The sequence below is a fragment of the Paenibacillus sp. GD4 genome (genome assembly GCF_030846225.1).
GTDB classification, from domain to species: Bacteria; Bacillota; Bacilli; order Paenibacillales; family NBRC-103111; genus Paenibacillus_G; species Paenibacillus_G silviterrae.
Window position 1 is genome coordinate 1,384,115 of sequence record NZ_JAVCYK010000002.1, and the last position, 230,686, is coordinate 1,614,800.

Here is a 230,686-nt window from a genome sequence, read left to right on the forward strand (position 1 = left end):
AAATAAGAGGTTTTGTCGGAAATTGCTGGATAGCTCTCATTTTTTATAGGACTTATACGCACTTTACAATGTAAAAAAATAGCATTATAATTAGGTAATACCTAAATAAATGAGGAATAACCTAATATATGAAGGAGGCGCCTTATGTTAGTATGGCTATTGCGTAAGGTTATGGCCGACAGAGGCATTTGGACGGGAGCGGCTCTTGCCCGGCTGCTTAGGGAGAAGGCCGGTTACGAGCTCTCCGCTCCGTCGATCAGTGCGCTGCTTAATGAGCAGCCCAAGCAGATGAAAGCGGAAACGCTCGACGCATTATGCACGGCTTTGGAATGTACTCCTAGTGATCTTTGGGTGCATACGCCAACGTACCACAAGGGTGCGTAAGGAGGAAGAAGATGGGGGAACGGATGATACTGCCTTTTGGAGATCCTGTTTTGAGAAAGACGGCAAAGCCCGTGGAAGAGCTTAACGCTAGAGCTCTGAAAATTCTTGATGATATGGTAGATACGATCTATGCCAAGGAAGGAAGGGCAGGTCTGGCCGCGCCGCAAATCGGCATCCTGAGAAGATTGGTTGTGATGGATTGCGGAGACGGACTCGTTGAGCTGATCAATCCGATCATTCGGGAACAGAAGGGGGTGCAAACGGGTCAGGAAGCATGTCTCTCCTTTCCCGGCTATACGGGGATCGTGAAACGGGCCCAATACGTTAAGGTAGAAACCTTGAATAGACGGGGGGAATCCATCCTAATTGAGGCGGAGGGCTATCTCGCCCGATGCGTACAGCACGAAATCGATCATTTGAACGGAATCTTATTTGTAGACCGCATAGAAGGCAATGAGCTGTACCACGACGAAACGAAGAAAAAGGCGAACCTTCTCGAGATTCTCCGGCTCACCAGATCATGACTTAGGTCATTGTTATGCAGGGTGCGGTTCATGACTCAGCTCACCTGAAGAAGCGAGGCATTCCCGTTACAATAGGTTTAACGGAATGAAACGATGTATCTACAGGGAGTGATAGTTATGCTGGTAACAAGCTTGGAGGTTTTATTTCAATTTACACGGGTCCTTCATATTCTGGGCGGATTTCTTGCGCTTCTTGTCTTCTGGATTCCAATGATTACCCGTAAAGGCGGGAAGTTGCATGCAAGAGTCGGGTGGATTTATGTGTGGGCCATGGGCGTGGTTGCAATCACTGCTTGGTACATGGGGCTATGGAGGATTACGCTGGATCCCTGGAGGACCGCAGAATCGACGGCCTTTGCTTATTTTCTCATCTTTATCGCACTGCTGAGCTCCTCATCGGCATGGTACGGGATGAGGGTGCTTCGCTACAAGCAGCGGCCGGCAGCTCATAAGGGCTTGTTGGATTTGTTGATTCCAGGCGCGCTTGTGATGGGAGGAATCGCTATCAGTTGGTTCGGCTGGACGATCGGATTTCCGCTGCTTCAATGGTTTCCGCTCATTGGGATACTGCTGGGATCCCAGCAATTGTACTATTGGCTGACACCTCCAAAGAACCGGATGCATTGGTGGTTCGAGCATTTGGGCGGCATGCTTGGCTGCTGTATAGCAACCATTACGGCTTTCACGGTATTCGGGGCTCCGCGCTTGCTCGAGGTAGACTCCGTACATCCGCTGGTTTGGTTTATCCCTACGTTCGTCATGACTCCCTTAATTATCGGGTACAACGCGTATTACCGCCGAAAGTTTAAGGTGTAGTCAAAGAATTGTGTTCCCGATGGGTAATATTACGAAATCACGGTCATACTACCAGTTGAGTGCAGGGGGCAGGGCAGTGCCTGCATGCATCAACAAAATAAATATTGTTATTAACCTTAATAACAAAGGAGTATGCCGTTATGTCTGAAAACAGGAAGCATCAAGGAAATTACACGGGAACAGGCAACATGAATGCAGAGAATCAAGATATGGAGTTTGTTAACGATAACCTGGAAAATGCCAAAAGCGTTACTCCGGTTAACATTGCGCAGGACGATCTCAACGAAGGCAACGAGGATGAACCCCTGGCTTTTCGTGACAACGAATAAACGTATGAAGCGTTCCGTAAATGGAGCGCTTTTCTTTTTACTAGGGATCCCCTCCCTTACTACGCCCCAACCGATCTCAGGCATGAAGCTTGCTTCACCAGGATCATCCCGTGCTCACAGCTCAAAATTTCTCCCTGTCTCAGTACGCTGAGCAGACGAACCGCGCATTCTCCCATGTCTCCTGCCATGGCGGCCAGCTCTCTTCCGCTCAGCCGCTTCATCAGATACCGTTCTTGATCGCCGCGGCGCAGCAGCACCGAATGCAGCCCTTTTGCCGAACCTATCACGATAAAATCCATCCTTACCGTTCCTCCTGTCGGATAAGCAGCTCTCATAAGCACGATCACTCCTTTGATTTCTCTTCTAGCTACATCCTAACCGAAACATGTTTGGTTACATTTAGAATCATCTTATAAGGATATAAAATCTGCTGACATGGAAAGGCAAGCCGTGACATAAGCCTTCAAACTTCATCAACTTGTGACGGGTTCTTCCTTAACATCTTCTTAACAATGGCGAATTCTCTTGAATCTCCGTCGCACTCCTGCTATATTGAGTAGCGTCGTGTACTACGCGGACTTTTAACGTTAGAAAGGCGGAACATCGTACATGCTAGAAATGATTCATGCCGTTATTTTAGGAATTGTCGAAGGATTAACGGAGTTTTTGCCGGTCTCCTCTACGGGGCATATGATTCTCGTGGGCAACTTGCTGGGCTTCGAAGGCCAGGCTGCAGACACGTTCAAAATCGTCATTCAGCTCGGTGCCGTTCTTGCGGTGCTGGTGCTGTACTGGAAACGCTACTTAGGAATGCTGATGGATTTGGTCAAGCTCGATTTTAAAGCGAAAAAGCTGAATGCCATTCATATGATTCTTGCCATGATTCCTGCACTTATCGTCTATTTGGTTGCCAAAGACTTTATAAAAGGTGTGCTCTTTGGTCCGGGTCCTGTTCTCATTGGGCTTGTTATCGGGGGGATTCTGCTGATCGTCGCCGTCCGCTCGAAGCGTAAGGTGACCTCAGAAGAGACGGATGACATTACGTACAAGCAGGCGCTCGGTATCGGATTGTTCCAATGCTTGGCGCTGTGGCCGGGCTTCTCCCGCTCAGGCTCGACCATCTCGGGCGGGTTGCTTCTGGGGACGAGCCAGAAGGCTGCTGCAGATTTCACCTTTATGATCTCCGTGCCCGTCATGTTCGGGGCTACAATCCTAGATTTGTATGATAGCAGAGATTATTTAACCTCCGATGACCTCCTGCTGTTTCTGATCGGCTTCGTTAGCGCCTTTGTCGTCGCGATGATTGCTGTGGTGACGTTCTTAAACATTGTGAAACGTTTGAAACTGGAATGGTTTGCGATATATCGTTTTGCTATCGCCGCCGTATTCTACTGGTTCGTTATGAGGTAAGACAAAAAGCCAGATGTGCCTAAGAACAGGCATGTCTGGCTTTTTTAGTATGCAGGCGAGAGCAGATTACTTCTTGCGGATTTTGCCGAAGGGCTTGTAATAGGTGATGACTACCATTGCAGCTAGTGCGATAAGGTTTCCGATCGATGCGATGTTCAGCTTTTGCCACGTGCCTTGAAACAGTTCCTGATCCATGGACGCCATGCCAAGTCGAGAAGCGGTCTCAAGGAGATAGCCGAACCAATCGTTGATAAAGAAAATCCCTAGGAGAATGATCCCTATTGTCATCACGAGCTTCATTACGATCCAATAATACTTTACCAGTCCCCAATGGGTCCAGATGGAAAGCAAAATGCCCGTAATCAATGTTGCTAAAGCTGGATATTTTAACAAAGTATCGTCAATGACATGCATCCCGGACAGCGTATAATACAATTCTTCCCCGTTCGCGGCGCGCTGCGCGTAAAGCGATAACAGAAGCATGCACATGGTTGAACCAAACCAGGCTACGACGGCAATGACGTGAAGAGCTACCAGCGCATTCTTCATTTTTAGGCTTAATCGGATAGACATCTTAACAAGCTCCCCCTTTTCTAAAGTGATTGTACGCTGCGACGGCGGTTTGGAAGACAAGCCAGAACATGATTAGCGCCGTTACCGGATGAACAGCACCCGCCCAAGGTATATTCCCAGTAACATATTGAGCGTATAACAGCACGAATATGCAGGCGGATTGCCATCGCAGTCGTTTGGGCAAACGTCCGGTGAAGGAAAGGATGATCATGAGCAGAGGTACGAAACTGAATACCTTTACAAACTCCGAATGGTCGTTCCAGCGGACGGGATCGGCAAATACTGCAAGGCCCGCAAAGAACGTTTGAACCAGAATACATATCAGAAGGGCCCATGATAAGAGGAGATAAGCCGCTTCAGAAGCTAGTACGAAGCCTTTCTTTTTAGTGTTCACGGGGTACTTCAACTCCTTAGCTTGTTGATAATTGAACTATAACAGCAACTTGTTGCGAACTTATTGCGATTCGTTACACTTCCCGTGAATTTTGCCATAGTGCTGAACGGTCATTGTATAATGGGGTCAGATAGGGTAGAAAGGTTGTGTAAAAAGTGCCGCATGCTCTGCTATTGGTAGACGATGAGGAAAAAGTATTGGAATTTATGATCCCCTTCTTACGTAGAGAAGGCTATGAGATTGTGACGGCTCAAACCGGCAAGGAGGCTCTGCTCGCCGCGCGGTCCAAGCAGCCCTCTCTGGTCGTGCTCGATTGGATGCTGCCGGAGATGAGCGGTATAGATGTTTGCCGGGAACTGCGGAAAATGGGGCGCATGGGAATTATTATGGTCACGGCGAAGGCAGAGGAAATCGATAAAATTGTTGGCCTCGAAGCAGGGGCCGATGATTATATGACGAAGCCCTTTTCCCTAAGGGAGCTTCTGGCGCGTATTCGCTCGCTGCTGCGCCGTATGGAAGGCAGGGATGAGACGGAGCCTCAGCTTCAACGCGGCGAATTGACGATAGCGGAGGCGGAGTGCCGAGTGTGGAAGCGGGGAAATGAGGTTCCCTTAACCCCTACTGAGTTTAAGCTGCTGCTTACGATGGCGGCGAAGCCCGGTATCGTTTACAGCCGACTGCAGCTGCTGCAAGCGGCGATGGAGGATGATTTGCTTAATGACGAACGTACCGTCGATGCGCACATCAGCAGGCTTCGCCGGAAGCTGGAAGACGATCCGGCGAACCCCGTATATATTCAAACGGTATACGGCTTTGGCTATCGGTTCGGGCAACGGCCATGAGTGTAGGCCGTAAGCTTTTTTTGACCATGGCGGCCCTAGTTTTGAGTATGGGGCTTCTGTTCGTTTTCCTGACACAGGTGGTCGTCTCGGCCGTATTCCAATACGCTATGACCGTGGATCGAACGGATGAACTGAACCGTCTCTCGGCAAAATTTACCGAGTATTATGCGGACCATGAGAGCTGGACCGGAGTTGATCAAATTTCCATCCCAAGCGAGCAGTGGAATCGGTACCGCGACGCAAGCTTCCTGCTGGTGAACGAACGGCAAATATCTCTATACTCCGCTGGAAGTGCTGAGGAAGGATTGATGAGAGGACTCGGTCTGCACAGTCAGGTGAAGTACAAGGATGTAGTGATCGGCGGCTTATATTACTACGACAGGGAGGTTGGAACCGTAGCCAAGGCGCGTAAAGGAGTGAAAAGCTCAGTTACCGTCTTGCTATTGGTCGGGGCATTGCTGCTCGTACCGGTGGCTCTGCTGGCGGCCTATTGGCTTTCGCGCCGATTTACGGCTCCGCTGAAACGTCTGCTGCCGTTCATTGAGCGATTGGGTCGCGGGGAGCTTGGAGTGCAAACGGAGATCCTTACGAGGGATGAATACGGAACGGTGGCGCAGGCTTTTAACGAGTTATCCGAAAAGCTTCGGCGTGGTGAGGAGGTTCGACGGAAGCTTGTTGCCGATGTTTCCCATGAGCTTCGTACGCCCATCACGATCATTCGCGGGAAGCTCGATTTGCTGCAGCAGGAGGGTCAGGCGGTTGAACCGGAAACGCTGCTTCCGCTGCAGGATGAGTTCATTCGGCTTACCCGGCTCGTAGACGATCTGCATCAGCTCTCGCTTGCGGAGGCCGGACAGCTGCTTTTGGAGCAGAAAGTATTGAATCTAACGAGCCTGATGGAGAGAATCGTTGATCGTCTAACTCTCAATGGGGAAACCAAGTCGCTAAATATAACGTTTAACCATAACGCGGAAGCATGCTTCGTGATGGCAGACCCTCATCGGATCACCCAAATTTTCGTCAATCTGATTGGGAATGCGATTCGGTACACACCCGAAAAAGGCGCTGTATCCATTACCATTCGACAGGATCACGCGGCTCGGGAGGCTGAGGTTACTGTGACGGATACCGGTCCGGGCATCGCACCGGAGCATTTGCCATATTTATTTAACCGGTTTTATCGGACGGATGACGCGCGTACACGCCATAGCGGGGGTACAGGTTTAGGGCTGGCTATAGCAAAGGAGCTGGTCGAAGCCCATCAGGGAAGGATCCTGGTGAATAGTAACCTAGGGCAAGGTACTGCCTTTATTGTCAGATTGCCCTTGGCTGAAGCGGACTGACGTTCAGGGGGAACAGGCGGTTGCAGCGGAGAAGGGATTATTTTATAATGAGCGTGACAAGGGAGGTTGGTCGAGATGGCAAATCAGTTTGCCAGATTAAGTAGCGTCTCATGCAAAGCCTAGCATTAGGGCGATACTTTGCATGGGGCGGATCGTTGTGGTACATCACTGTCGCCCGATAAAGCTTCATCGTTTCTAATAATGGGCTTTGCACCTTACTGTGTTCCAATACAAGGAAGGGGCTGAGCGCCATGAATACACAATTTATTAGAAACCACCAATATCAACTGATTTCCAAGCAGGCTGATCGTCTGCTGAAAGCCTGCAGTTCCGTTTCGGATCGTAAGATTATCGAATCGGTAAGACATACGGCCGAGGCAAAAATTCTTGATGCATTCCCAGGGGCAACGGGCCATCAGATGGAGTTATTAAGTGCCGTTAAGGACATACAATCCTCCGGCGATTTGAAGGCATACCTGCAGTCCTTGGAGCCTTATATGGAGCCTTTCCCTCAGGTGACTGAAGCGCAGCTGAAGAAGCTCTTTCCCAAAGTGAAGAAGCTGAAGGGACCGGACCTTAGTGAGACGGACTTCCGATATATGAGCTACCTAGGCTGGACCGACATCGCCACGAATAAATTATTTATCGTGTATCCTTGGGAAGGTCGGCTTGTGGGTATTGAAGGACGAATCACTCCGGTGCATAAGAAGAGCACCTGCTGCTTGTGCAATCGGCTGGAAGAGGTTGCCTTGTTCACGGCCATTACCAAATCCAGACCGGCGAACGCTTCACCTGATTATTATAAAGCCATAGGCAATTATTTGTGTGTCCATAGCAGTGCCTGCAACAAGAATATGACGGATGTCATCCCGCTGGAGAAGCTGATTACCGGCATTCTAGGGGGACCGCCGCGAGCATAGCCCGTTATTCTTGAACAACCGCTTTACAGCCACTATGCTGTAAGGCGGTTTTTTTTATAACTCAACTTTCGCAGCTTGAAATTGGTTGAGGCTCAGCTGAGCGCCCCGCATGTGGTTCCTGACCTACTGAACCGCGCCATCGCTTCAGGGGTTTCCGCGGCTTACGTCCTGATGGATAGTCGGTTTACACATGCGCCCTTGATTGGATAGATTGTGAACCGGGGCCTTCAAGTTATTGGCATGGTGAAAAACGACAGAATGGCAAACCACTCGCTGACCTTGGATAATATGGGGAAATGCTGTTCGCCCTTAATGGTTAGTTGCACTACCCAGGATGCCAAACTTAAGGCTTTATCTGAACAAGATATGGCACGCTAAATGGACATCGCTTTATTTGAAACGCTGGGCTTGCATTGCAGGCATGATCGTCAGTTCCGGAATGTTTACATGCTCAGGCTGCTCCAGTGCATAGAGTGTCGCCTCTGCAACATCGTCTGGATGTAACGGCAGGATTTTCGAAGCAAACGCGCGAATTTCATCTTCGGAATATCCGGCCACCTGAGAAAATTCCGTTGCCACCGCCCCGGGCTGAATCGTCGTAACGCGAACCCCCTGATCGATTGTCTCCAAACGCAATGCAGACGCTATGGCGTTAACGCCATATTTGGTAGCGCTATATGGACCTCCTCCGGCAATCACTTCCTTGCCGGCAATGGAGGAGATGATGATGACATCTCCCTTGCCCTGAACCAGCATCGGTGGAAGCCCGTAGTGCAGCGTCAACATTAGACCGTGTACATTCGTCCTGTACAGCTCCTCCCATCTTTCCAGATTCACTTCGACCAAAGGACTTCGATACCCGAATCCGGCATTGGCGACTACAATATCAAGACGGCCCCAGCGGTTAATCGTTTCATTGACCACATGCTGTACTTCTTCAGCCTTTTGAATATCAGCAGGAACTGCCATAACCTCGTACAATCCCCCTTTATGCAATTCCTGAACCAGCTTATCCAATCGATCCAGTCGACGTGCCACTACAGTCACATGGGCGCCGCGCTTTGCCAGTTTCCTGGCGATCGATGCTCCGATACCGCTACTAGCGCCTGTCACCAAGGCCACTTTGCCGGTCAGACTCTCCTTCACATTCCAAGATAGCTCCAAATCATTCAGATTCATTTCGCACCCTCCCGGATTCCAACCTTATTTTGTTAAAAGCACGCGATGAACGCCCTTGCTGCCTCCAGGTGCCGTTCCTATATATAAATATCCGTTATAGCTTGCAGCCGTAGTTACGCCATATAGTTTGCCTTCAGGATCATGCCAGCTTCCGATAAGCTCTCCCTGCGGGCTGAGCTCCACAGCAAGCCCATGCTTCACCGGTGCGCTTGCACCGCTAAGCAGCGACTCCGGTAATTTGGCCATGGTACTGGCTAACCAAGGGTTGCTATGCATCTGATCTACAAAAGAAATGCGAGTCGTGAAGATACCGACCCAGAAATGACCTTGCTTATCACGCGTAATGTTGTCTGGAAATCCTGCGAGATTGTCAGCAAAAATATCAGATGTCCCTTTCTTTGGACCCTTGAGCCAGTATCTGGTCAATTGATAATGATACGATTCCGCCACAAGCACAAAATCTTCATCCGCAGACAAGGCAACCCCATTTGCAAAATAAAGGTCTTCTAATAGGACGGTCGTCTGTTTGGTCTTTGGTTCGTACTTCAGCAAACGTCCATGCGGCTTGTTCTCGGCAATTTCTTTGAAGGTCACGCTGCCATAATTCGAAGTATCGGAGAAATAAATTGAACCGTCCTTGGCAATATCAAGCTCGTTAGCCAGATAGATAGGCTTGCCATCCACTTGATCGGCCAAAACCTCTATGCTCCCGGATGGGTTTATAGATAGCAGTCCCTTCTTAACATCAGTAACGATCAAATTGCCATTGGCATCGAATATAAGCCCATTAGGCGTTCCTTTGGTGTCTGCAAACAATTGCGTCTTTTGCGGATTGCCCTCTGCATCGAAAGGAACCCTGTAGATTTTTCCATCGGAATCTCCTGTATAAAGCTGGCCTTCTTTATCAAAGGTAATGAATTCCGGGAATTGAGGGGCATCAGTAACAAGCTGAGCCGAGCTGAGTTTGTTGTTCTGTTGCCACGGGCCCGCTTCCTGAAAAGAGGGAGCCGCCGGTGCGGTCCATTTTGCCGGTTTGATCGGTGAAGGCAAAAGCAAGAAAACGAGTAATCCTAGAGCGAGCACCGCAAGCAGCGATAGCCCCAATCTGCGTAATTTACGTGGTGAGCCTTTAGGTTGATTCACTCCTTCAGTTGATTTAACGGAGCGAACTTGTGTATTTGGCATTAGAGTGCCTCCTATGTCTTTTAAGCGAGATTTAAATTTGGACTACGATTTTACCGAAATATTGCTTTCCTTCAGCCAAGAGCGCGAATGCTTCTCCAATTCGATCCAGAGGGAATACACGGTCGATGACGGGATGTAAACGATGATGGGCAATCGCTCGATTCATCTTTTCAAAATGATCCCGGTTGCCGACTTGACTGCCGCGAACCGTTGCCGCTTTCTGCAAGATACCCGTGACATCATATTCCGGAATGGTCAAGCCCGATAAGAACCCGACCATACTCAATGTCCCTCCAATGCGAAGTGCATTTATGGATTTTACCATCGTTGCCGCTCCTCCAACATCCAGAACATGATCGACGCCGCCAGTCAGCTCTAACGCTGCCTTATCCCAATCGGGAACTTCTGAATAGTTGATCGTTCGCCATGCTCCAAGAGCTTTTGCTCGTTCCAGCTTGTCGTTGCTGCTCGACGTGATGATGGCTCGTGCTCCGGCCATAAGCGAGAATTGAAGCCCGAATATCGAAACACCGCCTGTTCCTTGCATCAGCACGGTATCACCCGCTTGCAACCCACCGTATTCGATTAGCATGCTCCATGCGGTCAATGCTGCGATCGGCAAGGTGGAGGCCTCCTCCCAAGTGAGGTGATCAGGAATAGGGACTACTCCGTCTTCATGCAGAACGACGTACTCGGCCGCCACTCCGTTCAACGGACCTCCCAGACTGTCTCTTAACACCTCTGCTCTTGGGCTGCCAGCAATGAATCGCTGTTGCAAATTACACGCTACTCGGTGTCCGACCTGAAACCTTGTTACTCCTTGGCCAACGGCTACAATTTCTCCCGCTCCATCTGATAATGGAATGAAGGGAAATTTGATTTCGATCGGCATTAATCCACTCAATATCACTAGATCCCGGTAATTGAGAGAAGCTGCCCTCATGCGGATCAACACCTCATGTGGACCCGGCGTTGGTATGTCGAGTTCCACCAAGGTCAGTTCCTCAAAGCCGAAGCCATTTGTCAGTTGTATTGCTTTCATCGAATTGTCCTCCCTGCAAGATCAGATTGATTACCCGGATTCTTATTATTGCTGCTGTAACCTTCACGCGGACGAATCATACTTCCAACAAGCCGAAGACTTTGCTTTCGTGTAATGAATCGCGATAACTGCGCCCCGAGATAATTCTGCACACCCGGAACGACATACAGTTTCCCTTCCTTCAACGCGCGAAGTGCAACCTCTACGACTCTTTCCGGAGTGTCTTTCTTTCCGACGGAGGCTTCTTCCGCTCCTACGACATTAAAGAAACTGGTGTCCGTCGAACCAGGACAAAGTGCGAAGAATTTGATGCCGCGGTCGCGGTTTTCAAACCATAACGCTTGAGTAAACGACAGGACGAAAGCTTTCGTTGCCCCATATACGGCCATATAGGGAAGTGGTTGAAATCCGGCGGTTGAAGCAACATTGATAACTGCACCTGAGCTTCTGCGCAACATGTCCGGTAAGAACAAGTGGGTCATATCTACAACAGCGGTGACATTGAGCATAACTTCTTCATGTTGACGCTCACCCGACACTTGTTCAAACAAGCCATGTGTAGCAAAGCCCGCATTGTTAATCAGCAGTTCGATATCCACTTTTAAAAGCCGACATTTCTGATATAACTCGCTGGGCGTACCCTCTTTCGAAAGATCCATAGAGATAACCTCAGCTTCGATGCCATACATCTTTCTGAGCTCTGATGCCAGGCTTTCAAGCTTCCTCTCCGATCGGGCCACGAGTACCAAATTGCTGCCTTGTTTGGCCAGTTGTTTCGCGAATTGCTCTCCAATACCGGAAGAAGCTCCGGTGACGAGCGCCCATTTTCCTTGAATGGTCATAGTGCTGCTCTCCTTTCGGATACTACGTTTTATTTTGGGAACACTGTTACCGTATGCGTAAATGTAATTCTCCATTCCCAAGAAAGGTTAGGATTATCGCGCAATCCGGAAACACTGTTACCGTTTGGACTCATTGTAACCCGCCCTTTTCTTAAAAGTCAATATGATTTTTGAACATCCATCGTCACATTGACAACTGCCGAACAAATACTTTAAAATTCTTGCTAAGAAATACAGAAACTATGTTTCCCAATGAAAACACACTAGCCAAGGTGATGACTAATGAGCGACCAAGATATTACCTCCAATGCGAGCACCCGAAAGTCGAAAACCTACCAAGAAGCTCGATTGCAAAATATTGAAAATCTCCGCAAGCTCGTTGTTGACGCTGCGGCTGCACTCTTGCATGAAGAGGGCCCCGAAGCCGTTACCGTGCGTAAAGTAGCAAATAAAATGGACTGCTCGACAAAAATCATATATAGCTTGTTTGTCAATAAAGAGGGCCTGGCTCAACAGTTGTATCTGGATGGTTGCAAGCTTCTCGCTAACCAGTTCGAAGGGACGCCCCAAGCTGCCGATCCGGCACAGCAATTGTTGAACTTAGGCGAAGCCTTCTGGCAATTCGGGCAGGATTACTCCAGCTATTATAAGCTGATGTTCGGAGGAGCCTTTGCAGACTTCAAACCGGACGAAGAAAGCATGCAAGGCACCGTAACAGCCTTGAGGCAATTATTGACCGTGATCAGCAACGCCCAAGAACAAGGACTAATTCCCGCCAAGTATGATACGGAATCCGTTATACGGATATTTTGGGCTTCTCTCCACGGAGTAATTCATCTTTACCTGGGCGGACACTTGGGAGATGTACAATCCGCTCATGGCGTATACAAGCAAACGTTGTCTTTAATCGTGAGCTCGTTGATTCCAAATCCTAGCGCCCAAAAGAGATGAGCAAGTGTTGATCTACTTGTTCGCCGAGTACCTATAAGATTAGAATTAATGCAATAAACGTCAAAAAAACCTCCAACTTTTGAAAAGATGGAGGCTATTTGACGTTTCCCCAATGGCTATTCTGTATTAGACCTAATAATTATCCATCATGGCATGTCCGAACCTTGATCTAATGGCTGACGATTCGAACTCGACGAGGACTATTAGCGGTAGATTCAGACGCCGTACTTAGTGAGCAAACGGGGAAACCACCATGTTGCCCGAGGTGTGAAAGTTACTATGACTACAAGGGAGAAGTCTGCCTAGAGGAAGGTAACTTGAAGGTAAAGTATGCGAAGTGCGAAACGGCAAGAGCATGTCTGGAGAGGATGATACACGATGTCACCGGTATCAAAGAAGCGAAAGGCAGGGAAGAAAAAGGGGAAACAGACGCTAAGCATAAGCAAGCATATGTTAAGCAAAGAAGCGGTCAAGTACATTTGTTTGGACTGCGAAGAAACGGAAGAGATACCGCTTAGCGTGGTTCAAAACTTCGATATGATGGACGATGGGGACCCGGAAGTGCCTCCGCAGTTTAGGTGCGAAGGATGCGGTGGAGAGATGTATCCTGAATACTACAAAGGTGTACATGGATATGAATACCGGATCGAAGACCGGCTAGGGCTAAAGGAAGTGTAACAAAGCAGCACGTAGATCAGAGAGGGAATGGGTGTGGGGTGGAAGAGCGTAGCGACCGCCCTTAAAGTCGTGTGATTACCGCTTATTCAATTCAAACCCACACGACTTTAACAGCGGCTGGAACCCCATACCCATCCCTCCCCATGCGCCGAATGTATGGATCAGCACACAGAGATTTTAAAGGACGCCGCTAGGCGTTTTTCTTACATTGATGGGTAGTCAATTTGACCATAATATGGTAATAATGGAGGTGCATACAACAAAGGGTTCAATAAGGAGGCTATGATGCAGACACTGCAGGCAGTTTTTGTTGATCGTGACGGAACGATAGGCGGAACAGGACATTTTATTCATCCTAATGATTTCGAGCTCTATCCTTACTCTCAGGAAGCCATCCGACTCATGAAGGATCACGGCTGTAAGATCATTGCCTTTACAAATCAGCATAACATCTCCAAAGGACGAGCAACCGTAGAGGAATTCACCCGGCAATTCGAAGCCTACGGCTTTGACGCCGCATACATTTGTGTGCATGAGCCGGAGGATGGCTGTGATTGCCACAAGCCACGGCCCGGGATGCTGCATAGAGCTGCGGAGGAGCTGGGACTGGACTTAAAGCGCTGTGCGGTTGTCGGCGATGTGGGGTCGACGGATATGCTCGCGGCGGCAGCGGTTGGAGCTGTCAAGGTGCTGGTCAAGACGGGCTGGGGAGAGTCTTCTCTGGGGAATTACCGCCATAAGTGGTATGACCAGGCGACACCCGATTACATTGCAACGGACCTGCTGGATGCGGCCAAGTGGCTTGTGAACCGTACCGGGGAAGGAGCTTGAGCGCCATACCTCCGTATACGATAACCCTTGACGAGGTCGTATTTCAGCTGCAGGAGCATCATGACTTTAAATGGATCCGCGAGCTGGGACGAGTCATTCGCGTATTTGACCGGCAGGACTCCGGCAATATCAGCTTTGCCGTCAGGAAGGACGGGGAGACCCTCTTCGTCAAGTATGCCGGGGCGAGAGGGATAGCGTATACGGGTGAACCGCATACGGCTATCCGGAACCTGAAATCGGCGGTTCCTCTTTATGATGAACTAAGTCATCCCGCTCTTGTGCAAATGGTTGACCATTACGAAACCGGTGCAGGCTACGTCGCCGTATTCTCCTGGTTCGAGGGGGAATCGCTGCATCCCCATGATACGTTCCCGCCTCCGGCTAAGTATACTCACCCCGAGTCGCCATTTTTTCAATTCCGGCAGCTATCCGTACAGGACAGATTGGCCTCGCTGGACACCATTTTTTCTTTTCACGAGCATGTCGAGCAAAAGGGCTATGTTGCCGTTGATTTCTATGACGGAAGCTTGATGTACGATTTTGCCCGCAAGGAAATGAAAATTTGCGATATCGACCTGTATCGGAAGAAGCCCTTCATCAATACGATGGGAAGATTATGGGGCTCTTCGCGGTTCATGTCACCCGAGGAATTTACGTCAGGCGCGGAAATTGACGGACGTTCCAATGTGTTCGTGATGGGGGCGACCGCTTTCGCACTCCTTGGAGGAGAAAGAGACCGTTCCTTGTCCAAATGGGAGGCAGGCAGAGAGCTGTACGAGGTCGCGGCCCGGGCTGTCCGGCCTGAAAGAAGCGAACGATATGGCAGTATAAGTGAATTTAAAGCTGCGTGGGATGAGGCCCAAAAGCGCAGTTAGCAATACAATACCTTGAAGCAGCTGAAAGAGCCGGTGAGGAAGCATTTCCAAGCCGACACTTTCAGCTGTTTTTCAGGTTTCAGTGCATTGACGATCCGGTTCTTTCATTGTACATTTTAATTAGTCGACTAATTAAAAAAGGAGGAATCGATCCTTTTGAAGGAACAAATTCCATTACAAATGGCATTTATCAGAGCAGCGAAGCTTCATCGCCAGATGGTGCATTCCACGCTGTCCACCAAGGATGTGTTCCCGGGACAGCCTGCGCTCTTGCTGCACTTATCCAAGAAGGATGGTCAAAGCCAAAAGGAGCTCGCCGAGCTGATGCAGGTGACTCCCGCCACGGTCAACGTGATGATAGGGCGGATGGAGAAGACGGGGCTTCTCGTGAGGAGGCCGGATGAGGAGGATTTAAGGGTTTCTCGGGTTTACCTGACGGAGAAAGGACGAGAGGTGCATCAAATTATTACCGAGGAGATGAATCGTATGGAGGCGATAAGCTTCTCCGGCTTTACGGAGGCTGACCAGGATGCCTTTCGCCGGCTGCTGATGAAGATGCACGATAACCTGAAGAAAGCGAGCGATAGCTCATGCGCAAATTAATCAAATACGTCAGGCCGTATTGGCTCGCTGCACTTCTCGCTCCGCTGCTTATGATGCTGGAGGTCGCTATGGATCTGATGCAGCCCCGGTTTATGGCCAGCATTATCGATGAGGGCGTGAAGACCGGCAATTTGGGTCATATTCAACAGGTGGGTCTTTGGATGGTCGTTACCACCCTTGTCGGTCTGATCGGGGGCGTGGGCTGTACGGTGTTCTCCAGTATCGCCTCCCAGCGCTTCGGCGCGGATGTCCGGGGCGATTTGTTTGAGCGGATTCAATCCTTTTCCTTCCGCAAGCTGGAGCAGTTCTCAACCGGATCTCTCATCACGAGGCTCACGAACGATATTACTCAGGTGCAGAATTTTGTCCAAATGATGCTGCGCGTTCTTGTGCGCGCTCCGCTGCTTACCGTAGGAAGCTTCATTATGGCGTTCATGATTAACAGCAGGCTGGCGCTGATTCTGCTCATTGTTACTCCTCTTTTGTTTGCGGTGCTGTACATCGTGATTCGAAAGGGCTTTCCTTTGTTCTCCAAGGTTCAAGCCCGTCTTGACGCTTTGAATACGGTATTGCAGGAAAATTTGGCCGGCATCCGCGTAGTGAAGGCTTTCGTGCGGGCGGATTTCGAGAAAGAGCGGTTTGGTCGTGCGAATACGGATTTCATGGAGATGTCGCTTAAGGCGAATCTGGTCATGGCTACACTTAGCCCCGTCATGTTCCTGCTCTTGAATGCTACCATTGTGGCCGCGCTCTGGTTCGGGGGAAATCTGATTTGGTCGAACTCCCTCCAGGTAGGCGAGCTGGTTGCGTTTATTAACTATGTAACCCAGGTGTTATTCTCGTTATTAATGGTTGCCATGATGATGATGAACGTTTCCCGTGCGAAGGCTTCTGCGGACCGAATTCAGGAGGTGCTCGGGACGGACCCGGGGATCGGAAACCCTGAAAGCCCAGATACGACTGGGATCAGCACAGGACATATCTCCTTTGACAAGGTATCGTTTGCTTATGAAGGGAACGAAACCGTGCTGAAGGAGCTCAGCTTTGACGTCGAGCCGGGGCAAACCGTAGCCATACTCGGTGCGACCGGCGCAGGCAAGACCTCGCTGGTTCATCTAATCCCCCGGCTTTATGAAGCGACGAGCGGGACGGTCCGTATCGACGGCAAGGACGTGCGATCCTTGGACCTGACCGGTCTTCGTTCCCGTATCGGCATGGTATTACAGCAGGCGATTCTGTTCAGCGGCACGATTAAGGACAACATTGCCTTCGGGAAGCCTGATGCGTCGATGGAGGAGATCGTGGCTGCGGCAAAGGCCGCTCAGGCTCACGACTTCATCACAAAACTGCCGGACGGGTACGATACGCTGCTCGGGCAGCGGGGAGTCAACCTGTCGGGAGGTCAGAAGCAGCGGATTTCGATCGCGAGAGCGCTGCTGATTGAGCCGGCGATATTGATCCTGGATGACAGCACGAGCGCGGTGGACCTCGGTACGGAGTCCAAAATTCAGAAGGCTCTGAAGGAGCGGATGTCGCGGAGCACTTGCCTGATGATCGCCCAGCGCATCACCAGCGTGCAGGAAGCGGACCGCATCCTTGTGCTGGAGGAGGGGCGAATCGCCGCCTCCGGGACGCATAAAGAATTGATGCGTTCGAGCGCACTTTATCGCGAAATTTACGAATCCCAGCTTGGAGAGGAGGATGCGGCGCATGCGTGAAATACCAATGGGGCCCGGAGGTAGACCGGGCTTCGGGCACGGAAGCATGGGGATGCCGAAGGCAAGGCCTAAGAACACCAAGGAAACGCTGGCGAAGCTATGGTCTTATTTACGGTCGGAGAGCGTTTCCCTGTTCCTTGTCATTCTCCTGACGTCGGTGCATGCGGGCCTTTCCTTGATCGGACCGTTCCTTATCGGCGTGGCTATTGACGATTATATTCTTCCGCAGCGTTACGCAGGGCTGTTTCAGCTGTGTGCGATTCTGCTCGGCGTTTATATTTGCGGAGCCGCTTTGGCCTGGCTTCAGGCGTTTACTGCAGCGAAGCTGTCGCAGCGCACGGTTCGGGCGATGCGGGGGGATGTGTTCGGCAAGCTGCAGGGCTTGCCGCTTCGCTTCTTCGATACCCAGCCGCATGGGGATTTGATGAGCCGCGCGACGAATGACATCGAGAGTATCGCGACGACGCTGCACCAGAGCTTGATTCAGCTGATTTCCAGTGTAATCACCGTTGCCGGGTGTCTGGTGATCATGCTCAGCCTGGACGTGCGGCTGACGCTGCTCAGTCTGGTGACCATTCCGCTGGTCGCTATCCTGACAAGAGTCGTGTCCGGTCATACGCGCAAGCAATTCGCCGCCCAGCAGAAGCAGCTTGGCGAGCTGAACGGGTTCATTGAAGAAACCGTCTCCGGGCAGAAGGTCGTGGCTACCTTCTGTCGCGAGCCTCGCGCGCTGGCCGACTTCAACCGGCTCAACACGAAGCTGGCGGACGTGGGCATCCGGGCGCAAATTTTGACGGGGCTTATGGGCCCGTTTATGAACGTAATTAATAACTTGGGCTTCGCCGCTATCGCTCTCGGGGGAGGCTGGATGGCGTTGATGCAGTGGACTACGGTCGGTGTCGTCGTTTCCTTCCTGAACTATTCCCGCCAGCTGGGGCGGCCGGTGAACGAGCTTGCCAACCAGTTCAACATGATTCAAGCGGCGATTGCCGGTGCCGAGCGTGTCTTCGAATTGATGGAGCAGAAGTCGGAGCACGAAGAGGCTGCACGAATAACCGTATCCTCTTCATTTGCAGATATGAAGGGGGAGGTCATTTTCAAAGATGTTTCCTTCGGATATAAGGAAGGCGTACATGTGCTTCAGAACGTGTCGCTGCATGCAACTCCAGGCAGCATGATCGCACTGGTAGGGCCTACGGGAGCGGGGAAAACGACGATCGTGAATCTTCTCACCCGATTTTATGAAACGACCTCGGGAAGCATCACGATCGACGGGGCGGACATCAAGCACATGGATAAGGAAGCACTGCGGCGTCAATTGGGGATCGTGCTTCAGGATGCCTATGTGTTCTCCGATACGATCCGGGAGAATATTCGCTATGGTCGGCTTGATGCCACGGATGCGGAGGTGGAGGCCGCTGCCAAGCTGGCCAACGCGGACAGCTTCATCCGCAAGCTGCCTCAGGGCTATGATACGGTGCTTTCCAAGGAAGGGACCAATGTCAGCCATGGGCAGCGCCAGCTCTTAACTATCGCGCGGGCCATTCTGGCGAATCCGGCCGTATTGATCCTGGACGAAGCCACGAGCAGCATTGATACCCGCACGGAAATGCACATCCAGGAGGCGATGCGTGTGCTGATGCAGGGGCGGACCAGCTTCGTCATAGCTCACCGTCTCAGCACGATCCGGGAGGCCGACATGATTCTGGTGATCGACGGCGGGCGCATCATTGAGCGCGGGACTCATGAAGAGCTGCTGGACAGCAAGGGCTTCTACTATCGTCTGTACACTACGCAGTTTGAGAAAGCAGTGTAAGAAGGGGGCTGACGGCTGGGGCTGTCAGCCTTTTTTCGATTAGGGAAAGCCGGCGCCAGCAGCTCTATTCTGCTATCCGAAGGCCCATTTATCAAAAATTCATTAAACTGTTTAAAAACATATTTGCATGGATTTCATTTCATGCTATGATATTTTGCATTCGAATATTTCGCGTTCGTAATATTAGCATGTATAAAGAAAGGGGAAGTGCCGTTGGACCGCAGCCTTGATGTAACTTCGTTATTCAAAAGATTAAATAAGCTGCGAACGACCATGATGTATGCCGAAATGAAAACGCTTGGCCTTACGGGGCCGCAGATGTTTGTGCTGCGTGAGCTGTTTCTGGGGCAGCCCAAGACGATTGGAGATCTTTCCAAGGCGCTGGAGCTGAGCAACAGCACGTTAACGGGTATCATTGACCGCTTGGAGCGCGATCAGCTGGTGGAGCGGAAGCGGGATGAGAAGGACCGCCGTGTGATATGGATCTATATTACGTCGCTTTGCGAGCAATTAAAAAAGGATCGTCTCGACCGGGTGGATGCCGAATTTAACGAAATGCTGGCTCAGTCTTTTACGCCGGAGCAGTTCGCCTTAGTTCATGATGTGCTTTCGAAATTAATAGTCCATATCGAGGAGAGGCTGGAGAGTACCCAATGAAACGGAAAATCATCCTATACGTCATTTTGCTGGTTATGGTGGCGAGCGGCGCCGGCATCGGCGTCTACTATTGGTATGAGAACGAGCATTATGTTAAGACGGAGGACGCCCGCGTGGCCGGAGAGATTTATCGGGTAATGCCGAGGATTGCCGGCAAGATGAATTCACTCGGGGTCAAAATCGGGGATACGGTGGTAGCCGATCAGATCGTCGGTCAGCAGGATATCACGAACCTGCCGAATAGCTTGCTGGATCAAGCGACGCTGCGAGCGCCGATTAGCGGAACGGTCATTCAGACGTCGGCTAAGCCGGGCGAGGTAGTTTCACCGGGGCAAGCCGTCGCCATGATTATGGATAAGAGCAAGGTATACATATCGGCGGATATTGAAGAGACCAGCATTAACAAGGTGAAGCTCGGGCAAACGGTCGATATCGAGCTGGATACGTATCCGGGTCGACCTTTTACAGGGAAGGTAACGGAGATTGGGGAAGCCGCCGCCTCGACCTTCTCCCTGATGCCTACCATCAGCACCAGCGGAAGCTTCACGAAGGTGACACAGCGGATCAATGTTAAAGTAGCGATCGACGACCACGAGGGCTTGGATTTTGCACCGGGCATGAACGCAGTAATTAAGATTCATATCAAAGAATAAAAGGGGATCCTGACATGAAGAACTATTTGCATATTCTTACGGCAGCAGCGATCCTGTCTGCATCCACGGCAGCGCTGACAGGCTGCAATGCAGGGACTCCCGCACAAGCCTCTTCAGCCGGCTCCATTGGGGTCAAGGTGATTACGCTAAGCGCTGCCGCGGGTGTCCCCGGAGCAAGCGGCAAAATCGCTCCGCTCCAAACCGTTCATATTTATTCGAAGCTTCCGGGCCGTGTCGCTGAGGTGTTCGTTGACGAGGGCTCCAAGGTGAAGAAGGGCGATGTGCTCCTCCAATTGGATACGGCCGATTTGTTGCAGCAGCAGGCGCAAGCCCAAGCGAATGTAGACGCGGCGCAGGCTAAGCTGAACGATACCTTGAATGGAGCAAGGCCGCAGGATCTTCAAGCGGCGGAAGCTGCGGTAACGCAAGCCCGGGGAGGTCTGGATACGGCTAGGGCAGCGGTCGAGCAGGCCAAGGCTGTATTGGACTTAGCCACCAAAACGCATAATCAGCTTCAGAATCGATATGATGAGGGTTTGTTGTCCAAGGATGAGCTTGAAGCAGCCCATGTGAATTTCGAGAAGGCAAGCACAGGATATAATCAATCCCTTGCTGCGCAAAGCTCCGCACAAGCCGCGCTCTCGGCCGCTACTGCGAAGCTGGAGCTGTCTCGTGCCGGCGCAACCAGTGACACAATTGCGGCCTTGAGAGCGCAGGTCGATCTGGCTAAAGCGTCCCTGGAGCTTTCGAAGAATGCGATTGACAACGCCGCTATCAAGGCTCCATCGGACGGCATCGTAGTCAAGCGCTCCGTTCAGCCCGGAGAAATGGCTTTTACCTCGATGCCTTCCGGTACGGAGCTGTTGACCATGGTGAGCATGGATTCGGTTAAGGTGGAGGTTAGCGTTCCCGAAAGTCTCATAGGGCAGGTAAAAGAAGGGGCAGAGGTGAAGGTAACCGTACCGAGTGTTCCGAACAAAACGTTTGACGGGGTCGTTTCCTTCGTCTCTCCCGTGTCTGATGCCAATAATAATACGTTTCCCGTTAAGGTGCTTGTCAAAAATTCCGATGAATCACTTCGCGCCGGCGCAGTAGCTTCCGTAGCCTTCGGCGCTTCCGCTTCAAGCCGGGTTGAGCTGCCGAAGAGCGCTTTGCTGAAGAGCGGGGGAGGCACCTTCGTATACCGTGTCAGCAACGGGGTTGCTCAGAAAGTGCAGATTCAGGTCGAAGAGAAAAATGAAGAATGGGTCTATGTCAAGGGCGATTCACTGAAGAGTAACGATCAAATCGTCCTGAAGCCGGGAGAAGCAGTAACCGACGGCGCTAAGGTTCATGCGGAATAAGGGGGCTGAAGCGAATGACGCAAGCTTCCATTACTGCAGCGGAACCGCAGCTGCAGCCTAAGGAAGGCTATTGGCTGCCGGTCATCGTCCTGATTATCGGTACCTTCATGGCTATACTGGACAGCAGCCTGATGAACGTGGCCCTGCCGAAGCTGATGGCGGTCTTCGGGGTATCCCAGAACGACGTGGAGTGGGTGGTAACCGGGTACATGCTGGCTTCCGCCGTCGTCGTGCCGATGGGCGGTTATCTGGCCGATCGTTTCGGCTACAAAACGACGTTCTTAACGACATTAATCGCTTTTGTCATCGGTTCGGCCCTGTGCGGCATGGCCTGGAGCAATTCCAGCCTTATCGCGGCACGGATCATTCAGGGCTTGGGCGGCGGCTTTATCATGCCGATCGGTATGGCGATGCTGTACCAAATTGTGCCCCGGGACAAGGTTCAGGTAGCGATGGGCGTCTGGGGCATCTCCGCGATGGCCGCTCCGGCCATGGGCCCGACGCTAAGCGGTTATTTGGTGGACCACTTCAGCTGGCGCTACCTGTTCTATATTAATTTACCTATCGGAATTCTGGCCATCATCCTCGGCTATCTTCTCTTGAAGGAAACGCCGAAGCAAGAGGGCTTAAAGTTCGACTTTATGGGCTCTTTCCTGTCCATGGTGATGTTCGGTACGCTGCTGCTGGCACTTACCGACGGGCAGAAGGAAGGCTGGACCTCACTGTATATCGTCTCGCTTTTCTTTATCTCGTTCTTCAGCTTTGTGTTTCTGCTGTGGGTTGAGCTCGGTAAGGAGAATCCGATCATGGATTTTCATCTGTTCAAAAATTCGCTCTTCACCATCAGCCTTATCGCCTCCAGCTTCGTGATGATTGCGATGCAGGGCGGCGTCTATCTGATGCCGGTGTACATCCAGAACGTGCTGGGGATGACGCCTATGCAGACGGGAATGCTCATGATGCCGCAATCCATTGCGATGGCCTTCATGATGCCCGTAGCAGGGAAGCTGACGTCCAAGTACGGCCCTGTGCCGCTTAGCGTCATCGGTTTGGCGCTCGTCGGGTGCGTTACGGTCGAGCTGCACAATATTGCGCAAAATACGCCGCATCACTGGATCACCTGGATGCTGGTCATCCGCGGGATCGGAATCGGCCTCTGTATGATGCCGTTATCGTCTGCAGGGCTGAATACCCTTCCCAACAGTATGATCGGCAGAGCATCGTCATTATCCAATGTATTCCGGAACGTTATGGCGTCGCTCGGGATTGCCGCGCTTACAAGCATCATGACCCGAAGCACAACAAACTACGCTTCGCATATCGCCGAGAAAATCGATGTGACGACGCCTGCTTTCAATGAGTTTCAAACAAATGTGGCTCATCGTTACATGGAGCTGGGGACGGATTCGTTATCGGCCGCGGGGGGTGTCAGCGGTGTATTGGCAGCCGTCATACAGAAGGAAGCCTTAACCCGCGGCATCGCCGAAACACTGTTAATCTCCGCCATCCCTGCTTTTATCTCGATGGTCCTGGTCTTTTTTATGATTAGGAGAAGGAAAGCAGGGGCGGAAGCAGAGCATGGGGCTGACAAGCAGCATGTGATGATAGAGATGTAAGTCTCCGGGTATGCTTAAAGCTGCAAAACGGCACAAATCGCTCTGCATGGATCTCCCATACAGAGCGATTTGTGCTATAAGGCATCATTTTTTGGGGATTTCGACCTGTTAAGCGGCTAGGGGTGGAAGATTTATGTATTTTCTCACAAATATTCACGTAAACCATTCTATCTCATAATGATTTTTGTACTTTTGCAGAAATGGCAAACATCTCTCGGATTGAACCCATGAATCCTGGCTGATCATTCTCCCGATCGCGAGAAGGGGCTGCCCATAGTCATGCATCATGATCTGCATGAACCTTTGGGAGCCCCTTCATGTTATCAATACTAAACGTTATGAAATGTTTATCTCATCAATCTCCAGCACGATCGGGCAATGGTCGCTGCCCAGTACCTCGGCGTGTATCTGGGCGTCGGCCAAGGCAGGCTCCAGCCGTGACGAGCAGAGAAAATAGTCAATACGCCAGCCGACATTCCGCTCCCGCACCTTGGGCATGTTGGACCACCAGGTAAAGGCATCGGTCTTGTCCGGGTAGAAATGCCGGAACGTATCGGTGAACCCGGCCTCCAGCAGCAACGACAGCTTCTCCCGCTCTTCGTCCGTGAAGCCGGAATTGCCCCGGTTGGACTTGGCGTTCTTGATGTCAATCTCCTGATGAGCTACGTTCAGGTCACCGCAGACGATGACCGGCTTCCTGGCGTCCAGCTCCTTAAGGTATCCACGAAAGCGATCCTCCCATTCGAGCCGATATTCCAGACGGGACAAGTCCCGCTTCGCGTTGGGGGTGTAGACGGTGACGAGATAAAATGCTTCAAACTCCAATGTCAGGATGCGGCCCTCCGGCTCAGAGTCCTCTTCCATCCCATAGCGTACAGAGAGCGGCTTTAGCCTTGTAAAAACCGCAGTGCCGGAATATCCCTTCTTCTCCGCGTAATTCCAATACTGCTCATACTCCTCGCCGTAATCCAGCGCAATCTGGCCCTCCTGCAGCTTCGTCTCCTGCACGCAGACGATATCGGCGTTCATCCGGGCGAAATACTCGTTAAACCCTTTATTGACACAGGCCCGAAGGCCATTCACATTCCAGGATATCAGTTTCATTGCAGTTCCTCTCCCCGACTTTCATTCCCACATTACTTAACTTTGTTAATCTTAGCTGGATTATTAATTTTATAAGGAACCGGATGCTTCGTCAGCTTCTTGGCTACGATCTTGGCATCGAAGGTAATCGTATCGCCAACCTCCAGCTCCAGCTTTTTCATCGTATTGCTGTGGCTGGACCAGGCCGTTCCGACCTCCGTCTCGGGATCCGTAATCGATACCGCTTCGTAAATGATGACCTCGTCATCCGTATCGGCAAAATGATTCGGAACCGTCGCGAACTCCTTGACCGTTGCGATCATGCTGACCTTCCCCTCAGGAAGCTCAAGCTTAGGCGCTCTAGGCGTCTTAGGGGCCTTCGGCTGAGCCGGCTCCTTAACGGGCTTGCTCTTCGGCGCCGCTTCCGCTGAGGGCTTGTCCTTCGCGGACTGCGCTTTGGCAGTCGTCTCCCCATCGGCCGTATCCGAAGCACCTTCTTGCTCGACATCGGTGGAGGTGACCAGCTTCTGGCTGTAGCTCGCCGCCTGCATTTCTTTCAGGTAAGAGGGATGGATACAGTGCCTCTGCTGATTATCGAATTCAATAACGGCCGTCATGTCATCCACATAACCGACAATGCTGCACGCGAGGTGCTTTCCGTTTCCCTTATAATAAAAACTTTTGGTCTTGGCCGCCTTCTCCGACAGCAGTCCCCATTCCTTACACTTGTCCAGCAAATCGGACTCGGTATCGAAGGCATAATAGCTGGCCGGTTCGATCGTAAACGAATGCTCCATTGGATCTCCGCCTTTCTTCTCATTATTGTCTATTTTAACATGATTTTGTCACTTCAATCATCTTCTCCCGTGAAGATGTATAGGATAGTAAACGAAACTAATCAGAAGAGATAGCGTAATATTGATCATCCATTTATTTTTTAAAAGGAGGAATGCAGTTTGTGGACACGAGCGGAGCTCAAAGCCAGAGCTAAGGAGGCACTCAAAGGCTCCTACTGGAAGGCGTTTCTGGCCAGTCTGGTGATTGTTATTGCGACAGGAGGGTTAGGGGGCTCCTATAATTTTGGAGGGGGGGGCAGCAGCAGCAATACATCGGGGAATTCGCCTTCCTTCGGCTGGAATTCCTTTTCCCCTGACGGAGACGGTTCTCTGGTTTGGGTGATCCTGGCGATAGCCCTGCTGATCGGCCTTGTCGTTTTTGTCATCGTGATGGCATTTCGAATCCTGCTGGGCTATCCTCTTGAGGTGGGAGGAAGACTCTACTTCAAGCAGGCCGCGGAGCAGGACGTGAATCTCGCTCATATCGTCTATTCTTTTGACAAGGGCAGGTACTGGGACATTATTAAAGCTATGTTCTGGAGAGGACTGCTCACCTTCCTTTGGTACCTGCTGCTGATCATCCCGGGCATTGTCAAGACGTACGCCTATAGCCTGGTACCCTATATCCTGAGCGATAATCCGAATATCGGCTACAAGCGCGCCGTCGAGCTCAGCAAGCAAATGACCGCCGGACATAAATTCCGGATGTGGGTTCTTGATCTTTCTTTTATCGGATGGTATTTGTTGGGCCTCATTGTATTTTTCGTCGGCATTTTCTTCGTCATGCCTTATGTGGATTCGACGAAGGCGGAGCTTTACCGCACGCTTCGCCGCCTTGCGATTCAGCAGGGAATTACCAGCGAGGAAGAGCTGCGACTTTAGCCCGCCCGCGGTATAGGCTCCACCAATAATACAGCCACCCTTCGAGACACTTGGTCTCCTAGGGTGGCTTTTTCACGTCTCATGCTGCAGCTGTTTGGTATAACGGGCCTCAAGCTTACGAATCACTACCAGGGAGCCGATAATCATCGCAGCGATGTACAGAAGGCTCCAGGGATTCTCCGCATAGCGGGAGGGATCATGACCGAAATAAGAAACGGTAAAAATCATGATGCCTTTGCCGGCGGCAACCGCAAGGGCGAACGACCGTATTCTCATGCCTGCCAGTCCGGCCGCCATATTCACTACCACGAACGGGCCTACAGGGAACAAGCTTAAGAGAAATACGTAGCTGAAGGCATTGCGGCGGATCCAAAGCATGCCCCGCTGTACCTTGGGCTTGCGGTACCAGCGCTCAAGCAGGCGATGACCCGCAATCCGGCGGACAAGCAGGAAGGTTGCCATGCAGCCGCTGACCATACCGATCCAGGAATACAGGAAGCCGAGCCAAAGTCCATATACGACTGCATTCAGGCCAACGATGAGTAACGTAGGCAGCGGGGGAATGAACGATTTAAGAAAGGTCAGGAGGATGCCCGGCAGCGGTCCCCAGGATCGGAATTGCTCGAGCAGCGCCAGCAGGTTCTCTTCCGTTACATTCGTTATCCATTCTGGGCTCATCGCTTCGTTTCACCGACCCTGATCTTGTGTAATAGGAATCATTTCTACTCCATACTACTGGAAAGCACTTCTGGTTACAAGCAGTCTCACCGGAACGAAACAGGCTGTATCGCCCGGCGCAAGGAAACAAGAGACAGTTGCCTATTTTTGACGAAATATCCGCATTAGCCGCCGCGAGGCACAAATTTACATCATATGCTGATAAGTAAAGGAGGGATCACCAATGGCAAAAGGCATCGATTGCTCAACTCCCTTAACGGCTCAAACCGCAACGGCTTTTGCGAATGACGGCTACGAATTTGTTTGCCGCTATCTTGTTCCCACCGGTTGGAAGCGCTTGACAAGAGAGGAAGCCGAGATCATCAGCGAGGCCGGGATGCAGGTCGTATCGGTATTCGAAACGACGGCAGACAGGGCGCTAGGAGGCAGAAGCGCCGGGCTGGCGGATGGGGCGACAGCTTTACAAGTCGCTGCGGAGGTGGGACAGCCTGAAGGCAGCACCATTTACTTCGCAGTGGACTTCGACGCAACCAACGCTCAGCTTCCAACGGTAATCGAATATATTCGGGCCTGCAGTGAAGCCACCCCGAATTTTAATACAGGGGTCTACGGATCCTACAGAGTCGTAGAAGCGGTTAGTGCTGCGGGCGCTTGCTCCCGATTCTGGCAAACGTATGCTTGGAGCGGGGGGCGGCAATCCCCTGCAAGACACATTTATCAGTACCGCAATAATATATCGATGAACGGCATTCTGGTCGACCTGAATGAGTCTTACGGATCAGAGGGATGGTGGAGCACAAACGGAAACGTCGGAGGTGAGGACATCGTGCTGGATCCAGGCGTAGCCCAAACCATAATCAATACATGGATTTCTCCCGCATGGTACGAAACGGATGACCAGGAACAGAAGGATTATCTCCACTGGCTGGCCAACGAGCTTCGGAGAGCTTCCGGTCTTCCGGTGGAGTAAGGAGCGGGGAAGCTTTGAACGACCAAATAAAAAAACTTCTGCTGTCGCCTTAGGTAGGCATCCAGCAGAAGTTTTTTTCTTTATCTTTCTTTCACCGTAACGGTAAAGGTTTTCGTATCGCTGTACCCGTTACCGACAATAATCGCAGTTAGTGTTACGCTTGCGTCCCCTTGGCCATCCAGCGGACGAACAACCGTTTTCCCGTCATTCGAAATGATGGCTGGAGCGCTGGAAACCCACATGATTGTCGAACCGTTCACCCCAACGGCAGGAAGCGTTAACGCACCGGTCACACTGGAAGCCGTATCGGTGCCGCTGTACGTAATGGCAAGCGCCTCTTTATCGGACGCCACCTTCTGTGCGTCGCTGAGCTGCTGCTTCACGATCACTGTGAATACCTTCACATCCGCCAGGCCGCTGTTCGAGAGAGTGGCGGTCAGGACAACCGTTGCGTCGCCTGCACCGTATGCAGGGCGGTTCACCGTTTTACCGTCCGCTGACAGTACGGCAGGATAGCTGGAAGTCCATGTAATGGTAGAGCCATTCGCACCGGTGACCGGGAGCGTAACCGGACGCGTCACACTGCTGAGCGAATCCGAGTCTGCGAACGTAATGGCGAGCGCTTCTTTGTCCGCCGCCAGCTTCTGCTGTGCTGTGAGCTGCTGTTTCACCGTCAGTGTAAAGGTCTTTGTTTCACTCACGCCGTTATAAGTGATTACTGCCGTCAGGGCTACGGTTGCATCCCCTGATCCTGCTGCCGGCCGAACCACGGTACGTCCGTCATTCGATACGACGGAGGTGTTGCTGGAGAGCCAAGTGATGGAAGATCCGTGAAGTCCCGTTGCCGGCAGAGTTACAGGACCTGTGACACTGCTAAGGGAGTCGGAGCCGCTGAACGTGATGGCGAGAGCCTCTTTATCCGCGGCAACGCGCTGGGCATCCGTCCATTGGCTCTTAACGGTCAATTCAAACGTTTTCGTTGCCGTGGCCGACCCGTAGGTGAGCGTTGCCGTGAGTGTCACCTTTGCATCAGCGCTTCCATAGGCGGGTCGGTGGAGCGTCTTGCCGTCATTCGACAGGACCGCAGAGTTACTGGACACCCATGTAATGCTGGAGCCATGCTCCCCCTTCGCCGGCAAGCCGTCCAGCGGCAGCGTCACGCTGTCTGCGGTATCAGTCCCGCCGAAGTCGATAGAAAGTTCCTCTTTATCTTTAGCCACGATGTATGCATCGGATTTTTCTTCATCATTCTCGTCATGCTCACGCTGCAGCTTGCGTTCGAGGTTACGCTCAAGCACTTCCCGTGCCCGATCGCTTTTCTTTCCGCTCTGAAGTGCGCGCTCCAGTCCGGTTTTCTTCTCCCCATGATCGGGTTTGTCGGCAAGTGCGACGCTTGGTACGGCAATGGCTGCAAGCAAAATAGCGGTGGATACGGCATGCTTGGTGAAGTTTTTCATCGGTTCATCCCTCTTTCTTCTAATGAATATGTAAGCCGCCCATGCGGCTTCATTCCTGCCAAAGAATGGATACATCAGAAGCATTCGGAGGCATTGATTCGAATGAGGGGGCACGGCTGGAAAATTTTTCTGAACATGATTCCGGAATACTACCTCGCTCCGCTCCTGATCGGGGAAAAATGAAATGAACCTTAACGGCAATGAATTACGTATATGTATTGTCGGGCAAGGAAAATTATAAAAAATGACTTTATTGGCAGACTATACTTACCATAGCTGTAGAAGGGGGAAATTCAAGTTGGAGTCATTGTGGTTGGAATATGCGTGGGCTTTACTCATTCTTATCGGTTTGGAGGGATTACTGTCGGCCGACAACGCATTGGTGCTGGCGGTGATTGCCAAGCATTTACCGGATGAACAGAAGAACCGAGCTATTAACTATGGGATCATTATGGCCTTTGTTTTTCGCTTTGCCGCTCTTTTTGCGATTTCCTTTATTGCAAATGTCTGGCAGGTGCAGGCGATTGGCGCGGCCTATCTTCTATACCTAGGTCTAAAGCACATCATCCAAGCGCGGCTTGGTAAGAAACATGAAAATATTCACAAGGATGTAAAGCAAGAGGCTTCAGGGAAAGGCTTTTGGCCTACAGTAGGAAAAATTGCGCTGGCTGATCTCGCTTTTGCAATTGATTCCATTCTTGCTGCCGTAGCGCTTGCCCTTGGATTACCGGATTCGCCACTTGGCGATTTCGGCGGGATGGACGGCGGACAATTTATTGTAGTGGTTCTTGGCGGGATCGCCGGCTTAGTCTTAATAAAATATGCAGCCACCTGGTTTGTAAAGCTGCTTGGGCAACGTCCGGCGCTGGAGACAACGGCCTATGCGATCGTAGCCTGGGTTGGGGTAAAGCTGGCTGTAATAACGCTTGCCCACGAGGATATTAGGATTTTGGATCCTCATTTTCCTCATAGCACAGGCTGGACCTTGGTCTTCTATGCTGTCTTAATAGCAATAGCCCTTCTTGGTTGGTTTGCACCCAGCAACAAGCCTTCCAAAGCTGGCCATGCCTAAGTTCAAAAAAACAAGCACCGATTCTACCATCCGGTAGGCCGGTGCTTGTGTCATTAGGAAGCGGAGGCACTGCGGTCAAAGTTCGGTCTATATTCCTTCAGCATAAGAACCATTTCGCAATCCTTGCCCTGCCGGAAGCTTTCACAAACATACCGGGGCTCTTTCCAAAGCACATAATTCAATCGCATCGTTCGGCCGCAATTCGGGCACGGAATCGATTGCTGCACATCCATTATACCGTCATCCTGCATCATGCTGATAAATTCCTCCTTAGTAGTGTCGTTCGTTCCTTATGCGAAGTCTATGAAGAGGATTATCATAGGTTACTAGCAAGAATGATTGTATATCAGCTCTTCTGCACTTACTGTCGAAATATTAGAACAAAAATAAATTTTTTCCAAACCGCCATAAATAAGAAATAGCCCGCATGGCCGTTATTAGCGGCTATGGGGCTTCCTTCTTAAGGGACGAGCGGCAGAACCACTTGCACCAGCGTCCCCTGGTTCACTACGCTGCTAACGCGCAGCTGTCCTTGATGATCCTCGATAATGCGCTTGCTTACCATAAAGCCGAGCCCGGAGCCCTTTTCCTTCGTCGTATAAAAGGGTTCCCCCAGCCTTGCCAGCTGATCGCTTGGAATGCCGCAGCCCTGATCCTGGATGCTGATGACCGCCATCCGGCCGTTTGGATCCGTAAATGCCTCGATGGAGATGACTCCGCCGTTCGACATGGATTCTATCGCATTTTTAATAAAATTAATAAATACTTGCTTCAACTGGTTCTCGTCGCAGTGAACCGACAGCTCGGCCTCCTGCATGATCGCCGTCAATTGCACATTTTTCATGAGCGCTTGCGACTCAAGAAGCTGGATGACCTGCGTAATTACCTGCCTGACATCCTTACTTAGAAAGTCGGCCTCGCGCGGCTTTGCCAGAAGAAGCAATTCGTTCAGAATGAGCTCAATCCGATTCATCTCTTCGGAAATGATCTCAAAGTACTGCGGCTTTTGCGTGATCTGACGCTCCAGAAGCTGCAGGAAGCCTTTAATCGCGGTGAGCGGATTGCGGATTTCGTGGGCAATCCCTGCGGCCAGCTGACCGGCGAGAGACAGCTTCTCGGTATTGAGCATAATCTGCTGTGTCCGCTTTGCCTCTTCCTCCGCTGCCTTTCGATCCGAGATGTCGCGGCTGATGCCCAGCAGCTTTTCTATGTCACCCTGCCCGTTACGTATGGCCTTGAATGTCGTTTCGAACCAAAGCTCGTGACCGTTCCTGTGCCTCATGCGACTGGTGATCACATCTTCATCCGAATCCTGAAACAATCCGTAGCTTCTTAGCAGGGGAGCATCCTCCGGATGCCACAGATCGGCCAAGTGCCACCCTTTCAATTCCTCCGGGATGAAGCCAAGCTTCGCTTGAACCGCCGGTGAAATATACTCGATGTGCCCGTCCGGCTTAGCATACATAATGATTTCTTGGGCATGGCCCGAGATCAGCTCATACAGCTCTTGATGATGCCGCAGCTGCTCGGTAGTCCGTTTGAAATCGGTAACGTCCTTGGAGATGGCATAAATACCAACAATGCGATCCTCTATGATTATCGGTACGTAGGTCACGCGCAGCAGCACCTCACGTCCCGACTTGTGGGTGATGCGTCCTTCGAATTCTTGAGATGTTCCTAGGAGCACCTCTTCATAATGCTTCTGGAACAGCTCTTGATCTTTCATCAGCATGTCGGCAAAAGCTTCCGGCATCTCGTGCTTCGAGTAGCCGGTAACCCTCTCGCAGGCATCGTTTACTTGAAGGAGTGTCCCGTCCAACGCTATGGACATCACCAGGTCAGGATGCTGCTCAACGAGCGACTTGTATCGCTGCTTGCTAACCTGCAGCTGCTTTTCCGTGCACTTTCGTGTGGTAATGTCCTGAAGCTGAACGATGAAATAAAGCGCCGTTCCCTCCTCGTCACGAACCAGAGATGCACTTGTCAGCCCCCATAATAGACGGCCGGAAGGGTGGACATAACGTTTTTCTAACTGAAAATGATCCGCTTCACCTTCTAGCAATTTCCTGACTTGTTCCATGCTAGATTCGAGATCCTGCTTCTCCGTAATGTCTTGATAACGCATGGCGAGCAGCTCATCATTGGAATATCCGAACATATGACGCAGCGCTTCGTTCGCTTTTAGAAAATATCCGTTCAAAGATACGAAAGCCATGCCGATAGGAGCCTTCTCGAACGCATGAACAAAGAAAGCATCCTTGTCCATCCTTAGATTTGCCATGATCATAATTCCTTTCATAAGAAGCAGTGGAAGTTTGAAAGAAAAGGGTAATTTGATATCGGCATGTCTAGCTTCCTATCTAGCTCATTTCCAATACACGATTCGCAGCAGTTTGATCATATCATAGGTTTTCAATCATTTTACCATAAATTAATTTAAATTTAATAGTGGTAACAGAGTAGGTAAAGGATTGTTTGTTGTTTCACTTTCCAATATACTGGAATAAAATTTACCAAATGGTAGATTCTAGTAAAGTAGAAAGGGAGATCGACATGCCTAGCATTGAAGAGAACAACGCAACTTGGTCGCGCCAATATCATTGGCCGCAAGCAGGTGACGAATGGTCGGAATGGTGGGGAGGAACATCGGGTCTATGGATGGGAACGCTGTACCCACGTATTTCCAGATTTCTTCCTGCGGGCAATGTGCTGGAGATTGCGCCGGGCTACGGACGCTGCACACAATTCCTGAAGCAGCTGTGCCGGGAGCTGACGATTGTAGACTTATCTGCCGCCGGAATTGATTATTGCCGTAACCGTTTCGCCGAGGACCGTCACATCCGTTATTTTGTCAATGACGGCAAGTCGCTCGATATGATCCCCGATGAATCGATTGACTTCGTTTTTTCCTACGACTCGCTGGTTCACGTGGAAAGAGATGTGATGGAGGCTTATCTGATGCAGCTCGGCAGGAAGCTGAAGCCCCGAGGCTCCGGGTTCATTCATCACTCGAATTTGGGCATGTATCGCAATGAAGAGACCGGAGAGCTTACCACGGACTATAATCCCGGATGGCGGGGGAGCACTGTGTCTGCAGCCGTCTTCGAGGAACTGTCATGGCAAGCGGGGCTGCATTGTATATGTCAGGAGCAGATCGTATGGTGGGAAGGAACCGATCTTCTAAGTGATTGCTTCTCTTTCTTTACCCGTTCTCCAAGGACCCCCTCCTCCTCGAATCTGGTGATCCGTAATTATTTATTTCCCGAGGAGTATAAGCGTATCGCGGCGTTGTCCGTCTATGATCGTACTCCGCATCAGGCTTCATAATGGAAAGAGGCTGTCCCAACCTATGGAGGTTGGGGCAGCCTTCGGCATCTTAGGAGATCATCTCGATGGATTCGATTTTCCAGGGGTCGATCAGGGAGGCTCTTTGGAGACGGAAGGTATATCCCGTCTTGATCCTGCGTTGTCCCTCGGGGTAAATGTTAACCTCCATAGGAATCTCCATGAGCAACCGGTCCTTCAGGTCCTGCTGCTCTATCGGCGGCTTTCGCAGAATCCCCTGAATTTTACCGTTTCCTTTTACGAAGAAATCCATCTGCCGATCGGTAGGCCGGCGGAAGCTCATTCGGAAAATTTGGGCGTCCTTCAAGGCAAAGGCGGAGAAAAACGCGTTCACCACCTGATAGGGCGAGGCTTGATCGAAGTACTCGTCCAATCTGCCCGCCGCTTTGTAGATCATCAGCTGATGCTCCGGATCTACGTTACCGGAACCGTGCGTGGAGCTGCCGACGAAGTGGATGCAGAAATGGCCGGAAAAATCGTTATCCGGAATGCCGTCTCCTCCGTGGGGCATGCCGTGCATGGAGGCGGCATACTGTCCCTGTTCCGTAAGCACAAGAATCGCCTTGCGCTGCCAGCTCCACCGCCCATCGTAGATTTTCTTCATAATAGCGGTGTCTTCCTTCGTCAGTGGCTGTACATCGGCGTGATTGCTGCCGGCTCGCCGCTGTACATGAAAGGTCAGGCCGCTCTCCACGTCCTTCACCTGGAACTTTGCCTTCCTCGGGATTATGCGGGACGCTTCCTTCCAAGCAATGAACTGTCCGTAATGTTTAGCACGTAAATGATTTATGTGCCGAAGCAGCTCCGACTGCTCGGCAAGGGGCAGAACCAGCAGCTCACGGGATAAGTCATCGTACAGATTTCCTCGGCGGTCTACAGCATATGTTCTAGCTTGTGGGTTATCGGGAACGGTGACGTACGCATCGGTTACAGGAGCATCAGCGTTCGGCCGGCGCACCGCATGCTGGATACCGCGGGTGAGCAAGCCGGAATCGACTTCATATTGTGTAGCCATAGCGGAGTCTGGAGAGGCCTTAATCGTTAAGGTAGCTGTCGCCGCCGCCAGTGCTTTTGGCTGCAGGGCAGACGATATGGCAATTGTGAGAAATAACAGAACGGCTAAACAACGTTGGGTTCGTGATGATGGATGCATACTTTCCCCCTACTGTAAATCATTTACTTCTATATATCATTTCCCATGAGGCCCGGGACATTATTCATTTTTTTCTAACAACGTCCGGCCTTTTGAAGCAGCACGGATTGATTGACGATGTCCGGTCTGCCGTGGTAGCATGGATGAAATTTACAGAAGAAAGGATACTGCCTATGTCCAGATTAGTGCGTCCGTCCGAAGAATGGCGCGAGGAGTATATCGCTTTCTATGAGGATTGGAATTCCAGCGGGGAGAAGATGGTCCCTTGGGTGATTGCGAAGGAGCCCTATTCTTTTGAGGAAATGCTGCAATATTTATCCGACGGGGAGAAGGAGACGGAAGGGCTCGTTCCACACTCCACATATTGGCTTATCGACGATGACAATCAGGTAGTCGGTGTGGTTAACATTCGCCACAGACTGAATGAGAAACTGCTGCTTCGCGGCGGAAACATCGGGTATGGCATCCGTCCTTCGGCAAGGAGAAAGGGGCATGCGACCCGCATTCTGTCACTGGCACTAGGCATTACCAAAGCTATGGGGCTCGATCGTGCTCTTGTCACCTGCGACCGAAGCAATGAGGCTTCGGCGAGAACCATCGTCAAGAACGGCGGGAAGCTCGATTCCGAATACGTAGAGGATAACGGGAATGTGGTGCTCCGATTTTGGATTGACCTGCAAGAGGAAATAAGTTCTTAAGAATTTCTTATTGATTTGGTAAGAGTTATGTAAGATTTGCATGATACCCTTGAGCTATCTTATAAAAAAATGCTCCGTTCGGAGGGTATCATTCATGATCAGCTTAACAAGACTTACCCTTTTGTTCATTCTGTCCGCCTTCATTGGTTATTACAGCATGGTATTGATAGAGGAGAATAGCGTGCAGTCGCGGGATCAGATCCAAACCGCAAGGTCCGGTTTTATTAATTAACCGACGGAAGAAAACTTTAATTCCGGGACGGCAAAATGCTATAATGAACGAGATTGGCTGGAAAAAGCTCTCAATCGCTGAGGAGGTTGTTCGTTCATGGCATCAACACCGGTTCAATGGAATTTATATCATATTTACCCGGGCATCGACGCTTGGGAAGAGGATTTGCGGCGATTGACGGATACCATCGCAGCATTCTCCGGTTATGTCGGCTGGACGAAGCCGTCCGAGCTCTTAGCTATCCTCCGGCTGGAGGACCAGGCATCGGAAACCTTCGGCAAGCTGTTTGCCTATGCCAAAATGAACCGCGACATCGATAACAAAAGCAGCGAGTATCAGGCACTCACACAACGGGTTCAGGCGCTGGGGACGAAGCTTTCGGCAGCGACCTCCTTCGTGGTTCCAAGCATGCTGAAGGTGGAGGGCGGTCAATGGGAAACATTCTATGAAGAAGAGCCGGGTCTCGCTCATTACCGCAAGCTGATTGATCGCATTGTCCGTAAGAAGGCGCACGTGCTGGACGATGAGCAGGAAAGGCTGCTGGCCCGGATGGGAGATATATCGCAGACCGCCTCGAACGCGTTCTCTGCGCTGAACAATGCGGATATTACCTTCGAGCCGGTTGGAGACGAGAAGCTTACACAGAGCAATTATATCTCGTTCTTGGAGAATAAGGACCGCGAGACCCGCAAGCAGGCGTTTAAGAATTTATATAGCGGTTATGACAAGCTGAAGAACACGATCGCCAGTCTGTATGGCTCCCACGTGAAGAAGAACGTATTCATGGCGGAAACCCGCAGCTATTCTTCGGCGCTGGAAGCTTCCCTGTTCGTCGACAACGTGCCGATGGCGGTTTATGATAACCTGATCGATACCGTGAAGAAGCATTTGCCTTCGATGTATCGATATTTGGATTTGCGTAAAAAGGCACTCGGTCTGGATGAGCTCCATATGTACGATATGCATACCTCGCTTGTTCCCGAATCGAAGCTGGAGATCTCGTATGATGAGGCTTATGACACGATGCTGGAGGGCTTGGCTCCGCTGGGAGATGAATATATCCAGACACTCCAATACGCCCGCGAAGCCGAATGGATCGACGTCTACGAGAAGGAGGGCAAGTCGAGCGGGGCTTATAATTGGGGGGTGTACGGAGTTCATCCGTTCATTCTGTTAAATCATAAGAACAATTTGGGCAGTATGTTTACTTTGGCTCATGAGATGGGTCACGCCATGCATGCTTATCGTTCGCATAAGTCTCTTCCGTATACTTATGCATTTTATACGATTTTTACGGCGGAGGTAGCCTCCACCGTAAATGAGGCGCTGCTTATTCGCCATCTCCTCAAGAAGACCGAAGACAAAATGACCAAACGATATTTGATCAGTCACTTCCTTGATAAGTTCCGGGGAACGATGTACCGTCAGACGATGTTTGCGGAATTCGAGAAGCTCGTACATGAGCGAAGCGCGGCAGGAGAGCCATTGACGCAGGAAAGCATGTCGAAGCTATACTACGAGCTGAATCAGACATATTTTGGAGACGGCGTTGTGATCGACGAGGAAATCGCGCTGGAGTGGATGCGGATTCCTCATTTCTATCGCAGCTTCTATGTGTATAAATACGCGACCGGGTTCGCCGCGGCGATAGCGCTGTCTGAGCAAATTTTGGAGAACGGCAACGAGCGTTACCTTGACTTCTTGGCCAGCGGCGGGGACGATTATCCGCTTGAGCAGCTGAAACGAGCAGGCGTCGATATGTCCTCGCCGGAGCCGATTGAAGATGCGCTTCGATTGTTCGGTAGCATGGTGGACGAATTAGCGTCTTTGATGGATTAAGAGGGTTGTAGGCCTTGGCGGATTTACTGCTAAGGTCTTTTTTTTATGTTGACTCTCACGTTACGTTATACTCTATAGTAAACAGCGAAGGGGGCACGAGCCATGAGCATGAAGGTAAAAGAGGTTGCGGAGCTGGTTGGGATCAGTGTGCGCACACTGCATCATTATGATGACATCGGTCTGTTGACTCCGGAGCAAACGACCGAGTCCGGCTACCGGCTTTATTCCGATGAGAATCTCGAGACGCTGCAGCAGATCTTGTTTTTTCGTGAGCTTGGCTTTCCTTTGAATCAAATTAGAGAAATAATCCATAGCCCGGGCTTTAACCGGAACGAGGCTTTGGAGATGCACAGAAGCCTGCTTCTTGAGAAGCGGCGCCGGCTTGATCAAATGATCGCGACGATTGATAAGACCATGAAGCATGCGAAAGGAGAAATTCAAATGACAAACAAAGAGAAATTCGAAGGCTTTGATTTTAGCAGCAATCCGTATGAGCAGGAAGCACGGGAACGTTGGGGGAACGACGCCGTGGATCGATCCAAAGCGAAGCTTGGCAGCATGTCCAAGGAGGAGCAGGGGCAGCTCGGTACGGAAATGAACGAGATTTATCAGCGGCTGGCGGCGCTTCGGCACGTCTCCCCGGAATCGGAAGAGGCGCAAGCGGCGATTCATGAATGGTATGTGTTCCTGAACCGGATGGGCAGCTATTCGCTGGAAGCCTTTGCGGGGCTGGGCCGGATGTACGTAGACGACGAGCGCTTTACGAAGAACATCGATAAGTTCGGAGAAGGCTTGGCACAATTTATGTGCGACACGATGGCGGTTTATGCGGAGAAGAACAAATCATAAGCATTAGTAATCCCTGAGCGGAAGCTGCTCAGGGATCTTTATCTGGAGTGGCAGGATTGCGAGTACAGGTGTGGTGAGGGTGGCAGATGTGCGATTAGAGGCGTCGCGAGTGCTGGGATAGGCGAGTGTGTAGTGGCAGAAATGCGATTAGGCGTGCGTGCTGGCGGCATTTCGTGCGAATTGGAGCGTGTAGTGGCAGATGTGCGATAAAGCGTGCGTGATGGTGGCATTTCGTGCGAATTGGTTCGCGTAATGGCAGATGTGCGATTACAGGTGTGCCGAGGGCTGGGATAGGCGAATGTAATGGTAAATATGCGATTACAGGTGTCACTAGGGGCTGGGTCCGCGGACAGTGGCAATATCTACAGTTCTTCCCATTTATATTCCTTTTCCGATGTACTTGCTGAAATGAGCATAGATCGGATGGTTTAGCGATTGAACCGGACCCGGAAATGTCTTACTCTGAACGTGTAGATCAAGAAATCGGGAGGGTGCATTCGATTGTCTAACATTCGAGCCGTTAAGGCCATGGAAGCAAGGCAAGTAGACCGTTTACAAGTTCGGTTATACGAGAACAGGGCAGATCTGGGTGCAGCCGCGTGCGCGGCGGCGGCACAGAAGATGAAGGAGCTGCTGTCCGGACAGGAGCAGCTGAGGATGGTATTTGCGGCGGCACCGTCGCAGAATGAGTTTCTGGCCTCCCTCGTCAAGGAAGAGGGCATCGACTGGTCGAGAGTTGCCGTGTTTCATATGGATGAATACATCGGCTTGCCGGAAGATGCGCCTCAGCGCTTCGGGGCCTTCCTGAAGGAGCGGCTGTTCGATCTGGTGAAGCCGGGTCAGGTTCATCTGATCGACAGCACGAAACCGCAGGAGGAATGCGAGCGTTATACCGCTCTGCTGAAGGAGGCGCCGATCGACATCGTTTGTCTCGGCATCGGGGAGAATGGGCACCTTGCCTTTAACGACCCGCCGGTAGCGGACTTTGCCGATACGGAGCTCGTGAAGCCGGTGGAGCTGGAGGAGGCCTGCCGGAAGCAGCAGGTGAACGACGGCTGCTTCGCAGCGCTGGAGGACGTTCCTACCCATGCGCTGACGCTGACGATCCCTGCCCTGCTGTCCGGCTCTCACCTGTTCTGCATGGTACCGGGACCTACTAAGAGGCTTGCCGTGGAGAAGACGTTGAACGACGCAATCTCGACAGCATGCCCGGCGACCATTCTGCGGCAGCATCCCAGCTGCATCCTGTTTGTGGACCGTGACTCCTATGGAGCTTAGGGGACGACACTACCGGACAAAAGAGCCGATCCGCCTGCATATGGCAAACGGACTTATCTCCAGGCTCGAGCCGATCGCTCCAGAGCCCGATGAAGCATTGCCTTGGATCGCTCCGGGTATTGTGGATCTGCAGATTAACGGCTACGGTGGACTGGACTTCAATGCACCGCCTCTGCAAGAGGAAGCCATTCATCGGATGTCGCAGGCCCTAAGCAAAGAAGGAGTCACCTCCTACTATCCTACGATCATTACGAACGGCAGCAGTGTGATCGAGGCTTCCTTGAAAGTGTTGGCCAAAGCGATTCGAAGCGGCCATAAAGCAAGCGAAAGTATCGCCGGCATCCATCTCGAGGGACCGTTCATTTCCCCCGAGGACGGGCCGAGAGGCGCTCATCCCCGGGAGCACGTGATCGCGCCGGACTGGGACTTGTTCCAGCGCTGGCAGGAAGCGGCCGAAGGGCATATCCGCATCATTACGCTGTCACCGGAATGGCCCGGCTCCTCCGAATTCATAGCCAAGTGTGCGGCAAGCGGGGTCATAGTATCCATCGGCCATACGGCGGCTGCCGCCGGGCAGATCGAGGAAGCGGCTGCGGCGGGAGCAAGCATGTCCACGCATCTTGGGAATGGCGCCCATCTTACCCTGCCGCGGCATCCGAACTACATCTGGGATCAGCTGGCGGAGGAGCGCTTGTCCGCCTGCTTTATTGCCGACGGCTTCCATCTGCCGGATTCCGTTCTTAAGGTGATCCTTAAGGTGAAGAGCGATCGGGCGATGCTGGTCAGCGATGCGGTTTCCTTCAGCGGCATGCCCCCAGGGACGTACTCGCACCATATCGGAGGCAAGGTGGTGCTCACTCCGGAGGGGAAGCTGCATATGCAGGAGCAGCCCGGTCTGCTCGCCGGCTCCGTGAAGCTGCCCGCATACCAGATTGCCTATCTGGTTCGAAGGGGGCTTTGCACCTTGCCGCAAGCTTGGGATCTGGCCTCCGTCATTCCGTCTCGATTCATGGGATTGCCGACGCAAGAAGGCTTGCGCATCGGGGCGCAAGCCGATCTGGCGGTATTCGATTGGGACGGTCGAGAGCTGCAAATCCGGCAATCCTTCAAGAAGGGCCAACCCGCGTTCGGTTAAAGGCCCTTTCGTTCTCTGTTACCCAAGCACGAGATCGCCGAAATCGCAGCTGCGGTGAAAATCCGGCCTATCCGAGGTGACGGGGCTCCAGCTCCCGAAATGGGGAAGCGGCGTTTCATCCCCGCATTTGTAGAGATTTCCCCGCAGCCTGTGGCCGGGCTTCGGCTGAAACGAAGGGAACAGCGATTGAAGCCAAGCGAAAGGTATCGAGAGAGAGACAAGCCAATAATCGCGTCCATCAATCGGATCCTTGCATTCGGTCATGGTGCGAATTCGGAATGCATCCGGCTCAGGCTCCTCCAGAAATATACGATCGTGGCGGTTCTCCCCCAGCTTCAAGAGCAAGGTTCCGGCAGCGTTCAGCTCGAAGTTGACATACCGGGGATCGCTGTCCGGGAGCGGCTGAACGAAAAATTCCACACAGCTGTCCTTGCATACGGGCTCGTTCGGCGTATAGTAGCTTACCTTGGGCATAGACTCATAGATGCGAAATTGCAGATGCAATCGCCCGGAGGTATAGGCAAGAGCGGCCTTTACCTCGGGGGCATATCCGTTATCGAGCCATTGATAGTGACTGACGGACAGCTCACTCACATTGTCCCACAAGATACCCTCAGTGGAATCATCGAAACGTTGAATTGGATAATGACAGCTTTTCATGCCAAACAACCCTCTCTCCAGACCCTCGCCCCAGCGGCAAGGGTCATTTTTTCAATTCAAGAAGCCCCATACTTCTTCCTGTACTCGCCCGGCGTCATGCCGGAGTACCGCTTGAACATGCGGATGAACGAATTGACGTTCTGATACCCTACTCTGGCGGCCACCTCATGAATTTTCAAATCCAAATTGTGCAGCTGCTCCTTCGCCCGCTGCATCCGCAGACCGTTCAGATAGTCGCTGAAGTTGGTGCCTGTCTTTTCCTTGAAATAAGTGGATAAGTAGCCAGGCGTAATGTTCAGCTTATCGGCCATAATGTCCAGCGTGATGTCCTGATCGAGATGGTGATCCAGGTAGTCGAGAACGAAGCTGGTCATCGGGTCCTTCTCCGCTGTCTTCTCCAGCACCTTGCTCAGCATCGGAGACAGCTGCTGCCGAAACCACAGCTCATATTGCTCCAGATTATAGAAGCTGTTGAGCGGCTCCAATAACGGCAGGGCCGGTTCGCTTTGCTCCTGATGAAGATTCAGCTTCACGGCCGATTTGTTCAGCAGATGGGTGATCTCCTTGGCAAGCTGCTTGAACTCCACCACCGTGGCCTCCTTCTTATAAAGCGCCTGCAGCTGCTTATGAATCCATTCCATCACGGATTCCTCGCTGCCCGACATGAATCGGGTGTGGAATTCCTCCTCCTCCAGCACGGTGAAATGTACCGTGGAAGCGGGGGCTTTGGGCGTCCGAATGATCTGTGTCAAATCGTTCAAGGTACGCTGCTGCAGCATGGAAGAAGCGCTGTTATACGCGGACAGGAGCTCAGTCGATGTGGAATACACAGGACTGACGGCGACCGTCACGAACAACAGATCCCGATCCAAGGCGAACACCTGCCGAAGCTGCTCGAGCGTTTGGTCAATCTCCGCCTCATCCGGCTTGAAGATTAAGGACAGCACGGTGTCCTTCTCCATCTGGAAGGTGAGAGGATCCTCGAACACTTGAAGCAGGGAGCTGGCAATATACTCGCGGACAAAATAGAGCGCCTTCTCGAGCTCCGTATCCAGCTCGGCGAAGCTTTCCTTAAACGTGACCTGATACATCACCAGCACGAAGGGTGTATCGGCGGCCACCATATCCGTCAGCTCGGCCAAATTCATATGGATGCTTCTCAGCTTGTTGGTGTAGGCGTAATAACGAAGCAGCGCCTTCTTCTTATCCAGATCCTCCGTCATTTGGTCGTTCGTCTTCAGGATGCTGCTGACCTTCTCGCTGATGAGGTCAAACTCCCGTATCTGGCCTTGCAGCGGCAGGGAGGAGCCCCGCTTCTGCATGGCATCCATAATCATTTGGACCGGACTGTTCAGGCGGAACGTGAAGAACAAGGAGGTCACTATGCTGAGAGCGATGGTAATCACAAGCAGCGTAAGGAAGATCAGATTCAGCTTGATGAGCTGGTTCGAGATCGTTTGGATCGGAACGACGCTGACGTAGGTCAAGCCGGTGTCCTGTCCTTTTTTGTAAAAATAATAATGCTGATCCCGGCTGAAATGTCCCTCCGCACCCTGAAAGGCTTCCGTGGTAGTCAGGCTGCTTTCCGGCCTGGATGAATAGATCGCCGTGCCGTCCTCACCCAGAATCGTAAAGTCCGTGTCCGTAGCGTAGTGATACGACTGGAACATCTTGTCCGGCTGCAGCATGACGATGAAATACATGTCCTTCAAGGGCATGAACTTGATGATGGCCGGAAGCAGCCTGCCTTTGTTTTTCTCTACATGAGCCGACGTCTCCACGAATTCTGCAGCGGGGAGCAGCTTGAACATGGCCGGATCCTCGAACTGCCGTTTCCAGAAGTCCGCCGAATAAGCGGGGCTCGCATAATAACGGGTAAACAGCCGCTCCGCCTCGCTTGTACCTTCCTTCTCCAGCACATACCCATCATTGCGGAAGTGGAGCAAAATATTGTCCATGGACATGAACGGGTTGGAGATCAGCAGCTTGATGTCCGCGATCACGCTTTCCATCCGATCGTAGCCGTTAAACTGCTTCACATTCCTCAGCAAATTCAGATTGGCCATCCACTTGTCGTCGCGGCTGAGGCCGATAATCATTTCCCGCATTAGCCGAAAATGATTCTCATACCGCACCACCGTGCTGTTCAGGTTCAGCTCGTTATATTTGATGATCTCCGAATGAATCTTGGATTTTAAATAAAGAAAGGAAGTGAAATTAAAGGCGGCCAGCAGCACGATCACCACAAGAAAGCTGCTCATCAGCTTGGCAAATAACGAAGGTGTGTTCCCTTTGAAGCCTTTCCAACCCGGCATGTGTTAGCCCCCATTTCTTCATAGTATTTCGCCAAGGTGAACTACTTCTATCTTAAGAGAGCGGCGGAGACGGTCACAATATTCATTTCTTCGTAAACATACACAGTTTCAATGTTCATCCGATAAAATGCGGATGGCCCGGTAAACGTGGCGATTTATCGGGAGCCGGACACCTGCTTATAATGACGATATCAAGGCTCCGCGAACGAAAGGCATGCCTCGGTCAATGAGCACAATTAACTCGCGAACATGAGGAGAAATGTTATGGTCCAGCAAACTAACCGTTCCATGAATCCGATGCTGCAGTCGCTGTCATCGACGCCCCACAAGGTAAGGAAGGCTTCATCCTGGCGTAAGACGTGGAACCAAAGCAAGTATTTATGGCTGCTCGTGCTGCCCTGTCTGCTGTATTACTTGGTGTTCCGCTATGCTCCGATGTTCGGGCTGGTCATTACGTTTAAGAATTTCAATTTATTTAAGGGCATTTGGGCCAGCGAATGGGTAGGGTTCAAATATTACATCATGTTTTTTCAAAATCCCGACTTCTGGATCCTAATGCGCAACACGTTCCTGCTCGGTGCCTATAAGCTGCTCTTCGGTTTCCCGGCGCCGATCATCCTGGCTCTGCTGCTGAATGAGCTGAAGCATGTGCTGTTCAAGCGCTTCGTACAGACGGTCAGCTACCTGCCGCACTTTATTTCCAATGTTATCGTAGCCAGCATGGTGATCATGTTCCTGTCTCCGTCCGGAGGCCTGATCAATCAGATCCTGCAGAGCCTCGGGATTACGCCCATTAACTTTATGATGCAGCCCGGCTGGTTCCGTACCATCTATGTCATATCGGATATTTGGCAGCAGATCGGCTGGGAATCGATCATCTACTTGGCTGCGCTTACGGCGGTCGATCCACAGCTCTACGAGGCGGCCAGCATCGATGGCGCGAACCGGTGGAGGAAGCTGTGGCACGTGACGCTGCCCGGAATCGCCTCTACCATCGTAATCATTTTCATCATGAACGTCGGCAAGGTGCTGGAAATCGGCTTCGAGAAGGTATTCCTTATGTACAATCCGGCTGTATATGAAACGGCGGACATCATCAGCACCTATGTGTACCGGGTAGGGCTGGAGCAGGGTAATTTCAGCTACGGGGCTTCGATCGATCTGTTCATGGGCATCATCAGTCTGATCTTTATTTACACAGCGAATTACATCAGCCGCAAGGTCGGGGAAAACAGTTTATGGTAAAGGTGGAGCAACCGGTATGAAACCCAAATTCAGTCTTTTCGGCTTATGCAATGTGCTTATTATGCTCTTAGTCATTGTAGTTACGTTGTACCCGTTTGTCTACATGCTGGCTGTCTCCTTAAGTGAAGATATTTATGTTTTGAAGGGAGAAGTCACCCTCTGGCCAAAGGGTTTTAACCTGAAAATGTATGAGCTGGTGTTCCAGGATCCGAAGATTTGGCTTGCCTACAAAAATACCCTGATCTACGTGGTCCTGGGCACGGCTGTGGCCCTCATCATTACCGCTATGGGAGGCTACGCCTTATCTCGTAAGGATATGAAGTTCCATAAACCCATGACGTTGCTGATCGTGTTCACGATGTTCTTCAGCGGCGGTATGATCCCTACGTTTCTGGTCGTTCGGTCCCTGGGGCTGATCGATACGATATGGGGGATGGTGCTGCCGGGGGCGGTCAATACGTGGAACCTGATCATTATGCGTACCTTCTTCAGCGGCATGCCGAAGGAAGTGGAGGAGTCCGGGCGATTGGACGGCTTGAACGATATCGGGATTTTCTTCCGGCTCGTACTGCCCTTATCTAAGGCAGTCATTGCTACCATCGCCTTGTTCTACGCTGTAGGGCTTTGGAACAACTTTATGTTCCCGCTGTTATATTTACGCGATCCGAACCTGTTCCCGCTGCAAGTGCTCCTGCGTAATCTGGTGCTCGCCGGGAATGTGGCGTCAGGCGACGTTACCCGAATTGGAGGTGATAGCCTGATTGTGGAGGACTCGCTGAAGTTTGCGACCATCATGGTATCCACACTGCCGATTCTCTTAGTGTATCCTTTCATCCAGAAGTACTTCGTCAAGGGGGTCATGATCGGCGCGGTGAAAGGGTAATGGGCAAGGCGAAGGCTATGCGGTATAGTAAGGAAAACTACGTGGACAGAGGAGAATACTCAATGAAAAAGATGGGACTTATGATATGCGGGCTGCTCTTGTCCGCAAGCACGCTGACCGCCTGCTCCGGCGGAAGCAATCAGCCGAGCGGCACCGGTACGAATCCGGGAAATACGGGAAATCCGCCTTCTGCGGGCGTTCAGAAGAAAACGTTTAGGGCTTTGCTCGACAGCAACCCTACGTTCCCTTACAGCAAGGACTGGCCGGTCTGGAAATGGATCGAAGAGAAGACCGGCGTGACACTCGAGGTGCAGACGCCCTCCGGGAAGCTGAGCGACACCATCAATCTGGTAGTCGCCTCGAATAATATGCCGGATTTGATCTATATGCCGAACCGGGCATCCTCGAACAAGTTCGGACAACAGGGCGCTCTCGTCAACGTACTGGAGCATCTGGATGTCATGCCGAATCTTCAGGCGTGGATGAAGAAATACCCCGAGGAAGCGAAAGCGGCGATAGCAGCAGACGGTAAAATGTACATGCTGCCGAATCAAGGCTTCGGGGAAACGAACCGGATGATCTGGCTGTACCGCGAGGATGTTTTCCGCAAGCACGGGCTCACGGCGCCGAAAACGTACGACGAGCTGTATACTGTGGCCAAAAAGCTGAAGGAGCAGTATCCGGACAGCTATCCGATCTCGATGCGCTTCGGTCAAATTCCGGATGAAATGTATGCGAACCTGACCGCGAACTTCCACACAGGGGACAATGCTTACTACGATTTAGAGTCCAAGAGTTGGAAATTCGGTCCGACCGACGAAAATTACAAGGCCATGCTGGGCGTATGGAACAAGTTCTATAAAGACGGGCTGATCCCGCCGGACTTCCTGACGATACAGACAAAGCAATGGCAGGATATGATGTCCAACGGCAAATCCTTTATTACGATCGACTACATCAGCCGCGTGGATTTCTTCAACAATGCCATGAAGAAGGATAACCCGGAATACAATATTCAATTCATGGCGCCTCCAGCCGGGGTTGCGGGTATGAAGCAGCAAAACCCGTATTTCCACTACCTCGAGGGCGGCTTGACGGTTGCTTCTACCTCGAAGAATGTGAAGGACATTATGAGGTTCATGGATTTCTTCTACTCGGAGGAAGGCAAGACGCTGGCCAGCTGGGGAAAAGAAGGCGAAGCGCATGTCGTTCAGAACGGGCAGAAGCAGTTCAAGCCGGAATATACGGATGTAACCGAAATGCGGAAGCAAACAGGGCTGCAGACGAGCGGAACGTATACTTGGCTTGATTTTGGCGCCCACCTGTCGCTGTTCTCCAAGGATCTTCGCAGCGCCTACCAGGAGGCGACCAAATACGACCCGCCTGCCATGCAGCCGAAGCCGGCCTTTACGGAGGCGGAGAACGAGGTGCTTTCGGTGACCGGGCAGGCCATTAAGAAAAACCGCGACGAGAACTTCGCCAAGTTCGTGTTAGGCAACCGCAGCCTGAGCGAATGGGATAAATATGTGAAGGAAATCGAAGCCTTGGGCGTGCCCAAGCTGTTGGATACGTATCGGGCGGCCCATAAGCGTGTAGAAACGATTGAGCTAAAAGCGAAATAACCTCCCAAGCCGGATGCTGCTTAAGAAAGGCTAATGCCCATTAAGCAGCATCCGATGTTTCACGCTGTGATAATGCTTACATAAGGGGTGTGAACGGTTTGTATTGGCCCATTAGACGAAGTTATTCGGCTTGGCTGCTGGGTTTGCTGCTGCTGGTGATCCTTGGCTCGGGGATCGCCAGTCAGGCTCGCGCCGAGCTCAGCGCATCCGTTACGATCGATTCTCCAGCCGATGGCGCCGTGCTGAACGGCGGCATCAACCGCTTATCCGGTACGTACGAAAATTCGTACGAAATCAAGCTTTTTATTAATGGAGAGAAGCAAGTAGATGTTGTGATGAACGACCCGGACGGCAATGACTCCGGGACATGGCACTATGATTTGGACGGGAGCTCTTACAATGGCGCCTTGCAGATTACGGCGAGAGGCCTCGCCATAGACACGCGTTACGGGGTATGGAGCCCGACGCTGCAGCTGACGGTAAACAACCCGGCGGGCAGCCTACCCTCCGTCATCATTCAAAGCCCGGGTGACGGCACGTCCGTTAACGGTATTGTGCCCGTCCGGATCACCGCCGCCGGAAACCAAACGATCCAAGCGGTTCAGGTGCGCATCAACCATGGCGCTTGGCTGAATGCCTCATGGGACGGCACCGCCTATGTTTATGAGTGGGATACCGCAGGTCTTGGGGACCGGACGATGAGCATTGAGGCCAAGGCAACCGATACGGCGGGCAGAACAAGCTTCAGCAGCACGACGTATGCCAAGGCGGGTCTTGGCACGAATGAGCCGGTTACGCTGCCTATGCAGGATCGCGCGATGTGGATCTGGGAGTCGGAGACCTATAAGCTGCTGCTGAACCCGAACTCGCGGCTTGTGCTGGATGCGCTGGCTAAGGATACCGACACCTTCAACTCGGATCCGATTACCACGTTATACTTGGCGGTCGGTCCTTACGGCGGGATGGACATTCTGGAGGATGACCCCGGCAAGCTGAGGGACTTCGTCGCATGGGCCCATCAGCAGGGCTATCAGGTTCATGCCTGCATCGCCGGGGGCACCTCTCCTCCATATATGGGGGCCTACACCGCTTACCATGACAAAGCGATTCGCGAAATCGAGCGGATTATCAACTACAATTTGTCCGCCGCGGAGCAGGAACGGTTCGACGGTGTCAATGTCGATATCGAGCCTTATATCTCCCAGGACTTCAAGACGCAATATCCGTCCCTGCAAATTCAATATTTGGACGGCTTGAAGAAGATGATCGATCGGATTCGGGTGGCCGGCATTTCCCTGCCGTTCGGTCCGGCCATTCCGAAGTGGTATGATTCCTCCCCAACGGCCGAGAGCATCACATGGAATGGAAGCACGAAGTGGTTGTCCGAGCACATCCAGGACATTAGCGACTACATTTCCATCATGGACTACCGGGACAGCGCCGACGGAACGGCCGGCATCATCGCCGGTGCGCAGGGCGAAATCGACTATGCCCGTGCGATCGGCAAGCCCCGCTCCGTGGTGATCGGCGTAGAGACGAAGGATATTGCGAACAGCGGAGATCCGGAGACGATCACGTTCAACGAAGAAGGCCGTACCTTCATGGAGGCGGAGCTAGATAAGGTGTATGCCGCTTTCCGCGCTGACGCTTCCTTCGGCGGGATCGCCATGCACCATTACGACGATATCCGCAAATTCCCCTCCTACTGGGGAGAGGGAGGCGTCTTCTGGCAGCCACCGGCCGATACCGAGCCGCCGGGCCCGGTAAGCCAGCCTCCAACGGCTGCCGCGCTGGATTTCCAACAGGTCAGGATCAGCTTCGGCATGGCCATGGATAACTATGAGGTGGACCGGTACGTTGTGTATCGGGGGACTGTTAGCAGCTTTACGCCAGGTGCGGGGAACGTAGCGGGCCTTGCCCGATCGCTGTCGTTCGTCGATGCGGGACTCCTTCCGAATACGACGTACTACTACAAGGTTGCCGCCATGGATATGAAAGGAAACATCGGTCCCGTGTCCGCCGCCGCTTCCGCGACAACCGGCAGCACCGTGCTGAAGCCGATGATACTGACAGGCATGAAGGTGAGCCAAGGCTCCGGTAACGCATCCGTCAGGATGCAGGCGATCGATAAGCAAACGGGACAGCCGATAGCCGGAGCGCAGGTGGAGGGACGGTTCCATTATGCCGGCGGCACCTATCATGGCGCTGTTACCGATGCGAGCGGGTGGGTGACGTTCGGGTCGGAAGCGATTCCGGCCGGACATCAGGTGGGCTTCGAGCCGCGGAGAGTGAACGCGAACGGCTATTATTGGGCGCAGGCGTACGATCAGCCTCATATGACCGCTTTGTACCCAAGGGTAGGCCTGAATGGCTTGACCGTAAGTGCCGGAACACTGCAGCCCGCATTCTCAACTCGGCAAACGAGCTATACTTTGCAGGTTCCGTCACAGGCAACCTCCCTGCAGCTGACACCGACAGCCTCAACGGCCGAGAGTCTAATTACTGTGAATGGCGCTGTAGTACCAAGCGGCGGCAGTTCTCCGGCTATCGCGCTGCAGGAGGGGGAAACGACAGTCTCGATTCTCGTAGCCGGGCGCAAGGGGGAGACGGATGTGTATACGGTGAAGGTGGTACGCTCCGTACAGGTGGATAACGTTTTTGCCCCGGCCGCCGATACTTACGTGTACCAGAATGATCCGACGGCGAATTACGGCAGCGCCACAATGCTGGAGGTAATCGACATCCCATCCTCCCTCGGTGGAGGGGACCGGATGGCTTACATGAAATTCGACCTCACGGCTTATACCGAGCCGGTACAGTCAGCGAAGCTTAGCTTCTATGTCCATGAGGCGAGCACACTTCCGACGGACGTGTCCATTTACAGCATGGAGGGTGACAACTGGGAGGAAGGCACCATGAACTGGAACAACCGGATCAACTCTTCCCCCGTCAAGCTGGGGCAAGTAACGTTTGCCGCCCCCGGGTGGTACAGCTTTGACGTTACGGCCTTCGTCCAATCCCAAATGCTGACGGATAAGAAGATCACGCTTCGCTTTATGGATCCCAATACCCGTAATAAAAAGCTGGTTATTGGCAGTCGTGAGCATGCCGGTTATGAGCCTAAGCTCGTTGTGAACCCTTCGGCCAACGCGGATTTACGCTCGCTTTCCGTCAGTCATGGAGCACTCACTCCCTTTTTCGATAAAAGTGTGAGTGAGTATGAGGTGAAGGTGCCTATGGCGGTCCATGCCGTCTTGATCACGCCGGAGACGGATGAACCGCACGCGACCGTTACCGTCAACGGTACAGCGGTGGTCAGCGGAGCCGCTTCCGCACCTGTTGCGCTCCAGCCTGGGGCGAATACGATTCCGCTGACGGTTACGGCACAGAACGGCAGTACGAAAGCTTATACCTTGCATATCACCCGGCTGGCGGAGCAGAGATTTACTGTTACGGAGGATACGTATGTCTTCGAGAATGCTGCTGCGCAAACATACGGTAATCTTCCCGTGCTGGAAGTGGCGGACATTCCCAGGGCAAGCGGCGGTGGGGATAAGCTGGCTTACATGAAGTTCGATCTGACGCCTATGACAGAGGATGTCTACTCGGCGCGAGTGCATTTCTATGTGAAAGAGGCTCTCTCGAGCGGAGTTGGGTTGGCTTTTCATGGCTTTGCCGACGACAGCTGGCAGGAGTCGTCCTTAAGCTGGAGCAGCCGGCCGTCGGCAGCGGCAGAGCCGCTTGGCAGTGTAAGCGTGGCTGCTCCGGGCTGGTACAGCCTGGATATTACCGATTTCGTGCGGAGCCAGATGGCAGCGGATCGGACGGTCACGCTGCGGTTATCGGATCCGCTGACGCGCAACGCTCCTGTGCACATCAGCAGCCGTGAGGGCGGGGGAGATTATGCGCCTTATGTGCTGCTGAATTCGAACGCCATGGCGGAGCTTGCCGCCTTATCGATCAGCCACGGGACGCTGTCCCCGTCGTTCCGAAGGGACGTCGTGACCTACTCGGCGACCGTAGCCGAAAGTGTTTATGCCGTGTCGGTAACAGCGGTGCCGCTCGATCCGGGGGCTCTGGTCATGGTGAACGGAATGAACGTGGCCGGAGGGCAGTCATCGGCTCCGATTCCTTTGCAGGGAGGAGACAACAGCGTGAGCGTTCAAGTCACCGCGCGAAACGGCGACAGCAAAATCTACACCATCGGGGTCCATCGCTTGCTGTCAGGTAATACCGGTCTGCAATCCTTGTCCCTCTTGGAGGCGCCTTTATCTCCGGCATTTGAGACGAACCGGACCGGCTACACGGCCACGGTAACCAACCAGGTGTATGCCGTACATGTGCTGGCTGTACCGGAGGATCCTCTGGCGACCGTGACAGTGAACGGCTTAACTGCCGGAGGTTCGGCGGCACACGCGATTCCGCTGCAGGTAGGCTTGAACGAAATCACTCTGATCGTCACGTCTCAGAACGGCAGTACCAGAGCTTATACGATTGCCGTTACGCGTCTCGCATCTGCAGAAGCGGGCTTAAGCTCACTCGCACTCAGCCACGGTTCGTTGACACCTATCTTCCAGAGGGATGTCTTATCGTACGAAGCCAGCGTGATGAACAGCGTTTATGCCATTACCGTTCACCCGGTCGCAATAGATCCTTCGGCTAAGGTAGAAGTGAACGGCGCTGTCGTTGCCGCAGGTCAGATGTCAGGCGCGATCCCGCTCCATGTAGGACCGAACGGGATTCGCATTCAGGTCACAGCTCCTGATGGTGTCACGGTTCGGACTTATGAAGTGAAGATCGTTCGTCAAGCGCCTGCCGTTCATGAGAGTCCGGGCAATTCCGATTCCGAAGGAGGTCATGGTGCAGCTGGTCCCGTATCCGGCGGCGGAGCGGGTGTACAGCCCGGTTTGCCTGTCGTTCGTACCACATCCGCAGACGGCAGCACCGTGCATGCCTTCGTACTGGATCAAGCTGCCGCCTCGCAGGTACTTTCCGACGCGGGCTCCACGCCTTTGGCGAAGCTGCGGCTGGATTCCGATGCATCGGGGCATGCCGATGCCTACGAGCTGATGCTGAAGCCCGGCTTCGTTAGTGAGCTGCTAAAGAAAGAGGCGACACTTGAGATTGCCGTGAGCCGTGTATCGATGCAGCTCTCCACTGCTACCCTCCGCGGATTGGAGAAGCGGGAGGGGGATGTGTTCATCCGGATCAAGCCACTGAGCGGACTTACGGAAGGAAAGGAAGCCGCTCGGAGAGCTCTGGATGCGACCGCCCTGCCACAGGGAGCCTACGGACGTGCTGAGATCGTAGGGGAGCCGATGATTATTGAAAGCAATATCACCGGTGCCAAGACGAAGCTGAGCTTCCCCTTGTCGAAGAGCAGCCCGAAGCATACGTTTGCCGTTTATATTGAGCATAGTGACGGGGAGAAAGTGCTGAAGCATGGGAAGATTTTCCCGGGTGAAAGCGGAGCTCCCGATCGGCTTGAGATTGAAGTTGACAAATTCAGTACGTTTACCGTGCTGCGCTTACCGGCTGAAGGCGCTAAGGACCCAAGCTTAGCACCTTACGTGCAAGGCTATGAGGATGGCACCTTCCGGCCGGAGCAGCACCTGACCCGGGCTGAGCTAGCTTCCTTGCTGTACGGTTTACTGCAGGATAAAGCTGCAAGCGAATCTGGGAAAGCCGACAGCTCACGTGTGAGCCCGTATGCGGATGTGGATTCCGATGCTTGGGCACATACAGCGATTCTGCGACTTACAGAACGAAACATATTTGAGGGCTGCGCTCCGGATCGCTTTTGTCCTGAGACTAAGGTGACCCGCGCGGAGCTTGCCGTCATTGCCGCACGTTGGAGCGGGGTTGAACCGGAAGATCGCAAACCGGAGTTCGCCGATGCATCCGGGCACTGGGCCGCAAGGTGGATTGCTGCCGGTGTGGAACAAGCCTGGTTTGAGGGATATCCGACCAGCCTGTTCCTGCCTGACCGGGAAGTTACCCGCGCCGAGGCGGTGACCGCCTTGAATCGGATATTGAAACGTCAACCGGCTGAAGGGGTCTTGAAGCCGACATGGAAGGATGTGCCGCAAGGGCATTGGGCATTCGGTCACATTGAAGCGGCATCGAGAGGGACTCGCTAAAATCCAATAACCAAAAGGAGAGATCTACCGTGAATAGGTTTCTTGTATGGATGGGTGTGCTGCTTGTCATGATGTTTCCCGGTTCAGCGTATGCTCAAACGAGCTGGTGGGGGGATAGCCGGGATGCGGCTGCCGATGCCCGCTCCGTTTGGGTGTATTATTCCAATGAATATGATTGGAATTATAATTCCGATGCCAAGGTTATTAATGTTGTTAAGGATATGAACAGCAAAAATATCGATATTATCATTGCGTCTATGACGTATGCGGACATCGCCAACTTGTCGAACCCCGCGGCAGAACGGACAAAGCGGCTTCAGCTGATGATCAACGAGGCCGCGTCGCGCGGCATGAAGGTTTATGCGGGGCATTGGGAGGAGCAATTCACGGGCTCCTCCGATCAAATGAGCAAATACACGCGAGTCGATCACATCATCAGCTTCAATAGCGGCAATGCCGCTACCGATGCGGATATCGTCGGAGTGGTTACCGATTATGAAATGCACGGGTCCAATCGAAGTATGGCTAACTATGACAATTGGCGCTTGTTTCATCACAATCTGAAAAGCCGGATTGGCATGAACAGCCTGAAGGTATTGCCGGTCACCAACGACCCGGATGTTTGGATTTCCGGATGTATCGATTGCACGAGCAGCTGGAAGTCTGCTAACGGCATTACCGGTAACAATCCGTTCACCGGCGATGTAGCCTACTTCTCAACCTACAACGGTACTGTGTTTGCAGACAGCCTGATCGGGATGTACTACTATTCTGCGCCATCGACCATTCAAGCCAAGGCGCACGACGATATTGTCGAAGCGCAAAATCTGGCCACATCCATCGTAGTCGGCTTTAGCGTAGGGCCCAATGGAGTAGACCCCTCCTTAGTAACCGAGGGAGAAGTCATTCAGGCGGTTCGTCTGATTGAATCGGAACGAGCCCCCTATCCGCTCGGCGTTCTCGGCACGATGTGCTGGCGCTGGGACAAACCGGACGACACGGATCAGGAATACCGGGACATCATGGGGGCGCAGTTCCCGGCCATCGAGGATGCACATGTGCGGGGAGGAACCAGCTCCGGCGACAATTACGGCGCTTCCGCACTGCTGGAAGTGAAGGATGCCCCCGGCGGAACCGATTATGACCGGCTGAGCTATTGGAAGTTCGACTTGTTGGAGTATACGGGATCCTCCGTGCAATCGGCGGTGCTTTCCTTCTACTTGAACACCGGGGTGAATGACGCATCGGTGCCTTCCGTTCCCGTAACGTGGCAAGGGTTAGCGGTTGATTCTTGGCAGGAGAGTACCGTTACTTGGAATAACCGCCCCGGCACGTCAGGAGCCGCTGTCCTGGGAACGGTATCGCTGACGAATGCCGGCTGGTATAGCATCGACATCACGAGCTATGTCAACAGCCAAATGGCGGATAAAGTCCTTACCTTGAGATTATCCGACGATGCGAGCAAGGATCGATTGATCAAAATCAACAGTAAAGAAAACACGAACGGCGCTTATCTTACCATACATTAGCCTTAGACCGGCGCTATTAGGAGAGGAGCATCATCACGATGATACAAACCATACCGCAAATCAAGCAGATACGTTACGAGGAGGAGGGAAGCTTTAGGCTGCAGGAGGCCTTTCATATTGCTCTGCAAATGGAGACGGCCGATGATAGAGTTCCGGGCTTGCTCCGACGCTTGTTCCCTCAGCAGCAGCTTTCGTTCCTTGAGAGTGAAGACTCCGGGGTCTTTGTATGCCGAATCGGATGGGGAGGAGAGACTCTGGCATCTCCTTCCGAGCTTGCCGAAGTTCCCCACAGGCAAGGGTATGTGCTCCGACTGGAGTCCTCGGCGGCGACGATTGCCGCCCATGCCCCGGAGGGGTTGTTCTGGGGCTTGCAAACCTTGAGACAATTGCTGGAAAGCGGAGATTCCGTTCCCGCGGCGACGATCATCGATTACCCCGATGTGGACCTGCGCTGCATGAACTTTGATCTTCGGCAAACGTATTCCCGCCCGGAGAAGCTGGTGGAGTATATCGAGGAATTCGCCAAATACAAAATCAACGGCTTACTGATCGAGTATGAGGATAAATTCCCTTTCGAGCGCTACAAGCACCTTCGCCACTCCAGCCATTGCCTTAGCCAGGAGCAATTGGAGCGTATCCTGGAGGCGGCTGCGAGCCATTACATCGAGATCATTCCTCTGCAGCAATCGTTCGGTCACTTGGAGTATGTACTGCGTCAAGAGGCTTATCGGCCGCTGAGAGAAACGGAAACATCGACCGGAGAGCTTTGCCCTTCCCGTCCGGAAGCCTATCAGCTTGTGACGGGACTCCTGGATGAAATGATGACAATGCATCCCGATTCGAGGTTCGTTCATCTGGGCTGTGACGAGGTCTACAGTCTGTGTGAATGCGGAACCTGCCGTCAGTCATTTCAAGGCTCGAGAGACCGGGCGTTTATTTCCTTTGTCAATCAGCTGATCGACTTCGTGGCAAGCCGAGGTAAAACTCCTATCCTATGGCACGATATGCTCGACAAATGCTCCGAGGACGATTTGGCGCTGCTGGATCCGCGGGCTGCCGTGATGATATGGATCTACAACGGGCGTAATATCGATTCCGAAGTGTCCGGCTTGACCGAGAAATTCCGCAAATGTGGCATTCATGTCATGGGGGCGCCGGCTGTCCGATGCTTCGACAATCAGGAGCATCAAAATTATCCCGTCATCCACAACAGGATCGATAACCTTGTGCAATGGGCCGAAACCTCCGGGAAGCTCGGGCTCGACTGTATGGTGGCAACGAACTGGACCGCCGCCTTCAGCTTGGGAACTCCCTACGGCGTGTTTGAAACGACTTGGTTTCCCATGCTGTTTTTTGCCGATTTGCAGTGGAACCGGAAGGCGGATAGCGCAGGCTTCATCGATCGCTTCCTGAAGCTGTTCCATGGGGTAGATCCCGCTTATGCACGTAATAAGCTGGGCAACTACATCCATGAGGATTATTATATGGTGATCCGTTCTTTATTGGATACTGTGCGGAAGCAGCGCGAGGTGGCGGAGCTGATCAGCGTGATGATCGATTATGAATATGCAACAGATAAATCGCGGGCCATTCACAAGTATGTGTACCGGTGGGAGCTGTTCCCCGGGGATGCGGCCGAGTGGCAGTCGCTATTAAACAACTACCGGAGAAACCGGGCAGGCCGGGAGAAGGCGCGGCCGCGGATGAAGGAACTCCTCACCTTCTTCCAGCCTGAGGAGATGGCGGACCACTATGTGCTGTCCAGATTCTATCTGCATGACGAATGGGAGAAGGGGTTATACAGAGAGCTCGGCTTAAGTAAGGAGGATTCTCCTGTGCTCAAGCCATAAATTTCAGGTCTGTCTCTAATGGATTCATTCATTGGAGTCAGGCCTCTTCTTTACCCGCTTGACACAATACGATATATCGTATTGAGGGGTGATGTAGTTTATGAGACACGATCATCAACGTTTCCGGCATATTCGCTATACCGAGCGTCAGAGGTTTGACAAAGCGGACGGCTCCCCCGGGCCGCTGTTGAGGTACCGTCACGGGGGTTCTAGGGGAGGATTCGGCGGAAGGGGGGAAGGCAAACGCTTCTTCGAAAGAGGGAAGTTCAAAATCGCTCTTCTTGAGCTGCTGGCTTCAGAGCCCATGCACGGATATCAGTTGATAAAGGCAATGGAAGAAAAAACGGGAGGACTGTATTCTCCGAGCCCCGGTTCCATTTACCCTAATTTGCAGCTGCTTGAAGATATGCAGCTTATCGATTCCAGCGAGACGGATGGAAAGAAGCTGTACCATATAACGAGCGAGGGATTAACTTATTTACGCGAAAGCGGGGAAGCCGACACCGAGCGGCCGGAGAGCCGCTGGGAGCATCATACCCGGCATAAGCTTCGCGGAGACAGACACGGGAGGCACCAATTACGTGAGCTCATGAAGGATTGGTCGGACGTCATCCATATGATGGCGAAAGCGGCGGAAGCGGCAAAGGAGCATCCTTCTTCCAAGCAGGCGGAGCAGTTTCAAGAGCTTATGACCAAGTTTCAGAGCCGTTTGAACGAAATCATGGTCACGCCACCCCACGAAGATTCGGTTGAATCCGCTACTGGGAATGACCCGGTCGAGAAATAAGGGGCGGAGGCTTCTGGTATGAGCTTTGCCAGGTATGTCCTCTGTGCCTGTACGATGCATGTTCCCGTATTTGCTCTTACTCTATGACTCCGGTTCCTTCTATGGTCACGTGTACCTGAATGTTAAATTCAATATTCGGATATAACCTCTTCCAGTCTTCATACTCCCTCTCACCGTCATGGTGCGTAGCCATATAGCGAAGACCGAAGCCAACAGGGTCCAGGCCATGGCCTTTCAACTTCTCCAGGACCCTTAGGTAACGCTTCCGCACAGCTTTTGCGGCGGCCTCCTCGAGCTTTTTCCAATCTTGGTCATACAAATTCCCGACGGCTTCCTCGGCAAGACCTTTCATTCTCACATCCATGACGATGGAAGGCTTGCCTTCCTTAGGTGTATTCAGCTTATACTTGTAAGTAAACTCCTGTATGGAAAGCGTAAAGCGGGCTTCATCCACTCGGATCTCAAATCGGCTGTCCTTACGGACAAGCTGGTTGAAAATGCGGGTTTCGTCGGGACTGAGTACAAGCCTGAGCTTCTCTTTATCGAATAAGGCGACCCGGTTAATTTCGAACAAATTTCCTTTCTTGCGGATGATCGGAAGGTAAGGATCCTTCCCCAGCTCCATCAAACGGTTATAGAAATCGTAATTGAACTCCGGCACAAGGAAAGAGGATTCCGTTCCCTCCTTACCCAAGGCCAGGAACAGGGAGTTCGCAGGAAGTCGTTCGGACTTCGGACTGGTCTTGAGTATTTCCTCCGAGCTCGGCTCCGCGATGGCTAGATAGGCAATCCGCTGAATATCCCGTCTGCGGAACATCCAGTCGATGGTCTCCAGAATAGCGCTTTGGGCAATGTCTTTACTCATGAGAATCACCTTCGCATGCCCGAGATCAAATTCCTTATCAACATCCGATTTCATTATTCGAACCGCTTCCGAGATGGAGTTCGCTTCTCTGCTGACGAGCTGGAAATCCTCGCTTCCCGGTTCAATTTTCGGCGAAGGGATCGCCAGCTTCAAAGTTACCTTGTAGCGATAATCCTTTCCTTTATCCACGCCGATGGCTACGACGAAAAAGCGTTTATCGATATCCTTAAACCCACAGCCTGTAAGGGATAACAGAATCAACAGCAGAAGCGAGGCGATCCATCGTTTACGACGCATGCTTCTTCCTCCTGCTTATATAGATTATGAGTCCGACCAGTCCCAGCTCGGCAAAAAGACGGAGAATCAACCACTGCTCGGCAAGATGGGTAAGCTGTTTCTCGTTGAAGGTTGAACCGTAAATGTAGGTAATCATACCGATACACGCTACGATCAGCCATTTCACGAGCAAGGATTCCTTTGTCGACACACTCCGGATGAGCTCTGTAGCAATATGCCAGGTTAACGCAATAAAGAGCAGGCATAACATGATATACAGCATCAAAAAGACAAACAGCACCCGCTCGATAAACCCGTATTTCATATTAAGGGAATCCGCCGTACTTACCCAGACATAGACGTACTTCTCCACGGCCTGGGTCCCATGAAGCCCGATCGGGATAAAGAAGGTGGTAAAGCATACCAGGAAACCGATGATAGGTATCACCCAGAAATAGCGGATCGGCTTGGATTCTTGGAAAAACCGGTGAAATACGGCGAGACACACATATCCGGTAAACAAATACGTTGCCGCGGCCAATGTCATCAGGGAAGGCGTCTTGAATGCATAATCGGTAAACACCAGAATGGCGTCCCAATCAAAGCTTTCGCTTGTAAAAGCCTTATAGCTGATGAACATAACCAATGGAGAGCTAAGTACAATCAAAATTTCCATGACGTTTAATATAGACTCGGACGACCGTGTAGCAGACCAGCAGCCCACAAGAATAAAACATACGAGAAGCACCGACATTTGCAAGTCGGGGTTAATAAATCTCTTCGTAATTAAGGCATACGATACCAACACGATGGAGCCTGCAGAGAACCACATAAAGCCAAGAAACAGCAGAATAGGAATGCGAATCCAGGAAGGGGTATGAGCCTTCAGAATTTCCGGCAAACCTTTACCGGGAAACCGGTTCATGGCCTTTGCAAAAATAAAAGCAAGCAAGGTACCCAGCGGGATGGCGATGAGCATGGCGGTGATGGCTCCCGTAAACCGGGCTTCCATGAGCACCTTCGGCACATAGATGATGGTGTTGATCAGCATGCAAACGATAATCGGATAGTAAAAATAGCGGCTCATGCATCAGCTCCCCTTATAGCCTGAAGGTGAGGATTCGCGGGTAAATAAACGAAAATAGGTCTCCCCAAAGCTCTTGATGCCGGACAAATAAAGAAGAAAGCAGAACACCCCGGAGATGACTCCTACGATTCCGAAGAAAATAGCCAAAGCAATCAGGGGGTATTTCACAAATCGGATGGCGAAGCTCATCGAGTTGATCGGTATCACGAAGTTGGAAATGGCCACAGCTGATGCAATTATAATCATGATGCTGCTGACAAGCCCCGCTTGCTGTGCCGCTTGTCCAAGGATCAAGCCGCCGACTGTGGTGGCGGTTGAGCCGATATACCGGGGCAGCCGGATGCTTGCCTCTACCAGAGCTTCAATCAAAAAGAGCATGATCAGCACTTCAAAAAAAGACGGATACGGCACCGCGGCGCGGCTTCCGGCAATGGACAGCGCAAATTGCACACGGAAAATTTCCGGATTATAGGAAACAATCGCTACATAGCTGGCCGGCAGCAGGATGGTAATGGCTAAAGCCACATAGCGAAGCAGAATGAGAGGCCTGCTGATCCAGGACGATTGGTAGATGTCATCCATTGCGGACATGAAGTCATAGAACACAACGGGAGCAATGACACCAAAAGGACATCCCTGCATGAGAATGACGATTTTCCCTTGGGATAAATTCAAAGCGATCCGGTCCGGTCTTTCCGTAAGCAGCATCACCGGAAACAGGCGAAGCTTCTGTCGGGTCAGCAGTGCCTCCAGCTGGCCCACGGATTGTACCATGTCTGCTTGAATGTCGCCCAGCTTCTGAACAAGCTGCATCAGCACGTTTTGGTTCACCAGCTTCCGGTCATATAACAAAGCGAGCTTGGTCTGGGAAAGCCGGCCCACCTTCTGCTCCCGAACCTGCAGCTCCGGGGAGGGGAACCGCTCCCTAATAAAGCTGATGTTCGTCATAAGATCTTCGCTTAATCCCGATTGCGGGCCTTGTACGGTTGTTTCATTAACGGAATCGTTAGGCTTCGTAGCTCCTTCTTTCTTAACCGATAATCCATGGAGCTGTCCTTCGAAAAAGATAATGGCCTGACCCTCAAGCAAGGCGGGTAGAATCCTGTCAAGCTTCATAATCTGCGAGCACTGCAGCTGGGAATGCAATACCGCTGTGAAGCTTTGGGACGTATCGCATTCCAGGAAGGGTGCGGAGAGGTTCTTATGAATCAGATTCAAGTCGCATACGGACTGGAGGTAGTACAATGTCATCCCGATGCGGCCGTTATCAAGCTCTTCCACCTTTAAATCCTTGGAATAGCGCTGAGTTTGAATAGCTTGTGACAGCTCCTCCCTGCTGATCATCGTATCCCTTCCTCCCGTAACCTGAGTTTTATTAGTTTGTCCAGAGGCTGGAAATGTATGAAAGGTTTGGGGTATTATGCTTCCAACCCTGCTATAATGACTATGGAAAGGCTAAATAAGAAGAGGCAAGGAGGAAAATATGAAGGCGATTAAGCTAAGACCATTCATACCGTCAGGAGCGGATTATACGCTGGCTCAGCATTTTTTTGAAGCACTCGGATTCGAGAAGGTATATTCGGATCATGGACTCAGTCTGTTTCGAATGAATGAGCAGGAATTCTTTCTTCAAAATTTTCATAACCAGGATTTCCAGAATAATTATATGGTAGAATTGCTTGTCGAGGATCTGGATGGATGGTGGAAGCAAATTCAAGACGGCGACCTTGCCAGCACATTTCCGATAAAGGTGAAGCCGCCGACATTGTACCCTTGGGGGAGACGTGAAATTCATGTCATTGATCCGGCGGGCGTTTGCTGGCATTTCTCCGAGGTGGAAAAATAAGCGGGAAAGGAAGTGTTTAAGCATGGGTTACATTCGGTGCCATGTTCCGGTTTTACCCGTTTTGAACATGGATGACTCTCTAACGTTTTATCGTGACGTTCTTGGCTTTGAGGTGGCATGGGTTTGGGACGACAACGGATATGCTGCCATTCGATGCGGGGATGTAGAGCTTCATCTGGATGTACAAGCTTCCTTTCAGCCGTATAGGGTACATTCTTACTTTTTTGTTCAAAACATAGATGAAATATACGGCCATCATGCTGCCAGAGGCGTTGACATCGTAACACCACTGGAACGGAAGCCCTGGGGAGTACGCGAATATAGCTTTCGTGATATCAATGGCCACATTTTTAAAGTAGCACAGGATCATAATGAATAGTTCCCAAGCTTGCAGGTCAACACTCGTTCTCTTTTCGCTTTTTTATACTAAGAAAGACGATCAGAAGCAACGCTATCGTTCCGCCGGCTATGATCAATAGATCGTAGTCCGTAACAGTTTTAAACCACATTTTGTTTTCGATATGTATCTGTTTCACGGGTGCCTGTCCCTCGCCGAATGCTTTATCGAGCTGATCCAGGCTCTGGATTTCTTTCACAGGACTGCACGGGCTGCTTACAAGCTCCCCATCCGATGCCTGTACATAAATCAGATAAGCTTTGCCTTTCTCAAACGGGAATCCCCATGTAAAATCCGTTGACACCATAATTTGAGAGGGCAGCTCGATGCCCCAGCTTCGCTTGACCTCTACCAAGATATATCTAGCATACTCCTTGGGGCCGAGAATCCCTCTTTGCTTAACATCTTCTTTGCTTTGCAGAATTTCGCCGTATACGGCTCCCCCGAAGGTTTTCAGCCTCTCTTGATGGTCGTCTACCCTCGCGCAGGATAAGGCGTTCACTTGGTTGTTTGGGAGCATGAACAGGACTAGACCGGCGAAAAGCAAGGACATACAGAGCTTGATTCTCAATGAAGGGCACCCCTCTTTCAGCAATTTAGATGAATTTACCAAATACAATCAGAAATGTAAACAGATAAGGGGGAATGATCTTGTCCGTACCGGTGGGTCAAATTCGTGAAATATACCGATATCCTGTCAAATCCTTCGCAGGGGAAAGCCTGGAAGCTTGCCTTATAGAAAGGTATGGGCTGTATGGGGACCGTTTTTGCGCTTTCGTTGATGAGGCTAGGGAAGGCTGGGACAGCTATATCACGGCCAGAGATATCCCTAGGATGCTCGCTTATCGAGCCCAACTGACGGAGGAGGGCATTTGTGTAACGTCACCGAGCGGACATATCTTTCACTGGAATGAACAATTGCTAGAGGAGATGCAAAGTTTTTCCCGTAAAAAAATGTTCATGACGAGTTACAGAGCACCGAATCCGGAGAACCCTGACTTGATGTCTGTTGATGCAGCCAGTATCCATATCGTCACAGACTCCTCGCTGCGCAGGCTTGAAGCTTTATGGGGGAGACGTCTGGATCATCGGCGCTTTAGAGCCAACTTGGTTGTGTCTATAGACGATGGCACGATGGATGAAAGCGATTGGATCGGCAAGGAATTGCGTTTAGGCGGTGCCGTGCTGCAAATTCAATCGTTTTGTGAACGATGCTCGGTGATCACGATCCATCCGGATACCCTGGAACGGGATGCGTCTCTTTTGAAGAGAGTTTATGAGGAAATGGATGTGAGCTTCGGTCTCTACGCAGGTGTAAAGCAGCCAGGTCCGATTCGAGTGGGCCAGAAGGTGTATTTATCGTTGTAAGTCTCAGCCTGGGGACCGCTTCATTGACAAGATGTTAGGTAGTAACTATAATGGTTACAACGGTGGTGATATATATTGAAGCAGATCAGTACACGCTTTTCGATTGCAGTGCATACTCTTTCCCTGATCGCGGTCAGTCCGAAGGATTGTACCGGTGATTATATAGCGGGCAGCGTGAATACCAATCCCGTGGTCATACGGAGGATTATGGGCATGCTAAAGAAAGCGGGATTAGTAGACGTTCGTCCGGGGGTCGGAGGAGCCACTCTGCTCAAGGATCCCGACCGGATTACGCTCCTTGACGTTTATCGTGCCGTAAATGTAACGGAGGAGAATCAGCTGTTCCGCATTCACGAGAACCCCAACATTCATTGTCCGGTTGGGCGGAATATCGAGCATGTCCTTCAAGAGGAATTGAAAGATGCTCAGCTCGTAATGGAACAGAGGCTTGCGCAAACGACGTTAGAGCACCTTATTCATAAGTTCAAGTAAGTAAAAGCTCATTCGAGCTTTTATCTACATCCAAGTTGTAACAAATATTGTTATAACCATTGTGATTACATCTAAAATCAGGAGGAATGAATCATGAAGTACTTAGTAACAGGCGCAACAGGTAAATTGGGGAGCAAGGTTGTAGAGACGCTGTTGAAATCCGTGCCGGCAAACCAGCTCGCAGTAAGTGTTCGGAATCCGGAGAAAGCGGCTGGACTCCGCGATCGCGGGATTGACGTCCGAGAAGGGGACTTTGACCGACCGGAAACCCTGGATGCGGCCTTTGCAGGAATTGACAGGCTATTGATCATTTCTGCAGACGGTGATAACGAAGCGAGAATTCGCCAGCATACGAATGCCGTAGAGGCTGCCGCTCGTGCGAACGTCGGCTTCATAGCTTATACGAGTCTGGCGAATGCCCGTGATAGCAAGATGTTCCTAGCCCCGCCGCACCAAGCTGCGGAAGCGGCCATTATGAAAACGGGGATCCCCTACTCCTTCCTGCGGAATAACTGGTATCTCGAGAATGAAACAGCAGGGATTCAAGGAATACTGGCTGGAGCGCCTTGGGTGACCTCTGCAGGGGCCGGTAAGGTGGGCTGGGCACTGCAACAAGAGTATGCGGAAGCGGCAGCAGCCGTATTGGCCGGAGACGGACATGAGAATACGATATACGAATTGTCAGGTCCATTACTGACGCAGGAAGAGCTGGCATCGGCGATAGGAGCCGTTCTCGGCAGGGAAGTTCCTGTGCAGCAGGTCGACGACACCGCTTACGCCGACATCATGAAGAATGCAGGAGTGCCGGACTTTGTGATCCCGTTCCTCGTGGGAATTCAGCAAGGGATTAGGGAAGGGAATTTGGCGATCGAAAGCAACGATTTCGAAAAACTGCTTGGCCGTCCGGTAACTACGGTTCACGAAGCATTGCCTCAACTGATAAGAACCATATCCTAAATTTTGATCTGGAACGACCTTTCTTGCACCTAAGAGAGGTCGTTTTTTCACGAACATAATGAAATGATTATCAAGGAAATGCCGGCCCAAGTGCAGCTTGAAGAGTTACGTACTATCCTCGTCAGGAGAGCGTGATTTTGCCGCAGACCTCGGGTGTTGCTCTATTGCGAGGGTATGTTTAAGCAGCCGGCAGGAAACAATAGTGTGACAAATTTGTAACGGAAAAAACGCTCTATCCGGCTGGTTTCCCCTATTTAACCGAAAACTAATCTGCTGATTATGTACGTAATGCTTGAAGGTGAACTATGATGTGGCTGACGAAATAACAACAACAAGACGGAGGTCACTGACCATGGTAAACAAAAAAGCAACCGTGTTCCTCTCAGCTGTGACGGCGGTTTCCTTGCTGGCCGGCTGTAGCGGAAAGCCCGATTCCAATGCTGGAGCATCGAATGAAGCACAGAAGGGTCCTGTTAAGATCAGCATCATGGCGAACCTGCAGACTCCTGAGGTTCCTTCCGATAAATTGGAGAAGGTTCTGGAGGAAAAGACCAACTCTGACTTGACCATCCAATGGGTACCGGACGGCTCTTATGACGAGAAGTACCAAGCTGCCTTCGCTACAGGAACGCTGCCGCAAGTGGTTTACTTGAAGAACGCAGCATCCTTCATTCTGATGCGCGACGCTATTAAGGACGGACAATTCTGGGAAATCGGACCTTTGCTGAAGGATTATCCGAACCTGAGTAAATTAAACGAGACCGTTCTTAAAAATACTGCGGTAGAAGGCAAGATCTATACACTGTATCAAGAGCGCCAGCCTGCACGTGCCGGATTGATCTACCGTAAGGACTGGGCAGACAAGCTCGGCATTGCTCCTCCGAAGACGGTTGACGATATCTATGAGATGCTGAAGAAATTCAAGGATGCGGGACTCGGCGGAGCCAAGACGATTCCATTGGCAGACCGCAATGACTTAGTCTACGGCTCCTTTAAGACGCTCTCGATGTACTTCGGAACGCCTAACAACTGGGGGGTTCAGGACGGTAAGCTGGTTCCGGAATTCATGACCCAGGGCTATATGGATACAATGAAATACATGAAGAAGCTTTACAATGAAGGCTTGATCAACCAAGACTTCCCTGTAACGAGCAAAAACGATCAGCAAAATCTCGTCTATTCCGGCCGCTCCGGTATGTACATCGGTACGATGGGCGACGTGAAAAACATGCAGGACAAAACAAAAGTAAACGTTCCGGAAGCTACCTTCGAAGTAACGAATGATATCGTTGGCAAGGATGGCAAGAAAGTAACCTGGGGACTCTCCGGTTACGGTACGGTTATGCTGTTCCCGAAATCCTCGGTGAAAACAGAGCAAGAGCTGAAGTCCATTCTGGGCGTATTTGATAAGTTTTATTCTCCGGAAATCGCCGACCTGTTGAAATACGGCTTGAAGGAAGAGCACTATACCCTGAAGGACGGCAAGGTTGTTCCTTCGACAGATGCGAAGCTTATCGAAAGAGAAGTTCGTCCTTACCTGAACATGGCATTGGCGGATACGACCAACGTTACACCGGCTTACTATGCACTGCCTGTTCACGAGAAGTCCAACACCCTGTCTAACGAAGCGGAAAAGTTCATGATTACAGACCCTACAGCAGCGCTTGAATCCAAAACGTATTCCGAAGCTGGCGCTCGTCTGCAGGATCAAATCAAAGACGCTACGTACCAATTTATCTTGGGCAAAATCGATGAGGCCGGCTTCCAGGCTGCTGTGAAGAAATGGCAAAATGACGGCGGTCAGAAGATTATGGATGAGTTTAACGCGCAATACAAGAAGTAATAAAATGTAACAGACCGTTAAACCCGTTAAACCAAGCAGGGCTGCTGATCGCAAATCAGCAGCCTTGCTTCGGTTAAGCGGCTGTTTTCGCTTATTCGTTGATTCTAAGGCTCCAGTAATCCCTTCAGGGGCTTATATAGGAATTGAAGCAGGGTCCTGGGACCGGGTGTATTCGGTAAATCGAACATGGATAGAGCCCAAACCAGAAGGAGAAACGATACGAACACCCCCCGATCCCATGCCGGCTTTTTTTTCATTTTCGACCATTCCCATTTCCAAATGATCAATGTAGCGATGGTTGCGATGGTGAAAAAGGACCATCTCATTTGTTTTTCACATCCTCAATAGGCATACCGCCGGGTGCATTAACAAGTCCGGGACGAAGGATATGGGCCTCCACTTGGACATCGGTTGTAATCTCCGGGAACTTTTCATTCCACCTATCCTTAACCGCTTCCCACTGCTTAGGATATTTCATATGAAACGTTTTGGCGAAGTCTACTACGTCCGCCTTCCATTTGTGCTGGATTTCCTGCAGCGTTTTTTGAATTCGTTCCTTGATATCGTTCTCCAGGGATGTTTCCATTAAAGCCAATAAGCCGGGATCCAAAGGATTGAGATTCGTACCGTTTTGTACAATGCTTCCTTCCGTGGAAACCTTCACCATCATCTTCCATTGCTCTCCTTCGATTGTTGGCAGCAGCTTCACTTTTCCCTTCACCGGTCTTAAGGAGATGAATCCTTCCTCCTCCGGCGTCTTGTAGGTAACGGTATATTCCGTGATTTCATTCTTAAGCCATAGGATGCCTCGCGTAGATTTTTCCGTCATTTCCCCGATCATCTTCCCTTGTTTGAAAATGGCGCTGCCGTAAATATACGCGATCGTTTGAAACGGCTGCGACGACTTGGCTTCCGGGAGGATCGTAATCAGGGGGAGTACAAACGATTGAAATTCACTTTTCAGCTGGATGCTTAGCCGCTCCATCGTCACCTTCAAATTGTTCTGGAGATTGGACAGCTCCTGCAAAACCTCCGATGTTGATCTTTCGATAGGAGGATACAGCTCTAGAATATCCGCTGCCTTTCCTTTACTTATAAATAGGTAAGCCCTCTCTCGCGGCTGGGGATGCCGAACCAAAAAATCGAAATGCTCCTGTATTCCTTCCTTGGCCAAGCTCTCGCTGAAAATAAAAGCTTTGCATTGTCCCCAAAACAATTTGCGGGGAAGCTTGCGCTGCAGCTTGGACAAAGCGTCAGCGATATTGATTCCTTGCTCCGAGCGCATAATGGTCCGCTTACCGCTGCTTCCGCCGCCACCGCCTCCGGCCACGGCCGCCCCGCTTTGGTTCTGCGGGATAATGACTTGGGCCGATACAAGAACTTGGTTGTTCTCCCCTTTATCAAAGCCCATAACCGTAACCAGAGCCAAATCGTTAAGCTCTGTACGATCCCAGCAGCCGCTGAGGAGAGTGAGTAAAGGAATAAGCCAAATGGTGCTTACATATTTCCTCACGTGGATGGCCCCCCTTCGGCTGATGCCTGTTTTCGGCGAAGTGTGGACGCAGCCAATAGGATCAGCGGTAGAAGAAGCAATAGCAGGGGAATTTCAAACGGTACGACAGAAGCCAAGTAGGTTCCGACAAGTGAATAGTTCGGGAAGTCCCATAAGCCCAAAATCAAACAAAACATGGCGATAGGAAACACAAAGGGACGATGATCGGAAATTCCCAAGCATTGCGTGAACGAATGTACGGAAGCGTATAAAAAGATTCCGATTTTAATAAAATTGCCGGCGACCCACATCACCAAGAGCAAGGCCTCAAGATTTTCAAAAAAATCGGCTAGACCGATATAGCGAAAAGCAATAAGTATCGGATATATTTTGTCGCCTGAATCCAGGCCGAGAACGAATAGGGTGATAAGATTGACATAGGTCATGCTTAGAACGATGGCGCTAAGGGAAAGGAAGCCCCACTTTCTGCTTTTGCCCGGATCGGTCAGGAACGGCAGGAAAAATGTCATAAGAAACAGCTCGCATAACCAGGCCTGAGGAGCGGCTGTTCCTTTTAGCACCGGGACGATACCGTGACTTAAAACGGGCAGCAGATTCCCCGGATCCATATCCGGGAGGAGGAACAACAGGAAAAATAAAGGGATAACAAAGATGGGAGTAAATATGGTGGCGCTTCGGGCCAGGACTTCCACTCCATTGTATATAGCTATGCCGGAAAGTAAAAGAACAGAGATCATGATCAACAGGATTGGCGTGGTCAATAAGAAATTAGTAACGAACTCGGCATACTCCCGAACAACGACTCCCGTAATACGAGTGAAAAATAAAAAATAAGTCACGCCCAGCAGTTTCCCTATCCATTTCCCCATAATGCACTCGCTGTATTGTACGATAGACATCCCGGGGTATAGCTGGTGAAGCCGGGTAACCGTAAGCACCGTAATGATTCCAAACAGAGAAGCGAAAAGTCCTGTCATCCAAAAGTCGTTTCCGGCCAGCTGGGCTGAGATCATCGGCAAAGAAATGAACCCGGTGGCAAGCACGGTCGGGTACATCATCAGCGCCATCTGAATGGATGAAATCTTCCCTTTGTCATACATGCTGTTCTATCCCCCTTTGCATATGGCAACCGATACGTATTAAGCCGCAGTGCTTCGCTTGCGCAGCAATGCCGCCGCTAACAGGAACATAGGGATTAGGATATATACCGTCGGTAAATAAAAAGGAGAAACGGTGGTTAAAAAATTTCCAAGTTCGATAAAACCAGGGAGATCCCATAAACTAAAGGCTACAATGACTATGCCGATCGGAAAGACGAAGGGACGGGTGTCCTCCAATTTCAACCACTGTCCTAAGGAAACAACGGCAGTGTAATAAAAGAAGCTGATTTTTACGAAATTACCGACAATCCACATGGCCATCAACAAAGCTTCCAAGTTCTCGAAAAATTCAGCGATGCTGATTAAGCGAAACACATCAAGAACCGGATAGATCTTATCGGCTGTATCCGGCCCTAACACGAATAAAGCGGTGAGGTTGACGTATGTCATACTGATCACTACTGCTCCTAAGGTAAGCAGACTCCATTTCTTTGCCTTTTCCGGGTCGGTCAAGCACGGAAGGAAAAAGCTCATGAGAAAAAACTGGGATGCCCACGATTGCGGCAATAGCGCTCCCTTCAAGACAGGGACGATTCCATGACTCAATATTGGAAATATATTGGATATCTCCATATCGGGAATCGCAAGCAGAAGGAAAACGATCGGCAGCATAAAGATGGGAGTAAGAAGTAAAGCGCTTCTAGCTACCAGCTCTACACCGCCTCTGACGGCAAATGCCGCTAACAAAATCATGGTCCCGATAATTAACAGGGTAGGAGTTTTAAACATAAAATTGACTTTCACAAATTCCGCGTATTGGCGGACGATGGAGCCGCACGCATGAAAGGAAACAAATACGTAGACAAGACCAATGATGCTTCCCCCAGCTTTTCCAATAATGCGTTCACTGTATTGAATGATCGTCTGCTTAGGAAAAAGTCTATGAAGTCGATGGGCGGCTGCTATGGCAACGAATCCAAGAAAAAAGGACAGAAGGCTCGACATCCACAGATCGTTCTGGGCATGCTTTGCGGAAGCGGTCGGCACAACCAAAAAGCCGGTTGCCAGAATGGTCGGATAGAGTAGAAATGCCATTTGAAGAGCTGAAATTTTCCCTTTGTCCAACATCATGGCTCCCTACGCTCCTTGTTATGACTCATCCCCTTTGGCCGGTCCCGGCTTCAACCCCGGCCGTTGACGATACTTATCAAATGATCCGGTTAACCGCGGCCGCTTGTCCAGCATCCACCAGGGAGCTCGGAACAGGACATCCTTCAACTCGCCGAGCTTCGGAGTGCTTGAAGTGGACAAGTAAGGAAGCCCAAAGGAACGCAGACTGCATAGATGAAGGACAATGGCGATAATCCCCATCATGACGCCGAGCAAGCCGAGACTTCCTGCCAGCAGGATCATTGGAAAACGCAGCATCCGGATGGCAATCCCCGCGACATAACGCGGAATCATGAAGGAGGCAATGCCGGTAATCGCCACGATAATGACCATGGGTGCAGAGACAATGCCCGCTTGCACGGCCGCTTGACCTATGACAAGTGCTCCGACAATGCTGACGGCTGCCCCGATCTGCTTCGGTAAACGTACGCCTGCTTCCCGAAGAGCTTCAAAGGTGATTTCCATGATAAGTACCTCGACTATCGCAGGAAAAGGTACTGCTTCTCTTGAGCTGGCCATGCTAATGATCAAGGACCCCGGAACCATCTCTTGGTGAAATGTAAGTACGGCCACATAAAGAGCGGGAAGCAAGAGCGAAATCAGGCAAAATCCATAACGCAGCCATCGTATGATGGAACTGATCCAAAACCGCTGATAATAATCTTCGGCAGCCTGCAGCAGGGTGAAAAAGGACACCGGCGCAACCAAAGCAAACGGGGTGCCTGCGACCAAGATGGCGGCTCTGCCTTCCAGTAAATTGCCGCAGACCACATCGGGGCGCTCCGTGCTAAGCAGCTGCGGAAAAGGAGAGTACGGGTTATCTTCGATCATTTCTTCGATATAGCCGCTTTCCAGGATCCCGTCGATTCGTATTCTGCCAAGACGGTTTTTTATTTCCTCAATCAGTGTTTCGTCCGCGAGTCCTTCGATATAGGCAATCACAATATTCGTTTGCGTATATTCCCCCAGGGTCATTGATTCCAGCTTCAGCTGTGGACTTCTGATGATGCGGCGCAGCTGCGAGGTGTTGGTTCTCAGTGTTTCCGTAAAGCCCTCCCTCGGTCCGCGGACTCCAACCTCCGCTGAAGGCTCTTCAACCCCGCGCTTCTCCCACTTGTTGAGACCGAACGCCAGGCCGCGGGCTTCGTTGTCACGGAGCAGAATAGGATTGCCGTTCGAAAGCTGATCAATACAATCACTTATTGTAGCAACTTCCGTCGCGCTGGATGCTGTGATTTTTCTCTCCACCAACTGACGAAGGTCTTTATGGATTCCGATTTCCTCCCGCATGAGCGGAGCGATGATATATTCCTCGATCCTTTCGGCATCGGATAAGCCTTCGATATAAATTAACATCGATTTGACTTCTCCTATTGTAAAGGAACGAAATATCACGTCAGAGCAATGGGCGTAGACTGTACGTAATTGCGTTTCGTTTTGCTGCAGGCTCGAATCAAGGTTATGATCAGTTCCATTTCGCACCAAGAATAAAATCCCCTTGTCTAAGGATAGCTATGGTTAGAGTTAGCTGATTTCCCCTTTCCTATGCAATAAAAGGAAAAAGCAGAAGAGGCTTAGAACAATTTGTCTCTTTTTGCTTCTTCGTTTAGATTCTGTTAAGAATTATGGTGTATACTCCTATATTTGAAGGGAGGGTGAACCAAGGCATGTCCATTCGATTTCGGCTGCTCATTTCGTTTATGACCACACTGGCGGTAACGGTGCTCGTCTTTTTCCTGACGGCCTATTTAATTGCGTTTGCCGTCACAGGGGATGCCCGGAGCATCAGCCGCTTTTATAATATCCACTATACCCTGCACCCGTTGACGGAAGAGGAAGAACGGATTTTCATGGAAATGAAATACTTGGCTAAAGAAAACCCGGAGCAGTTAATGAACAAAGCGCTGCTCGGCGATTACGACTACCAGTTGAAAATGGTGCAGGCCGGGTTGATTGTGAGGCACAATCAAGACCTGTTGTTTGTATCCCCGTCGATCCGGGAGCCGGGCATTGGAGCGGCGCTGCCCGATTACGAAATGGGGAACTATTCCATTCGCAATTCCATTAACGTGGGAAGCCGCTTTTTCTCCTATGCGAAATTCGACTTTCCTTTTTCCGAGCAAGATCGGGGCAGTATATTCGTCATTAGGGAAAGAAGTCCTTTTGCCGAAATCGTTCGAACGCTGCTGCCTATCCTGATTGTGGTCTTATTAGCCATTCTGCTGCTGACCAGCGGCCTGCTGTACCGGTATGTCACAAGAACGATTGTGCGGCCGATCCATATGCTAAGGGAATCGGCAGAACGGATCAAGGAGGGGGACCTGCAATTCGAATTCAAACCCGAATCGGATGATGAGATCGGGCAGCTGGGACTGACCTTCGAGAAGATGAGACAGAAATTGAATGAATCGATTCAGCTTCAATTGCAATACGAGGAGAACCGCAAGCAATTGTTATCGAATATATCCCATGATTTAAGAACGCCGATTACAACCATTAGAGGATACGTGGAAGGGATTCGGGATGGGGTTGCGGATTCGAAGGAGAAGATGGACAAATACATCCATACGATCTATACGAAAACAGCGGACCTGGATCGCCTTGTGGATGAATTGTTCTTATACTCCAAGCTGGACCTGAATCGCGAGCCCTTTTCTTTCGAAACCGTCGATTTCCTAGCGTTCGTAAGGGATATGGTGGAGGAAACAGAACTGGAGCTGGAAGAGAAGGGGATCAAGATCGTTTGGGAAGGTGTTCGTGATGCGAAAGTGCTGGTGATGGCCGACCGGGAAAAGCTGAAGCGGGTCTTCTTGAATCTGCTCGGTAATTGCGTCAAGTATATGGATAAACCGGAGAAGCGTATCGTTATTATTACTAGCGTACAGGAAAATCAAGTCACGGTGGAGGTTCGCGACAATGGGCCGGGGATTCCCCCTGAAGCTCTGCCGCATATTTTTGAACGGTTCTACCGCGGAGAGCCGTCGCGTAATGCGAAGACGGGCGGCAGCGGCTTGGGGCTCGCCATTGCTAAGCAGATGGTTGCGGGTCACGGGGGGCGCATCTGGGCAGAGAGCGAATGGGGCGAGGGCACAAGGATGTTCTTCTCATTAAAGATCATGGGTAAGAGTGGTGATGAATGATGCAGCGAATATTGATTATAGAAGATGAAGTCGCTATCGCCGAGCTCCAGAAGGATTACCTTGAGCTGCATGGGTTCTCCGTGGATATGAGCCATTCCGGCGGCGAAGGGCTGGATCTCGCATTGGAACGAGCTTACGATTTAATCATACTCGATCTGCAGCTTCCGGAGATTGACGGCTTCGAGCTGTGCAGGCAAATTCGCCGGGCCAAGGATGTACCGATACTGATTGTTTCCGCCAAAAAAGAGGAGATCGATAAGATAAGGGGATTCGGCCTGGGTGCCGATGATTTCATTACCAAGCCCTTCAGTCCGAACGAGCTGGTCGCCAGATCAAAGGCGCATCTCGCCAGATATGAGCGCTTTTTGGGCAAGAACAAGGCTTTGGAAGAGATTCGGATACGTGAATTGACCATCGATAAAGCGTCGCGTCGGGTATACGTCCATGGCAAGGAAGTGATATTTACCGCCAAAGAATTCGATCTGCTGGTCTACCTCGCAGCCAATCCGAACCGTGTGTTCAGCAAAGACGATTTATTTGAACGAATATGGGGGCTGGAATCGGCCGGCGATATCGCAACGGTTACCGTCCATATCAGGCGCATTCGCGAAAAAATAGAAGCGGATCCGTCCAATCCTCAATTTATTGAAACGATCTGGGGAGCGGGATATCGTTTTACGGTATAAGCTTTCATGGCTGTTATTGAAAAGTTTCGAGTTTGTTTAGAAATATTTAATCTTCCTGTATGAGCGAGTTTAGAATGATCGTCTATCATGAATGCATGAAGGACATCATATCAAGCTCATAGAGAGGAAGAATTATATGAATAAAACTATGCAGAAGATTACCGCTTTAGCGATCGCAGCGACGATTGGAGGAAGCGCTTTGCTGCCATTCAACGTGATGGCTTCCGAGAACGCGACGGAGCAGGCGATCCGCGAGATGGTTCAATTAGGCGTGCTTCACGGTTATGAGGATCAAAGCATGAAGCCGGAGAAGCCGGTCACTCAAGCCGAGCTGGCCAAGATGATCGTGCTTTCCCTTCAGCTCCAAGCGGAGGGGAGTGTCCTAAAGAATCAGGAGCATCGGAACAAATGGTACACCTCCTACGTCAATACTGCGGTGGCCTCGGGCATCTTGGTAGAAGAAAAGCTTCAACCGAACCAGCCCGTCGCCTCGGATGAGTTCGCAGCAGCCTTAGCGAAGGCGCTTCAGAGAGATGTCTTGTCCATTAAGCATTGGATGAAAGGAATCGTCACCGGCCAGAATCATGTCACCCGCGGGGAAGCTTCTCAGATTCTGCTGTTAGCCCGAAAGGCGGTTCGTTCCCAGGAGGCGCAGGTGGTTTCTGTAAAAGCGCTGAACGCCATTACGCTGGAAGTGACGTTCTCCGCACCGCTGACGCTGAATGATGAGAGCATCGAGGAATCCGCCAAGAACTTTGTCTTTGACGGCGGTCTTACCATTGTCAACCAGCCGCGGCTGAAGACGGGCGCTCTTCAAACATACATCGTTCCTGTAACGACTATGTCGGCAAATACTTCCTATACTCTAAGCTACAAAGGCAAGCAGCAGCATACGTTTGTATCCAGCGATGAGAAGATCCGAATGAATACGGTTCGCCAAGTGACATCCGATACCTTTGAAGTAGAATCCTTGCGTGAAGAGGGTGTGGTGGATTACGGCTATATCATTTCCGCCTATGCGGGAGGCCGCGGGAAGGATGCTTTCATCTTGGATGAAAACAACAGCTACGACGGACAGCCGTTTCAGATCATCTCTAGCTTGAGAAATCGTACAGCGACGTTAACTCCTGAGGGAGGAACGCCTATCACTGTTAACTATGTCGGGTTCACTCAATCCACAGACGGTAAACAGGAGCCGAAATTCCGTCTGCCGGGAGGCGCCGCGCTAACGCCTGGCGTCAAATACACCGTAACCTCCGATTGGTTTGAATTGAAGAGCGGCTCCTTCATCGCAGAAGAGATCGCACCTTTATCGATTGCTTCGGCTTCGCAGGTAGATGGAAAGACCATTCATGTCCAGCTGTCCGAGGACCCGCAGGATGAACTCTTTGCCTTCCGCTCCGTTAAGCTCATCGGATCCGACCAATCGGAAGTAACTGCTCAATACAGACTGCAATCCCGTAAGGGTGCGGTTGGGGTGTTCGACATTCAGAACGGGGGACAGCTAGCCCCTGGAGTAAGCTATACCGTCGCACCTGTTGGAGCTTGGGCTGTGGCCAAGAATGTAGTATTGAAGGCTATCGGCCAATAAAATCGATTTAGACATGGGGCTGTCCCGAAAGTCATCTTAGATGACCCGGGGCGGCTTTCCTTTTTGTAATCCTTTTTCCATTATAAACTAGAGAAAAGTCCGTACTTATCGTGTGCAGTGAGAATTCTACCGAGCTATCGTAGGTATATAACTTCTCCTTTACTATGGGTGTTGACGAAGAAAACAAAATGAGCTATAGTATTTTCATACCCATACGGGTATATGTATTAAACGAAAATGATGAAAGGAATGCATTTCATATGGCCAAGACGTATTCATTTTTTTGCCATAAATAATACCCCATAGGGTATATGTGATGCCAAAGTGAACACACAACCTTTTCATCAATGAAAGGAGTCGCTATGGATTTCGGTTGGATCCTCACCCTATTCATTATCGGCTTTGCCGGTTCCTTCATTTCAGGGATGGTCGGTATCGGCGGGTCCATTATTAAGTATCCGATGCTGCTGTACATCCCCCCGGCCTTAGGATTTCTAGCCTTTTCGGCTCAAGAGGTTTCGGCGATCAGTGCGGTTCAAGTATTTTTCGCAACATTGGCAGGTATGTTCGCTTTCCGCAAAGGTGGCTACATGAACAAATCGTTAGTTTTATCCATGGGTATCGCGATTGTCGTCGGAAGCTTCTTAGGTGGCTACGGCTCTAAATTACTGCCTGATGATGTAATTAATCTTGTTTATGCCATCCTTGCTCTCGTAGCGGGTATTATGATGTTTCTACCCAAAAAAGCAAATGAGGATGCTGATTATACAAAGCTGCAGTTCAATAAGCCGCTCGCAGCCCTATTGGCCGCCGTTATCGGGATTCTTTCCGGAATCGTCGGGGCGGCAGGAGCGTTTATCACGGTTCCGGTCATGTTAGTTATTTTGAAAATTCCGACACGAGTTGCCTGATCCCGTCCATCGTCATGGTTGTGGCGAGTACGATTGCTTCGCCAATCGGAGCGAAAATTAGTAAAAAGCTAAATACGAAAGTTCTTCAATGGATATTGGCCGCTCTTATCGTGGCAACCGTCATCAAAATATGGATTGATATCATTTTAACCTAATGGAGGAGATACCATGCGTGAACACAGTAATCATACCGAGAAAGGATGCGTAACATGAGCAATCTACAAGCAAATCGAACGTTGGATTGTGCTGGCTTGGCATGTCCCATGCCTGTGGTTCGTACCAAAAAAGCCATGGAAGAAATAAAGACAGGCGAGATTCTGGAGGTAAGAGCCACGGATAAAGGCTCCGTTGCCGATCTTCAAAGCTGGGCCAAGCGAACGGGTCACCAGTATATCGGATTAAAGGAAGAAAGCGAAGTGTATCGTCATTTTATCCGAAAGGCAGATTCGTCCGAGGTGAAGGCGGAAGCCAAGTATCCTCATACGGCTCCCCTTGATGAGATCAAGTCGAAATTGGCGGGCGGGGAGAAACTAAACATTTTGGATGTTCGCGAACCGGCGGAGTATGCATTCGGTCGTCTGCCAGGAGCAATATCTATTCCTGCGGGAGAGCTGGAGCAGCGAATCCAAGAGCTGAATCCCGTTGAGGAGTATTACGTCATATGCCGTACCGGCAGCCGCAGTGATATGGCTTGTCAAGCCTTAGCTGAAAAAGGCTTTACGAAAGTCAAGAATGTGCTGCCCGGAATGACGGAATGGACAGGCGAAGTAGAGAGGGAGGTTGTTCGAAATGACGACAAACATAATACACAAAATCAACGCCAAACAAACGGCAAGAAAGATCTTTAACCATGAAGAGCTCTTTATCCTGGATGTTCGCAATGAAGCGGATTTTGCGGATTGGAGAATCGAGGGACAAAGCGTAGAGATTATCAACATCCCCTACTTCGATTTGATCGATGGAGTCGATCGGGCGCTCGATCAAATTCCGGATGGCAAGGACGTACTGGTAGTATGCGCCAAAGAGGGCTCTTCTGTATTTGTTGCCGAACAAATTGCAGAAGCAGGAAGAAACCATGTGTATTATCTGGAAGGCGGCATGAAATCCTGGAGTGAATATCTTGAGCCGGTGAAGGTAGCCGACCTGTCCGGCGGTGGAGAGCTGTATCAGTTTGTTCGCATCGGCAAAGGCTGTTTGTCCTATATGGTGCTCTCGAGCGGAGAAGCGGCGATTATCGACTCCACTCGGATGATTGACCAATATGATAGCTTTCTGAATGAAAATAATGCGAAGCTCATTCACGCCATCGATACGCATCTTCATGCCGACCATATCTCCGGGGGGCGCGCCCTGGCTGAGAAATATGGTGCAGCCTATCATTTGCCTCCTAAGGATGCGACAGAGGTTATGTTCAGCTACGAACCGCTGGAAGAAGGAAGCCCTATTTATGTCGGCAATGAAACGATTGTAGTCCAGCCTATCTACTCCCCTGGTCATACGATCGGTTCCACGTCTTTCATCCTAGATAACAAGTACCTGCTTTCCGGAGATATTTTATTTGTGGAATCGATCGGACGTCCGGACCTGGCAGGCCTTGCTCATGATTGGGTCGGAGATCTTCGTGAGACGCTTTACAGCCGTTATAAGAATTTATCTGACGATCTCGTCGTTCTCCCTGCCCATTTTGGTAATGTAACGGAGCTTGGAGCAGGCGGGCTTGTATCCGGTCGTCTAGGTGATCTTTACAGGAATAACCCAGGCTTAAACATTCAAGACGAGGGAGAGTTCCGTAAGACGGTCACGGAAAACCTGCCGCCTCAGCCTAAGGCGTATCAAGAAATCCGTCAAACCAATATGGGGAAAATCACCCCGAATGAAGAGGAACAGCGTGAGATGGAACTGGGTCCCAACCGCTGTGCCGTTCATGATAACTAAGGAGGAACTCGTAATGAACAGTCATAAAGTATTGGATGCAAAAGGGTTAGCTTGTCCTATGCCCATCGTAAGGACCAAAAAGACCATTGACGATTTGGAATCAGGGCAGGTTTTGGAAGTACATGCCACAGATAAAGGGGCTAAAAATGATTTGACCGCTTGGGCGAAAAGTACAGGACATGAACTAGTACAAAATACGGAAGAAGACGGTGTATATAAATTTTGGATTAAGAAGGCCTAATAGGCAAATGAAATGGAGAGATGGTACGTGACACAGAAACAAAAATCTACAATTGTACTGTTTAGCGGGGAATTGGATAAGGCGATCGCTGCCTTTATTATTGCGAACGGGGCGGCTGCCTACGATCATGAGGTTACGATCTTTTTTACCTTCTGGGGCTTGAACGCTCTTAGAAAAGACGAACCGATAGCTGTAAAAAAGGGCTTCCTGGAAAAAATGTTCGGCAAACTGATGCCGCGTGGCGCCAATAAGCTTGGTTTATCAAAAATGAACTATGCCGGAATGGGCCCTCAGATGATTAAGCACGTGATGAAGAAGCATAATGCACTGAGCTTGCCTCAGTTGATCGAGCTGGCACAGGAGCAAGGCGTTAAGCTTGTGGCTTGTACCATGACCATGGACCTGTTGGGTTTGCAACAAGAAGAACTGCTTGATGGAATCGAATATGCAGGAGTGGCTGCTTATCTTGGAGACGCTTCCGAAGGGAAAGTAAACTTGTTTATTTAAGCCAAACCATAATTCACTCCTTTCATATTGTTAGCTGCAATTATTCAAGGCTATAATATACCCATACATGTATATGCTAAGGAAGGGTGAATGGAATGATCTATGATGATGATGTGAAAAGAAGATTGAAGCGGATGGAAGGCCAAGCTAGAGGTGTTCTTAACATGATGGAGGAGGGCAAGAACTGCAAGGATGTTGTAAGTCAGCTCTCCGCTATTCGCAGCGCAGCCGATAAAGCCATCGCGTATATTGTTGCTGTCAACTTGGAGCAATGTATTCTGGAGCAAAAAGAAGCGGGAAAAGATACCAGCCAGGTAGTCAAAGAAGCCATGGAGCTCTTAGTGAAAAGCAGATAACAGCAAAACTTGTACTGTCGAAGCGGTATGAGGAGCAAGCAGGTTACTGAGACAAAAAAAGGTACAGCCCTCAAGGAAAAATATGGGGGGTCTGTACCTTATTTATTTCTGCTTATCTGAATTCCGTCGGTATTCTCCGGGAAACCCCCGTCAAAATGGCCGTCTCCACAACGGCATTCCTTACTTTGGCAACGACCTGTTCATTAAATATACTTGGAATAATATAGTGCTCGTTAAGCTCCTGCTCCGTTACGACGGAAGCTATGGCGCGGGCTGCAGCGATCTTCATCGGCTCGTTAATAAGTCTTGCACGGCAATCGAGCGCCCCTCGGAACAGACCTGGAAATACAAGCACATTATTGATTTGGTTGGGATAATCACTTCGGCCTGTAGCAAAAACCCGAACGTGAGGCATGGCTTCCTCCGGCGCGATTTCCGGAGTTGGATTCGCCATTGCAAATACGATACTGTTAGTTGCCATGCTTCTAATATGTTCACTCCGCAGGATTCCACCCCGTGATACGCCGATGAATACATCGGCACCCTGGATGACTTGATCTAAGGGTCCCGGCTCCGACTCCACCTGTGGCTGCTGGGCAAGCCAGTTCCACATAGGATTGTTATAGCTTTCACCGCGCACGATTGCACCTTCACGGTCTACTGGAACAAGCCGCTTTACTCCAGCAGCAAGCAGCATTTTGCAAATCGATACTCCGGCGGCACCGATCCCGTTCACCACTACGCGAATTTGCTCCATACGTTTTCCTACAACCTTGAGCGCATTCAGAAGCCCGGCTACGACAACGATTGCCGTTCCGTGCTGATCATCGTGAAAGACAGGGATGTCCAGTTCTTCCGCAAGCCGGGTCTCGATTTCGAAGCAGCGTGGCGCACTGATATCTTCCAGATTGATGCCGCCAAAAATCGGGCTGATGGCTTTCACCGTGCGAATGATCTCATCCGTATCCGTCGTATCCAAGCAGATAGGGAAGGCGTCTACACCGGCCAATTGTTTGAACAGCATAGCTTTCCCTTCCATAACGGGAGCTGCCGCGTGGGGACCGATGTCTCCTAGTCCAAGGACGGCCGTGCCGTCAGTCACCACTGCGACGGTATTTCTTTTGATCGTCAGCGAATAGGCCTTTTGCGGATTCTCAGAAATGGATGTGCATATCCGAGCGACACCCGGAGTGTAGACACGGGAGAGGTCATCTCGGTTTTTAATAGGCAAATTCGGCTGAATGGATATCTTTCCGCCTAAATGCGCAAGAAAAGTACGATCTGAAACGTTAATCAGCGTAATCCCTTCCGTTGCCCTGAGAGTGTCTACGATCTTGGACTGCTCGGTGTCTGAGACATGTACAGTAATATCGCGAACGGAACTATCCTGTCCGGGACGAATGACGTCGATGGAGGTAATGTCGCCGCCCGCACGGCTGATCGCTGAAGCGACGTCGCCAAAGTTCAGCTTAGCATGATTTAATTCCAATCGTAAAATTAAGCTGTTAAATGACATAATAATCACCTCTTGGACAAATTATTGGCTCAAGCTTCTCCAGGGCTGTAGTTGGCATTACAATTAAGATTCATTAATGTTCATAATACTGAACGGTATTCATATTAATGATCAAATTTATATTCCCATAGTTTTCATTTCGTGTCAATGGAATTCAGCAAAATAAAATAATCAAATTGGGACCCCCCATAGAGCACATAATCTATAAAGCGAAAGTTCGGAGGGTATTCTTTACATGACCGATTGACGCTTATTGTTACGGTAATATAGTATAATGATGTAAGCGAATACAGAAACAAACCATGATTTCTCTCAAGAGGTGTTTTATTTCGGCCCAGCAGGGCCTCATTTTTTATCTCTCATTATTAGGTAAGGACGATCACATACCATAGAGGATGGGTTACTATGGAATATACCAATTGGCTCCCCAAAATCGTTTTCATGATAAGAAGTATGAAGCTCCAAAACAAATTGATGGCGGGGTATGTGCTTGCCTGCGTTATTCCGCTGCTAGTGGTGAGCACCGTGATCTATCGCCAGTGGATTACGGGTTTAGAGGACTCCTCCCAAGAATTTGCGGCGTTATACACCTCTCAGATCGAGGCTTCATTAAATAATTTCGTTAAAGAATACGAAAAGATAACCAAATCGGTATTGGTCGACAATGATATTATCTACAAGCTCGGCGAAGAGCGGAAGATGACCATGGACGAGTTAAGTATTCAGAAGGTTACCGTGCAAAGATTATTGATGCGGGTCGCTGTGTTGAAGCCGGAAATAGTCCATTTGATGTTGATCAGTCGCGATAACAGCATTTACCAGTACGGCAATACCTCCAACTCGGTGAATTTAAGCGCATTAGTTTCCGAGGATTGGTATAAAAAACTTCAAAGCTCGGGCAATACATTTTTTATTACCGGATTGCACGACCGCGCTTATTACGAGGATAAAGGAGAAGGGGCTCTGGTCACGGTAGGAAGGGTGCTGCTGAACTTTGATGGTTCTTATGCCGGGCTGCTTCTGATTGATATGGACCCATATACACTGCTGCAGCTTAATCAAGATTTTCTCAAAGCCCAGGATAAATACGGTATTCGTGTTATCATAAGCGACAGCTCCGGAGATATTGTTTACCATTCCGATGCGGCCAGCGGCAGACAGTCATGGAAGCAAATATTGGAATCCGGAAAGGATTACACCAGGGATGGGAGTACGGATGATCGAATCATTCTCTCAGGCCAAACCGAGCTAGGGAATCTAATTATCAAGACGGAGCTTTCTCGTGAAAAGCTGCTGAAGAAAATCAACCATATGAAGGTATTAACCGTAATGGTTATTATTGCGGCGAGCCTCATCATGGCGATGATCGCCTTAGCCTTAAGCTATACGATCACCAAGCCTATCAAAGCACTACGTCGAAGCATGAAGCAGGCGGAAACCGGGGAATACAAACCAATCCACAGTGAGCAGTCCAATGACGAAATAGGCAGTCTGGTCAATAGCTATAACAAAATGATCACTACCATTCGAACCTTAATCGAAGAAGTCTATATTGCCGAAATCAAGCGACGTCATGCCAAGTTTATTGCACTTCAGAACCAGATCAATCCTCACATGCTGTACAATACGTTGGAATCGATCCGCATGAAGGCGCTTGTTCAAGAGGAAGAAGAGATCGCCGGCATGATCAAGATATTGGCGAGAATGTTCCGTTTAGCCTTGGGCAAGGAAGGCAGGCGGCATTCCATTAAGGATGAATTGGAGTACACGGTTAATTATCTGCAATTGCAGAATATCCGTTTTGACCACAAGTTCCGCTTGGATATCCGCATTCCTGAAGAGATGCAGCGGTGCAGCATCATTCCGATCGTTTTTCAACCTATTGTCGAGAATAGCATTAATCATGGTTTTCAGGATTACAACCGGATGATGAATATCGTCATTGATGGTCTTTGGACGGAGGAGGGATGGATATTGATTCGAATTACGGACGACGGAGCAGGCATATCCTCTGAAAGGTACGAAGAGCTTAGCCGTATTTTGGAGGAAGCGGAGTCGGATAAGTATAAACTGGGAGAGCCGGAGGATAAAGGGCTTGGCCTGAAAAATATTGCAGAACGCATAAAGATTCATTATGGTGAACGATATTATCTTAAGCTTTTACCCGGGAACGGGAATGGGACAACGGTGGAGATCCTGATCCCGAGGCTCTGATTGCATTTTGAATAGAAAGAAAGGGGGAGAAAGAAATGAAGGTGATCCTGGTAGACGACGAGAAGGGCATTTTGGACGGCCTTAGGGTGTTGATAAAGCGTTATATTCCGGAATGTAAGGTGGTAGGTGAAGCCTATAACGGTCTTGAAGGCGTTAAAATCGTTCAAGAACAGAAGCCGGATATCGTCATTACGGATATTCGAATGCCTCAGGCGGACGGGCTGGAGATGATCAGGATGCTTAAAGAGGCAGGATGTCAGGCCAAATTTATCCTCTTGAGCGGTTATGCCGACTTTGAATACGCCCGAAGAGGCATGCAGCTGGGAGTTCAATTCTATATTAACAAACCGGTGGAGGAAGAGGAGCTGCGTGACTGTATTCATCAGGTCATTGAGGCCATTAAGGGGGAACAAGCTAAGCTTCAGGAAGTGGAGGTTCTCAAGCAAGAGGTCCATAACCGGATGCAGGAAATTTCTTTAAGGGACATCATTGACGTTGGCAGTGAAAATACCGCTTACGTGGAAGAGCTGCTGCAGATGGCATCCATTCCAATCAAAGGGAATCTCTTTGTTTGTGCCTTGCTGGAATTTGGGAATACCGTTGAAAGCCTAAAGGAATTCGTGCTTGAACCGGTGTTTCGCCAAATTGATCAGGCGTTAGGACAGTACCGGAAAGTGTACCGATTCCGCTATTCCGGAGCCCAGATCGCTATCATCGTGGCACATAGTGGAGATATTGCTTATGAGAAGCTGATTGGTTCCATCCAGCGGTTAAAAGAATCGCTTTATCGCGAGTTAAAGCTGTCTATGACCGTCGGGATCGGAACCGTGCACGAGCGGGCAGCGGGAATTAGCCGATCCTTTGAGGAGGCTCGTTATGCTTTAAGCCATAAGGTTATCAAGGGGGTGGATGTTGTCATCCCTTACCCTGAGATCATGAGCCTGCCGGGAACAAGTCATTCTATTTCGGAAAACATGGTCACCCGACTGGAGGCCGGCTTGGATAACATGGACGAAGCGGAATGCGTCAGCATCATCCGGGAGATATTCCGGCAAATGGAAGCGGAACAAGGTATGAGTCCGGTCGATCACCAATTGCAATGCTTGAATATCCTATTATTAAGCGTACGTAAAATGTCTTTCCTGCAGCTGCAGCAGAATAACTTTCTGGGAAGAAATATATTGTCGCTGGAGGGTATTTCACGTATTCGAACGCTGGATGACTTGGAGCAATGGATGGTTGGAGTAATTAAGGGGATTATCTCCTTCAAGCTGGCAAATAATATTCCTAAGAAAAAGGATATCATAGCTGAAATCAAAGAATATGTGAAGGAGCATTACAACAAACAGATCAGCCTGGCGGATCTGTCCGACCGCTTCTTCATAAACCCCTATTATTTAAGCCAGCTGTTTAAACAGAAAACAGGCGATACCTATCTTAACTTTCTTGCCCAGATCCGGATTAACAAATCGAAGGAGCTGCTGGAGAAAACCGATTTGAAGGTGTACGAGATTTGCCAAATGGTAGGCTACTCGGATACTCAGCATTTTGCCCGGTTATTTGAGAAATTGGTAGGATATAAGCCCAGTGAGTATCGCAAGAGCTCTAGGAAAGAGTAATAGAACATAAAAAAATGCCGGATCTCACACAGGGTGTGTAGTGATCCGGCATTTTTTTTTTACCTGTTTCAGAGTGGAAACGAACCGCGATAAACCGCCACATCATCGATATATAAGGAGTTCCGGGTGGCTCCCCCCGTTTGGAAGCTAACGGTGTCCAAGCCCGGTACCTGAGCTGAATACGGAATCCCGGATGCCTTTAAGGTGTCGTCAACGAAGATTTCATACTTATTCGATACAGGGTTTGTCTTCAGCTTCACGGTATACCATGTACTCGGCTTTACGCTCTGTATAACTTTGTCATTGGCCACCAAATTGTTGTCTGCATTCACGTATATATCTATCGCCACGGTATCGCCGCTCATTAATTGGAACCGGTCATTTCTCAAATCCGCATCGTCTTTAAATCGCCACTGTGCCGTTATTGCCGCGGATTGACCTTCAAACGACTTGGTGATCCCTGCGGAATGGGTTGATGAGTTATCGCTTAAATAAACGCTTCTATCGGTTACGCTGGGTACATTTGCAATGGATACGGCCGTGTCTGCCGGCTCGGAAACCATCCAGCCCGGTTCTGCCCCTGTGACCTCGTCGTTAAACGAATTTTTTAAGAAAACATTTTTGCTTTCGGGCTCCAGTACCAGCAGTTGCAAGCTGTTTGATTCAAGCTGCACCGAGGTGGTGTAGTTCCCTTTGTGGGGCACGATCTTGTCGTCAACCATTTGGAGATTGCTATTGTCGAGACTTGCGAAATAGTTACTTGTTGTCGAATCGATTTTATAAGTTTTCACCCTGACATTTTTACCGTTGAATATGGACGGCAGATTGGTTACATTCACTGCTGCATTGTATTCTGTAGTACCGGTGCCCTGATAGTTCCAAACCATAAGGGAGATACCTGTATCATCCTTGGAGGCCAAGGCATATACACCTTTACCTTTGCTGTCGATGCTATCCGAGGTAGCGGATACCTTTGTCGTTTTCATTTTTGACTGCATTACCCTCATATTTCCAAAAGGTGTAAACTTGTCTGAATAAATGGGATTCAGCAGTTTATTATAGCTATCTCTGCTTACTAGGCTATCCTTTCTGCCATTACCGCCATTATGGCGTACATTCCAGCCAAAGGGATAGTTTTTACTGCTGCTGGTCGAATACCAATAAGCTTGTGAAGCCATTCCTGCCGCCTGCCTTAATTGGTCTGGTTGAACTCCCCCGATGCTGTCGGGAGTATCCGTCAAAGGTCCCGGGTACATACCTGTTTCCGTTATGAATGATGGTATATCCGTGCTTATCCCTCTGCTCCTGAGTTCAGCCTCAAGTTGGGCCCGTTCATCAATCGCAATAGTCGGGGTCTCCTTATAAAAAAGATATCTTCCAGTGCTGGGATCTATTCTTAAATAACCATGGTAGGATATGAAATCAAGCTTCTTTGTCGGCGAGGTATCGTCCTTATATCCATCCAAAAACCCTTTGAGCCAATGTAAATCGAAATTGTATAAAGCGGGTCCTCCAACCTGCAAAGGAACCGATGGCTTTAATTCCGCATTAACTTCATTTACAGCATCGGAGAAAGCTTTATAGTAGCTGTAATAATTACTTGGTGAAAGAATATTTGTGGTCGTTTGTTTTTTAGTAACCGGGTCAATTCTATAATAGTTAGCGTCGCTGTTTGGAGGAGCATCGGGCTCATTAGTAACCTCCAAATACTTTACCTTTGGAAAATTTTGTTTGATGTGTTTGATATATTCTTTCACGATGGGCTTGATCTGCGCAGGTGTATACTCAAATTCTTTGATCACCTTCTCCGCTCTTAAATTAATCAACAGTTCTTCACCCATATCGCTTACCTGCGTCAAATAAGCGTCAATTCGATCAAATTTGTTGAATAGCCCTGTAGCTTCATCGTAAATTTCCGATTCATTGAGCCATGCTCTTTGAATTTTCGTATGGAGGCCCTGATCATTAAGAAACTGTATATCTGCAGACCTTGAAGCCTGCGCTTCCGGATAAGTGGATTGTTTGGCTACATTGAAGTACTGCTCGCTTCTAAAAAGTGTACCTTGCGAGACATTAGCATCAACGGATATCGTTGCACTTGAGGTAGTTGAAGCCGCATTCGCTTTGCTTGTTTGGGGGAGGTTAATACTAGTCCCCAGTAACACAGCAGCGAGAGTGAAGCTTAGAGTTTTTAACCCATAACATTTTTTGGTATGTACCATGATTGAGTCCGCCTCCTAAGAATAGAGTGATCCAGGTTATTGACATTGTGCCGGTTGTATGCGTTTACACGGGCGTGTAAACGAAAACCAAACGGAACGACTTTGACAGCCAATATTCGCCTCTTTTATACAAGATATGGATTACCGCACTCTCCGTAACCTTTTACCGAGCATACACTGCCTCTGTAATACCATCCTCTAATGACAAGGAGTTGACCATTTCATGCCTTTGATCCGCAAAAGCAGAGCCATCCCCAAGAAGGTCATTCGTCTGCCGAAAAGTGCAGGAATCAGCCGGAAAAGGGTCATGGCGATCTACCGTCGTCATGTTTCAAAGCTTCGCGCTACCAAGGCACCGATCCGTATCACCCAAAGACGTCAAGTCATCGGTACCGACAATACCTGGTTCAACGCACAAACCATCGAACGTAATCCGGCTTGGATAGCAGTGAATAATGCCAGCTATGTATGGAGCTCACGCGATCTGACAAACCAAGCTGCCGTCATTTCCACCAGATTCCGGATAGAGAACGAGCGCACGATCCGGAGAGCGAGATTGTTTTTATCGGTAGATAATTATGCCGTCGTTCTCATCAACGGCAGAATCGTCCTGTATGATGCACCGCAGAATACCCCTGAATTCTTCACGCAAGGACGCACATTTGACATACGTCCCTTCCTGCGAAGAGTAGGTATTAACGACATCGTTATCGTTGCCTTCAACTTTGGCGGACCGCGGTCATCGCAGAACCCTGCCGGCGTAGCGGCAAGGCTTAACATCCGTTTAGCCCGCTGATCTAACCTAATAGGCTGTCCTGAGGGCAGCCTATTTCTGCGTTTGCTGACATTCGTTTTTCCTCATGCCATATTGGACTTACTACATATGCTTGCAGGATGATCTTCTCTAACCTTGATTGAGGCTTCCTCCCCCTCCCCCCAAAAAATAGAATGGTTCTGGTAAAGCGATGTGAACGGACCTAATACCTTCATTCAGGGATTGGTTCTTAATTTCTCACCGCCTTTCGGCACTGGTTTGTATCCGTTTACAAATAATAATATATTCTCTCTGTACAAATTCTCCAACAGGGCATTTTATAGTTTGAGCAATGGCATTTTTAAGGCTTTTGGGAAAAATAAGGAACGGCGGATCCGTACATTTTCTTATAACATCAGAATTTTTAAGTTTTGAGCGGAGCTCAAGAATTCTGATGTTTCAAAAAAAGCATCCCCTTTAGCACGAATGTACTTCTCTGATAGGGCTTCGTTAGGTGCTTTTCTTAAAAATCACCTTGTTAAGTCTAAAAAACACCGGATTGAATGCTGTTATTTCCTTGGGTAAAGTATTTGTATGCATGCATCAATCAGTCAATCAACGGATCCGGATCAGGAATCGATGGGACAACTCTATAAACCAATAGGGTGTGACTAATGGTGTAACAGGGGAAGGGAGGGTTGCCTGGGCTGGTGAGCTGGAAGGAGTGGGGAAAATGCTTTATATCTTAAAAATGACATGGCAAGAAACTTAAAAACGCCTGATTGAGCAATGCTAATCCCGATAGTATAGTATTTGTAAGCGAATACAACAATGAGTCGCATGGGGGGAGTCACTTGGAAAAAGTCGTAAATCATCAGATGAAAGTGGTTGCGAAAGGAAAGAAATTGGACAAGGCTGCTAAACATCGGATGAGCGTATTGTGGCCGCTATATATTATGGCCGTTCCGGGCATCCTGTTTCTTATCACGTTCAAGTACATTCCTCTTGTAGGAACTGTAATCGCATTCAAAGAGTATTCCGTATTCAAAGGGATGCTTGATAGCCCATGGGTGGGGCTTCGGCACTTTCAATCACTGATCCAACATCCGGATTTTATCCGAATCTTCGGTAACACGCTGATGTTGGGCTTTCTCAAAATCGCACTGGTATTTCCCGTTCCGGTCTTACTCGCGCTAATGATCAACGAGGTCCGGAAATCAGCGTTAAGGAAAGGAATCCAAACGGCGCTCTATATCCCGCACTTTTTGTCCTGGGTCATCATTGCCGGCATCGTCTTCGATTTCTTCTCTCTAAGCGGATTGTTCAATGTGGTGATTGGGTGGTTTGGTTATGATCCGGTGCTTGTCATGCAAGAAAGCGATTACTTTCGTATGGTCTATATCGTTACAGCCATATGGAGGGATGCAGGATGGGGAACTGTAGTCTATATGGCTGCCATCAGCTCAATCGATCCGCAGCTATATGAGTCGGCGATGATGGATGGCGCCTCCAAGTTTAAACAACTGCTTCACATTACTTTGCCGCTCCTCTTGCCTACAGTGTTGGTACTGTTCTTGCTTGAGATCGGAAATTTCATGGAGCTGGGCTTTGATCACGTGTATAATTTGTTGACACCGATGACATACAGTGTCGGGGATATTCTGGATACGTATGTATTCCGGACGGGAATCCAGCAAGCGCAATACAGCTTTGCTACTGCGGTCGGCTTGTTCCAATCCATCATCGGATTTGTTCTGGTATACATTTTCAACAGGCTGTCAAGAAAAGTGTCTGATGGGGGGCTTTGGTAACCATGTCTGAATCCAGAGGAGAAAAGGTATTTGTATCGGGGATTACAGTCGTTCTTGTTCTTCTGTCCCTTTTTGCCATCATTCCGCTTTTGTCTGTCCTCTCCACTTCGTTCAGTTCGAAGAAAGACGTAGATTTGAATCTGGTGACAATCTGGCCAAGAGGCTTCACGTTCGACTCCTGGGAGTATATCATTTATCGTCCCGACCTGTGGAAGGCGTTCTTCCTCACCTTGGGCTCGACACTGATCGGCACGGTATTGGCATTGCTGATTACCGCATTGCTCGCTTACCCGCTTTCCAAGTCGGAGTTCCGCTGGGGCCCGGTGGTTATGGTCGGAGTAGTCATCGCCATGGTTTTCAAAGCACCGCTCGTGCCCTATTTCCTGACGGTTCGAGGTATCGGACTTTATAACAATCCATTGGTCTTGATCCTGCCCCATATACTGAATCCGTTCAACCTGATCATCATGAGGACCTTCTTCAAGCAATTTTCCAAAGAGCTGGAGGAAGCGGCTTTCATCGAGGGCTGCGGGTACTTCCGAATGCTGTTCCAATTCGTGCTCCCGCTGTCCAAGGCGGTATTGGCCACCTTGGCCTTGTTCTACGGCGTTGTCATATGGAATCAATTCCAGACACCACTGCTTTTCTTGCAAAATCCGGAGCTGTTCCCGTTACAGATCAAAATCCGGCAGTTTATCACCGACGACAGTGTGATTATGGCACTTGTTCCTTCCAAGCTCGACGTCAATTATAACGAACGAACATTAAGAGCAGCCACCGTCATTTTCGCGATTGTTCCTGTCATTGCGGTATATCCGTTCTTGCAGAAGTATTTTGTCAAGGGAGCCATGGTTGGATCCGTTAAAGGTTAAAATGATAATGGTTTTATGGCGTATAGCCTGAAACATATGGATAATGAAATTAAAGGGGGAAATGGAATGAAAGTTAAAAAAATGGGTGCGCTCTCGGTAGCGGTATCGCTTGCATTATCGGTCGTTGCCGGCTGTTCCGGCAAAACGGAGTCGCCTGCACCTTCAGCATCTTCGTCTCAGGACCCGGGCATGACGAATGAAATCGTCGATATTGAAGTATGGAGAGAAAACAACGGCTATTTACCGACCACTAAGGGCAGCAAGCTATATGAATTCTATAAGGAGAAGCTGGGCGTCGGAGTCCTCCATCCCTATGTGGAATGGAACGGAGGTACCACCTACCTGAACCAGTTAAACCTGAAAATCGCAGCCAACGAAATGCCGGATCTATTCGCGCCTTGGAACGGTATCGAATCGAGCCTGGCCAAGAATGGCGCTATTGCCGATCTGACTGAGCTATTACCGAAGTATGCGCCGAATGTATGGGAATCCATTCCTAAGGACGTATGGGATATCGTCAAGGCTAACGACCCTACCGGTCAGGGCAAAATTTACTATATACCCGGTGTGCTGGATTATGGAAGATACTCGGGTATGATCCGAAAAGACTGGCTCGACAAGCTGGGTCTACAGATGCCCAAGACTCAGGACGAATTTGTCAAGGTATTGGAGGCGTTCCGGGACAAGGACCCGAATGGCAACGGCCAAAAGGATGAGGTGCCGACCGGAGGAAGAGAGCAGGCGCGCTGGATGGACCATCTATTCGCCATGTACGGCGTCGCCATGTTCGAAGGAATTCCGGAGTGGGATCTATACGACGGCAAGCTGACTTATTCCGCGGTGACACCGAATATGAAAGCTGCCCTGGAGTTTATCGCCAAGCTCTACAAAGACGGATTATTGGACAAAGAGACACTGCTGAACAACAAACAGAAGTGGGACGGAAAGGTTGAAGGGAATAAGGCAGGACTTTATTTTCACTGGGCGGAAACCACGAATGATCGTCTGGAGAACATGAATAAGAATACCGGAGTGAAGGCTGATTACTCGGCGCTCCCCTTGCCTGAAGTCCCTGGATTTAAAGGGTTCTATACCTGGAAGCGGTTAACTCCACCGGCTTGGGTTGTTAAGAACAACAAGGATCAGAAGAAGCTGATGGCTACCTTGAAGCTGCTGAACAACGCGTATGACAAGAAGAATTGGACTACGTTATTTCTGGGAGTAGAAGGAATGCACTACACCATGAAAGACGGCAAAGGCATTAGGCTTCCGGATGATAAGAGCACCCAGGAGAACATGATTTTCGAGCCGTATAAAAACCTGGCTACTCTTGATTTCATGACCTCACAGATTAAAAACACATCAACGGAAGACAGAAAATGGGCTACGGATCAAACCATCCGTAATATGACGGAGGCCCAGAAGTACGCCAAGATCATAGCCGGCGACGGTATGCCTGCAAGCGTCTACGAAGGCTTCACGGATATCAACAACCGTACGCTTTTTGTGGAATATGCCTCCAAGATTATCGTCGGTCAATATCCGATCAGCAAATTCGATGAATTTGTAGAGAAATGGAATAAGTCGGGCGGCGAAGAGGTTACAAAACGCGCGAGAGAATGGTATGCGAAAGTGAAAAAATAACGAATTCGCGGAGTCAAGCAATCATAGAGAAGGCATGTTGTCTCGGCAACGTGCCTACTTTTTTACCTTGGAAGGAGACAACATGACAATCTCAATCTCACTAATGTTCCCAGATCGTTCAGCGAAGATTACGTTCGCCATTGGCAGATTGCAAGCCGCTATAGAGAATTTGGGAAAGAGCCGGTCGGTTCTTGAAGAACAGCGCCCGAGTGTGAATCATATCATCATCCATATTGGCGACAAGGGGGCGGCGGAAGGCTCATTCGGCTTGACCGCCGATAGATCGGTCGGGGCGGAGGGCTTTGAAATACGCCGTTCGCCGTATGAAGGAAATCCGGCGCTTTACATTTTGGCCCGCGACGAGTCCGGCGCTATGTATGGCGTGCTGGAGGTCGCGGAGCAGCTTAGGATACACGGTGATCTGGAAAGTATCTCCGAGTGCATCGTTAATCCCGGATTTTCATTCCGCGCCGTGAAGTTCAATCTACCTTGGTCAACCTACCGGAGGAACGAATGCTTTGAACTACAAAAGGAAACGGTCCGTGATCTTGCCTTTTGGCAGGCCTTTATGGACATGATGGCGGAAAACCGCTACAATGTGCTGACTTTGTGGTGCCTTCATCCGTTCCCTTACATGATTAAGCCTACGAATTTTCCTAAAGCAACTCCTTTTACAGATGAGGAGCTAGCCGATTGGAAGCGGTTTTGGACGTCTCTGTTCCAAATGGCTCATGACCGCGGGATTGAAACGTACTTGGTGAACTGGAATATTTTCGTTTCGGAATCGTTTCGGGAGCATTATGACCCTAGTGCTGTCAGCGACGAAACGTTCTATCATCACGGAGATTATTATTCTACCGACCAAATCAAGCAGTATACCCGCGAGTGCGTGACGCAGCTGATTGACGAATACCCTGGTTTAACCGGCTTCGGTATCTCCGTAGGCGAAAGAATGAATGGAATGACGCCTCAACTGCGGCAGGATTGGATAGAAGATGTCTATTATGAAGGGATGAAAGCAGCCGGTCGGCCCATTAAGTTTATTCATCGGGCGCCCTTTTCAGTGGATCCTTCCATAACAAGAGCCTCAATTGAAAATAATCAAGGTTTGCCGGAGCCGGTATGGGTGGAAGTAAAATTCAATTGGTCCCACGCGTATTCTTCAACGAAGCTGCTCATGACGCACGGAGGCTCTGAAGGCATGGAAGGATATTGGGAACCGGAGCCACAAAATTACAAAATTACGTGGATGGTCCGTAACGAGGATTTTTTCACGCTGCGCTGGGCCCAGCCGGATTTTATCAGAAGACATCTGTCGGAAAACGGTCAAGATTATGTGGGCGGATATTACATCGGATCCGAATGTTTTATTCCTGCTGTCGATTATTCCCACGCGCCGGACAGTCCGCACATTCAATGGACATACGCTTTTGAAAAGCACTGGTTGTATTACATGCTGTGGGGAAGACTGCTGTATGATCCCATGACCTCCGATAAGGTGTTTGCGAACGCAATAGCAAATCGGTACGGCAAATCCATCGGTTATCCGCTACTTGAGGCATTTTCGTCGGTTTGCAAAATGCCGATGGCGCTCGCTTCGTTTATCTCCTTCTCATGGGATTTCACCTTGTATACGGAAGGTTTTTTGTCGACCGATAAATCGGAGTACAATTCCGGGCAAGCTTTTATTTCACTAGAGGATTTGCTAAGCAGCGAAACATTGGATCCCGACTATTTATCCATCCGCAGGTATGTCGACCATATTACCGATAATAAGTCGGTTGAAGGCTACGTGACACCGCTTCAGCTGGCGGATACTTTGGAGAATGATGCCCGGCTAGGGCTAGGTGTGCTTGCTTCGATTGCCGACGGTTCTCCAGCACTGTGCTGTGAGATGGGGGATATCGAGGCTTGGGCCCATTTGGGGCTTTATTTCGCCGCGAAGCTCCGTGCCGGTGTGTGCTTTGAATTTTACGTGAGGACCGGCGAGGAAGCGGAACGGCAAAAAGCCTTACAGTGGCTGGAGCAGCCAAACGCCGTAAAACACTGGGATGATCTGATTCGTGTTACCAATTCCCATTACGTGGAGCAGCCGCTTTTGCACCTGGGGAAAACACCGTTCTCGTGGGAGCTGTTCCGTCCGCAGGTGCTTGAGGATATCGAATTTGTCAATGCTTCGCTTCTATTGGATAAACCGTTATAAGGAGAGGGAGTTCGTATTGAAAATTAAGAGCATAGAAACATTTAGTACCCAAACGATTTGCATTACCCGTGTCCGCACGGACGACGGCTGCGAGGGTATCGGACAGATTGCCCCTTATCATGCCAATATTTCCGCACTGGTTCTGCATCAGCAGATCGCCCCTCTGGCGCTCGGGAAGGATGCTGACCCAATTGCCGAGCTTGTGGAGGCTATTGTTACCCACGAGCATAAATTCCCCGGATCTTATGTGTGCCGTGCTGTCGGCGGACTCGATACCGCGCTGTGGGACCTTAAAGGAAAGCGCCTCGGGAAAAGCGTATGCGAGCTGCTTGGCGGAACAATCGGGGATATCGAGGTATACGGCTCAAGCATGCGGCGCGATATCATGCCGGAAGAGGAGGGAGAGCGCCTGAAGCGGCTTCAGGATAAGCATGGCTTTCGTGCCTTTAAGTTCCGAATTGCCAATAAATTCGGAAACGACGTTGACGTTTATCCGGGCCGTACGGAGCAGATCGTGCCTGCGGTGCGCCGTGCGCTTGGTGACGATACGCTGCTGTATGTTGATGCTAACAGCGGCTTTACCCCCGCTCGTGCCATTGAGGTGGGCCGCATGCTTGAACAATACGGGGTGGTGCACTACGAGGAACCGTGTCCGTATCCGCAGCTTGAATGGACCAAGCAGGTTACCGATGCTCTCAAGCTGAATGTAACGGGCGGGGAGCAGGATACGGACCTGGCGCAGTTCCAGCGGATGATCAACATGCATGCTGTCGATATCGTTCAACCCGATATTTGTTACATCGGTGGACTCAGCAGGGCAATTGAGGTTGCGCGTATGGCTCAGGAGGCCGGAATGACGTGTACTCCGCATGCGGCTAATTTATCAATGGTAACGATTTTTACGATGCACATGTGCGGAGCGATCCCGAACCGAGGTTCATTTATGGAGTTCAGCATCGAATCTAATGATTGGACGAAGGACTTGTTTATGGAGGATTTCGCAGTGAGGGACGGCAAAATCTCCATTCCTGACGGCCCTGGCTGGGGGATTACCGTACGGCCGAAATGGCTTGAGAAAGCGGATTATCGAATTAGCGAACTTAGGAGGAATTAGCTTATGGCATGGTGGGAACAGAAGCCTCTTCGGCTGATACAGACAAATTTAAGAGAGATTGATGCGAGGCTCGATATCGATGAGTATATAGCCAGTCTTGAGGAGTTTTCGGCAAACGTTCTGCTGTTTAACGTAGGAGGAATCGTGGCCAACTACCCCTCCGCGCTTGAATTCCATTATGTCAATCCGAATTTGAAGGGCGATTTTGTCGGGCAGGTGATTGAACGCGTTCACGAACGGGGGATGAAGTTTATAGCCCGCTTTGATTTCAGCCGGTTGAATGAACAATGCGCTTTGCCGAATCCGGATTGGCTGTATCGGAGTATTGAGGGGAAAATCGTGAATTACAACGGTCAGGTGCACACTTGTATCAATGGCTTTTACCAACAAGAATATTCGCTTGACATCTTGCGGGAAGTGGCTGAAAGGTATCCCATTGACGGAATATTTTTCAATATGCACGGTTATGTTACGCATGACTACAGCTACAATTATTACGGAATTTGCCAATGCGGCAGCTGCCGGAAGCGGTTTTTGGAATACACAGGCCATGAACGGCTCCCTCTTCAAGAGGATCCGAACGATCCGGTGTTCCGGGATTATGAGAAGTTCCGTACCGAAACGGTAAGGGAGCTGTTTCTCAGACGGGTAGAGGTAGTTAAGAGCATCAATCCGCATATCGCAATATGCAACTATACGCATTCGGGTACCGACATCTTCCGCAAGGAATCCAACACGGGGATGAATCGCCCTTTACCGGAATGGAATTATTCGGCTACGGAAAATGTGCGCACGGTTCGGGGCACTTGGGACGGAATGGCCGTAAGTAATTCCGCGGTTCACTTTGTTGATTATGCTATGCGTCATACTGCGGTTTCTCCCCATTTAACCGGACTCCGGCTGGTACAAAATCTGGTAAACGGGGGAGGGCTTGACTACTATGTGATCGGCACGCTCATTAATCAGGATGACCGGCTTTGCTTCGATCTCGTGAAGGATATTTACCGCTTCCATCAAAAACACGAGGACTATTATTCGAATCTCACCTCCCTAGCGGAGATTTGTCTGGTTGTTCCAGAAAGCAGCAGTATGTATGGAAGCAAAAATGAATTAAAGGGCATCATGAGAATTTTCGCGGAAAACCACGTGCAATATGATCTATTGCATGATAGCATGCTGCAATCGCCGCAGATTGACGAGAAGCTCCGCCGATACAAGCTCTTGATCCTTGCCGACCAGCGAAGTATGAGCGATGAAGCCGTGCAAGCGGTTGATCGTTTCGTAGAAGGAGGAGGTAAACTCCTTGCAACCGGATTTACCTCCACCTGCGACCTCAAAGGTCATCCGATGGGACGCATCCGCCTGCAAAGCATCGGGGCCAGGGAGTTTGTCCTTAAACCCCAGACACAGGGGGCCTACTTCCGAATTCGTGAAACCGACAAGACGATTCTTAAACATTTCGAACAAATTGATCTTGTTTACTTATATGGAGAAGCTTTGGAATGCAAGCTTGGGGAAGGGGCAGCCGGATTCCTTGGACTGATTCCTTCCTGTATGTTCGGACCGCCGGAGAAATGTTACATCACCGAGGAGACAGACACAGCCGGTCTGATTCATAACCGCTATGGGAAAGGGGAATCCGCCTATATACCATGGGGAATAGGTGCGCACTATGAAAAGCTGAGCAATCACGGCCATGCCCGACTCTTGATGGCAGCGATACGGGATGTGCTCAGCCACCGGGAATCGCTTCAAGTTACCGCTTCACCGCTCGTGGAAATATGCCTCTATCAGGGTCCTTCGCGTCGCCTTGTAAGTGCCGTGAATGGTTCCGGCCAGCTGGGAACAGCCTTCCACGCACCGATTCCGATTCGCGACATCCGCTTCACCCTTCGGGCTGATTCCGAACCATCCCGTGTGTATAGGTTGCGCCGCTCCGGGGATATTCCTTTCGTGTACAGCAATGGACAACTATCGTTTCATCTGGATGAGCTGGACCTGTTTGAGACGGTTGTGGTCGAGGATTAAAACTTCAATATGCTTTAGGAGGATAAACCATGAGGGACATTCGGGTTGTGCTTACAACCGTTAACTATAAAGAGGAGCATTATCAGAGATTAGCCCAAGCCTTTGAACCGGCAACGCTCATCCGCCTGCGCAGCGATGATCACGAAGGCATAGCGCAAGCGCTTGAGGTCGCGGATGCGGCAGTGCTTGCAGGTGATATCCTTGACGAACGATTCCTACAGGCACCGCTGCTACGCTGGATTCACTGCGATCATGCCGGATTAAACAGGAGCGCCCGGCCTGAGCTGTTCGAGCGGGGACTGCTTGTCACGAGCTCAGCGGGGCGGTCGTCTCCGGCGTTGGCGGAGCATGCGCTATTTTTTATGCTGGCGCTGGCCTATCAATACCCGCGGTTCCTTGACGCTCAACGGGCACACCAATGGGGAGTACCCGGTCAGAACGAGCTGCGGGGATTGTACGGAAGAACGGTCGGCATCATCGGCATGGGCAATACCGGCACCGAGCTGGCTGTACGGGCCAAAGCCATGGGCATGCGAGTACTCGGTTATCGCCGGAGCAGCGCTCCTCCGCCTCCGGGAGTCGACAGGCTCTTGTGCGGCAGCAACGGTGATTCGCTTGACGAGCTGCTTGCCGAGAGCGATTTTATCGTGCTTGCCGTGCCTTTGAGCAATGCAACGCATCACTTGATCGGCCGCCGGGAGCTGGCGCTGATGAAGAGTTCCGCTTGCATTGTCAACATGGCTCGCGGGGCTGTCATGGATGAAGCAGCATTGGCAGAGGCTCTCTATGCGGGGCAGATCGGCGGAGCCGGGCTCGACACCTTTACACAGGAACCGCTGCCTTCGGACAGCCCGCTCTGGGATGCGCCCAATACGCTGATTACACCGCATACCACACCGCAGGTCCCCGACCGAACCGGCCGTTCCATCGACATTATTGCTGAGAATGTAAGACGCTATCGAGCCGGGGAGCCAATGCTCAACGAATTACGCCCTGACGATGTATACACACGGGAATCGCGTGGAAGCTGATCAAAGGCCTTGGAGGTGTGTAATGTACGATCAAATATATTGACACGGTTGGTAACCTGTGGGAAAATGACTATGAACGTTATATGGAACTATGTTCATTATAATGAACAACATGATTCGAAGCTATCAGCTGAAGTCTCTGCGAAAGCAAGTTTTACTTGGATGAGAAGGATGTTTACCGATTTTCAAGCGAGGTGAAAGAATGCCTGAAACGGTCAAGCTAACAACCGAGAAAATGAAGCATGATTTGGTCGGAATGGTTGGTTCGGATAACGTTGCGGTCGGCAGCGTAGAGAGGGAGCGTCAATATCAGCTTCAGGCTCCTTTGGTTGTGTTTCCTGACGAAGAGCGTAAGGTCGAACAAATTCTGGGCTGGGCCAGTGAAAACCATGTTCAGATCGCACCTCAGGGCGGGGGGACGAAGGATGCATATGGACATCCGGATGATGGAGCGGATGTGATCCTGTCGCTCAGAAACATGTCCGGCGTCACTCAACATTCCGTCGGGGATCTCACCGTTACCGTACTGCCGGGAACAACCTTGAGCGAGCTCCAGCAAGCGTTAGGCAAGGAAGGGCAGTTCCTGCCGCTTGATCCGGCATGGGGGGAGCAATCGACCCTTGGCGGGATCATCTCAGCCAACGCATCGGGGCCCAAAAGAGCGATGTATGGCTCAGCGAGAGATTATTTAATCGCTTCCCGTATTTGTTATCCGGACGGCACGCTGATTCGTACAGGTGCCAAGGTTGTCAAAAATGTGGCAGGTTACGATATGAACAAGCTTTTGATCGGTTCCATGGGTACACTGGGAGTATTTACCGAGCTTACTTTTAAAATCCGGCCCATCCCCGTTTACGCCGGGGCTTTGGCCATTCACAGCACAGACTTGCTTAAGCTTCGCAGGCTGCAGGAAATGCTGCTCGATTCGCAGCTTGAGCCTTCCGCAGTCGAATGGGTGAATAGTCGTCTTGGATCGCGTTTATTCGGGGTAGCCGTTAAAGGTCCTTTGCTGCTCATATCGTTCGAGGATGTGGAACGGTCGGTACAATTTCAGTTGAACTGGCTGTTGAACGCTTGTGACAGCTTAGGCGTTACGGTGCGGGAGCAGATCTCGGGATATGAAGAAACCCAGGTCGTGCTTTCCGGGCTGCGAGAGCATCTTCCGAATTCGAATGACATTCCGGACGACAAGCTTGTCGTTAGCGTCAAGCTGCTCTCCATGCTTGCAGAGGTACCGGCCGTCTACGAGGTAGCACAGAATGCAGCTGATGAAAGAGGGCTGCCGCTCGATTTCCATGGAGGCTTATATACGGGCATCAGCAGAGCTACGGTTCAAGCAGACTTTGGGCAGCAGCGGGAAGTGCTCGAATGGCTGCACACAGTCGAGTCGTTCCTTGGCGTGCTGAACGGACGTTCGGTGATCGAAGTCGCACCCCGCAATATCAAGATGAAGCTGAACGTATGGGGCGCAGAAGCGGAAGATTGGAAGTTGATGAGAGGCATCAAACATAAAATCGATCCCAAGCGCATCTTGAATCCGGGTCGGTTTGTAGGAGGGATTTGAGATGTCGCAACAAGGCGTTAAAAAAAAGCAAGCGGCTCCCCCGGCATGCGACGATGTTTCGTTAACCCGTTCCAATTATTTATGGGAGGATGCCCCCGATCCGGATAAATTCTCGCAATGCGTGCATTGCGGGATGTGTCTGGAGGCGTGCCCGACTTACCAGGAAACCGCGCTGGAACCGCATTCTCCACGGGGACGGGTGTATCTGATCAAATCCGTTGCAGAAGGAAAAATGCAGCTTAACGAGTTTTTCAAGCATCCGGTGTCCACTTGTCTGGATTGCCGGGCATGTGAAACCGCTTGTCCTTCTAATGTCCAAGTGGGTGCGCTGATCGAAGAAGCGAGAGGACAGCTGTACAAGGCAGATCCCCCAAAAGGCTTGTCGGGGCTGCTTCACAAGCTGTTTTTGCATGGGCTGTTCCCGTATCCGTCAAGAATGCAGATGCTGGGCACGCTGCTGAAGCTGTACCAAAAGTCCGGACTCGCTTATGCAGCGGATAAGCTTGGATTCATGCGGCTCCTTCCTCCCCATTTGCGCGAGATGGAAAAGGCGCTGCCGAAGCTTTCGAGCCCTCCGGTGCTGCGTTCCCACCCGGAAACGCTGCCTGCCATCGGTGTCAAGCGGGCGAAGGTGGCGGTGCTTACGGGCTGCGTCATGGATGTCGTGTTCAGCGACGTTAACGAGGCGACGATCCGGGTTCTCCGCCGCAACGGCTGCGAGGTATGGATCCCGAAAGCGCAGAAATGCTGCGGCGCTCTGCACGTTCATGCAGGAGATCGGGATCAAGCGAAGCAATTGGCTCGCCATAATATCGATGTATTTTTATCCGATGACATTGACGCCATTATTATTAATGCGGCGGGCTGCGGTTCAACGCTGAAGGAATACGATGAATTGTTCAAGCATGATGAACGCTACCGCGATAAGGCGCATTTGTTCAGCGAAAAAATCATGGATGTATCACAGTTTCTCGACCGGCTCGGTCTGATCGCCCCCAAAGGGAAGCTCGACATGACGGTCACCTATCATGACGCATGCCATCTTGCACACGCACAAGGTATACGGACGGAGCCGCGCCGGCTGCTTGCGGCCATCCCCGGTTTACGCATCGTCGATCTGCCCGACGCCGACCGCTGCTGCGGCAGTGCAGGCATCTATAACCTGACGCATCCCGAAATGGCGGGGCAGCTTCTGGACCGCAAGATGAACGACATCCCCGGCGGATGCGATGCGGTGGCTATGGGCAATCCCGGATGTATGATGCAGTTTCAGGTAGGCGTCGTGCGCCATGACCGGACGGAGCAAATCGTCCATACGATTCAGCTGCTCGATTGGGCATACCGAAACGAGGAGGCGCATCGCTCATGAATAACGCTAAGAATACGGCGAGAAACGGGTTCGTGAGTCTCGAGCAGCGTGAACAATTCATCCGGGCTATGGAGCAAATGATTGGGCCTGCTGCCGTCCTGCACAGGTATGAAGATTTGGTAGCGTACGAATGTGATGGATATACGATTGAAAAATCACTTCCCGCGGCCGTCGTTTTCCCGAAGTCGACGGAGGAGGTTTCCCGGGTAGTCAAATATTTGTATGAACGGCGAATTCCTTTTTTGCCTCGAGGGGCGGGAACAGGCCTTAGCGGCGGGGCTATCGCGCTAGGCGGGGAAGTGATCGTCAGCCTGGTGCGCATGAATAAATTGCTTAGCATCGACTACATGAACCGCAGGGCGGTCGTTCAGCCGGGTTATGTCAATCTGAAGCTGTCCAATTCGATTTCGTCGAAGGGTTACTATTACGCGCCAGATCCTTCCAGTCAGGCAACCTGTACGATCGGGGGAAACGTCGGGGAAAACGCCGGCGGAGCACACTGTCTCAAATACGGTGTAACTACCAACCATGTATTGGGACTCGAGCTCGTACTGCCGAACGGAGACATCGTGAAAACCGGAGGGATGCCGGACAGTCCGGGGTATGATTTGCTTGGCATTCTTACCGGTTCGGAAGGCACGATGGGCATCGTAACGGAAATTACGGTCAGAATTTTGAAAAGGCCACAGGGCGTCAAGACGGTGCTCGCCTTATACGACGACGTCAATGATGCAAGCAGGGCCGTCTCGGAAATCATTGCTGCAGGCATCGTTCCGGCTGCCCTGGAAATGATGGATAAGATCGCCATTGAAGGCGTTGAATCGGGCAATTATCCGGTGGGATACCCTAAGGATTTAAGTGCAGTGCTTATTGTTGAAGTTGACGGCATCGAGGAAGGGCTGCAGGATCAGATTGATCACATCATTGCTGTGTGCCAAAGAAACCGGGTGCGGGAGGTGCGCCAGGCCGCCGATGCACAGGAAAGAGCGCGGTGGTGGGCTAACCGGAAAACCGCATTTGGCGCGATGGGCACCATTTCTCCTGATTATCTGGTTCAGGATGGAGTGATTCCGCGCAGCAAGCTTCCCGAAGTTCTGGCGAAGGTTGGCGAGATCAGCGCGAAATACGGGCTGCGCATCGCTAACGTGTTTCATGCCGGCGACGGCAATCTTCATCCGCTCATTTTATTTGATTCCAGGGTGCCCGGAGAGACGGAGCGAGCGGTAGCCGCAGGCTCCGAGGTGCTGAAGGCTTGTGCGGACGTAGGCGGATCCATTACCGGCGAGCATGGGGTGGGAATTGAGAAGCTGGAGGATATGCGTTTTATTTTCAATGAGCAAGAAATTCAGGCTCAAACCGATATCCGCGACGTATTCAACCCTCTCGGCTTATGCAACCCGGACAAAGTATTTCCGAAACCTGCCCGTTGTGTTGAAGTTAAGAAATTTATCGCTTCCTCCAAGGAATAGCGTGTAATCCCTGTTCTTTGACAATGAAACCTCTCACACATTGACTGGCTTGAGAAATGCATGTTAGGATGGGGTGATACGGGGTTATAATAGATAAAAACAGGATGGCACGGATGAAAGAAGGAAACGCGATGGAACAAAAATATGCTGTACCTGCACTCGATCGGGCGCATGCCGTATTGAAGCTGCTTGCCGAGGAGCCCTTTAAATGGAAATTATCCGATATATCGAAGCATCTGCGCATCAGTAAAAGCACGCTGTACTCTCTGCTTTCCACGATGGAACGCCTGCAGTGGATACAGAAAGACCGGAACGAGACTTATGCGGTCGGGAGCTCGCTCGGGGATTTCGGCGGCGCTTACTTTAGGCAGTACGATCTGATTGAAGAATTTAAACGAGCCGCGGGTCCGGTCATGCAGACACTTCAGGAATCTGTTCAGCTGGCCCGTTTGGACGGAAATGCGGTTTTATATCTCGCCAAAATGGAAGCGCCCTCTCCGGTTCAGATGGTGTCAGGCCCCGGCGTTCGTTTCCCGGCTCATGCAACCGGTCTTGGAAAGTCGCTGATGATGGAGATAGATGCCGAACAGATTGTGCGAATATTCCCCGAAGAGACGCTGCCCCAAGTAACGGAACACACAATTGGCTCGCGTGAGGTGTTTATGCAGGAGCTGGAGAAGGCACGGCACCATGGTTATTCCATGGACTTGCAAGAGGGTGTCATGGGCTTTTGCTGCGTCGCAGCACCGATTCGCCACAGGGGAGAAGTGGTTGCAGCCGTCAGCTGCTCCATGCCGATCCATCATTGGGAAGCGAAGAAAGAAAATGCCGTAAAAGAGATTTGTGCTTTGGCCCAAAGATTATCAACGACTAAATGAGGCGCTTCAATTCCGATTTCCGTATCTGCCGACGGAGAGGGATTTTTTGCCCAACAAATTGCCTATTCCCATTGACGTTTAAAGAAACCTATGGGAATATTATTTTAAGCAATATTACGAACAGTGTTCAATATAATGAACGAAAGGTTGATGAAAGGTGAAGTTTACCCGATTCACGGTTGCCGGAGTAGCAGAAATTCTGAGCGGCATTATCGAAGGAAACACGGTAAAAGAGTTTACCGGAGATTTATTTGGTGCCTATACATTAACCGGAAGAACGTTTCCGCTAAGTGATGTCCGATTCCATGCACCTCTTGTTCCAAGACATATCATAGGCATCGGCAAAAACTTTGCAGCGGAGGGGGCCGAGAAACCGCCCGTTCCCGAGATGCCGATCTTATTCTTCAAGCCGCTCGGTACGGTCGTCGGTCCGGAGGAACCGGTATTACTGCCTCGCGGGACGGTAGAGATCCGATTCGAAGCGGAGCTTGCTGTCATTATCGGCAAACCCGCGAGAGATTTGGAGCCTGCGGAGGTCGACGGGGTCATTTTCGGATATACGGTAGCGAACGACTTGGGTGCCTTTCAATACTTCCACCCCGAAGGGCATTGGACGATCGGCAAAGCATTCGATACGTTCTGTCCTCTCGGTCCGGTGCTTGAGACGGAATTCGATTACCGGACCGCCCGCATTCAAGCGGCTGTCAATGGGATAGGGAAGCAGGATAGCCTGATGGAGCGCATCATTACACCGATCGACGTCATGATTTCATACATTAGTCGTTTTATGACCCTTATGCCTGGAGACGTCATTTTGACGGGAACCCCTGCGGGATCGGAAGCGGTTCGCGACGGTGACGTGGTCGATTGTTATATCGAAGGGATCGGACACCTTCGAAATCATGTGAAAGCTCAATAATTATATACCAGGAGGAGTGTACCGATGGAACCGTATATCAAAGTTGGCCATTTGCAGGTTGCATCCGAGCTTTACCGGTTTATCAGCTCGGAAGCACTGCCTGGGAGCCGGGTGGATGAAGGGCATTTCTGGTCTGAGCTTGAACGGCTGATTTCCGACTTGGTGCCTAAGAATAAGGCTTTGTTAGCCAAGCGGGATGAGCTTCAGCATCGGATCAACGAATGGCACCGGAACAACGGAGAGAACTATGATTTTAATGAATATAAATCGTTCTTGCTGGAAATTGGGTATTTGCTGCCGGAAGCGGAAGACGCTCTGATTACGACGCAAAATGTGGATGACGAAATAGCGCATCAAGCCGGCCCGCAGCTCGTCGTGCCGGTGAATAATGCCCGATACGCGCTTAACGCAGCGAATGCCCGCTGGGGAAGCCTATACGATGCTCTGTACGGAACCGATGCCACAGATGATGGGGGCGGGGCTCATATAACGGCTGCTTACAATCCGATTCGCGGCGAAAAGGTGATATCGTACGCCAGAAGCTTTTTGGACCGGGTGGTGCCGCTAACGCAAGGATCCCATGCAGACGCCGTAGCCTATTCGATCGAGGAGGGGAAAGTGTCCGTTTCGCTGAGCAGCGGGGAAAGAGCCGGACTGAAGGAGCCTTCCAAGCTTGCCGGTTATCAAGGAGCACCGGAGGCTCCAAACGCCGTATTGTTTATCAACAACGGGTTACATTTTGAAGTTCAAATCGATCGCAATCATCCTATTGGCAAAACGGATCAAGCCGGTGTGAAGGATGTACTGATGGAAGCGGCGCTTACCACGATCATGGACTGCGAAGATTCCGTAGCGGCGGTAGATGCCGAAGATAAAGTACAGGTTTACCGCAATTGGCTGGGACTCATGAAAGGAACCTTATCTGCGACCTTCACGAAAGGCAATCAACCGGTAACCCGAACACTGCATCCGGATCGCAGGTATACGTCACCTTCCGGGAAGGAGTTCACCCTGCACGGTCGTTCGCTGTTATTTGTACGCAATGTAGGACATCTAATGACTATCGATGCGGTTTTGGATCCAAGCGGGCAGGAGATTCCCGAAGGGATACTGGATGCGGTGATGACCAGTCTTATCGCCAAACACGATCTATTGAAAAACAGCGCCTTCACCAATTCATCCAAGGGTTCCATCTATATTGTGAAACCGAAAATGCATGGACCGGAGGAGGTTGCTTTTGCGAATGAACTGTTTGGCCGGGTGGAAGACATGCTAGGCTTGGAGCGTAATGCGATCAAAATCGGGGTCATGGACGAAGAACGCCGCACTTCTTTGAATTTGAAGGCTTGTATTCGGGAAGTAAAGGATCGCCTCGTATTTATCAATACCGGTTTCCTGGATCGAACCGGGGATGAGATTCACACTTCGATGGAAGCAGGTCCCATGGTTCGCAAGAACAGCATGAAATCGTCGAAGTGGCTGCAGGGCTACGAGCAATCCAACGTGAGCATCGGGCTGGCCTGCGGCTTGCAAGGACGCGCTCAGATCGGAAAGGGTATGTGGGCGATGCCCGATCTTATGAAGGAAATGCTGAAGGTGAAGATCGCTCAGCTTGAAGCAGGCTGCAATACGGCATGGGTGCCTTCGCCCACAGCAGCTACTTTGCACGCGCTTCATTATCATCAAATCGATGTGAAGTCGGTGCAAAATCATTTAAAGCTTAACGGCCGGGACTTTCGGGACGATATTTTGGACATCCCGGTAGACAAGGGTCGAAGCTGGAGTCCGGAAGAAATTGCCCAAGAGCTGGACAATAATGCCCAAGGCATTCTGGGTTATGTCGTCCGCTGGGTAGAGCAGGGAATTGGATGCTCGAAGGTGCCTGATATTAATAATGTAGGATTGATGGAGGATCGGGCCACCCTGCGCATCTCCAGTCAGCATATGGCGAACTGGCTGCATCATGGAGTTTGTACGAGAGAACAAGTTCTGGAAACGATGAGGCGCATGGCCAAAGTGGTCGATGAACAGAACTCCGGCGATCCTGCTTACCGGCCCATGGCGGAAGATTACGATCGTTCTATCGCGTTTCAGGCGGCGTGTGAGCTGGTATTCGAAGGATACAATCAACCGAACGGTTACACGGAGCCTATACTTCACCGTAGACGCAAGCAATTTAAAGCCATGGTAAAAGTGTAAACTGCATTAAAGGAGAAGGCATGTTGTCTCAGCAGCATGCTTTTTCCTTTATTTATCGTATGGCCTACATACAGCAACGTCTTGACATAATGGAGGACTCGTAATGCGTGGATTTGCCATTCTATTAATCTTTTATTTAGTTGGAATTGTGATTCAAGAAGGGTTGGATATTCCGCTCCCCTCGAGCGTGATCGGGCTGGTCTTATTTACTTTGTTTTTATTTATGGGTTTCATCAAGCTGAAGTGGGTGGAAAGAACCGCTTCGTTATTAAACCGGCATATGCTGTTGTTTTTTGCCCCCATCATCGCGGGGACGCTATCTATTCTGCCATTCATCCGCGAGCATGCAGCTGCGATTCTCGTCACTTTTGCCGTAAGTTGGCTCGCTGTATTGCTTTCGACGGGATGGACAGTGAAGGCGCTAACCGGCAGAGATAAAGAAAACGCGAATACGAACATTGCCGCACCTTGGCCCTTGGCAAGGAGGAAACGTTCGTGAGTCTGCATCCGTATGCGCAAAGCCCGATATTCGGCATTTCTCTGACCGTACTGGCATACGTCGTTTCATTGGGTGTACAACGATATATCAGATGGCTTCACCCGCTGTTTGTCTGCTCCGGTTTAATCATTTTGGTGCTTTATGCAGGCGGAGTTCCCTATTCGGATTATAAAATCGGAGGAAGCTTGATTGAGTTTTTTCTCGGACCGGCAACCATAGCCATGGGAGTTCCACTTTACAAAAATGCTCAAAAAATAAAAGAAAAAATAACTCCTGTTATTGCGGGGATTTTTGCCGGTTCCGTTATGGGGATAGTTAGCAGTATAGCTTTAGTGCACTTACTTGGCGGTACTCGAGAAATCATGTTAACCATGATGCCTAAATCTGTAACTACACCTATCTCCGTTGAAATTATTCGTGCCATGGGGGGGAACCCGGAATTAGGTTCCGTTCTCACCGTATTAACCGGATTGCTTGGCAGCATGATCGGCCCGGAGGTGCTTAGGAGGTTCGGTATGAGGGATGATTTTTTCATCGGTACTGCGGTGGGGACGTCATCTCATGGGATTGGGACGGGCCGATTAATTCGCGAATCCGATTTGCTTGGCAGCATAAGCGGATTTTCCATGTGTCTGGCGGGGATGATTACTTCGGTACTGGTAATACCGATCTATCGGTTATTTCCATAGGTAATGGAAAAAGGGGAGAGGCCGTTCTCTCCCCTAACGATATGTCTGTTCCTCTTAACAAGTCTCCATTAGTCAGCTAGCTGTTCCTCACGGCGGTCCGTAGCGAGTGGCGGCTCCACGGAAAGGGCAGAGATTTCCTTTCTCCACTCATCTGTCATGTCCAGTTCAAGCGCTGCAAGAGAAGGCTCCAATTGCTCTAAGCTTCTTGCCCCAATGATCGGAGCGGTTACACCCGGGTGGGACATCGTCCACGCAATAGCTAGTGTTGCGGGGTGAACTTCTTTCTCGGCGGCATAAGCGGTAAAACGGTCGGCAACCTCAAAGTTGAGAGTATCCCCATATCTTACCGAGTACATCTTTTGCTCGACTAAGCGTCCCTTTTCCGGTTTGCGTCCAACTCCGTACTTCCCGGAGAGCAGTCCGCCTCCCAGCGGGCTGTATGTAATAACGCCGATTTGCTCGGCCCTTGCCATGGGCAAAAGCTCAACCTCCGCCTGACGTTTGACCAGATTGTACATCGGCTGAATGCACTCGAAGCGAGCCAGCCCTTCCTTGTCGGAAATGCCGTTCGCCTTGGCGATTTGCCAAGCGGCCCAATTGCTGACGGCCGGGTATAAAATCTTGCCTTGTGCCTGCAAATCGTCAAGTGCGCGCAGCGTTTCTTCGATTGCAGTTTTGGAATCAAAATGATGAACGAAATAAAAGTCAATTCGATCCGTGTTGAGCCGCTTTAAGCTTCGCTCTACGGAGAGCATAATATGTCTGCGAGACAAGCCCCGGTCGTTGATCCCTGGTCCGTTAGGCATACAGACCTTGGAGGTGATGACCAGCTCATCGCGGCAGCCGGCCATGCAGCGACCTAGAATCTCTTCGGCCAACCCGCCGTTGTAAACATCGGCACAATCAAAAAAGTTGATGCCGGCCTCTCTACAACGGTCAAACATCGCCTTTGAAGTAGCCTCGTCTGCGTTTCCGCCAAAAGACATCGTTCCGAAGCATAGCGGCGAAACCTGAATCCCCGTTTTTCCAACAGTGCGATAATTCATGAATGTCCTCCGTCTATAGTAAGATGATTTGGGTCCTGCATACCTACGATCATCATACCACTTACAGGTATAGAAACATATACGTTCCAACAAGAATAAGAAAGAAACTGCCAAGAATTGACCCTATCAAACCTTCTGTTACTATGGTAAGCTAACTTACTGGTCTTGTTCCATAAGGAGGTTTGTATGAACAACATAAGCTATCTTTTCCGATCCATACGAGGAAAAATATTGCTCTCCTTTTTTATCTTCATCATTATTCCCATAACAACGATTCTATACAATTTCTATATGTCTTCCGGTGATGTAGTTTCGATTGAGCTGCAACGCACCACTCAGGACGCTCTTCATCAGGCAGCACAAAGCATGGACGATGTAACGGAACGCGTATTGAAGGCATCCAACCTTATTATCAATGACCCCGAATTTGTCGAATTTCTCGAATCGGATGAGGATTGGCAGACAAGCTATCAGGCATTGCGCCGATTCAACAGCATCCAGCAGAAGCTCACGAACGTCCGTGATATTCTGCTAGGCAGTGAAGCGGTCATTGTCGTCTTGGATGACCGTGGATTTGTCCACTCAACCGCATCCGGCCCCAATGAGCAAAGCAAGCAAGCGCAGCTGTTGAATTCGATCCGGGGCGAAGGCTGGTTCTCATCAACGAAGGAGCAGAAGGGCTGGCCGTTCTGGCAGTATCCTTACAATGGAACGATTCGGCAGCTCGCCGGTGGCAGCGAGCCTTACTTTGCGTTAAGCCGGTGGATTGGAAGCAGCCAAAGCGAGGGCTCGGATCTGTTGTTCATAGGGATTCCCGCCGCCAGCTTTCTGGGCGGCAAGGAAGGTCTTTCAACCAATGGGGTGAGCAGCTTCCTGCTGACGGACAACGAAGGACACCTGCTTGGAGGAAGCTCCCCTCTGCCCCCGGAGGAGACGGAGCTTTTGCTACATGAATACAAAGCGGAAGAGAAAGGGGCCCAGGTCAGGGATTACGTGGTGAACAGTGAGCCGATTCCCCGCCTGGGCTGGAACGTAATCCAGCTTGTTCCGCAAAAGCAGCTCTGGGTCGAATTGAGCGGACTTCGCAATAAGTCCATTCTGTGGTTGTTTGGGTGGTTCTTACTGTTTACGGTTGTTTTTATATATTTCATGATTCGGTTTACCCATCCGCTTCACCATTTGGCCCGGTCGATGAACCGCCTTGGCGAGGGTGATTTTCATTCCTATGTCAACGTACAGGGCGAGGACGAGATTGCTGTACTGGGCAAAAATTACAACCGAATGCTGGGGCGTTTGCAGCAGCTGATCTCCCATCTGTCGGAAGAGCAGCGGCGGCGGGAGGAGGCCCGATTTCAGGCGCTTCAAGCCCAAATCAATCCGCATTTTTTATTCAACACCTTAAACTCCATCAAATGGATGGCCATGCTATCCGGGGCGCAGCATGTCAGCCAAATGATCACGAAGCTCGGAAAGCTGCTGCAATATACGATGAAGGTGGAGCGTGAGGTCGTTTCCTTGGATAGTGAACTGACTCATTTGGAAGTATATCTGGATCTGCAAAAAATCCGCTTCCACGACAACGTTGATATTCGTTGGTCTGTTCCTCCGGAGCTGAGGTCCTGCGCGATCCTCAAATTCGCACTTCAGCCTATCGTTGAAAATTCCATCATTCATGGGCAGCGAACTCCACTGCTCATCGAGATTAGCGCGGCGGCAACGGAGGAAACGCTAACCGTCACCGTGTCCGATAATGGCGCAGGTATTTCTGAAGACAAGCTGCGTGAGCTGCGTGCCGACCTGAAGCAGGACCACGCCAGATACAGCGGAATCGGCATCCATAACGTAAATGAGCGAATCAAGATGCACTATGGGTCCGACTACGGGATTGAGATGAACAGCAATACCGAGGAAGGGACCGTCGTTACGCTGAAGCTCCCCCGGCTGGAATCGTGCGAACCGGAGCCGGCCTCATTCCCAGCTGTTGAAGAAGGAGGTCGCCCAAATGATCCGAGTCCTGATAGTTGATGACGAAATTTTAGTTAGAATCGGTTTAAAGACGATCATCCCATGGAAAGAGAACGGCTTCGTGCTGATCGGCGAGGCGGCCAGTGGGGTGGAAGCGTTGAGCATACTCCGGGAACAGCCGGTGGATATTGTGCTAACGGACATCCGAATGCCCGGATGCGACGGTTTGCAGTTGATCGAGGAGATCCGAACGATAACTCCGCATACCAAATGCCTTATTTTGTCCAACCATAATGATTTCGAATATGTCCAAAAGGCGCTTCGGCTAGGGGCGGTTGACTACATCTTAAAGCTGACGATGGAGCCTTCCGAGCTGATCGATAAGCTGAACTCCGTCAAGAAGACGATCGAGCTGGAGACGGAAAAGACGCTTGAGGAATCCCGCCTAAAAGTGAAGATGAACCAATACGGCAGGGAAGCTAAGGAGAAACGGCTGCGGGAGCTCCTGGTGAAGCAGAAGGGCTCCGGCCATGAGGTCAGAGAAGTAATGCAGGAGTTCGGCATGCGCGCTTACCATGCGCCGATTTATGTCGTCAACCTGAGGATTGACCGGTATCCTGTCGTCCTAGAGGACAACGATTTAAAGAGCGAGCACTTGCTTAGCTACGCCGTAGCCAATATCTTGACTGAAATTTTCAAAAAATATGCCGATGGGGAGCTGCTTGAGATCGGCAACGGGAAATTTTCCATGATTACCGACCGATTCCAGGAAGCCATGCTGGCGGAAATGCAGGATGCCGTCACCACGTTTCTCCAGCTCTCCGTTAGTATCGGAGTTTCCGCTCCGTTCGGCGATATTGCCGAGCTGCATCCGGCTTTCGAGCAGGCGGACGCGGCTTTGGGGCATCGCTTCTACGAAGGCGCCGGATCGCTCGTTTTCTTCAATGAACTCCGGTACGTTGAGCCGGGAAGCCTGCCGAAGCCGTGGACGGACGAGCAATGGGAGAAGCTTCTCGAAATTCGGGACGAGGAAGCCCTCCTGCCATTGCTCGAGAAGTGGTACCATTCGATTCTGGAGGGCCCAAGGCACCGGCCGGAATACGAACGGGAGCTGTGGGTCCATTGGGTACATATCATGGATGGCTTCGCCCGCAGGCTGGGCGGAGATCTGTACTCCGTCCCGCTGTATAACGAAATGTATCCTTATCATGCTGTTCGAAGCCTGGAGACGCTGGAGGACATGTATCTTTGGTGCAAGGGCTGGCTTTCCGTTTATTTGGAATATATCAGGCTGCTCTCCACTCAGCAGCATCGACCCGAAATTCAAGCGGTGCTGGATATCATTAAGAAGCAGTACAACCAGCATTTGAAGGTATCGGAATTGGCCAGAGCCGTCGGCTTTACGGAAAATTATTTGAGCGTCTTGTTCAAGAAGGAAACGGGTGAAACGATCGTCGACTTGATTACCCGAATCCGCATGGAGAAAGCAAGGGAGCTACTGAAGGACCAAACCTACAAAATCTATGAAATTTCAGAGATGGTCGGTTACGGCGATTCCAATTATTTCAGCAAGCAGTTCAAGAAAATGGAAGGGGTGTACCCCTTGGAGTTCCGCAAGCTTTACTTGGGGAAGTGATTCGGAGAATCCCCCTGTTTTCTGCAAGAATAGACCATGTTCCGCTTGGGCCTGCTTTGCTACGCTATGAATTGTAAAATTCATTATCCATTACTACTCGCAAAGGGGTAAGTGACATGAAAAAGTGGTATAAAGGAACGTTTGCCGTTACGCTGGCAGCGGCGCTTGCCGTTACCGGCTGCTCTGCCGGCTCCGGCAGCTCCGATAAGAACTCGGCTGCAGGACAAGCGGACAAGAAGGCTGTGAAATTAAAGCTGTGGGGTGCAGTTCCCGAGGAGAACGGTCCGAAGACCGTGGTGGACAAATGGAATAGCGCGAACCCGGACATCCAAGTGGAGTATGTTCGGTATGTGAATGACGATTCGGGCAACACCAAGCTGGACACGGCGCTCATGACGCAAAGCGACGCTCCCGACATGTTCTTCAGCTATGGGGAAAACAATCTGTACCGCCGCCAAAATGCCGGCATGACGGAGCCGCTCGACGAGCTGATCAAGAAGGAAAGCTTTGACGTAGACGCGATCATCGGTAATGACAATTTGATTAAATACAAGGATCAAATTCATTATCTTCCGGCTTACAAGAATATCGATTTCGTTGTGCTGAACAAGAAAGCTCTTGATGAAGCAGGCGAGAAGGTACCGACGGACTGGACTTGGGACGACTTCGCCGGCCTGGCGATGAAGCTGAACAAGGGCGACCGCAAGGGAGCGTTCGTAACCCCTGGCGCCGACCTGCTGATCGGCAAATTCACGCTGGTGTCCAGCCAGCCGAAGGATGCCTTCTATACGGCGGACGGCTTGTCCAACTTCAACAATCCGGCCATGAAGAAGGGGCTGGAGATTCAAAAATCTTTGTATGACCAGGGCGCAATGGTCAGCTGGGGCGAGGGGCTTGCCAACAAGCTGGATCCGGCCAACGAATTACTCACCGGCAAAGCTTCCATGGTATACGGAGGCGCTTGGATGATGAGAAGCCTGAAGGACACTGCGAAGTGGCCACGCGACTTCGCCGTTGCTTTCGCACCGGCTCCACAGTACCAGAAGGGCACGAATGTGAACAACGGCGGTATGAACGACTTCATGTCCATCAACAAGAACAGTGCTCATAAGGATGCAGCCTTCAAATTTATTTCCTGGTATTTGAAGGAAGGCAATATGGATATGATCGCAGGAGGCAGAATTCCGACGAATAAGAAAGCGGACTTCAATCAAGTAACCCAATTGATTGTAGGCGATTCGAAGAACGTGATCGATCAGGAGTCCTTAGCCAACGTTCTGAAGGGCAATTATACGTTTGCGGTTCGTGAGAAAGCCGTTGCCTTCCCGCAAATTACCAACATTACAAAGGAAGAAGCGGAAAAATATTTCATGGGCGTGCAGCCGATCGACAAAACGCTGGAATCCATGAAGAAGCGTGCCGATCAAGCGATCCAGGCGGAAAAGAAGTAATTGATACAGCGGCAAGAGCAAGAGCAAGGAGCCCAAGAGGTTCCTTGCTTTTTTTTGTCCCGATAGGAGTAAGAACATCTAAGAATAAAACGGAAAGCGGCAAGTTCCGTCCATTCCCGACCGCGCGTATTTTCCTTACTATAGGCTTATTGATAGAAGGGAGTGGGTTACACCGTGAATAACGGAAAGCGGAGGCATCTCAATAGAGATAATGTAGCGGGATATTTGTTTATTTTGCCCAATTTCTTAGGGGTCGTTGTTTTCATCCTGTTTCCGCTCTTGATCAGTCTTTTTATGGTGTTCATGGACTGGGATTACCTGAGGGGTATCGATGGGATCGAGTGGGTGTGGTTTGATAATTTCAAAACGCTGATTCATGACGAATATTTCTGGATCTCGCTGAAAAACAATGCGATTTTTACCGGCGTGACCGTTCCGGCGGCTATGCTGATCGGTCTGATCATCGCCGTTGTGCTCAATTCGTTCGTTTATTTTAAAAATGTGCTGCGCGTTTTATTTTTTCTTCCTTATGTCAGCAGTATTGTAGCCATTTCCATTGTGTGGAGCGTCCTGTATAACCCTACCCAAGGGCCGATCAACCAATTTCTTAAAGGTCTCGGTGTCGAGCAGCTGCCAGGTTGGCTGTCCAGCCAGCACTGGGCGTTGACGGCCATAATGATTATGGTGATCTGGACCTATACCGGCTACACGCTGGTTCTTTATATGGCGGGCATTCAAGGGATCTCCAAGGATTTATATGAAGCGGCCGATATCGACGGGGCCTCGAAGCTGAGACAGTTTTTCAGTATTACCGTTCCTATGTTAAAGCCTACCAGCTTCCTGATCGCCGTAACGCTGGTCATCTCCACCTTTCAGGTGTTTGCTGCCGTATCCGTCATGACGAAGGGCGGACCGCTCAATTCCACCATGGTGCTGTCCTATTACATTTACATTCAAGCGTTCCAATACTATAAGGTCGGTTACGCGGCAGCCGTTTCCTGGGTACTCTTCCTGATTATCTTCCTGGTGACGATCGTGCAGTGGAAGGGCCAGAAGAAATGGCAAGATCAGTTCTAAACAGGGGGGAAACCGTAATGACAACGATACAAAAAAAGGCGCTCAAATGGCTCCTTACGATCGTCTTCGCAGGCCTCGGGATCGTCATGATTCTGCCGTTTCTGTGGATGACCTCGTCTTCCTTCAAGCTTCAATCGGAAATGTTTAAGGCGCCGATCGAATGGATTCCGAGCACCTTCCATTTCGACAGCTACAAAGAGGTTTGGACAGGGAAATATCCGTTTATGCAATACTACTGGAATTCGATCAAAATTACGGCATTGACCGTTCTTGGGACGCTGGTGACCAGCTCGATGGCGGGCTTCGCTTTTGCGAAGCTGAATTTTCGAGGGAAAGAAGCGTTGTTTCTTCTCTACCTGTCGACCATGATCATTCCGTCGCAGATTTTGCTGGTCCCCCGGTTTATTTTGTTCGATAAGCTGCATTTGGTGAACAGTCACTGGGCTATTATCTTACCGGGCATGTTCTCCGTACTCGGGACCTTTATTATGCGCCAGTTTTTCAGCACCCTGCCGAATGAGCTGTTGGAAGCGGCTAAGGTGGACGGCGCCGGCGTATTTCGAACCTACATGCAAATTTGCCTGCCGCTGACCAAGCCGGCGCTCGTATCTCTGCTGATTCTCAGCTTCACCTGGCACTGGAATGAATATGAAAGCCCGCTTATTTTCCTGCGGACCAATTCGCTATATACCATCCCGTTGGCGTTAACCAACTATGTGGATGAGAATACAACCAATTACACTGCCATCATGGCGGCGTCCGTTTCGGCGCTTCTGCCGCTCATCCTTCTTGTTGCGTTCTTCCAGCGCTGGTTTGTGGAAGGGATCGCCAGCTCCGGCGTGAAGGGGTAAATCTTACAATCGAAGGGCAGGAATTAGCCATGTATAAAATAATGGAAGCAGATGTCGTCGTAGCGGGAGGCGGACCGGCGGGGATTAACGCTGCCTTGGCCGCAGGACGGCAAGGGGCAAAGACGGTGCTCGTCGAGCGTTACGGATTTCTCGGGGGCATGTCTACCATTGCACTCGTATATCCATGGATGACGTTCCATACGATGCAGGGCAAGCAGGTCATAGCCGGCTACGCACAAGAGATTGTGGAACGACTGATGGCCAAGAATGCGTCTCCGGGGCACGTGCGGGATACGTGCGGCTTTGTACAGACTATCACTCCTTATCATCCGGAGGCGTATAAGCTCGTTGCTCTTGAAATGCTACGGGAGGCGGGCGTGAAGGTCATCGCCCACAGCTTCCTCGATGAAGCGGTAGTGGAGGGGGACCGCATTCAGGCAGTACGACTGGCGACGAAGTCAGGACGTATCGAGCTGAGGGCCAAAACGTTCGTTGATACGACGGGGGATGCGGACCTGGCTTATTTTGCGGGAGCACCGATTCTAAAGGGCAGAGAGGAAGACGGCAAAACCCAGCCGATGACGATGAAATTCCGGATGAAAGGCGTAGACCTTCAAGCGGTGAAGCAGTACATGATTGAGCACCCGGAAGAGTTTTATCGTAAAACGCCGGTAGAGGAGCTGGCCGACCTTCGGCTTACGGCGGTTCAGGGCTTCTATAAGCATTGGAAGGAAGCCAATCTGCCGATTAATCGCGATCAAGTGTTGTTCTTTACCGGGCCGGATGAGGACGAGGTCGTTGTCAACATGGTACGTGTTCAGGGGCTCGACGGTACGGATGTGGAGGAGTTGACTGAGGCGGAGGAGCTGGGAAGAAAGCAAGTGGTCATGATTTCCGAATTTATGAAAAAAAGCTTGCCGGGCTTCGCCCATGCTTCCGTCACTCAAGTCGGCACGCAGATCGGCGTGCGGGAAACGAGAAGGATCGACGGCCAATACGCGTTATCCATGGATGACGTTGTGACCGGACGACGTTTCGAGGACGTCATTGCCAGAAGCGGATACCCGATCGATATCCATGACCCGTCCGGGAAAAACGTAACGGCAGCTTGGATCGACGGCGATGGAGCTTACGATATCCCGTACCGCTGCCTGCTGCCGAAGAAGATCGATAACCTGCTCGTCGGCGGTCGATGCATCTCTACCTCGCATGAGGCGCTGGCAACGACCCGCCTGACGCCGAGCTGTATGGCTACGGGGCAGGCGGCGGGAACCGCGGCGGCTATGGCGGCTGCCGCAGGGACGTCCCCACAGTCGATCGATGTGAAGCGGCTGCAGGAAGTGTTGAAGCAAAACGGAGCGATTCTGGCATAAATCAACCTGTAACTTGAGGAGAGGACGGACAACCATGCGAACAGGTCATATCATCTATCCGGTGGAGCCTTGGACGGTAACGGAGAACGAGTTCGATACGGAGACGAATCAGCGGGACGAAACGGTGTTTACGGTAGGCAACGGGTATATCGGGATGAGGGGGAATCTGGAGGAAGGCTACGAGGGACCGCAAGGGACCTCCCTTCACGGAACGTATTTGAACGGCTTTTACGATTCATCCCTAATCTCTTATCCGAAGGCCCGTCATCACGCCCACCCTATGTATCACCAAACGATGCTTAATGTGACGGACGGCAAAATCATTGAGCTTTCCGTGGACGGGGAAACGTTCAGCCTGTTCCGCGGGAAAACAACGGAGTATCAGCGGCGGCTGGATCTGCGCAAAGGTACGGTGACCCGTTCCCAGGTATGGGAGACGAAGTCGGGTAAGAAGGTCCGCATTCGGATCGAGCGCTTCGCCTCCTTCACGAACAAGCACTTGGCCTTGGTTCGTTATGAGGTGACGCCGCTGAACTTCTCCGGCGAGCTTCTGCTTGTCTCGGCGATCAATGGACTCGTCGCCAACCAAGCATCGGGAGGAGATCCGCGTGCCGGCTCGGCTTTCACGGGGCAGGTGCTGCATACCAAGGAAACGTACGAGCACAATACGTTCGGTGCTATCCTTCAAGAGACGACGATGACGGGGTTCGCTTTGGTCTGCGGCATCGAACACAGTTTGAACCATCCTTACGAGCTGGAGACGAAGCTGGAGGGTCAGCGGTTGGAGAAGAGGTTCCATGTGGCCGCAGCGGAAAACAGTACGGTTGTTTTGGACAAATTTATTACGTATTACTCGTCGAAGGATTATCCGAAAGCGGAGCTACTGCAGAGGGCGACAGAGGAGCTGGAGGAGGCCAAATCGGACGGGTTTGAGCAAAAAGCGGACTTGCATCAAACCTACTTGGAAGGATACTGGAAAACAACTGACGTGCAGGTGGAGGGAGACGATGCCCTTCAGCAGGCGCTGCGGTTTAATGCCTTCCATCTGCTTCAGTCGGTCGGCCGGGACGGCAGAACGAATATCGGTGCCAAAGGGATTACCGGCGAAGGCTATGACGGGCATTATTTTTGGGATACGGAAACGTATATTCTTCCCTTCTTCCTTTACACGTGTCCGGATATAGCGAAGCAGCTGCTGCGCTACCGTCACCACATTTTGCCGAAGGCAAAGGCGCGTGCTGCGGAAATGTCACAGGCGGGTGCCTTGTATGCTTGGCGGACCATTGACGGGGAAGAAACCTCCGCTTATCCGGCGGCGAGCACAGCTCAGTACCATATTAACGCGGACATCTGTTATGCACTGAAAACCTACGTGGAGGCGACCGGCGACAAGGAATTTTTGTACCGGGAAGGTGCTGAGATGCTGTTTGAAACGTCACGCTTCTTCGAGGATGCGGGAGCCTGGATCGAAGGCAGGGGATTTTGCATTACCGGTGTCACTGGTCCTGACGAGTACACAACGGTGATTGATAACAATACTTATACCAATGTGATGGTGAAGGACCAGCTGGAATATGCGGTCAAGGTGGCGGCGGAGCTTCAGGCAGAGCGTCCGGAGCGTTGGGCGGAGCTGAAAGCTGCTATGGGGCTGAGCCAGGAAGAAGTGGCCGCTTGGGCCAAGGCAGCCGAGCATATGTACATCCATCGGCAGAACGGCCTGATCGGACAGGACGATTCGTTCCTGAACAAGCCGGTTTGGGATTTCGCCAATACTCCGAAGGACAAGTACCCGCTGATGATGCATTACCACGCCTTGGTGATCAACCGGCATCAGGTATTGAAGCAGGCGGACTTGGTCATGGCGATGTATACGCAGGGGAACCGGTTCACCTCATGGGAGAAGCAACGAAACTACAATTATTACGAGCCGCTGACAACGCACGATTCTTCCTTATCCAGCTGCATTCACGGGATTGTCGGAGCCGAGCTGGGGTATATGGACAAGGCCTATGACTACTTCATGCATACGGCTAGGGTCGATCTGGATGACTATCACCGGAATGTGAAGGACGGTATCCATACGGCATCCATGGCCGGCGGCTGGCTGATGATCGCGAGCGGCTTTGCCGGAATGAGGCAAGTCAACGGGAAACTGTATTTCCGCCCGGACATTCCAGCCGGCTGGCCGGGCTATACGTTCCCGCTAATGTATCGCGGCAGCGTGCTCTCCATACGCGTAACGAAGGAGCATACCATCTATCGGCTTGTGGAAGGCGAGCCCGTTACCATATACCACCTTGGTTCTCCAGTCCAGGTTAGCGGAGAAATAATGCTGCCGAATCGGAAGCTGGAAGCCGTCATTTTTGATCTGGACGGCGTTCTGACGGACACGGCTGAGTTCCACTATGAAGCTTGGCTGGAGCTTGCGAGAGAGCTGGACATCCCGTTTGACCGGGAGTATAACGAGAACCTCAAGGGAGTGGACCGCCGGAAGTCGCTGGAGCTTATTCTGCAAAGAGGGACCCGTACCTACTCGGAAGCGGAGAAAGAGCAGTTCATGGCGAGGAAAAATGAACGGTACCAGGAGCTGATTCGCAGCATCCGTCCCGAGCATATATTGCCGGGGATCAGCGAGCTGCTGAGTGACCTGAGATCCCGCGGCATCCATACGGCGGTTGCTTCCGCCAGCCGAAACGCGCCGTTTATACTGGATTCGCTTGGTATCGCCGGGCACTTTGACTACATCGTCGATGCCGGGGCGCTGGAGCGGGGCAAGCCGGATCCGGAAATCTTCCTGAAGGCGGCAGACGCACTTGGGGTCGTGCCGAAAAATTGCATCGGCATCGAAGACGCTTATTCCGGCTTGGAAGCCGTGCGGGACGCCAATATGGTATCGATCGGCGTGGGTGACCGAGAGACACTAAACATTGCGGATAGAGTGGTCGCCTCTACGGCGCTTCTCGATTGGAGCTTGTTGACGGAGGCTTTTGCCGCGGAAAAATAATAAAGAAGGAGCTGCTTATCATCGCAGCTCCTTTTTGCCGTCATATGCGGGGCAACGGATGCAATGCTGCGATAGAAGTCAATTTCATAATTAGAAAGCGCTTGTGGAATAAGGTTATTTGGCATGCAAAAGCAGGAGTACTTCCCTCCATTCTCAAAGTTAAGGCTACCAAACCATTACACGAGAAAGGAGTACTCCCGTGTATGGTATTCAACAAGAAGTTTGCCGAATTGTTTAAGCTTCGAGCGGCCTATTGAGCTCCCTGTAACGTTAAGAAATCACCTTATTGCACCAAATATGTGTTTATCTTCCATAGTAAAATGAAAAAATCGCGTTACAATGCGTCTGGTTCTTATCACGGCCCGGTAATGCTCCCTGTAACGTTAAGAAATCACCTTATTGTGACAAATCTGTGTTTATCTTCCGTTGTAAGACGAATAAATCGCGTTACAGGGTGTCTGGTGCTTATATCGGGCCGATAATGCTCCTTGTAGCGATAGTGAAATCATCTTAATGGGCAGAATTCACAAGCAGAATTGCGCTGCCACAGCTCATTTTGTGCGATTGAAGTCGATTTCATTATGAAATTGACTTATAGTGCGGAAATCCACGGTTCAAAGCGAAGTTCTGAACGGGATTTGTGGGAATAGGCAGCTTTGAGAGCTGATATAGCTGTTAAGGCTCTCGACTGGCTCACGAATGAATCCCCGCGCCGACATGACGCTTTTCTTACATATACAATGAAAAGGCGATTTGCTACAATAAGTAATCATACTCTACAGACTCAGGGGGACTCATGCGAAGAGGAACTCTTAAGCTCAACCCGGTTTACTTCAGGTATCTGCTCTCGTATGTACTGGTGCTGCTCATACCGGCAGGCTTGCTCGGTTACAACGGTACGCTGCAGCTGAATGAAATCGTTAATCAATACGTGGAGTGGACGAATAAGGACATGCTGAGCCAGCTGGCCGATAGCGTCGACACGAAGATTATTGAAATGAATCGGATTTCTGCACGCATCTCCTCCAATCCTGATTTAACCCCCTACGCGGTTACGAAGGATCCCTTCAGCGCGTATCAGACCAAGCAGCTGCTCGACTACAAGGTGTCCAACGATTTTATTCATGAGGTGCTCTATTACGTGCGAGGCCATGACACCCTGTATTCCTCCGTCAGCACCTATCGCACATCTGCTTTCATTAACGACATTTACCGTTTCCATCATTGGCCAGAAGCAGCGTTCCGGGAGGAGCTTAATTCGATCAAGAAGCCGACGCTCCGCACGGCGGAGGACGTTACCTTCGTGTCCGCCACCGAGGAGAGGTATGTCAGCTACCTGCTTCCGATTCCGATGGGCAGCCTGAATCCGTACGGGACGGTCCTCTTTTTGATCAAGGAGAGCTCCTTTCTCAATTACTTGAAGCCGGATGCTTTCCCAAGATCGGGCAACATCATGATTTACGACGAGAAACAGCGCATCGTTACATCGTATCAGGGCGCAGGGCATATTAAGGAGGAAGCGCTGTACGACTCCATCCAGCCGAAGGGGGACTTGTTTACCGTCTCAAAGCTTGAAGGAGAGGAATATTTCGTTTCCCGCCTCACCTCGGAGCTGACCGGATGGACCTATGTAAGCGTTTTACCTGTGGATGATATTCGGAAACCCTTCCATACTGTCGTCGGCAAGTGGACACAAACTTTTTTAATTATTTTGCTGATCGGCAGCGCGGCGATTTACACGGCACTGCGGTATAACTATAACCCTATCAAGAAGCTGGTTCAGCTCGCGGAAACGCACTTAGGCAAGACGTTATCCAGAACCAATGAACTGGAAACCGTCCGTACGCTGATCGACCGGATCCTGCTATCCAATCGTGAGCTCGGGCAAAAATGGGAAAAGCACCGCTCGGCGCTGCATGAACACTTGCTGTTCAGTATGCTGAAGGGAGAGGTGGAATCCAAGGAGCAATTGGACGAAAGCAGCAGGGAAGCGGGGCTTTCGTTTGCGTTTGATTATGCCTCTTACGGCGTCTTCGTGGTGGAGGCGCCGGAGTCTGCCGGCCTGTCCAAGCAGCAGCTTGCCGATGCGATCGTCCGCCTAACGAAGCGGGGCATAACCGTGCATAACAAGGAGAGTCTCGAATCCAATCAGATGATTTTCCTGCTTTCCACTGATTATACGGAGCGGCAGCTCGGCGAATGGATGGCGGGCTGGCACATTGAGCTCTATCGCGAGTACGGTATTCGGCTGACCTGCGGCGTCGGCCGGCTGCAGAATGAATTGAACCAGCTTGGACGCTCCTTTATTGAAGCTTCCACTGCGGCCGATTACAAATTCATCAAGGGCGCCGGACAAATCATTTTTTTCCGCGAGGTGGCCTCGGAGCATGCATCGACCTTGTACGATTCGAGCCATAACATGGAGCATTTGAGCTATTTGCTCCGCGAGGGGAAAACGGGGCAAATCGCCGAAACGCTGACCCATTTCACCCATAAAATCAAAACAGGCGGAACTACGTTATTTGTCGCTCGCTGTCTATGCTTCGATATCATCCATACCGTCATGAGGACAGCGGAGGAAATGAAGCAGGAGTTTCCGGAAATCACGGGAAAATTTCCCGATGTGATCACTTTGATGAAGTTCCACACGGTTGAAGACCTGGTTGATCTCATAACGAAGGCTTGTATGGACGTGTGCGAAGCGATTCAGGAGCATAAGGGCCGATCGGGAGAAAGCTTGATCGAGCAGATGATCGATTACGTCTGCGACCGCAGTGACCAATACGATTTCTCCGTTCAGTCGATGGCACACCACTTTTCCCTTTCCACGTCGTATGTAAGCCGATTCTTTAAAGAGCATACGGGTCAAACCATATCCGACTATATGAATACCATTCGGATCAATAATGCGAAGAGGCTTCTGGAGGAAAGCGACGATTCGATTAAAGAGATCGTGCAGCGAGTAGGCTATTTCGATACCTCGAGCTTCATCCGAAAATTCAAGGCGGAGGCAGGAGTCACACCAGGCGAATATAGAAAAATGATGCGGAAGCAGGCAGGTCAGGAGGCGGCGGATTGAGACAGGCTCAGGCAAGCCTGTTTCTTTTTTTGCTTCAGAGTTCGCATATATTTGGTTCAGTTTCCACCTATTCGGGTGTAGACGAAAGAGGGACATTCGGTTAGATCAATTCCCGCATATCCGTATTGAAAGCGCTTATATACAGAGGAATGCCCCGTTGCCTACAATAAAGCTGCAAGGATACAACAAGAAGGCAAGGGGGCGAAGCGTTGACAGTAAGAACCGCTGCGAACACAGCACCGCTGAAACGGCATAAGGCGGCATGGTGGCGAAGCTCATCGATGATGCGGATATGGCACAACTATGAGCTTTACCTATTTTTGATCCCGACGATCGTGTATTTCATCTTGTTTCATTATGTTCCGATGTACGGCGTGCAGATTGCGTTTAAGAATTTCATTGCCGTCAAAGGAATAACCGGCAGTCCGTGGGTTGGCCTTGATCATTTCCAGCGTTTCTTCGAGTCGTATCAATTTATAACCGTGCTCAAAAATACGCTGGGCATCAGCCTCTATGAATTGCTGGTAGCCTTCCCGGCGCCGATCGTGCTGGCGCTGCTCCTGAATCAAACGACGAACGAACGCTTCAAGAAGCTGGTACAAACCGTCACGTATGCACCTCATTTTATTTCCGTCGTTGTCGTCGTCGGGATGCTCTATCTATTCTTGTCGCCGAAGCACGGTCTCGTTAATCTGATGCTGCAGGGACTTGGTATCGATCCGATTTATTTCATGGCGAGTGCGGCATGGTTTAAGACAATCTTCATCTTCTCCGGCATATGGCAAAATCTCGGCTGGGCGACCATCATCTATTTGGCCGCGCTCTCCGGGGTAAATCCGGATCTGCATGAAGCGGCCGTCGTCGACGGGGCCACGAAGCTTCAGCGCATTCGACACATCGATCTGCCTTCCATTATGCCGACCATTATGATTTTGCTCATCCTGAATATCGGCTCCTTTATGAGCGTCGGCTTCGAGAAGGTGTACTTGATGCAGAATCAGCTGAATGTAGATTCTTCGGAAATTATTCAAACCTACGTGTATAAGGCGGGCTTGTTGAATGCCCAATTCAGCTATTCGGCGGCCATCGGCTTTTTTAACTCCGTAGTCAATTTTATTCTGCTGCTTTCGGTCAATCGCCTGGCCCAAAGAATGAAGCAGGCCAGCTTATGGTAAGGGGAGGGAGTAAGCCATGACAGCAAGCCGCTCCAGAGCGGACGTACTTTTTGACGGCTTCACCTACACTGTTCTGTCCTTACTTATGCTCATGGTGCTGTATCCGTTATACTTTGTGATCATCTCCTCGATCAGCGACCCGGATATGGTGAACCTGGGGAAGGTGACATTCTACCCTCAGGATCCGAGCTTGGAAGGATATCGAAGAATTTTCGGGGATTCAACCATATGGCTGGGCTACCGCAACTCACTCATCTATACTGTGCTTGGAACCTCCTTAAACGTCGTGCTGACGTTAACCGCCGGTTATGCGCTATCCAGACAGGATCTAAGCGGGCGCAACCTTGTGATGATGATGATAGTGTTCACGATGTTCTTTAGCGGCGGCTTAATTCCAACATACCTGCTCATCAAAGGGATGGGCATGGTCAATACGATCTGGGCGATGATTCTGCCGAACGCGGTTTCCGCCTACCACATCATTATTACGAGGACCTTTTTTCAAGGGAACGTTCCGCTGGAGCTCCTCGAAGCGGCCAAGATGGACGGCTGCTCCAATACCCGCTTTTTCCTGCAAATCGTGCTGCCGATTTCTCTGCCGATCGTGGCGGTTATGGTACTTTTCAGCGCGGTAGGGCATTGGAATTCCTATTTCCAGGCACTCATCTATTTGAAGGATGACGAGCTGCAGCCGCTGCAGATCATTCTCCGCAAAATCCTGATCAGCAATGAAGCTTCCGAGCAGATGATGGACGGTCTCGTCAATCAGGCGGAGCTGGTGAAGATGGCGGAAACGATGAAGTACGGGGTTATTATCGTTTCGAGCTTGCCCGTACTGATTCTCTATCCGTTCCTGCAAAAATATTTTGTCAAAGGCGTCATGATCGGCTCTCTGAAGGGATAAAAAACAAAGGGGTGCATGCGAATGAGAAGAAAAGGATGGCTTTATGGCAGCCTGACGACGGCTTTGGCTTTAGCTGTTGGTCTGAGCGGCTGCGGAGGGGACAGCGGCGGAGACGGTGCTGCCGGGAAGAAGGATGACAAAGCGCAGCAGACGAAGGGCAATGCGAATTTGAATGCCACCGGCCTTCCGATTGTGAAAGAGAAGGTCAATTTGAATATCGCCGCCACGTACGGGATTGCCGGTCAAAAGCCGTTCGGCGAGCTGCCGTTCTTCAAGGAAACGGAAGAGAAGACGAACGTGCATATCAACTGGAATATGAATGATAAGAACAACTGGAAGGAAAAGAAAAATCTGATGTTTGCCAGCGGCGATTATCCGGATGCGATCTACGGTCACTTCGCGCTTGAAACGGATGAGGTCGCTAAGTACGGAAGCCAGGGCATTTTTATCCCGCTGGAAGGGCTCATTGAGAAGTATGCACCCAATTTCAATAAAATCCTAAAGGACAATCCGTCCTACAAAAAGGAGCTTACGTCCCCGGACGGACATATTTATTCGCTCCCGACGATCGACGGCACCTATCCGGTTTCCAAGGATGCCTTATTCATTAATAAAAAGTGGCTGGATCAGCTGAAGCTTCCGGTACCGACGACGCCGGACGAATTTTACAAGACCTTGAAAGCGTTTAAAGACAATGATATGAACGGCAACGGCAAGAAGGACGAGGTTCCTTTCTCGTTCCGCGTGCATGCCATTACAGGCATCTATTCCATGTACGGCTCGTTCGGGCTGCTTGACCGGCAGGATCATATCGTAATGAACGGGGATCAGGTCGTCTACTCAGCCATTCGCCCCGAATATAAGGAAGCGACCAAGTACTTCAACAAGCTGTTCGCCGAGGGGCTGGTCGATGTGGAATCGCTTGCGCATGACGAGAAGGTATACGGCTCGAAGCTGAGAAGCAAAGAGCGAAATGTCGGCGCTTTCGTGGCTTGGCTCGCCAACACGTATATGGAAGATGATCAGGCTGCCGACTATATCCCGATTCCTCCGTTGAAGGGACCGGGAGGAGCCCAGCTGTGGAACAGCTATCCGGCAGGTATTTTAAGCAAAGGCGCCTTCGTCATTACCTCCACGAACAAAAATCCGGAAGTGACGATGCGGTGGATTGATTACATGTATGACCCGATGGTCAGCATTCAGGCGGTCAACGGCATGATCGGTACGGTATTGAAGCAGAATGCGGATGGCAGCCTGGAAGCGAACGATCCGCCAAGCGGCATGAACGCCAACGAATTCCGCCATTCGACCGCGCCGGCTTCCTCGTCCGTCTTCGCGAAAACCAAGGATACGCCGCCGTCCAAGTCCAAGGGCATTACAAAGGGAGATATGGATAAGATCTACGCTCCGTTCCTGGATAAAAACGTGTTTCCGAATCTGTACTTCACGCCGGAGGAGGACGATGTGCGTACACGGTATTTAACGGATATCGATGCCTATGTCAAGAAAATGCATGCCAAATGGCTGATGCAGGGCGGAATCGATGCCGAGTGGGACGATTACGTAAAGAAGCTGAAGGAAATGAACTTGGATAAGTTAGTTAAGGTGTATCAGGATGCATACAACCGGTACAAAGCGATGAAATAAAGTGATGTTATAAACCAACGAGACTGTCGGTCGAGCGGCCGGCAGTCTCTGCCAGTGGCAGATAGAGCGGAGGGGCACAATGGTACAAAGCGTAAAGTCGGCGGAGCAGTGGCTTCAAGGGATGACGCTGGAACAAAAAATCGGTCAGATGATCTGCGTTCGAGCCTTCCCTTTCGAGGAGAAGGTGAGGTCAACGCTTGCATCCGGCACCATTGGAGCGGTCGGCTCGGTGCTGCTGCTTCCGAAATTCGAGGATGTGGGCGGCCTAGTGTCTCTAGTGAACGACTATTTGGATCGGTCGCCGGTTCCCTTGCTTTTCTTCTCCGATGCGGAACGGGGCGTATACCATAATTTGAAGGTCGGCACATCCTTTCCTTCGATGATGGCGCTCGGTGCCACGTTCTCAAGTGAATTGGCTTACCGCATGGGATGGGTCATTGCCAAGGAGGCAAGATCGGTGGGCTTCGGCATGATCTGTAACCCGGTTCTGGATGTGAATTCCAATCCGGATAATCCGATCATCAGCACGAGAGCCATGAGCGACAGCACCGACCTAATTATCGAGCTTGGGGCGGCTTATATAGAAGGGATGCAGGAAGCCGGCGTAATCCCTAACGGCAAGCATTTTCCAGGCCATGGCGATACCCGGACCGACTCGCATATTGCTATGCCGATTGTGGAGCATAGCCGGGAGTACCTCATGGAGGTGGAGCTAAAGCCGTTCCGCGAGCTGATCCGCAGGGGAATGACCGGCATTATGACGGCGCACATTCTTTACCCGGCGCTCGCAGGGGAGGGCGAGGAGCAGCTGCCTGCCACCTTATCCCGAACGATAATGACCGGCTTGCTGCGCGAGCAATTCGGCTTCGATGGACTGATCGTATCGGACAGTCTGACCATGAAGTCGATTAAAGATCAATACGGGATCGAAAAAGCCGCCGTCATGGCTGTCCAGGCGGGCAACGATATCATTCTGCAGGATTATCAATCTGACCCGGAGCTGACCTTCCGGGCGCTGCTGGATGCCGTCCGTACGGGGGAACTGAGCCTAGATCAAATCGATGACTCCGTTCGCCGTATTCTGCAGATGAAGGAACGCTTCGGTTTGCTATCCAACGCCCGCCTCTCTTTGGAGGAGGCAAAAGAAATACTGCAGGCGGCGGAGCACGTCGAGCTGGCCAAGGAAATCGCCGGGCGTTCGATCACCGTACTGGAGAAGCAGCATCTTCCTCTAAGGCCATCCGTTCAGGCCAAGACTCTGCTCATCGCAACAAGGAGCATCGAGGAAGGCAAGGAAGCGGAGGATATGGGAACACGCATTACCGGGAAGTCTGCGTATTTCCTGCACAGCTGCTCTCGCTACAGCACGGACACAGATATTGTGGTCGTCAATGAAAATCCTACGGAGCAAGACAGGCAGAGGGTGCTTAAGGCCTTGACCTCGGGCTCCTACGAGCATGTCATGTATGGGGCCTTCGTTCGGGTCATCAGCTACAAGGAGGGAAGCGGGACCATCCCCGGCGGACAATTCGAATTGATCCGCCAGATGAAGGAGCTTCATCCGGAGCTGATTTTGCTCATCTTCGGAAGTCCTTACATTTTGCGGCAAATGGAGCGGTTGTCCAACTGCATTTGTGCTTACAGCGATTGTGATTATTCAATCGACGCGGCGCTCGATGTGGTCTTCGGGGCACGCCAGGCGGAAGGCAGGCTTCCGGTCAGCGTGAATGAAGCGTACCCGTTCGGACATGGGTTATGACTCGGATAAGAGAGGAGCTTTCACATGAATAGGAAGAAAGAAACTACGGACCCGCAGGACTGGCAGATTGGACTGTCCATGAGTGTGTTAACGCCGCTTGATCTGATGGAGATCCGAACTGCGGGAATCGCTTGCGTTGAGCTGACTTGGCAGGCGAAGCACGCGGACCTGCCGGATCAGCCCGAAACGAGGGCGCACTGCAACCGGGTTGTGGATGAGATACGGGAAGCGGGAATCGAGATTGTCTCGATACATATTCCGTATGGCCATGCATGGGATATCTCAGTGATGGATGAGCAGGAGCGTGAGCATGTACGGGAGCGAATCGCCGATCTATTCGGTATGGCCCGGGACTGGGGAGTTCGTCGGGCAATCCTTCATCCGAGCTACGAGCCGATCGCTCCCGAGGAGCGGCGCAGCCGGCTGGAGTACGCCCGCGATTCGTTGCGACGGCTTGCGCCCATCGCATTGGCTTGCGGAGTAGAGATCGCCGTGGAGTGCTTGCCGCGGACGTGCCTGGGGAATAGCGCCGACGAAATCGAAGAGCTGATCGGCGTCGATCCTAGCTTAGGGGTTTGCTGCGACGTCAATCATCTGTTTAAGGAATCGCCAGAGGAATTCATTCGCAGGCTTGGTCCCCGGATTGTCACCACCCATATCTCCGATAACGACGGCTTGGACGAGAAGCATTGGATGCCTGGAGAGGGTATTCTGAACTGGAAGGGGATTCTGGAAGCTTTATCGCAGTCAGGCTATCAAGGACCCTTCCTGTATGAAGTAAGACAGCCGATTCCCGAGGCCATCATGGATAACTGGAGGGCAATCCGACTGACTGGGAGTTACGGCAGGTAGAGCGATAGTATCATTGGCTCATAGCATGAATCGGAGCTTCCTTTCATCGAAGGGAAGCTTTTTCTTTTTGCCCATTACGTTTGGGAAAGGACGGCATAAACTAAATAACAATAACCATAACTCAAGAGGGGTGCTGCCGGATGGGATATACGGTGCAATATATACCTCTAAACAAGATTAAATCTGGGCTTCCCGTCAAATCAACAAGGCGCAGTAAAGAGCTTCACAAAGTCGCGCAGGATTGCATGCAGCTGCTGATCGTCAGAAAAAACCGGAAGGATGGCGGTTACGTTATTGTAAGCGGAAGCAATCATTTGGAGTATTACAAAAGGTCTACGAAGAAGCATGTAGTCCCCTGTCTGGTGGATGAGGGCAAAATTTCTTCGAACTTTGCATCGTTAATAAACCGATTCCGAAAACGGAGGCTGCCCTATGAACTGCCATATACCAACACGGATCAGATCGGCGGTAACAGCTGGTCCATCATCCGCTCGTTTTTGAAACAGGATCCCCGGTTCAAAAGATTAAGCCGCAGAGAGCAGCTTAAGGTGCTTCGACTCGGAATTCAATATAAAAAAACGACAATTCGTTCTATGAAGGCAAAGGTGGATGAGCTCTTGAAAAGGTAAGCCAATATTCGGGAGCCGTTCTTTCTTTGCTGAATCCCCATCCCGATGGTATGATACTGCAATAAGCATGTCATCATGGAGGGACTTATGAAGGAAAGACGTAAGACAAAGAAGGAACTGAAATATGAAAAGGACCTGGGTCTTTTCGATCGGCAGTTGAGGGAGCTTGCTCAATCTTATTTTCAATCCTGCGAGCTGATGGTGCAGCAAAAAAGTGTGCTCGGCCAGAAGGAAGAATTGCAAGGTATGGCACGACTTCTGATGACGCAAACGGCCGAAGCGATGGAAAAGGTGCTGACGGAGGCAAGGGAGCGATTGGGCGACGAGGCCGCTGAGCTGTTGAAGGATAAGGCACGGCACTATTCAAGCAATCCCTTCGATACATAGGAGCCGTGAGGCTCCTTTTGTATATTGATCTAAAAACAAAGGCGTATTTCGACAGCTTCTCCAGATCGTCCATGCTACAATCCATTTGGAAGAATCATGGAATGGAGGAGTTTGTATGCGATATCGGAATTTAGGGACAAGCGGGTTGGAGGTATCTGTGCTGGGCTTGGGCACGAACGCCTTCGGCGGGCGTGCGGACAAGGATACATCCCTTCGGGTTCTGCGGCATGCGCTTTATCAAGGCATTACCTTTATGGATACGGCTAATATTTATACAGGCACGAAATCGGAAGAGATCATCGGTGAAGCGTTTGAGGGAAGACGGCAGGAAGTGATCCTTGCGACGAAAGCGGGGATGAAGCGGGGGGAAGGTCCGAATACCAAGGGCTCCTCGCGACAACATATTATTAGCGAGCTTGAAGGAAGCTTGAAGCGTTTGCGTACGGATTACATCGATCTGTACCAGATTCATGCTTTTGATCCGAAGACCCCTCTCGAGGAAACACTGCGTGCCTTGGACGATCTGGTCTCTTCGGGCAAAGTTAGATATGTGGGTGCATCCAATTATTCAGCGTGGCAGATGATGAAGGCTTTATCCGTCAGTGAGCGTCAGCAACTTATCAAGTATGTGTCCGTCCAGCCCGGGTATTCACTGGCGGATCGCGGCGTGGAAAGGGAGCTCGTCCCCTTCTGCGCAGATCAAGGGATAGGCATCATTCCCTATTTTCCATTGGCAGGCGGCATCCTTACGGGAAAATATTCAGGGGGGTCCGTACCGAGCGGTTCGCAGCTGGAAAAGAACCCTAATTTCGCAAAGCGGATGGATACGGCGCGTTTGGAGCTGGGAGACCGGGTGGCTAGTATCGCTGCGGAAATCGGCACAAGCGCAACGGCGCTCTCACTTGCCTGGCTAATGCATCGGCCTGCTGTAAGCACGGTGATTGCCGGGGCGACCCGCGAATCTCAAATCGATGAGAATCTCAAGGCGGTTTCCCTGGACCTTACTCCTGATGTTCTGCAGGCGCTGGATGAAGCGAGTGCAGAATTTATCTACGCTCCTCCGTTCGGAAGCGCGCCCTTGCGGAAATAATGTTATAAAACGAGCTGGGGGCTGTCCCATAAGTAGAGATTCTTCTTATGGGACAGCCCCTTCTTTTGTTTCGACTGGATTTCTACTTGAAAGGCGGGGACGGAAGCCTAGCCCGCTCCACTTTCTTGAGGAATGCTTACTTCAAATGGGCTGGCCTAGGTTTCCTTGAAAATAGGACTCATCTGCGAGTCAGTGGGAAAATAGCTTCAGCGCGAGTTTTGGATTGCCGTCATTTCCATATAATCTAATCTATTGACGGCAACCAAGTGTTTGAGCTTAGACTGAAGGTATTTTTCCACGACCAACGATAAGATGGTCATATTTTCACGGACTTATGGGACAGCCCTCATTAGCATCTAGTCACCAATGGCAGCCAGCGTCCTCCGGCTGACCGCGTCCAGCTGGGCAAGCTCTTCCGGGCTTAGCTGGATATCCGCCGCATCGGCGTTCTCCTGCATATGCTTGATGCTTTGCGAGCCGACGATGGCTGTCGTCAGCGCTTCCTGATGCAGCAGCCAGCTGATGGCGATCTGGGAGATCGCCTTGCCCTTGGCCTTTGCCATGTCCTGCAGCGTAAGGATCAGCTCGCGCTCCGCTTCCAGGTGCTCCGGCAGGAACAACCGTCGAGCCGCCCGGAAATCGCCCTCCTCCAGCTTCTTGCCGCCGACGTGGAAGGCGCCGGTCAGAATGCCCTTCGCAATCGAGCTATAGCTCATGATTCCGATGCCGTGCTCACGGCAATACGGTACGACATCCTGCTCGATGCTGCGGTGAAGCAGGCTGTACTCCGGCTGAATCATATCGATCTGGGCATACTGGGAAGCCTCCTGCAGCTGCTCCAGCGAGAAGTTCGACACCGCAATGGCGCGGATCAATCCCTCTTCCTTCAGCTTGTTGAATTCGGACAGGGTTTCCTTGACCGGGATGTCCAAGCTTGGCCAATGAATGTAATAAATATCGATATAATCGGTCCGCAGGCGGCGCAGGCTGGCTTCCGCCGATTTTCTTACGTTCTCGGGGGCCAGATTGGCCCGGCTGACCTTGGTGGAGATGACGCATTGCTTGCGGATATCCTCCAGTGCGGCACCGACGACCTCTTCCGAGTGACCGTTGCCGTAGCCTTCCGCGGTATCAAAGGTCGTGATTCCCATCTCAAATGCAGCGCGCAGAGCCTTCATGTTGTTCTCGTCGCTGGTAAACTCCCACGGACCGCCCCCTAACTCCCAACAGCCGAAGGTAATGGCGGATAAGGTGAGACCGGATTTCTCCAACGTGCGGTATTTCATGGTCTTCGTCTCCTCTTCTGCGAAATCGTAGTCCTTCCCATCTAGTATACCGAAACCGTTTTCCAGGGGAAAGGAGTTACCTTAGGTATACCTAGTTACCTTCATCCCAGTGCTGGACGCAGGAGGCGGCAAGGATGCATACTATAGCTGTATGCTATAATGAAACGTATCAATAGAGGCACAAGGCAAGGGTGATCCGATGAAAAAGAAAACCATAGGCTTGTTCGCTCACGTGGATGCGGGCAAAACCACATTCGCCGAGCAGCTGCTTTATCATACGCAAAGCATCCGTGAACGAGGGAGGGTCGATCACAAGGACGCTTACCTCGACAGCCATGACATCGAGCGGGGAAGAGGCATTACCGTATTTGCCGATCAAGCCGTGATGACGTATAAGGATTCGACCTATTATTTGATCGATACGCCCGGTCACGTCGATTTTTCTCCCGAGATGGAACGGGCCCTGCAGATAATGGACTACGCCATCCTCATCGTGAGTGCGGTGGAAGGTGTCCAAGGGCATACGGAGACGGTGTGGCAGCTTCTGCACAAGCACCGCATTCCGACCTTCTTTTTCATCAACAAAATCGATAGAGTAGGGGCGGAGGCGGGAAGAGTTACCGAAGAAATCCGCATGCACCTGACGGAGCAGGTCTGTACGATTACCGGCAATCTTGTTAACGGCAGGCTGGAGGAGACGCTGCTCGAAAGCTTGGCGGAGCGGGAGGAGGAGTGGCTGGAGGCTTTCTTGGCAGGGGAGCGGAGCCCGGATTTTTGGCTCAAGACCTTACAGACGAAGTTTCGCAGCCATCGTTTCTTCCCTTGTACAAGCGGCTCTGCCTTGCAAGACATAGGCATCACGGAATTTCTGGAGCAGCTGCACCTGCTGACGACGTCGGATTATGATGAGCAAGCCGATTTCGGCGGACGAGTGTATAAAATTCGGCATGACGGCAGCGGCGTGAGGATGACCTTTATAAAGGCATCGAGCGGAAAGCTCAAGGTACGTGAAGAACTATGCTATCCCATCGGGGAAGATCGGGTCTGTGAAAAGGTGAACCGGCTGCTGATCTTTAACGGGAGCAAGTCGCTTTCGGTCGATCAGGTGTCGGCAGGCGATCTGTTTGCCGTCATAGGACTTACTGCAGCTGAAGCCGGACAAGGCCTCGGAGCCTATTCGGACAAGCTGGTTTATGACATGGTACCGACCTTGAAGTCGCGGGTCATTTTCCCCGAAGCCTTGAACGTCAAGGATGTCCTTAAGGCCTTCCGGGTGCTGAATGCGGAGGATCCGTCACTGAATGTCGTTTGGGAGGAAAGCCTGCAGGAAATTCACATCCATGTGATGGGGCTGATTCAGCTGGAGGTGTTGGAAGAGCTGGTGAGGGACCGGTTTCAGCTTCAGGTTACCTTCGGCAGCCCAGAGATTTTGTATAAAGAGACCATTCGGACGACGGTGACCGGTTATGGACATTTCGAGCCGCTCAAGCATTATGCGGAGGTCCATCTTCTTCTGGAGCCCGGTGAGCGAAACAGCGGGATGGCTTTCGAAAGCCGGTGCCATCCGAACGAGTTTAGCGTGGGCCATCAGAATCTTGTGAAGACGCACCTATTCGAGAGGGATCACCATGGCTTATTGACCGGCATGCCTCTTACCGATATCAAGGTCACTTTACTAAAGGGCGGCGCCCACAATGAGCATACCCACGGCGGTGATTTTCGCGAAGCCGCCTTCCGTGCCTTAAGGCAAGGCTTGGAGAAGGCGGAGAATGTGCTGCTGGAGCCAATGTATCTTTTTAAAATCAAAGTGGAAATGGAGTTTCTCGGCAGGGTGTTATCCGATATTCAGCGGGCCTCGGGCCAGTTCGAACCGCCGCATACGACCGACTCCCATGCCGTCGTTACGGGCAAGGTTCCGGTCGCAACCTTTATGAGCTACAGCACGGAGCTGGCTTCGTTCACCCATGGAAGGGGCATCCTGCAACTGGTCCCCGGCGGTTATGATGTATGTCATAATGCGCAAGAGGTGATCGAACGAAAGGGCTACAGGAAGGATGCCGATCCGCTGTACAGCTCCTCTTCGATTTTTTGCGCTAAGGGTCATGGGTATATTGTGCCTTGGTTCGAAGCGGAAGCCAAGATGCATTTGCTATAAAGAGATAGAAAGCGGGAGGAATGCGGGATGGAGAAACCAAAAATAGGCGTTCTGCCTCTGTATGATAAGGACAAAGAAAGCTACTGGATGCTGCCTGGCTATATGAAAGCAATTGAGGCTGCAGGGGGCATCCCGATGATGCTTCCTTTGACTTCCGATAAAGGGATCATTTCCACACTGGCCCTCACGTTGGACGGATTTCTTTTTACAGGCGGACATGATGTGGATCCCAAGCTGTATGGCGAGCAGGCCGAAAGCTTCTGCGGAGAGCTGTGCGACGAACGGGATGCAATGGAGCGCATTCTTTTTGGACAAGTGACGGCATTGGATAAGCCGGCGTTCGGCATATGCCGCGGGCTGCAGCTCTTTAATGTCCTATTAGGCGGATCGCTTTATCAGGATATTCCAACGCAGATGAAGACGGCAAAGACTGTCACGCATAAGCAAAAGCCGCCCTACAACCAGCCTACCCACCGGGTATTCCTTGAATTAGGCAGCCCCCTTCATAGAATGATGGATAAGGAAGCGCTGGAGGTGAATAGCTACCATCATCAGGGCATTAAGAGACTATCCGAGCAATTGGTGCCTGTTGCGAAAGCGGAGGATGATCTGATCGAAGCGGTGATGATGCCGGGGAAAAGGTTTGTCCTAGCCGTGCAATGGCATCCGGAGTTCAGCTATGAATCCGATCCGTATCAATTTCGATTGTTTGAGGAATTCGTGAAGGCCTGCAGGAAATAGCGGCAAAGGAGACGCGGTGAGCAGGAGCTTCGGCAGGAGGAGTTGACATTTTTTAAGCCGGTGTAAACCATTCGGCCCCGTTGTATGGTACAGTAGGGAATGAGTCTCCTGATACTTCATAAAAAGGTCGTGAACTGCTTGAGCAACCTGATGCCATCCTCCCATCCATCGGTTCTCCGACTTCCATCCTATGCCAAATCGTGGGTCGCCCGCATCCTTTCGACGACATCGTTTCAGATGCTGTCCGTTGCCATCGGTTGGCAGATGTACGAGCTGACCAACGATGCATTCAGTCTGGGTCTGGTTGGACTGGCCCAATTTCTGCCGATGCTGCTGCTGACCTTCCTGGTCGGACATGTCGCCGACAGGTTCGATAGACGCAAGATCGTTTTTATATGCCAGCTGGCCGAAGCGGGGATTGCCGCGCTTCTGGTCTTCGGCAACCACGCGGGCGTCCTCGGGCGAGATCAGATTCTGATCGCGGCGGCTCTGCTCGGCGCCTGCCGGGCCTTCGAGGGGCCGACGCTGGCTGCGTTGATCCCCGAGCTCGTACCTAGGGAGATGCTGCCGCAGGCTTCCGCTTGGTCGGCTTCCGCCGGACAGACGGCCCAAATTCTCGGGCCTTCTTTAGGCGGCCTGCTGTATTCTCTCGGACCGGCTTACGTGTACGGCACCTCGGCGGTTGCGCTGCTGTCCGCTTCCGTACTGATTTTTCTAATCCGCATGGAGCGAAGAGAGCGCCGGCCGGAGGCACTGGACGCGCGTTCCGTGTTCTCGGGGCTGGCGTTTGTGTTCCGTAATAAAATCATCCTAGGCACCATCTCGCTGGATCTGTTCGCCGTTCTCCTTGGAGGCGCTACGGCATTGCTGCCGATCTTTGCGAAGGATATTCTGCATACGGGCCCGTGGGGACTAGGCCTTCTGCGCTCGGCTCCGGCGGTCGGAGCGCTGTTGATGTCTCTTGTGCTGGCCTACTTCCCGCTGAAACGGGCGCTCGGTCCGATTCTGTTCGGGGCGCTGGCCGTATTCGGATTGGCCACGATTGTATTCGCGCTTTCCACGAATCTGATTCTGTCGCTCGTGGCTCTGTTTTTCACCGGCGCTTCGGATGTGATCAGCGTCGTCATCCGATCGACCCTTGTTCAGCTGCATACGCCGAATGAGATGCGCGGCCGGGTAAGCGCGGTGAATTCGCTCTTCGTCGGCACCTCGAATCAGCTCGGAGAGTTCGAGTCCGGCACGCTGGCAGGGTTCGTCGGAGCCGTACCGGCGGTATACATCGGCGGGCTGGGGACGATTGCGATCGCGGGTCTCTGGATGTACCTGTTCCCGCAGCTCCGGCGACTTCGGACGTTTTCGGAGGGGAGGTGACGTATGAGGATTCCGCCTCGTTACAGGGATCGATGGGATGCTATAATGACCAAATATCTTTCGGGAGAATCGATCGACTACCGGCAGGTACTTTCGCTGTTTCTCCCTATTCTCATCGATCAAGCCTTTCTTGTCGGTTTGAGCCTGGTGAATACGGCAATGATCAGCTCATCGGGAGTGGCGGCGATCAGCGCGGTAAGCATGGTCGATTCGTTGAATCTTTTCCTGATCAATGTGTTCGTCGCCTTGGCGACGGGAGGAACAGTCGTCGTTGCACAGTACAAGGGCAGCGGGAACGACGGCATGGTATCCAAAGCCGCGGCGGCCTCGTTGTCCACCGTGACTTTGGTTGCGGCGGTACTGAGTCTCGTCGTTCTCGTCTTCTATCATCCGATCCTGAAAATGCTTTTCGGTACGGCTGAACCGGAGGTGTTTACCCATGCAGGAACGTATCTCGTAGGCAGCGGTCTGTCTTATCTCGGGATTGCGTTCAAGGAAGCGGTCAGCGGAGCGCTGAGAGGGATCGGCAGGACAAGGGTGACGCTTGGCTTGTCCTTGATTATGAATCTCTCTTACGTGCTGCTGAATATCGTATTCGTTCAATTTCTGGACATGGGCGTGCTTGGGTTAAGCGTGGCAGTGAATATTTCCCGTTATTTGGCCGCAGCCTGTGCTCTGTACTACCTGCTCCGTATGGATGCGAATTTGCGGATCCGGATTAAGGACATGCTCGCATGGAATTTTTCCATGATCAAGAAAATTATGTTTATCGGGCTTCCTTTTGCCGCGGAGCAGATGTTTTTTAACGGGGGAAAAATGTTAACCCAAATCTACATCGTCAGTCTGGGGACGTATGCAATTGCTACGAATGCAATCAGCAACGTATTCGCCATGCTCTTGCAAATCCCGGCCATTGCGTTGTCGACCGCGTTGGTCACGGTGGTAGGGCAGTGCATCGGGAGGCGAAATATTCAGGATGCCCGCAAGTTTACGCGGACCTTTCTGTGGCTGGCTTCCGGCTCGCTATTGTTGACAGGGATTATCCTGATCCCTTTGTTTCGTCCGATGGTCACTCTGTTCCATCCCCCGGCGGAAATTATGGACGATCTCTATCTCATCATGCTGGTCAATACGTTGGCCCAAATTCCGCTATGGCCGATCAGCTTTCTTCTGCCGGGCGCACTGCGGGCAGCGGGGGATTCTCGATTTACCTCCGTATCCGCCATGCTGACCATGTGGGTGGTTCGGGTAGTCCTTGGCTATGTCTTCGGAATTACGCTTGGCTTCGGGGTTATCGGGGTGTGGGCGGCCATGCAGCTGGAGTGGGGTGTTCGGGGTGTCATCTTCCTGTGGCGGTATCGCGGGGAGAAGTGGTACCGGCATCGGCTGGTAGAGTCCGGCAGCGGGAAGTAAGTACTACGCGAAGTAGCTTCATCGATAAGCAAGCAGGAGAAAGAGACGGGCCGACGGACCCGTCTCTTTCTCTGCCCACAAAAAGCTAAATCAGGAACATAGCCGCCAGGGTAGTAATGGTTAAGCCGATCAATACCGGCTTCAGATTCCGGCGTGCCAGCTCGAAGGGGCTGACGCCGCAGATGGCGGCTGCAGGGATGAGGGCCCACGGGATCAGCGTCCCGCCCCCTACCCAGATGGCGGCAACTTGACCTAATGCCGTTAGCGTTGCCGCTCCGGCTCCAATAGCAGTGGAGAACATTTGAGCAACGGAGCCTGCAAGCGAAATACCGGAGAATCCGGATCCATCCAAGCCCGTGATAGCCCCTGTGACAGTTAAGGTCACAGCACCGACTGCCCCGTTAAGCGGGACCTGGCTCGCAAGCGCCACGCCAAGGTCGTTCACGATGCCGTGGGATCCTTTCGGAAGTACTTTCCCGAAGAGCTCGATGAAGGCGGAATCGCCCAGGTAGAAGAAGGCGGCGATAGGGATCACTGGACCGAACACCTTAAACCCGAAGTGGAAGCCCTCTATCAAATAGGAGGTGATCTGTTCCAGGCCCTCGTTCCGGTGAGCCAACAGGGTAACAACAGCAAGAATCAATACGGCCGTACCGCCAATAAGCGCCGTCGCATCCCCTCCTTGCAGCTTGAAAACAAACATCGCTGCCACATCGATCAGAAATAGCAGCGGGATGAGGACGGCCAACACCCTTTTAACATTTTGCGGCATGGAAATCATGGCCGGTTCAGCTGCCGGTGCTGCTGCCTCCAAGGCGGGTCCGCCGTTCTCTGTGACGAGTCCGTCCCGCCAGGTCCCCATTTTCATATCCCTTCTCATCATCCAGTAGGCGGTAACGGTCGTGACCAAACCCATGATGATGACGAGCGGAACACTGGCTTGCATAACCTCGCTAACCGGCAATCCTGCAGCATCCGCTGTAAGCTTAGGCGCCCCTTGGATAATATAATCACCCGATAACGCGATCCCGTGACCGAACAGATTCATTGCGACAGCGGCGCCTAGCGCGGGAAGTCCTACCCGAACGGCTACGGGGAGCAGCACAGCTCCGATTAGCGCTACACCGGGGGACGGCCAGAAGAACCATGAAGTAACCATCATGATCAGCCCGATCCCCCAGAAGGCAAGCGCCGGGGTGCGCATAAACCGGGTCAGCGGCGCCACCATCATCTCGTTAATGCCCGTACGGATCAGCACCCGGCTCATGGAGACGACAATGGAAATAATGAATATCGTTCCTATTAATTCTTTCGTAGCGTAAATAAAGCTATTGAATATCCCTGTGACCGATTCCGTCAGGCTGTGTGTGGCCAACAAGCCAATTGCCAAGATACCGGCCAGACAGGTCAGGGTGGTATCTCTTCGTTTCAAGAGCATGACCAAAATCAAAACGATAAACGCCAAGTACACCCAGTGAAGCGCCGTCAGTTGAATGACCATCTGAATTCACCCTCTCGCAGGAGACGAAGTTGCTTCATCTTATGCAAAAGGGAGATTGGGCGTGCGCGGAAGCAGACGAGTTTTCTACAGCAATAGTAACAAATTGCTTAACCCGACATATGGATGGAGTATCATGGTTAGATGGGGTGAAAGCATGGCTGTTGTAAAAGCCAGGGAACAGGATATCACACTTCTCGCAAGACTGCTTCGAGCCGAAGCCGAAGGGGAAGGCGAGCCTGGCATGCTGATGGTTGGCAATGTAGGGATCAACCGAATCAGGGCGAACTGCTCGGATTTTAAAGGTCTGCGCACCATTCCGCAAATGGTATATCAAGAGCATGCCTTTGAAGCGACACAGCACGGTTACTTTTATCAAAAAGCGCGCGAGCGCGAAATACGGCTCGCTCGCCGTGCGGTTAACGGTGAGAGATTATGGCCTGCGGAATTCAGTTTATGGTATTTCAGACCGGCTGGAGATTGTCCGCCAACATGGTATGACCAGCCTTTGGTCGGGCGGCATAAGAAGCACTGCTTTTATCAGCCGACGGGCGAAGAATGCAGCAATATTTTCAACACGTATTAAGAGGGAGGCCGCAAGGCCTCTTTTATTATTTAACAAAGGAAACACTTGCGCGGCAGAAGCTATGCTTCTCTCAAAGGGTAGAATGGTGCTTAGGCTTGTATTGTGTCGGCGATTGTCCGGTCCAGCGCCTGAACTGTCTTGAGAAATGGCTGGCTGATTGAAAGCCGAGTCTCTCGGCTATCGCATTCATTGGCAAATTGGAAGTGACCAGCAGCTCCTTGGCCAGCTTTAATTTTTGTCTGCTAACATATTGTCTAGGCGAAAGGCCGTATACTTTAGTAAACATTTTGGTGCATTGGCTCCGGCTCAAATTCAGCTCTCTGGCGATCCCCGCTATCGAAGTTTCTTCGCAAAGACTGTGCGATATTTTTTCCTCAATTGCATGGGCCACATCAGCTGCGAATAAGGATACATCGGCGGCATGCTGGTTCTCGGGGTGGGGCTTGCGGATCAAAGAGAGTACACCATGTATGATCAAAAGGATGTACGATTGCAAAAGCAGCTTTTCTTCAAGCAACGGAATTTGTTCACGAACGCAGCTCTCTTCAGGGCTGTCTTTTCTAACGAGGTTCCCCAGCTCGGATACATAAAAGTTCAGCTTGGCGAGCTCGGCCTGGTTTCCCGAGATTTGGTGGTACGGAGCGGTGCCGAGAAGGCTGCGGATCTCCGGGTCGTCCAAATCGAAATGCACATTAAAGTACTCGTAATGAAATGCGGAGACGTTCGCGGTACGGTGTCTGACACCGGAGTTGAGCAGCAGCCAATCTCCTGATGTTAGCGTCAAGGTGTTTCGGTTGATTTCTTGTACTACTTCACCCTTGAGACAACAGAGCAGCTCGAACATATGGTGATGATGCCGGGGATAATCCCAGCCAGGCGGTTTTATACCGAAGTGGCAGCCACTCACTTGCAAAGTATGGGTCATATTCGGAATCTTTACCAAGCTTTCCATGGGGGAACCACTCTTTCATAGAAGGTGATGGACTATATTATAACACAGGTAATTTCGTAGTGAATGAGATGAGGCACAAATGGTATAGAGATTGCTCCATATGGCAATTGAATTTCAGTCCTGTTGTTATGATAATGAAGTCATCTTATTTTTTGGAGGGGTCACCGTGGCGAAGCTCGAGGTAAGGAGTTCACAGTTTTTTTGGGATAATAAGCCGTTACAGATCATTTCCGGAGCCTTACATTATTTTCGGGTTGTTCCCGAATATTGGCAGGATCGCTTGCTTAAGCTCAAGGCGTGCGGCTTTAATACGGTCGAGACGTATATCCCATGGAATTTCCATGAGCCGGAGGAGGGGGTGTTCCGCTTTGACGGCATAGCCAATATAGAGCGCTTCGTAACGCTTGCGGGGGAACTCGGTTTGCATGTTATTGTCCGACCGAGCCCGTACATATGCGCCGAATGGGAATTTGGCGGACTGCCTGCATGGCTGCTGCGTTACCCGGATATTCGCTTACGCTGCATGGATGACGTGTATTTACAGAAGGTCAATGCTTATTATGACGTGCTCTTGCCGAAGCTTGTGCCGCTCCAAAGTACGAACGGCGGTCCGATTATTGCCATGCAAATCGAAAACGAATACGGTAGCTATGGCAACGACCAGGAATATATGGCATATTTGAAGAAAGCCCTTGAAGTTAGAGGGACGGATGTTCTGCTCTTTACCTCGGATGGTCCGACCGACCAGATGCTGCAGGGTGGAACGCTGCCCGGTGTGCTGGCCACGGTCAATTTCGGTTCGAGACCGGAGGAAGGGTTCGCGAAGTTTCGGGAATACCGGCCGGAGGAGCCCCTATTCTGTATGGAATACTGGAACGGTTGGTTCGACCATTGGCTTAAACCGCATCATACCCGGGATAGCCAGGATGCAGCGGATGTATTCGACCGCATGCTGCAGGCACGGGCATCAGTCAACTTTTACATGTTCCACGGCGGGACGAATTTTGGATTTTATAACGGAGCGAATTATCAGGACAAGTATGAACCGACGGTAACCAGCTATGATTACGATGCGCCGCTAAGTGAGTGCGGCGATATAACCGAAAAGTATCTTGCCGTACGTGAGGTGCTGCAAAAGCATGGGGTGGAGGTGAGTGAAAGCCTGCCGCAGCCTGTCGGAAAGAAGAAGTACGGCATGGTTCAAATGAGACAGTCTGCCGAGTTGATGGGCAGTCTGGAGGCTCTGACCGTACCGGTAAAACGTAAATGTCCGGAGCCGATGGAGAAGCTCGGTCAGGCTTACGGCTTGATTCTTTATCGGACACACGTAACCGGACCGCGTACCGGGCAAATGCTGCATCTTCAGGAGGTTCATGATCGCGCCCAGGTGTTTCTGAACGGTGTTTCCATCGGAACGGTCGAGCGCTGGGATCCGAAGCCGCTTCCGGTTCATATTCCGCCGGAGGGCGCCACCCTGGATATTCTTGTCGAGAATATGGGGAGAATCAATTACGGCCCGCAGTTAAAGGATTATAAGGGAATTACGGAGGGAGTACGCTTAGATAATCAATTTTTGTTCGATTGGACGATATACCCGCTCCCATTGACCAGTCATCAGGCGATCCCGTTCGAGGACATTCAGCCGCAGACCGACCGTTTACCGAATGAGAAACCGGTATTTTACAAAGGCGAGCTGGTCATAGAAGACATCATGGACACCTTCGTCCGCTTGGACGGCTGGACTAAGGGCTTCGTATGGATTAACGGATTTCACCTGGGACGTTACTGGGAAAAGGGACCACAGCGTACCCTCTACCTCCCGGGGCCGCTGCTTCGGGAAGGCACAAATGAACTTATTGTTCTCGAGCTGCATGGTACGGAGAAGCCGGTAGTAGAACTAACCGATGCCCCCGATCTTGGCTGAGCATTCTCCAAGCTCGGAAACATCCCAATGAAATTAATTAGATAAATGAGGAAGTGGACCCCCATGTTCGTAACTTCCCTTGTACTTGTCTTATGCTCCGGTTTGGTGCATGCCGTCTGGAATCTGTTTGCCAAACAAAGCACGGATAAGCCGGTTTTTCTTTGGCTGATTTACGCCCCTTCGACGGTAGTGCTGCTTCCGAAGCTTATCATGGAATTGGCGGACGCCCGATTGAGTTACACGGAATGGTTAATGATCGGTCTGTCGCTTTTGATGCAATGCATTTACTCGGCCCTTCTTGCCGTTACGTATCAATTCGGCGATTTGTCACAGGTGTACCCGATCATGCGCGGGACCCCCACGCTGCTTATTCCGTTAATGGGGGTTGTCTTTTTAGGAGAAGCCCTGCCTCTATGGGGGTGGTGCGGAATCGGCATCATGCTGATAGGATTTCTTGTGATGAACGGGCATCTTTCAACGGCACTATTTCATTCGGCTTCCAGAAAGCCGGTAGTGCTGGCATTGGGAGTAGGTTTATGTATTTCGATTTATACGCTGGTGGATAAAGTGAATTTACAGTACCTTTCACCTCTGGCCTTGCTCGAAGTCACCAATATCGGATTCTTATTGGGACTGACACCCGCCGTCGTAAATTTGGACCGGGTAAAGCAGGTTGTCCGAAATCATCTTCGTATTTTGTTGATAGGGTTCTTTCTTGCACCCGGATCCTATTTACTATTCTTATTTGCAGCTCAAACGGTGAATGTGTCAACGATTGCGCCGCTGCGTGAAATCGGTATTGTGTTTGGAACGCTGCTCGGAATTCTTGTTTTGAAAGAATCGCAGGGGCTAAGAAGAATAATAGCTTCCGTAGCCATTGTGACGGGGATTATTATCATAGCGTCATCTAATCATTAGATAAGCATTGCATATCCTTATTAACCTAGGAGGCTGGATTCGATGCGTCAAAAGCTTCGGTTTCGTCAGGACGGCACCTTTACGATTGTGCAATTCACGGATCTGCATTGGAAGGATGGCTCCGCCTCGGATTTGCAAACCCGTGAAGTGATGGAGCTTGTTCTGGATGAAGAGAAACCGGATTTCGTTATGTTTACGGGAGATGTCATTTATACAGGACGACACTCTGACGGCTCAACCTTATGTGATAACCCGATCGCTGCGTTCCGGGAAGCTGTTGCCGTTGTCGAGCGGCGTGAAATTCCGTGGGGCATTGTATTTGGAAACCACGATACGGAGAACGATATTACACGCAGCGAATTAATGGATGAGGTGCTCAAGCACCCGCACGCCTTGGCTGAGCGAGGTCCGGACCATATCCAAGGAACAGGCAATTATGTGCTCCCTATCGAAAGGTCCGACCGCGATGAAGCGGCGGCACTGCTTTACTGTCTCGACTCTGGTGCCTACTCGGAGCATCCCCAGGTTCCCGGATATGACTGGATCAGGCATAATCAGATTCAATGGTACATTGAGCAATCGCAGGCATGGAAAGACCGGAATGAAGGCAAAGCTTTACCCGCAATAGCCTTCTTTCATATACCGCTGCAGGAATACCAAACCATGTGGGATAAAACGGTCTGTTACGGCAATAAATTTGAAAATATTTGCGCGGCACAAGTGCAGGCGGGATTCTTCGAAGCATTGTTGCGGCAGGGGGATGTTATGGCTACTTTCTGCGGGCATGATCATGTAAATGATTTTTGGGGAGAATTGCATGGAATTCGTTTGTACTATGGCAGGGCAACCGGGTTCAATACTTACGGCAAGGAAGGGTTCCCTCGGGGGGCGCGCGTAATTCGTTTATTTGAAGGCGAGCGCACTCTGCAATCTTGGCTCCGTCTGGACGACGGGTCGATAATCGAGCGGCAGCCGGAGCATCGTCCCGGCGAATGAAAGAGAAGCAGTACCCGACCGACAACGGGCCAGCCGAACATTTTTCGGCTGGCTTGTACCCGTGTGATTGCTTCGCCCTTCGCAAGGTCTCAGCCCGGTTCATGAATGTGTCGTTGCACTGCCGTTTGTTCCCGGTTAACGAAATAGATGCCCATGCACACCAAAGCGCCTCCGGCTATCGCCTCCCACTCACACCTCTCCCCTAAAAGCAGCCAGCTGCTCAGCACCCCGAAGATCGGGGCAAGGAAAAGAAAAGAACTTGTTTTACCCGGATCCCCGGCATTCAACAGATAAAACCAGACGGAAAACTGTACAATCGAGCACATCACGGCGAGCCACAGCACGACAGCAGTGGACGTTCCGTTTATATTAAAATAAGCATCCTCCGCAAGCAGGCTCATCAAGAGCAGAATCCCTCCTCCGAACAGCATTTGATATGCCGCCAGCACTGTCATGTGGAAGCGCCCGCCCCAACGCTTGATGAGCAGCGTAGCCACCGAAAAGCATACCGCACCCGCCAGCCCGATCCATGTGCCCGGATGCAGGCCGATATGAGCGCCAAAGCTGAAGACAATGCCGGCAAACCCGAAAATAACACCAAGCCATTGCAGCGGGCGATATCGGACACCCGCAAAGAGCGTTCCGAACAGGACGACGATTAGCGGGCTTGAGCTTGTAATAATAGCCGACTCGCCGGACGTAATCCAATGCATGCTGTAATAGGCGCAGCCCATAACCCCGGCCGATTGAAACAAGCCGATAACGCACGCTTTTACCCAATCCGACGCTTCCTGCGGCTGTGGCAGCCTCCTCATTAAGGTCCAGACGGCAAGGACTCCCCCTGCGAGTACAAACCTAACCCCCATCAGCAGAAAGGGCGACGCATAGATCAGCCCAATTTTTCCAACAGGAAAAGCCACGCCCATCAAAAAAGTAGTAAAAATGAGCAGAGAGTAATACTTGTGAGCTTTCATTCTGAATCCCTCCAAAGGTTTTGTTCTGTAGGGACATTGTATTCCTGCCCTGATGTCATGTAAAATGAATAAAAATGAAATTGGAATTCATATTTTACGATACCAAACGGGGAGGTGTTACTATGGAAAGTGCAGATCTGCGCGTATTTCAGGCCGTTGCCAGGGAAGGCTCCATTACAAAGGCCGCCGCCAGGCTCGGTTATGTGCAATCCAATGTGACGGCACGAATTCAGCAGCTGGAGGCTGAACTGCAGACCGTTCTCTTCCATCGTCATAACCGCGGCATGAAAACGACCTCCAGCGGGGAGACGCTACTCGCTTATGCGGAGAAGATCACCGCGCTATTGGAGGAAGCTTCACGAGCCATGTCCGTGTCCTCTGAGCCTAGCGGGCCTCTGCGTCTCGGTTCGTTGCAGACCACCGCGGCTGTCCGGCTGCCAAGCCTGTTGGCTGCTTATCGCAAAAGGTTCCCCGGTGTTTCTCTATCCCTCTCCACGGGCATATCCAACGAGCTGATTGAAAAGGTGCTTCACTACGAGCTGGACGGTGCCTTTGTAGCCGCGCATGCCTCTCTTTCGGAGATTCAAGCCATACCCGTATTTGAGGAGGACCGGATAATTGTTTCCGAGCCAAGTATTCGGACTCTCGAGGAGGCGCTAAGCTTGCCTATTCTCGTGTTTAGCTCTGGCTGTTCCTATCGGGATATACTGGAGGAGTGGTTCCGCTCGCGTGGGGTTATCAGCTTCAACGTGATGGAATTCGGCACTCTGGAGGCCATTATCGGCGGGGTCGCCGCCGGGCTCGGCATTTCTCTGCTGCCGAAATCGGCCGTCAACCATATGGCCGAGGCAGGATTAGTTCGGTTGCATCCTATACCTCGGAAATTCAGCCACTCGGTCACTTATTTCGTCACCAGGAAGGATAGCTTTATCCCGAGCTCGCTTCAAGAATTGATAAACATGCTTACGGTAGCGCTATAAGGGATACGCCCTGTAACCTTTCGTTTCTCCAAATCGTATGTATTCTTGAGGGGGCGATGGTATGAATCTATACTTCCGGGATAATTTCTTTAATGCCGGCATCACGGAAATCCTGAACGAACAGAAAGAACAAGTCGGTTACTTGGATTTGAAGAGTGCTTTTGGCTCAGCGATCGATGTGTATGACCAGGAGGACCGGCTGGTATGTAAAGGGGGCTTCCCGTTTTTTTCGGGTAAATGGGTGGTTACCGATGCACGCGGGGAAAACCTAGGGGTGCTGCGCGCCAGATTTGCTTTTTTTACGAAGAAGTTCACGTATGAGACCGAGGGCCGAGGCTATTACGAGATTATTTCCCCCGCATTCTCCAAGGAATATGAGGTGTCCGATGACTCGGGTGTTGTCGCCCGGTTCGAACAAACGAACGGCTGGTTTTCATCGGGCGCATTTGTATTGAATAATCAAAGCCCGCATCTGGATCCTTACGAGTTGTGCGCGGTTGTTATGGGGATGCATGCGATTCAGAAAAGTCAGCAGTCGGCCGGGAACTGAAGGAGCTGGCGTATACATTTCATTTCTATAGTGGTGCTTCGCTAAAACTTGGAGCCGGGAATGGTATTCCCGGCTCCGTTGGAGTTAGTTCAAAGGCGAGTATTCGAAATAGTCAAAATCGGCATAGCTGTCGCTTTCCTTACCATGGCTGCTGGCGAACAAGCCGATATACGTACCAGAGAAGCCTCCGGCCACGTCGACACTGAGAATTGTCCCGTTTGCATGCTCAAGCAGCGGTTTCCATTGTTCCGGTTGGGTCGCAAAGTAGAAACTGTAGTCTTGTCCCAACGCTTCGACCTTTAGGTAGAGCTTCACTGCCGATCTCACGGGGGCCACCTCCTGCTCGGCTAACAGTTCTTCCTCTCCTGAGAATCGCTGAATTAACCGCACCACGTATACCTGATCACGACGAGTATATTCTACACGATACTGGTAATCGTTGTTTTGCAGGATAACCAGTCCCGCACTTTCATTATCGGAGGCAGGAGCAAACTCGAGGACCGTTCGAGCGGCGAAATCGATATGCTGCTGGCGTCTTCCGACAAAGCTTGGGTTGACCCATTCAGTCATGGTTTCAGGCTTAAGCTTCAACCGCAAGTGCCCCGGACGCTCGGTTAACGACCAGAATTCGCCGCGGGGTGTCCGAATAAAATTCCACGGCAGCGCAAGCTGCTCCGCGTCAAAGTGATCGCATGCCGGCTGGGACGGCCATCTGTGCTCGGGAAGCGAAGGACGTGGCATTTCGAGCTCCACGATGCCTTTGCCGGGGTTGACCACAGGCCAGCCGTCCTCCCATATGAAGGGCACCAGAAACGTTTCCCGTCCCAAGTTCCGGTAATAGCCGCCATAGGGACGCGAGCCTAGGCAGAACATCCACCATTCCCCGTCCTGCGTCTGTACGATATCGGCATGGCCGACGTTGGTGATCGGATGCTTATGACCGAGATGGCGATGGGTCAGAATGGGATTGGACTTACAGCCCTCATAGGGTCCCGTAATGGAGGTGCTTCGGGCAATCGTGACCGAATGGGTATGCCCGGTGCCCCCCTCCGCAATGAGCAGATAGTAATATCCGTTCAGCTTGTACATATGCGGTCCCTCTTGAGCATGAATGAACTTCAGGGCGCCATCCCAAAGACTGTATTTGGGTCCGACAAGCTGACCGCTCTTCACATCGAGCTCTTGCATCCAAATCTCCATGTGTTTCGGGTACTGCTGCCCTCCGGGAGGCTGGCGGTTAGCCATGATATAGCATTTTCCGTCATCATCAAAGAATAGCGAGGAATCGATGCCCGGGGCCTCGGGAAGCCAAATCGGGTCTGACCAGGGACCGGCCGGATCGGTTGCCGTGACATAGAAATTTCTGCGCGCTCCGGTTACGCTCTCAACGAAGGTAGTGATCATATAGAAGATGCCGTCGTTATAGCGGATGGTTGCCGCGTAAATGCCCTTGGAGCATGGCGTGCCATCTAGGTTGAGCTGGGAGGGACGGTCCAGCACATGGCCAAGCTGACGCCAATTCACCAGATCCTTGCTGTGAAAAATCGGCACACCGGGAAAATATTCGAACGTGGACGTTACCAGATAATAATCGTCTCCAACCCGGCAAACGGAAGGATCTGCATAACACCCTGGGATAATCGGATTACGGAAGGTACTCATGTTGCCGCAAAACCCCTTTTCTGATACGTGGTAGCAAGACATTGATGTAATTATAGAACAAAAAACACAAAGTTTGTTTTGCATTTCTGCCTGTTTTGCTTCTATAATTTATAATAATTGTCATCTTACACAGAAATGGAGTGTCACCACCAATGATGCAAATACAGAACCGGCTGGATCGAATTCCGCCCGAGCAGGCCGGGATTTCTTCCAAGGCCGTATTGGCATTTGTAGAGCAGGCCGAGGAACGGGGGATCCCGCTGCACAGTTTCATGCTGCTTCGGGGAGGCAAAGTCGCTGCAGAAGGATACTACGGGCCCTTCAAGGCAGACCATCTGCACCCGATCTTCTCCGTGAGCAAAAGCATGACTTCGGCTGCAATAGGCATTGCCATAGGAGAAGGGCTGGTAAAGCTGACGGATCGGGTAGCGGAATTCTTCCCGGAGAAGGCAGAGGGGGAGATCCACCCTTACACAGCGAGGATGACCATAGAGCACCTACTGCTTATGGCGACGGTTCATTCCAAATCGACCAATACGCAGGTGGAGGACTGGGTTAAATCATTTTTGAATACTTCCCCTGCCAAGCTGCCTGGGACCAGCTTCGCTTATGACACGACGGGCACGCATACGTTGTGCGCCATTTTGCAGAAGGTGACGGGAATGACGGTGCTGGAGTATCTGCGCCCCCGATTGTTCGAGCCGCTTCTTATGGGGGAGCTGTGGTGGGAGAGCTGCCCGCTCGGTATCAATAAAGGCGGCAGCGGCATCCGCTGCACGACAGAGGCGCTGGCCCGATTCGGCCAGCTGTACCTGCAGGACGGCGTATGGAACGGCGTCCGGATTTTGCCGGAAGGCTGGGTGGAGCGCAGCACGGGCAACCGGATCGGTACTTATGGTACCCGCATGATGCTGGACGGCAAGCTGGGCTACGGGTACCAGTTCTGGCGTATCCGTAACAACGGGTATTGCGCCTTCGGTATGGGGGGCCAGCTGGTCATTGTGTTACCGGATCAGGAGCTGGTCTTTGTGACCACAGCGAATACACTGGAATACAAAGACGGGCAGTCCCGCATCATCGAATGCTTCTGGTCGACGATCTATGCCGCGCTTATGGAGTCCGGCGGGATGCCGCTTCCGGCTGATGTCGAAGCGGCGCAAGCTCTCCGGGAAAGACTCGCCAAGCTGAGCCTTTTCCTGCCGGAGGAAAAAACAAATTCTCCGCTGGCGGAAACCGTGACCGGCCGGAAGTGGGTATTGGATTCGAACCGGTACGGCTATACAGCTTGCGAGTTCGTGCTGGACGGCGATCGTGCTGGTGTCTTTTTTCACAAGGACGGTGAGATCATGGAGCTGCCGTTTGGATTAGGAACGTGGGTCCAGGGGACGGAGCCTTTGACGGGGCAGGACACTCCTTCCTATGGCGCTGCCGTCTGGACGGATGAACGGACACTCGTAGTAATCGTTCACGTCATCGATCCTCTTCAACTTTTCACCTTCACCTGCCGTTTCCTTGAGGATGGCTGGGTTAGCATTCAGCTCATTCCGACAGGAGCGCTGCTAAATGACCACGAGACACATCTGACCGGCAGATTGGCTTAAGACGCTAGACGCAGCTTATCGGGACATTTTGCGTCTTTCTTTTAGCCGAACAATAGGAAGGCAGACAAACTCAACATCAATAGAGCGTTAATGGCCATGACAGGTCGGTGCTTGGCTCGAAATAGATGGGCATGAATGGCACCGATCATAAGAATGGCCAATACGGCTGCGGCGATTTTCAAAACCGCCGGAATCCAGAAGGCGAGGATAAGCCCAAGGGCACCGCACAATTCCAACGATGCTATGACGTACATAAACCATAGGGGGTACCTGTAGTCATTCCAATGCTGCAGCATGCTTTTGGTACGCCCAAATTTCATAAGGACCGACAGCATAAACATACCGGCGAGGATGGCCTGGGCCGGGATAAGTAAATTCATTAGTAAGCAGCTCCTATCTTCATAATCAGGTTTCTAATACAATGATATAATAGTCCTTCGCCAAAGAATGTAGTCTAGCCTACATTGGTTGAGAAAGCAGAGGGTAGACCTGTGAACAAGCTGAAATATTTATCCAGAGTAGATTTATTCCGCGTGCTCGGTAAGGAAAAATTGGAGGATGTGAGTGAAGAGGTCCCCATTACGCCGATAACCAAGGGTACTTTGCTAACTTCCCCTCATCATTCCCAGGGGTTCGTTTTTCTGATCAAATCAGGATCGGTACGGCTTTATACCCTAACGAGTGAAGGCAAAGAGTTTACGCTTGATGTCTTGACTACCGGACACATGTTCGGTGACATGGGTTTCTCTACCGATCAACCGAATACTTATGCAATTACGTTAGAGGATTCCATCATCTGTAAAATGAGCCGTGAGCAATTGAAGCAGCTCTTACGCGAGAATCCCGAGCTAGGGATTAAGTACATAGAGATATTGTCGGCTCGGTTGAACGAGGTGGAGGAGCTGTTGGAGCATATGGCTTACAGCAGCCTAAGAAAGCGGTTGCTGTTCCTATTGCAAAAGCTGCTTGAGAAGTTCGGCGCCGATTCTCATCAATCGGTTGAATGGAGAGGGGAGCCCGGTTGGTATCGCTTAGAGGTAGAGCTCACGCATCAAGAGTTAGCCAGTATGACAGGCAGCATCCGGGAAACCGTAACGGAAATGATCAGTAGATTCTCGGCTGAGGGAATTGTGGCCAAAACGGGACATAGGAAACCGATATGGATACATAAAGATCGCTTGCGGAATGCTTTGCATGGGGAATCGCCTTCAGGCAGGGATATCAACTGAAAGGATCCCGCGTCACAAATGACAGTGAACAGAACATCATGATGCAAGTCATTGCCTATTGAACGGACAAGCGGAGTCAGGGGATTGCTTTGGTGTTCGGGCTGCGCCCGCGGTATCGCTGTTCAAAGTATAAGCATTCGACACCCGAGTGATCATGATGTGGCTCAAGAAGCTTTCCCGATTGCGGGTGCAGCCCTAGCCCCTATTTCCTTTCTGTCATATGTTCTCCGGTTTGTCCATATCTTTGGGAGTAGAGACTATGAAGAAACGGAAGTGTGGGCGTTGGATGATTGTATGACTTTAGAGAAGGTCACCCTGCAAGTGAATGGTATGACTTGCGGAGCTTGTGCGCTTCGCATTGAAAAGGGTCTCGGGAAGCTTAACGGCATCGACACGGCCTTTGTTAATTTACCGCTCGGTGCAGCTTATCTTCGTTACAATCCCTCCATGATCAAGCTGCCTCAAATTATCGAGAGAATAAAACAGCTCGGCTTTTCCGTCTCTTCTAATGACCAAGACGAATCCGCAGCGGAATCAGGGCAGGGGGAGATTCGAACTTACCGGAACCGATTTCTCGGCTCTTTCCTCCTGACACTGCCATTATTGTGGCCTATGCTTCATCATTTTAATTGGACCCGTGAATGGGGGGTCCCAGAATGGAGTATGTCACCCTGGTTGCAGCTCCTCTTAGCCACAGTGATACAGCTCATCTGGGGAACACCGTTTCTCATCGGTGCTTATCGCGCTCTTCGCAGCGGATATGCCAATATGGATGTGCTAATCGCATTAGGCACGAATTCCGCCTATTTTTACAGTCATTATCTCCTCTTTCATCCTATCGAAAATGCTACCCATCCCTTGTACTTTGAAACCTCCGCTGTCATCATCTCCGTCGTTTGGTTAGGCAAGTGGTTAGAGGCTCAATCGCGCCGGCGTGTTCAAGCGGCGATGAAGCTTAAGATGTCGGTACTTCCTCAGGCCGCCCGCATCGTAACGCCGGAAGGTGTTGTTGAGATCGCCGCAGCACAGCTTCAATCGGGAGATACCATTGTCATACGTACCGGCGAACTGATCCCCGCGGACGGAATCATATTACAAGGAACGGCGATGGCCGATGAGTCCGCGATCAGTGGGGAAAGCCGTCCGCTTGAGAAGGCGGCAGGCGGCAGAGTCAGCGCGGGCTCACGGCTGATCTCGGGTGAACTCGCAGTGAAGGCGGAACGGACAGGCATCCGGACCGCCCTTGGTCAAATGATCCGCGCGCTGGAAGAAGCGCAAAGCGAAAAGACGGCACTGCAGTTGTACGCAGATCGGGCAGCGGCTTGGTTCGTGCCTGTAGTCATTGGGCTTGCGTTGGCTGCATGGGGATACTGGTATTGGCTTGGATACCCAGGTGAGCTGGGGCGTTCCATTCAAATCGCGATTGCCGTAGTCGTAAGCGCCTGCCCTTGTGCTATTGGACTTGCCTCGCCTTTATCGGTGTTTATTGCATCTAGGCGAGCGGCAGAGCACGGGATTTTATTCCGCAGCGGGTCCGCTATGGAGGCGCTGGCTCAGACGGATGTAATGCTGCTTGATAAAACGGGCACCTTGACCCAAGGCATTCCCGTCGTAGCCGGATTCATATCGGAGGGCAGCTCACCCGAAGAGCTGCTCCGCCGGGTCGCTTCGGCCGAGCAGCAGTGCGAGCATCCTGTTGCAGGGGCCTTCATCCGTGAAGCTGGAAGAAAGAAGCTCAGCTTAACGAAGGCGGAAGACGTGAAGGAACTGACCGGTCTTGGCGTACAGGCTATAGTGGAAGGGCATCGGCTGCTCATTGGCTCCGAAAGGCTGCTGCGTCAGCAAGGAGTAGGCATCCAATTGCATGAGGCGATGAAGCAATGGGATGCACAAGGCTGCACGGTGATGCACATCGCTGTCAACGGCAAATGGGCCGGCGCAGCAGCGGTCAGCGACACCTTAAGACGTGGAGCGGCTGGGACCGTTAGCTGCTTAAGAAGGAACGGGATGCAAATCATTCTTGGCTCCGGTGACGGACAATCGCCGGTTGCTTATGCTGGGATACAGGCAGGGCTGGAAGATGTCCGATTCGGTTTGCTTCCGCAAGACAAGCTGAACATCGTACAAGAGTTCGCAAGCAGGGGACGGAAAGTGGTTGTTGTCGGCGACGGAGTGAACGATTCGGCAGCAATGGCAGCCTCCCATTGCTCGATTACGGTTCCTGGAGCAACTGCTGCAGCCAAAGAAGCGGCAGATGTTCATGTGCTTAGGGATGAGTTCACAGCGGTGGGGACAGCCATACAGATTAGTAAGCTTGCCGTTCGGAACATGAAGCAAAACTTGGGCTGGTCCCTTGCTTACAACATGCTTATCGTTCCCGCGGCGATGGCAGGACAGCTTGACCCTTGGGCCGCCGGTGCGGCAATGACCGGCAGCTCCCTGACGGTGGTGCTGAATGCGCTGCGTTTAGATGTCAAGCTGCGCAAATTGGGGATTTGATGGACCAGCAATTACGTTGCTCCATTCCGAGCATATTCAAATCTCTATAGTCCAAGAACGTGGACTTTATAATCCAAATATGTCCATGCCCTCATACATATACATAGAATTAAAAGCAGATGGGAGGTAGAAATATGCCGATTAGAACCATACTATTATCTGTTTCCCTTGGCTTAATAGCAGCTATTTTGGTTATAGGTCTATTGCCTTTTCTAGTTATCCTAAGCTGGTCTGAAATCTTAGGAATCTCTGAATACTATACGTCCCCATTAATCCTTCTTAATTTTCTAAATAAGAAAAAAAAGAAAGAGTATTCGAATGGTAGTGAAGAGAGTCAATAGCGATCAGATACGGCCGTTCCGCTTTTACTCCGTAAGCGGAACGGTCGGCGATCCGAACCTTAAGTGATGCCGATCTCACCCTAGGTACGCAGAAAGGTAACGCAAAGAAACGGGGACAAGCGATATGCAAGTCCCCGTTTCTTATGATCCCAGAACCTTTTTCCCTCTAGGCTGGGTGCCGTTGGAGTCGGGCTCCAGCGTGACTCCAATCGCATCGAATGTTAAACTACTGCGTTTGATGTCATAGGAGAGCATGCCGCTACCTTGATTATTCACGTACAAGGTTCCGCAGTTATAACGCTTGCCCTCATAAACAAGCCAAACCTGATAAGCTTCATCGCCAGTGGTTTTGGTTAAACCGTTCATTTCCACGACGACTTTGTGCATGTCGCCCTGTTTTAACACCCAAGCGTTTCCGGTGGCGTTCGGCATGGCTGGATCAACAGCCTTCAAGGCAACAGTCTTAATAATTTCCGCAGGCCGGTTCGCCTCTTGGGGCTCCGCTTGGCGGCCGGGTATGCGCGAATCGGTGGACTGCCACCATAACATACCGGCTATGGCAATGAAGAAGGCCGCAGCGGCGGATGTATACCATCGGATGTGTTTATTTTGCCGGTTCTTGTGAAATTCCGAATTCGTTCCGTTTTCTTGTTTATCTGTAAAAATATGGTCCATCACTTCGGCCTTAAGATCAGAGGGGACTTCTACTTCTTCCGCTGTGAAAGGCAGTGCCATCCAAACGTTCTGCAGTTCCTTAATTTCCTGTCTGCAATGGGGGCATGACAGCAAGTGACGTTCATACTCCGCTTTTTCCGCTTCGTTACAATCTCCGGTAAGGAAGGGGATCAGAGCGTCACAGGGATTCCCGTGATGTGTATGCACTTGTCATCCCTCCTTATATTCCATCAAATGTTTTCGTAGTAACTTCAAGGTTTGATGCAGCCTGCTTTTAATCGTCCCGAGAGGCTCGTTCATTTGCCGGGCCACTTCGCTGAGCGTATAGCCCTTCCAGTAAACATGCTCGATTAAACGGGCTTGGCTTTCGGAAAGCATGCGGGACGCTTTTCGAATTTCCTGACCCAGCAGCTTTCTAGAGATAACGGACAGTGGATCGCTTTCGTTTCGATCGGGCAGCAGATCCCATTCCTCAGCCGGTATGGAGATCTCCACTCCTTGGTTCCGTTCCCGCCTGTGATAATCAATGGCTGCATGCCGGGTGATGGTCAGCAGCCAATTCACGAATTGGCCTTTTGCAGGATCATAGCCTTTCTTCGTAGTCCAAAGCCGTGTAAAAACAAGCTGCACGATTTCGCGGGATGCTTGCTCGCTTGAAGTCGATTTCATAGCAAACGAATAGACCAGCCTGACGTACCGGTCGTACAATTCCTCAAGCGCCGGACGATGGTTTTCCAAGACCAGGGCCATTAATTCCGCATCAGTTTTGTCGCGCATACCATGCTCCTCGCGCCGATGATCTCGGTCCTCATAATAGGTAACGTCCAAGGTTGAAGATCTGTTCTTATGTAATACATATTCGTATATCCGGTGTTTTTTTGCAACAACAAAATACCCGGTTCCGCATTGGCGCAGACCCGGGTATTCCGGTTGGCTTCCTTTACTTCACAATAATTTTACCTTTCATTCGGGATTTGTGAGGTTCACAAAAATACTCGTATACTCCCGGTTTATCGAACGTCACGTTCGCCGATTCGCCTTTGGCTATCAAGTCAGTATGGAATGAACCGTCCACACTAACTGCATTGTGTTTAACACTGTCTAAGTTGGTAAACGTTACCGTTGATCCCGCCTCAATCGTTAGTTCCTCCTGACTGAACTTAAAGCCGGATATCTCGATGGTATAGGTTTTGCCTTTAGGCTTCTCCAGTGGAGCCGTCGTTTCAGGATGGAGCACAAACCATACCTGATTAACATTTTCACCCAGCGTTTGTCCCGGATACATATCATTAATAAAATAATACAATGGCCAGCCTTTATAGGTGGTTTGCTTTGTTCCGTCTTCGCGTGTGATCTCTCCGAAATCTGCCGCATTAAGCTCCGGTGCAACTGTTAAGTTGGAATCATCAAACAAAGACCAATTTTTCAGGCATTGCCCTTTACAAGCATTGAGATCGGCGGCATCCTTTGTAAACAGATACAATGCGAGTCCGTTAGAATCGACTAAATATGTGCCCAAAGCATCTGATTTCGCCGTTTTGACACCGAAGTTAGCGGCCTTCGTACCGTTAAATTTCGCCGGGTCTACCACGTACCAAATGTTGTTAAGGCCATGACCCGCGGTATCTCCGCGCTTCAAATCCTTTACGAAATAATAGAGCGGATATCCCTTATACGTGGTTTGTTTCGTACCATCGGGCCGGATGTACACGCCGAAATCGCTCTCTTTTACTCCGGTAGGAGCCTGGAGGCTTTCCTCATAATATGCAGGCCAGTTCACTAGGCATTGACCGCTGCAATTGCTTACCCCCGGCGTGTCTTTGTCGAAATAATACAGCGTCAAACCGTTCGAATCCGTAAGAAAAAGGCCGATATCCGCCTTCGAACCGAGGGCCGCAAAAGCAGGGGCATTGATCACGAACCATACGTTGTTAAATGCTTCTCCGTTGATGTCACCGGCTTTCTCATCCTTGGCATAATAGTACAGGGGCCATCCATTGTATGTAGTCTGCTTCGTTCCGTCCGGACGAGTCAGCTCTCCGAAATCGGCGGCATTTAATTCTGCGGGGACCTTCAATGTATCCGAGTAAAATACGGGCCACAGCTCTAAACATTTGCCCGTGCAGGCATTCAGGTCTGATGCGTCTTTGCTGAAATAATACAGGGTTCGGCCGTTCCCGTCGACAAGATAGCGGCCGGTTAGTTCCTGTGCAGAAAATTCTAGCTTCGTATAGCTTAGGGCCTTGGTTTTCTCGCCTGCAATGATTTTCAACTCAACTAAAACTTCTGCTAGTGTCTTGCCCATGCCCTTGATCTTACAATTCAATGTCTCTACGGTGGCAGTCGCGATGTGTACATTCTTAAAATGCGCAGCATCAGCCGCTTTACCGAGCCCGATGGATGCGGCAAACGGTAGAACTTGTGCATACTCGAAATCGGAATCCTGCTTGTAGCCCAAGGCTTCAACCATGACCTTATAGTACTGCTGGGCGGTGATGCCGGCTAGCGGATCAAACTTGTTGTTTCCGATACCACCCCAACCCAGCCCTGGATTCGCTTTCAAATAAGCGAGAATCGGTTGCCCGCCGGCCCAAACAAGCCCCGCATCTGAGAAATTGTCACTCCCTTTGTAGGACAGAGCTTCCTGTTCCAAGCCCTTTAGCCTCAGGAACATGATGGCTGCCTGAATACGGGTCGTTTCCTTATTGAAATAGTCAGCGGATAATCCACCTTCATCCCCCTGCAGAATGCCTAGCTCCGCCATAATTTGAGCGTCCGTTTTGACTTCCGCCTGATCGGCTGCTGACGCCGTCACCGAAGCTGCAAGTAGAATGAAGAGTGTCCAAAGCAATAGAGTGATAAATGATTTTGCAAATAATTTCATAACCGAAATTCCCTCCTTAATGAATGAATTTGGAAACCGTGGTCAGTTTGCGATTTCCCTTTTCATAAGTAGGTAACGCGAATAACTACCAGCCGGTTCGTGGCTTGATGCTATTTTTTTTCGGAAAGCCAAACGGCCAGCGTTTCAATTGACTTTTGATCTAACTGTCCGGCGAAGCCTGGCATATCACCGCTACCGTTTAAGATCTGTTTCATGATCTGGTCTTTGGATTTGTGCGCTCCTACCAGTTGAAGATTAGGTCCGAATCCGCCCTTCAGCGATTCACCATGGCAGGCCATACAATTGTCTTTAAAAAGAGCTTCGGCCTTCACTGGGTCCGGTGGGGGTGGCGCCGGTTTCGGCTCAACCGTTTTTGGCTGCTCGGTCTTCAACTGCTGCGGTTCGGGCTGCTCAGCCTTTGGCGGTTCAGTCTTAGGTTGCTCTGGTTTGGGCTGCTCCATCTGAGCTTCTTGTTCTAGAGGGGCAGTCTGTCCGGTTGCGGAAGCTTGCTTTTGATCTTGCTGTGCAGGTGGCGCGGGTTCTTGTTTCTGTTCTTGAACAGGAACAGGCTGCTTGGCCCCAGGCAGTTCACTCGCAGGTGACGAATTCACTTGCGTCGGCGCCGCCTTATCGGAAACTTCCGCAGGTTTGGCCGTACTGTCTGATAATCCGTTTTTGACCGCCTGTTCCGGGGGCGCCTGCAGCGCGCGGTCCGCTGTTTGCTCTCCGCCGCAAGCCACCAATATTGTCAGCAGCGCAAACATCATTACAGTTAGCATTAACGTTTTGTACAATGGCCCTAACCCCTTTGCTATAAATTATCTTACATAAACAGGAAACGGGGATGTAGGCAATTCGGTTCGCCTCTGGAATTGGAAAAAGTTTCAGGGCTTGTCTTCTCCATGCTATTGCAATGGCTGCTGCCTCAATTATTATGAACAACTTGCCTCAAGTTCGGTATCTGACTGGACTTACATTCGGGTCTCAAACCGGAGCTGACCGACAGCTCCTTGTATGTATCTCCCATGAAAAAGTAAGAAAAACACACTCTATTGTAAAAACACGATTCTTTTGCCTCTGGATGACAGCGGTTACAATGAAGCTAATACTAAGGGGAGGTGACAACGCATGGAGCAAACGACGAACCTGAGGAATGAAGCCGGAACTCTGCGGAGGAAGACAAACCGGTCGTTCTATCACCATCGGCAAAGGAAGGCACTGTGGTGTTACGCCTTTATCGCACCGCAGCTCATCATGTTTCTGGTATTTACTTTATATCCAATCGCTATGAGCTATGTGTACAGCTTTTACCGCTGGAACGGCTATGGGCCGCTCGAGGAATTTATCGGGCTGGACAATTTTGTAGAGACGGTCTTTGACCCGGTGTTTTGGAACGCATTCAAAAATAACTTTATTTTCATGATCGTCCTGGTATGCGTTCAAGTGCCGCTCGCGTTGATTCTGGCCATTATTTTAAATGCAAGCTGGTTGAAGGGCTCCGCCGCCTACCGGGCGATCTACTTCTTGCCCGTCGTTACAACCACAGCCGTTGTCGGGCTTGTTATGCGCTTTATTTTCGGTGCTTATAAGGGTTTGGTCAATGAGGTTCTAATCAAGCTCGGATTGCTGGAAAAGCCCGTGGATTGGATCGGTTCTATCGATACCGCGCTGCTTATCGTCATTATTGTCGGCATATGGAAAAGCTTTGGGATGAAAATGATTTATTGGCTGGCCGGACTCCAATCGCTGCCCAAAGAAGTTTATGAAGCAGCGAGGGTCGACGGGGCAACGGCGCTCCATCAATTCAGATACATTACGGTGCCGCTGCTGCTTCCCGTAGGGAGTGTCATTCTCCTGTTGTCGGCCGTCAATGCGCTGCATGTCTTTGACCTAGTCAAAGCCATGACCGAAGGGGGACCGGCCTTCGCAACGGATATGGTGGATTTGTACATATACCGGTATGCATTCTCGAGTGCGGGGGAAGCGCGCGTGGGCTTCGCGTCGGCTGCGGGTATCTTCTACGGAATCGCTGTGCTGTTTATCTCGTTGCTGCTTGGGGCTCTGGTGAAGCTAACCGGAGGGAAGTCCGCGCACGGACACTGATTCTGAAAATACTGGGGGAAAACATATGCACCAGCGGGGACTCAAACGCAAGCTGCCTATAACACTTCTTCATATTGGCCTGATCGGCATTGGTATCGTCTGGATTTATCCGTTTATTTGGATGGTTGCTTCATCGCTCAAGACGAATACGGAGTATTTAACGGGCGGTTTAACGCTGCTGCCGGATAAGCTGCAGTTCGAGAACTATGTCAGGGCGTGGAAGACGGCGAATTTTTCCACTTATTTTCTTAATACAGTCGTCGTTACGCTATCCACTGTCGCTTTGGTCATCCTGCTTTGCTCGTTAACCGGTTACGCGCTGGGCCGTTATCAATTCAAAGGCCGGATCCTGTTCGTATCGGCTGTAACGGCCACGATGTTTATGCCTAAGGGCTTTACGATCATTCCGGTCTATTCTCTTATCAATTCGATGGGACTCAATAACTCGCTTCTCGGGGTCATTCTCGCCGAATCGGGCGGTGCGCATGTGCTGTTCATATTGCTCTTTATGACTCACTTCCGCGGACTGCCGAAGGAGCTGGAGGAGTCCGCCGAAATGGACGGCTGCGGGTTCGTACGTACGTTTGTTCAAATCATGCTGCCGTTATCCAAGCCGATTATCGCCACGACGGCCATTATGCAATTTATGTGGACTTGGAATTCGTTCCTGATTCCTTTAGTATTTACCTTAGGCAAGGAAAAGCTGAGGTCGTTGGGAGTGGGGATGTATCAATTCGTGGGAGAGCACAGCATTGATTATACAGGGATGGCGGCGGCCGCCAGTATCTCGCTGCTGCCGATTATTGCGGTATTTCTCTTGTTCCAGCGTTATTTCGTGGAGGGAATTGCCGGGTCGGTCAAGGGGTAACATAGCAGGTGCTTCCTTATGAAGCATATGAAGGTTAAGAAACTTGATAACTTTGTGAAGATTACTAAAATTATAAATATTACAAATCGTATGAAGGGTATGCTGCTCCGCATGCTGAAGGATGCCAGTGTAGTCAAAAAGCTGTTTCTCGTCTTTTGCCTGGTCAGTCTAATCCCTTTATTAATCTCGGTGCTTGCCTTTCATAAAAGCGCTTCCAAGGTGCTGGAAGAGGAGCTGGGCGCCTATTCGGCCGAAATCCTCAAGCAAGTCGAGGGTCGTCTTAGCTCCTTTATTTTGGAGACAGAACGTATGGCTAATATGATTCGCTACGGTGAATCCACGCTGAATTTTTTGAATTTGACGAAGGTGAACGACGATTTATTTACCATTCAAACGGTTGGCGAAATCCGCAGGCTGTTATGGTCAATCGGAAGCTTACGCAGCTATCTGGCGGGGATTTACATAATAAATGATCACGGCTTGTCCGTGTATGCGAATCCAGACAACCGGCTAGTACGTGCCGACTATAGCTTTGAAGCGCAAGCGTGGTTTGAAGAAATAAAGAAAAATAAGGAATTCCGTCTCTATCCCGTTCAGGAGCAGGATTATGTAGACGGACAGCCGACCATTAGCTACGCCGGGCGCATCTTTGATGTAAACCGAAACCAGGAGCGGGGAACGCTGCTCATCAATTTTAACCCGGATGTCATTTCCTTCATGAGTAAGGACATTCAGCTCGGCCAGAGCGGCTACGTATTCCTGATGACGCCGGACGGACGAAGGGTCAGTCCAGCCGGTATGTTTCCTGAGGGCCTAATCGGGCTTCCTCCGTTTACGGAGGCGATTCAACGGGAAAAAGGCCATTTCATTATCCCCTATCAGGGAGTGAAAACGATGGTCAGCTTCTATACCTCCCCATCCACGGGGTGGAAGATCATCGGTGTCGTACCCTTTGAGGAGATTTCCGCAGGGGTTCAGAATGTGCGTTTCATGCTCTACGTCATTGTCGTCTTGGCGGTCGCACTCATCTCTATACTGTCCATTTTCTTATCGAAAGCGATTACCAAGCCGTTAAAGCAGCTGGAGCAGAACATGCGTCAGGTGGAGAGCGGGAACTTTACTGCCGCGGTGGAGGTATGGAGCGGAGACGAGATCGGACGGCTTGGCCGGAGATTCAATCGCATGGTCAGCGAGCTGGCCAGAATGCGTGAGGAGATTTACTCGTCGAAGCTAAGGGAATACAAGCTGAATATGCTCCATAAGGAGGCGGAGCTGAAAGCGCTGCAGGCGCAGATCAATCCTCATTTTCTATACAACACCTTAAACACGATAACTTGCATCGGAGAGGTCAATGGGGTAGAGGACATTGCCGACATCAGCGGCTGCCTTGCGAGAATGTTCAAATACAGCATTAGCCCGAATCACCATGCCTCTTTAAGCGAAGAATTGGAGCACGTAAACGCTTATATGAACATTATCGGTTTCCGCTTCCGGGATCGAATTCAATACCATCTCAATGTTCCTTCCTATTTACTGGGCTCCCGGGTAGTGAAGCTGACAGTGCAGCCGATCGTGGAGAATTGCGTGAATCATGGTCTTGGTCCGAAGCTGGGACAGGGGAACGTCTGGATTCATATTTTCGCGCGTGAAGGGTGCCTATTGATTCGGGTTGTAGATGACGGTGTAGGCATGACGGAAGAGCGGCTCGCCGAGCTTACGAAGCAGCTGGAGCTGCCCGGTCCCTTCGAGGCACGTATGACGGAGCATATCGGTCTAATGAACGTGCGCCAGCGGCTCTTTATGCATTACGAGGAGCAGGGAACCATCCGTATGAGCAGCAGGACGGGACAAGGCACCATCGTGGAAATCAGCATTCCGCTAGAACTTGGGGAAGAGGAGGAGCGGCATGTACAACGTATTGGTCGTGGATGACGAGACTTGGATGTGCGAGGGAATGACCGCGATCATCCATCGAACGAATTCTCACTTTCAAGTGGTGCAGACGGCGGAAAATGGTCTTAAGGCGCTCGCGGCGCTGCAGGAGAAACGCTTTGACGTAGTATTCGCCGATATCCGTATGCCGGGGATGGACGGACTGGAGCTGCTGAGCAAGATGCGCTCGGAAGGGTACCGGCAGCCTGTTGTCATCATATCGGGGCATCACGAATTCGATTATGCGAAAACGGCCATACGGCACGGTGTCTATGATTATTTGCTGAAGCCGGTGGATCGTCAGGAAATATCCGGCGTACTGGAGAAGCTGGTTCGAGAGCTTGATGGGGGAGCATTCGGCACCCAATCCGGCGGAACACGGCAGCCGGAGGCACCGAAGGAAGAGGAGCTGCGCCGGGGAAGCCAAATCGTCCGCATGATGAAGGAGAAGGCACAAATGAACTATATGGACGATCTGTCCATTGCCGTCATTTCTGCTACTACGGGTTTTAACCCATCGTATGTAAGCCGAATATTTAAGCAGGAGACGGGTAAGGGCTACGTTCAATATTTGACTGAAATCCGGCTTGAGGAAGCCAAGCGGCTGCTCAGAGAACAGCCCGAGCTGAACGTTTCCGATATTGCCCGGAGGGTCGGTTACTGGGATGACAAGCATTTTAGCAAGCAGTTCAAGCGGGAGATCGGCGAGACGCCAAGCGACTACCGGCGAGGTCTGCAGACACCCGCCAGGCGGTAAGAAAACGACACCCGAAAGTAATAAACCGCTCCTTTAGCCGCAAGATGACAGCGGTTACAATAGGGACACGGACAGCGTACGCGGGCGTACAAATGGCTCGCGCAGCTGTGGCAGGTACCATTATTTCAAGGGGGAATTGTCGGATGATGCCTACACGGAAGGTTTGGTCTTCCGCATTAGCGGCTGTCACGCTTGCATCGGCTGTACTGGCCGGATGCAGCGGCGGAAATGAGGACACGAAGGAAGGGGCCGGAGGGGGGACGTCGTCTTCGGGTCAGGAAGCGGTGATTCGCGTATGGGGACCTCATGACTTTATGAAGGGCGACGAAAGCCCGGGGCAGCAGATGGTCAAAATTTTTAACGAGAAAAACAAAGGCAAGATTCGCGTAGAAATGAAATACATGCCTTGGGCGGAGTACAATACAGCCATTCAGGCGGCCGTGACGTCCAACGATTTGCCGGATATTTTCAACATGCCGCAAAATATCGATTTTCAGCAGGTGGTAGCCTCGAAGTGGATTCGGCCTCTTGACGGACTCGTGACGGATACCTGGAAGAAGCAGTTTTATGCGGGGGCATTCTCGGAAGGCGTCAATGTGATCGGTGGCAAAACCTACACGTGGCCCATTTTCGGACCAGTGATGAACCAGCTGCTTTATTACAATAAAGATGTGCTGAAAAATGCGGGTCTGGATCCGGAGAAGCCGCCGAAAACGTGGGATGAGCTGCGCAGCATGGCCAAGACGGTGACGGACAAGGGCAAGGGCGACATCTTCGGCGTTGTGTTCGCCATGGCGGAGAACGGCTACGCCACGAATACGGTGACCGGCTTCGCGTCAGGCATCCAAACTCTCGATGCGAATATTAATGGTTTTAATTATAAAACCGGGAGCTATACCTATGATTCGAAGTCCATATCCGATTCGGTCAAATTTCTTCTTGATTTGAAGAAGGACGGCAGCATTCTTCCTTCCTCTTATAACTTGAAGCATCCCGAAGCGGGGGCGCTGTTCGGTCAAGGGAAAGCGGCTTTTCTGTTCGACGGCCGCTGGAGAATGTGGTTGATCAAGCGGGACACGCCGGATGCGAAGTTCGGCATGGCCGCACTGCCCACCCCGAAGGGCGAACCGATGATCATGCATCATACGCTGGCGAGCAACGGAGGCTTTATGGTTTCAGCCAATACGAAGCATCCCGAGGCTGTGGGCAAATTCATCGAGGAAGGACTGGCCTCGGAGTTATTCTATGAGCGGTTCATGAAGAGCGGCGTTGCACTTTCGCCGATAGAGAAGCTCAATGCGGACAAATCCAAATATCCGTATCCGGAATACGAGGCGTTCGTTAAGCTTCATCAGGAGGTGCTGCGGCTTCGTCCCGACCCGGCGGTACGCAATCCGGAAGCGGTGAAGGTGCTTGCGGAGATCGGCGGGATGGGACAGCCGAAGATTAAGCCGAGCTTCAACGAGATACTTCAAGCGATCATTACGGGAGCGGAGAAGGATCCGGACGGGGCGCTGAAGCAGTATAACGAGAAGATGACTAAGGGCTTCAAGGAAGGCTTGGAGAAGGTGAAGCAGAGCGGGGCCAAGGTGGATAGCGGTGATTTCGTCTTCCCTAACTGGGATCCTATGAAGGATTTTACGGATAAAGATTATGAAGCGCTGAAGAAATAATGCGTGACAAATAAAACGTCGAGCTGACGGTTTCGATGACTACAGAGGAGGCTGACAGCCTATGAAGGCGATACTGATCTTGTTCGATTCGCTGAATCGGCATATGCTTCCCCCCTACGGCTGCGATTGGGTCCACGCACCGAATTTTAACAGATTGGCGAAGAGGAGCGTCACTTTCGAGAACAGCTGGGTAGGGAGCATGCCGTGCATGCCGGCTAGGCGTGATTTGCTGACGGGCCGATACAATTTTCTTCATCGAAGCTGGGGGCCGCTGGAGCCGTTCGACGACTCTATGCCAGCTTTGCTCAAGCAGCACGGGGTCTATTCGCATCTGGTAAGCGACCATTACCATTATTGGGAGCCGGGCGGAGCCACCTACCACAGCCAGTACAACACTTGGGAATTCGTGCGGGGACAAGAGGGCGACCCTTGGAAGGGGGAGATCGCGGAACCGGACATCCCCGAGCATGTCGGACAATTCGAAGGATACCGTGGCCAGCTGTTCCGGCAGGACTGGATCAACCGGAAGTATATGTCCAAGGAAGAGCTTCATCCGCAGGCCGAAACGTTCGGTAAAGGCATTGAGTTTATCCGCACGAACCGGAACGAGGACCGCTGGCTGCTGCAGATAGAGGCGTTCGATCCTCACGAGCCGTTCTTTTCTCATCAGAAATATAAAGATCTGTACCCGCACGACTACAGCGGGAAGCATTTTGATTGGCCGGGCTACCATCCCGTACAGGAAACAAGGGAGGAAGCGGAGCACTGCAAGTATGAATACGCTGCGCTGCTGAGCATGTGCGACGACTACTTGGGACGGGTGCTGGATGTCATGGACGAATGTGGCCTATGGAAGGACACGATGCTGATCGTGACTACAGATCATGGTTTTCTCCTGGGGGAGCACGACTGGTGGGCGAAAAACATCATGCCGTTCTACAATGAGATAGCACGAACGCCGTTATTTGTATGGGATCCCCGGGAACAGCGGCAGGATGAAAGGTGCGGCGGGCTAACGCAGCTCATCGATTTGGCCCCGACCCTGCTGGATTTCTTCGGCGTACCTGTGCCCCCGGATATGCAGGGCATCCCCCTGCGTACAACGCTGCATTCGGAAGGGAGCAAGCCGGCTAGGGAGGCCGTGCTCTTCGGCATTCACGGCGGACATGTTAACTGCACCGACGGAAGGTATGTGTACATGCGTGCCCCGGCCCGACCGGATAATACGCCGCTTAACAATTACACGCTGATGCCTGCACATATGGCCTCGATGTTCGCCGTGTCCGAGCTTCAGGAGCTTGAGCTGGCTGAGCCGTTTTCTTTCACCAAGGGGATCAGGACGCTGAAGATCCCGGCTTCTTCTTACTTACAAGCACATAAGTATGGTACCTTGTTGTTTGATTTGGAGCAGGATCCGGGGCAGCAGCATCCGATACGTAATGAGGAAGCGGAAATTCGAATGATCGGGCTACTAAGTCGGCTTATGAAGGAGCATGATGCGCCGCAGGAGCAGTATGAGCGGCTGGGGATTTCCTAAAGTAAGAAAACAAGGCTGTCCCTGATAATGGGTCAGCCTTGTTACCGTGTAATTTTTATTGCTAGTCACGTTCCACTAGAATGCTGTACAATTCTCCTTCGGGCACGACAACACGGGCGCCTAATTGTTCAGCGAGGAAACGGAGAGGAACAAACATGATTCCTCCCATATGCTTGGCCGGGCCCGGCATCTCGACCGATTCACCGTTCACCTGGGCCTGCCCACTGTTTGCGCTGAATGAGATTGTTTGGGAGCCTGCCTCAACGGTTACCTCCTCTTGATCCAATTCCAGGATGGGCGAGCCATAGCCCAGATTGTAGGCAAGGATTCTCGCCGGTACGTAAGCGGTATTGTCCGAGATAAATACAGGGGGATTGGACCGGTAGTCACCCGAGGCCAGCAATACGCGAGTGCGATTGAGTACATAAGACTGATCCATTACATACATCGTAATGCTCTTTCTCGTCAGTTTCAGATCATTCTTCAGGAAGCGATATAAGGCAGAGGTTTCGTCCACTTGCTGCAGCAGCTTTTCGGAGGTATCCAGGTCATTCAACTGGATTCCGTCCGTTAGGCTTAACGCATCAGGTACCGTACTTTCTCCATCGGATATCTTCACACGTTCATAAGACAGTTGTATTTCCCCGCCGCGTAAGCCACTATATTCACTTAACAGATTCCCTGCGGATATCTTAAGATCGATTCCCCGGGCCATTTGATTCGAATCCACGTTTAAGGTCACACTTGCCTGTACATTCTGAAGCTCCTGCAAATCACTCTCATCAGGCTTGTTCAAAGAAAGGAAGGCTAGCAACGCTTTCTCCACACCGTAAATCCCTTCAACCGACATCTGCTTATCATCGTAAAATGCCGCAAAGCTCTCCGGTTGGTTCTTGAACTCCGCCGATAGATACTCGTGAATGACACTAGCCAGCTGCCGAAGCCCTTGATCATCCAAGGCGATGTTACGCAGGTGGCTTCTTACCAGCTCCAGCAGCTCTGCACCGTTTGCGTGGAATGACGTCTCCACGCCTCCGTAGCTTTTCCCTGATGGTTTCACTGTTAAGCCCTTTGCGGTCGGCAGGTTGGACAAGCTAAGCTTTAGCAGTTCCTGCACGATCGCATCCTTGCTTGTGTGCGTTCCTCCCATTACATAATCTGAAGCATATCCGAGTAACGGGACGCTATAGAGCAAATTCGTTGGGGCAAATACGCGGGCCACACTCTTCCCGAACAGGAGCGTATCCTTGGCACCCTTCACCTGAGCCGCCGCTTGTCCATCCTTCATATAGAGATGAAACGGGATCGATGATCCGTCTTTTTGTAAAAGCCCCTTTGCAGACCAAGAGCTTGTTACATGGTTCACTTTCATATCCGTAAGCGTCAGCTTGACCCCATTCAAGGCACGGTAGCGATCTAGAGCCCTTTTCTCATAGCTCATTAATGCGGGTATAACCTCCTCGTCTAAATCAAAGCGGAAACTGACCGACAGCTTGCCCTCATAGGCCTGCAGCTCCACTTCCTTCTCCGACAGCTTGTTCAGCGCTATGCCTGTCGCTTGTGTACAGCCGGCCAAAAGCAGCATTACCGCAAGCAGCAGCGGTACTATGATTTTTCGCATGTTCGACGCTCCTTCATTATGTACACTTTGTATTACACAGTAATGTACATTCTACTCGATGGGACGCGCGAAGTTTGTCGATTCGTGTTGGAAGTCTATGTAAAATGATAAAAAATGAACTTCCTTTTCAATGAATCGTACAGCCAGTAAGCATACTTCGTCTCTACTCGGATATCCTATGGAAAAACGTAGGAAACGGGGACTGGAAGAATGAAATCCATTGTGCTCATCGGCGGCTCGGGTATTGTGGGAACGGCTTTGACAAAGGCATGGAAGGATCGGTACCGGATGACGGTGCTGGATATGCGGGAGCCCCAGGAGGAAGTGGCTTTTATCCGTACGGATGCGACCTGCTTTGAGGCTCTCCTAAGCCATGTGCCGCGGGATACGGATGTGATCATAAACCTGCTTCAAGTGCCTTCAAGCAATGATGTCAAACAGTTGGACAAGATGACGGATGTTTTCTTCAAAGCGTCCGTATACATTATGGAGGCTGCGGTGAAGCTGTCGATTCCTAAGGTTGTCTTTGCCAGCAGCAATCATGTAACGGACTACTATGAGCGGGACGGCCATTCGATACTGGGCAGGGAAATCAAAGTGAGTGATTATCCGTACTCCAGAGGGATATACGGTATTTTGAAGCTAGCCTCCGAAAATGTGGGACATATGTATGCACACTCTCATCCGTTGTCTGTCATTAATATCCGAATCGGAACTGTACCTAAAAATGAAAAGCAGGCTCTGCAGGAGAACGAACGGATTCACCATACCCTGCTGACGAGGGAGGACTTGGCGAATTTGTTCGCTTCGGCGGTAGAAACGACTTCACGCTACGGCACATATTACGGGGTTTCGGATAACCCAGATAAGCCTTGGAGCATGGAGGAAGCTTATCGGGCGCTTGATTATGCGTCGGAAGTAAATAGTGAGGATCTTCAGTAGGGGGAAATCATCAAAAATAGCAAATATTGCAAATGTCATGATAAGTGAGCAAATCCTGCACTGGTGATAAATATCCCTTTCACTTATGCTGGAAGGGAATGAATTCCCTTCCTAAAATTCTATATGCAAGGGGGTTATGTGATAAAAGCGAAACGGATCTTGTTCTTTTAAGACCAGTATTGAAAGCGTATACAACAAAATCAATAGTTGGAGGATGAACACTGTATGCCGATGAACATCAAAAAAAGACTAATGATTCCCGTCCTTTGCTCTGCACAGCTTATGCTGCTGCTATCAGCCGTCCATGCGGAGACCGGTGCAGCAGATGCGAACACTTCGCTGAAGATTTTGAAGGCGGAAGCGACTTCGCCTACCACCTTTCAGATAACGTTGAATCAAAAGCTGAATCGTTTTCAGCCAGCCGACCTTCAGCTTCAATCTGCTTTGGGCGATTGGACCAGCCTGAACCCGCAGCTCACCCCCAATTTTAGCTTAAAGCAAAGCAATATGACTACAAACGATGCCGGACAAACGGTTATTACATTGGAAACCAATGAGGCGGTTCGGCCGGATGCTACGATTTCAAGGCCTGTCACGGAGGATCCGAAGAAGGTTCCTTTCTTAAATACAGCTTACTACACGGGAGATCGAGCGAAGGATATTCAGCAGGCTGATTATTTGCTCTCTTGGCAGATGGAGCATGGCGGATGGTATAAATTCAGTACGCAATACAAACGCGCTTGGAACGGCACCGAAAAGAGATCGGATTGGCTCGGTCCAAACGGTGTGGAGCTTGGAACGATAGATAACAATGCAACGACGAATGAAATCTTATTCCTCTCCGTTATGTATAAGGAAACGGGGGATATCCGCTACAAGGAGGCGGTGCAAAAAGGTATCGGCTTCCTGCTCCAGATGCAGTATCCGACCGGCGGTTGGGCGCAGGTGTATCCTGCCAGGAACAACTATTCCGATTATGTAACCTTTAACGATAACGCTATGATTCGTGTGATGAACGTTTTGAAAATGGCTAAGTCAAAGGCTTATCCGTTTAATACGGATATACTGAGCGAGGATGCCGGTTTGAAAATTCAGGAGAGTCTCGACCGAGGACTTGATTTTATCCTGAAATCGCAAATCAAGGTGGGCGGCCTTCTCACGGCATGGTGTGCCCAGCATGATCCGGTGACGTATGAGCCTCGCGGTGCGCGTGCCTACGAGCACCCTTCCATTTCCGGGTCGGAATCGATCGAGATTATCAAATATTTGATTGCCCATCCGGAGCAGACGCCGAAAATTCGACATGCTGTGGATAGCGCGCTGGGATGGTTCGATGCGAATAAGCTAAGCGGAATCAACTACATTTCGGGAGATCCGAACAATGTATACTTCGTACCGAATCCGGCTGTCGATACGTGGTATCGCTTTTATCAGATCGGTACGAATAAGCCTATTTTCTCCGGGCGCGACGGGGTGATCAAACACAATATTCTTGAGATCGAGGAGGAACGAAGGAACGGCTACCGTTGGGCCGGTTCTTGGGCACAGAAGCTGCTGCAAACGATGAAGACCACCGGGTATTACGAGGGCCGCGTGTTTGTAAAAATCGTCGGCAGCGAATCCCGTTCGGAGACGGGGCAAGCATTCACTCCGGGAGAGCTGAAACGCATCGAGGATGCTATTGCTCCTTCCCTTGAGCTGGTTCCTCCAGGGAGGAAAACAGGCAATCATTACAATGTAGACAGTGCTTCCCTGGTGCTGAAGGGGAGTTTGAATGAAGCGGCCTCAGTCAAGGTGAACGGAGTGGATGCGGAAGTTCTGGAGAACCTGGGCTTCGAATCCAAGCCGACAGCGCTACAGCCGGGACAAAATGAAATCACGATCACTGCTGTAGACAAGAGCGGGAATTCCGCGTCTGCGAGCGTTCAGGTCGTGCCGACAGGTGAAGCAAAGCGGTAGAGCTCCGGTCCGGACGGAGTTTTACAGTAGACCGCTCCTTTGGGAATGTTGCCAAAGGAGCGGTCTTTATCTTTACAGGTTAGCTGGGAGAGAAAAATTAATAATCTTTTGAACATTGTTAACGCCAACGAGAAAATACAAACACAAAATAACAAAGGAATAGGAGATAGATTTAATCACGGTGTTATAGCTGATGATACTCCAGAAAAAGTTCTTATGAAAACCGCATTCTTCATGAATAGTGCTATGAAAAACCTTTGGGCTGGCGGAGGAAAGGAGAATGTCTCCCGTAATACTTTCGGAGGCGCGATTGGTAATTACAGAGCATCCTTGGCAAGTCTCAAAAAATTAGAGATGACTTGCATGATGACTTAGAAGTCATATATCAGAACAATAGTTTAAATGTAGCGGCTATAAAAGCTCGTATTGAGCAAGCGTATCGTACAATTGAAATAGATTATGATCAAACCTCCAATGCTAAAAATGGCGTAGTACATTACTGTTGAGGTGGGGAAATTAAAAAAGCCGCCAATGGCAGCTTAATCTTTTACTTAAAAATATCGAACCTATTATCTTTTAATACGGCAGTTAAACCAAACTTGCTGTTATTATCAAATGTCATAGGATAGTATGTTACATCATTATAAACTAAAAAAGGATACTGTTCTTTTCCATTATCTACCCATACATCATTGACATAAATATTAAATGATGGAAGATGAGCATACATGTTTACAGGCTGAGTAGAGGATGCTTCAATACGTTTAAAATGTACTCCATTCCCAATTTCAGTACCGGTTTTTCTTAATGATAAGCCTACTTCATTTGTCCAGGTATTTTCAATCGTAAGAGTTGAACACATATCATAATTCAAAGGTGCGTAGATGATATCATTATAGATAAAAAATGGGTATTCTAAGGTGTGATTTTGAGCGTCAGAAGCTCCAGTTTTATAGTTGATATAAATCTTAAATGTTGGAAGTGTAACTTTAACATGCCCATCGGGAATAACTTCTTCAGCATCGGATGCTGGGGGGACGGGTTCATTTGTTGGAAACTCACCTATGAAAAAGCCTCCAGTGTGCGAGTGATATCCTTTGCATAGGCGTTTCATATATGCCTCATTGGAACATTCATGGCCACCGTATCTATCTAGTCTGCCTGAGTGTGCAAAAGATGTAGTAGATAGTGTGACTGCTAGAACTACCAAAATGACAAGCAGTTTTAAAAAACGCATAGAATTTCACTCCTGTATAGTTATTAGTGCCTATACGACAATATCAGATTGTGGCTATAGTCGCAATATAATATGTAAATTTGATTACATTCTATTTTACTTACTATGATCACCCGGACGGGGTGGAAAAGCTGAAGGCTCGGGCTTGATGTCTTCTGTGGAGCAATCGGAGGGTAATCACTTCTCCTGTTTGTTCTACCGCAATAAGAACACAAAAGAGCCTACCAGCAATGCATGGTAGACTCTTTGGGATTCCTCATAATTAACAAATTACACAAAGAAACCGGCCGACAATATGATTACCAAAAGAATGAACAGCACGAGTACGGAGGCAGCACCACCGCCTGTACCGTAACCACCACATGCACCTACAGCTCCCATTTTTATCACCCACCCCGTCAATTGTGTTTACGTTGTTACATTGTACTGTATGCGTTCCTGCTGTCTTGTGTATGGACGTCCGCCGGAATCCTTGGATATTGGACGCTTTTCGCATTTGTAACTCCATACGAACATGACAGACCGATTACGGATCATGGCGAAATGCTGGGTGAGCATGGAGTATGGGAAAAACAGAAGTTTTTTGAGGGAAGTGCCGTGGAGGCGCCGCCGCATTGTCACCGAGGAGAACGGCGAAACGCGAGGGGAGCCTTGGAAGCCGCGGACAAGCCTCAGGCTGCCGGTTATATTGCAGCAGAGCTTAACGGATTGCGGAGCTACCTGTCGTTTTTAGTAAAGGTAAGGACTAATAACATTTATTCTAAAATAATTATTGACTGTTCAGTCTAGAAATGCTATGATGAACTCATCAAGCCAAGGGGGCGAAGCAAATGAGGAACTGAGATACGGGTTCAATGGGTGAGATACCGGGGGTTCGCTTTTTTAATGGTATTTTCGGACCGAACGGTCAAATTTAAAGTCGGAGGGATTATCCATGTTAAACCAACAAAATACTGAGACACAAGAATCGCAGCAAGCCATCCGAGAGCAAGCGCAAGAAACGTTCCGTAATCATCTGAAGCACTTATCCGGCGGCAATATCGAAGCTTGGGTCGGCTTGTGGCAGGAAGACGGCGTGCTGGAGTTCCCATATGGGCCGGCTGGATTCCCCGATAGGAAACAAGGGAAGACGGAGCTCTTCGAATACATGCAGAACTTCCCGGAGCATTTCGAGGTGGAATTCACCGATCTTATTTTCCATCCGGCTCAGGATCCGGAGCTGATGATCGCGGAGTTCAAGTCCGTGGGTAAACACAGGGAGACGGGTAATCCGTACAACCAAACCTATATCAGCGTCGTTCGAACGAAGGATGGACGTATCGTAAACTATCGCGATTTCTGGAACCCGCTGGTGGCCATTGAGTCCGTCGGCAGCGTGAGCGATGCAGTACGATTTTCCGAGTAACGCTAAAGAGCACTTTTTCATACTATTTTCGGACTGAATAGTCAAAATAAAATCGGTGGGAAGAACTTCCCAAAGCATTTTGAGGTGGGATTTACCGATCTTGTCTTTCATCGGGCCCAGAATCCGGAGCTGACGATCGTGACCGGAATCCCTTGGTGGCCATCGAGTCCGTCGGCAGCGAGAGCGATGCAGTAGGATTTTCCGAGTAACGGCAGGGTTCCGACTTCTTGACTGAACGTTCTGTTAAGGGTAGTATGGGGACGAGATAAGGGGGAATACCAATGGCAAGAAGCAAGGAATTCGACACGAACCTGGTCCTCCACAAGGCTATGGAAGTGTTCGGTCACTACGGGTACGAGGGCACGTCCCTTCCGATATTGCTAGAGGGTTTGGGCATCGCCCGCCAGAGCTTATACGATACGTACGGCACGAAGAAGAATCTTTTCATCAAGGCCGTCAAGCATTACTTAGACGAGAAATCATCCGCCGTCGTCACTTATTTGGAAAAGTCGGAGTCCGTCAAGGATGCGATCCACGCAATCTTTCGCGAGATCGTCTTCGCCCTTCAAGACGAAGACCGGCGCAAGGAATGCTTTATTCTCTACAGCGCCATCGATCAAGTCCCTCACGAGCCGGAGATTGCCGCCTTGTTCGAGCAGGACCGAATCCGACTCGAGGGTGCCTTCCATGACGCGTTGGTTCGAGCCAAGCAGCGGCAGGAGCTGTGCACCGATCGGGACCTGCAAGCGTTGGCCCGGTATTTGTACCACTCGCGGTATGCCTTGACTCAAGTGGCCAAGTTAACGAACGATCCCAAGGTGCTGGAAGAAATCACAACGGTTACGTTGTCGACGCTTGAAGCTTGACCGGAGGGCATTGCTCTGCCCTTGGCTACCTTTATCAGACCGTTCAGTCAAAAAATGCAAATTCTAGACCATTTGATCAAAAAAAGGAGGGTTTTTAAATGAATAGTGGCCGATTCAAAGGGTTGGCGCTTCTGGTGCTCGCCATCTCCCAATTAATCATGGCACTAGACTATACGATTATTTTCGTGGCAATGCCTTCTCTGGGCATTGAACTGGGTTTCTCCGCCAACCATCTGCAATGGGTCGTTAGCGCATATTCGCTGGTGTTCGGAGGGTTCCTGCTGATCGGGGGCAGACTCTCGGACTTGATGGGCAGACGGAAAATGTTTATGATCGCAATGTCTCTGTTTGGATTAGGCTCGTTACTCGGCGGGCTGTCCGATTCCCAGCTCCTGCTCATCATAGCCAGAGGCTTGCAAGGTCTGGGAGGAGCACTCCTCTCGCCGGCAACACTGTCGCTGATAATATCTAACTTCGAAGAAGGCGCCGAACGGAATCGGGCAATGGGAATTTGGGCTGCCATGGGCGGCGTCGGCCTGTCGCTTGGTTTGCTGCTTGGCGGCATACTCACCAGTTTCATCGGTTGGGAAGCGACGTTCTTCGTTAACGTTCCGATCGCGCTCTTTACCCTCCTGCTAGCTCCGATCGTCCTAAAGGAGAGCGTAGCATCGAGCGGCCACAAGCACTTCGACGTTGCTGGAACGATCTCTGTTACCGCCGGCATGCTTCTCGTCGTCTACTATCTGATTCAATCTCCCGTCTTGGGCTGGCTTAGTGTAAGCACCTTGCCGTTTGTTCTAATCGGAGCTGCGCTTCTTGCAGCGTTCATCGTCATTGAGAAGCGTTCCAAGGGGCCGTTGATCAACTTCCGCATGTTTCGCAATCGCAACCTAACTGGCGCAGCTCTAATCGCCTTTCTTTTCTCTGCGTCGTTTGGTACACTTTATTACTTCCTGACGCTGTACACCCAAAACGTTCTGCATTATTCGGCCATTCAGTCGGGCTTTACTTTCTTGCCGCTTACTCTAAGCGCATTCCTTGGAGCGAGACTCATCACTCCCATGTTAGCCAAGATCGGAGTCTCTGGAACTATCGCTTCCGGGATGGCGCTTGGCGGCATCGGCTTTCTGTTGCTTACCCAGTTGTCGGCCTCGGGCAACGCTTGGGGAGTAGTTCCGGGGTCGATTATCATCGGCCTCGGGCAAGCGCTCGTCTTCACGACGATGTTCATCGCCGGAAGCACGGGAGTCGATCCGAGTGAGCAAGGGGTCTCATCCGCAGTCATCAACACCGGTCAGCAAATCGGCGGGGCAATCGGGCTTGCGGTCATCATGGCCATTATCACGGCTACCCTCGGCTCCGATGCCACGATGGAAACGATGAATCCCGCTGCGCTTAATTCGTCCATTCATACCGCGTTTTTCGTTATGGCAGTGGTTACGTTGATCGGTATAATAGTCGCGTTCGTCGCCTTAAAACGAACAAGGGGGGCTTCACCCGAGGAGGGGAAAGTCATCGCAACTCACTAATTGCTGAAGTGTTTCTAGCATATCTGTGTCTTATCTACTGCATTCGTTAATCACTTAATCCTTTTTAGTTTCAATGATTGACTTGATTGTATAGCTCTTGTAAAATTTTGTTAAGTGTTTTTTTAGGTAATGTACTTACTTAAAAGTAAGGGGGTAGTTATATCAATGATTCATCAGCGTGAATGTCCAGTTGAGACACTCATTCATGTTTTAGGTGGCAAATGGAAGCCACTGATTTTATGGCATTTGATTGAATCCAAAAAGCGATTCAACGATCTGGAAAAGCTAATACCTGATGCTTCACAAAAAATGCTTTCACAACATCTCCGAGATTTGGAACGAGAAGGCATAGTCGATAGAACGGTCTACCCCGCTATCCCTCCAAAAGTAGAATATTCTCTTAGTGAATACGGGCGAACATTGATTCCTGTAGCGGAAGTCATGTGTGCTTGGGGGGAAAATCACAATAAGCGGAAATATGAAGAGTCAGCGTCATAGAGCTGGTTCACATGAACTTGTACACTAATTCAATCAACTCCAAATAAAAGCTGCCACGGATTCCGGGCAGCTTTTGTTTATCTACAGTCATACTCCTGATATGAATTAAGTATCGGGTTGAGATCCCTGTCCTCTCGACCTCCGCGTATATGGCATCCTTTTCCGACATGCTTACTTTTAAGTAAGTACCCTACCTTAAAGTGGGTTCTTAACATAATTTTGAAGCGGTGCTATGCTTCAGTTAACCAAATATTGGGGCCCAGTAAAGAGGAGGAAAGAACAATGAAAATTATTGTTTTTGGAGCGACGGGGAATACAGGGAAAAGAGTGTTGGTACAAGGGATAAAAATGGGGCATGAAATGACCGCATTTGTGCGAGATTCCGAGAAGCTTTATGATCAACTAGGTGAGCAATATGCAAAGCATGTGAAGGTGATCGTGGAAGATATTATGGATCCGGTGGGTGTCGGTGAGGCGCTTGTGAACCAGGACGCCGCTATTATTGCAGCCGGCCATGCGGGCCTAGGAGAAGAGTTTGTTCGTATCGTCGATAACATTATAAGCCAATGTGAACTCCAACTTAGTTTCTCTGGGCGGGTATGGATAATGGGAGGAGCCGGCCTGCTGGACATTCCATATACTAATCTTATCGGCAACAATTTACCCGGCTTCCCACCTGAGTATAAAAATCACAACCGGAACTTCGAAAGGCTGCAACAGACTCAGCTGGATTGGTCCATTATGTGTCCGGGAACAATGGTTGATACAAGAGAGCATTCAAATCCGGTTCATCTCCATGTAACAACGGAAACCTTGCCTGTTCCGATTCCAGAGACGATCAAGGAATATTCCGAGGCAGATATAGCCGGTCACTTGTTCAGCCGGCTTCATGAACTGAATGTTGCTTATGACGATGTCGCAAGATGTATGTTGGACCATCTTGAGCTCGGAGGAGCTTTTAAAAGAAAAAGGGTCGGTCTAGCTTATCAAAGCAATATTACGGTGCGCTGAGAAGAAGGGGGATAATGGGTTTGTTTGGATTATTGCTCTTAATGCATATATTGGCTTCGACCGCCATATCTGAAAGTCAAGACCAGGGTAATGAAATACCCGCCGAGTTCGGACTGTTGATAAAAAGGATCGCACCAATCGAGATGGCAGCACAGCTGCTGATGATTGCCATATTGTTACTTATGGTCGTTAAGCCATTGTAAAGGTTTGGAGCTTCGTTGCTTGATACCGCTGAAACGTATGGCAAGAGGATCTAAAAGCGGATGATAATCGTAAAAAATTGCCCCGTTTCCAAGGTGCCCGTGACAAAGGCTGCCGCGATCGGCAGCCTTGTTAAGAGTTTTGGCTGACTTCGTTTGCTTGCGTATGGCGAAATCTACCCGAGCGACCTCTGGGTACGATCCATTACACTTTGTATGTAGGTCTGAAGCACATCTATGAACAGCTTAGCCGCCTGCCCCATGAACCTGTCCGTGCGGTATATAATGCAGATGTCTTGGCTTGGAGTAGGATTAAGCAGCTTGACGGCGGAGATATTCTCACGATTCAGAAAATCCAGCAGTAGACGGGGGAGAATACAAGCTCCAACCCCTTGTTCCACCAGCGTTAGAAGCGTGGATAACGTTGAAGTGACGATCGGATTGTCGATCGATATCCCTTGATCCTGACAGCAGGATTGGATCACTTTAGTAATCTGATGCTCTGGGCTGAACATTACCATCCTCAGCTGCTGCAGCTGTTCGAACGGGATGGCCTTCGACTTGGCGAGAGCGTGGTCCGAGCGGATGGCCAACGCGAATTCCTCATGGAACAAGGGGATGATGGCAATACGCTCATCCGTTTTGACAGGAACCGTGGTAACCCCGAGATCTCTGGTGCCGGCGGCAACCTGTTCATATACGTCCGTGGACTCCGTAACGCTGATCGAAAGCTTGGGATAGGTCCGGTGGAAGTCGACCAGCAGAGCGTCAAACAGTAAGTCCCCATCACCCGGAAGGATCCCGATGTCCAGCCGGCCGCCCTCCATTTTCTTCAGATCCGCAATCGCACCTTGGATATAATCGATTCGTTCAAAGATGAGCCGGCTTTGCTCCAATAAGATTTTACCCGCTTCCGTTAATGCAATCCGCTTGCCGATACGGTCGAACAGGGGGAGACCTAACTCGTTCTCCAGAAACTTGATCTGCTGACTAAGATTCGACTGTGTGGTACAGAGATTCTCAGCCGCTTTGGAGAAATGCATCTCCTTACATATTGCGGCAAAATATTCAAGCTGTCTCAGTTCCATCCCACCGGGCTCCTTTCGATTCGCTTAACTTCTCTATCATTATAACTTGGGCAGCGGAGTTTTCACATTTTTCCTAGTGATCATTATTGATACCGATCATTTGCATCGGAATTACGTGATTGTTGCGTTATGAATGAGGAGGTAAACTTGGGTTAAGAAAGCGAAACACATGATACAAAACAAATCAGGGAGGCGTTTCATGATGACACAATCGATTTTTAACACCGGCAAAGTACTGCATCAGGTCGTGATTGGCCAGCTTCAGGGAGTTGCGGAGGAATATTTCGACAAGCAGCCGGAAGGCTTCAACAATACCATCCGCTGGAATGTCGGCCATATGATATATTGGATGGATAAGTATTCTACCTTAAGCTTCGGCTCGCCGTCGGCCATACCTGATTCGTATGAAATGCTGTTTAACTCTGGAACAAAGCCCTTGAACTGGACGGTTGCTCCTCCATCAAAGGAAGAGTTGGTCGAAATGTTAATGGCCCAGCTTTCCCGCCTATCTGAGCTGACACCTGAAATGTTGGACGAGAAGCTTTCAACTCCTTATTCTTTGGGCCCGTTCCAATTCAATACCGCCAGCGAGTTGTTCAACTTCGCGCTGATTCACGAAGCCATTCATCTTGGAACGATTTCGAGCCAGCTAAAGGTCCTATCCCGCTAGCTAGCAAAGTATAGACGTTGGAGTGTCCAATAAACGATAATGAGGAGGCTTATTTTATGGAAAAATCCAGAGGCTCAGTCTCATCCCGAACTTGCGAAGTGTTTGATGCTTTTAGGCGGGCTTTCGAAACAGGGCATACAATCGATTTTCTTAAGAAGGTTACGGAAGATTTTCATTTTTCCGTTCCTCTCCCGCTAGAGGGGTGGAATCACGGGCAGCAAGGCAAAGCACGGTTCGAGGAATTGATCAGGTTTGAGCGCTCGGTATTGCAGGTGCAGCTGACTCCGCTCATCGAGCTTGAGAACGAGGACAACGGGATGGTGGTGTTTCGCGCGGAAGGTTCGTTGAAGGGGCTGCCTTATCGCAATGAGCTTGCGGTCGTCTTCGAGTTCGAGGCAGAGCGGATCCGATCCTTCCGCGAATATGTAGGCATGCCGTTAAAAAACTACGAGACCCCGTAATAGGTGCTATAATGAACGGAAATCTTAAGCCTCTAAAAGCGGCTTTTCGGCCGCCACGGTGAGTACCGCTGAAAGCAATACATCTGGTCGAATGACTTAGTGGTGGCTATCGATCCAGCTACCCTTGTCAAACCGCCGCATTCAAGGACGTTACGCTGAATTTCAATGGCCGCTAAGGGTCTTACCGTACAGTCATTAGGCTGTACGGTTTTTCTGATTGTAATGAAAGCTTTATTGGATACTGAAATTATGTACTTGATTGGTAAGATTCGTACTGGACTCGCCGAAACAACTGACTTACTATTGTTCTAGGGTTCGATTATTGCTTCTATTACATAACAAGGACGGTTTTTTCATGTGGGATCGGTTTAAGCCGAAGAAGATGTACTTAAGCATATTTTTGTATTCCTGCATTGTGGTAACTCTTCTCACCCTGATGTTTACCGTGTTTTTGAGCAAGCAATTCGCCAAAAGCGCAATAGAGGAGTTGGAGAAGTCCAATCAAGAGAAAATGAAGCAAGTCGTAAAATCCTCAGAATACACATTGCAGAAGCTGCGTCAGTTTGCTTTGAGAATTTATTCGGATGAGAGAATCGCGCTTTGGATGAACATGGAGAAAACCGATTACTCTCCAATGACTTTGAATAAAGCTACGATGAGCGTAAGGGAATTTATGAGCAGTGAACCGCTTATCCATACCATTTATTTAATCAATTTCGACCTTAATCAAATTTACACATCCGATTCCAGTATCTATACAACGGACGATTTCTATGATCAAACGATCTTACATTATATTAAAAATCAGAAAACGCCCTATCTTCAATATTTCAATCATGAGGTGAAGGGCGAATCGTATCTTGCGCTCGTCGTACCGGCAGCCGGACCTAATCAAAACTATCAGGGCTTCGCAGCAATCCTCTTCAGTAAGCCCTTACTGAACGAGAATATGCTGCAAGTCTCGAAAGAGGACCAGAACAAGATTTATATTGAAAGCAAAAATAAAGAATTCATCCTGGGAAATACGGATCCTGAATTAACGAAAGCGTTAATGGCAACGGATTTGACGCCAACAGCATCGGAGCATCAGAGACGGGAATGGAATTCGGGCCATGTCACCTGGTCCGTCCAAACGGATCGGCTGCCCATAGAAGGATGGAATGTGTATCATTTGGCGCCGATCACTTTATGGCAGACGAAGGTAGCAAAGATTCGTTTTGAAATTATCGGCTCCTCCATCATTCTGCTGTTGACCTTACTGTTATATTTGTTTTGGCAATCCTACCGCAGCTTCAAGCCGATAAGCGATTTAGCCATACAAATGAAAAGCAAGCTTGGCAAAGAGCATACCGCCCTGCAGCCAACGAATGCCTATAATGAAATGGAATGGATTCATTCCGGTTTCCATTCACTCGTAGAGAAGATTGAACAATTGGATCTATCCATTAAGAGCAGCAAAGCCTTGGTGAAGGAAGATATTTTGCGTCAATGGATTCTGAATTCCAAGTCTTACAAGCCGATGGAACCATTTATTACAACCCAAACAAGCATACTTCAAACGGGATTGTTCCGTATAGCCGTTATTCGATTGGAATCGTACGGCCGCTTCGAAGAACAATTCGATTTCGCTTCTCGCAAGCTGATGCGCTTTGCCATGGGAAACATTATGGGCGAAGTCCTGATGAACCATGGGTACGCAGCGGAAACGGTCGATTTCGGCTCCGACCATATCGTGGCTCTCATTTCCGCACCCGCCTCGGGAGATGACTTGTCTCAGATGAAAGGGGCACTTGAGGAAGCAAGGGTACAGATCAGGCGATGGATTAAACTGGAGGTGAATGCGGCTGTCAGTTCCGTGCTTGATGTTGAGGAAAACTTGCAAATCATTTATTCTCAGCTTTATGAACTAACGCTGCTGAGATTTATCAATAACGAGGACAAAGTATTTACCTTTGAAGATTTGGACCGGTACGAACGAGTCAAGGACAGCGATCTCGATGAAGGGCTGTTAAAGCAGGTTATCCACTCCGTTCAGCTCAAGAACGAAAAGGCGCTGGAAGGATATTTGGATCAGCTGACCTCGCATATGCAAGAACTGAGTTATGAGGAATGCAAGCTGCAGCTGACCCACATTGTGTACTCCATTATGAAGAGCTTTAAAAATTACAGCACGTTTCAAGGGCTAAAAGGGATCCATGCCTTTCTGGAACAATTTGCCACCCTCCGGGAAGTGAAAACGTGGCTGTACAGAGAAATGCTGCAAATTATGGATCAGCAGCGCAAGAAGAATACATCGGGCAGGAAGGAAGAGATTGCCGCGGAGATGATCGAATACGTGCGAAACCATCTTCACAATCCGATGCTTTCCGTGGATGACATCGCGGCTCATGTATCCATGTCCGTGAACTATACCAGACAAATATTCAAGGACCATTTTCACTGTTCCTTGTCCGACTATATTTTAAAGCAAAGAATAGAGCTCGCCGCGAAGCTGCTTAAAACGACCGACTGGACGGTTGCGGATATAACGGAACGGTCCGGTTTTCAAACCAAGAGCACCTTCTTCACGGCGTTCAAACGGGCTACCGGGATGACACCGAACCAATACCGCATGGAAAACACGGAAGAACAGCCGTAAATTTCGTACTTCGCTGCTTTGAGAATTACAACTCTTCCGGTTCGTAACAATCCGTACCGATTGGTAGATAATGGACTGTACGGAACGAGAGGGAGCCAATTATGATCAAAACACGGAGCCGGGCAAGCAGCGAAAGCAGAGAAAAAAGGAAAGACCGTCTGAACAGGCGCTGCCCGGTTGATCATAAACAGGAGGGTTTATCCATGAACCAAAGAAGAAAAGGGATCTTGCTAACGTCTTTATCGTTGATCTTGGCAGGGACGTTAGCCGGTTGTAATTCGAAAGATGCGGCGCCGTCCGACTCCGGTAAATCGGCAGCCCCGGACGCCCTATTGAGTCCAGTAACGCTGAAAATCATGTTTCCGGGAGATCCGCCGGGCAATTGGAATGAAGTCAAGACGGAGATGGAGAACCGGTTATCGAGTACGCTCAATGTGAAGCTGAATGTAGTGTTCATCCCCTGGTCGGATGTTCTCACGAAGCGCCAGGTCGCCTTGTCCTCTGCCGAAGACTACGACCTCATCTGGGATAATAATCCGACGCAAAACATTGCCGCCGGCCTCTATGAGCCTTTGGACGCAATTATTGACAAATATGGACCTGACATCAAGGGTACGCGCTCCCCGCAGCTGATGGAAGCCAACAAAGTGAACGGCAAATTGTATGCGGTTCCGCTTGAAGTGAATTTCATTCGTCCGTGGACGTTCGTTATTCGCAAAGATATCCGAGAGAAGCTGGGAGTCGCTCCGATTAAGAGCTATGACGAGCTGATCAAGTTTATGTATACCGTGAAGGAAAAGGCGCCGGAGATCACGCCGTTTATTCCGAACGGTTCGGAGCATATCGGCTTAAAGCAAGCAGGCATGTTAGATCCGAAAACCAATATTGCCTCTGTTCTCAGCTATCCCGGATTGTACACCAAAGGCAATGACGGGAAGGTTTATAATTTCTTCGATAACATGGATCCCCAGATCATGAAAAATTTCGAAACCAATCATAAGTTGTATAAAGACGGGATTATTGCCAAAGACGCTCTTACCCTCAGGAACGCCGAATTTGCCAAGGGAAAGGCGGCGGTTTCGACCTTTAATGATTTCGGTGTTAATCTCAGCACACGTACGGCTCTGGAGAAGGCGGTTCCAGGAGCGTCTGCGGAAGCATTCAGTCTATATGATCCGAGTATGAAGCTCAGCTCAACATACAAGGCAGGCAATTACATCGCTGTTCCCGTGATAAGCAAAAACAAAGAGCGCGCCATCCAGTTCATCAATTGGCTGAACAAACAGGAGAATTACGACTTGCTGGCTTACGGAATCAAGGGGAAAAACTGGGAGGATGCAGGTCCGGGCCTGTATAAACCGATTAAAGAAAACTCCTATGCCGGAATTCCTTTCGCATGGGGCTGGAACCCCAAGCTCGACCGTATTGATGCAAGCTTGTCGGAGGACGTCATCAAGCTGAATCAGTGGCAGCGGGATCCCAATAATTTTTCAGCGGATATTCTCTCCGGGTTCACCTTCGATCCAAGCCCGGTTTCCAATGAAGTTGCGCAATTGAGCAATATGGGCAAAGAGCTTTACGAGCCGATCGTTATGGGACTCATAGAACCGAAGGAAGGCTTGGAGAAATTTAAAGAAAAAGCGTATACCAACATCAAGAAAATCCAAACCGAGTATCAAAAGCAGCTGGATGCGTTTTTGGCAAATAAAAAGAAGTAAAAGACCCATAAGCCGGAGCCTTGATGTCTGAGGTGCACCCCCTATAATAGACATTGGAAAAACCCCTGGTTAATCCGATGAATTATAGGGGGTGCATTTTTTCATGGCGATTAAAGGACAAAAGTTCAAATCATACTCAGATGAAATGAAAAAAGAGGCGGTTCGCCTACACGTTGAGGAGAAATGGAGCTACCGGCAGATCACCGAGCACTTCGGAATCCAAGACAAGGATAGAGTCAAGAGGTGGATGCGTAAATTTAGAGAGGCTGGAGAGTTTGGGCTGTTGGATCAACGAGGACGGCGAGAGGAATACATAGATCAGGATCGTCACATGAAGCAGCTTAAGCGGGAGAATGAAGTCCTAAAAAAGTGTTTGAAAATCTGGAAGCAGGAGGTGTGCAAGGAAAGTATCGCATCATTGAATCGGCCGCAGAGCAATATCCAATAACGGAACTCTGCAGCATATTGGGCGTATCCAGAAGTGGATATTATCGCTTTCTGAGCAAACAAGGTGTGGACAAAGACCAAGAGACGAAAGAACGAATCAAGGCCATTTATGAGCAGCGAAATGGAACCTATGGATACCGGAGGATTGTGATGGAGCTGGAACGACAATTTGATGAGAAGGCCAACCACAAGAGGGTGCTTCGGTTGATGCAAGTGCTAGGATTAAAGGCAGTCATCCGAAGAAGACGCAACTATCGTAGTACATACCAGGCGGCGGAAGCTGCCGGCCGGGTTGCAGAGAACTTGCTGCAGCGTGACTTTAAGGCAGACAAGCCAAATCAGAAGTGGGTAACGGATGTGACACAGTATCGTGTTGGGGATGAGAGGCTATACTTGTCGGCCATCAAGGACTTGTGCAGCAACGATATCGTTGCATATCACATAAGCAAGCGTAACGACAATGAATTGGTCCTAGAAACGTTTAAAGCCGCGTTCGAAACGCAAAAAGACGTGACTGATAAGATAGCCGGATTGATCGTTCACAGCGACCAAGGCTTCCAGTACACGTCTCATGCTTACCATGACATGCTGCCTACGGTTGGCGCCCAAATCAGCATGTCCCGACGCGGCAATTGTTTAGACAACGCCGCCATGGAGAGCTTCTTCTCGCATCTCAAAGCGGAAGCGCTCTATCCCTATGATATCCGTTCTTTGGACGAGGCACAACGGAGAATAGAGGAATTTATACATTTTTATAATCATGAGAGAATACAGAAAAAACTAAACAAGCTGACACCGTTGGAGTTCCGGCGCCAGCTTGCATCCTAGGGCTTTTTTTAATGTCTACAAAATTGGGGCTAGACCAGTCAAGGTCTCCGGTTTTTTTTATTAAATGAGGCTTGATCGCAATGAAGTTCAATTTCATATCTTGTTAAAATCTGCACTTCCCCCATTGGTAATATTCACACCTGCTTAGGCTGTTAAGGTTCAAACTCATTGATAAAAGCAAGACTATACGATCCGTTTTCCGAATGAGTAAGATACAGGTACACACGAAAGGAGAGAGATCTTATCATGAGTATCATGCGGGAACTCAGGAAGAATAAATGGCTGTACGCCATGGCGCTTCCCGTGATTGTGTACGTCTTTATTTTTTCTTATTTGCCGATGACCGCCCATATATTGGCGTTCAAGCAGTTTATTCCCGCCAAGGGGCTTTGGGGAAGCCGGTGGGTGGGGCTCGACAATCTCAAGTTTTTTTTCACCGGACCGGATTGGCTCAGGGTTACTTTAAATACGGTATATTTGAACCTTCTGTTCATTGTAGCAGGTACGGTGTGCTCGCTGCTCATTGCCCTGCTGCTGAATGAAATCAGGCAAGCCTTCTTCAAGAAGCTGACGCAATCTCTCGTTATTTTGCCGCATTTTATTTCCATTATCGTCGTAAACCTAATGGTCATGAATTTCTTCAACGGGCAGGACGGTATGATCAATCGATTGCTGAACGATTTCGGATTCCAAACGGTCAATTGGTTTCAAACGCCCTCGGTTTGGCCTATGCTCCTAACGATCCTATTCGTATGGAAGGGAGCCGGCTGGGGCTCGATTATATATCTCGCCACCTTAACCGGGTTCTCCGAGGAATATTATGAAAGCGCAAGAATCGATGGGGCCAAGCGATGGCAGCAGATCTGGCATATTACCCTGCCGCTGCTGCGTCCGACCATTATCGTATTGATTCTGCTGGATCTTGGGCGAATCTTTTACGGTGACTTCGGATTGATCTATGGAATCGTTGGAGACAATTCTCTCCTGTTCAAGGCTACGGATGTTATCGATACTTATACGTATCGTTCCTTGCGGGAGGTCTCTAATATGAACAGCTATAGCAACGCCGCGGCAGTCGCATTATTCCAATCGGTTATGGGCTTTATTACCATTCTCTTTTTTAATTGGGTTGTCCGCAGGGTTGATAATGATTCGAAGTTATTTTAGTGAGGTGCTTAAGCATGTTAATGAAACAACGTGATGGTTCCCAATTGGCCATATCCGTCGTGGCTTATGGTTTCATAGGTTTCTTCGCCCTAATTTGCTTCATCCCCTTCTGGCTTGTGTATATCGGATCGTTCACGGCGGAGCATCAGATTGTCAAGGGCTTTCAAATGTTCCCTACCGAGTTTTCATTCGATTCCTACCGTTTCTTATTTAATGGCAGCCAGGTGTACCGCAGTGCCTTTGTATCCATCTTTGTTACTGTGGTCGGCACCATAGGAGCCGTGCTTTTGACTTCCATGTTCTCCTATGTGACCGCTCATCAGAAAGTGAAGTACAGGAACGCCCTTTCCTTCTACATTTATTTTACGATGCTGTTTGCCCCCGGGCTCGTAGGCTATTATTTGCTCATCTCCAACTGGCTGAGCCTGCGTGATTCGTTACTGGCATTAATCCTGCCGCACATGTTCTCCGCCTTCAACGCATTCCTGATGACCTCCTATTTTCGTACGCTTCCCTTTGAATTAAATGAAGCGGCGACGATGGATGGAGCGCATGAGCTGTACATTTTCTATCGCATCATCTGGCCGATTTCCATGCCGGTCATCGCAACGATAACGCTGTTCTATGCGCTTTCTTACTGGAATGACTGGTTTAATGCGCTGATGTTTATTGATAATCCAGAGAATCACCCGCTTCAGATGATGTTAAGAAGAATCATATCCAATTCCCAGAACTTGGATTATTTAAGTGCGAATATCAACATTCCTGTCTCAGCTACAGGCATTCAGCTTTCGACCGTTGTCATCACGATAGGGCCAATCATCTTCTTATACCCGTTTCTGCAGCGCTACTTCATCAAGGGGATGACAATCGGCGCGGTCAAAGGGTAGCTATACCGGTTCTTAACGACTATCTGCTCTCATCATTCCATAAACAGGAGGAACTAGCTTCATGAAGCCGCATTTTCGATATTCCCCGCAGCCAGTGCTCGAACCGTTGCCAGGCTGTGAATGGGCAAGCAAAATGGTGCTAAACCCGGCAATAATAAAGGATCCGTCTTCGGACCAGCTGCACATGCTCTTTCGGGCCACCGGCCCGTGGTCGAAGAAGCGGAAGGAGGGCAAGCACGACCCGTACCCGATCTTTCTGGGATACGCCGTAAGCAGCGACCTAGGAAAGACCTGGGATGCCGATTACTCCAGGCCTGCTCTTGCCCCTGCGCTGAATGAGGGGTTCGAGGACATCTACATTACGGATATCCACGGTAATTGCGTACGCGATTATTCCAACGGCTGTATTGAAGACCCGCGTATTTTTCCGGTCGAAGGGGAGCTGTATCTTTCCGTGGCATGCCGAATGTTTCCGCCAGGCCCGTATTGGCTGATTGATCAAGAGCCATCGATTGATACACGCAACGACTACGTGCCGGATTGGGTGTTTGAAGGGGACGATGCGTTCCGCGTTGCGGCGCGCACCAATCATACCGTAACCGTCCTGTATAAATTAGATTTGGAGAAGCTGAAGGCAGGCCGCTACGAGGAGGCTTTTGCTTACGTATGCCCGTTGACGGAAGGCCACGTAAGCGATAACCGGGACGTTTTCCTATTCCCAGAGAAGATGCGGATCGACGGGAAAATGCAATATGTAATGCTCCATCGCCCGATGACGCCCGCCTCATTCCCGCAAGGCTCGCTGGTGAACAGCCCGTCGATCTACCTTGCAGCAGCAGAGAAGCTGGAGGATTTCGCATCGGATCGGGCAACCCATCGCCTGCTGGCAGCCGGCCAATTTCATTGGGAGGACAACCGGATCGGAGCAAGCTGGGCACCGCTTAAGATTTCGGCGGACGAATGGCTGATTGCCTACCATGGCAAGAAGGATGTCCACTTTGGCTACACACAATCCTTCCTGATCGTACGCGAGCGGGAGAATGACTTCCCTGCCGTGACGCATCGATGCTCCGAGCGATTAATGTATGCTCAGCAGGAGTGGGAGATGCCTAGCGATTATCCTACGCCATGCTTGTTTACAACGGGCGGGATTGTGGTTGGAGAGGATTTGATCATGTCCTATGGCGCCGCAGATCAGAAGGTAGGAGTCTCATTGGTGAATTTTGGCGAGCTTGTGAGGTACATTAAGCAATTTGACGCAAATGGCCGTTGGATTGGGGAGTAATATTGGCGATCTACGTTTCGAATCGGCGCATCAATGGGGATTATTACGATGCAGCCGGTTCAACTCAAAATAATGGAAGCGCTTTTATGGAAGGGGGTGGTTTTTATGCAGCAAGATCATCGGAAAACGTTTCATTCCTTGTAAGATCGCTTGCAAAAGGTATGAATACAGAGGAGGGTAAAGAATGGTAAAACTTGGTAAACTGTTTCAAACGCGCGTTTTTGCACTAGTTCTGGCTTGCATCATGGCAGCAGGATGGATTCCCGCCGGGGAGGTTCGCGGAGAAGGCACTTTGCTGAAAACCGGAAATTATTACTTCGGCCCGGCTCCGAACGGAGGAAGTCTTCCCGACAAAGGAGCAACAGGGTTGGTTTCTTCTGCCAATGGCGTGCTGCTTGATGGAAAAACTACAACCTATGCCGGATGGATGGGAAGCGGGACAGGTACCCCAGGGACCGTACAGGTTGTGTTCGACTTGTTGAAGGATTATCCGCTCGACAGCATTAACGTCGTACTGAATTCACCCAATTCAGCTTGGGGGTTTAAAGAGTTTACGCTCAAATACCGCCCTGAGGCAGTAACGGATTATTACTATATTGCCGCCAAACACATCAGAACTCCAGGGATCGTTTCAACGAGCCCCAGCTCAACCTGGAACTATTCGGTTAACGTACCGATGTCGAACAAGAAGGCCAGATTTATTGTCATCGATATTAAGCGTCCTCATGCCTTTCAGCATATCCCCCTAACCGAGGTTCAAATTTATAAAGGGACCGGGGAAGAGGGAGTGAATCCCGGACCTGCACTGACTGCGGAACAAATGGCTCTCGAGCTGAAGAAAGACGGCTTGATGGCGGATAAGTACGGGCAGTGGGTTTATGAAACATGGCCGGGAAAGGTGGGCTCCGACGAGCAGCTGCAGCAGGAATATGCGAATGAGGCGAGTACGCTTTCCAATGTTTCCTTGGATCTTGCCAAATACGATCAGTACGGCGGGGTAAAAAACGGGGGACAATTCAAAAACACCGGTTTTTTCAGACTCCAAAAAATCGACAACAAATGGTGGTTTATTACCCCGGACGGATATAAATTTATTCTGAAGGGCGTGGACGCCACTAGTATATGGGAGTGGGGGTACGGAACGCCGCTCAAAAAAGCGGACGGCACACCTAGAAATGTGTTCGAGGAGCTTCCCGACCCTGTTGCCTATGCACCCGCTTATGTCAATGATTCCAATGGAGAACGGGTAAGCTTCGTCGTTGCCAACGTAATGAGGAAATACGGAAGCAATTTTGAATCGAAATGGGAGGATATAACTAAGAAGCGCTTGATCGATTGGGGCTTCAATGCCTTTAGCAAATGGACCAAACCGCGTCATGTCACGTTTCCCTACATTCAAGTTTTGCAAGACCCCGGCAGCTTGAAAAGAATTCAATGGACTTATGATGTGTTTGACCCGCAGAATGAATCCATCATAGAAAATGCACTAAGCTCCCAGCTGCAATCAGCGAAAAATGATCCATGGCTCATCGGATATACGTATGATAATGAGGCTGGGTGGAATACCGATATTGTCAAAGAAGTTCTGACTTATAACTCGGCTTCTCCGGCGAAGAGCGCATTTGTGGATTTCTTGGCGCCAAGGTACAACAACGACCTTGCCGTCGTCAATCAGCTTCTTGGTACCAGCGCCGCCTCCTTCAACGCGTTGAAGGATATCTCGATCAATATGGCCAAGGTGCCTGCTGCAGATATATCGGATTATATCAAGCTGGCGTCCCGAGCCTATTTTACAACCGTCAAGAAAGTAATCAGTAAATACGATACGAACCACCTATTTCTGGGGGCGTCCATCGTTCCGACTTGGCGGACCAGTCTAGAGTGGGATTCCGCGGCTATGGAGTTTGTAGATGCTTTTTCCGTTGACAATTACGTGAACGATGCCACCTGGATTTCGAGATACGAGACTTACGGCAAACCGCTGCTGAATCTGGAGTATACATTTAGTACGACCCAACGCGGTCTCTCGCCTGTCAATTCGGGTACAACCGTAGGAAGCACAGCGGATAGAGGTTATGCCTTCAAGTCTTTCGTTGAAAGTCAAATCTCCCATCCGTTGTTTGTCGGGTCGGGATGGTTCTCATACTACGACCAGGCGGTTACGTGGCGTAAAGATGGGGAAAACTTCAATATCGGGCTGGTAAACCAACAGGATCAGCCCTATACGGATATGGTCAATATCATGAAGACCGTCAATGCCGGCCTAGAGCAGGTACATGATAACGCCGGCAATCCCCAAAGCTTCGAAACAACAGCTATGTTGACGCCGGCGCAGCCGGATGGACAGAACGGCTGGTACGTTAACCCGGCTACGCTCGCCTTAAGCGCTTCGAATCAGCTGTCGGGCGGCTTGCAGACCGAATACAGTCCGGATGGGGGAGCTACTTGGGAGTTATATTCGTCCCCGGTGACGTTCGATCAAGACGGACAGTATACCGTGAAATATCACTCGTTAGACCAAACAGGAAACGAAGAGGCCATAAAAACGATCAGCTTGATGGTGGATAAGACGGCGCCGACTACCGTCGCAACGGTTAGCCCGGCAGCACCTGACGGCAGCAACGGATGGTATAAATCCGACGTCACGGTAAGCCTCGCGGTATATCAAGATGTATCCGGCTTGGCGAAGACGGAGTACCGGGTAAATCATGGCGGATGGATTAGCTATACAGGCTCGATCCCTGCTTTCGGCGAAGGAAACTATAAGATCGACTATCGCAGTGTGGATCAAGCTGGTAACGTAGAACAGATTCGCACGATCGAGTTCAAGATCGACAAGACCGCGCCGTTAGTAACGATCCAACTGGATAAAACGTCCCTGTGGCCAGCCAATCACAAAATGATCGATATCCTGGCAGCGCTTCATCCGACCGATACTGCATCGGGCATCGATTCTGTACTCTTAACCTCAGTGACAAGCAATGAACCGGACAGCGGCCTGGGCGACATCGAGGCTGATTTCGGTACAGCGGCGACAAGGGTTCGTTTGCGTGCCGATAGATCCGGCGGCGGATCGGGACGCGTATATACGGTTACTTATACGGTTACCGATAAAGCAGGTCATAAGAAGGATGTTTCGGCGACGGTCACGGTACCGCATGACAGAGGAGCCGCGCAATGATGAACGACTCAGCTTCCTAACCTTATCGAAATGGATAATGACCACCCTCATGCCGGATCGGCATGAGGGTAGTCCGCGTAGGGAGGAGCGATCCACGTTACACACAACCAGCCCCCTACTCCGAAAAAAACCTTGACTTTGGAATAAACGTTTAGTAAAATTTCCAATAACTTGAATATTTTGAAAAGCTAAGAAGAGAAAGAGTACCTTGGTGACAGCTTTTACAGAGAGCTCCGGCAGCTGAAAAGGAGTAATGAATAGCCTAGGGAACATGGTCTCAGAGCTGCGCATCGAAACCATATTTGGTCGTAGGCTGCGCCGGAACCCGCATCCGTTACTGTGCTAGGGTATAAACGTAAAAAGCGTCGTACCTGAAGAGGTGAATGCCGCAAGGCATTGATAAAATTGGGTGGTACCACGTGAGCACAACTCTCGTCCCTATGGGATGAGGGTTTTTTTGTTTGTCCAAAAAAAGGAGGGCATCACATGGCGAAAATATTTATTGGTGGAGCATGGCCATATGCGAATGGTTCGTTGCACCTTGGACGATTGGCAAGTTTATTGCCGGGGGATGTATTGGCACGTTATTTCCGTGCGAAGGGCGAAGATGTGTTGTACGTGTCTGGCAGCGATTGTCATGGAACACCGGTCGCTGTTCAAGCCAATCATGAGGGAGTCTCGCCAAGTGATATTGCAGATCGATACCATCGAGAATTTGTCGACTGCTTTCATCGCTTGGGCTTTACCTATGATTTATATACTCGAACCGATCAAGAATTTCACCATCGAGTAGTACAAGACTTATTCTTAAGGCTTCTGGAAAACGGACATCTGTACAAGAAAACAATATTGCAGACATATTGCGAAACGGATCAACAATTTTTACCGGATCGTTATGTTGAAGGGAATTGCCCTGTATGCGGACATCGAGCCCGAGGCGATCAATGTGATTATTGTTCAACATTGCTCGACCCGGCGGACTTATTGGAAAAGACATGCAAAATTTGCGGAAATCCCCCAGTTGAGCGCCCGACGGAACATTTTTATCTTGCTCTGTCTACATTTCAAGATGAACTCAGCCAATATGCGGAAAAGGCTCGGGGCTGGAGAGATAACGCCGTTAAATTGACCCAAAGATACTTAGAAGAGGGGCTTCAAGATCGAGCGGCAACTAGAGATTTGACATGGGGCGTGGGAGTTCCGGTTGAAGAATTTGAAGAAAAGAAAATCTATGTTTGGGTTGAAGCTGTTAGCGGGTACCTGTCGGTAAGCAAAAAGTGGGCAGCTGAGACGGGAGGCAGCTGGGAATCCTTTTGGTTGGACTTGGAAAAGGATATAACCGCTTATTATGTTCATGGAAAGGACAATATACCTTTTCATACGCTGGTCTGGCCTGCACTTCTCTTGGGTGTCGGGGGGCTGCATTTGCCGGATCGAATCATCTCATGCGAGTATATGACATTGGAAGGGCAAAAGTTTTCGACAAGCCGTAATTGGGCAGTTTGGGTACCTGATGTTCTGAACAGGTATCAACCGGACTCCATTCGATACTTTCTCATCGCAAATGGGCCGGAAAAGCGTGACACTGATTTTTCTTGGAGGGAGTTCATTCACAGCCACAATGGCGAGCTGCTGGGTGCTTTTGGAAACTTTGTTAACCGTACGTTAGTCTTTATTGACAAATCCTTCGAAGGACGTATTCCGCCAGGAGAACTAAATGGGGTTTGTAAAAAGGAAACGGAAGAGTTGTATCGGGTTTCCGGAAACCTCATTGAAGAAGGCCGTCACAAGGAGGCCATTGAGTTGATTTTCACATACGTTCGCCAAGCAAACAAATTTTTTGACGAACAAAAGCCTTGGATACAAATCAAGGATAATCGAGAGGCATGCGGAGCTACATTACATGCTTGTGTCCAAATCATTGCGAACCTTTCCAATCTGCTCCATCCTTTCCTCCCCTTCTCTTGTGAGAAAATAAGAGGATTTCTTACACTTGAACAACCGAGCTGGAAGTTGATTCAAATTCCGGCGGACCGACAAATCCAAAATCTAGAGCTACTGTTCGAGCGAATCGACATTAGTCGGATAGAAGAAGAAAACAGACTCTTGGAGATGCAAAGGTTGTAGGCTCACTCAACCGGGGAGGAGACTTCCATCCGGATGATCCTTTCTCCATCACCTGCTTCGACATTTAACGGAATAGGATCCAAATTTCCCGGGAAATGCTGGAGAATGCCAGAATGTGTCGAATTGCAATAATCCGCAAGCTAAGGTTAATAGGACGTTTATTATCTCAGCATCTCTCGACTGCCCCATGAGAACACGCGCGTAGCTTTTCAGGGAATCGCTCTGACGGAGAGCTCTCTTTTATTAATATGACATAAGTTGACGTATTTGAGGGTCTATAATGGGTGGTAGATTAACGAAAGGAGTAACAAAACATGAATCGAAAAATAATTTTAGATTTAGCGGTTACTTTAGATGGTTTTATTGAAGGAAAAAATGGTGAAGTTGATTGGTGCATTATGGACTCTGAGATGGGGTTTCACCATTTTTTAAATCAAATTGATACCATTATATATGGAAGAAAAAGCTATGATATATGGGGACAATTTACTCCAGAACTTGAACATACGGATTTTGAAAGAGAATTCTGGGAATCGGTTCACAGCAAAGAGAAATATGTGTTTTCCAGGACGCAAAAAGGGATAGATAATAAAGCAATATTTATCAACGATAGTATTGTTGAAAAAGTAAATGAATTAAAGAATAAGCCTGGCAAAGACATCTGGCTATATGGTGGAGCAAGTCTTATTACAACTTTTATCAATTTAGGACTTGTTGATGAATATAGATTATCCGTTCATCCTGTTGTTTTGGGAGAAGGAAAACCGCTGTTTGTGGATATGAAACAGAGATTGAATTTGAAATTCGTTACTACAAGAACGTTCTCCTCAGGTGTTGTACAATTAATTTATCATTAAGAAAATCCGAGGTGAAGGGGCTATGAAAGTCAATGATATCGTAATTGAGGGAGCACGCGAGAATAACCTTAAAAACGTGAGTGTCCGCATACCGAAGCAAAAAATCACGATCTTCACAGGCGTCTCGGGCTCGGGCAAATCTTCCCTGGTTTTCGACACCATCAGTGCCGAAGCTCAGCGGCAGCTTAACGAGACTTTTTCCACCTTCATCCGCAATCGGCTGCCCCGTTTTGGTCAACCGGATACCGATCGGATTGAAAACCTGTCTACGGCGGTTGTGATCGATCAGAAAAAGCTCGGGGGCAACTCCCGTTCGACGGTCGGCACGATCACGGATATATATTCGATGCTCCGGTTGCTTTTCTCCAGAATCGGTAAACCTTTTGCTGGTAATTCGCATGTTTTCTCGTTTAACGACCCGGCTGGCATGTGCCCGGAATGCTCCGGAGTCGGACAAGTGGTGCAGTTCGATGTGGACAAGCTGCTTGACAGGTCCAAGTCGCTGAATGAAGGCGCAATCCTGTTCCCCGTATTTAAAGTGGGCAGCTGGTACTTGAATACGTATACCCATTCCGGCTTGTTCGACAACGACAAGCGGCTCGCCGACTTTACGCCGGCGGAATGGGATACCCTCCTCCACGGCAAAGAAAGCAAGATCGTATACCGCACCAAAGGCGGCGATATCGAATCGGATTATGAAGGTCTGCTGCCTAAGCTCACCCGCCTGTATTTAAAGCGAGACAGCAGCGAGATGTCAGATGCCAAACGCGAAACCCTTAACCGCTTTCTAACCTATAGCGAGTGTCACCTTTGCGGGGGCAGCCGGCTTAATCAAGCGGCCTTGGGCTGCCGGATTAACGGATACAACATTGCCCAATGCGCGGCGATGGAGATTGGCGAGCTAATACGTATGATTGAAGCGATTCAGGATCCCGTTGCCGGCCCGATGATTGACGGGATTCTGAACCGGCTGAATCATCTGGTCTCTATCGGGCTGGAGTATCTGAGTCTGGATCGGCAGACTACAACCTTGTCGGGCGGGGAGTCGCAGCGCATCAAGATGGTCCGTCATCTGAGCAGCAGTCTTACCGACATGATCTACATTTTCGACGAACCGAGCGTCGGGCTGCATCCGCGAGATGTCCATCGTCTGAACGGCATGCTGAGCCAGCTACGGGACAAAGGGAATACCGTGCTCGTTGTCGAACACGACCGCGAAGTCATGGAGATCGCCGATTATATCATCGATGTCGGACCTCATGCGGGAACCCGAGGCGGAGAAATCGTCTACGAAGGCGACTTTGCGGGTTTGCTCCGCGCGGATACCTTGACAGGACGATACTTGAAGCAAAGTCTGCCCTTGAAAACTTCAACCAGGGTGCCCAAGGGTTGGATGACCGTGGCCGACGCCAGTCTGCACAATCTGAAGGATGTAACAGTCGATATACCTGTAGGTGTGCTGACCGTGGTAACGGGGGTAGCCGGCTCAGGCAAGAGTACGTTGATTAACGGAGCATTCCTGCCGTCGCATCCGGAAGCAATTGTGATCGACCAGTCGGCCGTGGGCACATCCATCCGCTCCAATCCAGCCACTTATACGGGGATGATGGACGAGATCCGGCGGCTGTTCGCAGTCGCCAACAAGGTGAGCGCATCGTTGTTCAGCTTCAACTCCAAGGGAGCCTGTCTCAACTGCCAGGGTCTCGGGATGGTATACACGGATTTGGCCTTTCTCGAGCCAATAAGGACGACTTGTGAAACTTGCGCGGGCAGGCGTTTCAGCGATGAAGTGCTAGAGTATAAGCTGTACGGAAAATCCATCGGCGACGTCCTTGCCATGACGGTACGGGAAGCTTCGGAGTTTTTCACCGGGAAAGAGCTGCTCCGTCAATTGCAGACGCTGGAGGATGTGGGACTCGGATACGTGACGCTGGGCCAGCCTCTGAGCACCTTGTCGGGCGGAGAATGCCAACGCATCAAACTGGCTGGGGAACTTCACAAGAAAGGCAGTCTCTATGTAATGGACGAGCCGACAACCGGACTGCATATGTCCGATATCTCCCGCCTGATGGACATTATGAACCGCTTGGTCGACGGGGGCAACACGGTGGTAGTCATCGAGCACAACCTGGATGTGATCAAGAGCGCGGATTGGATAATTGACATGGGTCCCGAGGGCGGGCACCGGGGTGGCCGAATTATATTCGAAGGCACTCCTGTCCAGCTGGCTGCTTCCGAGCATTCGATAACAGGGGAGTATTTACGCAAGGCAGAAACCAGGCAGGAAGCGTCTTTCTGACGGGGTACGTTTAACGGACCCGATCGATGATTAAGCTTTTGGAGAACGTTAATCTTTTCCTGTCCATGGCTTCCGCTGTTTCTATTTCCGGGGCTGCCAATTGCGGAATTTTACGGCAACTCTTATTTGAGGATCCAGGTAAACAATCGTTTGTCTTAGCTTGTAATGAATATGCTTGCAACGATCAATACATCCAGCCCGCCGCTAAACCCGTTACGGAGAACCAAATTGTGGTAAGGCGGAGGGCCGAACTTCTGCCCATAAGTATGAAACAACAAGAAAGGACAGAGGCACCCGCCCTGTCCGTTCCTAGTGGAGAAACCAGACCAAAGTTTACAGTTCGACTCTCCAGTTGCCCATCATCTTGGCGACTCCGGGATCTTGGTACGATAAGAATAAACTCTTCCGTGTATCAAGGGCGGAAATGCGTTCCATATCGTCCACGCTCAACGTAAAATTGAAAATATCGAAGTTTTCGACGATTCTCTCTTTGTGTATCGATTTTGGAATGACAACAACTTCTCGCTGAACAAGCCAGCGCAATACGATCTGGGCGACGGATTTGTTGTGTTTCTTCGCGATCGAGGTCAGAACTTCATTGCTAAACAGGTTATTGCGTCCTTCAGCGAACGGCGCCCACGACTGGTGTTGCACGCCCTGCTCTTTCAAGAAAGCACCGTTCTCTGTCTGCTGGTAGAACGGGTGCGTCTCAATCTGGTTGACGGCGGGAACGATTTCGTTATGCACAATGAGGTCCATCAGACGATCCGGCATGAAGTTGCTGACCCCGATGGCCTTGATTTTGCCTTCACGGTAAAGCTCTTCCATCGCGCGCCAAGTGCCGTAGTAATCGCCGAACGGCTGGTGAATTAGGTATAGATCGAGATAGTCGAGCTGCAGCTTCTTCAGGGACTTTGCAAACGCAAGCTTGGCACTCTCGTATCCGGCATCCTGAACCCAAATCTTGGTTGTAATGAATAGCTCTTCACGCGGTACACCGCTGCGCTTGACCGCGTGTCCGACCGCTTCCTCGTTAAGGTAACCGGCGGCGGTGTCGATCAAGCGGTAACCGGCCGACAGTGCTTCGTACACCGCGTTCTCGCACTCTACAGCATCGGGAATCTGGTAGACGCCGAAGCCTAGGATCGGCATCTTCACACCGTTGTTCAAAGTTACTGTTTGCATTGAAATTCCTCCTATTGATTAATTGTATAGCAGCAACCGGTGCGTATCCCGGATATCGGTACTGGAGAGGGCATTCCGATTACGACTCAGTTGCATTACAATAAGCTTAGTACCTTCGTGTTACACGAAGGCAAGAGGCTGTTATTCTTTTTTTCAAAGGAGGATTCCACATGTACACAGTCAAAGAAGCTGCACAAGTCACGGGACTCACCGAGCACGCTGTGCGCTTTTACACGGATAAAGGTCTGGTGCCAAGCGTACAGCGCAATGAGAATAATGTTCGAATATTCGACAAAGAATCGATCAACTGGCTGCATGGCATCAAATGCCTCAAGCAATCCGGGATGCCGATTGATGTCATTAAAACGTATATCGATTTATGTCTCGAGGGGGATTCCACTATTCCGCAACGCTACACACTCATGATGCAACATAAGGAAGCGGCGCTCGCTAAGCTCGAGGAGGCCAAACTGCACGTTGCCCATTTGGAAGAGAAAACAGTCCTATATCAAGCCATACTAGAGCACCGCACTCCAGATACAACCAATCCCATCAATTGGGACAGAATTCAGCATATGCATGGTGACGTATTTTATAAGGCTACACAAAGAGTTTGAATGTCGAAGCCGGTTAAACAGTATTCGCTGATAGCTCTGTTACGGAGAACCGTATCATAAATGACGCAATATATTTAGATTATTATTTGTCAATAATTCTGTTAGAGTTGCCTTGTAAAGGTGTTTTAATGAAAGCGAACTCAACTAGGGCCATCCGCGTGTGTGTCGGGGTGGCCCTTTGGTCAAATCATACTATTTTTTAACCACAGGAACCCAAAATTCGCCGTAGAAAGTACCGTCACCGTTTTCTTTGCGATAAGTTGCATTGGGACCGCCAATGTAAGCATAGTCAGTGATTTGCGACAAAACTTCGCCAAAAGCACGATAAGTCAACTGATCAAACAAAGTTTCCTTGTCGCCGGTTCCTGCGAGCACTATGTACTCGCTCTCCGGAAACTCTATGATGCGTGTTGCGTCAGCCACCGATTTGCTAGCTTCTACCGCGAAATAATTCCACGGTCTGCCTTGATAAACCTCGTTGACTGACCATTCGCGATCATCTTTTGCGGCCGCTTTAAGCTTATCAAAACGCCCGTCAGCCTTGAGTCCTCCCCAAAACTCTGCTTTTTCCTTCTGCAAAGCCGGCGCGTCTTGGAAATTGGATTGAATTGAAAAACCATAAGCGGTCAATGTAAATGATTTCTTATGTTCAACTGTGTAATTTGCCATGGGAGTGCTCCTTTGACTGAGATTAGCCTGCTACTTTTTTTGCACGAAGCCACATTTGGCCGTAAAATGTACCGTCTTCAGCTGCTTTGACGAAGGTTGAGTTACCAGGACCAATGTATTTGTAATCTGTGATTTCTTGCAGCAGACCACCGAAAACTTTGCCTGTTATTTCGTCAGCAAGGCGGTCTTTGTCAGCGCCTGTACCAGGCACCACGAGGTAGTCCCCAGCGAGGAAGTCAAGGACGACCGCGCCTTCCACGTCGTATGCACCCATCACGCCGAAGCCGCGCCAAGCCTTGCCGTCGATGACGTAGTTGATTTGATATTCTTGCCCGTCAGCGAGCGCGAGAAGTTCGGCAAGCTTGCCGTTTTCAGTGATTTCAGCTTTTTTCGCTGTAGTTTTTGCTGCATTGCCTGCCCAGTCGTTGTAGTCTTCAAGCAAAACCCCGAAAGCAGTCATTTTGTAGTTTTCTGAGATGGTTTGGATGGAGTAGTTAGACATCTTGATCTCTCCTTAGCGGATTTGTTTTTACAAGATTGATACTATTCTCTAAATGTATCAAAAAACGATACCTTTTATCGAATATCAAAAAAGTATTGCAAAAACAGAATCAAAATCAGTACTGGTGCTACATTTCTGATACAATAAAATCATGAAAAAGACAGAACGAGTGAACCTAATCATGCGCTTCATCAATAACCGCGCGCATTTTACAATTGCAGAGATTCAGCGGGAGTTCAAGATTTCTCGCGCGACGGCGATCCGCGACATTAACGAGATTCAGGCGATGGGTTTTCCGCTGACGACCGAGCTTGGGCGCGGGGGCGGCTACAATGTCCTGCAAAATCAGTACCTGTCCGCCGTCCGTTTCACACCAGAAGAGCTGAAAGCGATATTTATCAGCTTTATCGCCTCGAAAAATTCGCAGCTGCCTTATTTGCAAAATCGCCGCTCCATCACTGAAAAACTCATCGGCATCGCGTCGCAAACCCAGCACGACGAGCTGATCGAGCTGAATCATATCTTGCTTTTTGATAATACAAATCCTGCTAATCCGAATCTTTTGGAACTCGATGATGCGGCGCCTGCGGAATTGAATCAGTTGATTTCACTTGCCGTGCGGGATAAGCACTTGCGCCTGACGTATGAGCCGAGTCCTGGCTGGCCGCAGTTAATGGACGTTTATTTGATTCATATTTTTAACTCAAACGCTCGTTGGCTGGTCGAGGTCTATGATCTAGATACCGATGAGTTTCGTTATTTGCCTGTTGAGATGCTGCGGGACTCGGCCATTTCTGAGAAGAAGATGAGGCCGTCTGAGCAAGAGATTTTAAGCAAAAAACGGCTTGGCGCACGTGAGTCCAATCTGATTGTAAAGCTTGATACGACTGGGATTCAGCGCTTTAAGCGCTTGCACCCGCCGGGGATTCTTTTGTCCTTTACAGGGATGTTCCAGTCGAGTGGGATTTTCAATGCTCAACTGGATGTAACCGATGTTGAGACGCTAGAGTATTATGCGGATTGGCTTTTGTTTTTGGGGAAAGGAGTCGAGTTTGAACGGATTCCTGCTCAGCTGCGCTTGATTTTGGAAGAGCGGTTAAGGGGAAGTGCTGACACTTTAACAAAAATACGTTAGGCCAATAACCGGGCTGCAACGTTCGCGAGCCCAAGTCGGCTTGGTGCCGCAGTAAACTCAAAAATTGGAATTTATTTAAACAGTATTGACGAAAGAAACGGTACGTTTAGCATTGGGATCCAAATCGACAGAGATCATCGAGGGAAGGGTTACGGTACTAGGGCCAGAAGATACATGGCACCGAGTTATTAAATAACCCATTACATCATTAAGCAACCTAACTTGGGAGCAGTTTCAGACCATAGTAGGTAAACAATATGTTAAGGAAAGATTTCCCTCCCCCTAAACTAAGTTTGGATATAATATGAATTTATGCATATTTAAGGGGGATTTTTTGTGAAGAAAATACCTTTGTTTATTGTCACTGGGGCAAGTGGTGTTGGAAAAACAACGGTTATGCATGAACTACGCACTACAATGCCGGAGTTTGATGTATTTAGCACTGATACTGATAATTTTGGAACAACCGCTTCCAAACTGGAATACCAAGATAGATTTAACCTATTATTTCATTTTGCTAATGCTGTTGCAAAATCCGGAAGGGGAACGATAATTTGCGGCACATTGATGCCTTGGGCAGCAGAAAAATGTGATACGTACAATAAATTTAGTGAAGTATGTTTTATCAACTTACATTGCGATGATGCTACCCGTAATAATCGTTTGCGTAACCGAGGAGATAGAGCAAATTGGACCGATGAGAAGCTAAAACAACATGAAGAATTTGCTCAGTGGCTTATTAATAATGCAGAAACTGCATACATCCCACCTATGCCCACAATTGATACTACATCAACCCCTCCATCTCAAGTAGCAGAGCAAATAAAAAGGTATGTCTTGAGTAAATGGAATGAACATAATGTGAATATGAAAGATTAAGCTAAAGAAGACTTTAGCTCAATAAACCACATGAAGCTGCCGCTGCGACCGGCAGCTTCATTACGTTAACGGGAGGATAGTTGAATATTATATCCGGTGAACCGAGTCACAATAACGGTAAAGCGGAAACTTCCTTTAAATTTTTTTTGCTCTTCTGTCACATTGCTCATCCCTTGCCCGTCATACAGGTAAAATTGCGAAGGGATGATGAGCTATGCAAAAGGTTGATGTGGTCGTAGTTGGTGGAGGAATTGCGGGTTTAACCGCTGCTATTTACGCAGCCAAAGCCGGGAAACAAACGGTGATCATTGAAAAACAGAATCGCTTAGGCGGCCGAGCCATTTCCAATAAGAAAAAAGGAGCTTACTTCAATTTGGGCGCGCATTCCTTGTATAAGGGAGATGCGTACGAGACTTTCCGGGAATTGGGGCTGACCTTGCAAGGAAAGCGGCCTTCATCGTTCGCTTATGGCGTTTGGAAAGGGAAATTGAGCCCCTTGCCCTCGGATATGAAATCCTTGTTTACGACCCCGCTATTGTCTTGGAAAGGAAAGATGGAGTTTGCTTCCTGTCTTATGAAAGTTAAAAAAGCGGATACTCGTCAATTTGACCGGATCAGTATCCGCGAATGGGTCGAAGGGAATTTGCAAGATCCCATGGTGCGCAATATCTTTTATTCGTTACTTCGTGCCGCCAGTTATGTGGTCGGGCCGGATTTGCCGGCCGCGGGTCCTGTATTGAAACAGCTGCAGAATGCCCTTAAAGGCGCGTTGTACCTGGATCGTGGTTGGGGCGAATTGATCGAGGAATTGCGGGGAAAGGCATCCGACATGGGAGTGCGGTTATTAACAAATACCAAAGTCTCGTCCGTCGATACCCGTGGCGGGATCGTGCGGCAGGTTCTCTGTGAAGACGGAACGAAAATCGATACGCTCCATGTTGTCCTTGCCACATCGCCTTCTATCGCAAATGAGCTGGTGCCCTTTGCAGAAAAAACCGCCCTTCATACCTGGAAAGAACAAGCGATTGAGGTCACCGCAGCTTGCCTGGATGTGGCCTTGAAACGACTTCCCAAGCCCAAACAACAATTTGCTTACGGGATTGATCAGACCGTGCTTCTTAGTAATTATTCGCGCGCGGCTTATCTAAGCGACGATGGCGCGCAAGTCATATCGCTCATTAAGTACCAAGGGAAAGAAACGGACCCGGATAAAGACTTACAAGAACTGGAAGGCGTGCTGGATTTGATGCAGCCGGGATGGCGGGAAGAATTGATTGTCAAGCAATACCTTCCTAAAATGACGGTTTGTTATGACTTTATCCATATGAAACGTCTTGAGAATCCGGGACCCGCCGTCCTGGAAATACAAGGATTGTATGTAGCAGGAGAATGGGCGTCGCACGGTGAAGTATTGGTCGATGCCGCGACGGCAAGCGCCAAAAGAGCGGTACAACACATGCTCTCCCTTGAGGGTAAGGAGAGGAAAGCCTATTATGAGCACTGAGGAATTATATAAACGTTATAAAACGGAGCTGTTTTCGTTAGCCTATCGAATGCTCGGCAGCGTCATGGATGCGGAAGATATCGTACAAGATGCTTTTATGAGCTATGACGGACTGTCTGACGTCGGGACAATCCGAAACGAAAGGGCATTTTTATACAAAATCGTAACGAATCGTTGTCTTGATCTCTTGCGCTCGTCCGTCAAAAAACGGGAAATGTACGTCGGTCCATGGCTTCCGGAGCCCCTGATTGAAAAAGGGGCTTCGGACAACGATCCATCCAATAGGTATTTGCGGTCGGAGTCGATTTCCACGGCTTATCTTCTGCTTCTGCAGCAATTGAGTGCAACGGAAAGGGCGGTTTTTCTTCTTCGAGAGATTTTTCATTATTCGTTTGAAGAAATTGCCGATATTGTCGGGAAAAGCAGTGCGAATTGCCGGCAAATTTTCCACCGCGCCAAAAAAAGCATCCATTTCGACCCGGATCAACAACCGTCGGTTTCCATTGCGGAAGACAAGATTAAAGAATTTGTGAACTCACTGTTGCAAGGAAATACGACGAAGCTTCTTGAACTGGTTAGTGAAAATGTTGTGTTCTACTCGGACGGCGGAGGCAAAGTAAGAGCGGCGCAACTGCCTGTTGTCGGATTTGAGCAAGTGCTGAAGCTGCATCAAAATTTGATCAACATGCATGCAGGTAAAATTACGTATTCGTTCCTCATGGTGAATGGGCTCCCCGGAATCCTCATTCGTTTGAGTGAAGGAATTCAATATGTTTATTCTTTTGCTTATCGGGATCATAAGATCGAAGCGATCTATAATGTCGCCAATCCGGAAAAGTTGAGACATTTGAATGGTTGATTAACGAGAGACGATAGCTTAATTCAGCAGGATATTATTTGTAAGTTGGATATGTTGCTGGTAGATGAAGAAGTAAAGCTGCAGTAATTGGGTGGGGCATTGATGTAACGAAGAACGTTAGTGCAATGGGAAGTAAAAATCAAATTGGGTGTTCTGAACAAGTCCTTGAAAATCAAGGACTTGTTCATTTTGGAAGCATAAGCTTTCCAAAGCGGCAAGCTTATGGGTTAGTGAAACAAGTAGAGTAGAGCAAGGAGTAGATTAAAGAGGAAATGAAACATGGATACCACGAAAGGACTCCGATAGGGGCTGGAGCCCCATTACACTCGGAGAGCAACCACGTTATATGATCACGCAACAAAGTGATAAAGAGGTCTGGTACATTAGATTATGTAATCATCAGCGCTGTATGATGCAACTGCGGGTAGGTGCTGAAATGAAAACGCTGTAAATAAAGGGGTGTGCAGTAATGTTGTTATTAGAACGTTGTAATAAGAGAGGCTTGCTGGCAGGTGCTTTGACTATGGCGATCACGGTGTCCGGGTGCTCCCTAACCGGGAAACCCGAGGGCATGGCACCACAAGGCGATGAAGCCAAGACGGGGAATGAACCGGTAACCTTGAAGGTAGCCTTTTTCGACTCGGAGGAGCGGTTCAAGCAATTGACCCAAAATGAAGTGCTTAAGCGAAAATTTCCGAATGTGACTTTTGAATACATGAAGTACAGTGAGCTTCAGAATGCAATAACGGCCGGTCAACCGCCCGACTTAATTGCCACGATTATCGCTCAGCTGGGCACACTCGGGGATTTGGGGTTGAAGCAGGATCTGGCCCCGCTGATTGCGCAGACGAAGATGGACATGAGCAAGTTTGAGCAGAAAAAAATAGAGGTCATCAAAAGCTACGGGGATAAGGGGGAAATCTACGCCCTGCCCGACACTCTACATGAAACAAGTCCATACAATACGTACGCCATTATCTATAACAAAGATGTCTTTGACCGGTTCGGCGAGCCATACCCGAAAAACGATATGACATGGGATCAGACGATGGACCTGGCCAAGAAATTTTATCGGTCAGACAACGGAGTGGATTATAAAGGGCTGGTAGTGCATAATGCTCCCTATTTTCTTGCATTCCAAATGGGTCTTGAATTTGTCGGTGCCGACGGCAAGGTGCAAATAACCGATCCGAAGTGGATGGAATTGTTCCGAATCAATAAAAGGTTTTCCCAGGAACAGGGCGGGTTCTTGCCGAAAGGCGGGATTTTCAGTGAGTTTGCGAAGAAAAATGTTGCCATGTACGCCGGAGATGCGAGCGTAGTGTTTACTTCGCCTGACAAATACAACGAATTGCAATGGGACGTAGCAACGTATCCGGTCTTCGGGGGCATGTCTCCGCATACTGTGGTTGGACCGAACGGGGGCATGTGGACGATTAGCTCGACTACGAAAAATAAGGAGCTTGCCATTCGGGTATTGGATACGATTCTTTCGGTTGAGGCGCAGAAATCGGTTCCCGGCTACAATTGGTGGGAGCACCCTCAGATGAAAACGAAAAATTTGGAGGTATTGAAAAACCCGAACTATCCGAGCGTGCGAAATAACAGCTATATGCTGAAATACAATGCTCAATTCCGCACGGAGGTGTCGAACGCGATAGGAAATATGAGCACGAATAATGAGGATATCAATACGGCGCTTCGTAAATTCCAAGAAAAATTTCAGCAGGTCATCGATTCGGACGCCAAAAAATAGTGATCATGCCAGCCCTTTGATACGAGACTCAAGCACATTTCCAAACGGCAGTTGTATCGAACGAGGATATGCACATTGTAATTGGAGGAGGAGTTTTGTTATGAAAACGGGTAAAGATGGCGGCACGAGGCTAAGCCGCAGAAAGCTGCTGGCTTCGTTAGGTCTCACGGGGGCGGCCTTCGCCTCCGGAGGTTTACTGAAAGCTTTCGGAAGCGCTGAAGGCAATGTTATGGAAGCGGTTTACGGGAATCCTCCCGGGTTGAATGCAAGCAACGGGAATCCCCCCTGGTTGTTGAATTCCAGAACGTTTAATGTGAAGGACTGGGGCGTAGTGGGCGACGGTAACACCCCCGGCGATCGGAACTTGATCCAGAGCAAGATGGCGGAGCTTCAGCCGGGGGATGTGCTGTATTTCCCTCCGGACGTGGATATATTGTGTCAACAGGCTATCGACATCACTGTGCCGAAGCTGAGGGTGACCGGCAGCGGCAGGCTGAGATTGGGCGCGGACAATACGTACATCATGAGGATATACGGCGATGATGTCATTGTGGACGGTCTGATCTTCCATAACCCGGCGGGATTGAAACGGATGGGAGAGCCGCATGGACAAGGCACGAGATCAGGAGCCGTCGAAATCAGGGCTCATCGTGTGACCGTGACGCAATGCCAGATTGATCAAATGCTTATCGGGATTCTTGTGAATTCCGGAAGCTCAACAGTAGAATACACGGGCACCCGAATCGTCAATAACCAGATTACCAATTGCCTCGGTGCAGGTCGTGAGGATTTGGGAGACGCCGTCTGTGTATTCGGCTCCGACGCTGTAGTAGCAAACAATTATATCACCTGCAAAAGCGGAGAGGATCCGAGAATTGGCATAAACATTGAAGCTCTTGTCCATGTCGGCTGGCCCGTGCAGCGCAATCAGGACGGACATGGGGCTGTAGTCGGCAATGTCGTTGTAGGAGGCTTTCGCCGAGCCATTCATATTGAAGCCGACGGCGTATCCGTTACCGGCAATGCGGTAAAGGGGCAAACGTTCTGGGGGATTATGAATTACGGCAGCCGGAATGTCATCTCCAATAATGTGGTAGAGTCACCGAAATATAAAACCGCTCCCCCGGAAATGGGCTGGAATCCGGTTACGTCCGGCATTCAGATTTATCGCGGCAAAGCGGTGATAGTGGAAGGAAATACGCTTCTTGGCGGGTCGGCCAACGGTGTGAGGGTATACAAGCAGGCCGAAGGAGTAACGATCAAGGGCAACCAGCTGATCGGAGATTCGCCCTCGAACACGCAGTTCGGGATAGGTATCTTCATAGATGAGGCTCACGGCAGCATCATTGAAGGAAATATGATCGCAGCCGGGTCGTGCTCGGGCCGGGGAATCGGTATATGGAAGGCGAAGGAATTGATTATCAAAGGAAACCATGTGAAGGGGTGCGGAGCGGAGGGCATGAAGCTGGAAGGCACCGTCGGCGTCCGGCACGATACCCTGATCGAAGGCAATGTAGTAAAGAACAATGTGGGTAGAGCCGTATTTCTGGCAAACTACAGCTTTACGACACTCTGCGGAAACAACATTACAGATGACCAGCTAAGCAAAACGCAGACGGAAGGCATTTATTTGTACAACACAGACGATTGTCTTATATAATATGGAAACGGATTGGATGGTAACTTGAACGCGGCCCTGCATAATAGTTTGTCGGATCGGCTAGTCATGTTCGGCAATAGAGGGTTGGAGTAAACGTCTAAAGAAGAAAAGCCGGGCCCCTTTTTTATTACGGAGGCAAGGCTTTTTCGTCTGTGTCGGCACGATATGCCATGCTATTCAATCCACTTGGGCGAGATCAGCTCATTCTCAATTTGGAGTCTGTACTCCGAGGGAGAGAGACCGGTCAGCTGCTTAAACTGCTTGCAAAAATAGGCATCTCCCTGAAAGCCCACTCTCCGGGATACTTCTTTCACGGAAATATTGGTGGTCGCAATGATGGCGGCAGCTTCCTTAATACGTCTGGCCATCAGGTAAGAGGTCATTGTGCTTCCGGTATGCTTCTTAAACAAGCGGGAAGCATGATAGGGCGATAAAAATACGGAATCAGCCAGCTCCTGCAGGGAAAACGGCTCGCGGAAATGCATCTCCAGCCAATCCAGCATTTTCTCGACATGGTGCTGGGAACGGGTGGTCGCCGGTAAATCGTCCGGATGCAGGTTGCTGATCCATTTACGTATAATTTTCAGCAGCTGCAGGAAGAAGATGGCATAGTCCTCTTGTGAGGTGTGTTCCCCGTTTCTCAACGACTGACGGAAATCATGGATCAGCTTCTGGAGCAGGTTGTCCTTCTGTAGATAAAAAACCTGAGCCGGCAGTTCAACCTTAAGAAGCTTTCGAAAAAATAAATACAGCTCCGGAAAAGGCGTCAAATAGGGCTCCGCCCCGACCGGATTCACAAAAAATACGGACCGCTTGTACTTGGACTCTATATATACTTTATGAATCTGAAACGGCTGTAAAAAAATCAGGGTGTCATTTTCTACAGGGTAAAGCTTGTGGTCAATAATGACATGTCCGCTGCCCTCGTGGATGAACAAAAATTCCATGCCCTGGTGAGAGTGAAATACGCTGAAAACCTCCGTGGTTTCCCTATGCACAAAGTTCATAAATTGATTTGGCTGAAAGTGTTCACCTGGAGCAGGTTTCGGCATGGTAGCTCCCCCCTGTTTTTCGGAGTGTTAGTTCATAACTTATTATAAACGATTCCCGCTTCCTTTGTCCGTCTTATTCCGAATATTATGGAAAACCGGGAGTTTCTCCATACTCGCACAAGCCGTTCGAATTGCTTGGACATATACTGTTCTGTTAAATCTAAACAACAGGTGGCGTACCCAATGTCACGAAATATCAAAAGGCGTCATCGTACAACAGTCGCGCGTCGCAAAGCATCACAGGCTTCGGTAACGGCGGAATCGGTACGCGGCATGATCGGCATGCCGGTTTGTGCGGTACTCAAGGACGGATCGGTCTATGTAGGCACGCTTGAGGCAATGGAAAATGGGGCTTTGTCATTACACGGGTTACGCAGCGATCGCAAAATATCCGCTAAAAAAGGCAAAGCAAAGGCTCAGATTTCGATGCTGGGCCTGCTCGGCTCTTTATTCGGCGGTATAGGCGGCGGCGCCGCGGCAGGTGTCGGGGCGGGCGGCTTTGGCCTCGGCAATATGGGAAACTTGTTCAAGATCGGTCTTGGTGCTATGCAGTTCATTTTTCCATTGATCAAGGGATTTAGGATCTAATCTTGTGGGCATGGCAATCTCCCCAAGCCTATACCCATTCTTTCCCATGCGTTTGCAGCGCGGATGGTGTAGGATAGGGGATAGGAGGGGATGAATTGACATGGAATACGAGGTAGAGAAGCTGTTCGAAGAGCGAATTCTTCAAGAAGCGGGAGACCGCTTCGGTCTGAAGCGAGGGATATATAAGAAGCTTGGGGATTTTGAAAACTATGTGTTTGAAGGGGTAACGGAGAAGGAGGGGGAGCCGGCTATACTCCGTCTAACCCACAGCAGCCATCGCTCGGAGGAGCAGGTTCAGGCGGAGCTGGACTGGATACGGTATTTGACGGAGGAAGGCGGCTTGTCCATTCCCGGGTGCATCTTGTCGCGGGAAGGTCGGCTTACGGAGAAAATAGAGGCACGAGAAGGGGAAACGTACTTCACGGCAGGTTTGTTTCGGAAAGCGGAGGGACACCTGCCTGAATTCTCCAACCCTGAGGAATGGAATGCGGAGCTGTTCCGAAGCTGGGGAAGCATCACCGGGCAAATGCATAAGCTGACGACCCGGTACGAGCCGGTCCCCGGAGCCGCAAGACGCCCTGCATGGGAGGAGGATGATCTCCTGGAGAACGCGGCGGAATACACGGCCCCCGGGGAGGAATTTGTTCTGGAAAGGCTGGAGGCCGTGCTGACCCGGCTTCGGAGCCTCCCGAAGGGAGCGGACGCCTACGGACTGATCCACACGGATATTCATCCTCGCAACTTTTTTGTAGATGGCCGCGGAGGACTGCAGGTGTTCGACTTTGACGACTCCGCTTACAACTGGTTTGTCCACGATATTGCCATTCCCTTGTATTATTCCTTAAGCTGGGGAGTACCGAAATCTTATATGGGGGACCTAGAAGCGTTTGCTTCGGACTTCCTGTCAGCATTCTGGCAGGGATACCGGGAAGCATATGAGCTGCCTGCGGAATGGCTCCTGGAGCTGCCGACCTTCTTGGCCTTCCGTGACCTGAATCTGTACCTGGTCATCCGTAAAAAGGTTGCCCCCGGTGAAATGAACGAGCGAATGACCCGTTGGCTCGGGCAGATCGTTGAGCGGATCCGGAGAGGAGAGAGCATCGTCCGTCTCGCAAGCTGGAGCCAAGATCGTGGATAATGGATTCGTGAAATCGCTAATGAAGGAAACGCATATAGACTAACAAGCGTATATACTTACTAGTGACGATACTATGCATATTGAAAGGAATGACCCCATTGTTTTTGCATTTTCTTCAAACCAAGCAGCATAAAGAAGCATTCCTGGCTTTGGCGGATGCAATTATTAAAGCAGACGGCTTTATAACCAAGAACGAACGAAGCCACTTGAAATCATTTCTAAGTGAGATGGAAATGACGGAAACGGATTACCAGCCTAAGGAAGTAAAGGATATTTCCGAAATCGTAGGCAGCATAGACAACGATCAGGTGAAACATATTTTTTTGGCTGAAATGTTCCTGCTGATCTATGCGGATGGGAATTATGCCCGGGAGGAGAAGCAAATCGTCAAGGAAATGCAGCGTGTTATGGGGATTTCGGATGAGACCGTCCATGCATTAAAGGAATGGGTCATTCAAATGGATCAGCTGAAAATTAACGGGCTAAAAATCATTTTAGGTCAAATGGAATCGAAATAACGGAGCGAAAGCGGATTACATCCTTCTGTAATCCGCTTTTTTGCTGTTCCCGATGGAAATTCCCGCAAAGCCTCTACTTAACACATATAACAGGGCAGCGATTAATAAGATGGGATATAGAGTAGACAAGAACTAGAGGCGGGTGAAGCGATGGATAAAAAGGGAATGGGAGCAGCGATTGTAGGTCTTGGAACGGCGCTTCCGGAGTACAAAGTCGAGCAGGCCAGCGCAGCCTCACGGTTGGCGGAGGCGCTCGCTGACCGGCCGGAATCGGCCCGGTGGGCCCGGCGTATCTTCAAGCAGTGCGGTGTGGAGACCCGGTATACCTGTGAGCCCAATTTACTTGATCCTCCAGGGACATGCCGTTATTTGGCAAATACGCCTTATGAGCAAATTCCAACTACGGAGGAGCGGATGGAGCTGTACCGGCACGCCTCCGTTCCTCTGGCAATAAACGCAGCGACAAAAGCATTGAAGGACGCCGGTTTGGATTCCTGCCAAATGACTCACCTGATTACTGTAAGCTGCACCGGGATGTTTCTGCCGGGATTGGACGCGGTGGTGGCCTTCGAGCTGGGAATGTCTCACGAGGTTCGGCGGATGCCGCTGCAGTTCCTTGGCTGTGCGGCAGGGCTCACCGCCCTTCGCACGGCAAGCTCGATCGTTCAGGCGGACCCCGATGCTAAGGTGCTGATCATTAGTGTGGAGCTGTGTACCCTTCATATCCAGCCCTCCGACAAGAAGGAGGACCTGTTCGGTGCCGCCTTTTTCGGCGATGGAGCGGCTGCAAGTGTCGTCACTTCGGTGCCGAAGCAAGAGAAGAGCTGCTTTGTACTGGGGGATGCACTGACGAGCCTGTTTCCCGGCTCCGCGGAGGAAATGGTCTGGCGGCTTGGGAATCACGGGTTCTCGTTGTATTTGTCACCGCAGATTCCGCAGCTGATCGGTCAGTATGTTCCTGAGGCTATTGACCGACTGTTGGCAGGGGCGGAGTACCCCGAGCTATGGGCGATTCATCCGGGGGGACGGGGAATTGTCGACACGCTTCAGGAGCTGTGCGGGTTAAGTGAGACCCAGACGAAGGCCAGCAGGACGACCCTGCGTCATTACGGGAATCTATCGTCGGCGACGATCTTTTATGTGCTGCAGGAGATGAGACGGGAGCTGGCTGAGCTGGATACCGGCAGGCGCGAAGGGCTTGCGCTTGCTTTCGGGCCGGGGCTTCAAGCGGAGCTGATGCGGTTTGCCTATCGTCCCGCCGTTGGAGAGGAAGGGGCCATGGAGGAGGAAGCTGTATGCCGGACCGGTTGAAGAGGCGCTCACTCGTGCCGGAGCTCATGGATGATTTCAGTCAGGGCGGGGATTCGCTTCGGGAAGCGCTAAAGCATCTACGGCGCCTGAACCGTCTTTTCGCCGCAGCGGGGCCAACTCTCTACGGCGTGGAACGGCTCTGGAGGGAAGCGGGATGCCCTCCTGCGCTAAGCGTGCTCGACATAGGAGCGGGCTCCGGCGACATTAACCAACGGCTGCTGCGCTGGGCAGATAAGCATGGAATACAGCTGCGGATCCTATTAATGGATATCACGGAGGAGGCATGTACGGAAGCGAGGCTGCTCTATAAGGGAGAGCCAAGGGTTGAAGTCGTTCAGGGGGATGTGTTTGCATTGAAAACACATTGTGCGGACGTGGTGACCGCAAGTCAATTCCTCCATCATTTTTCACCGGAAGAGGTTCCAGTGGTAGTAAGGCATCTGCTTGGGGCGGCTCGCTATGGAGTCGTCATCAATGACATTCACAGACATCCCGTAGCCTGGGGTGCGGTTTGGCTGGCGACCAGGCTGATATCGCGTAACCGTTATATCCGGCATGACGGCCCCCTCTCAGTGGCCAAGGGGTTTCGCTCCGGAGAGTGGAAGGAGCTTCAAATGACATTGGGGTTTCATACGCAGCTTCATTATGCCTGGCGACCGTTGTTTCGCTATGCGGTGACCGCCAGAAGGGTGGAGCTATGAACCGGCCGGAGACGGAAGACTGGGACGTCATTGTTGCAGGCGCGGGGCTGGCGGGCACAAGCCTTGCGTATGCGTTGGCCGGGAGAGGCTGGAGCGTGCTGCTCGTGGACCGTCATACCTTCCCGCGTCATAAGGTGTGCGGAGAATTCTTATCGCCGGAAGCCGGTCGGAGCCTTGCCGCGCTAGGCCTGGATTCGCTGGTCCGCTCCTTGCGGCCTGCCCTCATCGATACCGTTCGGATCACCTGCGATGCCGGACCGACACTGGAGGCGCCTCTGCCGGGGCAAGCATGGGGACTCAGCCGCCGTACGCTGGATCTGGTTTTGCTCGAGGCAAGCAAACAGCAGGGAGTCACCGTATGGACAGGGGCGACGGTTACCGCCATTCATGAGCTTCTCCCGGGAGGCTATCAAGTGGAGCTGCGCTGCGCGGGCGAGAAGCGGATCCTCAAATCCCGCGTTGTGGCAGGGGCTTGGGGTCGCAGCAGCCCCAGTCTCAGCCTCAGCAGGGATCAAAAGAAATCCGTTCCGGCCTCCTCCTATATCGGGCTGACAACGCATCTGCGAAGCTCCAGCCCTAAGGCATCGGAGGTGGAGCTTTACTTTACCGAAGGAGGGTATCTCGGGATATCCCCTATCGAAGGCGGGAACTGGAACGCAGCGGCCCTCGTGCGCGCGGAGGCCTTCCGCGCATCCGGATCAACGACGCAGGGGATGTGGGACCGGATGGGGGCGGGGAATGCCGAGCTTCGAACGAAGCTTGCGCCCGAAGCCCATATTCCCGGGACGGCTGCGGCGGTAGCGCCTGTCATGCCGGGGCGCCGGATTTGTGCATGGGACAAGTCTCCCCATGTAGGGGATGCAGCCGCGGTCATTTCGCCGTTAAGCGGCGACGGGATGGCGCTAGCCCTTCGGTCGGCCGAGCTAACCGCGGAGTATGCGGATCGGTATTTGCGCGGGAGCCTTACGCTCTCGGGCTGGAGACGCCAGTACGAGGCGCAGCTGCGGACGGAATGGACCGGCCCCCTCCGCTGGTCCTCCCTGCTGCAGACGGCTCTGCAAAGTCGTTCGCTCGCTCCTTTGCTGCTTAGGCTCGGCTCTGTGACGCCTTGGCTGACGTCCATGTGTATTCGCAGGACAAGACTCATCCGATAGTCGGTTAGGGGGAGCCTCGAAATGATAACCATGCTTGCGAAGTGGTCGGTGAAGTACGCCCGAAGGATCATTTTGTTCTGGGTGTTCTTCCTCTCGGCAGCCATACCCTCGGCACACCAGCTGCCCGATGTGCTGAACGACCATGGCCTGCGTATTGCGGGCTCCTCCTCGGAGCTTGCGGAAAAGAGGTTAGCCTCTGAATTCCGCCTGCCGCGTGAGCCGATCATACTGCTTTTCCGGAAGGAGGCTTCCATACCGGAGGAGCAGTTCCTTCGTGCGATCAAACGTACGATACAATTCGTTCAACCGATCTCTGGTGTCGGGGAGCTTGTGGCGCCATGGGATCAAGAGGGAATGCTGGCAGAAAATGCGGCCTATGTTCTTGTCGGTTATCATCTGCAAGGGCAGCAGCTGGACCGGTTGATCATGGAGCTCCGAAGCCGACTTGTGCAAGAGCAGGGGATCTCGGTGGCGCTAACAGGGAAGCCGGTTGTGCAAGCGGATGTGAACGCGTCAAGCCGTCTTGACCTAAGCAGGGCGGAGCTGGTGGGCTTGCCCGTCGCTTTCCTCATTCTCTGGTGGGCGTTCCGTGGACTGAGAGCGGCGTTCATTCCTATAGCAGCCGGTCTGGTGAGCGTAGCAGGAGCCATGGGGATCATGCACGCGATAGGAACGGAGCAGCCCTTATCCGTATTTGTGCTGAACGTCATTCCCATGGTGGGATTAGCTTTAAGCATCGATTTCGCCCTCATTCTTGTTAGCCGGTTTCGGGAGGAGCAGCGGCGGCAGCCTGCCTTACAAGCGCTCGCGGACACCTTGAGGACTTCCGGCAAAGCTATTGTGTTCTCCGCTCTATGTGTGCTTCTAGGGCTCGTTGGAGTTTGTTTCTTCCGTATGACCATATTCACCTCCGTCGCTTTGGGGGCCATGGTCGTCCTGGCTTTGTCCACTGTCGTTACCTTAACACTTGTTCCCGCTCTACTGGCGGTAATGGCCGATCGGTTGCAGACAGGAGATTACGACCGGAAGCAAGACGGCTTCTGGCAGAAGCTCTCTTCTTATGTCATGCAGCGTCCGGTCCGCATCTGTATGCTGTGCATCGTACTGCTGCTGGTCTGCTTGGCCCCGGCTGCGGAGCTTAGGCTTGCCGTACCGGACGCAAAATCTCTGCCGCCGGACGCTGAGTCCAGACAAGCGGCTGAAGCATGGGAAAGGCTGTTTCAACCACCCGGCTCCACGTCTCTGTATTTTATTTCCAAAGCAAAGAGTCAGCCGCGGGAAGCTTCGATTCTCGTCCAAGAGCTGCTGCAGGACTCCATGGTAGTGCCGCACAGCGTTGTCTCTCATACTGCATCCTCCGGCACCAGCGTTATTCGGCTTTCCCTGTTAGGCAGCACGGATGCTCCGGCTGTGATGGAATGGCTTCGCAAGGCGGAGCACAGCCGCACAAACTGGCTGATCGGAGGCGAAGCAAAGTATCGGCAGGAGGTGCTGGATCAGCTCATTTCCCACATGGATGAAGCCGCCCTGTTTATCATTGTTAGTAATGTATGCATTCTGCTCATTGCCTTCCGGTCGGTCTTGCTTCCGCTTAAGATGATCCTGATGAATATGCTTAGTCTTGGAGCGGCATTCGGCCTTTTGGCATGGCTTTTTCAAGAAGGCCGGTTAGACCTTGAGGAGACGGATGTCGCACTGATGCTCCCTGTATTTATCTTCGGCCTTACCTTTGGAATCAGTATGGATTACGGGGTGTTTCTCATATCGCGGATGGCGGAGGCTTACCGGAGAACGGGAAGCAATGGCCAGGCCGTACAGCACGGTCTCGCTTTGACCGGCAGGCTGATTACTTCGGCAGCCGCTATTATGATTGCGGTGACGCTACCCTTCGCTACAGCCGGCGTATCGGGCGTCAAGCAGCTCGGTATCGGAATCGCCTGTGCGGTACTGATCGATGCTACCCTCATCCGCATGCTGCTGGTCCCCGCCTTTATGAAGCTGATGGGCAGGTGGAATTGGTGGTTTCCCGGAACGAAGATCTAGCTTCGATTGTAAAAAAGTCCAATTGCAGGAAAATAGCTTCAGCCCTATACTACATCCAAAGGCATCATGAGGAAGTAGGGGGGGATTTTGGATGCATTGGAAAGCGAAGCTGTACAGCAATGCCAATCAAATTGCAGCCGGATTTATAAAGGACCCGCGAATTCTGGGTGTAGCACTTGGAGGCAGCCTGGGACGCGGGGTCGCCTGGAAGCATTCCGATCTGGAGCTGTGCATTCTGGTCGAGGAGCGGATCGAGGAATTTCAGCATTTTAACGTGATGGAAGGCATGGGGGTTGAAATTTTTCAGTTTACAAGACCGCGTATAGAACAGTTCCTGGCAGACTTCAAGGAGCCGGATGAGTCAGTGCTGGAATTTCGAATTCAAATTTACGGCTGCAGAATCATTTACGATCCTACAGGACTTCTTAGCGAGTTTAAAGCCACGTTCGACCGCAGTTTATTTCACGAGAAGGTGACCCGCTTGAAATCCCGTGAAGCGCTCCGTCAAGCAGACACACGTTTGGACAGGGCCAAGGAATTGTTGAGCGAGGGGCGGTTTCGTACAGCCGCAGCGCATTTGCGCATCGGACTCAACGATTTGATCTTGGCTGCCTATTGGCAGCACGGAATGCTCCCTAGGAGCCAAAACCGCACCGAGTATTTTTTGAAGAAAAATATTCGCGTTTTCGGACATGACCATTTGTATAAAGCTTTCATCCGGGCCTTTTGTCTGGATCAACCGTTGGCGCAGATGAAGGAACGGCTCTTGCAGGCCAAAAGGGAAATTCATTCCTTGGCTGAGACGCTGTGGGGCAGCAATTCGCCTCAGTTTTTTCAGCAGGCGGTTGATGGGAACCTCGAATGGGGGTACGACAAAAGCATACTTTACGTCTACAAATACTGCGTGCATCGAATGCAGTGTTCGAGCCTGCAAGAGGCCGAGGTGTATGATCGGGAATCGTATAACGAACAGTACGGCCGGCTTTACCGGTTTCTCGATCTGGAGGAGCTGGGGCCCCGGGATGTAGAGGAGATGGTGAAGCTTTATGAAGCGGCTAGAGGTAAATCTACGTGTTCATAGTAAGCTTGCCTTTCTTTTCTTGTCTTAGGGACTTATATTTCCTTTTTAGATACTCAAAGAAAACGATGGTCAAGGGCTGTACGATCAAATAAGTGACATAGGAGTAAGCAAGCGTCCAATCTTTATAGTGAAACACCCGAAAATGGACACAAATCCATTCAAACCATGTGGCTAACTGCGCGCAGATGATGAGATAAATCGCAGTATAAATACCGCTAATTCGCTGCCGGTGGAAAAAGTAAATAAACAAATAACCGGCCGCAGGATAAATGGCCCATGTCAGCAAATCAATGATATCAAAAATAGGTAATTCATTGGTGTCGTATAGATCAAGGGGCTTTACACCAAGTGTGTTATCCGCCCCTTTGGCAAGACTTAAACTAAAAAACATAACCAAGATGGATAGAGACCTTGGAAACAAGCTGGGCAGGCGATAAACTAACGTATAAGCTGTACAAAGAGTGATGATAATGAACCAATCGTTCTCATTCATAGTCTTGGGCAGCATGTTCAATTGGAAAACCCCTCCTTAATAAGCAATTGACGGAATGCTGAGATGGACAGGAAAACAAGGCTGATGAGCAAGACCGGTCTTAAGATCCAAATGACATAGGGCCAATGGGAAGGGGAAGACCATACTCCGATGAAAATAAGCGCAGCATCCTCTCCAAGGAGCATGACGGTACCTAGAATAAGGAGGAGTACTTTTCCCGACCATTTACGCAGCAAGCGCATGCCATCAATCGTCCAAATAACTACTATCGGCGACAATACATATAAAGACAACACTCGAAGCAAAAGATGGTCAAGTCTGTTTGAAATGTCGATTAGCTTTAAATTTAAAGAGAATATCGTGAAATAAGCGTCATCGAGAAAAACGATCATCATCCAGGAGAAGATGATTTGAAATATGCTGAGATGTTTTGGAGCCGCCGAATAAAAAATAATCAAGGTAATAGTTGCTATTAGCAGCCCAACGCCAGTTATCGTATCGATATGAAATATTCCTCCTTTTGTTGGGATTTTTTGATAGCTTCCCCGCTAACCGGATAATTCATTCAAGGATGTAGCCCTCATTTGATTGTTTTCATAGCATCGTTTCATTAGGTGAAGCTTGACCGAATTATCATGAAAAAGGGAAACAAGGAATATTATGGGAAAGTCACTTATACCATGTTGTTGTGAGGTTAGCGATGATTAACGTAACGGAATCCTATGTGGACAGCTTGGCTCAGAACAGCGGTGCGATTAAGAACGGCAAGGATTTGGTCAAAAAAAATAAGTTTCCTCTGCTGCAGCATTCGGAGGATGGAACGCTGCTATTCGGTGAATGTCAAGGGAGCGGAAAGGAGCCGTACCGATGCTCCGTCGATTTTGCAGCCCCCGGCCAGCCGGTGTTCCGTTGTTCTTGTCCAAGCCGGCAGTTCCCATGCAAGCATAATCTTGGCTTGATGTATGCCTACGCGGCAGGTCAACCGTTCGCGGCTGCCCCGATTCCGCCGGATATTTTGGAGAAGCGGGAGAAGGCGGAAAAGCGCGAGGAGAAGAAAAAAGAATCCGCCGATTCGGACACACCGCAGACAAAACGCAAAACGAACAAGGCAGCGCTGGCCAAAAAAATCGCGTCTCAGCTTGAGGGGATCGTAATGGCGGAAAAGCTTATTGAGCAAATGGTACAAACAGGCCTGGGAAGCGTAGATAAGAGCATGCTGCAAACAATGGAGGAGCAAACCAAGCAGCTCGGAAATTACTACATTCCTGGGATTCAAAAGGCGATCCGCGACGTTATCCTGCCTTTTCGGATTCATACGGACCGGGAGCAAGCCTACTCCGAAGCAATTGATCGGCTGGCAGTTCTGCAATCACTGCTCAAGAGGAGTAAACACTACCTGCAGGGAAGACTGGATACACCGGATGCGCCTGTTGATATGACCTCCTCTTTGGAAGAGTGGATCGGCCATGCATGGCAGATGGCTGAGCTGAGAGAGAACGGGCACGTTCGTTCCGATGTTGAGCTGCTGCAGCTTGCCTTCCGTTCGTATTCGGATGACGCGAGGGGAGAATTCGTAGACGAAGCCTTCTGGGCCGATCTGCAGAGCGGGGAAATTCGGCTGACCCGCACGTATCGTCCGTTCCGGGCGGCTAAATACATACGCGAGGAAGACTCGGTGTTTGACGTGGTTAAGGCAAAGGAGGTTGCCCGATATCCAGGGGACGGCAATGCCAGAGTGCGCTGGGAGGAGGCGGTGCATCGTCGGGCGGCTTCGGAAGACTATAAGCGTGTGCAATCGTTTGCTAAGCCGTCTTACCCTGAGGTAATCAAGGCGGTGAAAAATCAGATCAAGCATCCGTTGTCGGATAAGCATCCGGTCGTTCTTTTACATTATAAGGAGATTGTTCGGGCCGGCGAATCCTATGTTCTGCTGGACGAAAATAACCGGCAGATTTCTATGGCGGATATCGCTTATTTGAACGAGCCTACGACTCATTTGCTCCCGATGCTGAACGAAACGCTGCTGAAGAGGCAGGCTGTCCTTGTCATGTTCGAGCAGCGGATGCAGGAAGGACGTTTGACAGCGCAGCCGCTGAGCATCGTGACACCGGAGGCGGTCGTTCGCCTGCTCTACTGACGTTACCATAGCTTAGGAGACGAAATTAGATGAGTATACCGATTTTGATGGAACTGCAGCAGGAGGTCCGGCGGCTGCTGATTGCGGGCAGCGGAATGGCGACGGAAGATATGCGTTTGAGCAAATTGCTTCCGCACCTCGAGAAGCTTGGCGCATCGGCTCCGATCCTTCAGCGCATCGCGGTGGCGGTTAGCGACGTTATACGGACACAACCCGGAGGAACGGCGGCAAAGCTGCTCGAGCTGAACATGCTGGTGCAATCCGTAATGTATACACAAGGTACGACCGAAACCAAAGAGGAATGCCTCCCGATCGAAGGGACTGCCACCTCCCTGGGCACGGCGATTCCCTATCGCAAACTGCGGCCGCTGATCGAGGCGTTAACGCATAAGGGCCAAGGGCGAATGGAACAGCTGAGGCAAGCTTATGAGGAGCAGCTGTTCCACGATCTACGCGTTATTCCGGCCGCGGTAGCAGCGCTGGATGACAGCTACTCGGAGATACCCGAATTTCTTCAGCGGCAGGTCATCCCGGCCTACGGTGCCGAAGCGGTGCCTGCGCTGCGCCGGCAGCTGCGACTGGACGGCGGCAGAGGAGACGCACGAAGACTGGAGCTGCTTCACCGTCTGCTTCCGTCCCAGGACACGGAGCTTCTTCTCCTCGCGGCCACAGTGGGCTCGACAGAGGTTCGTGCCTCTGCCATCGAGCTGCTCGGAGATGATCCCGGGCAGGAGGCATTTTTACTTGAGCAGGCGGAAGATAAGAAGAAGGAGATCCGCAGGGCGTCCTTCTCCGCGCTATCCCGGCTGGGCACCGCAGCGGCGATCGATCGCCTGTACCGGGCGCTTACAGGGAAGGACCGGGACATCGCCGTCGAACCCGTTCGGCTGTGTCATGCGATGGAGCTGACACATTCTATTATTTCGAATACGGAGTATGTATTGGATTGCATCGTCCGGCGAACGGAGCTTAAGGAATCGGTCCAGCAGCTGCTTTCGAATCTCGAAAGCCTGCAATCCAAACGGACCCCGGAGGTTGCCGGACTGCTACAGAGGCTGTTGTCTACGCCGGAGTTTATTGTACCCGAAACGGAAGCGGCGCAGGAAGCGGCTGTGGAGCTCTTGCTGGAGCTGGATATGCCTGAGGCAGACTCCTTTGCCATCACGCTGCAAGATGCCTACCAACGCAAATTTATCGGGTACAGCTTCAAAGCGGCCGTGAAGCTCATGCCGTCGGAGGACGTGTACGAACGGTACAGTCCTTTGCTGAAGGATAAGAAACGGCCTTGGGCAAAAGAACTGATTCGTTCTATGCACGAGTTAACACGGCCGTTAGATTGGAATTACGTGACGGAGGCTGCTGCCGGCGACTTGGTTCGCCGATGGGATCCGCGATGGATCCATCTGTTTGCCTCCTTAGACGAAGAGGAGCTTGTATGCCGTCTGGTTACCGGTCCGGATCGGAGCATTGCCGATTACTTGCTGAAAAAATGCGAAGGCGCCTCCGGATTAAACAAGGGAAATACGGCGGCTATGCTGCTGGCGCTCACCGCCATGAAGGCTTCGGAAGCCCCGGAGCTTGTGATGCGGGCCTTGGAAAAGGGGGGAGGCAGGCAGCTGTATTACATGGACCGGATCCAGCAGCTGCTTCTGGCTTCGCTTCCGAGGACTTGTTCTGACCGATTGAAGCAATTTGCCGATACCGTGACTTATCAAGCGATGAAAGACCAACTGCTCGAAATCGCGGAAGCGATCGCGGCCCAACCGGAGTCAGCCGACGACGGGGAACCAATACAGAAGGGACAGGGATTATGGGGATGGATCAAAAGCACAATGTCGTAAGAATGCCCTCCGAGCGTTTGTATCTTGAAGAATTGGAGGTTCTAAAAAGCGCGGACCGCGAAGCGAAGCCGGCCGGCTGGCAGCTTTCGCCCAAAGCCGTGCTGACCTTTCTCGTCGGCGGTGAGGTGAAGGGAATGCCTATTACACCGAAGTACATCGGCAACAAACGGCTGGTGGAAATGGCCATCGCCACACTGCTGACGGACCGTGCCCTGATGCTGATCGGAGAACCGGGGACAGCGAAGTCGTGGCTGTCGGAGAATTTGACGGCCGCCATTCACGGCGACTCGTCCAAGGTGATTCAGGGAACGGCCGGCACCAGCGAGGAGCACATCCGTTATTCCTGGAACTACGCGATGCTCCTCGCACAAGGTCCGTCCGACCAGGCATTGATCAAGAGTCCGATCTTCCGTGCGATGGAAACGGGAGGCATCGCCCGCTTCGAGGAAATCTCGCGTTGCGCCTCCGAGGTGCAGGATGCGCTGATCTCCATCCTGTCGGAGAAGACGATCTCCATTCCCGAGCTCGGCAGAGAAGTATCGGCGGCACGCGGCTTCTCCGTCATCGCTACGGCCAACACCCGCGACCGCGGCGTGAATGAAATGTCCGCCGCATTGAAGCGGCGCTTCAATATCATCGTTCTTCCGGCGCCGTCGGATATCGAGACCGAGGTGGATATCGTCCGCAAGCGGGTCGCCGAAATATCCGCGAGCTACGAGCTTCAGGCGGAACTGCCGGAGGACGAAGCGGTGCGGAAGGTCGTCACCATCTTCCGTGAGCTGCGCAGCGGGATGACGCTCGACGGCAAGGAAAAGGTAAAGGCGCCGAGCGGCGTCATTTCTACAGCGGAAGCCATCTCGCTCCTAACGGGCAGTATGGCGCTCGCGGGAAGCTTCGGCAGCGGACGGATTCAGGAAGAGGATATCGCCGCGGGACTGCAAGGGGCGATCGTGAAGGATGAAGAGAAGGACCGCCTGGTCTGGAAGGAATACTTGGAAAACGTGATGAAAAAGCGGGGTTCGACATGGAGAAATCTGTACTATGCGTGCTCGGAGATGAACAACTAGAGCGTGAAGCGGGGGTTCATGTCTTCGGCATCCGGCATTTGTCCCCCGGCGGTGCGTACCACCTGCTGTCGTTTTTGGATGAAGTGAGGCCGACGGCCGTGCTCGTGGAGGGCCCCAGCGACGCAAGCGAATGGATCCGGCAGCTGACCGCACGGGGAGTCGTTCCGCCGATTGCCATTCTGGCCTACACGGACCGGCTGCCGGTTCGAACGCTGCTGTACCCTTATGCGGACTATTCGCCGGAGTACCAGGCCTTCCGCTGGGCGGAGAGAAACGAGGCACATGCCGAGTTTATCGATCTTCCCTCGACAAACGCGCTCGCCCTCTATGATTTGCGAAGCCGGAGCGAACGGTCGCGCGATGGAGAAGGAGAAAATGCTGCGGGAAGAGGGGGGGAAAGCTTTCAAACCTACGTCCGCGGTCAGCGATTGTTGTACGAGAAGCTGGCTGAGCTCGCGGATGAGCCGGATTACGAGGCTTATTGGGAACGGCAATTCGAGCATCAAACGCGCAAAGACGCCTATCGGGAAGCAATAACCGAGTTTTCGCTGCAGATGCGTGAGCTTACGGAGCCGCAGGAACGGTGCTTTGCCCCTGAGGAAGCGGCCTACAATGACATTCGCGAAGCGTATATGCGGCGGAAAATCGCCGCAGCGATTGCTGCCGGCCACCGTCCGGAGCGAATCGTTGTCGTCACGGGTGCGCATCATGCTTCCGCACTTGCCTTGCGGCTTCCGGCTATGTCTGACAAGGAGCTGAAGGGACTTCCCAAGACAACGACGAAGCTTACCCTGATGCCTTATTCCTATTACAAGCTGTCCTCGCATTCGGGCTACGGGGCGGGGAACCAGGCACCGGCTTATTTCGGACTGTTCTGGGAGTGCCTTCAGCAGGGCGATTTGAATAGACTTCCTTCATTATATTTATCCAAGGTGGTTTCCCATCTCCGGGAACAGGGGACGTTCCGCTCCACGGCATCGCTCATTGAAGGCGTACGGCTCGCCGAAGCGCTTGCGTCGTTGCACGGCGGAAGCCGCCCTACCTGGAAAGACCTGCGGGATGCCGCCGTCGTATGTCTCGGTTACGGTGAGCTGTCCGTTGTCGCGGAGGCACTGGCCAGGGCCGATATCGGCACGGCCATCGGCCACCTGCCTGAGGGCGTCAGCCAGACGCCTGTTCAGGATGACATGAATCGCGAGCTGAAGCGGCTCAAGCTGGAGAAATACAAGTCGGCCGTCGCGGCTACGCTGGAGCTGGATTTGCGAGAGAACCGCAGAGTGAAGACCGAGGCAGCCGCTTTTCTGGATTTGCATCGATCTGTTTTTCTTCACCGGCTGGAGCTGCTGGGAATATCATTTGCCCGGAAGCAGCGCGTGCATCAGGATTCCGCCTCGTGGGCGGAAAGCTGGGTGCTGCAATGGACGCCGGAGGCAGAGATTCAAGCGGTAGAATCGACGTTGAAAGGAGAAACCGTAGAGCTGGCGGCTGCCTTCGTACTGAAGGAACGGCTGGAGAGCTGCCGGGAGCTAGCGGAAGCCTCGCGCCTGATTTTGCTAGCCTGCGATTGTGAGCTGACCGCGCTGATGGAGCAGGCCAGGTCTGTGCTGCAGGCTCTCGCCGTGGATTCGGGCAGCTTCGAGCAAATTGCGGCGGCTGCCTACGAGCTGTCCGTATTTATCCGGTACGGCTCGGTTCGCCGGGTGGATACCGCCTCGCTTGTGCCTTTGCTGGAGCAGCTGTTCCTGCGGGGCTGCCTTCTGCTGAATGACGCTGCGGCCTGCAATGATGACGCCGCGCACGGCATGGCCAAGTCGATGCAGATAATGCACTTGATTACACAAGACGATCATGCTGTCGTCGATGATGCGCTGTGGCGTGTCAAGGTGCGGGAGCTGGCGGAGCGTGACGACCGCAATGCACTGCTGTCGGGGCTTGCCTTCGCCATTCTGCTGGAACGGGGGGATTGTCAGGATGAGCAGGTGGCCAGAGAAGTGTCGCGCCGGTTGTCTCCCGGCATTCCCGCGGATGTGGGCGCCGGCTGGTTCGAGGGCTTGTCGATGCGCAATCGCTATGCGCTGCTCTCCCGATTGTCCTTGTGGGAGCAGCTCGACGCTTATATCGAATCGCTCGAGCCGGAAGCATTCGGTCGGTCGCTGGTGTTTCTGCGCAGAGCGTTCAGCTCCTTCGAACCTCGGGAGAAAGCCTCTGTCGCCGAGATGATGGGGGAGATCTGGGGTGCAGGAGCCGATGACATCGGAGCGAGGCTGCAGCAGCCGTTGAGTCAGGAAGAGAAGGAGATGCTGGATGAACTCAACCAATTCGATTTTGGAGACTTGTAGCCATGATGACACCTAGCCCGAATCCGGAGCAAGTAAAACGTTGGCGGCTTATCCTGGGTGCCGCTTCCGAAGAGAAGCTGCAGTCGTACGGCACCGGCGGCGGCATTCTCGACGAAGAGGCCGCCATCATGGATGAAGCGCTTGCCGCCATTTATGATGAAACGTTCGTATCTGCAAGCGATGCCCGCGGCCAAAGCGGCTCCCGCAGGGCTGGTCTCGGGCCATCCTCGCCGAAGCTGGCCAAATGGCTGGGAGATATCCGCACCTTTTTCCCTCCGGACATCGTATCGGTCATTCAGTCGGATGCGATTGAGCGCAAGGGGCTGAAGCAGCTGTTGTTTGAGCCGGAGCTGCTCTCTCAGGTGAAGCCGGACATTCAGATGGTGGCCACGCTGATGGCGCTCAAAGGACAAATTCCCGAGAAAACGAAGGAATCCGCAAGGCAGCTGGTGAAGGCTGTGGTGGATGAAATCGTGAAGCGGCTTTCTCAGGAGCTACAGCGTGCCGTGACAGGGGCTTTGAACCGAAGGCGGCACTCCCCGCTGCCTTCCTTTACTGGCCTGGATTGGAATACGACGATCCGCAAAAACCTGAGGCACTTCGATCAGGAGCGCAAGCTGCTCATTCCCGAGAAGGTGTATTTCTTCGACCGTGCCCGTCGCAGCAAGGAGTGGACGGTCATTCTGGACATCGATCAGAGCGGATCGATGGCAGGCTCCGTCATTTATGCGTCGATTGTCGGGTCCATCTTCGCCAGCATGCCCGCACTCGACACCCGGGTCGTGGCGTTCGATACCGAGGTAGTAGATTTGAGCGAGCAATGTGCGCACGATCCGGTCGATATGCTGTTTGGTATTCAGCTCGGCGGAGGAACGGATATTAACAAGTCCATTGCATATTGTGAGCAGTTTATTGCGGAACCTAAGAAAACGCTGTTCCTTCTGGTTTCCGACTTGTATGAGGGAGGCAATCGTACGGAGATGCTGCGCAGGCTGATCGATATGCACCAGGCCGGGGTGAAGACGATCTGCTTGCTCGCTTTGTCCGACCAGGGCGTGCCTTCGTATGATGAGGCCGTGGCGAAGCGGCTGGCCCAGCAAGGGATCCCGTGCTTCGGCTGCTCTCCGGACAAACTGCCGGAGCTGATTGAAGGAGCATTGAAGGGCCACGATCTAGCCGTGATGAGCGACCGATTGGGGAATGGGAAGCCAACGTAACCAAAGAAGCGAAGCCCGCCAGGCGATCTCGATCACCGGCGGGCATGCTTCGTTGTATGAAAAGTTATTACGAAGTCTGTAACCTTATGACAGCGGCCTAGCTATTCAAAGGAATTGAATTGGAATTGGGAGATTCGGTACACTGTGTGAAATTTTTAAGTTCTTGGTAAAATTGGGCAAAGGCTGCTTGCATGTAGGCCGAGACCCAAAGAAGTCCAATAAATAAAGTGAAGATGCTTAACAGGAACCAACCGATGAAGCTAAGTCCTAAAAGGAAGTATTTCCACTTATAACCATGCATCATTTCGGAGCTTCTTTGAAGACACTCGTTGGCAGAAATCGAAGGATTCTCGGACACGATGTAAAAGGCCTGAGAATATCTAAATGAAGCTATTATTCCGGGAATGAACAGTAGCAAAGACCATAATAGGATTTTCACCACCATCAACAGCCAAACAAGGATAAACTTACCCATTCTAGGAAACGCTTCGTTAAAGGAATCTGATACTTTTGCATTTCCTTGCTTGACAAGGGTAAGGAAAAATACTATCGTCACCATCGAAAAGACGAAAGACAAGACCGTACCTATAAGATTCAATAATAATATAATTCCGGGCTCTTCTGTAAATCTTTCAGCGATACCAGTGGGAAGCGAGCTAAAAAATGTGACCAAAACTAACAAGACCGCTTTTCCCCAATTACCTCTCAGAGACTCAAGTGCATTCTTTTTGATTTCTGAATTTGATACCATCAATCTCAATATCCCCCTATTGCAATTTTGTATATATGTAAGCCATGATGTGGTTTTAATATTACCATAGTAAGGGCATGAATGTAAGATGAAGTTTACAAAAACGTTTATACTTTATTTTCTTTGCCATATCATATGAAGAACCCGAAAGGGGAACCTTAGTGAGGCAAGCTGCCAAGCGACTGCCGATGTTTGATGCCGTCGCCCAGAAAATTTCCGGGCAGGAGGGTCAAGCGGAATTTGGAGACTTCCGTAGCTTGGGGGGAAACCATCCGTAAGAACAGGGGCAAGTTTGTTCTTATTATCCGGCTTGCCGGATATACTTGTAATAACTTACCGTACATAAGGAGGCATCTCATGGCGAATGAAAGCAAAGTGACGATCAAAGTGAACGACAACGGATCGCTTCGGGTAACGGGTCCGGTTGAGCTGGTAGATGCGGAAGGTAACCCGTTCGAGCATAAGGAATCGTTCTCTCTGTGCCGGTGCGGAGCATCGGGCAACAAGCCGTTCTGTGACGGCGCGCACAAGTCGATCGGCTTCGAAAGCGCACCCAGAGCGCAGAAGGTGTGAGCTTG

190 protein-coding genes, 3 pseudogenes and 1 other annotated feature are annotated in these 230,686 nt (G+C 50.7%); of the genes and pseudogenes, 146 read left to right on the plus strand and 47 right to left on the minus strand.

Annotation, left to right across the window (positions count from 1 at the left end):
* The first annotated feature begins 144 nt into the window (after nt 1-144).
* The 4 genes from RAC89_RS29035 to RAC89_RS29050 all read left to right on the plus strand — a co-directional run bounded on the left by RAC89_RS29035 (nt 145) and on the right by RAC89_RS29050 (nt 2,053).
* The gene (locus RAC89_RS29035) at nt 145-384 is read left to right on the plus strand and encodes a helix-turn-helix domain-containing protein (RefSeq protein WP_306617157.1); all 240 of its coding nucleotides are present in this window, start codon (nt 145-147) and stop codon (nt 382-384) included.
* Between the two features lie 11 nt (nt 385-395).
* Nucleotides 396-908: a peptide deformylase gene (gene def / locus RAC89_RS29040; protein WP_306617158.1), complete on the plus strand. Its 513-nt coding sequence runs from the start codon at nt 396-398 to the stop codon at nt 906-908.
* 117 nt (nt 909-1,025) lie between these two features.
* Entirely contained in the window at nt 1,026-1,724 is a 699-nt protein-coding gene (locus RAC89_RS29045; RefSeq protein ID WP_306617159.1) for a DUF2306 domain-containing protein, read from the plus strand.
* Between the two features lie 140 nt (nt 1,725-1,864).
* Complete coding sequence (locus RAC89_RS29050; RefSeq protein WP_284646400.1) at nt 1,865-2,053, plus strand: hypothetical protein; 189 nt, start codon at nt 1,865-1,867, stop codon at nt 2,051-2,053.
* 59 nt (nt 2,054-2,112) lie between these two features.
* Here RAC89_RS29050 and RAC89_RS29055 read toward each other — a convergent pair whose 3' ends face one another.
* Complete coding sequence (locus RAC89_RS29055) at nt 2,113-2,388, minus strand: hypothetical protein (RefSeq protein WP_306617160.1); 276 nt, start codon at nt 2,386-2,388, stop codon at nt 2,113-2,115.
* 274 nt (nt 2,389-2,662) lie between these two features.
* Between RAC89_RS29055 and RAC89_RS29060 the strand changes: the two genes are divergently transcribed.
* Nucleotides 2,663-3,463 carry an undecaprenyl-diphosphate phosphatase gene (locus tag RAC89_RS29060; protein WP_306617161.1) on the plus strand — a complete coding sequence of 267 codons (801 nt, stop codon included), beginning with the start codon at nt 2,663-2,665 and terminating at the stop codon, nt 3,461-3,463.
* Nucleotides 3,464-3,529: 66 nt separating this feature from the next.
* Here the strand turns inward: RAC89_RS29060 and RAC89_RS29065 are convergent, their stop codons facing one another.
* Together RAC89_RS29065 and RAC89_RS29070 are read right to left on the minus strand one after the other, a co-directional pair.
* Entirely contained in the window at nt 3,530-4,036 is a 507-nt protein-coding gene (locus tag RAC89_RS29065) for a DUF2269 family protein (protein ID WP_306617162.1), read from the minus strand.
* Between the two features lies 1 nt (nt 4,037).
* Nucleotides 4,038-4,430, minus strand: a complete 393-nt coding sequence (locus RAC89_RS29070) for a DUF6220 domain-containing protein (RefSeq protein WP_306617163.1) — start codon at nt 4,428-4,430, stop codon at nt 4,038-4,040.
* A gap of 155 nt (nt 4,431-4,585) precedes the next feature.
* Between RAC89_RS29070 and RAC89_RS29075 the strand changes: the two genes are divergently transcribed.
* From RAC89_RS29075 to RAC89_RS29085, 3 genes are all read left to right on the plus strand, one after another.
* Nucleotides 4,586-5,272, plus strand: coding sequence for a response regulator transcription factor (locus tag RAC89_RS29075; protein ID WP_306617164.1), 687 nt, complete (start codon nt 4,586-4,588; stop codon nt 5,270-5,272).
* Nucleotides 5,273-5,298: 26 nt separating this feature from the next.
* Nucleotides 5,299-6,615, plus strand: coding sequence for a sensor histidine kinase (locus RAC89_RS29080; RefSeq protein ID WP_306617165.1), 1,317 nt, complete (start codon nt 5,299-5,301; stop codon nt 6,613-6,615).
* A 251-nt stretch (nt 6,616-6,866) separates the two neighbouring features.
* Entirely contained in the window at nt 6,867-7,535 is a 669-nt protein-coding gene (locus RAC89_RS29085; RefSeq protein ID WP_306617166.1) for a FusB/FusC family EF-G-binding protein, read from the plus strand.
* A gap of 390 nt (nt 7,536-7,925) precedes the next feature.
* Here RAC89_RS29085 and RAC89_RS29090 read toward each other — a convergent pair whose 3' ends face one another.
* The 4 genes from RAC89_RS29090 to RAC89_RS29105 are packed head-to-tail and all read right to left on the minus strand — an operon-like array spanning nt 7,926 to nt 11,783.
* A complete protein-coding gene (locus RAC89_RS29090) occupies nt 7,926-8,714 on the minus strand; it encodes an SDR family oxidoreductase (protein ID WP_306617167.1) in 789 nt (262 codons plus the stop codon).
* Nucleotides 8,715-8,738: 24 nt separating this feature from the next.
* Nucleotides 8,739-9,899 (minus strand): SMP-30/gluconolactonase/LRE family protein, encoded by a 1,161-nt coding sequence (locus RAC89_RS29095; protein ID WP_306617168.1) that lies wholly within the window; start codon nt 9,897-9,899, stop codon nt 8,739-8,741.
* Between the two features lie 31 nt (nt 9,900-9,930).
* Nucleotides 9,931-10,941: a zinc-dependent alcohol dehydrogenase family protein gene (locus RAC89_RS29100; RefSeq protein ID WP_306617169.1), complete on the minus strand. Its 1,011-nt coding sequence runs from the start codon at nt 10,939-10,941 to the stop codon at nt 9,931-9,933.
* Nucleotides 10,938-11,783, minus strand: coding sequence for an SDR family NAD(P)-dependent oxidoreductase (locus RAC89_RS29105; RefSeq protein ID WP_306617170.1), 846 nt, complete (start codon nt 11,781-11,783; stop codon nt 10,938-10,940). Before RAC89_RS29105 ends, RAC89_RS29100 begins: the two co-directional genes overlap by 4 nt.
* Nucleotides 11,784-12,065: 282 nt before the next feature.
* Between RAC89_RS29105 and RAC89_RS29110 the strand changes: the two genes are divergently transcribed.
* The 11 genes and pseudogenes from RAC89_RS29110 (at nt 12,066) to RAC89_RS29160 (ending at nt 23,524) form a co-directional block, all read left to right on the plus strand.
* Nucleotides 12,066-12,734, plus strand: coding sequence for a TetR/AcrR family transcriptional regulator (locus RAC89_RS29110; protein WP_306617171.1), 669 nt, complete (start codon nt 12,066-12,068; stop codon nt 12,732-12,734).
* A gap of 227 nt (nt 12,735-12,961) precedes the next feature.
* Nucleotides 12,962-13,252: pseudogene (locus RAC89_RS31870) on the plus strand (IS91 family transposase); the annotation flags it as partial.
* Between the two features lie 442 nt (nt 13,253-13,694).
* A complete protein-coding gene (locus RAC89_RS29120) occupies nt 13,695-14,243 on the plus strand; it encodes an HAD-IIIA family hydrolase (protein WP_306617173.1) in 549 nt (182 codons plus the stop codon).
* Between the two features lie 5 nt (nt 14,244-14,248).
* A complete protein-coding gene (locus RAC89_RS29125; protein ID WP_373430116.1) occupies nt 14,249-15,118 on the plus strand; it encodes a protein kinase family protein in 870 nt (289 codons plus the stop codon).
* Between the two features lie 180 nt (nt 15,119-15,298).
* Nucleotides 15,299-15,721, plus strand: coding sequence for a MarR family winged helix-turn-helix transcriptional regulator (locus tag RAC89_RS29130; protein WP_306617175.1), 423 nt, complete (start codon nt 15,299-15,301; stop codon nt 15,719-15,721).
* Complete coding sequence (locus tag RAC89_RS29135) at nt 15,709-17,439, plus strand: ABC transporter ATP-binding protein (protein ID WP_306617176.1); 1,731 nt, start codon at nt 15,709-15,711, stop codon at nt 17,437-17,439. Before RAC89_RS29130 ends, RAC89_RS29135 begins: the two co-directional genes overlap by 13 nt.
* A complete protein-coding gene (locus RAC89_RS29140; protein WP_306617177.1) occupies nt 17,432-19,255 on the plus strand; it encodes an ABC transporter ATP-binding protein in 1,824 nt (607 codons plus the stop codon). The genes RAC89_RS29135 and RAC89_RS29140 overlap by 8 nt, the downstream gene beginning before the upstream one ends.
* 213 nt (nt 19,256-19,468) lie before the next feature.
* Complete coding sequence (locus tag RAC89_RS29145) at nt 19,469-19,912, plus strand: MarR family winged helix-turn-helix transcriptional regulator (protein ID WP_306617178.1); 444 nt, start codon at nt 19,469-19,471, stop codon at nt 19,910-19,912.
* A complete protein-coding gene (locus RAC89_RS29150; protein WP_306617179.1) occupies nt 19,909-20,565 on the plus strand; it encodes an HlyD family secretion protein in 657 nt (218 codons plus the stop codon). Before RAC89_RS29145 ends, RAC89_RS29150 begins: the two co-directional genes overlap by 4 nt.
* A gap of 14 nt (nt 20,566-20,579) precedes the next feature.
* The gene (locus RAC89_RS29155; protein WP_306617180.1) at nt 20,580-21,908 is read left to right on the plus strand and encodes an efflux RND transporter periplasmic adaptor subunit; all 1,329 of its coding nucleotides are present in this window, start codon (nt 20,580-20,582) and stop codon (nt 21,906-21,908) included.
* Nucleotides 21,909-21,922: 14 nt separating this feature from the next.
* Complete coding sequence (locus RAC89_RS29160; protein ID WP_306617181.1) at nt 21,923-23,524, plus strand: DHA2 family efflux MFS transporter permease subunit; 1,602 nt, start codon at nt 21,923-21,925, stop codon at nt 23,522-23,524.
* Between the two features lie 336 nt (nt 23,525-23,860).
* Here RAC89_RS29160 and RAC89_RS29165 read toward each other — a convergent pair whose 3' ends face one another.
* The gene (locus tag RAC89_RS29165) at nt 23,861-24,628 is read right to left on the minus strand and encodes an exodeoxyribonuclease III (RefSeq protein WP_306617182.1); all 768 of its coding nucleotides are present in this window, start codon (nt 24,626-24,628) and stop codon (nt 23,861-23,863) included.
* A 32-nt stretch (nt 24,629-24,660) separates the two neighbouring features.
* Nucleotides 24,661-25,404, minus strand: coding sequence for a hypothetical protein (locus RAC89_RS29170; RefSeq protein ID WP_306617183.1), 744 nt, complete (start codon nt 25,402-25,404; stop codon nt 24,661-24,663).
* A gap of 159 nt (nt 25,405-25,563) precedes the next feature.
* Between RAC89_RS29170 and RAC89_RS29175 the strand changes: the two genes are divergently transcribed.
* On the plus strand, nt 25,564-26,325 hold the full coding sequence (locus tag RAC89_RS29175) for a DUF975 family protein (RefSeq protein ID WP_306617184.1): 762 nt from the start codon (nt 25,564-25,566) through the stop codon (nt 26,323-26,325).
* Nucleotides 26,326-26,397: 72 nt separating this feature from the next.
* Here RAC89_RS29175 and RAC89_RS29180 read toward each other — a convergent pair whose 3' ends face one another.
* The gene (locus tag RAC89_RS29180; protein WP_306617185.1) at nt 26,398-27,003 is read right to left on the minus strand and encodes a TVP38/TMEM64 family protein; all 606 of its coding nucleotides are present in this window, start codon (nt 27,001-27,003) and stop codon (nt 26,398-26,400) included.
* A gap of 223 nt (nt 27,004-27,226) precedes the next feature.
* Between RAC89_RS29180 and RAC89_RS29185 the strand changes: the two genes are divergently transcribed.
* Complete coding sequence (locus RAC89_RS29185) at nt 27,227-27,973, plus strand: DUF1906 domain-containing protein (RefSeq protein WP_306617186.1); 747 nt, start codon at nt 27,227-27,229, stop codon at nt 27,971-27,973.
* A gap of 80 nt (nt 27,974-28,053) precedes the next feature.
* On the opposite strand, the gene RAC89_RS29190 is transcribed toward RAC89_RS29185, so the two are convergent.
* Nucleotides 28,054-29,430 carry an immunoglobulin-like domain-containing protein gene (locus tag RAC89_RS29190; RefSeq protein ID WP_306617187.1) on the minus strand — a complete coding sequence of 459 codons (1,377 nt, stop codon included), beginning with the start codon at nt 29,428-29,430 and terminating at the stop codon, nt 28,054-28,056.
* A 298-nt stretch (nt 29,431-29,728) separates the two neighbouring features.
* Between RAC89_RS29190 and RAC89_RS29195 the strand changes: the two genes are divergently transcribed.
* Nucleotides 29,729-30,502 carry a TerC family protein gene (locus RAC89_RS29195; RefSeq protein WP_306617188.1) on the plus strand — a complete coding sequence of 258 codons (774 nt, stop codon included), beginning with the start codon at nt 29,729-29,731 and terminating at the stop codon, nt 30,500-30,502.
* A gap of 53 nt (nt 30,503-30,555) precedes the next feature.
* Here the strand turns inward: RAC89_RS29195 and RAC89_RS29200 are convergent, their stop codons facing one another.
* Nucleotides 30,556-30,756 (minus strand): hypothetical protein, encoded by a 201-nt coding sequence (locus tag RAC89_RS29200; protein ID WP_306617189.1) that lies wholly within the window; start codon nt 30,754-30,756, stop codon nt 30,556-30,558.
* 206 nt (nt 30,757-30,962) lie between these two features.
* Nucleotides 30,963-32,783 carry a PAS domain-containing sensor histidine kinase gene (locus RAC89_RS29205; RefSeq protein ID WP_306617190.1) on the minus strand — a complete coding sequence of 607 codons (1,821 nt, stop codon included), beginning with the start codon at nt 32,781-32,783 and terminating at the stop codon, nt 30,963-30,965.
* A 272-nt stretch (nt 32,784-33,055) separates the two neighbouring features.
* Here RAC89_RS29205 and RAC89_RS29210 point away from each other — a divergent pair, with 272 nt between their 5' ends.
* Nucleotides 33,056-33,829 carry a class I SAM-dependent methyltransferase gene (locus RAC89_RS29210; RefSeq protein ID WP_306617191.1) on the plus strand — a complete coding sequence of 258 codons (774 nt, stop codon included), beginning with the start codon at nt 33,056-33,058 and terminating at the stop codon, nt 33,827-33,829.
* 49 nt (nt 33,830-33,878) lie between these two features.
* Here RAC89_RS29210 and RAC89_RS29215 read toward each other — a convergent pair whose 3' ends face one another.
* Nucleotides 33,879-35,000: a hypothetical protein gene (locus RAC89_RS29215; RefSeq protein ID WP_306617192.1), complete on the minus strand. Its 1,122-nt coding sequence runs from the start codon at nt 34,998-35,000 to the stop codon at nt 33,879-33,881.
* A gap of 173 nt (nt 35,001-35,173) precedes the next feature.
* Here RAC89_RS29215 and RAC89_RS29220 point away from each other — a divergent pair, with 173 nt between their 5' ends.
* The 6 genes from RAC89_RS29220 (at nt 35,174) to RAC89_RS29245 (ending at nt 41,031) form a co-directional block, all read left to right on the plus strand.
* Entirely contained in the window at nt 35,174-35,698 is a 525-nt protein-coding gene (locus RAC89_RS29220; RefSeq protein WP_373430079.1) for a GNAT family N-acetyltransferase, read from the plus strand.
* Between the two features lie 94 nt (nt 35,699-35,792).
* A complete protein-coding gene (locus RAC89_RS29225) occupies nt 35,793-35,930 on the plus strand; it encodes a hypothetical protein (protein WP_284646432.1) in 138 nt (45 codons plus the stop codon).
* Nucleotides 35,931-36,026: 96 nt separating this feature from the next.
* Nucleotides 36,027-37,769 (plus strand): oligoendopeptidase F, encoded by a 1,743-nt coding sequence (gene pepF, locus RAC89_RS29230; RefSeq protein WP_306617193.1) that lies wholly within the window; start codon nt 36,027-36,029, stop codon nt 37,767-37,769.
* 102 nt (nt 37,770-37,871) lie between these two features.
* Nucleotides 37,872-38,618: a MerR family transcriptional regulator gene (locus tag RAC89_RS29235; protein WP_306617194.1), complete on the plus strand. Its 747-nt coding sequence runs from the start codon at nt 37,872-37,874 to the stop codon at nt 38,616-38,618.
* A 501-nt stretch (nt 38,619-39,119) separates the two neighbouring features.
* Nucleotides 39,120-39,896 carry a glucosamine-6-phosphate deaminase gene (locus RAC89_RS29240; protein WP_373430080.1) on the plus strand — a complete coding sequence of 259 codons (777 nt, stop codon included), beginning with the start codon at nt 39,120-39,122 and terminating at the stop codon, nt 39,894-39,896.
* Entirely contained in the window at nt 39,877-41,031 is a 1,155-nt protein-coding gene (locus RAC89_RS29245) for an N-acetylglucosamine-6-phosphate deacetylase (RefSeq protein WP_306617848.1), read from the plus strand. Before RAC89_RS29240 ends, RAC89_RS29245 begins: the two co-directional genes overlap by 20 nt.
* An 18-nt stretch (nt 41,032-41,049) precedes the next feature.
* Here RAC89_RS29245 and RAC89_RS29250 read toward each other — a convergent pair whose 3' ends face one another.
* Nucleotides 41,050-41,691, minus strand: coding sequence for a carbohydrate-binding family 9-like protein (locus RAC89_RS29250; protein WP_306617195.1), 642 nt, complete (start codon nt 41,689-41,691; stop codon nt 41,050-41,052).
* A 56-nt stretch (nt 41,692-41,747) separates the two neighbouring features.
* On the minus strand, nt 41,748-44,006 hold the full coding sequence (locus RAC89_RS29255) for a helix-turn-helix domain-containing protein (protein ID WP_306617196.1): 2,259 nt from the start codon (nt 44,004-44,006) through the stop codon (nt 41,748-41,750).
* A 264-nt stretch (nt 44,007-44,270) separates the two neighbouring features.
* Between RAC89_RS29255 and RAC89_RS29260 the strand changes: the two genes are divergently transcribed.
* From RAC89_RS29260 to RAC89_RS29290, 7 genes are all read left to right on the plus strand, one after another.
* The gene (locus tag RAC89_RS29260) at nt 44,271-45,251 is read left to right on the plus strand and encodes an ABC transporter permease (protein ID WP_306617197.1); all 981 of its coding nucleotides are present in this window, start codon (nt 44,271-44,273) and stop codon (nt 45,249-45,251) included.
* 16 nt (nt 45,252-45,267) lie between these two features.
* Nucleotides 45,268-46,134, plus strand: a complete 867-nt coding sequence (locus tag RAC89_RS29265) for a carbohydrate ABC transporter permease (protein ID WP_306617198.1) — start codon at nt 45,268-45,270, stop codon at nt 46,132-46,134.
* Nucleotides 46,135-46,196: 62 nt separating this feature from the next.
* Complete coding sequence (locus tag RAC89_RS29270; protein WP_306617199.1) at nt 46,197-47,756, plus strand: extracellular solute-binding protein; 1,560 nt, start codon at nt 46,197-46,199, stop codon at nt 47,754-47,756.
* A gap of 98 nt (nt 47,757-47,854) precedes the next feature.
* The gene (locus RAC89_RS29275) at nt 47,855-53,896 is read left to right on the plus strand and encodes a cadherin-like beta sandwich domain-containing protein (RefSeq protein ID WP_306617200.1); all 6,042 of its coding nucleotides are present in this window, start codon (nt 47,855-47,857) and stop codon (nt 53,894-53,896) included.
* 29 nt (nt 53,897-53,925) lie between these two features.
* Nucleotides 53,926-55,425 (plus strand): CBM96 family carbohydrate-binding protein, encoded by a 1,500-nt coding sequence (locus tag RAC89_RS29280; RefSeq protein WP_306617201.1) that lies wholly within the window; start codon nt 53,926-53,928, stop codon nt 55,423-55,425.
* A gap of 38 nt (nt 55,426-55,463) precedes the next feature.
* The gene (locus RAC89_RS29285; protein WP_306617202.1) at nt 55,464-57,275 is read left to right on the plus strand and encodes a family 20 glycosylhydrolase; all 1,812 of its coding nucleotides are present in this window, start codon (nt 55,464-55,466) and stop codon (nt 57,273-57,275) included.
* A 100-nt stretch (nt 57,276-57,375) separates the two neighbouring features.
* On the plus strand, nt 57,376-58,062 hold the full coding sequence (locus RAC89_RS29290; RefSeq protein WP_306617203.1) for a PadR family transcriptional regulator: 687 nt from the start codon (nt 57,376-57,378) through the stop codon (nt 58,060-58,062).
* 76 nt (nt 58,063-58,138) lie between these two features.
* Here RAC89_RS29290 and RAC89_RS29295 read toward each other — a convergent pair whose 3' ends face one another.
* Genes RAC89_RS29295 through RAC89_RS29305 form a run of 3 tightly spaced genes read right to left on the minus strand, consistent with a single transcriptional unit; the run spans nt 58,139 to nt 61,634 of the window.
* Nucleotides 58,139-59,224 (minus strand): Ger(x)C family spore germination protein, encoded by a 1,086-nt coding sequence (locus tag RAC89_RS29295; RefSeq protein WP_306617204.1) that lies wholly within the window; start codon nt 59,222-59,224, stop codon nt 58,139-58,141.
* Nucleotides 59,214-60,290: a GerAB/ArcD/ProY family transporter gene (locus RAC89_RS29300; RefSeq protein ID WP_306617205.1), complete on the minus strand. Its 1,077-nt coding sequence runs from the start codon at nt 60,288-60,290 to the stop codon at nt 59,214-59,216. Before RAC89_RS29300 ends, RAC89_RS29295 begins: the two co-directional genes overlap by 11 nt.
* A 3-nt stretch (nt 60,291-60,293) precedes the next feature.
* Nucleotides 60,294-61,634: a spore germination protein gene (locus RAC89_RS29305; RefSeq protein ID WP_306617206.1), complete on the minus strand. Its 1,341-nt coding sequence runs from the start codon at nt 61,632-61,634 to the stop codon at nt 60,294-60,296.
* 139 nt (nt 61,635-61,773) lie between these two features.
* Here RAC89_RS29305 and RAC89_RS29310 point away from each other — a divergent pair, with 139 nt between their 5' ends.
* On the plus strand, nt 61,774-62,136 hold the full coding sequence (locus tag RAC89_RS29310) for a VOC family protein (RefSeq protein WP_306617207.1): 363 nt from the start codon (nt 61,774-61,776) through the stop codon (nt 62,134-62,136).
* Between the two features lie 22 nt (nt 62,137-62,158).
* Complete coding sequence (locus tag RAC89_RS29315) at nt 62,159-62,515, plus strand: VOC family protein (RefSeq protein ID WP_306617208.1); 357 nt, start codon at nt 62,159-62,161, stop codon at nt 62,513-62,515.
* Nucleotides 62,516-62,531: 16 nt separating this feature from the next.
* Here the strand turns inward: RAC89_RS29315 and RAC89_RS29320 are convergent, their stop codons facing one another.
* A complete protein-coding gene (locus tag RAC89_RS29320) occupies nt 62,532-63,104 on the minus strand; it encodes a hypothetical protein (protein WP_306617209.1) in 573 nt (190 codons plus the stop codon).
* Between the two features lie 80 nt (nt 63,105-63,184).
* Here RAC89_RS29320 and RAC89_RS29325 point away from each other — a divergent pair, with 80 nt between their 5' ends.
* From RAC89_RS29325 to RAC89_RS29340, 4 genes are all read left to right on the plus strand, one after another.
* Complete coding sequence (locus tag RAC89_RS29325) at nt 63,185-63,901, plus strand: MOSC domain-containing protein (RefSeq protein WP_306617210.1); 717 nt, start codon at nt 63,185-63,187, stop codon at nt 63,899-63,901.
* 75 nt (nt 63,902-63,976) lie between these two features.
* Nucleotides 63,977-64,393 (plus strand): Rrf2 family transcriptional regulator, encoded by a 417-nt coding sequence (locus RAC89_RS29330; protein ID WP_284646452.1) that lies wholly within the window; start codon nt 63,977-63,979, stop codon nt 64,391-64,393.
* 93 nt (nt 64,394-64,486) lie between these two features.
* Nucleotides 64,487-65,350 carry an SDR family oxidoreductase gene (locus RAC89_RS29335; protein ID WP_306617211.1) on the plus strand — a complete coding sequence of 288 codons (864 nt, stop codon included), beginning with the start codon at nt 64,487-64,489 and terminating at the stop codon, nt 65,348-65,350.
* 352 nt (nt 65,351-65,702) lie between these two features.
* The gene (locus RAC89_RS29340; RefSeq protein WP_306617212.1) at nt 65,703-67,193 is read left to right on the plus strand and encodes an extracellular solute-binding protein; all 1,491 of its coding nucleotides are present in this window, start codon (nt 65,703-65,705) and stop codon (nt 67,191-67,193) included.
* Nucleotides 67,194-67,297: 104 nt separating this feature from the next.
* Here RAC89_RS29340 and RAC89_RS29345 read toward each other — a convergent pair whose 3' ends face one another.
* The 5 genes from RAC89_RS29345 to RAC89_RS29365 are packed head-to-tail and all read right to left on the minus strand — an operon-like array spanning nt 67,298 to nt 72,470.
* Entirely contained in the window at nt 67,298-67,519 is a 222-nt protein-coding gene (locus tag RAC89_RS29345; RefSeq protein ID WP_306617213.1) for a hypothetical protein, read from the minus strand.
* The gene (locus tag RAC89_RS29350) at nt 67,516-68,706 is read right to left on the minus strand and encodes a Ger(x)C family spore germination protein (protein WP_306617214.1); all 1,191 of its coding nucleotides are present in this window, start codon (nt 68,704-68,706) and stop codon (nt 67,516-67,518) included. Before RAC89_RS29350 ends, RAC89_RS29345 begins: the two co-directional genes overlap by 4 nt.
* Complete coding sequence (locus RAC89_RS29355) at nt 68,703-69,806, minus strand: GerAB/ArcD/ProY family transporter (RefSeq protein ID WP_306617215.1); 1,104 nt, start codon at nt 69,804-69,806, stop codon at nt 68,703-68,705. The genes RAC89_RS29350 and RAC89_RS29355 overlap by 4 nt, the downstream gene beginning before the upstream one ends.
* A 39-nt stretch (nt 69,807-69,845) precedes the next feature.
* Complete coding sequence (locus RAC89_RS29360) at nt 69,846-70,937, minus strand: GerAB/ArcD/ProY family transporter (protein WP_306617216.1); 1,092 nt, start codon at nt 70,935-70,937, stop codon at nt 69,846-69,848.
* Nucleotides 70,938-70,955: 18 nt separating this feature from the next.
* Nucleotides 70,956-72,470 carry a spore germination protein gene (locus RAC89_RS29365; RefSeq protein ID WP_373430117.1) on the minus strand — a complete coding sequence of 505 codons (1,515 nt, stop codon included), beginning with the start codon at nt 72,468-72,470 and terminating at the stop codon, nt 70,956-70,958.
* Between the two features lie 173 nt (nt 72,471-72,643).
* Here RAC89_RS29365 and RAC89_RS29370 point away from each other — a divergent pair, with 173 nt between their 5' ends.
* From RAC89_RS29370 to RAC89_RS29410, 9 genes and pseudogenes are all read left to right on the plus strand, one after another.
* Nucleotides 72,644-74,116, plus strand: a complete 1,473-nt coding sequence (locus RAC89_RS29370) for a sensor histidine kinase (protein WP_306617217.1) — start codon at nt 72,644-72,646, stop codon at nt 74,114-74,116.
* Nucleotides 74,113-74,802 (plus strand): response regulator transcription factor, encoded by a 690-nt coding sequence (locus RAC89_RS29375; protein ID WP_306617218.1) that lies wholly within the window; start codon nt 74,113-74,115, stop codon nt 74,800-74,802. Before RAC89_RS29370 ends, RAC89_RS29375 begins: the two co-directional genes overlap by 4 nt.
* A 136-nt stretch (nt 74,803-74,938) precedes the next feature.
* On the plus strand, nt 74,939-76,393 hold the full coding sequence (locus RAC89_RS29380) for an S-layer homology domain-containing protein (protein ID WP_306617219.1): 1,455 nt from the start codon (nt 74,939-74,941) through the stop codon (nt 76,391-76,393).
* Nucleotides 76,394-76,755: 362 nt separating this feature from the next.
* Nucleotides 76,756-77,459, plus strand: a pseudogene (locus tag RAC89_RS29385) (sulfite exporter TauE/SafE family protein).
* Between the two features lie 45 nt (nt 77,460-77,504).
* Entirely contained in the window at nt 77,505-78,152 is a 648-nt protein-coding gene (locus RAC89_RS29390) for a sulfurtransferase TusA family protein (RefSeq protein WP_373430082.1), read from the plus strand.
* On the plus strand, nt 78,094-79,239 hold the full coding sequence (locus RAC89_RS29395) for an MBL fold metallo-hydrolase (RefSeq protein ID WP_306617221.1): 1,146 nt from the start codon (nt 78,094-78,096) through the stop codon (nt 79,237-79,239). The genes RAC89_RS29390 and RAC89_RS29395 overlap by 59 nt, the downstream gene beginning before the upstream one ends.
* 13 nt (nt 79,240-79,252) lie before the next feature.
* Nucleotides 79,253-79,480, plus strand: a complete 228-nt coding sequence (locus RAC89_RS29400; RefSeq protein ID WP_306617222.1) for a sulfurtransferase TusA family protein — start codon at nt 79,253-79,255, stop codon at nt 79,478-79,480.
* 12 nt (nt 79,481-79,492) lie between these two features.
* Complete coding sequence (locus RAC89_RS29405) at nt 79,493-79,987, plus strand: DsrE/DsrF/DrsH-like family protein (RefSeq protein ID WP_284646465.1); 495 nt, start codon at nt 79,493-79,495, stop codon at nt 79,985-79,987.
* A 95-nt stretch (nt 79,988-80,082) separates the two neighbouring features.
* A complete protein-coding gene (locus RAC89_RS29410) occupies nt 80,083-80,343 on the plus strand; it encodes a metal-sensitive transcriptional regulator (protein ID WP_284646466.1) in 261 nt (86 codons plus the stop codon).
* 112 nt (nt 80,344-80,455) lie between these two features.
* Here RAC89_RS29410 and RAC89_RS29415 read toward each other — a convergent pair whose 3' ends face one another.
* Nucleotides 80,456-81,859 carry an NAD-dependent malic enzyme gene (locus RAC89_RS29415; protein ID WP_306617223.1) on the minus strand — a complete coding sequence of 468 codons (1,404 nt, stop codon included), beginning with the start codon at nt 81,857-81,859 and terminating at the stop codon, nt 80,456-80,458.
* 405 nt (nt 81,860-82,264) lie between these two features.
* On the opposite strand from RAC89_RS29415, the gene RAC89_RS29420 reads away from it, so the two are divergent.
* Both RAC89_RS29420 and RAC89_RS29425 read left to right on the plus strand, forming a co-directional pair.
* Nucleotides 82,265-84,073, plus strand: a complete 1,809-nt coding sequence (locus RAC89_RS29420) for a cache domain-containing sensor histidine kinase (protein WP_306617224.1) — start codon at nt 82,265-82,267, stop codon at nt 84,071-84,073.
* 35 nt (nt 84,074-84,108) lie between these two features.
* Complete coding sequence (locus tag RAC89_RS29425) at nt 84,109-85,692, plus strand: response regulator (RefSeq protein ID WP_306617225.1); 1,584 nt, start codon at nt 84,109-84,111, stop codon at nt 85,690-85,692.
* 68 nt (nt 85,693-85,760) lie between these two features.
* On the opposite strand, the gene RAC89_RS29430 is transcribed toward RAC89_RS29425, so the two are convergent.
* Nucleotides 85,761-87,914 (minus strand): glycoside hydrolase family protein, encoded by a 2,154-nt coding sequence (locus RAC89_RS29430; RefSeq protein ID WP_306617226.1) that lies wholly within the window; start codon nt 87,912-87,914, stop codon nt 85,761-85,763.
* 223 nt (nt 87,915-88,137) lie between these two features.
* Between RAC89_RS29430 and RAC89_RS29435 the strand changes: the two genes are divergently transcribed.
* The 16 genes from RAC89_RS29435 (at nt 88,138) to RAC89_RS29510 (ending at nt 108,957) form a co-directional block, all read left to right on the plus strand.
* Nucleotides 88,138-88,710, plus strand: a complete 573-nt coding sequence (locus RAC89_RS29435) for a hypothetical protein (protein WP_306617227.1) — start codon at nt 88,138-88,140, stop codon at nt 88,708-88,710.
* An 812-nt stretch (nt 88,711-89,522) separates the two neighbouring features.
* Nucleotides 89,523-90,479, plus strand: coding sequence for an ABC transporter permease (locus RAC89_RS29440; protein ID WP_306617228.1), 957 nt, complete (start codon nt 89,523-89,525; stop codon nt 90,477-90,479).
* 2 nt (nt 90,480-90,481) lie between these two features.
* A complete protein-coding gene (locus RAC89_RS29445; RefSeq protein ID WP_306617229.1) occupies nt 90,482-91,351 on the plus strand; it encodes a carbohydrate ABC transporter permease in 870 nt (289 codons plus the stop codon).
* 66 nt (nt 91,352-91,417) lie between these two features.
* The gene (locus RAC89_RS29450; RefSeq protein WP_306617230.1) at nt 91,418-92,995 is read left to right on the plus strand and encodes a type 2 periplasmic-binding domain-containing protein; all 1,578 of its coding nucleotides are present in this window, start codon (nt 91,418-91,420) and stop codon (nt 92,993-92,995) included.
* Nucleotides 92,996-93,077: 82 nt separating this feature from the next.
* A complete protein-coding gene (locus RAC89_RS29455; protein WP_306617231.1) occupies nt 93,078-95,198 on the plus strand; it encodes a hypothetical protein in 2,121 nt (706 codons plus the stop codon).
* Between the two features lie 16 nt (nt 95,199-95,214).
* Nucleotides 95,215-96,312 (plus strand): mandelate racemase/muconate lactonizing enzyme family protein, encoded by a 1,098-nt coding sequence (locus RAC89_RS29460; RefSeq protein WP_306617232.1) that lies wholly within the window; start codon nt 95,215-95,217, stop codon nt 96,310-96,312.
* A gap of 3 nt (nt 96,313-96,315) precedes the next feature.
* Nucleotides 96,316-98,340, plus strand: a complete 2,025-nt coding sequence (locus RAC89_RS29465) for an alpha-amylase family protein (protein ID WP_306617233.1) — start codon at nt 96,316-96,318, stop codon at nt 98,338-98,340.
* A gap of 29 nt (nt 98,341-98,369) precedes the next feature.
* Entirely contained in the window at nt 98,370-99,371 is a 1,002-nt protein-coding gene (locus RAC89_RS29470; protein ID WP_306617234.1) for a D-2-hydroxyacid dehydrogenase, read from the plus strand.
* A 202-nt stretch (nt 99,372-99,573) separates the two neighbouring features.
* A complete protein-coding gene (locus RAC89_RS29475) occupies nt 99,574-100,935 on the plus strand; it encodes an FAD-binding oxidoreductase (protein ID WP_306617235.1) in 1,362 nt (453 codons plus the stop codon).
* Between the two features lies 1 nt (nt 100,936).
* Complete coding sequence (locus tag RAC89_RS29480) at nt 100,937-102,304, plus strand: (Fe-S)-binding protein (protein WP_306617236.1); 1,368 nt, start codon at nt 100,937-100,939, stop codon at nt 102,302-102,304.
* 68 nt (nt 102,305-102,372) lie between these two features.
* Nucleotides 102,373-103,773: an FAD-linked oxidase C-terminal domain-containing protein gene (locus RAC89_RS29485; protein ID WP_306617853.1), complete on the plus strand. Its 1,401-nt coding sequence runs from the start codon at nt 102,373-102,375 to the stop codon at nt 103,771-103,773.
* Between the two features lie 104 nt (nt 103,774-103,877).
* The gene (locus tag RAC89_RS29490) at nt 103,878-104,651 is read left to right on the plus strand and encodes an IclR family transcriptional regulator (RefSeq protein ID WP_306617237.1); all 774 of its coding nucleotides are present in this window, start codon (nt 103,878-103,880) and stop codon (nt 104,649-104,651) included.
* A 157-nt stretch (nt 104,652-104,808) separates the two neighbouring features.
* Nucleotides 104,809-105,570, plus strand: a complete 762-nt coding sequence (locus RAC89_RS29495) for a fumarylacetoacetate hydrolase family protein (RefSeq protein ID WP_306617238.1) — start codon at nt 104,809-104,811, stop codon at nt 105,568-105,570.
* 24 nt (nt 105,571-105,594) lie between these two features.
* Nucleotides 105,595-107,769, plus strand: coding sequence for a malate synthase G (locus tag RAC89_RS29500; protein WP_306617239.1), 2,175 nt, complete (start codon nt 105,595-105,597; stop codon nt 107,767-107,769).
* Between the two features lie 103 nt (nt 107,770-107,872).
* Nucleotides 107,873-108,268 carry a CidA/LrgA family protein gene (locus tag RAC89_RS29505; protein WP_306617240.1) on the plus strand — a complete coding sequence of 132 codons (396 nt, stop codon included), beginning with the start codon at nt 107,873-107,875 and terminating at the stop codon, nt 108,266-108,268.
* Nucleotides 108,265-108,957, plus strand: a complete 693-nt coding sequence (locus RAC89_RS29510; RefSeq protein ID WP_306617241.1) for an LrgB family protein — start codon at nt 108,265-108,267, stop codon at nt 108,955-108,957. Before RAC89_RS29505 ends, RAC89_RS29510 begins: the two co-directional genes overlap by 4 nt.
* Before the next feature lie 68 nt (nt 108,958-109,025).
* Here the strand turns inward: RAC89_RS29510 and RAC89_RS29515 are convergent, their stop codons facing one another.
* Nucleotides 109,026-110,003, minus strand: coding sequence for an aldo/keto reductase (locus tag RAC89_RS29515; RefSeq protein ID WP_306617242.1), 978 nt, complete (start codon nt 110,001-110,003; stop codon nt 109,026-109,028).
* Between the two features lie 186 nt (nt 110,004-110,189).
* Here RAC89_RS29515 and RAC89_RS29520 point away from each other — a divergent pair, with 186 nt between their 5' ends.
* From RAC89_RS29520 to RAC89_RS29595, 16 genes are all read left to right on the plus strand, one after another.
* The gene (locus RAC89_RS29520) at nt 110,190-112,028 is read left to right on the plus strand and encodes a cache domain-containing sensor histidine kinase (protein WP_306617243.1); all 1,839 of its coding nucleotides are present in this window, start codon (nt 110,190-110,192) and stop codon (nt 112,026-112,028) included.
* Nucleotides 112,006-113,604, plus strand: a complete 1,599-nt coding sequence (locus RAC89_RS29525; RefSeq protein WP_306617244.1) for a response regulator — start codon at nt 112,006-112,008, stop codon at nt 113,602-113,604. The genes RAC89_RS29520 and RAC89_RS29525 overlap by 23 nt, the downstream gene beginning before the upstream one ends.
* Before the next feature lie 116 nt (nt 113,605-113,720).
* Complete coding sequence (locus RAC89_RS29530) at nt 113,721-115,055, plus strand: extracellular solute-binding protein (protein WP_306617245.1); 1,335 nt, start codon at nt 113,721-113,723, stop codon at nt 115,053-115,055.
* 174 nt (nt 115,056-115,229) lie between these two features.
* A complete protein-coding gene (locus tag RAC89_RS29535; RefSeq protein ID WP_306617246.1) occupies nt 115,230-116,132 on the plus strand; it encodes a carbohydrate ABC transporter permease in 903 nt (300 codons plus the stop codon).
* Nucleotides 116,133-116,149: 17 nt separating this feature from the next.
* Nucleotides 116,150-116,983, plus strand: a complete 834-nt coding sequence (locus RAC89_RS29540; RefSeq protein WP_306617247.1) for a carbohydrate ABC transporter permease — start codon at nt 116,150-116,152, stop codon at nt 116,981-116,983.
* A 29-nt stretch (nt 116,984-117,012) separates the two neighbouring features.
* Nucleotides 117,013-118,356, plus strand: coding sequence for an FAD-dependent oxidoreductase (locus RAC89_RS29545; protein WP_306617248.1), 1,344 nt, complete (start codon nt 117,013-117,015; stop codon nt 118,354-118,356).
* Between the two features lie 34 nt (nt 118,357-118,390).
* Entirely contained in the window at nt 118,391-121,360 is a 2,970-nt protein-coding gene (gene pgmB, locus RAC89_RS29550) for a beta-phosphoglucomutase (RefSeq protein WP_306617249.1), read from the plus strand.
* A gap of 796 nt (nt 121,361-122,156) precedes the next feature.
* Nucleotides 122,157-124,439, plus strand: a complete 2,283-nt coding sequence (locus RAC89_RS29555; protein ID WP_306617250.1) for a helix-turn-helix domain-containing protein — start codon at nt 122,157-122,159, stop codon at nt 124,437-124,439.
* A 281-nt stretch (nt 124,440-124,720) separates the two neighbouring features.
* Entirely contained in the window at nt 124,721-125,614 is an 894-nt protein-coding gene (locus RAC89_RS29560) for an ABC transporter permease (RefSeq protein ID WP_306617855.1), read from the plus strand.
* 16 nt (nt 125,615-125,630) lie between these two features.
* Nucleotides 125,631-126,518: a carbohydrate ABC transporter permease gene (locus tag RAC89_RS29565; protein WP_306617251.1), complete on the plus strand. Its 888-nt coding sequence runs from the start codon at nt 125,631-125,633 to the stop codon at nt 126,516-126,518.
* Between the two features lie 21 nt (nt 126,519-126,539).
* Entirely contained in the window at nt 126,540-128,165 is a 1,626-nt protein-coding gene (locus RAC89_RS29570) for a type 2 periplasmic-binding domain-containing protein (protein WP_306617252.1), read from the plus strand.
* Between the two features lie 79 nt (nt 128,166-128,244).
* The gene (locus RAC89_RS29575; RefSeq protein WP_306617253.1) at nt 128,245-129,924 is read left to right on the plus strand and encodes a glycoside hydrolase family 3 protein; all 1,680 of its coding nucleotides are present in this window, start codon (nt 128,245-128,247) and stop codon (nt 129,922-129,924) included.
* A gap of 24 nt (nt 129,925-129,948) precedes the next feature.
* Nucleotides 129,949-130,776 (plus strand): sugar phosphate isomerase/epimerase family protein, encoded by an 828-nt coding sequence (locus RAC89_RS29580; protein ID WP_306617254.1) that lies wholly within the window; start codon nt 129,949-129,951, stop codon nt 130,774-130,776.
* Between the two features lie 140 nt (nt 130,777-130,916).
* Nucleotides 130,917-131,405: a glycosyltransferase family protein gene (locus RAC89_RS29585; RefSeq protein WP_306617255.1), complete on the plus strand. Its 489-nt coding sequence runs from the start codon at nt 130,917-130,919 to the stop codon at nt 131,403-131,405.
* An 87-nt stretch (nt 131,406-131,492) separates the two neighbouring features.
* On the plus strand, nt 131,493-131,792 hold the full coding sequence (locus RAC89_RS29590) for a hypothetical protein (protein ID WP_306617256.1): 300 nt from the start codon (nt 131,493-131,495) through the stop codon (nt 131,790-131,792).
* Between the two features lie 115 nt (nt 131,793-131,907).
* Entirely contained in the window at nt 131,908-132,882 is a 975-nt protein-coding gene (locus RAC89_RS29595; protein WP_306617257.1) for an aldo/keto reductase, read from the plus strand.
* 356 nt (nt 132,883-133,238) lie between these two features.
* Here RAC89_RS29595 and RAC89_RS29600 read toward each other — a convergent pair whose 3' ends face one another.
* Nucleotides 133,239-134,168, minus strand: coding sequence for an aldo/keto reductase (locus RAC89_RS29600; RefSeq protein ID WP_306617258.1), 930 nt, complete (start codon nt 134,166-134,168; stop codon nt 133,239-133,241).
* Nucleotides 134,169-134,367: 199 nt separating this feature from the next.
* Between RAC89_RS29600 and RAC89_RS29605 the strand changes: the two genes are divergently transcribed.
* The 4 genes from RAC89_RS29605 (at nt 134,368) to RAC89_RS29620 (ending at nt 139,848) form a co-directional block, all read left to right on the plus strand.
* Nucleotides 134,368-136,323 carry a GTP-binding protein gene (locus tag RAC89_RS29605; protein WP_306617259.1) on the plus strand — a complete coding sequence of 652 codons (1,956 nt, stop codon included), beginning with the start codon at nt 134,368-134,370 and terminating at the stop codon, nt 136,321-136,323.
* Nucleotides 136,324-136,350: 27 nt separating this feature from the next.
* A complete protein-coding gene (locus tag RAC89_RS29610) occupies nt 136,351-137,064 on the plus strand; it encodes a gamma-glutamyl-gamma-aminobutyrate hydrolase family protein (RefSeq protein WP_306617260.1) in 714 nt (237 codons plus the stop codon).
* Between the two features lie 99 nt (nt 137,065-137,163).
* The gene (locus RAC89_RS29615) at nt 137,164-138,435 is read left to right on the plus strand and encodes an MFS transporter (protein WP_306617261.1); all 1,272 of its coding nucleotides are present in this window, start codon (nt 137,164-137,166) and stop codon (nt 138,433-138,435) included.
* Nucleotides 138,436-138,480: 45 nt separating this feature from the next.
* Complete coding sequence (locus RAC89_RS29620) at nt 138,481-139,848, plus strand: MATE family efflux transporter (RefSeq protein ID WP_306617262.1); 1,368 nt, start codon at nt 138,481-138,483, stop codon at nt 139,846-139,848.
* Between the two features lie 85 nt (nt 139,849-139,933).
* Here the strand turns inward: RAC89_RS29620 and RAC89_RS29625 are convergent, their stop codons facing one another.
* The gene (locus RAC89_RS29625) at nt 139,934-141,349 is read right to left on the minus strand and encodes a hypothetical protein (protein WP_306617263.1); all 1,416 of its coding nucleotides are present in this window, start codon (nt 141,347-141,349) and stop codon (nt 139,934-139,936) included.
* Between the two features lie 154 nt (nt 141,350-141,503).
* On the opposite strand from RAC89_RS29625, the gene RAC89_RS29630 reads away from it, so the two are divergent.
* On the plus strand, nt 141,504-141,932 hold the full coding sequence (locus RAC89_RS29630) for a cell wall hydrolase (RefSeq protein ID WP_284646532.1): 429 nt from the start codon (nt 141,504-141,506) through the stop codon (nt 141,930-141,932).
* Between the two features lie 70 nt (nt 141,933-142,002).
* On the opposite strand, the gene RAC89_RS29635 is transcribed toward RAC89_RS29630, so the two are convergent.
* Nucleotides 142,003-142,857, minus strand: a complete 855-nt coding sequence (locus RAC89_RS29635; RefSeq protein ID WP_306617264.1) for a helix-turn-helix domain-containing protein — start codon at nt 142,855-142,857, stop codon at nt 142,003-142,005.
* 193 nt (nt 142,858-143,050) lie between these two features.
* Between RAC89_RS29635 and RAC89_RS29640 the strand changes: the two genes are divergently transcribed.
* The 3 genes from RAC89_RS29640 to RAC89_RS29650 all read left to right on the plus strand — a co-directional run bounded on the left by RAC89_RS29640 (nt 143,051) and on the right by RAC89_RS29650 (nt 146,722).
* A complete protein-coding gene (locus RAC89_RS29640) occupies nt 143,051-144,808 on the plus strand; it encodes a glycoside hydrolase family 35 protein (protein WP_306617265.1) in 1,758 nt (585 codons plus the stop codon).
* Between the two features lie 63 nt (nt 144,809-144,871).
* On the plus strand, nt 144,872-145,726 hold the full coding sequence (locus tag RAC89_RS29645; protein ID WP_306617266.1) for a DMT family transporter: 855 nt from the start codon (nt 144,872-144,874) through the stop codon (nt 145,724-145,726).
* 42 nt (nt 145,727-145,768) lie between these two features.
* Nucleotides 145,769-146,722 carry a metallophosphoesterase family protein gene (locus tag RAC89_RS29650; RefSeq protein WP_306617267.1) on the plus strand — a complete coding sequence of 318 codons (954 nt, stop codon included), beginning with the start codon at nt 145,769-145,771 and terminating at the stop codon, nt 146,720-146,722.
* An 89-nt stretch (nt 146,723-146,811) separates the two neighbouring features.
* Here the strand turns inward: RAC89_RS29650 and RAC89_RS29655 are convergent, their stop codons facing one another.
* Complete coding sequence (locus RAC89_RS29655) at nt 146,812-147,696, minus strand: DMT family transporter (protein ID WP_306617268.1); 885 nt, start codon at nt 147,694-147,696, stop codon at nt 146,812-146,814.
* A gap of 122 nt (nt 147,697-147,818) precedes the next feature.
* Between RAC89_RS29655 and RAC89_RS29660 the strand changes: the two genes are divergently transcribed.
* Both RAC89_RS29660 and RAC89_RS29665 read left to right on the plus strand, forming a co-directional pair.
* Nucleotides 147,819-148,676, plus strand: coding sequence for a LysR family transcriptional regulator (locus RAC89_RS29660; RefSeq protein WP_306617269.1), 858 nt, complete (start codon nt 147,819-147,821; stop codon nt 148,674-148,676).
* A 61-nt stretch (nt 148,677-148,737) separates the two neighbouring features.
* On the plus strand, nt 148,738-149,226 hold the full coding sequence (locus RAC89_RS29665) for an LURP-one-related/scramblase family protein (protein ID WP_306617270.1): 489 nt from the start codon (nt 148,738-148,740) through the stop codon (nt 149,224-149,226).
* Between the two features lie 84 nt (nt 149,227-149,310).
* Here the strand turns inward: RAC89_RS29665 and RAC89_RS29670 are convergent, their stop codons facing one another.
* The gene (locus tag RAC89_RS29670; protein WP_306617271.1) at nt 149,311-150,888 is read right to left on the minus strand and encodes a glycoside hydrolase family 43 protein; all 1,578 of its coding nucleotides are present in this window, start codon (nt 150,886-150,888) and stop codon (nt 149,311-149,313) included.
* 152 nt (nt 150,889-151,040) lie between these two features.
* On the opposite strand from RAC89_RS29670, the gene RAC89_RS29675 reads away from it, so the two are divergent.
* Complete coding sequence (locus RAC89_RS29675) at nt 151,041-152,489, plus strand: serine hydrolase domain-containing protein (RefSeq protein ID WP_306617272.1); 1,449 nt, start codon at nt 151,041-151,043, stop codon at nt 152,487-152,489.
* 41 nt (nt 152,490-152,530) lie between these two features.
* On the opposite strand, the gene RAC89_RS29680 is transcribed toward RAC89_RS29675, so the two are convergent.
* Complete coding sequence (locus RAC89_RS29680; RefSeq protein WP_306617273.1) at nt 152,531-152,869, minus strand: DoxX family protein; 339 nt, start codon at nt 152,867-152,869, stop codon at nt 152,531-152,533.
* 111 nt (nt 152,870-152,980) lie between these two features.
* On the opposite strand from RAC89_RS29680, the gene RAC89_RS29685 reads away from it, so the two are divergent.
* Nucleotides 152,981-153,718, plus strand: a complete 738-nt coding sequence (locus RAC89_RS29685; RefSeq protein WP_306617274.1) for a Crp/Fnr family transcriptional regulator — start codon at nt 152,981-152,983, stop codon at nt 153,716-153,718.
* A gap of 294 nt (nt 153,719-154,012) precedes the next feature.
* Entirely contained in the window at nt 154,013-156,217 is a 2,205-nt protein-coding gene (locus RAC89_RS29690) for a heavy metal translocating P-type ATPase (RefSeq protein WP_306617275.1), read from the plus strand.
* A gap of 482 nt (nt 156,218-156,699) precedes the next feature.
* Here RAC89_RS29690 and RAC89_RS29695 read toward each other — a convergent pair whose 3' ends face one another.
* The 4 genes from RAC89_RS29695 to RAC89_RS29710 all read right to left on the minus strand — a co-directional run bounded on the left by RAC89_RS29695 (nt 156,700) and on the right by RAC89_RS29710 (nt 160,911).
* Complete coding sequence (locus RAC89_RS29695) at nt 156,700-157,440, minus strand: anti-sigma factor (protein ID WP_306617276.1); 741 nt, start codon at nt 157,438-157,440, stop codon at nt 156,700-156,702.
* A gap of 3 nt (nt 157,441-157,443) precedes the next feature.
* Nucleotides 157,444-158,010 carry a sigma-70 family RNA polymerase sigma factor gene (locus RAC89_RS29700; protein ID WP_306617277.1) on the minus strand — a complete coding sequence of 189 codons (567 nt, stop codon included), beginning with the start codon at nt 158,008-158,010 and terminating at the stop codon, nt 157,444-157,446.
* A gap of 163 nt (nt 158,011-158,173) precedes the next feature.
* Nucleotides 158,174-160,117 (minus strand): plastocyanin/azurin family copper-binding protein, encoded by a 1,944-nt coding sequence (locus RAC89_RS29705; protein WP_306617278.1) that lies wholly within the window; start codon nt 160,115-160,117, stop codon nt 158,174-158,176.
* Nucleotides 160,118-160,227: 110 nt separating this feature from the next.
* Nucleotides 160,228-160,911: a c-type cytochrome gene (locus RAC89_RS29710; protein WP_306617279.1), complete on the minus strand. Its 684-nt coding sequence runs from the start codon at nt 160,909-160,911 to the stop codon at nt 160,228-160,230.
* A gap of 334 nt (nt 160,912-161,245) precedes the next feature.
* Here RAC89_RS29710 and RAC89_RS29715 point away from each other — a divergent pair, with 334 nt between their 5' ends.
* The 6 genes from RAC89_RS29715 (at nt 161,246) to RAC89_RS29740 (ending at nt 168,987) form a co-directional block, all read left to right on the plus strand.
* Nucleotides 161,246-162,220 carry a carbohydrate ABC transporter permease gene (locus tag RAC89_RS29715; RefSeq protein WP_306617280.1) on the plus strand — a complete coding sequence of 325 codons (975 nt, stop codon included), beginning with the start codon at nt 161,246-161,248 and terminating at the stop codon, nt 162,218-162,220.
* A gap of 25 nt (nt 162,221-162,245) precedes the next feature.
* On the plus strand, nt 162,246-163,088 hold the full coding sequence (locus RAC89_RS29720; protein ID WP_306617281.1) for a carbohydrate ABC transporter permease: 843 nt from the start codon (nt 162,246-162,248) through the stop codon (nt 163,086-163,088).
* An 18-nt stretch (nt 163,089-163,106) separates the two neighbouring features.
* On the plus strand, nt 163,107-165,020 hold the full coding sequence (locus RAC89_RS29725) for a sensor histidine kinase (RefSeq protein WP_306617282.1): 1,914 nt from the start codon (nt 163,107-163,109) through the stop codon (nt 165,018-165,020).
* Nucleotides 164,995-165,777: a response regulator transcription factor gene (locus RAC89_RS29730; protein WP_306617283.1), complete on the plus strand. Its 783-nt coding sequence runs from the start codon at nt 164,995-164,997 to the stop codon at nt 165,775-165,777. Before RAC89_RS29725 ends, RAC89_RS29730 begins: the two co-directional genes overlap by 26 nt.
* A gap of 143 nt (nt 165,778-165,920) precedes the next feature.
* Nucleotides 165,921-167,450 (plus strand): ABC transporter substrate-binding protein, encoded by a 1,530-nt coding sequence (locus tag RAC89_RS29735; RefSeq protein WP_306617284.1) that lies wholly within the window; start codon nt 165,921-165,923, stop codon nt 167,448-167,450.
* Nucleotides 167,451-167,511: 61 nt separating this feature from the next.
* The gene (locus tag RAC89_RS29740; RefSeq protein WP_306617285.1) at nt 167,512-168,987 is read left to right on the plus strand and encodes a sulfatase; all 1,476 of its coding nucleotides are present in this window, start codon (nt 167,512-167,514) and stop codon (nt 168,985-168,987) included.
* Between the two features lie 61 nt (nt 168,988-169,048).
* Here the strand turns inward: RAC89_RS29740 and RAC89_RS29745 are convergent, their stop codons facing one another.
* Nucleotides 169,049-170,608 carry a copper amine oxidase N-terminal domain-containing protein gene (locus RAC89_RS29745; RefSeq protein WP_306617286.1) on the minus strand — a complete coding sequence of 520 codons (1,560 nt, stop codon included), beginning with the start codon at nt 170,606-170,608 and terminating at the stop codon, nt 169,049-169,051.
* Nucleotides 170,609-170,818: 210 nt separating this feature from the next.
* On the opposite strand from RAC89_RS29745, the gene RAC89_RS29750 reads away from it, so the two are divergent.
* From RAC89_RS29750 to RAC89_RS29760, 3 genes are all read left to right on the plus strand, one after another.
* On the plus strand, nt 170,819-171,550 hold the full coding sequence (locus tag RAC89_RS29750; RefSeq protein ID WP_306617287.1) for an NAD-dependent epimerase/dehydratase family protein: 732 nt from the start codon (nt 170,819-170,821) through the stop codon (nt 171,548-171,550).
* 225 nt (nt 171,551-171,775) lie between these two features.
* Nucleotides 171,776-173,509, plus strand: coding sequence for a pectate lyase (gene pelA / locus RAC89_RS29755; RefSeq protein ID WP_306617288.1), 1,734 nt, complete (start codon nt 171,776-171,778; stop codon nt 173,507-173,509).
* A 45-nt stretch (nt 173,510-173,554) separates the two neighbouring features.
* Nucleotides 173,555-173,884 (plus strand): hypothetical protein, encoded by a 330-nt coding sequence (locus tag RAC89_RS29760; protein WP_306617289.1) that lies wholly within the window; start codon nt 173,555-173,557, stop codon nt 173,882-173,884.
* Between the two features lie 172 nt (nt 173,885-174,056).
* On the opposite strand, the gene RAC89_RS29765 is transcribed toward RAC89_RS29760, so the two are convergent.
* Nucleotides 174,057-174,746, minus strand: a complete 690-nt coding sequence (locus RAC89_RS29765; RefSeq protein WP_306617290.1) for a hypothetical protein — start codon at nt 174,744-174,746, stop codon at nt 174,057-174,059.
* Between the two features lie 934 nt (nt 174,747-175,680).
* Here RAC89_RS29765 and RAC89_RS29775 point away from each other — a divergent pair.
* From RAC89_RS29775 to RAC89_RS29795, 5 genes are all read left to right on the plus strand, one after another.
* Nucleotides 175,681-176,151, plus strand: a complete 471-nt coding sequence (locus RAC89_RS29775) for a nuclear transport factor 2 family protein (RefSeq protein ID WP_306617292.1) — start codon at nt 175,681-175,683, stop codon at nt 176,149-176,151.
* 281 nt (nt 176,152-176,432) lie between these two features.
* Nucleotides 176,433-177,017, plus strand: coding sequence for a TetR/AcrR family transcriptional regulator (locus RAC89_RS29780; RefSeq protein ID WP_306617293.1), 585 nt, complete (start codon nt 176,433-176,435; stop codon nt 177,015-177,017).
* 98 nt (nt 177,018-177,115) lie between these two features.
* Nucleotides 177,116-178,546: an MFS transporter gene (locus RAC89_RS29785; protein ID WP_306617294.1), complete on the plus strand. Its 1,431-nt coding sequence runs from the start codon at nt 177,116-177,118 to the stop codon at nt 178,544-178,546.
* Between the two features lie 165 nt (nt 178,547-178,711).
* Nucleotides 178,712-179,044, plus strand: a complete 333-nt coding sequence (locus RAC89_RS29790; RefSeq protein WP_306617295.1) for a winged helix-turn-helix transcriptional regulator — start codon at nt 178,712-178,714, stop codon at nt 179,042-179,044.
* Nucleotides 179,045-179,326: 282 nt separating this feature from the next.
* A complete protein-coding gene (locus RAC89_RS29795; protein WP_306617296.1) occupies nt 179,327-180,055 on the plus strand; it encodes an NAD(P)-dependent oxidoreductase in 729 nt (242 codons plus the stop codon).
* A gap of 376 nt (nt 180,056-180,431) precedes the next feature.
* Here the strand turns inward: RAC89_RS29795 and RAC89_RS29800 are convergent, their stop codons facing one another.
* A complete protein-coding gene (locus RAC89_RS29800; RefSeq protein WP_306617297.1) occupies nt 180,432-181,343 on the minus strand; it encodes a LysR family transcriptional regulator in 912 nt (303 codons plus the stop codon).
* 202 nt (nt 181,344-181,545) lie between these two features.
* Between RAC89_RS29800 and RAC89_RS29805 the strand changes: the two genes are divergently transcribed.
* From RAC89_RS29805 to RAC89_RS29865, 13 genes and pseudogenes are all read left to right on the plus strand, one after another.
* Nucleotides 181,546-182,013 (plus strand): DinB family protein, encoded by a 468-nt coding sequence (locus RAC89_RS29805; protein ID WP_306617857.1) that lies wholly within the window; start codon nt 181,546-181,548, stop codon nt 182,011-182,013.
* A gap of 56 nt (nt 182,014-182,069) precedes the next feature.
* Nucleotides 182,070-182,474, plus strand: a complete 405-nt coding sequence (locus tag RAC89_RS29810) for a nuclear transport factor 2 family protein (protein ID WP_306617298.1) — start codon at nt 182,070-182,072, stop codon at nt 182,472-182,474.
* Nucleotides 182,475-182,829: 355 nt separating this feature from the next.
* Nucleotides 182,830-185,112, plus strand: coding sequence for an AraC family transcriptional regulator (locus RAC89_RS29815; RefSeq protein ID WP_306617299.1), 2,283 nt, complete (start codon nt 182,830-182,832; stop codon nt 185,110-185,112).
* Between the two features lie 203 nt (nt 185,113-185,315).
* Nucleotides 185,316-186,830: an extracellular solute-binding protein gene (locus tag RAC89_RS29820; protein ID WP_306617300.1), complete on the plus strand. Its 1,515-nt coding sequence runs from the start codon at nt 185,316-185,318 to the stop codon at nt 186,828-186,830.
* 103 nt (nt 186,831-186,933) lie between these two features.
* Nucleotides 186,934-187,278: a helix-turn-helix domain-containing protein gene (locus RAC89_RS29825; RefSeq protein WP_306611401.1), complete on the plus strand. Its 345-nt coding sequence runs from the start codon at nt 186,934-186,936 to the stop codon at nt 187,276-187,278.
* Nucleotides 187,227-188,105, plus strand: coding sequence for an IS3 family transposase (locus RAC89_RS29830; protein ID WP_306611403.1), 879 nt, complete (start codon nt 187,227-187,229; stop codon nt 188,103-188,105). The genes RAC89_RS29825 and RAC89_RS29830 overlap by 52 nt, the downstream gene beginning before the upstream one ends.
* Before the next feature lie 246 nt (nt 188,106-188,351).
* A complete protein-coding gene (locus RAC89_RS29835) occupies nt 188,352-189,272 on the plus strand; it encodes an ABC transporter permease (protein WP_306617301.1) in 921 nt (306 codons plus the stop codon).
* 20 nt (nt 189,273-189,292) lie between these two features.
* On the plus strand, nt 189,293-190,162 hold the full coding sequence (locus tag RAC89_RS29840) for a carbohydrate ABC transporter permease (RefSeq protein ID WP_306617302.1): 870 nt from the start codon (nt 189,293-189,295) through the stop codon (nt 190,160-190,162).
* A gap of 61 nt (nt 190,163-190,223) precedes the next feature.
* A complete protein-coding gene (locus RAC89_RS29845) occupies nt 190,224-191,447 on the plus strand; it encodes a glycoside hydrolase family 130 protein (protein ID WP_306617303.1) in 1,224 nt (407 codons plus the stop codon).
* Between the two features lie 184 nt (nt 191,448-191,631).
* Nucleotides 191,632-194,628, plus strand: a complete 2,997-nt coding sequence (locus tag RAC89_RS29850; protein ID WP_306617304.1) for an OmpL47-type beta-barrel domain-containing protein — start codon at nt 191,632-191,634, stop codon at nt 194,626-194,628.
* Between the two features lie 181 nt (nt 194,629-194,809).
* Nucleotides 194,810-195,071, plus strand: a binding site (T-box leader).
* A 40-nt stretch (nt 195,072-195,111) separates the two neighbouring features.
* Nucleotides 195,112-196,755 (plus strand): annotated as a pseudogene (gene metG, locus RAC89_RS29855) (methionine--tRNA ligase); the annotation flags it as partial.
* A gap of 314 nt (nt 196,756-197,069) precedes the next feature.
* Complete coding sequence (locus RAC89_RS29860; protein ID WP_306617305.1) at nt 197,070-197,612, plus strand: dihydrofolate reductase family protein; 543 nt, start codon at nt 197,070-197,072, stop codon at nt 197,610-197,612.
* A gap of 22 nt (nt 197,613-197,634) precedes the next feature.
* Complete coding sequence (locus RAC89_RS29865) at nt 197,635-199,911, plus strand: ATP-binding cassette domain-containing protein (RefSeq protein WP_306617306.1); 2,277 nt, start codon at nt 197,635-197,637, stop codon at nt 199,909-199,911.
* A gap of 333 nt (nt 199,912-200,244) precedes the next feature.
* On the opposite strand, the gene RAC89_RS29870 is transcribed toward RAC89_RS29865, so the two are convergent.
* The gene (locus RAC89_RS29870) at nt 200,245-201,096 is read right to left on the minus strand and encodes an aldo/keto reductase (protein ID WP_306617307.1); all 852 of its coding nucleotides are present in this window, start codon (nt 201,094-201,096) and stop codon (nt 200,245-200,247) included.
* Nucleotides 201,097-201,266: 170 nt separating this feature from the next.
* Between RAC89_RS29870 and RAC89_RS29875 the strand changes: the two genes are divergently transcribed.
* On the plus strand, nt 201,267-201,713 hold the full coding sequence (locus RAC89_RS29875; protein WP_306617308.1) for a MerR family transcriptional regulator: 447 nt from the start codon (nt 201,267-201,269) through the stop codon (nt 201,711-201,713).
* Between the two features lie 192 nt (nt 201,714-201,905).
* Here the strand turns inward: RAC89_RS29875 and RAC89_RS29880 are convergent, their stop codons facing one another.
* Together RAC89_RS29880 and RAC89_RS29885 are read right to left on the minus strand one after the other, a co-directional pair.
* A complete protein-coding gene (locus RAC89_RS29880; RefSeq protein ID WP_079911345.1) occupies nt 201,906-202,382 on the minus strand; it encodes a GyrI-like domain-containing protein in 477 nt (158 codons plus the stop codon).
* A gap of 22 nt (nt 202,383-202,404) precedes the next feature.
* Nucleotides 202,405-202,884, minus strand: coding sequence for a hypothetical protein (locus tag RAC89_RS29885; protein WP_306617309.1), 480 nt, complete (start codon nt 202,882-202,884; stop codon nt 202,405-202,407).
* 151 nt (nt 202,885-203,035) lie between these two features.
* On the opposite strand from RAC89_RS29885, the gene RAC89_RS29890 reads away from it, so the two are divergent.
* From RAC89_RS29890 to RAC89_RS29915, 6 genes are all read left to right on the plus strand, one after another.
* Nucleotides 203,036-204,019: a helix-turn-helix transcriptional regulator gene (locus RAC89_RS29890; RefSeq protein WP_306617310.1), complete on the plus strand. Its 984-nt coding sequence runs from the start codon at nt 203,036-203,038 to the stop codon at nt 204,017-204,019.
* 336 nt (nt 204,020-204,355) lie between these two features.
* Nucleotides 204,356-204,898: a P-loop nucleotide/nucleoside kinase family protein gene (locus RAC89_RS29895; RefSeq protein ID WP_306617311.1), complete on the plus strand. Its 543-nt coding sequence runs from the start codon at nt 204,356-204,358 to the stop codon at nt 204,896-204,898.
* A gap of 214 nt (nt 204,899-205,112) precedes the next feature.
* Nucleotides 205,113-206,402, plus strand: coding sequence for an NAD(P)/FAD-dependent oxidoreductase (locus RAC89_RS29900; protein ID WP_306617312.1), 1,290 nt, complete (start codon nt 205,113-205,115; stop codon nt 206,400-206,402).
* The gene (sigJ, locus tag RAC89_RS29905; RefSeq protein WP_306617313.1) at nt 206,392-207,261 is read left to right on the plus strand and encodes an RNA polymerase sigma factor SigJ; all 870 of its coding nucleotides are present in this window, start codon (nt 206,392-206,394) and stop codon (nt 207,259-207,261) included. The genes RAC89_RS29900 and sigJ overlap by 11 nt, the downstream gene beginning before the upstream one ends.
* A 469-nt stretch (nt 207,262-207,730) precedes the next feature.
* Nucleotides 207,731-209,017, plus strand: coding sequence for an ABC transporter substrate-binding protein (locus RAC89_RS29910; RefSeq protein WP_306617314.1), 1,287 nt, complete (start codon nt 207,731-207,733; stop codon nt 209,015-209,017).
* A 100-nt stretch (nt 209,018-209,117) separates the two neighbouring features.
* Nucleotides 209,118-210,677: a right-handed parallel beta-helix repeat-containing protein gene (locus RAC89_RS29915; RefSeq protein WP_306617315.1), complete on the plus strand. Its 1,560-nt coding sequence runs from the start codon at nt 209,118-209,120 to the stop codon at nt 210,675-210,677.
* Between the two features lie 173 nt (nt 210,678-210,850).
* Here RAC89_RS29915 and RAC89_RS29920 read toward each other — a convergent pair whose 3' ends face one another.
* Nucleotides 210,851-211,729: an AraC family transcriptional regulator gene (locus RAC89_RS29920; protein ID WP_306617316.1), complete on the minus strand. Its 879-nt coding sequence runs from the start codon at nt 211,727-211,729 to the stop codon at nt 210,851-210,853.
* Between the two features lie 183 nt (nt 211,730-211,912).
* Here RAC89_RS29920 and RAC89_RS29925 point away from each other — a divergent pair, with 183 nt between their 5' ends.
* The 8 genes from RAC89_RS29925 (at nt 211,913) to RAC89_RS29960 (ending at nt 220,263) form a co-directional block, all read left to right on the plus strand.
* Nucleotides 211,913-212,317: a hypothetical protein gene (locus tag RAC89_RS29925; RefSeq protein WP_306617317.1), complete on the plus strand. Its 405-nt coding sequence runs from the start codon at nt 211,913-211,915 to the stop codon at nt 212,315-212,317.
* Between the two features lie 100 nt (nt 212,318-212,417).
* Nucleotides 212,418-213,455 carry a phosphotransferase enzyme family protein gene (locus tag RAC89_RS29930; protein WP_306617318.1) on the plus strand — a complete coding sequence of 346 codons (1,038 nt, stop codon included), beginning with the start codon at nt 212,418-212,420 and terminating at the stop codon, nt 213,453-213,455.
* A gap of 89 nt (nt 213,456-213,544) precedes the next feature.
* Entirely contained in the window at nt 213,545-213,973 is a 429-nt protein-coding gene (locus tag RAC89_RS29935) for a TerB family tellurite resistance protein (protein WP_284646603.1), read from the plus strand.
* A 150-nt stretch (nt 213,974-214,123) separates the two neighbouring features.
* Nucleotides 214,124-215,284, plus strand: a complete 1,161-nt coding sequence (locus RAC89_RS29940) for a type III polyketide synthase (RefSeq protein WP_306617319.1) — start codon at nt 214,124-214,126, stop codon at nt 215,282-215,284.
* Nucleotides 215,269-215,985 (plus strand): methyltransferase domain-containing protein, encoded by a 717-nt coding sequence (locus RAC89_RS29945; protein ID WP_306617320.1) that lies wholly within the window; start codon nt 215,269-215,271, stop codon nt 215,983-215,985. Before RAC89_RS29940 ends, RAC89_RS29945 begins: the two co-directional genes overlap by 16 nt.
* Entirely contained in the window at nt 215,982-217,139 is a 1,158-nt protein-coding gene (locus RAC89_RS29950; protein ID WP_306617321.1) for an NAD(P)/FAD-dependent oxidoreductase, read from the plus strand. Before RAC89_RS29945 ends, RAC89_RS29950 begins: the two co-directional genes overlap by 4 nt.
* Nucleotides 217,140-217,160: 21 nt before the next feature.
* Nucleotides 217,161-219,182 carry an MMPL family transporter gene (locus RAC89_RS29955; RefSeq protein WP_306617322.1) on the plus strand — a complete coding sequence of 674 codons (2,022 nt, stop codon included), beginning with the start codon at nt 217,161-217,163 and terminating at the stop codon, nt 219,180-219,182.
* 91 nt (nt 219,183-219,273) lie between these two features.
* Nucleotides 219,274-220,263: a nucleotidyltransferase domain-containing protein gene (locus RAC89_RS29960; RefSeq protein WP_306617323.1), complete on the plus strand. Its 990-nt coding sequence runs from the start codon at nt 219,274-219,276 to the stop codon at nt 220,261-220,263.
* On the opposite strand, the gene RAC89_RS29965 is transcribed toward RAC89_RS29960, so the two are convergent.
* Entirely contained in the window at nt 220,250-220,756 is a 507-nt protein-coding gene (locus RAC89_RS29965) for a hypothetical protein (protein WP_306617324.1), read from the minus strand. The genes RAC89_RS29960 and RAC89_RS29965 overlap by 14 nt on opposite strands.
* 700 nt (nt 220,757-221,456) lie before the next feature.
* Here RAC89_RS29965 and RAC89_RS29970 point away from each other — a divergent pair.
* Genes RAC89_RS29970 through RAC89_RS29990 form a run of 5 tightly spaced genes read left to right on the plus strand, consistent with a single transcriptional unit; the run spans nt 221,457 to nt 229,357 of the window.
* Nucleotides 221,457-222,893 (plus strand): SWIM zinc finger family protein, encoded by a 1,437-nt coding sequence (locus tag RAC89_RS29970; RefSeq protein ID WP_306617325.1) that lies wholly within the window; start codon nt 221,457-221,459, stop codon nt 222,891-222,893.
* Nucleotides 222,894-222,922: 29 nt separating this feature from the next.
* Nucleotides 222,923-224,734 (plus strand): HEAT repeat domain-containing protein, encoded by a 1,812-nt coding sequence (locus tag RAC89_RS29975; protein ID WP_306617326.1) that lies wholly within the window; start codon nt 222,923-222,925, stop codon nt 224,732-224,734.
* On the plus strand, nt 224,710-225,801 hold the full coding sequence (locus tag RAC89_RS29980) for an AAA family ATPase (RefSeq protein ID WP_306617859.1): 1,092 nt from the start codon (nt 224,710-224,712) through the stop codon (nt 225,799-225,801). The genes RAC89_RS29975 and RAC89_RS29980 overlap by 25 nt, the downstream gene beginning before the upstream one ends.
* On the plus strand, nt 225,759-228,140 hold the full coding sequence (locus RAC89_RS29985) for a DUF5682 family protein (protein WP_306617327.1): 2,382 nt from the start codon (nt 225,759-225,761) through the stop codon (nt 228,138-228,140). Before RAC89_RS29980 ends, RAC89_RS29985 begins: the two co-directional genes overlap by 43 nt.
* 5 nt (nt 228,141-228,145) lie before the next feature.
* Nucleotides 228,146-229,357 (plus strand): VWA domain-containing protein, encoded by a 1,212-nt coding sequence (locus tag RAC89_RS29990; RefSeq protein WP_306617860.1) that lies wholly within the window; start codon nt 228,146-228,148, stop codon nt 229,355-229,357.
* Nucleotides 229,358-229,454: 97 nt separating this feature from the next.
* On the opposite strand, the gene RAC89_RS29995 is transcribed toward RAC89_RS29990, so the two are convergent.
* Nucleotides 229,455-230,108: a DUF975 family protein gene (locus RAC89_RS29995; RefSeq protein ID WP_306617862.1), complete on the minus strand. Its 654-nt coding sequence runs from the start codon at nt 230,106-230,108 to the stop codon at nt 229,455-229,457.
* Nucleotides 230,109-230,465: 357 nt separating this feature from the next.
* Between RAC89_RS29995 and RAC89_RS30000 the strand changes: the two genes are divergently transcribed.
* Nucleotides 230,466-230,681 carry a CDGSH iron-sulfur domain-containing protein gene (locus RAC89_RS30000; protein ID WP_284646615.1) on the plus strand — a complete coding sequence of 72 codons (216 nt, stop codon included), beginning with the start codon at nt 230,466-230,468 and terminating at the stop codon, nt 230,679-230,681.
* Nucleotides 230,682-230,686: the final 5 nt, after the last annotated feature.

Excerpts from the sequence above, each read along its gene's own strand:
- RAC89_RS29035 (WP_306617157.1), top strand. The coding sequence starts at position 145 with ATGTTAGTATGGCTATTGCGTAAGGTTATGGCCGACAGAGGCATTTGG.
- def (WP_306617158.1), top strand. The coding sequence starts at position 396 with ATGGGGGAACGGATGATACTGCCTTTTGGAGATCCTGTTTTGAGAAAG.
- RAC89_RS29045 (WP_306617159.1), top strand. The coding sequence starts at position 1,026 with ATGCTGGTAACAAGCTTGGAGGTTTTATTTCAATTTACACGGGTCCTT.
- RAC89_RS29050 (WP_284646400.1), top strand. The coding sequence starts at position 1,865 with ATGTCTGAAAACAGGAAGCATCAAGGAAATTACACGGGAACAGGCAAC.
- RAC89_RS29055 (WP_306617160.1), bottom strand. The coding sequence starts at position 2,388 with ATGAGAGCTGCTTATCCGACAGGAGGAACGGTAAGGATGGATTTTATC.
- RAC89_RS29060 (WP_306617161.1), top strand. The coding sequence starts at position 2,663 with ATGCTAGAAATGATTCATGCCGTTATTTTAGGAATTGTCGAAGGATTA.
- RAC89_RS29065 (WP_306617162.1), bottom strand. The coding sequence starts at position 4,036 with ATGTCTATCCGATTAAGCCTAAAAATGAAGAATGCGCTGGTAGCTCTT.
- RAC89_RS29080 (WP_306617165.1), top strand. The coding sequence starts at position 5,299 with ATGGCGGCCCTAGTTTTGAGTATGGGGCTTCTGTTCGTTTTCCTGACA.
- RAC89_RS29085 (WP_306617166.1), top strand. The coding sequence starts at position 6,867 with ATGAATACACAATTTATTAGAAACCACCAATATCAACTGATTTCCAAG.
- RAC89_RS29090 (WP_306617167.1), bottom strand. The coding sequence starts at position 8,714 with ATGAATCTGAATGATTTGGAGCTATCTTGGAATGTGAAGGAGAGTCTG.
- RAC89_RS29095 (WP_306617168.1), bottom strand. The coding sequence starts at position 9,899 with ATGCCAAATACACAAGTTCGCTCCGTTAAATCAACTGAAGGAGTGAAT.
- RAC89_RS29100 (WP_306617169.1), bottom strand. The coding sequence starts at position 10,941 with ATGAAAGCAATACAACTGACAAATGGCTTCGGCTTTGAGGAACTGACC.
- RAC89_RS29105 (WP_306617170.1), bottom strand. The coding sequence starts at position 11,783 with ATGACCATTCAAGGAAAATGGGCGCTCGTCACCGGAGCTTCTTCCGGT.
- RAC89_RS29110 (WP_306617171.1), top strand. The coding sequence starts at position 12,066 with ATGAGCGACCAAGATATTACCTCCAATGCGAGCACCCGAAAGTCGAAA.
- RAC89_RS29120 (WP_306617173.1), top strand. The coding sequence starts at position 13,695 with ATGATGCAGACACTGCAGGCAGTTTTTGTTGATCGTGACGGAACGATA.
- RAC89_RS29130 (WP_306617175.1), top strand. The coding sequence starts at position 15,299 with ATGGCATTTATCAGAGCAGCGAAGCTTCATCGCCAGATGGTGCATTCC.
- RAC89_RS29135 (WP_306617176.1), top strand. The coding sequence starts at position 15,709 with ATGCGCAAATTAATCAAATACGTCAGGCCGTATTGGCTCGCTGCACTT.
- RAC89_RS29140 (WP_306617177.1), top strand. The coding sequence starts at position 17,432 with ATGCGTGAAATACCAATGGGGCCCGGAGGTAGACCGGGCTTCGGGCAC.
- RAC89_RS29150 (WP_306617179.1), top strand. The coding sequence starts at position 19,909 with ATGAAACGGAAAATCATCCTATACGTCATTTTGCTGGTTATGGTGGCG.
- RAC89_RS29155 (WP_306617180.1), top strand. The coding sequence starts at position 20,580 with ATGAAGAACTATTTGCATATTCTTACGGCAGCAGCGATCCTGTCTGCA.
- RAC89_RS29160 (WP_306617181.1), top strand. The coding sequence starts at position 21,923 with ATGACGCAAGCTTCCATTACTGCAGCGGAACCGCAGCTGCAGCCTAAG.
- RAC89_RS29165 (WP_306617182.1), bottom strand. The coding sequence starts at position 24,628 with ATGAAACTGATATCCTGGAATGTGAATGGCCTTCGGGCCTGTGTCAAT.
- RAC89_RS29170 (WP_306617183.1), bottom strand. The coding sequence starts at position 25,404 with ATGGAGCATTCGTTTACGATCGAACCGGCCAGCTATTATGCCTTCGAT.
- RAC89_RS29180 (WP_306617185.1), bottom strand. The coding sequence starts at position 27,003 with ATGAGCCCAGAATGGATAACGAATGTAACGGAAGAGAACCTGCTGGCG.
- RAC89_RS29185 (WP_306617186.1), top strand. The coding sequence starts at position 27,227 with ATGGCAAAAGGCATCGATTGCTCAACTCCCTTAACGGCTCAAACCGCA.
- RAC89_RS29190 (WP_306617187.1), bottom strand. The coding sequence starts at position 29,430 with ATGAAAAACTTCACCAAGCATGCCGTATCCACCGCTATTTTGCTTGCA.
- RAC89_RS29200 (WP_306617189.1), bottom strand. The coding sequence starts at position 30,756 with ATGATGCAGGATGACGGTATAATGGATGTGCAGCAATCGATTCCGTGC.
- RAC89_RS29205 (WP_306617190.1), bottom strand. The coding sequence starts at position 32,783 with ATGGCAAATCTAAGGATGGACAAGGATGCTTTCTTTGTTCATGCGTTC.
- RAC89_RS29210 (WP_306617191.1), top strand. The coding sequence starts at position 33,056 with ATGCCTAGCATTGAAGAGAACAACGCAACTTGGTCGCGCCAATATCAT.
- RAC89_RS29215 (WP_306617192.1), bottom strand. The coding sequence starts at position 35,000 with ATGCATCCATCATCACGAACCCAACGTTGTTTAGCCGTTCTGTTATTT.
- RAC89_RS29220 (WP_373430079.1), top strand. The coding sequence starts at position 35,174 with ATGTCCAGATTAGTGCGTCCGTCCGAAGAATGGCGCGAGGAGTATATC.
- RAC89_RS29225 (WP_284646432.1), top strand. The coding sequence starts at position 35,793 with ATGATCAGCTTAACAAGACTTACCCTTTTGTTCATTCTGTCCGCCTTC.
- pepF (WP_306617193.1), top strand. The coding sequence starts at position 36,027 with ATGGCATCAACACCGGTTCAATGGAATTTATATCATATTTACCCGGGC.
- RAC89_RS29235 (WP_306617194.1), top strand. The coding sequence starts at position 37,872 with ATGAGCATGAAGGTAAAAGAGGTTGCGGAGCTGGTTGGGATCAGTGTG.
- RAC89_RS29250 (WP_306617195.1), bottom strand. The coding sequence starts at position 41,691 with ATGAAAAGCTGTCATTATCCAATTCAACGTTTCGATGATTCCACTGAG.
- RAC89_RS29255 (WP_306617196.1), bottom strand. The coding sequence starts at position 44,006 with ATGCCGGGTTGGAAAGGCTTCAAAGGGAACACACCTTCGTTATTTGCC.
- RAC89_RS29260 (WP_306617197.1), top strand. The coding sequence starts at position 44,271 with ATGGTCCAGCAAACTAACCGTTCCATGAATCCGATGCTGCAGTCGCTG.
- RAC89_RS29265 (WP_306617198.1), top strand. The coding sequence starts at position 45,268 with ATGAAACCCAAATTCAGTCTTTTCGGCTTATGCAATGTGCTTATTATG.
- RAC89_RS29270 (WP_306617199.1), top strand. The coding sequence starts at position 46,197 with ATGAAAAAGATGGGACTTATGATATGCGGGCTGCTCTTGTCCGCAAGC.
- RAC89_RS29285 (WP_306617202.1), top strand. The coding sequence starts at position 55,464 with ATGATACAAACCATACCGCAAATCAAGCAGATACGTTACGAGGAGGAG.
- RAC89_RS29290 (WP_306617203.1), top strand. The coding sequence starts at position 57,376 with ATGAGACACGATCATCAACGTTTCCGGCATATTCGCTATACCGAGCGT.
- RAC89_RS29295 (WP_306617204.1), bottom strand. The coding sequence starts at position 59,224 with ATGCGTCGTAAACGATGGATCGCCTCGCTTCTGCTGTTGATTCTGTTA.
- RAC89_RS29300 (WP_306617205.1), bottom strand. The coding sequence starts at position 60,290 with ATGAGCCGCTATTTTTACTATCCGATTATCGTTTGCATGCTGATCAAC.
- RAC89_RS29305 (WP_306617206.1), bottom strand. The coding sequence starts at position 61,634 with ATGATCAGCAGGGAGGAGCTGTCACAAGCTATTCAAACTCAGCGCTAT.
- RAC89_RS29310 (WP_306617207.1), top strand. The coding sequence starts at position 61,774 with ATGAAGGCGATTAAGCTAAGACCATTCATACCGTCAGGAGCGGATTAT.
- RAC89_RS29315 (WP_306617208.1), top strand. The coding sequence starts at position 62,159 with ATGGGTTACATTCGGTGCCATGTTCCGGTTTTACCCGTTTTGAACATG.
- RAC89_RS29335 (WP_306617211.1), top strand. The coding sequence starts at position 64,487 with ATGAAGTACTTAGTAACAGGCGCAACAGGTAAATTGGGGAGCAAGGTT.
- RAC89_RS29340 (WP_306617212.1), top strand. The coding sequence starts at position 65,703 with ATGGTAAACAAAAAAGCAACCGTGTTCCTCTCAGCTGTGACGGCGGTT.
- RAC89_RS29345 (WP_306617213.1), bottom strand. The coding sequence starts at position 67,519 with ATGAGATGGTCCTTTTTCACCATCGCAACCATCGCTACATTGATCATT.
- RAC89_RS29355 (WP_306617215.1), bottom strand. The coding sequence starts at position 69,806 with ATGTATGACAAAGGGAAGATTTCATCCATTCAGATGGCGCTGATGATG.
- RAC89_RS29360 (WP_306617216.1), bottom strand. The coding sequence starts at position 70,937 with ATGATGTTGGACAAAGGGAAAATTTCAGCTCTTCAAATGGCATTTCTA.
- RAC89_RS29370 (WP_306617217.1), top strand. The coding sequence starts at position 72,644 with ATGTCCATTCGATTTCGGCTGCTCATTTCGTTTATGACCACACTGGCG.
- RAC89_RS29375 (WP_306617218.1), top strand. The coding sequence starts at position 74,113 with ATGATGCAGCGAATATTGATTATAGAAGATGAAGTCGCTATCGCCGAG.
- RAC89_RS29380 (WP_306617219.1), top strand. The coding sequence starts at position 74,939 with ATGAATAAAACTATGCAGAAGATTACCGCTTTAGCGATCGCAGCGACG.
- RAC89_RS29390 (WP_373430082.1), top strand. The coding sequence starts at position 77,505 with ATGCGTAACATGAGCAATCTACAAGCAAATCGAACGTTGGATTGTGCT.
- RAC89_RS29395 (WP_306617221.1), top strand. The coding sequence starts at position 78,094 with ATGACGACAAACATAATACACAAAATCAACGCCAAACAAACGGCAAGA.
- RAC89_RS29400 (WP_306617222.1), top strand. The coding sequence starts at position 79,253 with ATGAACAGTCATAAAGTATTGGATGCAAAAGGGTTAGCTTGTCCTATG.
- RAC89_RS29405 (WP_284646465.1), top strand. The coding sequence starts at position 79,493 with ATGGAGAGATGGTACGTGACACAGAAACAAAAATCTACAATTGTACTG.
- RAC89_RS29410 (WP_284646466.1), top strand. The coding sequence starts at position 80,083 with ATGATCTATGATGATGATGTGAAAAGAAGATTGAAGCGGATGGAAGGC.
- RAC89_RS29415 (WP_306617223.1), bottom strand. The coding sequence starts at position 81,859 with ATGTCATTTAACAGCTTAATTTTACGATTGGAATTAAATCATGCTAAG.
- RAC89_RS29420 (WP_306617224.1), top strand. The coding sequence starts at position 82,265 with ATGGAATATACCAATTGGCTCCCCAAAATCGTTTTCATGATAAGAAGT.
- RAC89_RS29425 (WP_306617225.1), top strand. The coding sequence starts at position 84,109 with ATGAAGGTGATCCTGGTAGACGACGAGAAGGGCATTTTGGACGGCCTT.
- RAC89_RS29430 (WP_306617226.1), bottom strand. The coding sequence starts at position 87,914 with ATGGTACATACCAAAAAATGTTATGGGTTAAAAACTCTAAGCTTCACT.
- RAC89_RS29435 (WP_306617227.1), top strand. The coding sequence starts at position 88,138 with ATGCCTTTGATCCGCAAAAGCAGAGCCATCCCCAAGAAGGTCATTCGT.
- RAC89_RS29445 (WP_306617229.1), top strand. The coding sequence starts at position 90,482 with ATGTCTGAATCCAGAGGAGAAAAGGTATTTGTATCGGGGATTACAGTC.
- RAC89_RS29450 (WP_306617230.1), top strand. The coding sequence starts at position 91,418 with ATGAAAGTTAAAAAAATGGGTGCGCTCTCGGTAGCGGTATCGCTTGCA.
- RAC89_RS29455 (WP_306617231.1), top strand. The coding sequence starts at position 93,078 with ATGACAATCTCAATCTCACTAATGTTCCCAGATCGTTCAGCGAAGATT.
- RAC89_RS29465 (WP_306617233.1), top strand. The coding sequence starts at position 96,316 with ATGGCATGGTGGGAACAGAAGCCTCTTCGGCTGATACAGACAAATTTA.
- RAC89_RS29470 (WP_306617234.1), top strand. The coding sequence starts at position 98,370 with ATGAGGGACATTCGGGTTGTGCTTACAACCGTTAACTATAAAGAGGAG.
- RAC89_RS29475 (WP_306617235.1), top strand. The coding sequence starts at position 99,574 with ATGCCTGAAACGGTCAAGCTAACAACCGAGAAAATGAAGCATGATTTG.
- RAC89_RS29480 (WP_306617236.1), top strand. The coding sequence starts at position 100,937 with ATGTCGCAACAAGGCGTTAAAAAAAAGCAAGCGGCTCCCCCGGCATGC.
- RAC89_RS29485 (WP_306617853.1), top strand. The coding sequence starts at position 102,373 with ATGGAGCAAATGATTGGGCCTGCTGCCGTCCTGCACAGGTATGAAGAT.
- RAC89_RS29490 (WP_306617237.1), top strand. The coding sequence starts at position 103,878 with ATGGCACGGATGAAAGAAGGAAACGCGATGGAACAAAAATATGCTGTA.
- RAC89_RS29500 (WP_306617239.1), top strand. The coding sequence starts at position 105,595 with ATGGAACCGTATATCAAAGTTGGCCATTTGCAGGTTGCATCCGAGCTT.
- RAC89_RS29505 (WP_306617240.1), top strand. The coding sequence starts at position 107,873 with ATGCGTGGATTTGCCATTCTATTAATCTTTTATTTAGTTGGAATTGTG.
- RAC89_RS29515 (WP_306617242.1), bottom strand. The coding sequence starts at position 110,003 with ATGAATTATCGCACTGTTGGAAAAACGGGGATTCAGGTTTCGCCGCTA.
- RAC89_RS29520 (WP_306617243.1), top strand. The coding sequence starts at position 110,190 with ATGAACAACATAAGCTATCTTTTCCGATCCATACGAGGAAAAATATTG.
- RAC89_RS29525 (WP_306617244.1), top strand. The coding sequence starts at position 112,006 with ATGATCCGAGTCCTGATAGTTGATGACGAAATTTTAGTTAGAATCGGT.
- RAC89_RS29530 (WP_306617245.1), top strand. The coding sequence starts at position 113,721 with ATGAAAAAGTGGTATAAAGGAACGTTTGCCGTTACGCTGGCAGCGGCG.
- RAC89_RS29540 (WP_306617247.1), top strand. The coding sequence starts at position 116,150 with ATGACAACGATACAAAAAAAGGCGCTCAAATGGCTCCTTACGATCGTC.
- RAC89_RS29545 (WP_306617248.1), top strand. The coding sequence starts at position 117,013 with ATGTATAAAATAATGGAAGCAGATGTCGTCGTAGCGGGAGGCGGACCG.
- pgmB (WP_306617249.1), top strand. The coding sequence starts at position 118,391 with ATGCGAACAGGTCATATCATCTATCCGGTGGAGCCTTGGACGGTAACG.
- RAC89_RS29555 (WP_306617250.1), top strand. The coding sequence starts at position 122,157 with ATGCGAAGAGGAACTCTTAAGCTCAACCCGGTTTACTTCAGGTATCTG.
- RAC89_RS29560 (WP_306617855.1), top strand. The coding sequence starts at position 124,721 with ATGATGCGGATATGGCACAACTATGAGCTTTACCTATTTTTGATCCCG.
- RAC89_RS29565 (WP_306617251.1), top strand. The coding sequence starts at position 125,631 with ATGACAGCAAGCCGCTCCAGAGCGGACGTACTTTTTGACGGCTTCACC.
- RAC89_RS29570 (WP_306617252.1), top strand. The coding sequence starts at position 126,540 with ATGAGAAGAAAAGGATGGCTTTATGGCAGCCTGACGACGGCTTTGGCT.
- RAC89_RS29575 (WP_306617253.1), top strand. The coding sequence starts at position 128,245 with ATGGTACAAAGCGTAAAGTCGGCGGAGCAGTGGCTTCAAGGGATGACG.
- RAC89_RS29580 (WP_306617254.1), top strand. The coding sequence starts at position 129,949 with ATGAATAGGAAGAAAGAAACTACGGACCCGCAGGACTGGCAGATTGGA.
- RAC89_RS29585 (WP_306617255.1), top strand. The coding sequence starts at position 130,917 with ATGGGATATACGGTGCAATATATACCTCTAAACAAGATTAAATCTGGG.
- RAC89_RS29590 (WP_306617256.1), top strand. The coding sequence starts at position 131,493 with ATGAAGGAAAGACGTAAGACAAAGAAGGAACTGAAATATGAAAAGGAC.
- RAC89_RS29595 (WP_306617257.1), top strand. The coding sequence starts at position 131,908 with ATGCGATATCGGAATTTAGGGACAAGCGGGTTGGAGGTATCTGTGCTG.
- RAC89_RS29600 (WP_306617258.1), bottom strand. The coding sequence starts at position 134,168 with ATGAAATACCGCACGTTGGAGAAATCCGGTCTCACCTTATCCGCCATT.
- RAC89_RS29605 (WP_306617259.1), top strand. The coding sequence starts at position 134,368 with ATGAAAAAGAAAACCATAGGCTTGTTCGCTCACGTGGATGCGGGCAAA.
- RAC89_RS29610 (WP_306617260.1), top strand. The coding sequence starts at position 136,351 with ATGGAGAAACCAAAAATAGGCGTTCTGCCTCTGTATGATAAGGACAAA.
- RAC89_RS29615 (WP_306617261.1), top strand. The coding sequence starts at position 137,164 with ATGAGTCTCCTGATACTTCATAAAAAGGTCGTGAACTGCTTGAGCAAC.
- RAC89_RS29620 (WP_306617262.1), top strand. The coding sequence starts at position 138,481 with ATGACCAAATATCTTTCGGGAGAATCGATCGACTACCGGCAGGTACTT.
- RAC89_RS29625 (WP_306617263.1), bottom strand. The coding sequence starts at position 141,349 with ATGGTCATTCAACTGACGGCGCTTCACTGGGTGTACTTGGCGTTTATC.
- RAC89_RS29630 (WP_284646532.1), top strand. The coding sequence starts at position 141,504 with ATGGCTGTTGTAAAAGCCAGGGAACAGGATATCACACTTCTCGCAAGA.
- RAC89_RS29635 (WP_306617264.1), bottom strand. The coding sequence starts at position 142,857 with ATGACCCATACTTTGCAAGTGAGTGGCTGCCACTTCGGTATAAAACCG.
- RAC89_RS29645 (WP_306617266.1), top strand. The coding sequence starts at position 144,872 with ATGTTCGTAACTTCCCTTGTACTTGTCTTATGCTCCGGTTTGGTGCAT.
- RAC89_RS29650 (WP_306617267.1), top strand. The coding sequence starts at position 145,769 with ATGCGTCAAAAGCTTCGGTTTCGTCAGGACGGCACCTTTACGATTGTG.
- RAC89_RS29655 (WP_306617268.1), bottom strand. The coding sequence starts at position 147,696 with ATGAAAGCTCACAAGTATTACTCTCTGCTCATTTTTACTACTTTTTTG.
- RAC89_RS29660 (WP_306617269.1), top strand. The coding sequence starts at position 147,819 with ATGGAAAGTGCAGATCTGCGCGTATTTCAGGCCGTTGCCAGGGAAGGC.
- RAC89_RS29665 (WP_306617270.1), top strand. The coding sequence starts at position 148,738 with ATGAATCTATACTTCCGGGATAATTTCTTTAATGCCGGCATCACGGAA.
- RAC89_RS29670 (WP_306617271.1), bottom strand. The coding sequence starts at position 150,888 with ATGAGTACCTTCCGTAATCCGATTATCCCAGGGTGTTATGCAGATCCT.
- RAC89_RS29675 (WP_306617272.1), top strand. The coding sequence starts at position 151,041 with ATGATGCAAATACAGAACCGGCTGGATCGAATTCCGCCCGAGCAGGCC.
- RAC89_RS29680 (WP_306617273.1), bottom strand. The coding sequence starts at position 152,869 with ATGAATTTACTTATCCCGGCCCAGGCCATCCTCGCCGGTATGTTTATG.
- RAC89_RS29690 (WP_306617275.1), top strand. The coding sequence starts at position 154,013 with ATGACTTTAGAGAAGGTCACCCTGCAAGTGAATGGTATGACTTGCGGA.
- RAC89_RS29700 (WP_306617277.1), bottom strand. The coding sequence starts at position 158,010 with ATGCGCGACAAAACTGATGCGGAATTAATGGCCCTGGTCTTGGAAAAC.
- RAC89_RS29705 (WP_306617278.1), bottom strand. The coding sequence starts at position 160,117 with ATGAAATTATTTGCAAAATCATTTATCACTCTATTGCTTTGGACACTC.
- RAC89_RS29715 (WP_306617280.1), top strand. The coding sequence starts at position 161,246 with ATGGAGCAAACGACGAACCTGAGGAATGAAGCCGGAACTCTGCGGAGG.
- RAC89_RS29720 (WP_306617281.1), top strand. The coding sequence starts at position 162,246 with ATGCACCAGCGGGGACTCAAACGCAAGCTGCCTATAACACTTCTTCAT.
- RAC89_RS29725 (WP_306617282.1), top strand. The coding sequence starts at position 163,107 with ATGAAGCATATGAAGGTTAAGAAACTTGATAACTTTGTGAAGATTACT.
- RAC89_RS29730 (WP_306617283.1), top strand. The coding sequence starts at position 164,995 with ATGTACAACGTATTGGTCGTGGATGACGAGACTTGGATGTGCGAGGGA.
- RAC89_RS29735 (WP_306617284.1), top strand. The coding sequence starts at position 165,921 with ATGATGCCTACACGGAAGGTTTGGTCTTCCGCATTAGCGGCTGTCACG.
- RAC89_RS29740 (WP_306617285.1), top strand. The coding sequence starts at position 167,512 with ATGAAGGCGATACTGATCTTGTTCGATTCGCTGAATCGGCATATGCTT.
- RAC89_RS29745 (WP_306617286.1), bottom strand. The coding sequence starts at position 170,608 with ATGCGAAAAATCATAGTACCGCTGCTGCTTGCGGTAATGCTGCTTTTG.
- RAC89_RS29750 (WP_306617287.1), top strand. The coding sequence starts at position 170,819 with ATGAAATCCATTGTGCTCATCGGCGGCTCGGGTATTGTGGGAACGGCT.
- pelA (WP_306617288.1), top strand. The coding sequence starts at position 171,776 with ATGCCGATGAACATCAAAAAAAGACTAATGATTCCCGTCCTTTGCTCT.
- RAC89_RS29760 (WP_306617289.1), top strand. The coding sequence starts at position 173,555 with ATGTTGCCAAAGGAGCGGTCTTTATCTTTACAGGTTAGCTGGGAGAGA.
- RAC89_RS29765 (WP_306617290.1), bottom strand. The coding sequence starts at position 174,746 with ATGCGTTTTTTAAAACTGCTTGTCATTTTGGTAGTTCTAGCAGTCACA.
- RAC89_RS29775 (WP_306617292.1), top strand. The coding sequence starts at position 175,681 with ATGTTAAACCAACAAAATACTGAGACACAAGAATCGCAGCAAGCCATC.
- RAC89_RS29780 (WP_306617293.1), top strand. The coding sequence starts at position 176,433 with ATGGCAAGAAGCAAGGAATTCGACACGAACCTGGTCCTCCACAAGGCT.
- RAC89_RS29785 (WP_306617294.1), top strand. The coding sequence starts at position 177,116 with ATGAATAGTGGCCGATTCAAAGGGTTGGCGCTTCTGGTGCTCGCCATC.
- RAC89_RS29790 (WP_306617295.1), top strand. The coding sequence starts at position 178,712 with ATGATTCATCAGCGTGAATGTCCAGTTGAGACACTCATTCATGTTTTA.
- RAC89_RS29795 (WP_306617296.1), top strand. The coding sequence starts at position 179,327 with ATGAAAATTATTGTTTTTGGAGCGACGGGGAATACAGGGAAAAGAGTG.
- RAC89_RS29800 (WP_306617297.1), bottom strand. The coding sequence starts at position 181,343 with ATGGAACTGAGACAGCTTGAATATTTTGCCGCAATATGTAAGGAGATG.
- RAC89_RS29805 (WP_306617857.1), top strand. The coding sequence starts at position 181,546 with ATGACACAATCGATTTTTAACACCGGCAAAGTACTGCATCAGGTCGTG.
- RAC89_RS29810 (WP_306617298.1), top strand. The coding sequence starts at position 182,070 with ATGGAAAAATCCAGAGGCTCAGTCTCATCCCGAACTTGCGAAGTGTTT.
- RAC89_RS29815 (WP_306617299.1), top strand. The coding sequence starts at position 182,830 with ATGTGGGATCGGTTTAAGCCGAAGAAGATGTACTTAAGCATATTTTTG.
- RAC89_RS29820 (WP_306617300.1), top strand. The coding sequence starts at position 185,316 with ATGAACCAAAGAAGAAAAGGGATCTTGCTAACGTCTTTATCGTTGATC.
- RAC89_RS29825 (WP_306611401.1), top strand. The coding sequence starts at position 186,934 with ATGGCGATTAAAGGACAAAAGTTCAAATCATACTCAGATGAAATGAAA.
- RAC89_RS29835 (WP_306617301.1), top strand. The coding sequence starts at position 188,352 with ATGAGTATCATGCGGGAACTCAGGAAGAATAAATGGCTGTACGCCATG.
- RAC89_RS29840 (WP_306617302.1), top strand. The coding sequence starts at position 189,293 with ATGAAACAACGTGATGGTTCCCAATTGGCCATATCCGTCGTGGCTTAT.
- RAC89_RS29845 (WP_306617303.1), top strand. The coding sequence starts at position 190,224 with ATGAAGCCGCATTTTCGATATTCCCCGCAGCCAGTGCTCGAACCGTTG.
- RAC89_RS29850 (WP_306617304.1), top strand. The coding sequence starts at position 191,632 with ATGGTAAAACTTGGTAAACTGTTTCAAACGCGCGTTTTTGCACTAGTT.
- RAC89_RS29860 (WP_306617305.1), top strand. The coding sequence starts at position 197,070 with ATGAATCGAAAAATAATTTTAGATTTAGCGGTTACTTTAGATGGTTTT.
- RAC89_RS29865 (WP_306617306.1), top strand. The coding sequence starts at position 197,635 with ATGAAAGTCAATGATATCGTAATTGAGGGAGCACGCGAGAATAACCTT.
- RAC89_RS29870 (WP_306617307.1), bottom strand. The coding sequence starts at position 201,096 with ATGCAAACAGTAACTTTGAACAACGGTGTGAAGATGCCGATCCTAGGC.
- RAC89_RS29875 (WP_306617308.1), top strand. The coding sequence starts at position 201,267 with ATGTACACAGTCAAAGAAGCTGCACAAGTCACGGGACTCACCGAGCAC.
- RAC89_RS29880 (WP_079911345.1), bottom strand. The coding sequence starts at position 202,382 with ATGGCAAATTACACAGTTGAACATAAGAAATCATTTACATTGACCGCT.
- RAC89_RS29885 (WP_306617309.1), bottom strand. The coding sequence starts at position 202,884 with ATGTCTAACTACTCCATCCAAACCATCTCAGAAAACTACAAAATGACT.
- RAC89_RS29890 (WP_306617310.1), top strand. The coding sequence starts at position 203,036 with ATGAAAAAGACAGAACGAGTGAACCTAATCATGCGCTTCATCAATAAC.
- RAC89_RS29900 (WP_306617312.1), top strand. The coding sequence starts at position 205,113 with ATGCAAAAGGTTGATGTGGTCGTAGTTGGTGGAGGAATTGCGGGTTTA.
- sigJ (WP_306617313.1), top strand. The coding sequence starts at position 206,392 with ATGAGCACTGAGGAATTATATAAACGTTATAAAACGGAGCTGTTTTCG.
- RAC89_RS29910 (WP_306617314.1), top strand. The coding sequence starts at position 207,731 with ATGTTGTTATTAGAACGTTGTAATAAGAGAGGCTTGCTGGCAGGTGCT.
- RAC89_RS29915 (WP_306617315.1), top strand. The coding sequence starts at position 209,118 with ATGAAAACGGGTAAAGATGGCGGCACGAGGCTAAGCCGCAGAAAGCTG.
- RAC89_RS29920 (WP_306617316.1), bottom strand. The coding sequence starts at position 211,729 with ATGCCGAAACCTGCTCCAGGTGAACACTTTCAGCCAAATCAATTTATG.
- RAC89_RS29925 (WP_306617317.1), top strand. The coding sequence starts at position 211,913 with ATGTCACGAAATATCAAAAGGCGTCATCGTACAACAGTCGCGCGTCGC.
- RAC89_RS29930 (WP_306617318.1), top strand. The coding sequence starts at position 212,418 with ATGGAATACGAGGTAGAGAAGCTGTTCGAAGAGCGAATTCTTCAAGAA.
- RAC89_RS29935 (WP_284646603.1), top strand. The coding sequence starts at position 213,545 with ATGACCCCATTGTTTTTGCATTTTCTTCAAACCAAGCAGCATAAAGAA.
- RAC89_RS29940 (WP_306617319.1), top strand. The coding sequence starts at position 214,124 with ATGGATAAAAAGGGAATGGGAGCAGCGATTGTAGGTCTTGGAACGGCG.
- RAC89_RS29945 (WP_306617320.1), top strand. The coding sequence starts at position 215,269 with ATGCCGGACCGGTTGAAGAGGCGCTCACTCGTGCCGGAGCTCATGGAT.
- RAC89_RS29950 (WP_306617321.1), top strand. The coding sequence starts at position 215,982 with ATGAACCGGCCGGAGACGGAAGACTGGGACGTCATTGTTGCAGGCGCG.
- RAC89_RS29955 (WP_306617322.1), top strand. The coding sequence starts at position 217,161 with ATGATAACCATGCTTGCGAAGTGGTCGGTGAAGTACGCCCGAAGGATC.
- RAC89_RS29960 (WP_306617323.1), top strand. The coding sequence starts at position 219,274 with ATGCATTGGAAAGCGAAGCTGTACAGCAATGCCAATCAAATTGCAGCC.
- RAC89_RS29965 (WP_306617324.1), bottom strand. The coding sequence starts at position 220,756 with ATGAATGAGAACGATTGGTTCATTATCATCACTCTTTGTACAGCTTAT.
- RAC89_RS29970 (WP_306617325.1), top strand. The coding sequence starts at position 221,457 with ATGATTAACGTAACGGAATCCTATGTGGACAGCTTGGCTCAGAACAGC.
- RAC89_RS29975 (WP_306617326.1), top strand. The coding sequence starts at position 222,923 with ATGAGTATACCGATTTTGATGGAACTGCAGCAGGAGGTCCGGCGGCTG.
- RAC89_RS29980 (WP_306617859.1), top strand. The coding sequence starts at position 224,710 with ATGGATCAAAAGCACAATGTCGTAAGAATGCCCTCCGAGCGTTTGTAT.
- RAC89_RS29985 (WP_306617327.1), top strand. The coding sequence starts at position 225,759 with ATGGAGAAATCTGTACTATGCGTGCTCGGAGATGAACAACTAGAGCGT.
- RAC89_RS29990 (WP_306617860.1), top strand. The coding sequence starts at position 228,146 with ATGACACCTAGCCCGAATCCGGAGCAAGTAAAACGTTGGCGGCTTATC.
- RAC89_RS29995 (WP_306617862.1), bottom strand. The coding sequence starts at position 230,108 with ATGGTATCAAATTCAGAAATCAAAAAGAATGCACTTGAGTCTCTGAGA.
- RAC89_RS30000 (WP_284646615.1), top strand. The coding sequence starts at position 230,466 with ATGGCGAATGAAAGCAAAGTGACGATCAAAGTGAACGACAACGGATCG.